Origin of the sequence: Marivirga salinae, from assembly GCF_030503855.1 — a bacterium.
GTDB lineage: Bacteria > Bacteroidota > Bacteroidia > Cytophagales > Cyclobacteriaceae > Marivirga > Marivirga salinarum.
Map to the genome: position 1 here is coordinate 2,516,029 of NZ_CP129971.1, position 230,686 is coordinate 2,746,714.

The 230,686-nt window shown below is 33.4% G+C and carries 202 protein-coding genes, 2 tRNA genes and 1 other RNA gene (2 of these 205 running past the window's edge); 93 read left to right on the top strand and 112 right to left on the bottom strand.

Going from position 1 to position 230,686, the window contains the following annotated elements:
- Positions 1–259: the final stretch of a peptide deformylase gene (gene def / locus QYS49_RS10540; protein WP_308347196.1), read on the top strand. 299 nt of this gene lie to the left of the window's left edge; only the last 259 of its 558 coding nucleotides appear in the window; its start codon lies beyond the left edge, outside the window; the stop codon is at positions 257–259.
- Positions 260–400: 141 nt separating this feature from the next.
- The gene (locus tag QYS49_RS10545) at positions 401–1,057 is read left to right on the top strand and encodes a tetratricopeptide repeat protein (protein ID WP_308347197.1); all 657 of its coding nucleotides are present in this window, start codon (positions 401–403) and stop codon (positions 1,055–1,057) included.
- Between the two features lie 73 nt (positions 1,058–1,130).
- On the opposite strand, the gene QYS49_RS10550 is transcribed toward QYS49_RS10545, so the two are convergent.
- The gene (locus QYS49_RS10550) at positions 1,131–1,637 is read right to left on the bottom strand and encodes a YiiD C-terminal domain-containing protein (protein ID WP_308347198.1); all 507 of its coding nucleotides are present in this window, start codon (positions 1,635–1,637) and stop codon (positions 1,131–1,133) included.
- Between the two features lie 124 nt (positions 1,638–1,761).
- Here QYS49_RS10550 and QYS49_RS10555 point away from each other — a divergent pair, with 124 nt between their 5' ends.
- From QYS49_RS10555 to QYS49_RS10580, 6 genes are all read left to right on the top strand, one after another.
- Positions 1,762–2,889 carry an NAD(P)/FAD-dependent oxidoreductase gene (locus tag QYS49_RS10555; RefSeq protein ID WP_308347199.1) on the top strand — a complete coding sequence of 376 codons (1,128 nt, stop codon included), beginning with the start codon at positions 1,762–1,764 and terminating at the stop codon, positions 2,887–2,889.
- 58 nt (positions 2,890–2,947) lie between these two features.
- A complete protein-coding gene (gene nhaC / locus QYS49_RS10560) occupies positions 2,948–4,390 on the top strand; it encodes a Na+/H+ antiporter NhaC (RefSeq protein ID WP_308347200.1) in 1,443 nt (480 codons plus the stop codon).
- Positions 4,387–4,971 carry a 3'-5' exonuclease gene (locus QYS49_RS10565; RefSeq protein WP_308347201.1) on the top strand — a complete coding sequence of 195 codons (585 nt, stop codon included), beginning with the start codon at positions 4,387–4,389 and terminating at the stop codon, positions 4,969–4,971. Before nhaC ends, QYS49_RS10565 begins: the two co-directional genes overlap by 4 nt.
- Before the next feature lie 124 nt (positions 4,972–5,095).
- Complete coding sequence (gene ispG / locus QYS49_RS10570; RefSeq protein ID WP_308347202.1) at positions 5,096–7,051, top strand: (E)-4-hydroxy-3-methylbut-2-enyl-diphosphate synthase; 1,956 nt, start codon at positions 5,096–5,098, stop codon at positions 7,049–7,051.
- 150 nt (positions 7,052–7,201) lie between these two features.
- Positions 7,202–7,435, top strand: a complete 234-nt coding sequence (locus QYS49_RS10575) for a DUF6728 family protein (protein WP_308347203.1) — start codon at positions 7,202–7,204, stop codon at positions 7,433–7,435.
- 32 nt (positions 7,436–7,467) lie between these two features.
- A complete protein-coding gene (locus QYS49_RS10580; protein ID WP_308347204.1) occupies positions 7,468–7,824 on the top strand; it encodes an MmcQ/YjbR family DNA-binding protein in 357 nt (118 codons plus the stop codon).
- Here the strand turns inward: QYS49_RS10580 and QYS49_RS10585 are convergent.
- The gene (locus QYS49_RS10585; protein ID WP_308347205.1) at positions 7,812–9,386 is read right to left on the bottom strand and encodes an OmpA family protein; all 1,575 of its coding nucleotides are present in this window, start codon (positions 9,384–9,386) and stop codon (positions 7,812–7,814) included. The genes QYS49_RS10580 and QYS49_RS10585 overlap by 13 nt on opposite strands.
- A 511-nt stretch (positions 9,387–9,897) precedes the next feature.
- Between QYS49_RS10585 and QYS49_RS10590 the strand changes: the two genes are divergently transcribed.
- A complete protein-coding gene (locus QYS49_RS10590; protein ID WP_308347206.1) occupies positions 9,898–10,524 on the top strand; it encodes an SGNH/GDSL hydrolase family protein in 627 nt (208 codons plus the stop codon).
- Positions 10,524–11,183, top strand: coding sequence for a hypothetical protein (locus QYS49_RS10595; RefSeq protein WP_308347207.1), 660 nt, complete (start codon positions 10,524–10,526; stop codon positions 11,181–11,183). Before QYS49_RS10590 ends, QYS49_RS10595 begins: the two co-directional genes overlap by 1 nt.
- Before the next feature lie 52 nt (positions 11,184–11,235).
- Here the strand turns inward: QYS49_RS10595 and QYS49_RS10600 are convergent, their stop codons facing one another.
- A complete protein-coding gene (locus QYS49_RS10600) occupies positions 11,236–11,985 on the bottom strand; it encodes a methyltransferase family protein (protein WP_308347208.1) in 750 nt (249 codons plus the stop codon).
- 173 nt (positions 11,986–12,158) lie between these two features.
- Between QYS49_RS10600 and QYS49_RS10605 the strand changes: the two genes are divergently transcribed.
- Positions 12,159–12,698 (top strand): DsrE family protein, encoded by a 540-nt coding sequence (locus tag QYS49_RS10605; protein WP_308347209.1) that lies wholly within the window; start codon positions 12,159–12,161, stop codon positions 12,696–12,698.
- Positions 12,699–12,742: 44 nt separating this feature from the next.
- Here QYS49_RS10605 and QYS49_RS10610 read toward each other — a convergent pair whose 3' ends face one another.
- The 5 genes from QYS49_RS10610 to QYS49_RS10630 form a co-directional block, all read right to left on the bottom strand.
- Positions 12,743–15,028, bottom strand: coding sequence for a DUF5916 domain-containing protein (locus tag QYS49_RS10610; RefSeq protein WP_308347210.1), 2,286 nt, complete (start codon positions 15,026–15,028; stop codon positions 12,743–12,745).
- 57 nt (positions 15,029–15,085) lie between these two features.
- Complete coding sequence (locus QYS49_RS10615; RefSeq protein ID WP_308347211.1) at positions 15,086–16,102, bottom strand: response regulator; 1,017 nt, start codon at positions 16,100–16,102, stop codon at positions 15,086–15,088.
- Between the two features lie 94 nt (positions 16,103–16,196).
- On the bottom strand, positions 16,197–20,204 hold the full coding sequence (locus QYS49_RS10620) for a CheR family methyltransferase (RefSeq protein WP_308347212.1): 4,008 nt from the start codon (positions 20,202–20,204) through the stop codon (positions 16,197–16,199).
- Positions 20,197–22,392 (bottom strand): PAS domain-containing sensor histidine kinase, encoded by a 2,196-nt coding sequence (locus QYS49_RS10625; RefSeq protein WP_308347213.1) that lies wholly within the window; start codon positions 22,390–22,392, stop codon positions 20,197–20,199. The genes QYS49_RS10620 and QYS49_RS10625 overlap by 8 nt, the downstream gene beginning before the upstream one ends.
- 108 nt (positions 22,393–22,500) lie before the next feature.
- The gene (locus tag QYS49_RS10630) at positions 22,501–23,004 is read right to left on the bottom strand and encodes a dihydrofolate reductase (RefSeq protein ID WP_308347214.1); all 504 of its coding nucleotides are present in this window, start codon (positions 23,002–23,004) and stop codon (positions 22,501–22,503) included.
- Between the two features lie 150 nt (positions 23,005–23,154).
- Between QYS49_RS10630 and QYS49_RS10635 the strand changes: the two genes are divergently transcribed.
- Both QYS49_RS10635 and QYS49_RS10640 read left to right on the top strand, forming a co-directional pair.
- Positions 23,155–24,015: a fructosamine kinase family protein gene (locus QYS49_RS10635; RefSeq protein ID WP_308347215.1), complete on the top strand. Its 861-nt coding sequence runs from the start codon at positions 23,155–23,157 to the stop codon at positions 24,013–24,015.
- Positions 24,016–24,188: 173 nt separating this feature from the next.
- A complete protein-coding gene (locus tag QYS49_RS10640) occupies positions 24,189–24,554 on the top strand; it encodes a hypothetical protein (RefSeq protein ID WP_308347216.1) in 366 nt (121 codons plus the stop codon).
- A 97-nt stretch (positions 24,555–24,651) separates the two neighbouring features.
- On the opposite strand, the gene QYS49_RS10645 is transcribed toward QYS49_RS10640, so the two are convergent.
- A complete protein-coding gene (locus QYS49_RS10645) occupies positions 24,652–26,379 on the bottom strand; it encodes an alanine/glycine:cation symporter family protein (RefSeq protein WP_308347217.1) in 1,728 nt (575 codons plus the stop codon).
- A gap of 249 nt (positions 26,380–26,628) precedes the next feature.
- Here QYS49_RS10645 and QYS49_RS10650 point away from each other — a divergent pair, with 249 nt between their 5' ends.
- From QYS49_RS10650 to QYS49_RS10685, 8 genes are all read left to right on the top strand, one after another.
- Positions 26,629–27,489 (top strand): hypothetical protein, encoded by an 861-nt coding sequence (locus tag QYS49_RS10650; RefSeq protein WP_308347218.1) that lies wholly within the window; start codon positions 26,629–26,631, stop codon positions 27,487–27,489.
- A 2-nt stretch (positions 27,490–27,491) separates the two neighbouring features.
- Positions 27,492–27,914: a DUF2141 domain-containing protein gene (locus QYS49_RS10655; protein ID WP_308347219.1), complete on the top strand. Its 423-nt coding sequence runs from the start codon at positions 27,492–27,494 to the stop codon at positions 27,912–27,914.
- A 109-nt stretch (positions 27,915–28,023) separates the two neighbouring features.
- Entirely contained in the window at positions 28,024–28,494 is a 471-nt protein-coding gene (locus QYS49_RS10660) for a hypothetical protein (protein WP_308347220.1), read from the top strand.
- 6 nt (positions 28,495–28,500) lie between these two features.
- A complete protein-coding gene (gene truA, locus QYS49_RS10665; RefSeq protein WP_308347221.1) occupies positions 28,501–29,283 on the top strand; it encodes a tRNA pseudouridine(38-40) synthase TruA in 783 nt (260 codons plus the stop codon).
- A 516-nt stretch (positions 29,284–29,799) separates the two neighbouring features.
- The gene (locus QYS49_RS10670) at positions 29,800–30,204 is read left to right on the top strand and encodes a hypothetical protein (protein WP_308347222.1); all 405 of its coding nucleotides are present in this window, start codon (positions 29,800–29,802) and stop codon (positions 30,202–30,204) included.
- An 89-nt stretch (positions 30,205–30,293) separates the two neighbouring features.
- Positions 30,294–30,716: a hypothetical protein gene (locus tag QYS49_RS10675; RefSeq protein WP_308347223.1), complete on the top strand. Its 423-nt coding sequence runs from the start codon at positions 30,294–30,296 to the stop codon at positions 30,714–30,716.
- Between the two features lie 156 nt (positions 30,717–30,872).
- Complete coding sequence (locus tag QYS49_RS10680; protein WP_308347224.1) at positions 30,873–32,039, top strand: outer membrane protein assembly factor BamB family protein; 1,167 nt, start codon at positions 30,873–30,875, stop codon at positions 32,037–32,039.
- A 1-nt stretch (position 32,040) separates the two neighbouring features.
- A complete protein-coding gene (locus QYS49_RS10685) occupies positions 32,041–32,589 on the top strand; it encodes a hypothetical protein (protein WP_308347225.1) in 549 nt (182 codons plus the stop codon).
- Positions 32,590–32,772: 183 nt separating this feature from the next.
- Here QYS49_RS10685 and cysM read toward each other — a convergent pair whose 3' ends face one another.
- The 4 genes from cysM to QYS49_RS10705 are packed head-to-tail and all read right to left on the bottom strand — an operon-like array spanning position 32,773 to position 36,372.
- Complete coding sequence (cysM, locus tag QYS49_RS10690; protein ID WP_308347226.1) at positions 32,773–33,654, bottom strand: cysteine synthase CysM; 882 nt, start codon at positions 33,652–33,654, stop codon at positions 32,773–32,775.
- Position 33,655: 1 nt separating this feature from the next.
- Positions 33,656–34,468, bottom strand: a complete 813-nt coding sequence (gene epsC / locus QYS49_RS10695) for a serine O-acetyltransferase EpsC (RefSeq protein WP_308347227.1) — start codon at positions 34,466–34,468, stop codon at positions 33,656–33,658.
- Between the two features lie 3 nt (positions 34,469–34,471).
- On the bottom strand, positions 34,472–35,491 hold the full coding sequence (locus tag QYS49_RS10700; protein ID WP_308347228.1) for a pirin family protein: 1,020 nt from the start codon (positions 35,489–35,491) through the stop codon (positions 34,472–34,474).
- 50 nt (positions 35,492–35,541) lie between these two features.
- On the bottom strand, positions 35,542–36,372 hold the full coding sequence (locus tag QYS49_RS10705; protein WP_308347229.1) for an ion transporter: 831 nt from the start codon (positions 36,370–36,372) through the stop codon (positions 35,542–35,544).
- Between the two features lie 146 nt (positions 36,373–36,518).
- Here QYS49_RS10705 and QYS49_RS10710 point away from each other — a divergent pair, with 146 nt between their 5' ends.
- A complete protein-coding gene (locus QYS49_RS10710) occupies positions 36,519–38,540 on the top strand; it encodes a transporter substrate-binding domain-containing protein (RefSeq protein ID WP_308347230.1) in 2,022 nt (673 codons plus the stop codon).
- Position 38,541: 1 nt separating this feature from the next.
- On the opposite strand, the gene QYS49_RS10715 is transcribed toward QYS49_RS10710, so the two are convergent.
- Positions 38,542–40,536: a tetratricopeptide repeat-containing sensor histidine kinase gene (locus QYS49_RS10715; protein ID WP_308347231.1), complete on the bottom strand. Its 1,995-nt coding sequence runs from the start codon at positions 40,534–40,536 to the stop codon at positions 38,542–38,544.
- A gap of 291 nt (positions 40,537–40,827) precedes the next feature.
- On the opposite strand from QYS49_RS10715, the gene QYS49_RS10720 reads away from it, so the two are divergent.
- Positions 40,828–40,959 carry a putative periplasmic lipoprotein gene (locus tag QYS49_RS10720; RefSeq protein WP_308347232.1) on the top strand — a complete coding sequence of 44 codons (132 nt, stop codon included), beginning with the start codon at positions 40,828–40,830 and terminating at the stop codon, positions 40,957–40,959.
- Between the two features lie 13 nt (positions 40,960–40,972).
- Here QYS49_RS10720 and QYS49_RS10725 read toward each other — a convergent pair whose 3' ends face one another.
- From QYS49_RS10725 to QYS49_RS10755, 7 genes are all read right to left on the bottom strand, one after another.
- The gene (locus QYS49_RS10725; protein ID WP_308347233.1) at positions 40,973–42,127 is read right to left on the bottom strand and encodes a sigma-54-dependent transcriptional regulator; all 1,155 of its coding nucleotides are present in this window, start codon (positions 42,125–42,127) and stop codon (positions 40,973–40,975) included.
- Positions 42,128–42,162: 35 nt separating this feature from the next.
- An RNA gene (gene rnpB, locus QYS49_RS10730) (RNase P RNA component class A) lies at positions 42,163–42,573 on the bottom strand.
- A gap of 106 nt (positions 42,574–42,679) precedes the next feature.
- Positions 42,680–43,078: a hypothetical protein gene (locus QYS49_RS10735; protein WP_308347234.1), complete on the bottom strand. Its 399-nt coding sequence runs from the start codon at positions 43,076–43,078 to the stop codon at positions 42,680–42,682.
- A gap of 110 nt (positions 43,079–43,188) precedes the next feature.
- A complete protein-coding gene (locus QYS49_RS10740) occupies positions 43,189–44,178 on the bottom strand; it encodes a Smr/MutS family protein (RefSeq protein ID WP_308347235.1) in 990 nt (329 codons plus the stop codon).
- Between the two features lie 13 nt (positions 44,179–44,191).
- Complete coding sequence (locus tag QYS49_RS10745; protein WP_308347236.1) at positions 44,192–45,070, bottom strand: DUF2279 domain-containing protein; 879 nt, start codon at positions 45,068–45,070, stop codon at positions 44,192–44,194.
- A 26-nt stretch (positions 45,071–45,096) separates the two neighbouring features.
- Positions 45,097–46,398, bottom strand: a complete 1,302-nt coding sequence (locus QYS49_RS10750; RefSeq protein WP_308347237.1) for a cryptochrome/photolyase family protein — start codon at positions 46,396–46,398, stop codon at positions 45,097–45,099.
- Between the two features lie 169 nt (positions 46,399–46,567).
- Entirely contained in the window at positions 46,568–51,190 is a 4,623-nt protein-coding gene (locus tag QYS49_RS10755; protein ID WP_308347238.1) for a translocation/assembly module TamB domain-containing protein, read from the bottom strand.
- A gap of 5 nt (positions 51,191–51,195) precedes the next feature.
- Between QYS49_RS10755 and tsaD the strand changes: the two genes are divergently transcribed.
- The 5 genes from tsaD to QYS49_RS10780 are packed head-to-tail and all read left to right on the top strand — an operon-like array spanning position 51,196 to position 54,464.
- Complete coding sequence (gene tsaD, locus QYS49_RS10760) at positions 51,196–52,215, top strand: tRNA (adenosine(37)-N6)-threonylcarbamoyltransferase complex transferase subunit TsaD (RefSeq protein ID WP_308347239.1); 1,020 nt, start codon at positions 51,196–51,198, stop codon at positions 52,213–52,215.
- Positions 52,216–52,611 carry a thioesterase family protein gene (locus QYS49_RS10765; protein ID WP_308347240.1) on the top strand — a complete coding sequence of 132 codons (396 nt, stop codon included), beginning with the start codon at positions 52,216–52,218 and terminating at the stop codon, positions 52,609–52,611.
- Between the two features lie 29 nt (positions 52,612–52,640).
- Positions 52,641–53,105: an SsrA-binding protein SmpB gene (gene smpB, locus QYS49_RS10770; protein WP_308347241.1), complete on the top strand. Its 465-nt coding sequence runs from the start codon at positions 52,641–52,643 to the stop codon at positions 53,103–53,105.
- 3 nt (positions 53,106–53,108) lie between these two features.
- Positions 53,109–53,900, top strand: coding sequence for a C40 family peptidase (locus QYS49_RS10775; protein ID WP_308347242.1), 792 nt, complete (start codon positions 53,109–53,111; stop codon positions 53,898–53,900).
- Positions 53,901–53,942: 42 nt separating this feature from the next.
- Entirely contained in the window at positions 53,943–54,464 is a 522-nt protein-coding gene (locus QYS49_RS10780; protein WP_308347243.1) for an HNH endonuclease, read from the top strand.
- A 74-nt stretch (positions 54,465–54,538) separates the two neighbouring features.
- Here the strand turns inward: QYS49_RS10780 and QYS49_RS10785 are convergent, their stop codons facing one another.
- On the bottom strand, positions 54,539–56,701 hold the full coding sequence (locus QYS49_RS10785; RefSeq protein ID WP_308347244.1) for a glutamine synthetase III family protein: 2,163 nt from the start codon (positions 56,699–56,701) through the stop codon (positions 54,539–54,541).
- 336 nt (positions 56,702–57,037) lie between these two features.
- Here QYS49_RS10785 and mtaB point away from each other — a divergent pair, with 336 nt between their 5' ends.
- On the top strand, positions 57,038–58,360 hold the full coding sequence (gene mtaB / locus QYS49_RS10790; protein WP_308347245.1) for a tRNA (N(6)-L-threonylcarbamoyladenosine(37)-C(2))-methylthiotransferase MtaB: 1,323 nt from the start codon (positions 57,038–57,040) through the stop codon (positions 58,358–58,360).
- Positions 58,361–58,507: 147 nt separating this feature from the next.
- Here mtaB and gap read toward each other — a convergent pair whose 3' ends face one another.
- Positions 58,508–59,503, bottom strand: coding sequence for a type I glyceraldehyde-3-phosphate dehydrogenase (gene gap, locus QYS49_RS10795; protein WP_308347246.1), 996 nt, complete (start codon positions 59,501–59,503; stop codon positions 58,508–58,510).
- A 173-nt stretch (positions 59,504–59,676) separates the two neighbouring features.
- Here gap and QYS49_RS10800 point away from each other — a divergent pair.
- The 5 genes from QYS49_RS10800 (at position 59,677) to QYS49_RS10820 (ending at position 61,005) form a co-directional block, all read left to right on the top strand.
- Positions 59,677–59,748, top strand: a tRNA-Glu gene (locus tag QYS49_RS10800).
- A gap of 91 nt (positions 59,749–59,839) precedes the next feature.
- A tRNA-Glu gene (locus QYS49_RS10805) sits at positions 59,840–59,911 on the top strand.
- Positions 59,912–59,985: 74 nt separating this feature from the next.
- Complete coding sequence (locus QYS49_RS10810; RefSeq protein ID WP_308347247.1) at positions 59,986–60,237, top strand: GIY-YIG nuclease family protein; 252 nt, start codon at positions 59,986–59,988, stop codon at positions 60,235–60,237.
- 132 nt (positions 60,238–60,369) lie between these two features.
- Entirely contained in the window at positions 60,370–60,621 is a 252-nt protein-coding gene (locus tag QYS49_RS10815) for a GIY-YIG nuclease family protein (protein WP_308347248.1), read from the top strand.
- Positions 60,622–60,753: 132 nt separating this feature from the next.
- Positions 60,754–61,005: a GIY-YIG nuclease family protein gene (locus QYS49_RS10820; protein ID WP_308347249.1), complete on the top strand. Its 252-nt coding sequence runs from the start codon at positions 60,754–60,756 to the stop codon at positions 61,003–61,005.
- Positions 61,006–61,325: 320 nt separating this feature from the next.
- On the opposite strand, the gene QYS49_RS10825 is transcribed toward QYS49_RS10820, so the two are convergent.
- From QYS49_RS10825 to smc, 4 genes are all read right to left on the bottom strand, one after another.
- Positions 61,326–62,165: a formate/nitrite transporter family protein gene (locus QYS49_RS10825; RefSeq protein ID WP_308347250.1), complete on the bottom strand. Its 840-nt coding sequence runs from the start codon at positions 62,163–62,165 to the stop codon at positions 61,326–61,328.
- Between the two features lie 218 nt (positions 62,166–62,383).
- Complete coding sequence (locus tag QYS49_RS10830) at positions 62,384–62,806, bottom strand: YqcI/YcgG family protein (RefSeq protein ID WP_308347251.1); 423 nt, start codon at positions 62,804–62,806, stop codon at positions 62,384–62,386.
- 226 nt (positions 62,807–63,032) lie between these two features.
- On the bottom strand, positions 63,033–63,230 hold the full coding sequence (locus tag QYS49_RS10835) for a hypothetical protein (protein ID WP_308347252.1): 198 nt from the start codon (positions 63,228–63,230) through the stop codon (positions 63,033–63,035).
- A gap of 23 nt (positions 63,231–63,253) precedes the next feature.
- The gene (gene smc / locus QYS49_RS10840; protein ID WP_308347253.1) at positions 63,254–66,808 is read right to left on the bottom strand and encodes a chromosome segregation protein SMC; all 3,555 of its coding nucleotides are present in this window, start codon (positions 66,806–66,808) and stop codon (positions 63,254–63,256) included.
- A gap of 246 nt (positions 66,809–67,054) precedes the next feature.
- Between smc and QYS49_RS10845 the strand changes: the two genes are divergently transcribed.
- The 3 genes from QYS49_RS10845 to QYS49_RS10855 all read left to right on the top strand — a co-directional run bounded on the left by QYS49_RS10845 (position 67,055) and on the right by QYS49_RS10855 (position 71,427).
- Positions 67,055–69,226, top strand: a complete 2,172-nt coding sequence (locus QYS49_RS10845; protein WP_308347254.1) for a carotenoid oxygenase family protein — start codon at positions 67,055–67,057, stop codon at positions 69,224–69,226.
- Positions 69,227–69,285: 59 nt separating this feature from the next.
- On the top strand, positions 69,286–70,812 hold the full coding sequence (locus QYS49_RS10850; RefSeq protein WP_308347255.1) for a PP2C family protein-serine/threonine phosphatase: 1,527 nt from the start codon (positions 69,286–69,288) through the stop codon (positions 70,810–70,812).
- Between the two features lie 66 nt (positions 70,813–70,878).
- Positions 70,879–71,427, top strand: coding sequence for a hypothetical protein (locus tag QYS49_RS10855; protein WP_308347256.1), 549 nt, complete (start codon positions 70,879–70,881; stop codon positions 71,425–71,427).
- Here QYS49_RS10855 and QYS49_RS10860 read toward each other — a convergent pair.
- From QYS49_RS10860 to QYS49_RS10880, 5 genes are all read right to left on the bottom strand, one after another.
- Positions 71,411–71,884: a hypothetical protein gene (locus QYS49_RS10860; RefSeq protein ID WP_308347257.1), complete on the bottom strand. Its 474-nt coding sequence runs from the start codon at positions 71,882–71,884 to the stop codon at positions 71,411–71,413. The genes QYS49_RS10855 and QYS49_RS10860 overlap by 17 nt on opposite strands.
- Positions 71,885–72,104: 220 nt before the next feature.
- Complete coding sequence (locus QYS49_RS10865) at positions 72,105–73,367, bottom strand: TonB family protein (protein ID WP_308347258.1); 1,263 nt, start codon at positions 73,365–73,367, stop codon at positions 72,105–72,107.
- Between the two features lie 6 nt (positions 73,368–73,373).
- Entirely contained in the window at positions 73,374–73,733 is a 360-nt protein-coding gene (locus QYS49_RS10870) for a BlaI/MecI/CopY family transcriptional regulator (protein WP_308347259.1), read from the bottom strand.
- Between the two features lie 137 nt (positions 73,734–73,870).
- Positions 73,871–75,706 (bottom strand): cation:proton antiporter, encoded by a 1,836-nt coding sequence (locus QYS49_RS10875; protein ID WP_308347260.1) that lies wholly within the window; start codon positions 75,704–75,706, stop codon positions 73,871–73,873.
- Between the two features lie 160 nt (positions 75,707–75,866).
- Positions 75,867–78,458, bottom strand: coding sequence for an ATP-binding protein (locus QYS49_RS10880; protein ID WP_308347261.1), 2,592 nt, complete (start codon positions 78,456–78,458; stop codon positions 75,867–75,869).
- Positions 78,459–78,664: 206 nt separating this feature from the next.
- On the opposite strand from QYS49_RS10880, the gene QYS49_RS10885 reads away from it, so the two are divergent.
- Entirely contained in the window at positions 78,665–79,219 is a 555-nt protein-coding gene (locus tag QYS49_RS10885; RefSeq protein ID WP_308347262.1) for an NUDIX domain-containing protein, read from the top strand.
- Positions 79,220–79,226: 7 nt separating this feature from the next.
- Here the strand turns inward: QYS49_RS10885 and hisC are convergent, their stop codons facing one another.
- From hisC to hisG, 3 genes are all read right to left on the bottom strand, one after another.
- On the bottom strand, positions 79,227–80,276 hold the full coding sequence (gene hisC, locus QYS49_RS10890) for a histidinol-phosphate transaminase (protein WP_308347263.1): 1,050 nt from the start codon (positions 80,274–80,276) through the stop codon (positions 79,227–79,229).
- Between the two features lie 9 nt (positions 80,277–80,285).
- A complete protein-coding gene (gene hisD, locus QYS49_RS10895; protein WP_308347264.1) occupies positions 80,286–81,575 on the bottom strand; it encodes a histidinol dehydrogenase in 1,290 nt (429 codons plus the stop codon).
- Positions 81,576–81,641: 66 nt separating this feature from the next.
- Positions 81,642–82,499, bottom strand: coding sequence for an ATP phosphoribosyltransferase (gene hisG, locus QYS49_RS10900; RefSeq protein WP_308347265.1), 858 nt, complete (start codon positions 82,497–82,499; stop codon positions 81,642–81,644).
- 349 nt (positions 82,500–82,848) lie between these two features.
- Between hisG and QYS49_RS10905 the strand changes: the two genes are divergently transcribed.
- Positions 82,849–83,325, top strand: coding sequence for an Mpo1 family 2-hydroxy fatty acid dioxygenase (locus tag QYS49_RS10905; protein WP_308347266.1), 477 nt, complete (start codon positions 82,849–82,851; stop codon positions 83,323–83,325).
- A gap of 2 nt (positions 83,326–83,327) precedes the next feature.
- Here the strand turns inward: QYS49_RS10905 and QYS49_RS10910 are convergent, their stop codons facing one another.
- Positions 83,328–83,936, bottom strand: a complete 609-nt coding sequence (locus QYS49_RS10910) for an IMPACT family protein (protein ID WP_308347267.1) — start codon at positions 83,934–83,936, stop codon at positions 83,328–83,330.
- A 92-nt stretch (positions 83,937–84,028) separates the two neighbouring features.
- Between QYS49_RS10910 and QYS49_RS10915 the strand changes: the two genes are divergently transcribed.
- From QYS49_RS10915 to QYS49_RS10930, 4 genes are read left to right on the top strand one after another with little or no spacing between them, the layout of a single operon-like run.
- Entirely contained in the window at positions 84,029–84,946 is a 918-nt protein-coding gene (locus tag QYS49_RS10915) for a GNAT family N-acetyltransferase (protein ID WP_308347268.1), read from the top strand.
- A complete protein-coding gene (locus tag QYS49_RS10920; RefSeq protein ID WP_308347269.1) occupies positions 84,940–86,166 on the top strand; it encodes an MATE family efflux transporter in 1,227 nt (408 codons plus the stop codon). Before QYS49_RS10915 ends, QYS49_RS10920 begins: the two co-directional genes overlap by 7 nt.
- Positions 86,156–87,022, top strand: coding sequence for a glycosyltransferase (locus QYS49_RS10925; RefSeq protein ID WP_308347270.1), 867 nt, complete (start codon positions 86,156–86,158; stop codon positions 87,020–87,022). The genes QYS49_RS10920 and QYS49_RS10925 overlap by 11 nt, the downstream gene beginning before the upstream one ends.
- Positions 87,019–87,501 carry a low molecular weight protein-tyrosine-phosphatase gene (locus QYS49_RS10930; RefSeq protein WP_308347271.1) on the top strand — a complete coding sequence of 161 codons (483 nt, stop codon included), beginning with the start codon at positions 87,019–87,021 and terminating at the stop codon, positions 87,499–87,501. The genes QYS49_RS10925 and QYS49_RS10930 overlap by 4 nt, the downstream gene beginning before the upstream one ends.
- A gap of 83 nt (positions 87,502–87,584) precedes the next feature.
- On the opposite strand, the gene QYS49_RS10935 is transcribed toward QYS49_RS10930, so the two are convergent.
- On the bottom strand, positions 87,585–90,281 hold the full coding sequence (locus tag QYS49_RS10935; RefSeq protein WP_308347272.1) for a putative LPS assembly protein LptD: 2,697 nt from the start codon (positions 90,279–90,281) through the stop codon (positions 87,585–87,587).
- Between the two features lie 124 nt (positions 90,282–90,405).
- Here QYS49_RS10935 and QYS49_RS10940 point away from each other — a divergent pair, with 124 nt between their 5' ends.
- From QYS49_RS10940 to QYS49_RS10955, 4 genes are read left to right on the top strand one after another with little or no spacing between them, the layout of a single operon-like run.
- The gene (locus QYS49_RS10940; protein ID WP_308351582.1) at positions 90,406–91,152 is read left to right on the top strand and encodes an N-acetylmuramoyl-L-alanine amidase family protein; all 747 of its coding nucleotides are present in this window, start codon (positions 90,406–90,408) and stop codon (positions 91,150–91,152) included.
- 12 nt (positions 91,153–91,164) lie between these two features.
- Positions 91,165–92,100, top strand: coding sequence for an MlaD family protein (locus QYS49_RS10945; protein WP_308347273.1), 936 nt, complete (start codon positions 91,165–91,167; stop codon positions 92,098–92,100).
- A 43-nt stretch (positions 92,101–92,143) separates the two neighbouring features.
- Positions 92,144–93,772: an acyl-CoA carboxylase subunit beta gene (locus QYS49_RS10950; RefSeq protein WP_308347274.1), complete on the top strand. Its 1,629-nt coding sequence runs from the start codon at positions 92,144–92,146 to the stop codon at positions 93,770–93,772.
- Positions 93,773–93,783: 11 nt separating this feature from the next.
- Positions 93,784–94,650 carry a transglutaminase-like domain-containing protein gene (locus QYS49_RS10955; protein WP_372587664.1) on the top strand — a complete coding sequence of 289 codons (867 nt, stop codon included), beginning with the start codon at positions 93,784–93,786 and terminating at the stop codon, positions 94,648–94,650.
- A gap of 231 nt (positions 94,651–94,881) precedes the next feature.
- On the opposite strand, the gene QYS49_RS10960 is transcribed toward QYS49_RS10955, so the two are convergent.
- A complete protein-coding gene (locus QYS49_RS10960; RefSeq protein WP_308347275.1) occupies positions 94,882–95,517 on the bottom strand; it encodes a 4'-phosphopantetheinyl transferase family protein in 636 nt (211 codons plus the stop codon).
- Positions 95,518–95,533: 16 nt separating this feature from the next.
- On the opposite strand from QYS49_RS10960, the gene QYS49_RS10965 reads away from it, so the two are divergent.
- From QYS49_RS10965 to QYS49_RS10980, 4 genes are all read left to right on the top strand, one after another.
- Entirely contained in the window at positions 95,534–96,457 is a 924-nt protein-coding gene (locus QYS49_RS10965) for a WD40 repeat domain-containing protein (protein ID WP_308347276.1), read from the top strand.
- 97 nt (positions 96,458–96,554) lie between these two features.
- A complete protein-coding gene (locus QYS49_RS10970) occupies positions 96,555–97,307 on the top strand; it encodes a DivIVA domain-containing protein (RefSeq protein ID WP_308347277.1) in 753 nt (250 codons plus the stop codon).
- Positions 97,308–97,327: 20 nt separating this feature from the next.
- Positions 97,328–97,693 carry a dihydroneopterin aldolase gene (folB, locus tag QYS49_RS10975; RefSeq protein WP_308347278.1) on the top strand — a complete coding sequence of 122 codons (366 nt, stop codon included), beginning with the start codon at positions 97,328–97,330 and terminating at the stop codon, positions 97,691–97,693.
- Positions 97,694–97,995: 302 nt separating this feature from the next.
- Positions 97,996–98,319 carry a nucleotidyltransferase domain-containing protein gene (locus tag QYS49_RS10980; RefSeq protein WP_308347279.1) on the top strand — a complete coding sequence of 108 codons (324 nt, stop codon included), beginning with the start codon at positions 97,996–97,998 and terminating at the stop codon, positions 98,317–98,319.
- Here QYS49_RS10980 and QYS49_RS10985 read toward each other — a convergent pair.
- Entirely contained in the window at positions 98,316–98,930 is a 615-nt protein-coding gene (locus tag QYS49_RS10985) for an outer membrane beta-barrel protein (RefSeq protein WP_308347280.1), read from the bottom strand. The genes QYS49_RS10980 and QYS49_RS10985 overlap by 4 nt on opposite strands.
- A 41-nt stretch (positions 98,931–98,971) precedes the next feature.
- The gene (locus QYS49_RS10990) at positions 98,972–99,445 is read right to left on the bottom strand and encodes a hypothetical protein (RefSeq protein WP_308347281.1); all 474 of its coding nucleotides are present in this window, start codon (positions 99,443–99,445) and stop codon (positions 98,972–98,974) included.
- Between the two features lie 182 nt (positions 99,446–99,627).
- Here QYS49_RS10990 and hutU point away from each other — a divergent pair, with 182 nt between their 5' ends.
- Positions 99,628–101,301: a urocanate hydratase gene (gene hutU, locus QYS49_RS10995; RefSeq protein ID WP_308347282.1), complete on the top strand. Its 1,674-nt coding sequence runs from the start codon at positions 99,628–99,630 to the stop codon at positions 101,299–101,301.
- Between the two features lie 58 nt (positions 101,302–101,359).
- Here hutU and QYS49_RS11000 read toward each other — a convergent pair whose 3' ends face one another.
- The gene (locus QYS49_RS11000) at positions 101,360–101,797 is read right to left on the bottom strand and encodes a DUF4174 domain-containing protein (protein ID WP_308347283.1); all 438 of its coding nucleotides are present in this window, start codon (positions 101,795–101,797) and stop codon (positions 101,360–101,362) included.
- 421 nt (positions 101,798–102,218) lie between these two features.
- The gene (locus tag QYS49_RS11005; protein ID WP_308347284.1) at positions 102,219–102,698 is read right to left on the bottom strand and encodes an Lrp/AsnC family transcriptional regulator; all 480 of its coding nucleotides are present in this window, start codon (positions 102,696–102,698) and stop codon (positions 102,219–102,221) included.
- 124 nt (positions 102,699–102,822) lie between these two features.
- Between QYS49_RS11005 and QYS49_RS11010 the strand changes: the two genes are divergently transcribed.
- Positions 102,823–104,076 carry a cystathionine gamma-synthase family protein gene (locus QYS49_RS11010; protein ID WP_308347285.1) on the top strand — a complete coding sequence of 418 codons (1,254 nt, stop codon included), beginning with the start codon at positions 102,823–102,825 and terminating at the stop codon, positions 104,074–104,076.
- Positions 104,077–104,369: 293 nt separating this feature from the next.
- On the top strand, positions 104,370–105,899 hold the full coding sequence (locus tag QYS49_RS11015) for a SulP family inorganic anion transporter (RefSeq protein WP_308347286.1): 1,530 nt from the start codon (positions 104,370–104,372) through the stop codon (positions 105,897–105,899).
- A gap of 154 nt (positions 105,900–106,053) precedes the next feature.
- Here the strand turns inward: QYS49_RS11015 and QYS49_RS11020 are convergent, their stop codons facing one another.
- From QYS49_RS11020 to QYS49_RS11055, 8 genes are all read right to left on the bottom strand, one after another.
- A complete protein-coding gene (locus tag QYS49_RS11020) occupies positions 106,054–107,154 on the bottom strand; it encodes a DUF6544 family protein (protein ID WP_308347287.1) in 1,101 nt (366 codons plus the stop codon).
- A gap of 433 nt (positions 107,155–107,587) precedes the next feature.
- Positions 107,588–107,746, bottom strand: coding sequence for a lmo0937 family membrane protein (locus tag QYS49_RS11025; RefSeq protein ID WP_308347288.1), 159 nt, complete (start codon positions 107,744–107,746; stop codon positions 107,588–107,590).
- Positions 107,747–107,753: 7 nt separating this feature from the next.
- Positions 107,754–108,401: a porin family protein gene (locus QYS49_RS11030; RefSeq protein WP_308347289.1), complete on the bottom strand. Its 648-nt coding sequence runs from the start codon at positions 108,399–108,401 to the stop codon at positions 107,754–107,756.
- A 182-nt stretch (positions 108,402–108,583) separates the two neighbouring features.
- The gene (locus tag QYS49_RS11035) at positions 108,584–108,871 is read right to left on the bottom strand and encodes a hypothetical protein (RefSeq protein ID WP_308347290.1); all 288 of its coding nucleotides are present in this window, start codon (positions 108,869–108,871) and stop codon (positions 108,584–108,586) included.
- A 99-nt stretch (positions 108,872–108,970) separates the two neighbouring features.
- Positions 108,971–109,534, bottom strand: a complete 564-nt coding sequence (locus QYS49_RS11040; RefSeq protein ID WP_308347291.1) for a helix-turn-helix domain-containing protein — start codon at positions 109,532–109,534, stop codon at positions 108,971–108,973.
- Positions 109,535–110,099: 565 nt separating this feature from the next.
- Positions 110,100–111,194: an ice-binding family protein gene (locus QYS49_RS11045; protein ID WP_308347292.1), complete on the bottom strand. Its 1,095-nt coding sequence runs from the start codon at positions 111,192–111,194 to the stop codon at positions 110,100–110,102.
- 58 nt (positions 111,195–111,252) lie between these two features.
- Positions 111,253–111,720 (bottom strand): hypothetical protein, encoded by a 468-nt coding sequence (locus QYS49_RS11050; protein ID WP_308347293.1) that lies wholly within the window; start codon positions 111,718–111,720, stop codon positions 111,253–111,255.
- Between the two features lie 242 nt (positions 111,721–111,962).
- On the bottom strand, positions 111,963–112,571 hold the full coding sequence (locus QYS49_RS11055; RefSeq protein WP_308347294.1) for a helix-turn-helix domain-containing protein: 609 nt from the start codon (positions 112,569–112,571) through the stop codon (positions 111,963–111,965).
- A 318-nt stretch (positions 112,572–112,889) separates the two neighbouring features.
- Between QYS49_RS11055 and QYS49_RS11060 the strand changes: the two genes are divergently transcribed.
- The gene (locus QYS49_RS11060) at positions 112,890–113,540 is read left to right on the top strand and encodes a DUF6629 family protein (protein WP_308347295.1); all 651 of its coding nucleotides are present in this window, start codon (positions 112,890–112,892) and stop codon (positions 113,538–113,540) included.
- 76 nt (positions 113,541–113,616) lie between these two features.
- Here QYS49_RS11060 and QYS49_RS11065 read toward each other — a convergent pair whose 3' ends face one another.
- The 39 genes from QYS49_RS11065 to QYS49_RS11255 form a co-directional block, all read right to left on the bottom strand.
- Positions 113,617–114,072: a hypothetical protein gene (locus QYS49_RS11065; protein WP_308347296.1), complete on the bottom strand. Its 456-nt coding sequence runs from the start codon at positions 114,070–114,072 to the stop codon at positions 113,617–113,619.
- A gap of 259 nt (positions 114,073–114,331) precedes the next feature.
- Positions 114,332–114,616 (bottom strand): hypothetical protein, encoded by a 285-nt coding sequence (locus QYS49_RS11070; protein ID WP_308347297.1) that lies wholly within the window; start codon positions 114,614–114,616, stop codon positions 114,332–114,334.
- 1,237 nt (positions 114,617–115,853) lie between these two features.
- On the bottom strand, positions 115,854–116,312 hold the full coding sequence (locus QYS49_RS11075) for a ferritin-like domain-containing protein (protein WP_308347298.1): 459 nt from the start codon (positions 116,310–116,312) through the stop codon (positions 115,854–115,856).
- A gap of 30 nt (positions 116,313–116,342) precedes the next feature.
- Positions 116,343–116,999, bottom strand: a complete 657-nt coding sequence (locus QYS49_RS11080) for a DUF6799 domain-containing protein (protein WP_308347299.1) — start codon at positions 116,997–116,999, stop codon at positions 116,343–116,345.
- Positions 117,000–117,039: 40 nt separating this feature from the next.
- On the bottom strand, positions 117,040–117,630 hold the full coding sequence (locus QYS49_RS11085; protein ID WP_308347300.1) for a DUF4142 domain-containing protein: 591 nt from the start codon (positions 117,628–117,630) through the stop codon (positions 117,040–117,042).
- An 89-nt stretch (positions 117,631–117,719) separates the two neighbouring features.
- Entirely contained in the window at positions 117,720–118,271 is a 552-nt protein-coding gene (locus QYS49_RS11090) for a hypothetical protein (protein ID WP_308347301.1), read from the bottom strand.
- A gap of 314 nt (positions 118,272–118,585) precedes the next feature.
- Positions 118,586–119,107, bottom strand: a complete 522-nt coding sequence (locus QYS49_RS11095) for a DUF421 domain-containing protein (protein ID WP_308347302.1) — start codon at positions 119,105–119,107, stop codon at positions 118,586–118,588.
- Between the two features lie 69 nt (positions 119,108–119,176).
- Complete coding sequence (locus QYS49_RS11100) at positions 119,177–119,884, bottom strand: endonuclease/exonuclease/phosphatase family protein (RefSeq protein ID WP_308347303.1); 708 nt, start codon at positions 119,882–119,884, stop codon at positions 119,177–119,179.
- A 367-nt stretch (positions 119,885–120,251) separates the two neighbouring features.
- Positions 120,252–120,713, bottom strand: coding sequence for a hypothetical protein (locus tag QYS49_RS11105; RefSeq protein ID WP_308347304.1), 462 nt, complete (start codon positions 120,711–120,713; stop codon positions 120,252–120,254).
- 103 nt (positions 120,714–120,816) lie between these two features.
- Positions 120,817–121,173 (bottom strand): hypothetical protein, encoded by a 357-nt coding sequence (locus tag QYS49_RS11110; RefSeq protein ID WP_308347305.1) that lies wholly within the window; start codon positions 121,171–121,173, stop codon positions 120,817–120,819.
- Positions 121,174–121,213: 40 nt separating this feature from the next.
- Positions 121,214–121,513: a YtxH domain-containing protein gene (locus QYS49_RS11115; protein WP_308347306.1), complete on the bottom strand. Its 300-nt coding sequence runs from the start codon at positions 121,511–121,513 to the stop codon at positions 121,214–121,216.
- 74 nt (positions 121,514–121,587) lie between these two features.
- A complete protein-coding gene (locus QYS49_RS11120) occupies positions 121,588–121,743 on the bottom strand; it encodes a lmo0937 family membrane protein (RefSeq protein ID WP_308347307.1) in 156 nt (51 codons plus the stop codon).
- 27 nt (positions 121,744–121,770) lie between these two features.
- Positions 121,771–122,286 (bottom strand): YciE/YciF ferroxidase family protein, encoded by a 516-nt coding sequence (locus QYS49_RS11125; RefSeq protein WP_308347308.1) that lies wholly within the window; start codon positions 122,284–122,286, stop codon positions 121,771–121,773.
- A gap of 231 nt (positions 122,287–122,517) precedes the next feature.
- Entirely contained in the window at positions 122,518–123,609 is a 1,092-nt protein-coding gene (locus QYS49_RS11130) for a sensor histidine kinase (RefSeq protein WP_308347309.1), read from the bottom strand.
- A 189-nt stretch (positions 123,610–123,798) separates the two neighbouring features.
- A complete protein-coding gene (locus QYS49_RS11135) occupies positions 123,799–124,902 on the bottom strand; it encodes an acyloxyacyl hydrolase (RefSeq protein ID WP_308347310.1) in 1,104 nt (367 codons plus the stop codon).
- A gap of 459 nt (positions 124,903–125,361) precedes the next feature.
- Complete coding sequence (locus tag QYS49_RS11140; protein WP_308347311.1) at positions 125,362–126,729, bottom strand: serine hydrolase domain-containing protein; 1,368 nt, start codon at positions 126,727–126,729, stop codon at positions 125,362–125,364.
- Between the two features lie 314 nt (positions 126,730–127,043).
- Positions 127,044–128,483, bottom strand: coding sequence for a S41 family peptidase (locus QYS49_RS11145; RefSeq protein ID WP_308347312.1), 1,440 nt, complete (start codon positions 128,481–128,483; stop codon positions 127,044–127,046).
- Positions 128,484–128,748: 265 nt separating this feature from the next.
- On the bottom strand, positions 128,749–129,243 hold the full coding sequence (locus tag QYS49_RS11150; protein ID WP_308347313.1) for a DUF3592 domain-containing protein: 495 nt from the start codon (positions 129,241–129,243) through the stop codon (positions 128,749–128,751).
- 47 nt (positions 129,244–129,290) lie between these two features.
- Entirely contained in the window at positions 129,291–130,220 is a 930-nt protein-coding gene (locus QYS49_RS11155; protein ID WP_308347314.1) for a hypothetical protein, read from the bottom strand.
- Between the two features lie 55 nt (positions 130,221–130,275).
- Positions 130,276–130,542: a zinc ribbon domain-containing protein gene (locus QYS49_RS11160; RefSeq protein ID WP_308347315.1), complete on the bottom strand. Its 267-nt coding sequence runs from the start codon at positions 130,540–130,542 to the stop codon at positions 130,276–130,278.
- Between the two features lie 239 nt (positions 130,543–130,781).
- Positions 130,782–132,014, bottom strand: coding sequence for a serine hydrolase domain-containing protein (locus QYS49_RS11165; protein WP_308347316.1), 1,233 nt, complete (start codon positions 132,012–132,014; stop codon positions 130,782–130,784).
- 267 nt (positions 132,015–132,281) lie between these two features.
- Positions 132,282–132,833 carry a hypothetical protein gene (locus tag QYS49_RS11170; protein ID WP_308347317.1) on the bottom strand — a complete coding sequence of 184 codons (552 nt, stop codon included), beginning with the start codon at positions 132,831–132,833 and terminating at the stop codon, positions 132,282–132,284.
- 237 nt (positions 132,834–133,070) lie between these two features.
- Positions 133,071–133,424 carry a DUF5615 family PIN-like protein gene (locus tag QYS49_RS11175; protein ID WP_308347318.1) on the bottom strand — a complete coding sequence of 118 codons (354 nt, stop codon included), beginning with the start codon at positions 133,422–133,424 and terminating at the stop codon, positions 133,071–133,073.
- 11 nt (positions 133,425–133,435) lie between these two features.
- Positions 133,436–133,663, bottom strand: coding sequence for a DUF433 domain-containing protein (locus QYS49_RS11180; protein ID WP_308347319.1), 228 nt, complete (start codon positions 133,661–133,663; stop codon positions 133,436–133,438).
- 299 nt (positions 133,664–133,962) lie between these two features.
- A complete protein-coding gene (locus QYS49_RS11185; protein ID WP_308347320.1) occupies positions 133,963–134,592 on the bottom strand; it encodes a hypothetical protein in 630 nt (209 codons plus the stop codon).
- A 383-nt stretch (positions 134,593–134,975) separates the two neighbouring features.
- Complete coding sequence (locus QYS49_RS11190) at positions 134,976–135,266, bottom strand: type II toxin-antitoxin system RelE/ParE family toxin (protein WP_308347321.1); 291 nt, start codon at positions 135,264–135,266, stop codon at positions 134,976–134,978.
- Positions 135,259–135,498 carry a ribbon-helix-helix domain-containing protein gene (locus QYS49_RS11195; protein WP_308347322.1) on the bottom strand — a complete coding sequence of 80 codons (240 nt, stop codon included), beginning with the start codon at positions 135,496–135,498 and terminating at the stop codon, positions 135,259–135,261. Before QYS49_RS11195 ends, QYS49_RS11190 begins: the two co-directional genes overlap by 8 nt.
- Before the next feature lie 96 nt (positions 135,499–135,594).
- Positions 135,595–136,752, bottom strand: a complete 1,158-nt coding sequence (locus QYS49_RS11200) for an integrase core domain-containing protein (RefSeq protein ID WP_308347323.1) — start codon at positions 136,750–136,752, stop codon at positions 135,595–135,597.
- A gap of 225 nt (positions 136,753–136,977) precedes the next feature.
- The gene (locus QYS49_RS11205; RefSeq protein ID WP_308347324.1) at positions 136,978–138,021 is read right to left on the bottom strand and encodes a serine hydrolase domain-containing protein; all 1,044 of its coding nucleotides are present in this window, start codon (positions 138,019–138,021) and stop codon (positions 136,978–136,980) included.
- Between the two features lie 170 nt (positions 138,022–138,191).
- Positions 138,192–139,208, bottom strand: a complete 1,017-nt coding sequence (locus QYS49_RS11210; RefSeq protein WP_308347325.1) for a transposase — start codon at positions 139,206–139,208, stop codon at positions 138,192–138,194.
- A gap of 289 nt (positions 139,209–139,497) precedes the next feature.
- On the bottom strand, positions 139,498–140,199 hold the full coding sequence (locus tag QYS49_RS11215) for a hypothetical protein (RefSeq protein ID WP_308347326.1): 702 nt from the start codon (positions 140,197–140,199) through the stop codon (positions 139,498–139,500).
- A gap of 216 nt (positions 140,200–140,415) precedes the next feature.
- Positions 140,416–141,315, bottom strand: a complete 900-nt coding sequence (locus QYS49_RS11220) for a hypothetical protein (RefSeq protein ID WP_308347327.1) — start codon at positions 141,313–141,315, stop codon at positions 140,416–140,418.
- A 262-nt stretch (positions 141,316–141,577) separates the two neighbouring features.
- Positions 141,578–142,111 (bottom strand): hypothetical protein, encoded by a 534-nt coding sequence (locus QYS49_RS11225; RefSeq protein ID WP_308347328.1) that lies wholly within the window; start codon positions 142,109–142,111, stop codon positions 141,578–141,580.
- A 272-nt stretch (positions 142,112–142,383) separates the two neighbouring features.
- Positions 142,384–143,400, bottom strand: coding sequence for a restriction endonuclease PLD domain-containing protein (locus QYS49_RS11230; RefSeq protein WP_308347329.1), 1,017 nt, complete (start codon positions 143,398–143,400; stop codon positions 142,384–142,386).
- Positions 143,390–144,457 (bottom strand): DNA cytosine methyltransferase, encoded by a 1,068-nt coding sequence (locus QYS49_RS11235; protein WP_308347330.1) that lies wholly within the window; start codon positions 144,455–144,457, stop codon positions 143,390–143,392. Before QYS49_RS11235 ends, QYS49_RS11230 begins: the two co-directional genes overlap by 11 nt.
- A gap of 1 nt (position 144,458) precedes the next feature.
- A complete protein-coding gene (locus QYS49_RS11240) occupies positions 144,459–144,782 on the bottom strand; it encodes a helix-turn-helix domain-containing protein (protein WP_308347331.1) in 324 nt (107 codons plus the stop codon).
- A 576-nt stretch (positions 144,783–145,358) separates the two neighbouring features.
- The gene (locus tag QYS49_RS11245; RefSeq protein ID WP_308347332.1) at positions 145,359–145,799 is read right to left on the bottom strand and encodes a DUF4844 domain-containing protein; all 441 of its coding nucleotides are present in this window, start codon (positions 145,797–145,799) and stop codon (positions 145,359–145,361) included.
- 183 nt (positions 145,800–145,982) lie between these two features.
- Positions 145,983–146,564, bottom strand: a complete 582-nt coding sequence (locus tag QYS49_RS11250; protein WP_308347333.1) for a hypothetical protein — start codon at positions 146,562–146,564, stop codon at positions 145,983–145,985.
- A 62-nt stretch (positions 146,565–146,626) separates the two neighbouring features.
- Complete coding sequence (locus QYS49_RS11255) at positions 146,627–147,766, bottom strand: tyrosine-type recombinase/integrase (protein WP_308347334.1); 1,140 nt, start codon at positions 147,764–147,766, stop codon at positions 146,627–146,629.
- 92 nt (positions 147,767–147,858) lie between these two features.
- On the opposite strand from QYS49_RS11255, the gene QYS49_RS11260 reads away from it, so the two are divergent.
- Positions 147,859–148,233 (top strand): hypothetical protein, encoded by a 375-nt coding sequence (locus QYS49_RS11260; RefSeq protein ID WP_308347335.1) that lies wholly within the window; start codon positions 147,859–147,861, stop codon positions 148,231–148,233.
- A 127-nt stretch (positions 148,234–148,360) separates the two neighbouring features.
- Here QYS49_RS11260 and QYS49_RS11265 read toward each other — a convergent pair whose 3' ends face one another.
- Both QYS49_RS11265 and dnaB read right to left on the bottom strand, forming a co-directional pair.
- The gene (locus QYS49_RS11265) at positions 148,361–149,353 is read right to left on the bottom strand and encodes a quinone oxidoreductase family protein (RefSeq protein ID WP_308347336.1); all 993 of its coding nucleotides are present in this window, start codon (positions 149,351–149,353) and stop codon (positions 148,361–148,363) included.
- Between the two features lie 279 nt (positions 149,354–149,632).
- Entirely contained in the window at positions 149,633–151,198 is a 1,566-nt protein-coding gene (gene dnaB, locus QYS49_RS11270) for a replicative DNA helicase (protein WP_308347337.1), read from the bottom strand.
- A 185-nt stretch (positions 151,199–151,383) separates the two neighbouring features.
- Between dnaB and QYS49_RS11275 the strand changes: the two genes are divergently transcribed.
- The 3 genes from QYS49_RS11275 to QYS49_RS11285 all read left to right on the top strand — a co-directional run bounded on the left by QYS49_RS11275 (position 151,384) and on the right by QYS49_RS11285 (position 156,044).
- On the top strand, positions 151,384–152,757 hold the full coding sequence (locus QYS49_RS11275; RefSeq protein WP_308347338.1) for a UDP-N-acetylmuramate--L-alanine ligase: 1,374 nt from the start codon (positions 151,384–151,386) through the stop codon (positions 152,755–152,757).
- Between the two features lie 3 nt (positions 152,758–152,760).
- A complete protein-coding gene (locus QYS49_RS11280; RefSeq protein ID WP_308347339.1) occupies positions 152,761–153,564 on the top strand; it encodes an exonuclease domain-containing protein in 804 nt (267 codons plus the stop codon).
- A 233-nt stretch (positions 153,565–153,797) separates the two neighbouring features.
- Complete coding sequence (locus QYS49_RS11285; protein WP_308347340.1) at positions 153,798–156,044, top strand: sensor histidine kinase; 2,247 nt, start codon at positions 153,798–153,800, stop codon at positions 156,042–156,044.
- On the opposite strand, the gene QYS49_RS11290 is transcribed toward QYS49_RS11285, so the two are convergent.
- Together QYS49_RS11290 and QYS49_RS11295 are read right to left on the bottom strand one after the other, a co-directional pair.
- On the bottom strand, positions 156,041–156,616 hold the full coding sequence (locus tag QYS49_RS11290) for a DUF3109 family protein (protein ID WP_308347341.1): 576 nt from the start codon (positions 156,614–156,616) through the stop codon (positions 156,041–156,043). The two genes, QYS49_RS11285 and QYS49_RS11290, sit on opposite strands and share 4 nt — an antisense overlap.
- A 90-nt stretch (positions 156,617–156,706) precedes the next feature.
- Positions 156,707–158,026: a sensor histidine kinase gene (locus QYS49_RS11295; RefSeq protein WP_308347342.1), complete on the bottom strand. Its 1,320-nt coding sequence runs from the start codon at positions 158,024–158,026 to the stop codon at positions 156,707–156,709.
- Positions 158,027–158,314: 288 nt separating this feature from the next.
- Between QYS49_RS11295 and QYS49_RS11300 the strand changes: the two genes are divergently transcribed.
- Positions 158,315–160,120 carry a sodium:proton antiporter gene (locus QYS49_RS11300; RefSeq protein ID WP_308347343.1) on the top strand — a complete coding sequence of 602 codons (1,806 nt, stop codon included), beginning with the start codon at positions 158,315–158,317 and terminating at the stop codon, positions 160,118–160,120.
- Here the strand turns inward: QYS49_RS11300 and QYS49_RS11305 are convergent.
- From QYS49_RS11305 to QYS49_RS11315, 3 genes are all read right to left on the bottom strand, one after another.
- Positions 160,117–160,431, bottom strand: a complete 315-nt coding sequence (locus tag QYS49_RS11305) for a DUF6122 family protein (RefSeq protein ID WP_308347344.1) — start codon at positions 160,429–160,431, stop codon at positions 160,117–160,119. The genes QYS49_RS11300 and QYS49_RS11305 overlap by 4 nt on opposite strands.
- Positions 160,432–160,433: 2 nt before the next feature.
- Positions 160,434–162,140 carry a tetratricopeptide repeat-containing sensor histidine kinase gene (locus QYS49_RS11310; protein WP_308347345.1) on the bottom strand — a complete coding sequence of 569 codons (1,707 nt, stop codon included), beginning with the start codon at positions 162,138–162,140 and terminating at the stop codon, positions 160,434–160,436.
- Between the two features lie 215 nt (positions 162,141–162,355).
- The gene (locus QYS49_RS11315) at positions 162,356–164,323 is read right to left on the bottom strand and encodes an IGHMBP2 family helicase (protein ID WP_308347346.1); all 1,968 of its coding nucleotides are present in this window, start codon (positions 164,321–164,323) and stop codon (positions 162,356–162,358) included.
- Between the two features lie 713 nt (positions 164,324–165,036).
- On the opposite strand from QYS49_RS11315, the gene QYS49_RS11320 reads away from it, so the two are divergent.
- The 3 genes from QYS49_RS11320 to QYS49_RS11330 all read left to right on the top strand — a co-directional run bounded on the left by QYS49_RS11320 (position 165,037) and on the right by QYS49_RS11330 (position 167,473).
- Positions 165,037–166,041 carry an endonuclease/exonuclease/phosphatase family protein gene (locus QYS49_RS11320; protein ID WP_308347347.1) on the top strand — a complete coding sequence of 335 codons (1,005 nt, stop codon included), beginning with the start codon at positions 165,037–165,039 and terminating at the stop codon, positions 166,039–166,041.
- Positions 166,042–166,343: 302 nt separating this feature from the next.
- Positions 166,344–166,892, top strand: coding sequence for a DinB family protein (locus tag QYS49_RS11325; RefSeq protein WP_308347348.1), 549 nt, complete (start codon positions 166,344–166,346; stop codon positions 166,890–166,892).
- A gap of 119 nt (positions 166,893–167,011) precedes the next feature.
- Positions 167,012–167,473 carry a hypothetical protein gene (locus tag QYS49_RS11330; RefSeq protein ID WP_308347349.1) on the top strand — a complete coding sequence of 154 codons (462 nt, stop codon included), beginning with the start codon at positions 167,012–167,014 and terminating at the stop codon, positions 167,471–167,473.
- A gap of 199 nt (positions 167,474–167,672) precedes the next feature.
- Here the strand turns inward: QYS49_RS11330 and QYS49_RS11335 are convergent, their stop codons facing one another.
- Complete coding sequence (locus tag QYS49_RS11335; protein ID WP_308347350.1) at positions 167,673–168,704, bottom strand: LacI family DNA-binding transcriptional regulator; 1,032 nt, start codon at positions 168,702–168,704, stop codon at positions 167,673–167,675.
- Between the two features lie 277 nt (positions 168,705–168,981).
- Between QYS49_RS11335 and QYS49_RS11340 the strand changes: the two genes are divergently transcribed.
- From QYS49_RS11340 to QYS49_RS11380, 9 genes are all read left to right on the top strand, one after another.
- Entirely contained in the window at positions 168,982–172,059 is a 3,078-nt protein-coding gene (locus QYS49_RS11340; RefSeq protein WP_308347351.1) for a SusC/RagA family TonB-linked outer membrane protein, read from the top strand.
- Between the two features lie 11 nt (positions 172,060–172,070).
- Positions 172,071–173,654, top strand: coding sequence for a RagB/SusD family nutrient uptake outer membrane protein (locus QYS49_RS11345; RefSeq protein WP_308347352.1), 1,584 nt, complete (start codon positions 172,071–172,073; stop codon positions 173,652–173,654).
- A gap of 85 nt (positions 173,655–173,739) precedes the next feature.
- Positions 173,740–177,084, top strand: coding sequence for a VCBS repeat-containing protein (locus tag QYS49_RS11350; protein ID WP_308347353.1), 3,345 nt, complete (start codon positions 173,740–173,742; stop codon positions 177,082–177,084).
- Between the two features lie 18 nt (positions 177,085–177,102).
- Positions 177,103–180,441, top strand: coding sequence for a VCBS repeat-containing protein (locus QYS49_RS11355; protein WP_308347354.1), 3,339 nt, complete (start codon positions 177,103–177,105; stop codon positions 180,439–180,441).
- A gap of 3 nt (positions 180,442–180,444) precedes the next feature.
- The gene (locus QYS49_RS11360) at positions 180,445–181,788 is read left to right on the top strand and encodes a vanadium-dependent haloperoxidase (RefSeq protein ID WP_308347355.1); all 1,344 of its coding nucleotides are present in this window, start codon (positions 180,445–180,447) and stop codon (positions 181,786–181,788) included.
- Positions 181,785–183,416, top strand: a complete 1,632-nt coding sequence (gene treF, locus QYS49_RS11365; RefSeq protein WP_308347356.1) for an alpha,alpha-trehalase TreF — start codon at positions 181,785–181,787, stop codon at positions 183,414–183,416. The genes QYS49_RS11360 and treF overlap by 4 nt, the downstream gene beginning before the upstream one ends.
- Positions 183,417–183,592: 176 nt before the next feature.
- Positions 183,593–183,727 (top strand): hypothetical protein, encoded by a 135-nt coding sequence (locus QYS49_RS11370; protein ID WP_308347357.1) that lies wholly within the window; start codon positions 183,593–183,595, stop codon positions 183,725–183,727.
- Entirely contained in the window at positions 183,724–185,400 is a 1,677-nt protein-coding gene (locus tag QYS49_RS11375) for a sodium:solute symporter family protein (RefSeq protein ID WP_308347358.1), read from the top strand. Before QYS49_RS11370 ends, QYS49_RS11375 begins: the two co-directional genes overlap by 4 nt.
- Before the next feature lie 213 nt (positions 185,401–185,613).
- Entirely contained in the window at positions 185,614–187,365 is a 1,752-nt protein-coding gene (locus QYS49_RS11380; protein ID WP_308347359.1) for an OmpA family protein, read from the top strand.
- Positions 187,366–187,419: 54 nt separating this feature from the next.
- Here QYS49_RS11380 and QYS49_RS11385 read toward each other — a convergent pair whose 3' ends face one another.
- Positions 187,420–188,289, bottom strand: a complete 870-nt coding sequence (locus QYS49_RS11385) for a DUF2911 domain-containing protein (protein WP_308347360.1) — start codon at positions 188,287–188,289, stop codon at positions 187,420–187,422.
- A 60-nt stretch (positions 188,290–188,349) separates the two neighbouring features.
- On the opposite strand from QYS49_RS11385, the gene QYS49_RS11390 reads away from it, so the two are divergent.
- The 5 genes from QYS49_RS11390 (at position 188,350) to QYS49_RS11410 (ending at position 193,449) form a co-directional block, all read left to right on the top strand.
- Positions 188,350–188,961, top strand: coding sequence for a DNA-3-methyladenine glycosylase (locus QYS49_RS11390; RefSeq protein WP_308347361.1), 612 nt, complete (start codon positions 188,350–188,352; stop codon positions 188,959–188,961).
- 40 nt (positions 188,962–189,001) lie between these two features.
- Entirely contained in the window at positions 189,002–189,829 is an 828-nt protein-coding gene (locus QYS49_RS11395) for a universal stress protein (protein WP_308347362.1), read from the top strand.
- A gap of 362 nt (positions 189,830–190,191) precedes the next feature.
- Positions 190,192–191,772, top strand: a complete 1,581-nt coding sequence (locus tag QYS49_RS11400; protein WP_308347363.1) for an OmpA family protein — start codon at positions 190,192–190,194, stop codon at positions 191,770–191,772.
- A gap of 8 nt (positions 191,773–191,780) precedes the next feature.
- A complete protein-coding gene (locus QYS49_RS11405) occupies positions 191,781–192,419 on the top strand; it encodes a TetR/AcrR family transcriptional regulator (protein ID WP_308347364.1) in 639 nt (212 codons plus the stop codon).
- 64 nt (positions 192,420–192,483) lie between these two features.
- Positions 192,484–193,449 (top strand): deoxyhypusine synthase family protein, encoded by a 966-nt coding sequence (locus tag QYS49_RS11410; RefSeq protein WP_308347365.1) that lies wholly within the window; start codon positions 192,484–192,486, stop codon positions 193,447–193,449.
- A gap of 62 nt (positions 193,450–193,511) precedes the next feature.
- On the opposite strand, the gene QYS49_RS11415 is transcribed toward QYS49_RS11410, so the two are convergent.
- On the bottom strand, positions 193,512–196,412 hold the full coding sequence (locus tag QYS49_RS11415) for a helix-turn-helix and ligand-binding sensor domain-containing protein (protein WP_308347366.1): 2,901 nt from the start codon (positions 196,410–196,412) through the stop codon (positions 193,512–193,514).
- Between the two features lie 292 nt (positions 196,413–196,704).
- Between QYS49_RS11415 and QYS49_RS11420 the strand changes: the two genes are divergently transcribed.
- The 9 genes from QYS49_RS11420 (at position 196,705) to QYS49_RS11460 (ending at position 210,360) form a co-directional block, all read left to right on the top strand.
- On the top strand, positions 196,705–199,797 hold the full coding sequence (locus QYS49_RS11420) for a SusC/RagA family TonB-linked outer membrane protein (RefSeq protein WP_308347367.1): 3,093 nt from the start codon (positions 196,705–196,707) through the stop codon (positions 199,795–199,797).
- A gap of 11 nt (positions 199,798–199,808) precedes the next feature.
- Positions 199,809–201,308 (top strand): RagB/SusD family nutrient uptake outer membrane protein, encoded by a 1,500-nt coding sequence (locus tag QYS49_RS11425; protein ID WP_308347368.1) that lies wholly within the window; start codon positions 199,809–199,811, stop codon positions 201,306–201,308.
- A gap of 21 nt (positions 201,309–201,329) precedes the next feature.
- Positions 201,330–203,432: a PKD domain-containing protein gene (locus QYS49_RS11430; protein ID WP_308347369.1), complete on the top strand. Its 2,103-nt coding sequence runs from the start codon at positions 201,330–201,332 to the stop codon at positions 203,430–203,432.
- A gap of 89 nt (positions 203,433–203,521) precedes the next feature.
- Complete coding sequence (locus QYS49_RS11435; RefSeq protein WP_308347370.1) at positions 203,522–204,616, top strand: family 16 glycosylhydrolase; 1,095 nt, start codon at positions 203,522–203,524, stop codon at positions 204,614–204,616.
- A 41-nt stretch (positions 204,617–204,657) separates the two neighbouring features.
- Positions 204,658–206,946 (top strand): beta-glucosidase BglX, encoded by a 2,289-nt coding sequence (gene bglX, locus QYS49_RS11440; RefSeq protein ID WP_308347371.1) that lies wholly within the window; start codon positions 204,658–204,660, stop codon positions 206,944–206,946.
- Entirely contained in the window at positions 206,943–207,743 is an 801-nt protein-coding gene (locus tag QYS49_RS11445) for a glycoside hydrolase family 16 protein (protein WP_308347372.1), read from the top strand. Before bglX ends, QYS49_RS11445 begins: the two co-directional genes overlap by 4 nt.
- 114 nt (positions 207,744–207,857) lie before the next feature.
- Positions 207,858–209,270, top strand: coding sequence for a sugar porter family MFS transporter (locus tag QYS49_RS11450; protein WP_308347373.1), 1,413 nt, complete (start codon positions 207,858–207,860; stop codon positions 209,268–209,270).
- Positions 209,271–209,542: 272 nt separating this feature from the next.
- Entirely contained in the window at positions 209,543–209,743 is a 201-nt protein-coding gene (locus QYS49_RS11455) for a hypothetical protein (protein WP_308347374.1), read from the top strand.
- Positions 209,744–209,802: 59 nt separating this feature from the next.
- Positions 209,803–210,360 (top strand): 1-acyl-sn-glycerol-3-phosphate acyltransferase, encoded by a 558-nt coding sequence (locus QYS49_RS11460; protein WP_308347375.1) that lies wholly within the window; start codon positions 209,803–209,805, stop codon positions 210,358–210,360.
- A 3-nt stretch (positions 210,361–210,363) separates the two neighbouring features.
- Here the strand turns inward: QYS49_RS11460 and msrB are convergent, their stop codons facing one another.
- Both msrB and QYS49_RS11470 read right to left on the bottom strand, forming a co-directional pair.
- Positions 210,364–210,876 (bottom strand): peptide-methionine (R)-S-oxide reductase MsrB, encoded by a 513-nt coding sequence (gene msrB / locus QYS49_RS11465; RefSeq protein ID WP_308347377.1) that lies wholly within the window; start codon positions 210,874–210,876, stop codon positions 210,364–210,366.
- A gap of 69 nt (positions 210,877–210,945) precedes the next feature.
- Positions 210,946–211,557, bottom strand: coding sequence for a flavin reductase family protein (locus QYS49_RS11470; protein ID WP_308347379.1), 612 nt, complete (start codon positions 211,555–211,557; stop codon positions 210,946–210,948).
- A gap of 112 nt (positions 211,558–211,669) precedes the next feature.
- On the opposite strand from QYS49_RS11470, the gene QYS49_RS11475 reads away from it, so the two are divergent.
- Positions 211,670–212,566: an ATP-binding cassette domain-containing protein gene (locus QYS49_RS11475; protein WP_308347381.1), complete on the top strand. Its 897-nt coding sequence runs from the start codon at positions 211,670–211,672 to the stop codon at positions 212,564–212,566.
- Positions 212,563–214,128: an ABC transporter permease/substrate-binding protein gene (locus tag QYS49_RS11480; RefSeq protein ID WP_308347383.1), complete on the top strand. Its 1,566-nt coding sequence runs from the start codon at positions 212,563–212,565 to the stop codon at positions 214,126–214,128. Before QYS49_RS11475 ends, QYS49_RS11480 begins: the two co-directional genes overlap by 4 nt.
- A 30-nt stretch (positions 214,129–214,158) precedes the next feature.
- Here the strand turns inward: QYS49_RS11480 and QYS49_RS11485 are convergent, their stop codons facing one another.
- From QYS49_RS11485 to QYS49_RS11520, 8 genes are all read right to left on the bottom strand, one after another.
- The gene (locus QYS49_RS11485) at positions 214,159–215,373 is read right to left on the bottom strand and encodes a LamG-like jellyroll fold domain-containing protein (protein ID WP_308347385.1); all 1,215 of its coding nucleotides are present in this window, start codon (positions 215,371–215,373) and stop codon (positions 214,159–214,161) included.
- Between the two features lie 67 nt (positions 215,374–215,440).
- On the bottom strand, positions 215,441–216,298 hold the full coding sequence (locus QYS49_RS11490) for a universal stress protein (RefSeq protein WP_308347387.1): 858 nt from the start codon (positions 216,296–216,298) through the stop codon (positions 215,441–215,443).
- Between the two features lie 192 nt (positions 216,299–216,490).
- Positions 216,491–217,009 carry a DUF2062 domain-containing protein gene (locus tag QYS49_RS11495; protein WP_308347388.1) on the bottom strand — a complete coding sequence of 173 codons (519 nt, stop codon included), beginning with the start codon at positions 217,007–217,009 and terminating at the stop codon, positions 216,491–216,493.
- Positions 216,975–217,325, bottom strand: a complete 351-nt coding sequence (locus QYS49_RS11500) for a translation initiation factor (protein ID WP_308347389.1) — start codon at positions 217,323–217,325, stop codon at positions 216,975–216,977. The genes QYS49_RS11495 and QYS49_RS11500 overlap by 35 nt, the downstream gene beginning before the upstream one ends.
- Positions 217,326–217,389: 64 nt before the next feature.
- Entirely contained in the window at positions 217,390–218,094 is a 705-nt protein-coding gene (locus QYS49_RS11505) for a pseudouridine synthase (protein WP_308347391.1), read from the bottom strand.
- Positions 218,087–219,199, bottom strand: coding sequence for an MBL fold metallo-hydrolase (locus QYS49_RS11510; RefSeq protein WP_308347392.1), 1,113 nt, complete (start codon positions 219,197–219,199; stop codon positions 218,087–218,089). The genes QYS49_RS11505 and QYS49_RS11510 overlap by 8 nt, the downstream gene beginning before the upstream one ends.
- A 68-nt stretch (positions 219,200–219,267) precedes the next feature.
- Positions 219,268–219,975 carry a hypothetical protein gene (locus QYS49_RS11515; protein ID WP_308347394.1) on the bottom strand — a complete coding sequence of 236 codons (708 nt, stop codon included), beginning with the start codon at positions 219,973–219,975 and terminating at the stop codon, positions 219,268–219,270.
- An 80-nt stretch (positions 219,976–220,055) separates the two neighbouring features.
- Positions 220,056–221,681: an ABC-F family ATP-binding cassette domain-containing protein gene (locus QYS49_RS11520; protein ID WP_308347396.1), complete on the bottom strand. Its 1,626-nt coding sequence runs from the start codon at positions 221,679–221,681 to the stop codon at positions 220,056–220,058.
- Positions 221,682–221,965: 284 nt separating this feature from the next.
- On the opposite strand from QYS49_RS11520, the gene QYS49_RS11525 reads away from it, so the two are divergent.
- From QYS49_RS11525 to QYS49_RS11540, 4 genes are all read left to right on the top strand, one after another.
- Entirely contained in the window at positions 221,966–222,469 is a 504-nt protein-coding gene (locus tag QYS49_RS11525; protein WP_308347397.1) for a nucleoid-structuring protein H-NS, read from the top strand.
- 74 nt (positions 222,470–222,543) lie between these two features.
- On the top strand, positions 222,544–223,083 hold the full coding sequence (locus tag QYS49_RS11530; RefSeq protein ID WP_372587677.1) for a hypothetical protein: 540 nt from the start codon (positions 222,544–222,546) through the stop codon (positions 223,081–223,083).
- A complete protein-coding gene (locus tag QYS49_RS11535) occupies positions 223,080–223,910 on the top strand; it encodes a hypothetical protein (protein WP_308347400.1) in 831 nt (276 codons plus the stop codon). The genes QYS49_RS11530 and QYS49_RS11535 overlap by 4 nt, the downstream gene beginning before the upstream one ends.
- Positions 223,897–226,356: a leucine-rich repeat domain-containing protein gene (locus QYS49_RS11540; protein WP_308347402.1), complete on the top strand. Its 2,460-nt coding sequence runs from the start codon at positions 223,897–223,899 to the stop codon at positions 226,354–226,356. The genes QYS49_RS11535 and QYS49_RS11540 overlap by 14 nt, the downstream gene beginning before the upstream one ends.
- A 317-nt stretch (positions 226,357–226,673) precedes the next feature.
- Here QYS49_RS11540 and QYS49_RS11545 read toward each other — a convergent pair whose 3' ends face one another.
- The 3 genes from QYS49_RS11545 to floA form a co-directional block, all read right to left on the bottom strand.
- A complete protein-coding gene (locus QYS49_RS11545; protein WP_308347404.1) occupies positions 226,674–227,402 on the bottom strand; it encodes a sulfotransferase-like domain-containing protein in 729 nt (242 codons plus the stop codon).
- Positions 227,399–228,316 carry an aminotransferase class IV gene (locus tag QYS49_RS11550; protein ID WP_308347406.1) on the bottom strand — a complete coding sequence of 306 codons (918 nt, stop codon included), beginning with the start codon at positions 228,314–228,316 and terminating at the stop codon, positions 227,399–227,401. Before QYS49_RS11550 ends, QYS49_RS11545 begins: the two co-directional genes overlap by 4 nt.
- Before the next feature lie 265 nt (positions 228,317–228,581).
- Positions 228,582–229,469: a flotillin-like protein FloA gene (gene floA, locus QYS49_RS11555; protein ID WP_308347407.1), complete on the bottom strand. Its 888-nt coding sequence runs from the start codon at positions 229,467–229,469 to the stop codon at positions 228,582–228,584.
- A 273-nt stretch (positions 229,470–229,742) separates the two neighbouring features.
- Between floA and QYS49_RS11560 the strand changes: the two genes are divergently transcribed.
- Positions 229,743–230,686, top strand: the 5' portion of a protein-coding gene (locus tag QYS49_RS11560; protein ID WP_308347409.1) for a M1 family metallopeptidase. Its footprint extends 1,018 nt past the window's final position; only the first 944 of its 1,962 coding nucleotides appear in the window; its start codon is at positions 229,743–229,745; its stop codon lies beyond the right edge, outside the window.

The window sequence follows — 230,686 nt, forward strand, 5'->3', positions numbered from 1 at the left end:
TCCGAATATCAGAGAAGATGTAAATCGTAAACCTAATATCAGAATTAAATATTTTGATGAAAATTGGGAAGAGCACGAGGAAGAATATGACGGATTTGTAGCTAGAGTTATCCAACATGAATATGATCATATTGAAGGTATACTTTTTACAGACCATGTGTCTGCTTTCAAAAAGAGGATTTTGAAAGGGAAGCTGGCTAATATTAGCAAAGGAAAAGTTTCGGCAGATTATAAAATGTTATTTCCGCTTAAGAAGTAAATAGATGTAAGTTCAACTTGAATTTAGCTATTATTTTAATTAAACTTATATTTATATTTGAATAGTGCAATAATACTAATTGTAATTTAAATATTGGCAAACTTATTGTATGCATCATCATTCAACATATTAAAATTCATTATGAATCAATTATCAAAAATATTAGTCTTAAGCCTTGTGATGGTTTTTTGCATTTCCATAGGATCAGCTCAAAATAAAAAGGCTTCAGAATTTATTGAAAACGGCATCAATAAATTTGAGGAGAAAGAATATATGGAAGCTATCGTTAGTTTTAATGAGGCAATTAAACTAGATCCTAAAGCACATCAAGCATATTATATGAGAGGTAATATCAAGCAAAAATTTGCAGATGTTCATGGTGCAATGAAGGATTATAATAAAGCTATTGAAGTTAAATCAGATTTTTCAGAAGCTTATTTCGAACGAGGTAACATCAAATATATGTTACAGGATTATTATGGTGCAATCAATGATTACTCTAAGACTATTGAGCTTAATGAGAATAATTTAGATGCTTATTATAAAAGAGGACAAGCTAAACAACAATTAGAGGCTTATCAAGATGCCATCAATGACTGTACTAAAATAATTGAAAAGGACAGCGATAACGTTGATGCCTATTATTTAAGAGGAGTTTTGAGGATTGAATATGGTCAGCTTTCTGAAGGTTGTCTTGACTTAAGCAAAGCAGGCGAATTAGGCGATTTAAAAGCCTATGAAATGATACGTGAAAGATGTAATGATATAAAATGCTATCCTTCTGAATTTGAAAAATAGTCTAAGAAAATTTTAATTCAAAAGCCCGCAAGATTTCAATTTTTGCGGGCTTTTTGTTTTAGGATACTTGATGTTATAGCTTTGTTTTTACTTTATCCCAAGGCTTAATTTGCCAATAGATTTTCCCAGTGCTAAGGTGATTTTCTTTTTTATCATATAGTTTTATTTCACAAGGAATAACCACTGATTCTTTAGATTCTAATGGCTTTTCTACCTCATTTATCACCCAATTATCATCTATGGAGAATTCTGCATGTGCATCCATTTTAGCTTGAAAATGATAATCCATTTCAAGCTTTTGCATAATAATGCGATATTTTTTAACATCCAATTTGTATAAAATCATCAAGCCTGTAGTGTACTCTGAAATAGTAGCCATAGCACAAGCATGAATCCCTTTAATGTGATTTAGATTTCTTTTTTTATAAGGTAATTTGGTTTGTATTTTATCTGGAGAAATATTCGTGATTTTAAATCCATGAGGCTTGTTGAAAGGAATCATTCTGTTCAATCCCTGATTAAGTAGCCATAAATAAAATCCTGAGTGTTGTGCCTTATTAATAATGGAAGTTAAGTTCATGAAATTGATTGTTTATCAGATTGAATTGAATTTGAAAGTGATTTTTTTAAAATATTACAGATTTTATACAGCAATCTCGTTGAATTAGACCTATTTTTCAACTATTGATTAAAATTTATTATGCATGCTGAGTTTTTGGGAAAGAGAAAGTTTATCGAAATATGATTATGTAATAGTAGGTGGAGGCATAGTCGGTTGTTCTACTGCCTATCATCTTAAGAAAAAAAAGCCTAAAGCCGAAGTTGCTATAATTGAAAGAGGAATATTCCCTAGTGGTGCAAGTTCAAAGAATGCTGGTTTTGCTTGTTTTGGCAGCTTAACAGAGTTGGTGGATGACAGAAATGGACTTAGTGAAAATGAACAATTAGCTTTAGTTGAAAAACGCTGGAAAGGATTATTGGCTCTTAGAAATATTTTAGGAGAAAAAAATATAGGCTTTGAGGAGAATGGAGGCTTTGAAGTCATAAGAAAAGCTGAACTGCCTGCTTTAGAATATTTAGATCATTATAATAAATTACTTAAAAGTGTTTTTAATAAAGATGTTTACAGCTTAAAACCGAATTTGATCAATGAATTTGGGTTCAATAAAGGTGATATCGAAACCATAGTTTCTAATCCGTTTGAAGGTCAGATTGATACTGGTAAAATGATTAAAAGTTGGTGGTCTTTGTGTAGCGAGATGGGTATTAAAATTATAACAGGTTGTGAATTGAACGAATTTGAAGAAGAGAATGATTATGTGAATTTGAATTGTCAATCTGGGAATCAATCTGTTCAATTACAGGCAAATAAAATTGCCATTTGCACCAATGCGTTTGCACATAAATGGTTCAACAAAGAAGATATTAATCCAGGCAGAGGAATGGTTTTAGTCACTCATCCAATTGATAATTTGAAATTTAAAGGTGTTTTTCATTACGATGAAGGATATTTTTATTTCAGAAATGTGGGGAATAGGGTTTTGATAGGAGGTGGGAGAAATCTTGATAAATTTACTGAGGACACTACGGAATTTGGTATTAATCCTAAAATTAAATCGGCTATATTACATGATTTGGAAGAATTGATTTTGCCCAACCAAGAATTTTTTATCGATATGGAATGGTCAGGAATAATGGCATTTGGCAAAATAAAATCACCGATTATCAAAAATATTTCTGATAAAATTGCTATTGGAGTGAGGCTAGGAGGGATGGGAGTTGCCATTGGTACTCAGGTAGGGAAGGAATTACATGAATTGCTTGCTGACTGATAACTTATTTTTATTATATTTCGAATTCATTTAAAATTAATTTCTTGATTTAAATTACATGACGGACAAGCAGCTCAAGCCAAGCTTAATTCAAGCACTGATTCCAATAATATTTTTAATTTCTCTTTTAAGTTTAAATGTCTATTTCTTTGGAGATGGAGCATTGGATGGATCCAACCAAATTGCATTAATCTTATCCGCAGGAATTGCGGCAATTGTGGCATTAAGAGTTGGATTTAAATGGACAACAATGCTCGATGGGATAGTCAGCAGCATTAGTTCTGCCATGTCTTCCATTTTGATTTTGTTATTAATTGGTTCTTTAGCGGGAACTTGGTTATTAAGTGGAATTGTTCCAGCTATGATTTATTATGGCTTGAACATCTTAAACCCCACTATCTTCCTTTTTGCAGCTTGTGTGGTGAGTGCTATTGTCTCAGTAGCAACAGGAAGCTCTTGGAGTACTATAGCCACTTTAGGTTTAGCATTACTGGGAATTGGTCAAACTTTAGGAATGAGCGAGGGAGTAGTTGCAGGAGCTATAATTTCAGGTGCCTATTTCGGAGATAAAATGTCTCCATTAAGCGATACAACTAATTTAGCACCCGCAATGGCTGGAACAGACTTGTTTACTCATATTAAATATATGGCTTACACTACGGTGCCATCTATCGCTATTGCATTAATAATATTTTTGGTTTTAGGTTTTATGAATAGTTCAGAAACCGATATAGAGCAAGTAGGCTTAGTTCAAGCAGCCATTCAGGATAAATTCAATATCAATTTATGGTTATTCTTAGTGCCTGCAATTGTGATTTTCATGATTGTTAAGAAGATTTCAGCAATTCCAGCTTTATTGATCGGGTCTTTGTTAGGAGGGGTATTTGCTATCATTTTTCAACCACAAGTAATTGAAATTATATCAGGTGGTGGAGCAAATTTCTTTGAGCAATCGTATAAAGCAGTAATGCTTTCTATGTATGGAGATATAAATATTACCACAAATAATGAAATGGTTAATGAATTACTTTCCACCGGAGGTATGGCAGGAATGTTAAATACTATTTGGTTAATTGTTTGTGCTATGGTTTTTGGAGGTGTAATGGAATCTACTAATATGCTTCGTGTTATTACTGCATCCATCATTAAATTAGCAAACTCAACAGGTTCTTTGGTAGCTTCTACCGCTGGTACTTGTGTGTTTTTTAATGTTACTGCCTCAGATCAATATTTAGCGATAGTTGTGCCTGGAAGAATGTTTGCAGAAACTTATAAAGACAGAGGGTTAAAACCTGAAGTTTTAAGTAGAACCTTAGAAGATTCAGGTACGGTTACGAGTGTGCTTATTCCTTGGAATACTTGTGGCGCCACTCAATCATCAGTTTTAGGAGTTTCTACCTGGACATATGCACCTTATGCGTTTTTCAATATAATAAGTCCATTTATGACCATATTATTCGCATATCTTAATATTAAAATTAGAAGATTTACTGATAAATGAATTTTGTAAAGGAGATTTCAAAGGAAGAAATCAATGAATTACCACTTTGGAAGTTTGAAGGTGAAATTACATTGGTAGAGAAAGATGAAGATTGGGAAGAAGTGATTCCTAAATTATGGAGAGCAGAAATTTTAGGATTTGACACAGAAGCAAAACCTGTTTTCAAGAAAGGACAGTATAATCCGGTTTCTCTTATTCAATTAGCTACACAGGAGGAAGTTTTTTTGATAAGAAATTTAATGTGTGGATTTCCTGGTGATTTAATCAGGATTTTTGAAGACTCTTCTATCATTAAAACTGGAGCGGCCATTCATGATGATTTGAAAGACCTTCAAAAATTAAGGAAGTTTAAGCCTGCAGGTTTTGAAGATATAGGTATTATAGCAAGAGATAATGGAATGCTACAAAGCGGAGCTAAAAACTTAACTGCAATATTCCTTAACAAACGAATTTCTAAAGCCCAGCAAACCTCTAACTGGGAAAAATCAGAACTTACCCAAGCACAATTAGATTATGCGGCTACAAACGCCTATCTGGGCTTAAAAGTGTATGAAGTTTTTGAGAGGATAGGGTGGGTCTGATATATTATTACCTGTCGAATTGATCTAGTTGTTTGCCTTCTCATAACAATTTAAACAATTAACAATAGTTGTTATACTAACAATTTGTTTACTTTGTAGTTAAATTGGTGGAAGGAATTAAAATATGGAAATCTCAACTAAAAATTTTCAACAATATTGTAATAGTTTAGTCGCTTATAAGCGCAGAAAAACAATTCCAGTTAAGATTGGTGATGTAACAATTGGAGGGGATAATCCGATTGTATTGCAATCGATGACCACTATTGACACAATGGATACTGAAGGTTCCATAGAGCAGTCCATCAGAATGATTGAGGCAGGATGTCAGCTGGTAAGAATTACTGCTCCTTCCATTAAAGAGGCAGAAAACCTTAGAGCCATTAAAGAAGGTTTAAAGAAAAGAGGTTACAATACTCCTTTGGTTGCCGATATCCATTTCACACCAAATGCAGCAGAATTAGCTGCAAAAATAGTTGAAAAAGTAAGAGTCAATCCTGGCAATTATGCTGATAAAAAGAAATTTGAAAACATAGAGTATACAGACGATAGTTATAAGGCAGAACTGGATCGGATTAAAAAACGATTTAAGCCATTAGTTAAAATCTGTAAAGAGCATGGTACTGCAATAAGAATTGGTACAAATCACGGTTCACTTTCAGATCGAATTATGAGCCGCTATGGAGATACACCATTTGGAATGGTGGAATCTGCATTAGAATTTATCAGAATCTGTGAGGAAATGGAATTCTATGATATAGTAGTTTCTATGAAATCCAGCAATCCACAGGTGATGGTGCAGGCGTATAGATTATTGGTGCAAAAGCTTGATGAGGAAGGCTTAAAACCTTATCCATTGCACTTAGGTGTAACTGAAGCTGGTGAAGCTGAAGATGGAAGAATCAAAAGCTCTGTGGGTATTGGGACTTTGCTTGAAGACGGTTTAGGGGATACTATTAGGGTTTCCTTAACAGAAGAACCTGAAGAAGAAATTCCAGTTGCCAAGGTATTAGCAGATCGTTACAATGACAGAGCAAAACATGATGAAATTCCATTTATAGATAATTGTCTGTTCAATCCTTATGAATATGAAAAAAGAAATAGCAGGCAAGTTGCAAATATAGGCGGTAAAGAAGTGCCTATTGTAATGGCTGATTTTTCTTTAAAACAGAATATTACACCCGCTTCATTTTTCGGAGTAGGTTATAATTACTCAGTTCCTTTAGATAAATGGTCAATCTCAGACTTTGCATGCGATTATATTTTTACTAATGATAAGACAGTTGATTTTGAAATTCCAGGCACATTAGGGATTGTATATTCCCATAAAACTTGGCTTCAGGAAAAACATAAAGAACGAAGATTCCCTTTTATCAATCCAAAAGACTATTTATCTGGTGTTGAAACTCACTCTAAATTAAACTTCATTTACGCTATTTTATCAGATTTATCGGCTGAGTTTATAGCGAAATTAAAAAATGACCCAACCGCTGTTTTATTAATTGATACTTATAATAAACATGGAATGGCTGAGCAACGAAGGTTGTTTATGGAGTTGATGCAGAAAGCGTGTGATGTACCAGTTGTAATTGGTAAGGCTTACCAAGATTTATCATTGGAAAAACTTCAATTATATTCTGCTACAGATATGGGCGGTTTGCTGATTGATGGTTTTGGCGATGGGGTATTTATTGCAGCTGAAAACTGTGGAGGTGATAAAGCTATCAATGAAACGGCTTTTAATATTTTACAAGCTAGCAGAACCAGAATTTCCAAAACAGAATATATTTCTTGCCCTTCATGTGGTAGAACATTGTTCGATTTGCAGGAAACCACTGCTATGATCAGAAATAGAACTAATCATTTGAAGGGTGTTAAGATAGGAATTATGGGCTGTATTGTAAATGGTCCAGGTGAGATGGCTGATGCAGATTACGGTTATGTAGGCTCAGGAAAAGGAAAAATTACCTTATATAAAGGACAAGAAGTCATGAAAAGGGGAGTGCCTTCTGAAAAAGCAGTGGATGAATTAATAGAAATAATCAGACAAGATGGTAAATGGTTAGAACCAGAAACGGTTTAAGTTGGTTGGTAAATAGAGTCTATTAGACAATTACATGAGAACTAATTGTATCTATTTAAATAACCAGTCCCGATAAATATCGGGCTGGAAATGACCAATGTTTGTGGAATTTATTTTTAGAACCCATTTAAGTAATTATAAAATTAATTTATGAAAGAGCAGCGAGATTTAGAGGATTTGAATAAGGATACATCTTCAGATTGGAAAAATTATTTTCAATTAGGTGCTGTACTTGGTTATTTCAAAAGATTATTTGGAAAAAAAGATCCAAATGCACCAAGTAATTTCAATTTAAAGATGATGCATGGCATCAATAAGATATCTATTGTCATGTTCCTTATTGCAATAATTGTAATGGTTACAAGAGCAATTATGCGATCTTAATAATTCATAAGTGTGATTTAAATCCTCTTACAATGAATATTGAAGAGTTTCGAAATTTCTGCATTCAAAAATATGGAGTTACCGAAGAGTTACCCTTTGATGAAAATACATTGGTTTTCAAAGTAATGGGTAAAATGTTCGCTTTGATAGATGTAGATTTATTTAAAAGTGTGAATTTGAAATGTGATCCTGAAGAGGCTATTAAATTGCGTGAAAAGTATGAAGCTGTAAAAGCAGGGTATCACATGAATAAAAAGCATTGGAATACTATTGAGTTTGATGGTTCCTTATCAGATAAGGAAATTTTCCATTGGGTAAACCACAGTTATGATTTAGTAGTTTCTAAGTTACCAAAAAAGCTTAGAGAGGAAGTAGATCAAAATAAGTAGAATTCTACTCTTCTGTTAAGTTCTCTACCTTCAAATTCATCATCATTTGTGGCGATAGGTCGTTCTTTCCCTTCGCAACTAATTTCTATTCTGTATTGATTAATACCTTTAGCAATTAGAGCATCTTTTACATTATTTGCTCGATTACAAGACAAATCAATATTAACGTCTTCTCCTCCAATTGCATCGGTATGTCCTTCTATTAATATTTTTACTTGGGGATTATTTTCAAGATCTTCACTTATTTTGTCCAAAAGACTATTAAATTTTCCTTGCAATTTGTCTGAATCAAATTTGAAATAAATATTTCGATTAATTTTTTGGCCTTTTGCACCAGCATCTATTAATCCAATTGATTCATCCTTTCCACCGATTCCGAGTTTCTCTCCAAGTTGTGATAAAAATCCTTGATTATTTCTTTCTTTCTCTTTTACGTAATCCATTTCTTGATCAATCGACACAGCATCTGGATTTGATTGATTCATAGCAATAGTAGACTCATTGGTGTTTAGTTCTTCAGTATTAGGCTCTGCTTTAGTATTATTAACAGTACCTTTTTCTTTCACCTCCAAATTATTTTCAGCAATAGTTTCTTCAGCTTGAGGTTCTTGGATTATTTCTTCCTCTTTTTCTTGCGCCTGCTCCTTTTGCTTATTTCGATCTCTAGCTTTGATTATTTTATCTTTTATTTCTTCTGAAAGAGTTGCTCTCCAAATATTTCTATTTTCTGCACCAGATGGATAAGAATCATAATATAGGTAATCAAAGCTTGGATCAATCGACACAAAGGTTTCTTCATATTTTGTATTGATGACATTGCCTAAATTTTCAGGTTCTGTCCATTCATCCCATCCATCACCAGTTCGGTGACTCATAAATAAATCTGCAGATCCTTCTCCTTTGTGTCCATAACTTGCAAAAAATAATGTATTACCATCATTTGTTAAAAAGGGTGCAAAATCTGCCTCTTCACTATTAATTTTTCCCCCCATATGCATGGGAGTACTAAATGCTTTAGCATTCTCCTGATAAACACTGTAATATAAATCCTGATTTCCCTCAGAGTCTTTTCTTTCAACCGCCATTAAAATCACCTTATGTTTGAAATTATAATCATAATCAACGTATGTGTTGTTATTGTAAAACCCATCAATGGGTAATTCTTTTGGGTCGGTACTTCCTTTAGTGAAAAGTGCTAATTCAGAACTAATGCCTCTATATTTAGCATTCACAAAAATGAGAGAGTCATCATTTTTACTAGCTCTTACTAAGTCATTTGCTTTTTTATCATTAAAATCTTTACCTAAATTTTTAGGCTTAGTCCAGATGCCTCTAGGATCATATTCACTTACCCAAACGTCTTGAAAGTCTTTATCTCCTCGAATGTTTTCTGGATGGAATCTACGGTTGAGATATAATTTTTTACCATCATCAGAAATAATGGGGCGTACATCCTGGAATCTGCTGTTTACATCACCGGGCATCCCTTCTGTTGTTATTTTATCTTGTGCCTGTGCAGTAAGCGTAAATAAAATTAATAAAAGCGGTAGAAAATTTCTCAATTATGACTTTATTTTGAAGGTTTGAATGAATAGGCTATTATTTGAAAACCAAATATTAAAAAAAACGAAAAATTTTGAAAAGAAACAAACTTTTTCGATTAAGGGCCCATTATTGTATATGAATTTTTATAACATGATGTATTCAAGTGTTTATTGCTTTTCAATTGCTTCAATTTGTCCCATATTCATCGGGATACTTCAAGGAATCAATTTGGGAGAATTCGATAAATTTTCTTTCTACCATAGGAATACAGTTAAGCTAGGTTGGTCGGTTGAAGATTCTAAAATTGATACTCATTTCATATGAGGTTTTTAATTTTTTGTTTAATTCTAATGATGTAAAGACTAGTGTAATAGAGAACTCTAAAGGAATTTTAGCGAAACAATATGAATAGATAATTCATATTTTAATTAATATATTTTAAATTGCATTTTATTGATAAAATATATTATGAAAATCTTCAAATCCATCTTAATTTTACTTTTTATATCTTTGATAAATCAAGAAATAATGGCTCAAGATAAATTATTATATTTGGCACTGGGAGATTCCTACACTATTGGGGAAGCAGTAGATGCTGATAAAACATGGCCTAAATTATTAAGTGATAATCTTAATCAAAGAGGTGTTAAAATACAATTAGATAAAATAATTGCAAAAACTGGCTGGACTACAGATGAATTATTGGTAGCTATAGAGGATGAAGAATCACTTAAAAACACTAAATTTGATATTGTTAGTCTTTTAATTGGAGTCAATAATCAATATAGAGGATACGGAATAAAACAATATGAGAAAGAATTTGAACTACTACTAAAGAAGGCTATTAATTTAGCTGGAAATAAGGTTAGCAAGGTTTTTGTTGTTAGTATTCCAGATTACGGAGTTACGCCATTTGCTTTGGAAAACAATAAGAATTCTGATTTAATAGCACAGGAATTATATAAATATAATAGTATAGCTAAGAACATCTCAGATGAATATGGTGTTAGGTTTTTTGATATTACGCCTATCTCTTTAAAAGCGATATGGAAAAAGGATTTTGTAGCTGAAGATAAATTACACCCATCTGCAAAAATGTACGCTGATTGGGTAGAATACATCGAACCGGGTGTATTCCAATTACTAAAAGATTAATGAAAAAGCACATTCATTTATATTTGATCATTATGCTTGTTTTTGCAGCTTGTAAAGACAAAATGGTATGTGCTGCATTTCAGAGTAGCTACATATTAGATGAAGAACAGCAGAAGAAAAGGTTTTCCCTCTTTGAAGGTGATTCATTGGTTTTGACTGCCTCAGCCTCTACTAGCAATTATAAAACTAATATTTACGGGATCTCAGAGAGAAAATATGGCTATTGGAAAGAGCAAGGGTTGTTAAAAGTAGATCAAAAAGAAGTATATAGTGAAGAGGTAGATTCATTATTGGATGTGCGGAAAAATGGAATTCCTGAGATGGCAGAAGGAGGGGAAGTACAAGAAAAATCACCTTTTACTCCTGAATTAGATTCAGCTCAATTAGCTCAAGGTGAGGATGCTTGGGATAATACCAAGAGATTTAATTATAATGTAGATTTCGTAAACTATATGTTGCTTGTCGGCAATGATGTTTTAAAACAACAAGCTGCAGATCGAGATTCAGCTGCAGCTAAAGCTGAAAGAAATGCGTTAAAGCAGGAAAGTGACTCTACAGCTACCGAAAAAAAGGGTTTTATGAAAAGGATATTTGGAGGCAAAGATAAATCAAAAGAGGCCGAAGAACCTAATCCTGAAGAATCCAATAGTGAAGAATAAAAAAAGCCATTTCAACTTGAAATGGCTTTTGTAATACATCTTAATCTAAATTTTATCTTCCTTCTTCTTGCATTAAAGAAGTGTTTTTCAAAGCTTTTAGAATCAAATAAAGTACTACTGATATCACTGCCGCAATAATTAAATAGATATTAAATTCTTGAGTTCCTTTCAATAGTTCTGCAATTACATCAAAAGCACAAAAAATAATAAAAATTGCTGCAAACCCATTCTTTTCTTTCTTCAGAACTTTCTTCCAGCTAAAAGATAAATTAGGTTTTACAAAGTTCTTAAATGAAGGGATAAATGCAGGAGTTCTTTCAGCCCAAGAAGTATATACTTCTTTAAATTTTCTTCTTAAAAATTGCTCTTCAGCAAACATGATTCTCTCATAATAAACCCAATAAAACAAAATAAAGGCTACAATGAACCAGATATTTTCAGTCACTAAAGCTGGACCTAACCACATAAAGAAATTACCTACATATAGTGGATGTCTAACTGTTGAATAGATTCCTGTTGTATTAAGGGTATCTGCTATTTGTTCTCCGGTATTTCTACCTGAGGTATTTTTGGGTGTGTGTCCTACTGTGTAGGCTCTGATATATTGTCCAAACAAACTGACCACTATACAAAATATCAGAAAGTAATTTTTAATTGCAGGATCTTGAATCAAGAATAATTCAGGATTTAATGCTGCATAAACATAGATCCCCAAACCAATAAATAAAATTAAAACGGGTAGTGTCCCTCTGTATTTAAAAAGCCAAACGCCTTGTTGTTCAAATTCTTCCTGTAATGCCATTAATTATAAAGTTCAATTTAAAAAGTTGCAAATTAACTATTATCTAAGCAATTAATTAAGCTAAATCTGATAAAATATACATCAATGATGAATAATCTTATTTTAAAATGATTACTGAATGATTAATTCAAAATAAGATGTAATTTGAATTCAAATTCTTAATATATTTCAAAATGAAAAAAATTTATTCACTTTTAATTATGACAGCATTTATTTGCTCTTCGGTATTAGCTCAAGAAGCAGAATTCCCAATTGTAAAGGGCTATGGTGGGATCTATGAAATTGAGAATGTTGTTGAGCAATTAGAGGATGGCAAGCAAGTGAAAATTATTGTGGAGCTAGTATCTGGTAATGAAACACCTGAAGAATATTCATTTTGGGTGAATAATATTGCCAGATTAATGAATTTACATGGCATAGAAGGAGTTTCTCCTGCTAATTTAGATGTAAAAGTGATAGTACATGGGCCTGCTGTTTTTGATTTACTTTCTCACGGCAATTATTTTGAAAAATATAGAATTCCTAAAAATCCAAACATAGCAGTTTTGGATGCTTTAGATGAAGCTGGCGCAGATATCATAATTTGTGGTCAATCATTAATCATGAGGGATTTGGGTAGAAATGAGATCTGGGAAAAAACCCATGTAGCTACTTCTGCATTAACCACTATAACCAAGAATGTGGCTGATGGATATGTGTTGATCAAGTTTTGAGGTGGAGCGGAGTAGAAGCGTGTAGGTGTTGAAGTGACATAAGTTTACAGATTCAACCAATAAGTAAGTTTTAATACCAAGGCTCTGTTTTTAGTGTTTTCACCTGGAATAAAATCTATAGGTCCATTAGGGGCGAAATTTTCAGTATACACTAAGAATATATCAGAAGCTGGAGCAAATCTCCATTGAAAACGCATATTGTAATTTACGTTATCAAACCGATTATTATATTGAGCGAAACCAGTAAAAAAGATTGCATCGGTCATCGTTAAATCTAGTCTTGGACCAATCAAATAGAAATTAGCACCTCCGAAACCCTCTGCTAGCTTAATTGAATTGTAATCGTAGCGCACTGAAAAGGAACCATAAGGTTGAAAACGATAGCCAATATTGCCATTAAGATTAAATCGGCTCCCATTATAAAAACCGCCATAACTAGTACTGAAATCGTAATTGAATATTGAACGTCTATCCGAGGTGTAATTTGCCTGAACTACATTCCATTCGTATTCAGTGCCTTGAAGTAATAAACTGTCGCTGAATGGTGCAATCGGGCTAAAATCAAAAAACATATATTCATAATTTCTACTTATATTAATTGAAGCAGAGGAGGTATTAGTAAAATTGAAATTATGAGAAAGACTGAATGATTGATCAGTTATTCTACTAAAATCTGAATTCGTGGTGTAGGAAACATCAAAACTCACACTATGATTAATAATTTTATCATTTTCAGGATAAAAAGTATAGCTAGGACTGAAAGATCCTTGATTGTAACCCACTCTGGGGACAAATCCCATTTCAGCATTAAAACCATCGCCTATGGCTGTATGTACCCATCTAACAGAATAATTTCTTCTTTGATAGCGAATAAAGGCACCATGATTATAGGTCCCTTCTTGATTCCAATTATCAAATGAGTGTTGGTAGTAGAAATCTCCAGCCCACCGAGTATCCTCTGTGAATAAATTGAATTCTGCACCTAATACTCTGTTGTACAATTTATAGGTGGTAGTGGTGTCATTTCCTTGAATTTCTCTTCGGGCAACCTGTGGATTATATTCGCTGATATCTTTCCCTTTCTCAATTCCTAAATTTTCTTTGTTAGCAAATACAAAAGCTACATTGGACCGTTTCAAAACATTTTGCTGAAGTGCTATTACACTGTAGTTTTGGTAGGGGAGTTGTAGATCATCCCTTTTATCAGTTATCATATTTAATACCCCTATTCTAAGCTTTTCATTCAATTTCCCACTTATTCTGGCTCCTCCTAAAATTGGAACTTGTTCTGATCTACCTAAAGTGTCGGTAGTAATTCCTATTCTTCTTGAGAAAAATGCTCTTGATTGTGGAAATCCAAATTTGCTGAAAAGATCAGCATTTTCGAGAAAAAATTGTCTCCTTTCAGGAAACTGAACTTCAAAACGACTGAGGTTAATCACCTGTCGATCTACTTCCACTTGCGAGAAATCAGGATTAAAGGTTAAATCCAGATTTAGGGAAGGAGAGAGCCCAATTTTTGCATCGAAACCCGCATTTGCCCCTAAGCCTTCATCCAATTCTGGTTCTGTGAAATTTCTACTATAATCTCCTAATGCGTAAGGAATGAATGAAATATTAGTACCTGCCGGTGGAGGATTCTCTGGCCATTTCACTTGCCCTGAAAATGTTAAGGCATTGGCATTGTATTGTTGAGGAACCGCTATCCAACTACTTTGCTCATTTCTTTTCAAATGATTTCGTGTAAACTGAATATTCCATACCTTATTTTCATGGCTATAACGAATCGATTTAAATGGAATGGCTATTTCAGCAATCCATCGGTCTTCATATGTTTTAACATTAGAAAACCATTTATTATCCCAGTCGGCATTCGTGTTCGAGCCTTCATCAATAGTAGCTTCACGTTGCACTCCAAAAGGGGTGATGCCAAAAGAAAAACCGTTGGTGAAATCATTATAAGGATCAATGAAAATAGTGAAATTTTCATTTAATGGTCCATCCCAATCTCTTCTTAATGATTGTACGACATAACCATCTTGTCCGTCATAGCAGATAATACCAAAATAGATATTCTCACTATCATAAGTCATTCGCACTTCTGATTCCATGGAAGCAGGACGATCATCATTTGGAATGTTCATGTAGAAGTCAGTAGCTATTTCAGAATTTTTCCAAATGGTTTCATTCAGTTCACCATCCAAAATAATATTTTCCTGCGTTTTCTGTAGAGAATAATGAGTTTGCTGAGCCTTATTCTGGGCAAAGGAAAGTTGAAAAAATACTATATAAAAAAATGTAAATCCTAGAAATTTTAGAGCTACGTTCATTGTCTGCAATACTACTAAAAGAAAAGATGTATTCTTAGGAAAATTATATAAGTGGATTTATTTATCTCTATTGCTAGTCCTGTTTACTATACTCCTAATTACATCATCAATTTCATACGAGGAAGTCAAAGCATTTTTAAGTAAGAATGAACACTCTTCATCTAGTTCATTAATGTGTTCCAAATATTTTTCTTCTAATCTGTGTATAATACCCATCATTCTAGTCAAAGGTTCACGAACTAAATGAGATTGTTCCCATGCTATTTCTTTTAACTGCTGGTTTTGAGCTTCAATTTGACTGATATAGGATTCTGTTTCTGTTAAATCAATAGCCATTAATAAGATGGCTTTAAATCCTTGGTAGTCAATTCTATTGCCATAAAGTTTAACTTGTATTTTTTTACCATTTTTAAGTTTATGTTGATGAAGGTTTTCATTTTTTATTATTTCATCTTCTGTAAGGTGATTCCTTAATTTTTCTTCATCATAATCTTCATCGATGTCCTGAATTTTCATTTTCAGAAACTCATTTTTGCTGTAACCATATTGATTTAGTGCAGAATTATTAATTTCAAGGAAATCACCTGTTTCTCTATTTATAACCCAAATAGGTTGTGGGTTTAATTGAAACAGCTGTTGGTATCTTTTTACAGATGTTTCAAGTTGCTTATCTATATGTTTTCGCTCAAAAGCATGGATAATACTTTTCCTTAATCTTTTACTTGTAAGGTCATCTTTTAGCAAGTAATCCGCGTAACCTAGTGTTAATGATTCAATTGCTATTTTGATATCATCTTGGCCTGTTAGAATTATTATAGGGGTATTAGGGGCTAAAACAATAATTTCTTTCAATAGACTATGATGGTCAATATCTGGTAAGCTTAAATCTAATAATATAATTTTATAGGGCGTTACGTTCTTATAAATGGAAGTTTTAGCTTCCTTAAAATTACAAGCGGTTTCCAATTTTAATCTAGGAAATTCTTCTTGAAGAAAGTCTGAAACCAATACTTGATCTCCAGGATTATCCTCTATTAATAATATATTTAGTCCTTTATTTTCGGGTATTGGCATAAAGTCTTTTTTTTAATAAAAGTATGGAGTAATTAAATACTCTATCAAACATGAAAAAATCATGTGTCATATATTTTTCCTTATCAAAAGGCATTTATAATTGTTTACTGATTGTAAAATGAAAAGTAGAGCCTAAACCTTCTTGACTTTCTATGGTGATTTCTCCTAAATGTGTTTCTACTATTTTTTTGCAGACTGCCAAGCCTATTCCGTGACTTTGCGAGTCTTTATTATGAATTTTTTGGAAGACTTTAAATACTCTTTCAAAATCTCTTTCTGAAATACCAATTCCATTATCTGCAACTGAAAATACATAGGAAAATTCATTTTCATCTGCAGTGATAATAACTTTAGGTTTTGCTTCAGAACGATATTTAATCGCATTTTGAACAAGGTTTTGAATTAATCTCCCATATAGAATAGGATAAGCTTGAAACTTCTCAATATGGTCTTTCAATATAATTTCTACATTATGCTCTTCAATTAAAGAATTTAATGAAAATTTCAACTCTTCAATAGCATCTTCAACTTTAATTGTTTTTAGCTCTTCATTAAGGACACCTGATCTTGAAAACTCTAATAATGAATTGATCAGCTGATTCATTTTATCTCCAGCAGAAACAGCCATATCCATATATTTAACAAGCTTTTTATCCAATTCGCCTTCAGATTTTTTCAATATCAATTCTAAAATGCTTTTGATATTTCGAGCAGGCTCTTTTAAATCATGTGAAGTGATGTAGGCGAATTCTTCCAATGATTTATTCAACTCTGATAACTTACTGTTTCTTGATTTAAGAAGTTGATTTAAAGACTCAATCTGTTCTTCATAATCTTTTTTTGCACTGATTTCAGTTTGAATTGAGAAAAAACCAATAATTTCATCATTTCTGTCAAACATGGGCTCACATATAATACTGGTCCAATATTTATGACCAGATTTACTGTAATTAACAATCTCAACTTCAAATCCTTCATTATTAGCAATAGCTTCCCCCATGACCTTGATAGTTTTAGGACTTGTTTCTTCTCCTTGTAGGAAATCCCCTGGTTTTTGGCCTATAGCATAGGACTCACTATATCCAGTTAATTTCAAGAAGGAATTATTTACATAATTGATTTTTCCTTCCAAATCTGTTATGATAACTGAGTTCCTTGTTTGTTGGGCAATTAAGGAAAGTTTATGAAGTTCGAATTCAAATTGAATTCTTTTCGTTATATCCGTTGTGTTGGCTATAATTTGCTCGATTTTACCTCTACCATTAAAGATTGCAGTTAGTCTTATCTCTAGCCAAATCCTTTCTTTTTCTTTGGTGAATGCTTCTAATTGAATTTTACCAATTGAACTTCCTGATTTTACTTTCTCAAATGATTTTGTCCATAGTTTTTTATGTTTTTTAGTAATTATAAATTCAAACGGGTGCTTATCAATCAACTCATTTGGTTCAACCCCTATAATTGTTTTGGCGGAGGGAGAAACATATTCAAATTTTCCTTCTAGATCATGAACGCTAATTATTTCAATAGAATTATTTGTGATAATTTTTAATAATTCTAGCTGAGTTTCATTTTTCAGGTTTATGTTTTTGAGTTCTTGTTTGGATGATTTTAAAGCACTTCTGGCTTTGGAATACTCAGTAATTTCAATGAATGCTATGACAATCCCCTTAGTTTCATCCTTATTTTTGCGAAAAGGGGAAATTCTCATCATAAATCTACGATCATTCTGATCCTCAACTGCAGTTTCAATTGCCTGCTTAGTTTTATGGACTTCATTTATTTTATCAACAATTTCAACAAATTGAATCTTGGATTTGAAATGACTGATATGTCTTCCAATGTCTAGTGGCATTATATTCATGATATCCTTGATAGCAGGAGTAAATCTTCTGATATTCAGTTCATCATCTAGGAATAATATTGGGATGTTTGTACTTCTGATAAGGTTGTTCAAATCATTATTAGTATCTAACAATTCTTCCACCTTTTCCTGAAATTCTGCATTTACGGAATGTAATTCCTCATTTACAGATTCTAATTCTTCATTAGAGGTTTGTAATTCCTCATTGGAAGATTGTAATTCTTCATTACTTGATTCTAATTCTTCTATTGTAGCTTGTAGGTTTTCTCTATTGAGTTTTAATTCATTTTCTAATAGTTGTATTCGTTCTTTAGATGCTAAATCTAAATCAACTTTAGCGGGTTTTATGTAGGTTTTTTGGTTTTCAGGGCTTAAGAAAAATGCTATATATAAAGAATCACCAGGTCTGTCTAATTTTTTGAAATGGATGTTTATAAGGTCTGAATTAAAAATATCAGCCATTTCATCCTGTATTTCAACATTTTTAAGGCTGACTTCTTCATTTTCTTGAATTAATTTATTGGCAGTTAATTCAAATACAAGGCTTATCTGTTCAGGAATCATCCTTAACACATTTAGACTGAATTCTCCTAATGGTAATTTCAACCATCTATTTGTTTTCCCTGTGGTGTGAATCAATTCAAATGATGAATTGAAAACAACAGCATCAGGAACATATTGCTGAATTAGAAATTCCTGAATGTTTTGTAGATGTCTTGTTTCAGTTTTAGGTGAGTTTTTAAATCGTATTTGACTTGTTGGTTTGGGAGATACAGAAGAACTTTTTAACAAACTATTATCTGTAAACAATTGGCTGTTTGAAAGAACTTCAGAATTTTTATTGTTGACATAAATTTTATGTTTTCTATTAAATTCGCTGAAATTATTATCTAATTCCCCTATGGTTTCACTCGATCCTAACAATAAAAAACCTCCAGGATTTAAAACAAATTGAAAGGCGGAAAATAGATTTCTTTGTATATCCTGATTAAGATAGATTAGTAAATTTCTACAACTAAGGAAATCAATTTTTCTGAATGGTGGATCTTGAATAAGGTTATGAACTGAAAAAGTAATCATATCCCTAATTTCTTTAGCAACTCTATATCCTCCTTTCGTAGGAATGAAATAGGCATTTAGTAAAAAGGGGTGAACCTCATTTGAAATACTTTCATGAAATATTTGATTTCCAGCCATTTTAATAGCATTAACATCTAAGTCAGTAGCAAATATTTTTACATCATATTGTAATCGATTTTTTTTAAGGTAATCTTTTAATAATATGGCGATGGAATAGGCTTCTTCTCCACTTGAACAAGCGGGTACCCAAATTCTAATGTTTCTACTTTCGGACGCTTGCTCAATTATTTGTGGAATTACTTCTTCATTAATAACATGGAAAGTTTCTTCATCTCTAAAGAATCTAGTGACGCCAACCAAAAGTTCCTTAGCTAATAGGGAACTTTCTTCTGAATTATCGCAAACATATTGATAATAATTTTTTAATTCTTTGTTGCCTTGCAAACCCATTCTTTTCACTGTTCTCCGATATATGGTGGAGAATTTATATCCTGTGAAGTCTATTTTGGTTTGTTTCTTTACTTCCTGTAATATTTGCTTTATTAAACGGCTATTTTCTTCGGTTTGGAAATCTATTTTTAGAAGCTTTTCATGACTTTTAAAAAACAAATCTAATTCAAACGGCATTTTTTCTACTACGCAAATTTTATCTACAGCACCTGTGTGAATAGCATTTTTGGGCATACCATCAAACTTTGCAGTATCAGGATCTTGTACTAATACTATCCCACCTTTTTCTTTTATAAATTTTATTCCATCTGCACCATCGCTGCCTGTTCCAGAAAGTATTATACCAGCTGATTCCTCTTTTTTATCCTCTGCTAAGGATTGCATAAAAGAAGTGATAGGGTATGTCAGCTTTCTTTCGCCTTTTTCTTTAAGAAATAACTTATTAGAAGATATCTCTACAAAATATTTTGGTGGGTTGAGGTAAATTGTATTGGCTTCTACCGATATGCCATTCTCAATGACTTTTATGGGCAAGCTAGTGTGGCGTGCCAATAACTCATCCATTAAGCTTTTATAATCAGGAGCCAGATGTTGGATGATGATGTAGGCAAAGCCAGAATCATTTGATACTTTCTTGAAAAATTGTTCAAGAGGCTCTAGTCCACCTGCCGATGCACCGATTCCTATTATGGGTGTTTTTTTTTTATTCATAATGGGTATTCTTTTGTAAAGTAAAGAAGAAACTGCTCCCCTTTCCTAATTGAGATTCAATCCAGATGTTACCTCTGTATCTTTCAACTATCTTCTTGCAAATAGCTAATCCTAATCCAGTACCTGCATATTCTGATTTGGAATGTAACCTCTGAAATATTTGAAATATTTTTTCATGAAATTTTTCATCTATTCCAATACCATTATCTTTTATTTCAAATTGAAATTCATTTTCGTTTTCTTTCCATTTCACTTCAATTTTCGGATTAACGTCTTTTTTTGAATACTTTATTGCGTTTCCAATTAAATTATGAAAGAGTTGTCTTATGGCGGTTTTGGAGTAAATTACCTCAGGGAGTTCTTCAATTTCTAAATCGATATTTTTTTCGTTCAAATTAGAATGGAGTAAACTTAAGACTTCTGCCATTTCTTCATTTAAATCTAATTTCTCAAGATCTTCTTGTTGGGTTCCTGCTCTAGAAAATTCTAATAAGTCAATTATAATTTGCCGCATTCTATGGACTCCATCTACCGCAAAATTGATGTAGGTTCGGGCTTTATCGTCCAATTGCTCATCATATTTCTTTTTCAATTGATTCATGAAACTTGACACCATTCTAAGTGGTTCTTGCAAATCATGTGAAGCAATATAAGCGAATTGTTCAAGTTCTTTATTGCTTATTTCGAGTTTTTTAGTGTATATTTTTAACTCTGAATTTAAATATTCTAACTTATCTTGATATTCTTTCTCCTGAGTGATGTCTCTAAAATAGACGGAAAGCCCATTTTTTGATGGATAGCTTTTAGCGTTAAACCAGGTTTTTAGAGGTTCATAGTAATAATTGAAAACCCTAGGTTCATTATTTTTAAGAGATGTTTTATATTCTTTTTCGGCTATACTATTCTTTGCATATTGAAAAATTTCCCATATGTTTTTTCCTAAAGCGTCTTCCTTTTTTATATTAAGTAATTTTTCAGCTTTTTGATTAAGGTAAGTAAAATTAAAATCATGATCTATTGCATAAAATGCATCGGATATACTTTCCAAGATTTCACTTTCCTTTTCATAAGATTCAGCTAGAGCTTGTGAAATGATTTTTCTTTTGGTGATATCTTTAAAATAAACAGAAAATCCATCTTGACTTGGATAGATGCTTTCATCAAACCATTGGTCAAAGTAATGGTAATAGAATTCAAATTGAGCAGGTTGCCCGTTTTCTTTTACTTTATCCAAATATTCTTCAAAAACTGTGTTTTCAAGCCGAGGAAATACATCAAAAATGTTTTTACCAATGAGTTCATTTCTAGATTTCCTTATAGCTTTCAGTGCACTTTTATTTACATAAGTAAAATTATAGTCATTGTCTAGAGCATAGAAAGAATCTGAAATACTTTCTAGTATATTCTTCTTTTCTTCCAATGCTCTTTCGATGATCTTTTTATTTAAAACCTTTTCGGTAATGTCAGTACTATGACAGACTAAACCAATAATGTTTTCATTATCATAAATAGGAGTGAGGTTGGCTTGAATCCATGCAGCTTTAACCACAGTTTTATCAGTGGGAGCGATTTCTATGTTAATTTTCTCCCCATTCAAACATTTATCATATAGCAATTTCCATTTTTCAAGATATTCTCTAGTAAACATAGGAATATCAAGCATGTTTTGCCCGATTTTCAAATCAAATTTTAGATCACTTAGAAATCGATCTCTCATAGCCTGATTACAGGCTAATAAATTGTAATCTTTATCAATACTCCAGATTAGATTTTGAGTACCATTTATTATGGATTGGGAAGATCTTAAAATTTTCTCTCTTGCACTTTCTTTTTTTTTAATTTCAGTAGTTTCTTTCGCTACACAATATATGATTTCTTTACCTTTATCATATTTTGATGACCATATCATGGGTACCAAATAGCCTTTTTTATGGACATAATGATTTTCGAAATAAGAGACTTCTTTTCCTTTTATTATTTTCTGATCAATGTTTTTTGTAGCTTCTAAATCTTGTGGTGCTACATAATCTAAGAATAATTTACCCTCTAGTTCCTCAGGTTTATAACCCCATATTTTTTCACTTGCTTGATTTACGGAAACAAAAAGTCCATTTTTATCAATAGTGCATAAGATATCCAAACTTAATTCCATGAATTCTTCTAAGGATATCGGAAGCTTATTTGGCATAAGTAAGAACTTAAATTGGAAAAGGTAAAAATTAGTTACCTAAGTTTATAAATATACCTAAAAGAAAATTATTTAACAAAAAGGTTGATTTCTAATTGGTTTAAATATTCATATTCTCTCATAAACTACATAATCGAACTCAAAAGTATGTCGGTCATCTGTAGGATGGTGTTCTCTACTTACTTCTTTCCAATTAGTTTGGTCAAATTCAGGAAAATAAGCTTCTGCATCAGGGAATTCAGCATTAACTTCAGTGATGTATAATCGATCTGCATATTTCAATCCTTGCTCATAAATTTGACCACCACCGATTATAAATAATTCTTCTTCATTATTTTCTTTTGCAAAAGAGATTCCATCTTCAATAGTATGAAATACTTTTACGCCATCATGTTGCCAATCTTTATTTCTGGTAATTACAATATTGATTCTTTTTGGAAGTGGTTGGTACTTTTCACCTAGAGAGTCGAAATTTTTTCTCCCCATTAAGATGTGATGATTGCGGGTTTTATCTTTAAAATACTTTAAATCATCAGGCAAGTGCCAAATCATGTCGTTGTCTTTTCCAATGGCATTATCATTGGCCTTTGCCACTATCATTGATATTTTCATTTGGTAATTTTTTTTAGAACTTTAAATTAAGGAATTATAGTGAGGTCTATAAATTTAATGATAATGTGAATTACACACAATTTTTTAGACTTCTTAATGCATACGTAAATAAATTAATTTGAATATATAATCAATTAAAAGGACTGATATATGCTTCCAAAATCTATTAGAGTATTTTTAAATTCGTTTCATCACAGGGAAATTAGTCAGTTTTCTTCAGTAGGTGGAGGAAGTATTAATGATGCCTATCGTTATTCTATTGAGGGTGATGAATACTTCATAAAGTTGAATAATCAAGTAAAAGGTATAATTGAAAAGGAGGTTGATGGACTTAAAGCTATTTCAAGATTAGATTGTATTGCTACACCAGAAGTAATAGCTTTTGAAAAAATTGATAACTATGAAGTTTTGGTTTTGCCTTTTATTAAAGGAGGTTTAAAAACACTGAAGGCTTGGGATAATTTTGGAAAGCAATTGGCGGAAATGCACAAAAAACCGGCTCCATATTACGGTTGGAATAACAGCAACTTTATTGGAAGCTTGCCTCAAGCTAATAAGCCAGCATCTGATTTTATTGATTTTTTCATTGAACAAAGAATTAGACCTCAAATTGATTTAGCCTTAAAACAACATTACTTTTCAAATGATGAAATTAATCAGTTTGAAATGCTATTTAAAAAGCTCAATGAAATATTACCTGATACAAAACCTTCCTTAGTTCATGGAGATTTATGGAGCGGTAATTTCATGATAGGAGAGAAGGAAACGCCCTATTTGATTGATCCATCTGTTCATTATAATTTTAGGGAAACTGATTTGGCTTTTACTCACCTTTTTGGAGGCTTTGATAAAAAATTCTATGAAGCATACAATCAACACTTCCCATTAGAACCTGGATTTCAAGAGAGAATTTCGCTTTACAATATTTATCCTTTACTAGTTCATTTGAATTTATTTGGTAAAGGATATTATGGTTCAGTAATGAAAAACCTCAATCTGTATGTAAGATAATTGTCCGCACTTGGGATTTTATATGTTCATTAGTGAACACTTTTGCAGTTTCTAAAACCCCTGAAACCCATTTTAATGCGTTTAAACGCATATCTGCAACTATTCAATTTTTGGCAGCGTCTTAGCTATAGATACAATAACAAAACAATATTTTAACAAAAAATCAAAAAAAAATGAAAACTATTAAGACCACCGCCAAAATGATTGCTTTAACCTTAATAATGGGTTTAGCAATTAACGTAACTGCTTATGCAAGTTCAGATGAATTGTCAACTAATCCATTTTATTCTGATGAAGAAATGATTAGTCTATTAGAATTGGATAGTAAATTCGATCAGCTTGAAGCTGATTTAAGAAAAGAAGGAGTTTTAGAATGTGCAAATACTGAAATCATTGTTGTTTTAGGTGAGAATGATGAAATCATTTACCGAGGAAGTCATCAGTTAGAAGATGCAAACAATGCGTTTTTAACAAGACTTTTGACAAAAGCAGATTTCATTATGTCATCAGGAGGTGAAAACTTCTACAAAGTATTCTAAGTTATTCTCAACTCTAAATTTAATTTTATGGAATATCTATAAAAAAGGCTGCCCCCAAAAAGGACAGCCTTTAAAATTTCCTCTAAAATCTAAACTCTTATTTAAACTTAGGATGTTTTTTACCTGGGAAATTCTCCTCAAAGAAATCTCCATATTCCCCAATGGTTTTCTTCATATCCTTTCTTAACCATAAGATGCCTATTAAGTTAGGAATAGTCATTAAAGCAATTGTAATAGCAGATAATGTCCAGATAATGGTAGTATCTTGGAAAGCAGCAAAGAAAAATGCCACCACATAAACTATTCTATAGTAAATCACCGATTTAGGACCGAATAAATAAGTCATTGCTCTATCTCCATAATAAGACCAACTAATGGCAGTACTAAAAGCAAATAGAAGTAATCCTATAGAAACAATGTATTGCCCATAATCTCCAAAAAACCCTCTATTGAAAGCTAAGGCTGTTAAAGGTGCACTATGGACTAAGGACTCTCCAATGAACTTGATTGGTCTATCATCTGATACTTTACCATTTGTAATAGCTACTGAACCTGTAAATACCTCATCGGTTAACAAATCTTCATCTTTATAAATCATAATGTTATCTGCAAAACTTCTACTATGAATAAAGGTGAAATCATCATTGTTTTGGATTTTACCATCTACAACTTCTATTTTCCCTGTATAGGTAGGAAGTTTTTCTTCATCATTAATATGAAGATATATTTTGTTTTTATGTTCTTCATTCGATTCAACATATTGCTTTTCTAATATTTCAATTTCAGAATATTCAAAATTGTTGACATGTTTTTCATTCCAAGCACCTGAAGATAAAAGAACTAATCCTGTAACAGTACATATAATTATAGTATCAATAAATGGCTCTAAGATAGCTACCATTCCTTCTGAAAGTGGTTCGTTTGCTTTTGCCGAAGCGTGAGCAATTGGAGCAGAACCCTGACCCGCTTCATTGGAGAATAATCCTCTGTTTACACCTCTGTTAAATGCATAAGCGATATTTGCACCAATAAATCCGCCAGTGGCAGCAGAACCCGTAAACACATCACCAAAAATGGCGATAAGTGAAGGGATAATGTTTTCGTAATTGAAAAGGATAACTGCAAATGCGCCAATGAAATAAATAATAGCCATTGCCGGTACCAATTTTGAAGTTACTGCTGCAATTCTTTTAATTCCTCCAATGATTACCAATGCTAAAAATACAGCTAATACGGCTCCAGTAAGCATTTGGTCAATTCCAAATGTGGCTAACATAGTGCTGGAGATACTATTGATTTGTGGCAAACTACCAGTTCCAAATGATGATAAAACGGTTGCAAATGCAAAGATCGCAGCTAACCATTTCATATTCACTTTTTTACCTTTAAGTGTGAAATTGGCATTTTTCATGTAGTACATTGGGCCACCGGCCATAGTACCATCACTTAATTTGGTTCTGTACTTATGCGAAAGCGAAACTTCCACAAATTTTGTACACATACCAATTGCTGCTGTAACTAGCATCCAGAATAAGGCTGCAGGTCCTCCTAAGTGGATGGCGAACGCTACACCCGCAATGTTTCCAGTTCCTACTGTTCCTGATAATGCTGTAGCTAAAGCTTGAAAGTGAGAAGTATCACCTGGTAAATCTTTTCTATCAAATTTTCCGCTAACGATTTTTAAAGCGTGCTTGAAAAAGCGAATTTGAGGGAATTTTAAATAGAAGGTGAAAAATAAACCCGTACCTAATAGGGCATAAGGAAACCATGTTGCGCTTCCTATAAAACTGTCAATAAAGATCAGGAAATTATTTACTTCTTGCATAAAGCTTATAGTTCAATCAGTCAATTTTTTTTGAGAATGGGGACAAAACTAACAAATTTTAATTTAGATAATAGATTTGATGCCACTGTTTTTATAATTGGCAATAAGAAATGATGAGTTTATGTTGTTTTACATAAGTTTATTTGGTTAATTCTAGAACAATGATAATTCAAATAAGTACACATATTTTTCTATTTAACTGAATTGAGTATATATTTGACTAAATCTTATAATTGCATAAACAGAACCATGAAGCACTTACTTATTTTCAGTTTAATTTTCATTAACCCTTTGTTAACTCAAGCTCAATTTGAATTGGATAGCTTAAAACAGAAGTGGAAAGATGTTGGCAGAGAGTCCATAGAAGGAGTATATTCTTTATCCGCAAACAACAGATCCTATTCCATTGCTTTAGCTAAAGAGAATGATGTATATAAATTGGTGTATCTCGAAGGAAGCTTAGATAATTGGGTTTATGGCGATTTAAAAGGAATGATTGCAAAATCCGAGGAAATGTATGAAGGTAGATGGAATGCAGGAAAACCAACTAAACCGAATTTGGAGGATATTAAAATAGTCTTTGGTAACAAAAAATTTATACTCTATTGGTCTGATTGGTCAATTGATGAATTTAAAATGACATATCCTGAAAAAGCTAAAGAGCCAACAGATATGGATAAGGTATTTATGGATGAAGCTTTCAAACGAGATGAAATTTCTATACCCATCCAAATAAGTGATTCTGGCTCTGTGGAAATTCCGGTGATGATCAATGATGTTTTAAAAATTTATGTTGGCTTAGAAAAAACTTCAAATGAAGTGATAGTTTCAAAAGATATAGCCAAAACACTGATTCAAACCAAAACGCTAGGCTATAAAGAATGGAAAGAGGGGAATTATTATCAGTTTATTGATGAAAATAAACCTTTTGAAGCACCCCATATTTTTAATCTAAATTCTTTAGCTTTCGGAGAAGAACAATTAACTAATCTTGAAGCCGTTATCTCAGAAGATATCTCTAGATCTATGTTGATAAGCTTTGATGTTTTAGAACGTTTTGGAAAAGTGAACATTGATATGGAAAAGATGTTACTTACTATAAAACCTTAATCATGATTTTAAGCCAATATCTCATAATTTTATTTTCATTTATTGTTCAGCCTTCATCTCCTACTCTAGAATTAGAAATAGGAGAGTTCAGAAATACGAAAGGGCATGTTTTGATCTCTATATTCGACAACGCTAATGATTATCCTGAAAATGGAGAAAAAGCATTTGTTAACAAAAAGATCAAAGTAACGCAAAAGACTCATACAATTACCATTGAGGATTTGCCTCAGGGTGAATATGCAGTAGTTTTTCTACATGATGAGAATGATAATGAAGAAATGGATACTAATTTTGTAGGTGCTCCAGAGGAAGGTTATGGTGCAAGCAATGATGCGGTCAATACGTTCAGTGCACCAAAATATGAGGAAGCCAAATTCCTTTTGGAGGGCGAAAAGAAATCTTTGAAATTGAAAATATTTTATTAAATAACGCCTCTTCGGCAATTACACGAGAATCATTGGTGTCAATCTGAAAACCAGAATCAATTGACTATCCTTTGTGTAAATTAATTTTAGAATCCATATAATCTAACCTATGCGTTTAAACTATTTATTGATACTTACCTCATTTTTGATGTTCTCTTGTGGACAAAATGAAGCTCAGAAGGACACACAAGATCCACTTTGGGATTTAGAGCAGCAAGTTTTTGAAAAGGGTGAAAATATTGAAATTGATGAAATCAATAAATCTCTAGAGAAAGCAACCACTATGCGCTTGAGTTGGGCTTACAGTCCCATCACAATAGCCATAAGAGTTGCAGGACAGCAAATGATCAGTCCAGAGGTAAAGATTTTAGCTAAAAGCAAATCGGGCAATGAGTTGATTACACATGCAGTAGTGATGATTGAAAAAAGGAATTTACAGGATGATTCGGTAAAAGACGAATATTACCGAGTTGAATTGAAACTAGGCGGAAGTATTTGGCAAGTGATGGATATCAAAAAAGCTTGGAGTTGTAGAGCTAACAGAGGACATAGTGAAGTGAATTCCGAACTTTGTAAATAAATCCTAATGGCTTCTCGTTTCGATTATTTCTATTTAGTTGAAATTCAATACCTCGGATTTCGTTATCATGGATGGCAGTTTCAGCATGGATTAAAAACCCTTCAGGGAATGCTGGAAAAAACTTTCACATTCCTTTTTAAAGATGAGAAATTCAAAATATTGGGCTCTGGCCGTACAGATGCAATGGTTTCAGCTCAATCTGCCTATTTTGAATTATTCACTAATCAAGAATTAGACTTGGAAGCTTTTCAAAAAGAGTTAGATGAAAATCTTCCGCCTGATATTAAAGTGATCAATATAAAGACAGTTGATAATAAATTCAATGTTATTCAAGATGTAATTCAAAAAACTTACCATTACTATTTTGCTTCCGTGGAAGAGAAATATCCTTTTGCTTCTCCATTTATGAATTGTCTTCAACATCCTTTAGATTTTTCTAAAATGAAAGAGGCAGCAAAACTTTTTGAAGGAGAACGCGAGTTTAAATATTTCATGGTAGGTGAATCTGAAAATAAAAATACAGTTCGTAAAATAAAAGAGAGTAGGATAGAGGAGAATATGGAATTGACTGCCAGTTTTTTTCCGCAAGAGAGCTTTGTGTTTATCGTGACAGGAAAAGGATTTATGCGCTATCAAATTCGCTTGATGATGGGCGCATTGATCAGGGTTGGTAGAAATGAAATTTCCTTGCAAGATCTTGAAAATGCCCTGCAAGGAAACCCTCCTAGTTTTGAGAAATTAAATGCTGCCGCTTCGGGCTTGATGGTGAAAGAGGTTGAATTCAAATAATTTCTATTTCCTCTTGCACTTATTAAGACATGTTTGCGCAGACAGGTATTTTCATAAACTAAGTATTATGTAATTTTTTTTCACTTTGGCTTAAACCTTGATGCCTTTTATAGATAAACTTACTACATAGGCAATTAACAAAGTTTTTCTCCATTTAGAATGTATTTATCACAGTACATTTTATGATAAGCAAGAAGTATTAGTACAATAATGATGTAATATTTATTTGGATTATTAAACTTTATTAAGTTTGTTTACGAAAGTATTAACCAAAAACTTATATAAAGTCATGAAAAAACCTATCAAGACCCTTTTATTAGGGGTGAATATCTCTATTATTATTCCACTTCTTATGATGCTGTTTTGAGTTTTGTACACATTTTTTTTTAATGAAATGTACCTATGAAATAGTCATAAATCCTGCATACCAACCGAAATGAATATAAGGAAGGTTTGTAAAACAGACTTTTGAACTTTGACTATTCCATGAGGTAATTTTAATACAGTTATATACACATGAAACAATTAATTAAATTCATCTTGATTTTATCTATGTTTATCGTAAACTCTTGTAAAGAACAGGATACCCAGACAGATTGTGGTTGTGAGGGGAAAATTCAGTTTACTATAGAAGAAAGTGATGCACAGAGTGGCTTTCTATATATAAACGATGATAACTCAAATGATAATGTACCGGATTATAATTATGGAATATGGTTTCCCAAAGAAAATTGCTCAAACTGCATTCAACGTTTTTTAATATGCAACGACCAATTCATCACTGATATTAAAGAAAATCTAAAATACCCAGGAATAGAGGTTGTTTTTTCTGGGACAGTCAAAAATCTCTGTAATGAGCCTTTTAGACCTGCAGGAACAACTTACAATTATCTATCACTATCTAAAATAGAAAAACTATAAAGAACACACTTACCATCTTACTATTTCTCTTATCGCTCCAAGTTTTTGGACAGGACACCTTAAAATTAATTGGATCTAATCAAAATGAAATGGTTTTCACAACTTCGGCTGAGAAGTATTTATTGCACTTTAAAGAGGAGAGTCAAATAAACATCCAGAAATCTTTCCAAAATAATTTCATATCAATTTCAAATGAATATGCCATTGTGACAGTGGATGATAATCAGTCTATAGCCAGAAAAATCCAATCACTTAAAAACTCAAATACTCAGTCAAACTTATCTCAAGAACCTGTTCTTGTTTACAAAGATGGAATTGAACAAATATTTATTCAAGAAATGATGATTAAATTAAACGGAACAACAACACTTGAGAAGCTATTAAAAAACTTTGAGTATTCCTCAACAGAGAATGATTTTGTTAAAGGTCAATATTTGGTTAAATTCAAAAGTCTTACCACTAGGGAATGGATTGATCCCTTTAAGTTCACAAAGAATGAATGGAATGAATGAAAGTGATGTATATACTGCGGAAGGGGTTAATCACTTGGAGGTGGGGAACCATCCGGAGATGACAGAGATTTTAAATGACATATTCAATAGAACAGACCCGCCATTTACTAGGAATATTAGATAATTATGAAATGTTTATATTTGATTATTGGCTGCATGAGCTTAATAAGCTCATGTAGTTTGTTTAAAGATGAAGATCCAAGTAAAGATTTTTATCAACCACTTTGGGGATACAACTTCAACATAGGCTATTATTCCTCCATTGATCCTATTCTATACAGTGATAAAGTTATTTTCTCAGCTTTAGATGAAAAGAAAAATGACTTTTCAGCAAATAGTACACTTGAAGCCTTTGATAAAGAGGAAGGAAATTTGATTTGGAGATGGGATAATAATATTCCCGTTCAGTATGATAAATTTTTAAATATACATGAATATTATATTAATAATCAAGTATTATATATTTCATCAGGATGGGAATATGGTATTAATTTGGGTACTGGGGAGACACTATTTGATAATAACCATACCAAATCCAACGGGGTTAGCTTTTATGGTAAAGATAATTGGATCTTCACAAATTTCACCACTAGTGATAACTCATACGAGAGTATTGAATTTACAGAGAGAAATAATTTTGAATGGAAAGTTCTATTAGAAAGTAGAAATAGAGATACTTCTATTTATTATTATAGACATACATTATTTGATGATTTTTTTCCTAATCGAATTTATTTCCCTTATACCAAATGGAACGGTGAAGAAAGCAGACCAAATCTTCTCATTTATGATTTTGAAAATAAAAAAGTAATTCTTGATGAACCCATTTCCATTATGGAAGGCAATCATTTTATTGATAATAAGCCTGTATTAAATGGAAATAAAATTTACCTTCCCATACATGGTTTGGTTGCCTGTATAAATAAAAACACCAGTGAGCTGATATGGCAGAAAAAGGTAAATGGAAATACTTCGGCATCAGGACTTTTATATGCGGGAAATAATTTATTATATGTCAAGGCTGAGTTTGGGTTGTATTGTATTGATCCTGAAAATGGAAATACCCTTTGGAGTAATGAGGGAAGCGGTGAGGGTAATGCCAGTAGGTTGCAGTATCATAACGATGTGATTTACTATATTGGGGGAGCTAAGTTTAATGCTGTTGATGCCAGCACGGGTGAAAAACTTTTGTCTTTTGAAGCTCCTTCTAGGGCGGATGATGATGGTGCTTTCTTTCAAGGAGTAATGACTATCGACCATGAAAATGACAAAATTTATACCGCCAGCTATACACATGCATATTGTTACCCTACTTTGAGATGATATGAAAAGATTTACATTTACTCTTTTGCTTTTAATAACAATTATTACTGCTCAATCAGAGCTCTTTGCACAGTCAAATGTTCCTGATTCTAAATATAAAATGCTGTTTAAGATTAGTTCAGGTTATCCTGGTATTTTGTATTTGGATGAGTTGACACAGCCTACCCGTTATGAACGAGAAGCCATAGTGCCATTATCAGCTCAAATTGATTATGCCTTTTTACCTCGTATTTCTGCCACATTCTACTTCGGCTATGAATATGAAAAAGTCTCTGGAACACTCACTGATTTTCCTGGCCCTACTAAAAGCCTTGTAACAGGTCTTGGTTTAGAGTATCATTTCATTCGAAACCATGACCTTAGATGGATCGATCCTTACGGAGGGATAACCTTCTATTATTACGATACTAATTATATCCCAAAAGGAATTTCACCTGCTTTCAGAATAGGCGCTAACTTTTTTATTTATAAAAATATAGGAGCTAACATTAATGTTGGAGTTGGAGCTGCACTAGTTGAAGCTGGCATTATTTATGGATTAGACTTTTAACTAATTGGGCTAACTTAACATATTTTTTCTGCCCCTCTGTTTGTCCTTTGCGAAATTCTTAGAGATCTCAGTGGTTAATGAAAACAGCCTTAGGCTGTCTTTTTGTTTCTATTGTTTCAAAGTTTAAAATATAGCGTTACAGGTCTAACCAGAAGCGAGAACAAAATAATTAACGAATTGAATTTAAGCCTTAAACAAATCCGAACTTAAATAGCGATCTCCTCGGTCGCAGGTGATGCACACTATAACACCCGATTCAATTTCTTCTGCGATTTGCAATGCAGCATAAAGTGCACCGCCACTGCTCATCCCAGCTAATATGCCTTCTTCTTTCGCCATTCTTTGGGTCATCTTTGTGGCATTTTCTTCACTGATGTCAATAGTTCTATCCACTCTTTCTGCTTCAAATATTTTAGGCAAAAACTCTGGAGACCATCTTCTTATTCCTGGGATTCTAGAACCATCAGTTGGTTGCGTGCCCACAATTTGAATATTGGGATTTTGTTCTTTCAAATAGCGAGAAACGCCCATAATAGTACCAGTTGTCCCCATAGCTGAAACAAAATGCGTTATTTTACCCTTTGTATCATTCCATATTTCAGGACCTGTTGTTTTATAATGCTGTTTGTAATTATCAGGATTTCCAAATTGATTGAGCATATAATACTCTCCCGTTGCGGCCATTTCTTCCGCAACAGTCCTTGAATATTCTATTGTGCCTTCAGCTTTAGTTAAAATAACTTTTGCTCCATAAGCTTCCATGCTTTGAATTCTTTCAGCAGTGGAGTTTTCCGGCATAATTAAAGTCATATGCAAACCTTTCAGTTTAGCAATCATCGCTAAAGCAATCCCTGTATTTCCACTGGTGGCTTCTACCAATTTATCTCCAGCTTTAATATCCCCTCTCTCCAATGCTGCGCCAATCATTCCTAATGCCGCGCGATCCTTTACGCTACCTCCAGGATTCTGCCCTTCCAGTTTGCAATAAATCTTTACATTTTTATTGGTGGGTATGTTTTTCAATTCCACTATGGGAGTATTGCCTACTAGATCTTCTACAAACATATTAGTCTAAATGAGTTTTATGTAAATGCTTATTTTCTGAATCATAATAAAGTCTGGAATGCGGTTCCAGGCTTTTAGTGATCCAACTGTTTCCACCAATGATGCAATGATCTCCAATAATTGTTTTGCCACCTAAAATTGTAGCATTCGCATATATCACTACATTGTTTCCTATTGTTGGATGTCTTTTTTGGCTTGCATTTTCCTTTCTAACACTAGTTGCTCCTAGTGTAACACCCTGATAGATTTTAACATTATTGCCAATATCGGTTGTTTCTCCAATTACAATTCCAGTTCCGTGGTCTACACAAAAATGATCGCCAATTTTCGCTGCCGGATGAATATCTACCCCAGTTTTACTATGAGCATGTTCACTTATGATCCGTGCAATTAAAACATAGCCTGCATTATAAATGCAATGCGCTATTCTATAAGCTGCAATAGCTTTAAATCCTGGATAAGTTTTAATGACTTCTAATCTGCTTTTTGCAGCAGGATCTCCATCGTAAATAGCACTGATATCTTTTTCTAAAGCTGACTTAATTTTGATCAATTCATTGAAAAGAACTTCTTCATCACCAGGATACTTTTTCTGGAGATTTTTACATCGCTTTTCTAAAAGATTATGCCATTCTGCTTTTAATTCAACGTATCTACTTTCTAGTTTAGATTTATCAGATATTTTCTCATTCCCATAATCTGGAAATATAAAGCCCAATAATGCCTCGTAAAATGAAATGATGCTGTCTGGCGAAGGACAGCCCAATGCATTTTGATGTTCTTTGTAAATACTATCTAAAAATTCTTCTTGCATGAATTAGTCTTTAATCTCTTCTCTTCCGTCTGCATGAATGGCAAATCTTCCTTTATTTTTATCATGAACATTTTCGTAAGAAGGCCAAGGCCATCCTCCGAACTCAGTTTTTTGAAATTCCATGATAGTTTCTCTAACCTCAGCAGGATAATTCAATACAAACGGTCCATGTTGAACAACAGGTTCGTTAATTGGTTTGCCTTGAAGCAATAATAATCTTGCTTCTTCATCACCATTTTTTAGCGTAATGTCAGCTCTTGCATCCAGATATGCGCTATGGTAATGCGGAAGATCAGTTTCATTTAACTTAAAATCTTTTCCCTTAAAGAAATATAAGTTTCTATTGATTTTATTTTGGCTAGTTGGTAAAGTGAATTCTGCTCCTGGCTCCATTTTTATATGCCAAATAGCCACTTCATTTTCTGGATTTGCTGCCCAAGAATCAGGAGCTGGTTTTGGAGCGGCTGCGTCCTCAATTTTACCTGCCATTACTTCAATCTCAGTTGATTTGCCATTAGTATCTTTATGTTTGTAAACTGGAATAGTATCTTTCCAAAGCATGGCAAAGTGAGGCTCTACCTTTTTGCTGTCTCTTGGTAAGTTCAACCATATCTGAAAAAGCTCTAATGGGTTTTCTTCATTTTCCTTTAGTAAGGGAAACATTTCAGAGTGTTGTACTCCTTTTCCAGCAGTCATCCATTGTACATCTCCGTTTCCAAATCTACCCGCAGCTCCTAATGAATCAGAGTGGTCAACTAAACCTTTTCTAACGGCTGTTACGGTTTCAAAACCACAATGCGGATGTGCTGGGAAGCCAGGAACTTTACTTCCATGATACATCCTCCATCCATCTTTTATGGTGAAATCTTGTCCTATCATTCTGCCATCTAAAGAAGCGGCAGGTCCCAAATCTTTATTTCCCTTAGGGAAGAAATCCTCATGATGAACACAAAACAAAAAGGGGTCTTGTGTTTGCCAAGGGAAGCTTAGTTTTTCTATTTTATTGATTCCTGAATTTTCCATGTAGCTACAACGATAATTATCTAATTATTGTTGATGAAAAATGATGTCATTTATGAATTAGAAGGTAATTTTTCTCCACAATTATGACAAAATTTTGCGAAATCACCATGTTGCTTAGCTCCACAGTGGTTGCAGCTTCTATTATCAACCTTAAATCTATTTCTATTCATTTCAGAAGTTACAATTCCAGTGGGTACTGCTATTATTCCATAGCCCATGATCATAATAAAAGAGGCAACAACTTGTCCTAATGGAGTGATAGGGGCAATATCTCCATAACCAACAGTAGTAAGTGTTACGATTGACCAATAAATTCCTTTAGGAATATCAGTGAAACCACTTTCAGGTGGTTCAATCAAATACATAATCGCGCCCATTATGGAAACTAAAATAAGTACTGTGGCAATAAACAGCGTGATCTTCTTTCTACTTGCTAATAGCGCGTTTGAAAGTTGAGAAGCTTCCCCTAAATATTGTGTGAGTTTGAATATTCGAAAAATCCTTAATAATCTAAGTCCTCTAATAATCATTAAAGACTGAGCACCCACAAAAACAAAAGCTAATAATGAAGGAAGAATTGACAGCAAATCTACTACACCAAAAAAGCTTTTTATGTAGTGCCAAGGCTTTTTTACAATGATTATTCTTAAGAAATATTCGATTAGAAAAAAACCTGTGAATATCCATTCAGCCCATAAAAAGTAAGTTCCATAGTTCAGTCGAATTCTACCCACACTTTCCAACACAACAGCCAATACGCTAAGGAAAATGGCTACTAATAAAAATGCATCAAAGAATTTACCCCAAAAGGTATCCGCCTTAAAAATAATGTTAAAGGTTTTTTCTTTCCATTTAGCACTGGTGTTCGCCTGTTCTTCCATATGTAAACTTTGATTATCTAAAATGTAATATTTTAATTGAAATATTATTCAAACTTTATAGTAGTTATAGTGTTTATTTTATAAAAATTATAACTTATATTTATTTGACTAGACATTAAATATAAGTTTTAGCTAAACATTGTTAAGTGAAATCACTATTAATAACCTTATTATTATCATTTATAATCCCTTCAACTTTATTAGGACAAGCTAAAAGTAATAATACTTTGCCTGAAAAATCAATTAATTATGGAATTGATAAAACCTATGAGCCTTATGAATTTGTAAATAATGAGGGTGAAGCTGCTGGTTTTAATGTTGATATTATAAAAGCAATTGGAAAAGAACTCAATTGGGAAGTTAAAGTTTATCCAGATGACTGGAAAGTAATAAGAGATAAATTGGAAAGCACAAATGAATTAGATGTAGCGACCTATTTTAAATCAGCAGGCAGGGAAGATAAAGTGTTGTTTTCAAGTCCCATCAGTTTAGTGTATTATTCCATTTTCACCCGGTCAGATAAAGAGCCTGTTGAAGATTTATTTAGTTTGTCAGGCAAAAAGGTGGCTATTCAAGAAGTTACAATAGTTGAAGAGTATTTTGATCAATTAGGCTTCTTAGATTTGAAGGAGCTTCAAACTTACTCTTCAGAATCCGAGGCTATAGATGCTGTAGTTAGAGGAGAAGCAGATTGTGCTATTACGTCCTTTATGACTACCAATTATAAGATGGAATTTGAAAACATTAAAAATATTCAATCTTCCAGCGACCCTGTTTTCATCACTGAATACTGCTTTGTGGTTAATAAAAAGGATTCCGCTATGCTTGACTCTTTAAACTGGGGATTAAGATTGGTGAAAGCATCAGGCGAATATGATCAATTATTTCAAAAATGGTTAACTCCCAAGAAAGGATGGTGGTCTCAGTATCAAGATATGGTCATCATGGTATTTGTCATTTTCTTATTGTTGTCGATAATGGCAGTGATCTATATCTATTCATTGCGAAATTTAGTTAAGAAAAAATCTCAGTTAATTAAAAATGAAATACAAACTAGAACAGAAACGGAATGGGAGCTCATAGAAAGTGAGAATTTAAGAAAGAAAATGGAGGATTTCACTTCCGTAATGCTTGTTGAGACTGATTTAGAACATAATATTACGCAAGCGCCTAAATTGTTTCATTCAATTTTGGGGTTTGATGAGGAAGATATTTTGGGAGTCAATATCCATCAATTGTTAAATGTTAAATCTGTAACAAAAGATAAAGAGATTAAAAGTGTTTTAATGAATAAGGAGTTTCCATATTTAGATGCTGAATATGAATTTAAATCTAGTTCCAATATTCCTGTTTGGATGGAAAGTAGTACTTCGCTTCTATATGATGAGAAAAAAAGAATAAAAGGATTTAAACAATTCTTAAAAGATATCACTCCACTAAAACAAGCAAATTTAAATTTGAAAGACTTAAACGCTGAGTTAGCTAATTTTATGTATAAGACTTCTCATGATGTTAGAGGCCCAATTGCTAACGTTTTAGGTTTGGTGAATTTAGGGAAAATGACTTCTAAAGATAAAGAGATTACAAGCTATTTTGGACTGATTGATAAAAGTGTTCAAAAGCTTGAACACATCTTTAACGATTTTAAAGAGGTAAGCTTTATTCTTCATGGAGATTTGAATATTACTACTTTTGGTTTGAAGGAATTAATAGATGAGGTTTCTAATTCTGTGTTTTTGAAGCGAAATAAAGATATCAATAAGGCAAGGATTAAAGTTAAGATAAATTCAGAATCCAATTTTATAACTTCCGACAGAGCTTTACTTAAAAGATTGTTTTATCAATTAATAGAGAATGTTTTTGAACATAATAACTACTACGATACTGAATTGAAAATTATTTTTGAAAAAGATAATTCATCGCAGTATAAGATTTATTTCGCTGATAATGGAGTAGGTATACCTGATGATCTTCAACATAAAGTTTTTGAAGTATTCTTTAAAGGAAAAAGAAGTGATATAAATATTGGAATGGGACTTTATATGGCAAAAAAAGTAGTCTCAAGGCTAGGTGGTGAATTAAATTTACAAAGTGAAATTGATTCAGGGACGACTATCGAAGTCATTTTACCAGTTAGACAAATGGCTGAGAATTTAAATTATAATTGAATTATTTAGGAATAGAAAATGAGAAGATAGTCCCTTTTCCTTCTTCACTTTTCACCCATATTTCACCACCATTTTTCTCTACAAATTCTTTACATAAAATAAGTCCTAAACCAGTTCCTTTTTCTTTTGCTGTTCCCTGAGTTGAATGTTTTGTATCTATTCTGAAAATTTTATTAGCAACCTCTTTCGGCATACCAACACCATTGTCAGCTATTTTTACTACATAACGATTTTTTTCTTCTACTACTCCCATTTTAATTTGTCCACCTTCTTCAGTGAATTTAATTGCGTTTGACAACAAATTTCTAATTACTGTGGTGATGGAGTTAGGATGAGCTTTTGCCGTTATGGATTTAGTATTTTTAACTTCAATGTTGATGTTTTTATTTTCTGCCTGTTTCTCTAGTAATTTTTTATTTTCATTCAATGTTTCAATAAGATCAAATTCTTCAGCGGTAAATTCTATATTTCCTGTCTGAGATCGAGACCATTGTAATAGGTTTTCCAATAAAGTAAAAAGATTTTTAATGGATTTATCTAAGTCTTTAGCTAACATTTGAATCTCTTCAGTACTCAAACTGCTAGTATGGTTCATCAATAGACCAGAGAAGGAGGTTAGCGAGTTTAAAGGACCTTTTAAATCATGACTGATAATAGAAAAGAATTTGTCTTTTGTTGCATTTAAGTCCTCTAATTCATCATTTTGAGCTTTTACTTTTAGGTTTGCTGCTTTTAGCCTAGAATTATTTTTTCTCTGTACTATAAATAGTGTCAGAATTAACAATAGGATTATGGCTATTAGTGCCACCATAATGATCAAGAAATTTTTGAATCTTTTCTCTTCTTCAAGTTCAAACTCCTTTTGAATTCTATTTAATTCTAATTGGTCAATTAAGCTTTGTTTTTGATTGATGGAGTATCGACTTTGCATTTTTAAAATACTTCTATCATTTTTCTCCTTTTGAAGAAAATCATCTAAGGCTTTGAATAATTCACTATAATCAAGCGCGTTCTTATAATCTCCTAAATCTTTATAAGTTTTGCTTAATAATGCATAAGTCTCCTGAACTAACTCTTGATTTTGTGAGCTCTGCGCCAATGGATTAGCTAATCTTAAATTAGCTAATGCTCTTTCAGCATTGTTTTTTTTCAAATAATATCGACCAACAGAATTATATAAAGCAGCTAACTGTGCTTCTGCATTTTTTATGTCTGTTAAGATATCTAGTGCAACCACATAATTTTCATAAGCTTTTTCGGAATTATCTTGCATCAAATATATGTCGCCTATGGCATTTAAGCATTCTGCTTCTTGCAAGGGTGATTTTATTCTCCTGTAAGTATCTAGAGCATTTTTATAATGAATTAAAGCTTTATCATATACATTTTCATTAGCATATATATCTGCTAAATCCGTATGAGCTTTTGCTTCAATTTTAGGTATTCTCTCTGCTTTGGCATATTGAAGAATATTTTGATGCTGTTCTATGGATTTACCTGTTTCTCCGGTGGCATAATAAGTATAACCTAAATTCTGATTGATATAAAGTCTGAGAGGAGGGATGTTGTAGTTTCTAAGTAGATTAGAAGCTTTTTCCAAAAACTCTTTACCATAATAATAATCTTCTACTTGTTCAAAAAGTTGATAAAAGCCGATATAGGTGAAAATTAAAGCTGATTCATTTTCTGTTGATTCATCTATTTCTAATGCTCTTATGAGCAGTGCCATCGCTTTTTCCAGATTGTTGGTTTTATGGATATGGATGAAAGCTAGCTCTTTTGAAATTTTACTTTCAATATCATTCCTGTCAATGTCCTTTGCAGATTGTAATTTTTCTTGTTTGTTTTCAAGTAATTCTTCTGCATTTGCTGTAGAAATGTGTTCTTCTAATGCCTTAAACCAATTCCAATCAGAAACAATAGTAGAATTCTGTGCATGCAGATAGCAGGTTGAAATGGAAAAAAACGTAAGTATTAAAATCGCTTTCTTAGACATTATGAATTAACATTAAATATCAAATTAAGCAAAATAATTCTGATAGTAAGTATTAGGTAAAGTGTTTTTTGACTAAAAGTCAAGATTTTTTGTATTGAATCAATCATGTTGATTTTTGATTCTAAAATGGCTTAGATTTATTTTAATTAGCGATTTTGAAGGTTATTCTTTAAAGCTAAATTATAGCCTGAGTCTAAAAGTTGATAAAAAATGTAATTAATTTAATAATAGATTTTAAATTTTAGATTAATGGGCTTATATTTGAATGTAAGATATTTAAACGCTTTCGACATGAAGAGACTTCTATTAGTTATTTTATCAGCATTATTTATTGGAGCATGTGCTCAAAAAACATGTCCAACTTATTCTTCTAATGATTTGAATATAGAACAAGAATCTAATATAGAAGATCAATCTGTTTGATCTTCCTTTAATATTATTCAATATACTTTTTTACGTCCTGAGCAGTAATTTTATCAGCTCCTAAAATTATTAGTCTCTCTACTACATTCCGAAGTTCACGAATATTACCACTCCAATTATATTCCTTTAATTGATTAAGTGCATCTTTATCGATTGATTTTTTCTTTGATCCGTGTTCTTCTGCTATATCACTTAAAAACCTTTCTACCAACTCGGGAATATCATCTTTTCTATCTTTCAATGGAGGGACATTGATTCTGATCACGCTTAATCTATGGAATAAATCTTCTCGAAATTCACCATTTTCAATAGCATCTTTAAGGTTCTTATTGGTAGCGGCAATAATTCTCACATCCACTTTTATGTCCTTATCTCCACCAACTCTATTGATTTTATTTTCTTGTAATGCTCGTAATACTTTTGCTTGAGCAGACAATGGCATATCACCAATTTCATCTAGAAATAAGGTTCCGCCAGTGGCTTGTTCAAATTTGCCAATTCTCTGCTTCACTGCTGATGTAAAAGATCCTTTTTCATGTCCAAACAATTCGCTTTCTATTAATTCAGATGGGATTGCAGCACAGTTGACCTCCACCATTGAAGATTTACCTCTTTCACTTTGTTCATGGATTTGTCTTGCAACCAATTCTTTACCAGTTCCATTCTCGCCTATGATCAACACTCTAGCATCAGTAGGAGCTACTTTAGCAATCGTATCTTTCACTTCTTCCAATTCCTTGGATGTGCCTATCATTTCATATTTCTTAGAAACTTTCTTTCTGAGCGTTTTAGTTTCAGCCATCAAATTTGACTTATCTAAAGCATTTCTAACAGATACCAATAATCTATTTAAATCAGGGGGTTTGGAAATGAAATCGAAGGCCCCTTTTTTAGTAGCTTCAACTGCATTATCAATAGTTCCGTGAGCAGAAATCATGATAAAAGGAATCTCTATGCCTTTATCATAAACAGCATTGAGCAATTCCATACCATCCATTTTAGGCATTTTAATGTCACAAAGGACAAGGTCGTAATGTTCGCTTTCAATTTTTTTCAAACCTTCAGCACCATTTGCTACTTCCTCTACTTGATATTTTTCGTATTCCAGTATTTCCTTCAATGTTTGGCGAATACTGGCTTCATCATCGATCAATAGTATTTTGGACATGTTCTTCAATTTTGGATAGTTTTCAATATAAATTAAAAAATTGCAAGCCTATAAGCCGAGTTCTGTCCACTCTCAAATAAATTTGAAAGTGCTCTTATCATTTATCTAACGCAGTCTACCCCTTTTTACCATCCCGATTGAATCAAGATTTTCGGACGAGCAGCCCTTATCCCACAGCTATAAATAGATGTGGAAGCAAAAATGTATGTGACCTTACAACCCGAAAGGTTTACCGTGCACTCGAATATTACTATCCGAGACGGTGGGCTCTTACCCCACCTTTTCACTATGACCTCAACGACAAGCGTTAAGGCTACTTGTTTTCTGTGGCACTATCTGTTCCTGATTTTAACGTCAAGACCCTTGGTTTCTCAAGGTACGGTGCTCTGTGTTGCTCGGACTTTCCTCCCTCCGATAAATCGAAGAGCGATAAGACGGCTTGCAATTTTATAATTAAATCTTATTGACAAAAATAAGACCAAAAAATGGATTTGGAAGTGTGGCTAGGTGAATTATTAGTCGAAATTAATAAATTGAAAAAAGGGGGCAAGCTTAGTGTACGTCTTGCCCTGTTAATTTATGCTCCCAAGCATCTGCTACAGTAGCAACTTCTTCGATAATATCTTTTAAAACTCCTTCAGTTGCGCTTTCTTCTAATATGGCCGCTTCAACTCTAATGAAATCATCAACTAGAACAAAACGAGCAGAACAAAATGTAGCATTTGCTCTGATCAAATTCTCTAAGTTAATGGCTGTATTAAATTCACATACTTTAGATGTAAATTCTATACTAGGTTTATTGGTTATATCACTCTTTTTCAGAGTACCTAGCACTGCTTGATATCTGTTTCCGCCTAAAGGATAAATAACTACTGACTTATTAGTGTCATACTCTTGGAATTGTCCACCCACTTCATTGGCATAAGATTCCATAAATTCATTGAAGTTCATAAGGCTGTTATTAATAAATTTTCATAGTCCAATTATATATGATTCCTCAATTAAGGAGATTCATATAATAACAAATTTAGTAAAATATTGTATAAAATTTAGATATAATTTTATTTAATCTTTACTAATGTTGCGCCATAGCCAAATTTTTCTTTGTGCGTATCTTTAAAAAACTGAATATTATGATGTTGCGATAATTGCTTGTGAATATTATTTCTCAAAACTCCATTTCCAACACCATGAATAAAAATAATTTCATCCAAGCCTGCCATAAAAGCTTCATTGAGTTTCTCCTCAAATTTTGATAGTTGAATTTGCAAAATATCCTCCTTAGGTAAATTTTCATAATAAGGATCAATGGTTTCAATATGCAAGTCTATTTCTGGTATTGTTGTGTTACTTTTTTCACTACTTCTATAACTTGCTGTTTCTTCTTTTCCTTTAAAAAAGCTGTCTTTTAATTTTTCTACGTCAATTTTTTCAGGTTCAATTGTTTCTTTTGAAGATTGATTTAAGGGAATCAAGTAGCCTTTTTTATTTAAAAAGGGAATGTCGGTTTTGTCTTTTTGAAAATGCTTAGCTTTTATTTTCACTGTGATTTTTTCTGGCCTCATAGGTATAGACCATTTACTGTTTTCAGTTAAAATCGTAAATGAAAGGGGAGCCCATGTAATGAGGTGATCCATATTTCTTTCGGTGATTTTACTAAATTTTTCAGCAAATATTTTCTCAGATAATATGGTTTTCTCTTCATTTTTCCCATTTATTTCATTTGCCATTATCAGAATATCCGCCTTAGATGGGTTTAAGAAATATATACTGTTTAAATGATCATTCAATGGGATAATGGCTAAGTGAAAGCCTTTCAATTGGTTAGGCTGTTCGTAAACCGTTTTTTGTTTATTTGGCTTTTGACTTTCGTATTTCGGCATGTCAAAAGCTGTACTTTCATCAGATGAAACCACCACCAATTCAGATTCCAATACTGGAATAGCAAAACCATCTTCAATTTCCACTTCCACTAAAGATTTGTCCAGCATTTTCACAACTATGCCTTCTTCAGTGCCTTTCATCAATCTTACTCTATCGCCTATTTGCATGATTTTTCTACTTTTAAAAATATAAAGGATGCAAAACTACGTCTTTTCCATTCCATTCTATTGCTGGGAACGGAATTTTAACCTTATTGATTAGATTGAACATAATTTTTATCCATTTCCGTTCTATTTCAATTTTACTTAGATTTAAATCCATGCTCATTAACCATTGTCTGTTAGTAGTGTATCCGTTTTCCATGTTATCTTGAGGACTGCCATATACCATCTGATTTCCACTGTAACCAATGGAAAATTGCATCCAATTTGGAAATCTATTGTTTTTACTGAAAATATTAAAATCAGTACTTAGCCAATAAGTCTGGCCATTATAATCCTTAATTAACTGTTCTATATAATTATTTCCTAGTGTATTCGGTCTTAAATTGGCATAAGGACTTGGTGAAAATGAGAATTTGGGATAAATGTAATTCTGATCAAATAAAAACTGCTGATAGGGGAGGAAAGCCCCAATAGTATTAGCTAAAGCATCTCCCCAAGAAGCTCCATAGCTTTTAGAAAAACCATCAAAAATTTCTATTGGAAGCATCATGGCAGTAGAACTTATGCTACTATAAAGCATAGCTTTTTGAGGATCTATTCCTGTACTTCTCAATAATTGATAATTTATATCTGTAAGATGATAGGCGGTATAAACATGCCCAAGCTTATCCATTTGTAGCCATTGCTTATTGTCATTGAAGAACTGAAAGGGTTGTGATTCACCATCTTTATACCAAAGCAATCCTAAGCCAGTCATTCCGCCAGTATATAACACACTTTCAGCTAAAATGATATTTCTTAGCTGTTTTTTGTCAATGCTATCTTTTTGAATCTGGGCATGGACTGAATTTTGGAATAATACAATTACTGAAAAGGCTAAAAGCAATATCCTCATGATCCAAAATTAGGGATATTTATATATTAAGCATTGTCCAAAGCAGATTTGTAAGTATCCAATGCACGTTGCCTCGCTTCTTTATGGTCTACCATGGGTTCAGGATATTCAGAAGTATTCACTTCAGGCACCCATTTTTTGATATAGGCTTTATTTTTATCGAATTTATCAGTTTGACTGTAAGGATTGAAAATTCTGAAATAAGGTTGAGCATCCGTTCCAGTTCCTGCCGCCCATTGCCAGCCTCCATTATTAGAAGCCAGTTCGTAATCCAATAATTTTTCTGCAAAATAGGCTTCTCCCCATCTCCAGTCAATTAATAAATGCTTAGTCAAAAAACTTGCGGTTATCATTCGCACTCTGTTGTGCATATAGCCTGTTTGATTCAACTCTCGCATACCAGCATCTACAATTGGATAGCCCGTTTTACCTTCACACCATTTCTGGAAATCTTCTTTGTTGTTTCTCCAAGGAATAGTATCATATTTTGCCTTAAATGCTTTGTCAACTACATGAGGAAAATTAGCTAGGATCATACTGTAAAAATCTCGCCAGATTAATTCATTGAGCCAAGTGTCATTTAGTTTTTGGGCATGAGAAACTGCTTCACGAATGCTAATCGTTCCAAATCTTAAATGAATTCCTAACCGACTAGTCCCATTTTTTGCTGGAAAATCACGCAACTCATCATATCTCTTAATAATGCTTTTATCATATTCTTTTTGAGGAATTGGGACATCTGACTTCTTAAACCCAATATCTTCCAAACTCGGTAATTTGGATTCAAATTGATGAAAGTTCTCTTTCTTTACAGAAATCTTATATGGATGAATATGACCTGATTCTAGCTTTTCTAGCCATTTGTTTTTGAAAGGTGTGAAGACTTTATAAGGTTCATTACCACCAGTTAAGATTTCATCTTTTTCAAAGATCACATGATCTTTAAAATCATAAAATCCAATATCTTTCTGTTGTAAAATATTATCGATTTTTTTGTCTCTTTCTAAAGCGTAAGGTTCATAATCTCTATTGGTGAATACAGATTGAATATCATATTCCTCCATTAGTGATTTATAGATTTCTTCTGGTTTTCCATGCTGGACTAAAACGCCTGAGTCGATTTCCTTGAGTTTTTTATCAATTTTAGTTAATTGATCATGGATGAAATTAACTCGTGCATCAGATTTATCTTTCAGATCCTCTAAAATTTCCGAATCAAAAATAAAGAGTGGAAGTACGGGGGTGTTTTCTTGCAATGCATAATATAATGCAGTGTTATCATAAAGTCTTAGATCTCTTCTGAACCAGAATATTGAAATTTTATCCACAGTAATTTCGTTTGTTTGGAAGTTTAACTTATCAAGTTAAGATAAGTTTTTCATTGGATTAAAATTTACCCCGAAGCTTATTTGTTTGGCAGAAAATTCGGCCTGCACCCACTCAACGGGATCAGTGCGCTGCCTTTCCTCAATTATAAGTTGGTCATGGATCGTTTTATTATTTTGAATTTTCATCCTCTTCTCTCAAAACCGCATCAGTATTAATTTTTTGTGGTTCTTCCTTCTTATCCTCAGATTCTTCCTTTTTATCCTTTTTAGTATTTTCAAATACTTCTCTCAATTGATCGAAACTTGTAACGTGAACCAAACTAACACCTGTACTGGTGGAGGCAGTATTTGTATTGTTAATCCTGTCTAGCGTGTTGAAATTGGTTCTATTGTAGATTTTAGCCCTTAGTTTTCCATCTCGAGTTAACAAATATTCAACAGACCAATCGCCTAATATGCCCAGAATTTCTTGGTTTACATTTTCAGTTTCTCCTTGAGTAAATCCACCATCGCGGGTAATTCTTAATCTTCCGCCCAGAAAGCTGTAGGATAACCTTAACTGAAAGGTATTGAATTGATCTTCATCAAAAGAACCTAAATCTACGTCAATTTCAAGATTTTCATCTATTTGCGTTACCCAATAACTTAATTGGTTGGAGAGGAACTCACTTACAGAATTACCGACCGATCCACTTACTGCAAAGGAAGCTCTAGGAGACAATCTTCTTAAGATAATTAAGCTAAACACTTGTCTTTTCATTTCTTGCTCATCTGCATCCAATTCTGCCTCAAAAGCTGTGACGCTGGTTCTCAGTGGGAAAGTTGTCCTTGCTTCAGTAATAATTTGATCAGGGTAATCTGAGAAATTAATATCAAAATCTACCTCAGGTTGCAATAGATCCCCATCTAAATACAAAAGAACTTTAGCTGGGTATCTTCTTTTTAGTTCTGGTGAATTAGCAAGAGAGGAATCTTGTCCCATATTAACAATTGGCAATAAAGATACATTTTGTTCATAAACTGCTTGAATATCGAGGTTTGCTTTGTAAGGGTCTCCGTCCCAAGTAATCTGACTACCTTGTTGAATACTAAATTCTTTATTGATAATATTATAAAGTGTGAAATTATAGCCACCCTCAGTTAGCGTATAATCTCCTATCATAGAAAACGCACCATTGGTATCTATATTCATGCTGAGTTTACCATTTCCTCTACCACGAATAATATCACCAGATTTGATATCGAAAATGATTTCTGCATAGGCGTCTGGCGTAAGCTCTAAGTCAAAATTCATGGTTACACCTTTAATATCAACTTCTTCTACTCTATTGATTTCTTGGGTCTTGTTATTAGCAGTATCCTTAATATTGATAAAATGAATATATTCTTCACGCTCGACAGTTGATGTACTTTCTACCGGAATGAAGATTCTTGTGCCGTTTTCTGATTTTGCTTGAGCATCTATGGTGAGGTTTCCAACACTGCCCGAAAATGTTACAGTACCACTTACAAATGCAGTACCATAATATAATTCATTATCTCTCGCAGAAGTATTAAGTACTTTTAATTCATTCATATTCCCCATCAAATCTAATCTCAGATCAGTAAAGCCATCATGTAGGAGGTCGCCATTTAAATAGCCATTATTTCCTTGATCATCTGTGAGTTGAATGTTTTCAAAAGTAACTTTTTCTTGGTTGAAATTGATATTACCTGTATAATCATAATAGGTATTGAGGTAATTTACTCTTATTCCTCCATTAGAAATTTTTCCAGTCCCATTCACTATTGGTCTGTTAATATTGCCTGTAATTTGAAATTCTCCGTCTATTTCACCTCTCATATCGGAGAAAATAGTGTTGATGAATGGTTCGACTATTACCAAATTGGTCTTTCTTAATTTGGCTTTAAGGTCTAATGGATTTACCTTAACGGAGGGAGCATAAGTGCCGTCTACCTTGATGATATCTTGGTTTTGACGCTGAACTGTATAGTTCATCAATAATTTCTTTTCCTCTGGCTGCCAACTAGAAAAGCCGCTGATGTTTCCAATTAAAAATTCGTCTAAATAGAAATCAAGAAGACTCAATTCAGTTGAAAGCAAAAATTGATTTTGGAAATTTTGAATATCAATAAATCCATTTGCTGTACCTTTAAAATCATGTTGTTCTACTAATTCGTTGATGTTTTCAACATTGAAACTGTCAATTTCAATTAGTAATGATTTGGTGGAATCTTTTGAGAGTTCACCATTTGCAATTATTCGTTCATCATTTGATGCAATACCAAAATTTTTAAATATATAATTACCACTACTTATTTTTAAATTATTGTTATCGACAAAACCCCAATTTTTTGAAAATACTTCTATATCTGATTTTTCTATTGATAGATTTAAACTATCCTCCAAAAACTCTAAATTACCACTAATATTAAGATGATTTTCGCTCTGAGCTTGTTCTAAAAAGGAACTAAAGTTTATTTCTCTACCTGTCCAATATAGTTCCATATTCAGATTTTCACTCTGAAGGTTGGTGTTTAATTGTTGGTTTGCTGAATTTATAAACCCAATACCTAATACATTCTGACTTAAATGATATTTACTAAAATTAAGGTCAATTGTATTTTCTGAGAAGATATAATTATCATACTTAATTGAGTCGAATGAAGATTCAATAAAAATAGTACTGTTTTCTCCATTTTGGAATTGTCCTTTAATTTTAGCTCCTTTTTCCACATATAATTTCGGTATAAATAGATTTATCAAAGGGTTTATTTCTTTGATAAGAAAGTCGAAATTTACAGTATACTCCTCTAAATTTACAGTAGTGTCAATTACCTCATAGTAATTTTTAATCTTATTTTGATCATTTTCAATATTGAGTTGATATTCTTTAACTGTTCTAAACAAATCTTTTTGAAGCTGAGTGAATTGATATCCACCATCAATATTGGCTCTAAAGAGGTCAGAATTAATTTTTAGTTTTCTATTTCCATTTTGATTGGATGTATTGACATTTAAAGAATCTAATTGTAATGAGTTTCCTCTATAAACAGCATAAATTTTTTGTAAGGAAGTAGTCCCTTCTATGCTGTCAAGTTCTATTCCACTTCCATTAAGAGTTCCTTTTGCAGTTAAAATGAAATCTTCCTTCGTAATATTTAAATCCTTAAAGTTAATAGTGTCTAAATCTGCTGTTACATTTATTAAATTTTTATTTTTTCTTAAATCAATTGATCCATCCATCTGAAATTTTAAAAGAGGGTCATTGATTTTTAGTTTTCCATTAAAAAACTCTGAAGCTAATTCTGCATTTGTGGTGATGTTTTGATATTCATATCCATTAATTCCTATTAAATTAATATTAGCATTAAGGTTCAGTTTAGCTGTTTCTAATGTGAAACCACTACCTTGAATATTACCTGTCATTTGTACTTTTTGGAAAATTGAATCGGCATCCATAAATTTTCCTAAATCAAAATTAAAGGTAGAAAGACTTCCTTTATAGGTTGATTTTCTTGAATCCTTATCAATTTTAAGGTTTAAATCAGATTCTACCCTTCCTAATGGAGAAGTAAAGACTCCATCGGCAACAAAATCGGTGGGGAATCCTATGAAGCTCCCTCTAAAATTCGTGATACCAAAATTTTGAATTCTTTGGTATGAAAGACTGTCATTTACATATTGCTTAAGATCAGCTGGCGTTAATGAAGAGTTGGTTAGGTCTAAATCTATAAAGGATTCAGAAAAATTGGGCAATCCGTCAATTCTAATGTCTCCTTGTATAAAACTTGAATTTCCAAATTTCATGTTTAAATCATTGGCTTTAAATCTTTTAACCTTTCCATTAAAATTTCCTGAAAGATTAATCTTGTCCTCATATTTTTTAATATAGGGTGCAAATAGTGCAAGATCTTCTGTAAAAATCACTGAGTTTTTGAAGTTGGCATTTATATTGACCGAATCTATGATATAAGAAAGATCATTGATGCTGTTGTAATTAAATACAATTGAATCAGCAATAGTGCTTTTGTTTACTTCTAAATTTAATTCAGTTAATGAAAGCCTGCTTTGAGATATTTCAAAATTAGAATTCAAATGATGGATAGTTAAGTCTGTCACTGAATCTACAGCTGAGAGCTGGTTTATTTGCATTTGAATAGTGTCAGCTCTGCTTGATAAATTATTTAAATCTGCATTTAAGTCATGTAAAACAAATTGATTGTAATTAAAGCCATCTTTAATGCTATCGCTATCTAAATTGGCAACTCCTAAAATTATATTTGAAAGTGTTGCTTCACGAATTAAAAGGTTTTTGGCTTTGCTTCTTGAACTGTCCTTTTTAGGTGCGGATAAATTCCTGATTGCTTCAACCAAATAATCGATATTAAAATAATTATCTCCTTTTTGCCTAATCAACATAACTCGGCCATCTTCCAATCTCAGATTATCAAAAAGAATACTTTCATCATTGATAAGTTGTTTAATGTCATAATCAATCCAAATCGATTTAAGTTCTATAAAATTACTTTTATCCTTATTCTTAATATGTAGACCTGTTAATGTGATTTGATCAAACCATTCGATATTTATTTTTTCAATGCTGATTTCAAAACCTAACTTTTCACTCAAATATTCACTTCCATATTGAGCTACTCTGGTTTGCACCGCAGAGGACTGCATGGCTAAAACCAGAACACTCATCGAAAAAAAAAGGACAAGGAACACCCATAATATTGCTTTTGCAATACCTTTTTTAATACCTTGCGTTATATTTTGCTCCTCTTTCAAATTTTATGGATATTAATATTTTAGCCATCGAATCTTCCTGTGATGAAACTTCTGCGGCAGTTGTACAAAACGGGAAAGTACTCAACAACATTATCGCCACGCAGTCGGTTCACGAAAAATATGGTGGTGTAGTTCCCGAATTGGCATCTCGTGCTCATCAACAACATATAGTACCTGTAGTTGACCAAGCACTTTCCGCTGCAAATATAAGCAAGAAGGATTTAAAAGCAGTAGCTTTTACACAAGGACCTGGTTTGTTAGGTGCTTTATTAGTAGGGAGTAGTTTTGCAAAGTCTCTGGCATCAGCTTTACACATTCCTTTAATTGGCGTAAATCATATGCAAGCACATATTTTAGCGCACTTTATAGAAGATCCCAAACCGAATTTTCCTTTTCTGTGCTTAACCGTAAGTGGTGGCCATACCCAAATAGTGAAAGTTAATGATTATTTGGATATGGAAATTTTAGGCGAAACTAAAGATGATGCAGTGGGGGAAGCTTTTGATAAGATTGCCAAAATCATTGGTTTGCCTTATCCTGGTGGACCAATGATAGATAAACACGCTAAAAATGGAAATCATGAAGCATTTCAATTTCCTGAAACTGAAATGTCAGGTTTTAATTATTCATTTAGCGGAATAAAGACAGCCGTCTTATATTTTCTTCAGAACAACAGCCAGAAAGATGCCAATTTCGTAAGTGATAATTTGGATGATATATGTGCCAGTGTGCAACATCGATTAATAATGACTTTATTGCAGAAACTGAAAAAAGCATCAAAGAATACTGGAATTAAAGAGATAGCCATAGCGGGAGGAGTTTCTGCAAATTCTTACTTAAGAAAAATGTTGGCAGAAACTGGGGAAGAATTGAATTGGAAGACTTATATCCCAAAATTTGAATATTGTACTGATAATGCAGGTATGATTGCCATGACTGCGCATTTCAAATATCAGAAGGAAGAATTTTTAGGTATGGATGCTGCTCCAATCCCAAGAATGAAATTTTCAGTTGATAAGGTATAAATGAAAGATATTTTTAAAATAGGAGATAAAAAACTTTACAATTTTAAAGTAAAAGCTCAAGATGTGGCACATTTTGATCAGCAGGCCGTACATGATGTTTGTGCTACCTTTACATTAGCAAGAGAAATTGAATGGGCATCTCGGCTATTTGTTTTGGAAATGCTGGAAGAAGGAGAGGAGGGAATAGGTACTCATTTGAATATTGAACATCGATCACCTGCTTTGTTGGGTAATGAGGTAGATATTGAAGCAGAGTATATTGGAATTAAGGAAAAAGAAATAATTTGTAAGTATGAGGCTAGGGTGAAGGGAAGGCTTGTGGCGATTGGAACTACAGGTCAGAAAATTCTCCCAAAAGAAAAAATAGCCAAGATTTTTGATAAACTATCAAATTAAAGTATTAATTTTTGTTAGAATTGTGAAATATGAGTGATAAAAAAGAGTTTAGTACTTCGGTTACTGTAAAAAACAAAAAGGCTCGATTTGAATACGAATGGCTGGATACTTACCTAACAGGGATCGTTTTACAAGGCACCGAAATCAAGGCTATCCGCTTACATAAAGTAGGATTACAGGAGGCTTATTGCTACATCCATAGAGGAGAGGTTTTTGTAAAAGGAATGCATATTGGGCACTATGAATTAGGTACTCATTATAATCATGAAGAAAAGCGTGAGCGTAAATTGCTCTTGAAAAAGCAAGAAATACAGAAAATTAGAAAAAGAATGGAAGAAAAAGGCTTAACCCTTATACCAACAAAGCTTTTTATTAATAATAGAGGATTGGCTAAATTAGAAATAGCGCTGGCAAAAGGTAAAAAAATACATGATAAAAGAGATAGTATTAAGGATAAAGATATGAAACGTGAACTGTCCAAGATGAAATTTTAATCTATGATTACAGTAGGAGAAAAAGGCATTTGTAGATTGAGTATTATTCCAGTTCGTGCAGAAGCTTCTGATGCTTCCGAAATGGTGACCCAATTATTATTTGGAGATCATTACGCAGTTACCGATTTGTCCAAAGACTCAAAGTGGATTAAGATTAAAATCTATTTTGATGGATATGAAGGCTGGATTGATGCTAAGCAATTTCATTACATTACTGATGAATATTTTGAGCAGATTAATAATTCAGATTATAAAATATGTACTGAATTAACAGCCAGTATTTTATATCATAAAAATTTATTATCTGTAGTAATGGGTGCCATCATTCCTATTTCTACCAATGAAATTTTTAAAGTTGAAGAGCATTTAGGTTTTAATGGTGAGGCTAAGTCATTAAGTGCAAGGCGAGATTTCGAATTCCTTAAAAGCATTGCTATTAAATATTTAAATTCACCTTATTTATGGGGAGGAAAATCTCCTTTTGGAATTGATTGTTCAGGTTTTACGCAGATTGTTTTTAAAATCTGTGGTTATAATTTGAAAAGAGATGCTTCTCAGCAAGTAGAGCAAGGAAAAGTGGTAGATCAATTGGAAAATGCTTTGCCAGGAGATTTGGCTTTCTTTAGAAACGAACATAAAAAAGTGACGCATGTGGGCATTATGCTTGAAAATCAGGAGATTATTCATGCTTCTGGCAGAGTAAAAGTTGATTTTTTAGATGAAAATGGTATCTTCAATGCTGAACAAAAAGGTTACACACATTATTTGACCGATATAAAAAGAGTATTAGCATGATCAATTGAACTAATTTTTCATGCTTATTTAAATTTAAAAGGCATGAAAATTGGTTCCACGCGCGCATTGGTTTTAAATCAGGATTATAGTCCTGTTACGGTTTGTAGTATTCCTAAAGCATTTCTGTTGTTGTATTTGCAAAAAGCTGAACTTATTGAGAATGATGAAACTCGTAAGCTTCGTTCAGTGGACCGCACTTTTCCTTTCCCATCTGTCATTCGATTGACCAATTATGCAAATATGCCTTATAAAGGTGTAATGTTAACTCGTCAAAACGTATTTAAGCGTGATGGGCATGAATGTCAATATTGTGGTACTTCCAGAGAATTGACTTTAGACCATTTAATTCCACGATCAAAAGGAGGGAAGTCAGTTTGGACTAATTTGGTCACTGCCTGTAAAAGATGTAATGCTAGAAAAGGGAATAGTACCCCTGAAGAAAGTGATTTAAAACTTAAACGCCCGCCTTTCAAACCTAATTATGTGATGTTTATTAGAGATTTCTCAGGTCAGATCGATGAGAAATGGATGCCATTTTTGAAAACGAAGCAGATGAGTGCTTAATACAAAAAAAACCGCTCTGCATTTGGCAGAACGGCTTTCTAATTTAGTGAATAGTTGGTTATGGTTATATATTACTATCTCAAAAATAATAATTCTCTGTATTTTGGCAATGGCCAAAGCTCATCATCAACATATAATTCAAGCTTGTCTGCTGCATATCTGATTTTATCAAAGTAGGCTTCCTTCACTTCATCACAGTATTTATATGCTCTCTCCTTAGTGTCTTCAATTTCATTAAACTCTTTTCTTTTCTCAATCATTTCGTGCACTAAGCTTCTCAAATCTTTAGTGTAACCAGAAATTAACTCAATGTTTTTCAAAATTTCTGAATTATCTAATTTTAAGGCGCTTAAGTTTTTAGCATTCTGAGCTAAAGTGTTTTGATATTTAACAGCTGTAGGAATAATCTGATTTAAGGCAATATCACCCATCAAGCGAGATTCTATTTGGATTTTCATTATATAATTCTCCAAGTAGATTTCATTACGAGCCTCTAGTTCCTCAGGAGTCATCACATTATGCTTAGCAAATAACTTCTTGGATTTATCTGTTACAAATGCTTCTAAAGCTCTAGGCGTATTTTTCACATTGGCTAAGCCTCTTTTTTCTGCTTCTTTCTCCCATTCAGCTGAGTAGCCATCTCCTTCAAATCTTACCTTTTTAGAATCTTTGATGTATTGTCTTAAAATATTAACTATAGCAATTTTCTTATCAGTTCCTTTTCCCATTTGAGATTTCACCTCTTTATGGAACTCATTCAATTGCTCAGCCATTATTAAATTTAAAATAGACATTGGTTGTGCCACATTCTGATCAGAACCTACCGCTCTGAATTCGAATTTGTTTCCAGTAAAGGCAAATGGAGAGGTTCTGTTTCGGTCGGTATTATCTAAGATAATTTGAGGAATTTTGTCTATGCCCAATTTCATGTACATATTATCTCCTTTATCTATTTTGATATTTCCTTTTTCCTCTAATTCATCTAAAACAGCCGTTAATTGAGAACCAATAAATACTGACATTATTGCTGGTGGTGCTTCATTTGCACCTAATCTGTGATCGTTACTTGCAGAAGCGATAGAAGCTCTTAATAACTCTCCATTTTCTGCTACAGCTTTAATTGTGTTCACTAAGAAAACCAGAAATAATAGATTTTCTCTAGCACTATTGCTTGGTTGGAATAAATTAACACCCGTATTGGTAATTAGTGACCAGTTATTGTGTTTTCCACTTCCGTTTAATCCTGCAAATGGTTTTTCATGGAAAAGCACTTCCAAGTCATGCCTAGCAGCTACTCGTCTCATAATATCCATCATCAAGCTATTATGATCAGTTGCCACATTAATATCTTCAAATAAAGGAGCTGCCTCAAACTGACTAGGAGCTACTTCATTGTGACGAGTTGAAATCGGAATGCCTAGTTTTAAACTTTCAATTTCAAAGTCTTTCATATAATTATAAATCCTGCTTGGGATAGAGCCAAAATAATGATCGTCCAATTGTTGACCTCTAGCAGGATTATGTCCAAATAATGTTCTACCCGACATTAATAAATCAGGTCTTGCATTGTACAATGCTTTATCTACTACAAAGTATTCTTGCTCGCAACCTAAAGAAGCATTCACTCGGTTGACATTTCTATCAAATAATTGAACCACTTTTGTTGCAGCATTATCTACAGCTTCCACGGCTTTTAACAATGGTGCTTTATGGTCTAAAGCTTCACCTGTATAAGCAACAAATATTGTTGGGATACATAAAGTTCTACCAAATATGAACATGGGAGAAGATGGATCCCAAGCAGTATATCCTCTTGCTTCAAATGTTGTTCTTAATCCTCCGTTTGGAAATGAGGAGGCATCAGGTTCTTGCTGAACCAACATAGAGCCAGCAAAAACTTCAATTCCTTTCTGAGCATTAAAGAATGAGTCGTGTTTTTCAGCTGTTGATCCTGTTAATGGTTGGAACCAGTGTGTGTAATGGGTAACTCCTTTAGTGATTGCCCAAGCTTTTACTGCAGATGCAATTTGATCTGCAGTTTCCATATCTATTTTTTTGCCTTTATCGATGGCGCTACTTACTTTTTTGAAAACATTGGGAGCCAAAGAAGCTTTCATTTGGTCCAATGTGAATACATCCTGAGCAAAATAATCTGAAATTTTGTTGGATGGAGCCTCAATTCTATCTGTTGTTCTTCTTGAAACGATATCGAGTGCGTTGAATCTTAAATGAGCCATTTTTATGTTTTTTGGTTTAAATTCAAACCAAATTTAGATAATTATTTGTGAAATAATTGATTTTCGGTCTAAAAAATATTTTAAAAACATAGAAAGTATTAAAAAACATCGCTTTTTAGCCTAATTTTTTAACTGAATACAACTTTTTAGTAAAAATCAAGCCGTTTTGTGGAGAAAATGAGAAAAATACCTGAAAATATGTGAGTTAGGGTTTCGTATTCTTCAAAATAAAGAAAACGAGTTAAATTCTAGTTCTAATCTTTCCTTAAACTCAAAAAGATTTACATTCAGGAATTTTAGCCTTAACTTTGCGGTTCATTTTGCAAAATACTCGGCATGAACAAAAAAGTTGCTTTTTATACCCTCGGTTGTAAACTTAATTTCTCAGAGACCTCCTCTATTTCAAGAATGTTTGAAAACAGAGGATATGAGAAAGTCGATTTTCAGGCTAATCCTGATATTTTTATTATCAATACCTGTTCGGTAACAGAAAATGCTGATAAGAAATGTAAGAAGGTTGTAAAAGAAGCCAAAAAAATCAATCCTGATGCATTTGTCACCATTATTGGTTGTTATGCACAACTAAAGCCGAAAGAAATTTCAGAAATTAAAGGAGTCGATGCCGTTTTGGGTGCAGCAGAGAAATTTCAGTTAATTGATAAGTTGGATGGCTTCACCAAAAAAGATGAACCTCAGGTATTAGCCTCGGATATAAAAGAAGCTAAAAGTTTTAATAATGCCTTTTCAATAAATGACAGGACTCGAACCTTTTTAAAAGTTCAGGATGGATGTAATTATCATTGTGCTTTTTGCACCATTCCATTGGCAAGAGGAAAAAGTAGAAGTGATACCATTGAGAATATTGTCAACAGCGCCCAACAAATTGCAAGTGAAGATGTAAAAGAAATCGTTTTAACTGGTGTTAATACGGGTGATTTTGGTATTCAAGATGGGAAAAGAAAAGAGCGATTTGTTGATTTGGTTAAAGAACTGGATAATGTAGAAGGGATTGAAAGGTTTAGAATTTCCAGTATTGAACCTAATTTATTGACAAATGAAATCATCGAATTTGTAAGTCAATCCAAAAGATTCGTTCCTCATTTTCATGTTCCGCTGCAAAGTGGTAGCAATAAAATTTTGCGAAAAATGAGAAGGCGTTATTTACGTGAACTCTATGAAGATAGAGTTGCAAAAATTAAGCAATTGATGCCTCAGTGTTGTATTGGTGTTGATGTGATTGTTGGCTTTCCAGGTGAAACTGAAGAAGATTTCTTAGAAACTTATCACTTCCTAAAAGACTTGCCAGTATCTTACCTGCATGTTTTCACCTATTCAGAAAGGCCTAATACTGATGCGGATGAAATGGATAAAGTAGTGCCGATGAAAATCAGAAACGAGCGTTCTAAAATGTTGAGAAGCTTATCTGAAAAGAAAAAGCGTGCTTTCTATGAAGAGAATTTAGGTAGGGAAGAAGTAGTGTTATTTGAGAAAGATATCCATGATGGATTGATGGAAGGCTTTACAGATAACTATGTTCGAGTAGTAGCCAAATATGATCCTATTTTAATTAATGAATTGAAAAAGGTGAAGCTTACTAATTTGACTGCTGAAGGTTTAATGGAAGTTACAGAAGTGGAGACAGAGGTGTTGGAGCATTGAATTACTTAAGTTAACAAGTTTGCATGTTGTCAAGTTTTCAGATTGACTTGAATCTTGACTCATCCTAAAAACTAGAAATAAAAAAGGCTGTCTTTTACCTTTGGTAAGTGACAGCCTTTTTTGTGTTTGATTTTGTGAAATCTTATCTTACTTAGATATTCTCTCGATTAAATCCGCGGCTCTGTTTGAATAACCAGCTTCGTTGTCATACCATCCTACAACTTTAGCTAATTTACCAGAAACTGAAGTTAAAGCTGAATCGAAGATACAAGAATGAGTATTTCCAACGATATCAATAGAAACAATTGGATCCTCAGTGTATTCTAAAACACCTTTCATACTTCCTTCAGAAGCTTTTTTCATTGCTGCATTTACTTCCTCAGCGGTAGTTTCTTTTTTCAATTCTACTGTGAAATCAGTTAATGAGCCATCAGGAATTGGAACCCTCATAGCAATACCATCTAATTTGCCTTGTAAGTGAGGTAGAACCAAACCAACAGCTTTAGCAGCTCCAGTTGAAGTAGGTACAATAGAGTAAGCAGCAGCTCTAGCTCTTCTTAAATCTTTATGTGGCGCATCTTGTAGATTCTGATCAGCAGTATAAGCATGAACAGTAGTGATATACCCTTTTTCAATTCCAAAAGTGTCATCCAAAACTTTAGCCATCGGAGCTAAGCAGTTGGTAGTACAAGAAGCATTTGAAAGGATAGTTTCATCTCCCGTCATTGTATCGTCATTAACACCTAATACAACAGTAGGGACGTTTCCTTTAGCTGGAGCAGAGATGACAACTTTTTTAGCACCTGCTTTTATGTGTTTTCCTGCATTCTCTTCATCAACAAATATACCTGTAGATTCTAAAACGATATCTACACCCATTTTTCCCCAAGGAAGGTTTGCTGGGTCTCTTTCAGCCGTTACTGAAATGCTTTTTCCATTTACTGTAATAGAGTTAGCATCATGGGAAATTTCACCTGGAAATCTACCATGAACTGAATCGTATTTTAATAAGTGTGCTAAAGTTTTAGTATCAGTTAGATCGTTGATACCCACAACTTCAATATTATTTTTTTGCAGCAGGGCTCGGAAAGTTAATCTTCCAATACGCCCGAATCCGTTAATTCCAACTTTTACGTTTGACATGTTGATATAATTTATTTAGTTAAGTTAAATTAAGGCGTAAATATAAACCTACTTGCCAGCATTATCAAATTAGAACCCTAAAGGTTTAGCTTTGAAAATTATTTTCTTTTTTTTTGGGGTTAGGGTTTGTAATTAAAAAACAGCCTTCTATATTTGCATCTCCATTTAAAAATGGCCCGTTCATCTAGGGGTTAGGATATCAGGTTTTCATCCTGGAAACAGGGGTTCGATTCCCCTACGGGCTACTTTAGAGTACTTAATAAAGTCGTTATTAAGTCATTGATTTTAATGGAGATATTAAATTTTACTGATAATTTATTAGTATAATTTTAGAACGGCCCGTTCATCTAGGGGTTAGGATATCAGGTTTTCATCCTGGAAACAGGGGTTCGATTCCCCTACGGGCTACAAAGGCTGTCAGAAATGGCAGCCTTTTTTTATTTCCACTGAATCAATTACTTTAGTACTTAAAAATAAGATTTATGTGGTATTATTGTTATGTATTAGAAAGTACAATTGATAAAACGACCTACATAGGGTCCACAGATAACTTAAAGAATAGACTTAAAGAGCATAATAGCGGTAAGACGAAATCCATAAAACATAAAATTCCAATGAGGTTAATTTATTGCGAAGCTTATAGAACCAATACATTAGCGATTAAAAGAGAGCGTTCTTTAAAAAAGAATAGTGCGGCTAAGAAGGAGTTGTTTTCAAGAATATTTGATGAATGAAAAAAGGGTTCTCAGCCGGAGGCTGACCAGCCTCTGGCTGGGATTCCCCTACGGGCTACAAAGGCTGTCAGAAATGGCAGCCTTTTTTTATTTCCACTGAATCAATTACTTTAGTACTTAAATATAATATTTATGTGGTATTATTGTTATGTATTAGAAAGTACAATTGATAAAACGACCTACATAGGGTCCACAGATAACTTAAAGAATAGACTTAAAGAGCATAATAGCGGTAAGACGAAATCCATAAAACATAAAATTCCAATGAGGTTAATTTATTGCGAAGCTTATAGAAACAAGACATTAGCGATTAAAAGAGAGCGTTCTTTAAAAAAGAATAGTGCGGCTAAGAAGGAGTTGTTTTCAAGAATATTTGATGAATGAAAAAAGGGTTCTCAGCCGGAGGCTGACCAGCCTCTGGCTGGGATTCCCCTACGGGCTACAAAGGCTGTCAGAAATGGCAGCCTTTTTTTATTTCCACTGAATCAATTACTTTAGTACTTAAAAATAAGATTTATGTGGCATTATTGTTATGTATTAGAAAGTACGATTGATAAAACGACCTACACAGGGTCTACAGATAATTTAAAGAATAGACTTAAAGAGCATAATTGCGGTAAGACGAAATCCATAAAACATAAAATTCCAATGAGGTTAATTTATTGCGAAGCTTATAGAACCAAGACATTAGCGATTAAAAGAGAGCGTTCTTTAAAAAAGAATAGTGCGGCTAAGAAGGAGTTGTTTTCAAGAATATTTGATGAATGAAAAAGGGGTTCTCAGCCGGAGGCTGACCAGCCCCTGGCTGGGATTCCCCTACGGGCTACAAAGGCTGTCAGAAATGGCAGCCTTTTTTTATTATGTGGATATTTAATACTTTAGTAGGGAAAGGAATCAAGCAATAATTCTGTGAATTTAGGATTGACGAATTAAGGATCAATCTGAAAATTTAGGGAGAAGACTTAATTATTTACAAACTCCCCGTCCTTCGGACACTCCTCCTTTTTTAGGAGGGGAGCTGTCCGGAGGACTGAGGTGTTTTATATAAATCAAACTTTTTACTCCTCAGTATTATTTTTTATTATAGATTATCCTTTATCCCTATTCTTTACCGTACTGAACTTCAAAAGAGATACGAAAAAGACTCCTCCTATTAAATTCCCTATAGTTGACCATAATTGAAAATGCCCATACTGCGCAAAAGTTATATCGGAGACTAATAAACCGGCAAATACTTCAATAGAACCCACGATAGAATGGTGCAGCCCCCCGAGACCAATCAGAGCAGTTATGATAAAAACCATTAAAATCCTGCTAATGGTTTCCTGAGAGGAACTCACCAGCCAGGAAAGTAAACCCATCAGCCAACCTGCAGTAATACTACTTATCAATATGGTCCCATAACTGTGGTCGACCAATTTGAAAGCTAATTTATAAAATGATTCTTCTGTAATGATACCCATAGAAGGGCCTAAAAGCGTAAGTAGAAAAGACACCACATAGCCCCCCATAAGATTTCCTAAGAATACAATTCCCCAAACTCTAAAAAGGCTTTTTATCCCTACAGAACCATTTAAAACTGGTACAAAAGCAAGATTTGTATGTTCGGTGAATAACTCAGAGCGACCAATTATCACAAAAATAAATCCAATAGGATAGCCTGCTGCTAAAATCCATTTTAGGTGGTTGTCAGATAATGCCTCACTAAATGAAGTATGTATAATTCCTAATAGGAGCAAAGAAAATCCAACTTCCATGCCTCCGGCAACCGATGACATTAGCAGATTTCTGGATGATCTCTTATGCTCAGATTTTCCTTCATCGACCTGTTCCAGAAAGATTTTAGAGGCAGACTTAGGTTTACTGCTCGAGTCCTGAACCACTTGCCTTTCGTCTTGGTTTTTCTCGTGTTGTTCAGAATCAGTCATATCGAATTTTTTGATTTTTACACATAGAAGATTTTATTTAGAATTAACCATTAAACAATTAGGAACTCTTTTTTTGAGTAAAAGATGCCTATTGATGGAAGATCTTTTATGTTGATCCACAATCAAAATGGAATATTGGAGATTTGCTTTCTAGATGTCACTTTCCTCATACATTGGTTTCTTAAACCATACTGAGCTTAATCAATTGCTAACTTCCTTCATTGTAATTCTTTATCCCTAGCATGTATTTTATCTCTTACTTCACGATATACCGCTCTTTCTTTAAGCCGTTCAAATTGTAAATGAAAATTAAAGAATATAGTAGGATATAGGCTTCTTCTTGCAATTCGTAAACTTTTTGGATGCATTCCTTCTGAATCAATTTCCTCCTTTGGGAAAACGGCAAGAAAGGATCGATAGTCAGATGCTGTAAAATCGTATAATTCAATATAATGCTTAAGATCCTCTAAGAGCGTTTTAGAGCTTTTGTCAACCCCTATAGTGTCATGAGCAAATAAATCTACTTGGTTTGATTTAAAGCTACTTTGAGTCATCACACAAGGGTGGTCCCTCGTGAGGATAAGTTCTTGGAATTCTTGGTATACCTGGAAAGCAGCAGGTATTTTAATTTGCGGTTTCATTGTTTGAAAAATGAGCTTAAAAAGGTTCGTTTTGTCCTAATCATTTCAGATTATAGAAAAGTAGTTCAGATGAGGGCTAATTTAAAGCTGAAAAAATAGGAATTTATCAATCTAATACTAGATTGTTACTCCTTTAAAATCAGAAGGTTACCAAAGGTGGGATTTATGTAAATTGTGCTTGGAGAAGTTTAGATGTATCTGTTTTGAAATTATTAGATGCTTCTATTCATTCATTGTCCTTTTTTATCCACTTCTTTCTCATGATCAAACCAAAAATAATAGAAAAAGCGATGGCCTTGAAAAAAGATTCTTGAATTTGTGCTGTTAGCGTGGTATCTTCTTTAAATAGATACATTAAAAAAGAATCTAATATCCAAAACGCCAATGCTGTAATGCCAATCCTGATCAGAAATGTTTTATTCATAACTCTTAATTACTAATTATCAATTACTCCAGAGTGTCTTCTAATTCTCTAAGATCTACAGGTACAACCCTTGAAATTCCTAACTCAACCATAGTCACGCCATAAATCACATCTGTACTGGACATGGTTCTTTTATTGTGCGTCACGATAATGAATTGTGATTCCTTTGAGAATTCTCTGATGATATTGTTGAATTTATCAATATTAGCATCATCCAAAGGTGCATCAACTTCATCAAAAATACAGAATGGTGCGGGCTTCAATAGGTAAATTGCAAAAAGCAGGGAAGTAGCCGTTAAAGTTTTCTCACCTCCCGATAATTGATTGATAGTTAATGGTCGCTTACCTTTAGGCTTTGCCATGATTTCAATTTTCGACTCTAATGGGTTTTCAGGGTCTGATAATTGTAAATCACATTCATCTTCATGCGTGAATAAGGTACGAAATACCTTTTGGAAGTTTTCTTTAATTTTTTCGTATGCTTCTATAAAATTAGTTCTGGCTACTTCATCAATCTCGCTTATGGTGTTGAGTAATGACTCTTTGGCATTTCTTAAATCCTCACGTTGAGTTAGGATGAAATCGTTTCGTTCTTTAATTTCTTCATAGGCCTCCATCGCCATTGGATTAATCGGTCCAATGCGTTCCATTCTCTCCTTTAATTTGCTTACTTCATTTCGTAAATCTTCAGCAGTTTCGTTCGTCTCAACTTCTTCTTCTTCTTCTTCTTCAGAATTCATGATTTTATCCAAATCAATATCGAATTCCACAGATAGCCTTTCTTTCACACTGTTTAGCTCTAGCTTGGTTTCATTCAAATTATTCTGGATTTGCATCAACAGCTCATCTACCTGCTCTTTGTTGCGCTGAATGTTTCGACTTTGTTTCTCAATTTCGTCTATATGGCCACGAGAGGCATAATAATCTTTCTCAACATCATTTACTCCAATTTCTATCTGCTCTTTTTCATCATACATGCCCAATAACTCATCATCATTGGTTTCGGCAGTATCAATGATGCCTTTTATAGCTTCATCATTTGTTTTTAATTCTTGCTGATTTTTCTCTAGTCTTTCTTTGCTGCTTTCAAAAGCAGTTCGTTTGTAGCCAATCTCCTGTTCTAAGCTATTGACTCTATTTTGTTGCTGATGAAATTCAATATTTTCCTGATTGAAAGATGATGATTTTTGACTTAAAATTTCATCTTGAACACTTAAGTCTTCACTTATAATGCTCAACCTCTGTTCAATCTCTTTTAGTTTATCAGATTTTTCACTTGCATCAGGTTTGATGGTTTCAATTTCTTCAATTAAAGTTTCACGCTGCTGCTCCATTCCTTCGCGCTTATTGGCAGCGCTGTTGAGCATTTGAGAAAACTGTTCTTGTTTGGTCCTGATAGAGACATATTCAGAGTTGACTTCATTGATTTCTGTTTGCAGAATCTCAATATTTTCTCTGTAACTATGTTCTTTAAGATTATCCAAATCATTTTGTCTGCTTTCAAGACTTTCTTTGATTTGGCTGATTTTTTTGTTCAATTCTTTAATCTCGACTTGAAGTTTTTCCAGATTTTTAGCTCTACCAATTCTTTTTCCTTCAAAAAGGCCTACCGATCCTCCAGACATGCTGAACTTACGCTTGGTTACTTTTCCACTTTGCGTGATGAAAACGCTGTCTCTATCATCAGGAATGGAATTGTAGTCACCTTTCACTACATAGACATTGTCTAGAATGAAACCAATTAACTTCTTGTATTTGGCATCATATTCTACAATTTCTGTAGCTGCCACTGCTTGGTCATATAGTTTTGAATCACTTGGCTTAAACTTTTCAAAGTTATCTAAAATGAAGAAGTGTGCTTTCCCTTTGCTAGCATCGCTCAATAAGTTTACAGCTTCATAAGCTTGAGCCTCAGTTTCTACTATGTAGTAGTTCATATAGGGCTCCAGGAAGTTTTCAATGGTGATGCGATAATCTTCTGAACAAGTCAACACATCAGATAGGAGCGGAGCATTTTTACCCCATTTAGAGCTTTTCTTTAAAAATTTAATAGCTTCAGGAAAACCTTCTAAATTATCAACCAAAGATTTGGTCAGGTTGTATTCGTTTTCTCTTGCATCTAGCTTTCTTGATGATTGGGTTAATTCCTCTCTAATTAATTCAATAGTGTTTTTGTGATCTTCAATTTGTTGATTGAGGTGGTCTTCCTTGTTTTTAAGGTTTGTGAGATATTCATTTTTCTCCTTTAATAGTTTTGATAACTCCTCTAGCTTTGCATCAAATTCTTCCAGACTAGCAGATTGTTCGGTGGTATCCGTACTACTTTTCTCAAGTTCCTGTTTTACAGATGAAAGCTGAATCTCTTTGATTTCTAGAGATTTATTTAATTGGTAAACTTCATTTTGTAGCGCTTTCTGCTGTTGGTTTAAAGTATTGACCTCTTCTCTAATGGCAGCAGTTTTATTTTTCTGCTCTTCGAATTCAGCTTTTAAGACTTCTACTCTCTGCTCAGTCTCAAAGAAAATCTTTTCAGCGGAGGCCTTTTCTTGCTCTAAACTTTTGATACTGAAAGAGGCACGCTCATTACTTTGTTTGTCCTGCTCAATTTGATTTTTCAGGCTATCACTTTTATCCTGCAAAAAGCGTAATCTCTCATTTTTGATTTTCTTCTCACTTTCATATTGTCTGATTTTATTGACATGCTCGTTGAGTGCTTTCTGACGGCTAGCTAATAATTTCTCCTTTTGCAATAATTCAGATTTACCTTTTTCTAAAGCAGCTTCCTGTTCAGCTAATTGTCTATTCAGGCTTAGTTTTTTATCATTTTCCGCATCAACTTGTTTGGTCAGGTTGAGGAAAACTTCTCTTTTATCGGCTACCGTTTTCTTAGCTAATAGTATACTTTTCTCCTTGTATTCGCCTTTATATTGGTAATATTTCTCAGCTTGTTTGGCTTGCTTTTCGAGTGATTTTAGGTTTTTCTCAATTTCAAAGAGTAAATCTTCCACTCTTTCCAAATCAGCATCGGTATCGGTTAATTTTTTGAGAGTTTCCTTCTTTCTGATTTTAAATTTGCTAATTCCTGCTGCTTCTTCAAACAATCCTCTTCTGGAATTATCTTTATCAGTTAAGATATCATCTACCATTTTCAATTCAATAATGGCATAGCTATTAGAGCTAATTCCAGTATCCATGAAAAGGTTGGTAATGTCTTTCAAACGGCAACTAACACCATTTAATAAGTATTCACTTTCTCCAGTTCTGTAATATCTTCTGGTTATTGTTACATTAGAATATTCAGTAGGGAGTAAATTTTTGGTATTATTAAAAGTAAGAGAAACTTCAGCTAAATTACTTTGCTTTCGCTTTTTGGTGCCATTAAAAATAACATTCTCCATTTTGTCGGAGCGGAGCATACGGGATTTTTGTTCACCTAACACCCATCTTATAGCATCAACTACATTGGATTTGCCGCATCCGTTCGGCCCCACGATTCCTGTAATGCCTTTATCAAAATTAATGACCATTCGGTCACCAAAGCTCTTAAATCCTTTTATTTCAAGTTTGGTTAGCTGCATAATTTTTACTCAAAAAATCTTCGCTCGAAAAAGCGGATAACAAATTTATAATTTATTTGGAGAAGTGGGTAATGATAAGGAAGGTTCTATTTAAAAAATGACTAAACGGTTAAAATAAAATCCTGAATTTCAATTATTATTTGTTGGTAACAATAGAATTAATTGTAAATATTATTGTAATTACTCAACTTTTAGTTGAAATTTTATTATTTATGTGACCGAAAACCATAATTAATCACCAAAACTATGAGTCACCCTAATTTACTCACCTCTACCCGTGAACCCCTAGATGTTGAATTAAAAGTTAAAGAAGGAAAAATCCCAGAAGATTTATCTGGATTTGTATTTATTAATTCAGGTGCAGGTACGGTTAATAGTGGAGGATTACCATATGAAAGAAAGCTTCCAAATGGAGAATTCAATCAGGAATTTGGTTCACCAGTTATTAATGGAGACGGTTATATGTATCGTTTTGATTTTACAGAGGCAGGAAAAGTAAAGCTGAAAACACGATTGTTAAAAACACCATGTTTTTATGCAGACATAGCCTCTAGTCCTATTTTAAATCCTAATAATCCTTATGCAGATATTGCTTTTAAGAATAGAGGGTTGGCTAGGATGTCCATGAAACTGGGTACTAGGAATCAAATCAATACCGCTATAACTCCTTTTCGAAAGCCTGGAGATGATCAATCTCGCTTATTAGCCACATTCGATGCAGGAAGGCCTTTTGAATTTGATCCTAAAAGTTTAGATCTCATTACACCTATAGGAGAAAACAAATTCTGGAGAGCTGGTACACCTCCTTTTTTAAATAATCCATTTCCTATGGTATTGACCACAGCTCATCCTGTTTATGATCCTGAAACCAAGGAGGTATTTAGTGTGAATTTCACTAAAACAACCAAAAACTTATTAAGTGCTACTGAAATTTTCCATTTGATATTTAGTAGTGAAGATGAAATTGAAAAAAGATTAGAAGAAAGAATTAGTAGGTGGGAAGAACTAGATGATAAGGATCAAGTTGTAAAAGAAGTAAATGACTTCTTTTATAAAGAAGCTACAGAAAAAGAGACTAAGTCTATATGGGATAAACTGAGAGGTTTATATTGGAGGCTGATAGGTAAACATTTTTCAAATGAAGATGCCGTTTATCTAGTGCAATGGACTGGATCTAAAAATCCTAAGTCCTATAAAATTGTGAATGAAAATGATTCCAATATTCAAATTCAACATAATATGCATCAAATTGGATTCACTAGGGATTACGTTCTCTTAGCAGATACCAATTTTAAATTTACATTAGATGTGATGTTGAATAATCCTTTTCCTAATAACCAGAGGATTGACTCATTTTTAAGGGAATTATTGGATGGTGCTCAAAATGATTATTCCACACTTTACATTGTTCATAGAAAAGATTTATTACCAGAGAATAAGGTAGTGAAGGCACATAAGGTAGTGCTTCCAGTAGAAACGGTGCACTTTTCAGCTAATTATGAAAATCCTGATGGGGTAGTTACTTTGCATGCAGCACATAATTGTAGCGCATGTCCTGCAGAATGGGTTCGCTATTATGATGAATGTAAATTGCATAATAAACCCATCGACCCTCAAAGAGTTGGTATGTTGGCAGTAGGAGAGATGGATATTGGTAAAATAGGAAAGATTGTTATTGATGTAGAAAATCGTGATAACCTTGAAGATAAAACGGTATTCCTACATCTGGAAGGTAAACCAGGAGACAAAGACCCCGGCCCTCATACTTGGGGTGTGGGTCTTTATACCTATCGTGATATGTTATCACCTGATAAAAATGTTGGAGAAATAAAACATATTTTCTGGCAGGCATACGGTTTAGATGATCAGCTTTTAACCGATTTTATGTACAGACTTTATCAAGATCCTAAAAGAAATCGGGTTTATAGTGCAGAACAGATGCTTGAATTCACTAAAAAAGGTGCTCCATTTGTTCTAGAAACAGTTGAAACTGATTCGATGAAAGCCACAGATCACTACAGTTTTCCGAACGATACATATATGTGGTCTTTGCAATTTGTACCTAGTAAGTCTCAAAATAATGCTATTCCTGAATCTTTAAATGGTTATATTTTATGTACTGTAATAGGAGAAGAGAAAAATGTTCATCAAACGAGTTCTTACTTTTCGGAGATCTGGATTTTTGATGCCTCAAATTTGCAGAAGGGACCTCTTGCAAAGCTGCATCATGATGAACTACAGTTCGCTTTTACAATCCATTCTGTTTGGGTTAAAGAGGCCTCTGAAGTTAGTGAGCCTGATTATAAAATTGATATAAAACAAGATTATGATGAACAGATAAAGCATATAAAAAGAAGGTGGTTACGCAAAAAAGTACAATCTTTGATGACTAATCATGTTTATCCTCATTTTCGATAAATTATTTTTATTTTTGAAGTTAGTGTGTTAATCTCGCATTGCGATTTTTAAAGATATAGATGAAGCTCAATATAGCAGACAGTTTTGGTATTAATTTGAATGAAGCTTGGAAAGAAGAATATAAGCGGATAGGGCATATCTATGCTAGGTGGGGTGCTCTTCTAGTTATTTTTCTGTTTCCTCTTAGCACCATTCCTGAACTCTCTATTGATAAGCCAAACTTAAATATATGGTATGCATTTAGGTATGGACCTTCAGTTGTTGTGGGAATAGTATTTTTACTTCATCAAAAATTCAAATTTAGCCACGAATTACTGTTTGAGATCATTGCCTTCTGTCTCTTTACCTCTGCCGCTTATATGGTAGATTGTTCAGACTGGATGACTTACTTAATTTCGATGGTGACAGTATTTATCACCAGTGCGGTTTTGGTTATACTAAGGCCATTTTATTTTGTGATTAACTTCTTTGCGGTTTTTCTAATCCAGATTTTAGTCCACACCTATTTTTGTGATGCTGGAATATTAGATTATTTCATGATGAAGAGTGTTAATATTTTGATTGTAGTAGGAATTGCTGCCTTTTCTATGGCCGTTTTCCGCTATTATATCATGAAAAATAATTTCATGCATCGTGTAGCATTGCAAGAAGCCCATTTTGAATTGCAAGAAAGAAATCAAAGTTTAATTAAGGCTCAAAAAGATTTAAGGTTTAAGAGTGATCAGATTTCTGAGCAGAATGAAGAACTTAAAATGCAAAAAGAAGAAATTCTTTCTCAAAGAGATGCCATGCAGTCACAGAAAGAATTTATTGAAAAGCAAAATAGGGATATTATAGGGAGTATTCGATATGCGGAAAGGATTCAATCAGCTATGTTGCCCACTAATGCATACATTAAAAAGATGCTACCAAATTCATTCGTATTGTTTATTCCAAGAGATATAGTCTCAGGAGATTTTTATTGGGCTGCTGAAGTGAATGGAAAGAAAATTATTGCTGCTATTGATTGTACAGGACATGGAGTGCCTGGTGCTTTCATGTCATTAGTTGGAGATACTAATATGAATCAGATTGTGCTTCAAGATGGAGTTACAGATCCTGCTGAAATACTGAACAAATTGCATTTTGGAGTAAGTAGTTACCTAAAGCAATCTGAAACTGAAAATCAGGATGGAATGGATGCTGCTATAGTTGTAATTGATGAAAAGAAAAAAACTATGCGCTTTGCGGGCGCTAAAAACCCTCTGGTGATTGTGAAAGAAAATCAAGAGATGGAAATTATCAAAGGCGATAAAATGTCCATAGGGGGCAAAAGAAAGACCAATATTCAAGATGGATTTATTTCTCATTCGATAGTTTACAATCCACAAGATACTTTCTACATTTTCTCTGATGGGTACCAAGATCAATTTGGTGGGCCAAATGATAAAAAATTTATGGTGCGCAAATTACGTAATCTTCTACAAGAGGTGTCTGTGAAAGAAATGAACGATCAATATTATCTATTAAATAAGCGATTTGAGGAATGGAAACAGGGATATAGTCAAACTGACGATGTTCTATTGATAGGTTTTAAAATTAATTAATTCGCTAATGTATTTTTCATTTGAGAAGGATAGTTTTTTTATCTAAAGTTTTCGTAATTTTATTTTATGGAAGACTACAAAATCCTCATCTACATAGTTCTCTCAATTTTATATTTCCTATTTAAAGGTAGGGGTAAAAAGAAAAAGCCTGTAACAAGGAAAAATACTCAACCACAACAAACGGAACAAAATTCAGGAGAGAAGAAACGTCCGAAGTCTTTTGAAGAACTTCTTGCTGAGTTAAGTGGAGAAAATCAAGAAAAGGAAGAAGCTTCCAAATATGAAGATGATGATGAAATCTTGACAGATAAGGAAGAAATTAAACCGCTTTCTGAGCAAGTTGATGAAAGACCTATGCGTCAGGAAGTAAATCAAAGGGATTATGAAAATGCAGATGAAACTCTAAAAGAACTTTACAAAAAAGGCGAGCGTTTAAAAAGTATAGATGAATTAGTGGATATTGAGGAAGTTGCTACTCAAAGTAATAGATTCAATGAATTTAGTGATGAGGATAATAATAATCAATTTGCTCGAGAAATAAGAGAAGGCTTATCTGATCCTGAAAGTGCTAAAAAAGCGATAGTTTATGCTGAAATTCTTAATCGGAAGTATTGATACTTACCTCATTTAATTTATAGTTTTTAACAACCCATTCATTTTCTTTCGTTTTTTCAAGCTGAGCATCTAAAAATATTTTTTGCTCCTTTTCATAATACATTCTTGCATTTTGATAGGATAGTAAGACTTTAGCTTTTGATTTTTTAAGTTTGAATTCATCTACTTTGATGAAAAAATTGTGCTCAAGCTCTATTAAATCATTTTCAGTAATAATTCTTATGGACTTATCTCGAACACTAAGTTGAATATCTCTACTCTCTAATTCAGGGAAAGCCTTCATAAGTACTTCCTGTTTATTATTAGTCCCTACAAATCGAGGTGAGTAAGTCAAGTATTTTTGAAATTCTTCAATATCAAAGATGCTCTGCAATACTTCTTGTTGCTGATTTTGTTTTACCATTTTTGCAGAAGGAAAAACTAATAATATTAATAATAGGCTTAGGAGGTATTTCATTTTATAATTCATTTGAATATATTTATTTTCAACGGTCACATGGAATTCAATAAATTTTATTCCTGCCAGAGGCAGGCAAGCTATCCACTGTTGGAATATTGAGGATTCTAAAATTTATGCTCATTTCATGTTATATCAATAAATATAATCAAAACAATTCAAACCATATGTTGATTAATCTCCTAAATCCTATGGAAGTACCATTTGAATATTAATTTACTTATAAAACAAACCTGATAGGAATAACTCTTGTGGAACGTACAGTCTTTCCATTATGCTTTCCTGGTATCCAATTACCGTAGTTTTTGAGTACTTCAACTGCTAATTCATCACAACCAGCGCCAATTCCTTTTACAGATTTTACATTACTTAAGCTACCGTCTCTTTCAATTACAAATTTAATATAAACAACACCTTCAACGCCTTTATTGATAGCTTCCTTAGGATAATTTCCTTCTAAGTCTTTACTTAAAGCATCATATAAGGCTTCGATTCCTTCTCGGGGCTCTGCTTGCTTTTCAACTACTGAGAAAATTGGATTTACATTATCGTGTTCATCTTTCAATACCTTATTATCAGATGTAGGTTTATTTTCTGGTTTTAAGATGATCTCTTCCTTTGGATTTAAATCACATGCAAATAGTAAGCTAATTAAAGCAAAACTTAAAGCAGCTAAAAACGGCTTACTTTTAGAGTTTTTACTACTCTCCAACATGTTTAATCTATTTAATATGGTTGGCCTAGCAAAATAGCTTACAAACTGAAATTGCTGTTGGTTTAATGTTTGTTGTATTAATATTTGTGCATAATTCGTTTTTTGAGTGTCCTCGCAAGCATATTGATCCGCTAAATACTCATGATTTTCTACAATATATTTTTTAATTTTCTTATTTAAAGGGTTGAAAATGAGGATTGATGATAAAATTTCTACCCAAATAATATCAAAAAAATGCAATGTTGTTCTGTGATTTTTTTCGTGTTTTAGAATTACCTCTTTGTTTTCATCATACATTAATTTTTCAGGAAGCAAGGTTTTATTTAAGAATGTAAAAGGAGGGATGTCATCTTCAACCCAATAAACCTTATGTTTGAAATCGAAACGTGCGAATCGGTAAAGTAATTTAAATTGGTAATAGCTTTTCCCAAACTTTATTAAGAAAATTAAAAACGATAGGAAAACTAAAATACCATATGCCCAAGGAAAAATAATATCTAAGGTAAATAAACCGGTTTCTATAGTTTGTGGGCCTTTATTAAATGTTGTTGTTGAATTGGCACCACTTAATAAAGATGATTCAATAAATGTGATGTTCTTAAAAAATTTAAATTCTAGCAAAGGGGCAATTATACTTACCCCATAAATTGCTAGAAGATAGAAACGATTAAAGGTGAAGCTTTTCTCATTTCTTAATGAGTAATGATAGATTCCACCCAAAATCAAAAACAACAAATGAGCTTTTGAAATGTAAATTAAGGTTTCCATTATGGATTATTTTTGATCTTTCAAATGCTTCATTACCTCGTCTAGTTCTGAGGTACTTAGGTTTTCTTCTTTCGCAAAGAAAGATGCCATATTAGCAAATGATCCTTCAAAATAACCATGGATAAGTTTTTTCAAGCTTTGTTTTTTGTATTCATCTTTTTTTAATACTGGATAATACAAATAGCTTTTACCTGTTTTTTCATGGCCAACTACTCCTTTTCTTTCTAGAATTCGAATAATTGTACTTACGGTATTGTAGGCTGGTTTAGGTTCTGGTAAAGTTTCCAATACTTCTTTTACATAAGCTTTTTTCAAGCCCCATAGCTTATGCATGATTTGTTCTTCTGCTCTGGTTAATACTAACATAATTTCCCCCTATTATTTTGTTAAAAAGCTCAATATAAAACTAATGCGTTAGTTTTGAAAGAATTTCTTAATTTTTTAAGAAAAAATTTTAAGAATTTTTATTAAAACTCAATAAACGAGTGATTTTCAAAGTGAAATCATTCGTTTTCATTGCTTTTCATGTTGTAATTTTTGTTTTTCAAAAATATCAACCGGTCATCTTTTCCAACCTCTTCTGGATAACCTGAAATAATTTGTAATTTCTTTTCAGCAGTTATAATAAATAATGGAATTATTGTTTTTCCTTTTTCTTCCAAAAATTCTTCATATTCGGATTCTCCGTAGAATTTCACTTCTGAAATTTCACTATTTTGTCTCAATAAATGATTAAGACTTAGGTAGTCCAATCTGGATTTGAAGAGTACATTTTTCGGTAACGGTAGATTATCGTTTTCTGCCTCTTCTTTACTCACTATTCTGTAGGTATTTTCCATACCTAATTCATTATCGAACCAACTTAATGCTAATGAATTGATACCAGAGTTACTGGTTACAGCCATCATTTTACCAATTTGCGATAAATCTACCTCCTCAAAAATTTCTTCAGAAAGTATGTTTCCTTCGTATACTGGTATATTCAGTTTTCTAGCTTCATTAACATTATGTTTGGCTGTATCTGCCAATAATACATAAAAGCCTTCTTTTTTGAGATATAAAGCTAATTTTTTAGCTATTTCATTTGCTCCGACAAACAGTACTCCTTGGGGTTCCTTTCTTAAAACACCTAACCATTTGCCAACATATTTTGCGCTTGTTCCCTGTATAACTACAGTCCCTACAATAACCAAGAAAACAAGAGGTAAGAGTAATTCTGCTTCAGTTTTTAAAGCTTCACTTGTGGCATCGGAACTTAATAAATCAAGAGAGAATAGGGAAGCTACTGCTGCAGCTACAATACCTCTAGGTCCAATCCATGCTATAAATAATTTTTCTTGCCATCGTAAATTAGAGCCTATTGAACTCAACCAAACCCCTAAAGGTCTAAGTATTAAAATAACTACAGCAAAGAGCACTAAACTTCTGGTACCTAATTGTTCTATTTGTACAATATCAATTCTACTTGAAAGCAGGATAAATAGAAGGGTCACCAATATAAGACTGATATCTTCCTTAAAAGACAATATTTTTTTGAAATCATCAAGTTTCATGTTGGCTAATACAATTCCCATTATGGTGGTTGCTAGTAAGCCAGCTTCTTTTTGTAATAAATCAGAAACAGAAAATACTAATATTACTGTACCTAAGGTGATTACATTCCTTAAATAATCTGGAATCTTATTCTTACTAATAATATACCATATTAAAATTGCTCCAAAACCACCAACAAAGAAACCAACAGAAATGGTAGTGAAGAAATCTTTTAATGCTTCTACTGTGTAGTATTCACCGTTCGAAGAGCTTTTTATGAATTCATAAACCAGAACTGCTATTAAAGCACCTAATGGGTCAATAAGAATTCCTTCCCATTTTAGAATGGTATTAATTTTGGCATTAGGTCGTACGTTTCGAAGAATGGGTAGAACCACTGTTGGTCCTGAAACTATTATTAACCCACCAAATAATAATGCCATTGAAAGACTCAAGTCAAGAATGGCGATGGCGGCAACTGTTCCACCAATAAAGGTTATAATCACTCCTACAAATAGTAAATTCCGAACAGTACTGGCCACGGTTCTTACTTCCTTTAAATTAAGAGTTAAGCCTCCTTCAAAAAGTATAACACCTACGGATAGTGATACAAAGGAAAATAGTAAATCACCTGAAAAAATCTGATCACCATCAATTAGCTTACTACCTTCTGGAGTAAAGAAAGTAGATATTGGACCAACAAGTAGTCCTATTAAAATTAGGGGAAGTATTGCGGGTTGTTTTATCTTCCATGCCAACCACTGGGCAAATACCCCTAATACTAAAATGCTTGCTAACTCTATCATTCTGTAAGATTTTTGATTAAATCAATTCTAAAAATAGTGATAAATTACTGTATTAGTAGTCTAAACTGATTTTTATTTTTAGTTCATTAAATGAGTGAAATTGAAACTGAAAATAATATAATAAAGGGGTGAGGTTCTTTAATGAAACGAATAACTAAACTTAATATTCAGAAATATGAATTTTTTTACTTACTCTTTTTGAATTTGGCTCTATTCCTGTTAAAGGAAATATAAGTGTGAAAGTACTACCATTTCGTGTATCACTTTTAAGTTGAATTTCCCCATTAAGTTTATTTGTAGCTTTTTTTACGAGGTACAAACCCAAACCATTTCCCGTAGAAGTTTGAGAAGTCCTTTTAAACATATGAAAAACCTCTTCTTGTATGTCCTCGGATATTCCAATTCCATTATCTTTTACACTTAAAATGAGATGGTCATCCTTTACTTTTGCATCAATTGTGATTTCTATTTTGTCAGATTTATTAAAAACTAAGCTGTTTTCAATTAGATTACTTAAACATATTTGGAGAATTACAGGGTAGAATAAAACAGATTTTACTGAGCTATTAATTCTAAGATCGTAATTGTACTTAACACCATCAATTGATTTAGTTTTAATTACTTCATCTGCAATTTGATTTATTTCTTTTTCCATTTCGAGTGTTTGAGGAGATTTTAAATTCTCAAAATCTCCTAGGAAACTAACTGCCTGAAGTTTCTTAACCATTCCATCTAACTTTTTTACAGTAAGATCTACTTGATTAAAAAGTTTAGAAGCATCTTCTGACAGATTATAGCCTTTAGATATGCCCACTAGCCCCATTAATGTAGTAAGAGGTCCTCTGAAATCATGTGATGCTCTGTAGAAAAAATGATCTAATTCTGAAAGAGCGTCTTCCAAGGCTAGAGTTCTCTCTTTAACTCTTTTTTCAAGAAATTGATTTAGTTCATGAACTTGATCATTGGCCTCTTTCAGTTCCTCTGACTGTGCCAGTATCTCCTCTTGCTTTTCCTGAATTTGATTATTTAATTCCCTTAATTGAAGGTTGGTCTTGGTTTTTACTTTAAGATATCTGAAAATTATATAGCTTAAAATTATTAGCAGAATGATTCCTATTGCTAATACAATAAGTGTATTTCTTTGAGAATCAATGGTTTTTTGATTTAAAGCTATTATTTGCTCGTTGTTCTTTTTTTGGAGGTTTAATAAGGCTAATTCTTTCTCCTTATTCTTCAGGTCATAAGTTGTTTCTAAGGTGGCTAATTCCAATGTTTTGTTTTCTTCAGATAGTATTTGCTGAGTTTTTAAGGCTTTTAGAAGGTACTCTGATGCAGTTTTATGCATATTTTTTATGGTATATAAATTTGCCTGTGCTTCATAAATTTTCAATAAAAAGTACTTTTCATCTAAATCAATCGCATGTTTCTCACCTAAATTGAAATAATATTGCGCAGAATCATATTGATTCATTTTCATAAAATATTCTCCCAATACCCATTCACCTTCTATCAAACCGATCGTATTTTCTAGTTTCTCATCTACTTTGTAGCTAAATCTATAGAGATTAAGTGCTTCCTTATTTTCACCTAATTTTTCTAGCACTACAGCTTTATTAAATTTTGCAGCACTCATTGATGCTAAGCTTAATGTTTTATTAGAATAAAGTATAGCAGAATCAAAATGTAAGATCGCGGAATCATATTTTTCTAAATCAGTATACAAGGATCCATATGCATTATGTACGTTGCCCATATATTTAATATTGTTAATGTTACGGGCAATATTCAATGATAGATTTAAATATTTTTTAGCTCTTTCTTCCATTTTCATTGAATGAAAAATCCAGCCTAATTCATAATAGGCTATCATAATTGCATTTCTGTTTTTACTTTTTTCAAAAACCTCCAATGATTTAAATATATAGTCACTGGCATCATTATAGTTCCCCATCCATGATAGAAGAATCCCTTTAAATAAATGGATATTAGCCTGACCGAATTCGTATCCGAGACTATCATAAATAGCTTGAGATTTAATTAATAAATCAGAACTTTTATTGTATTGGCTTATTTCCATTGCAGTTTCTGCCAATAGCAAATTTAGTTCAGCTATGTCCATCTGATTATTTGAGTTTTGATAATACTCTAATAGTTGATAAAAAATGGAATCCGATTTATCATATTGAGCTGTTAAATGATAATATCGGCCTTTGAGCTTATTAAGTGTTCTCAAGCTATTTTCTGAATCAATATTCTGAACAAGGCTTTCAGCAACTTGAATAATAGAATCGGATTTTTCTGTTAAACCTATGGAGATAGAAGCAGAAAGCTTAAACATCAATAAATTGAATAATTCAATTGTACTTGTTTCTACTCGATCAATTCTTTTGTCTATCATGGTAATAGCATCCATAAACCTGCCAGTCTTTTCCATCGCAGATGTTGTGGTAGATAGATATTTGTAGATTTCTAAATCATTTTCGATGGCAATTTTTGTTGCTTTTTCATAATAATATATTGCACTATCATATTTTAAGTCGCTATAAAATGATATTCCGTATTGTCTATAGGTTTCGGCCTTTAGTTTTGGATTTGTTTCATTCTTAAGCATGTGAAATGCTTTTCGTGCAGCTTTTTGTGCTTTTGGAATGTCATTATGCCAGTTTTTATCTGATTCTTGTAAAAGTCGCTTTAAGGTTGATTCATTAGTCGAGTTTAAGTTTTGACCAAACAAATCCATTGTTACTATCAATATGCAAGATATAAATAGTAATTTCCTAAATGCGGTGATATGTTGAATTGAAATTTTCAAACTATTATTTATAAAAGTAATTTGAATAAATTTACTTAAATAGGAAAGTATTTATAATAATAACAAATATAAATTTCGATTTCCAACTGTTTTCGATAGACGGTAGAATATAATAGATTGCAAAAAAAAGAATCACAACAAATAATATGTCAAAAAACCCTTGGAAACTTTTAAAGACAAATATTCAATATGATAATCCCTGGATAAAGGTTGAGGAAGATGCAGTTATCAATCCCAGTGGAGGCCAAGGGATATATGGAAGGGTACATTTTAAAAATGTTGCTGTTGGTGTTATTCCGATTGATGAAGAGGGGAATACCTGGCTAGTAGGTCAGTATCGCTATCCATTGGACGAATACAGCTGGGAAATACCTGAAGGTGGTTGTCCAATAGGAGAGAAGGAATTAGATGCTGCTAAAAGAGAATTAAAAGAAGAAACTGGTCTATTTGCCGAGCATTGGGAAGAATTTTTAAGAATTCATACTAGTAATTCCGTATCTGATGAAAGAGGGGTGGTTTTTTTAGCAAAAGATTTGAAACAAGGTGATACTCAGTTTGAAGCAACAGAAGACCTTAAAATTAAAAAGCTTCCTTTAGAGGAAGCCTTTCAAATGGTATTAGATGGAAAAATAACCGATAGCATTAGCATGGCTGCACTTTTGAAATTAAAAGTACATTTATCTAAAAATAATTTTAGGTAACTTATTTTTATATATCTGAAAGAGCTGTAATCAGAATTTCATTTTCTTCTGCAGTCCCGATTGTTATTCTTAAACAGTCATCACAAAGCTTAACATTGGATCTATCACGTACCACAATGCCCTTTTCAATCAATTTTTGATAGATAGATTTAGCTTCATTTATTTTAATCAATATAAAATTGGCATCTGTTAGATATACCTTTTTTACTCCAGGGATATCTTGAAGTTTTTGATTAAGCTTATCTTTTTCAGCTAGAATTGATTTAATCTGCTCTTCAAATCCTTTTTTATTTTTGAGTGAATCTGACACCAATTTCTGACTAGGCCCGCTTATGTTGTAAGGAGGTTTTACTTTATTCAAAATTTTAATTAATTCTTGATTTGCAAAGGCCATTCCCAATCTAGCGGAAGCTAATCCCCAAGCTTTGCTTAAGGTTTGTAAAACCACTAAATTCTGATAATTTTCCAATTGATGAGTCCATGATTTTTGCGCTGAAAAATCTATATAAGCTTCATCTATTACGACTATTCCTTTAAATTTTTCAAGCAAGTTCTGAATGTCATCTTTTCTTAAACTATTTCCTGTAGGATTATTGGGGGAGCAAATGAATAGCATTTTGCTTTCTTCATTGGCTGCATTTAAAATAGCATTTACATCTAATTGAAAATCATTCGTTAGTGAAACTTCAATATTTTCTACATTATGAATAGCTGCTGATACTTTGTACATTCCATAAGTAGGAGGACAGGTAATGACATTCGATTCACCTCCTTTGCAGAAAATCCTGAATAATAAATCTATAGCCTCATCACTTCCATTTCCTAAGAAAATATTTGAGGATGCTATCCCTTTTATTTCAGACAATTGATTTTTAATGTCCTTTTGCAATGGGTCTGGATAACGATTCCAGTTGTGTTGCTCTTCATCAAATGGATTTTCATTTGCATCTAAAAATACCTTGGCATCACCTGAGAATTCATCGCGAGCTGATGAATAGGCTTGCAAACTTAATATATGAGGAAGAACTAAATCTTTCCAATTTACAGTATTGCTCATTCTAACAAATCATTTGTTTTTTAAACTATCCAATCGAACGGTCACCGCATTTTTATGTGCAATTAAAGATTCTGCCTCAGCCATGACTTCCACATGTGGACCTAAATTTTGCAATCCTTCAGGTGTAATTTCTTGGTAGGTGATATTTTTCACAAAGCTGTCCAAAGAAACTCCACTATAAGCTCTTGCAGCTCCATTTGTAGGTAAGGTATGATTGGTGCCCGAAGCATAATCACCAGCAGACTCAGGAGTGTAATAACCTAAAAATACTGAACCTGCATTTTCTATTTGTTCAGAAATTTTTCGTGCATTTTTAGCCAATAGAATTAAATGTTCAGGAGCATATTGATTGATTAAATCAATACATTCTTTTTCATCTTTGAGAATTATTACTGCACTGTTTTGCAAACATCTATCAGCTATTTCCCATCTAGGCAATTCGCTCAATTGATGATAAATTTCTTTTTGCAAAGCACTTAGCATATTGGTAGAAGTGGTGATAAAAATAACCTGGCTGTCTACTCCATGTTCTGCCTGAGAAAGTAAATCAGCCGAAATAAAAGCAGGATCAGCTTCCTCATCCGCATAAACCAAAACCTCGGAAGGACCTGCCGGCATATCAATTGCCACAGCTTCCAAGCTTGCTAGTTGCTTTGCTGCAGTAACATACTGATTTCCGGGGCCAAATATTTTATCAACCTTTGGTATGCTTTCAGTTCCGTATGCCAATCCAGCTATTGCTTGAGCACCTCCAACTTTGAAAATTTGGGTGATTCCTGCTACTTCTGCTGCATATAAAATGGCAGGATGAATATTTCCCTCTTTATCAGGAGGACTACATAAAACGATCTCTTTACAACCTGCTATTTTTGCAGGAATTGCCAACATTAAAACCGTACTAAAAAGGGGAGCAGTTCCTCCAGGAATATAAAGCCCCACCTTTGGAATTGCTACTGATTTTCTTTCACACAATACCCCTGGCATGGTCTCAATTTTAAGTGGGGCAATTTTTTGAGCTTTGTGAAATTTAGAGATGTTATCATGGGCAACTTTGATAGCTTCTTTTAACTTTGTTGAAACCTGTGAAGAAGCTGTTTTAATTTCAGTCTGAGTCACCAATAATTTACCTAACTCTATTCCATCAAACTTCTTGGTATAAGCTTTCAAAGCGCTGTCACCTTTACTTTGCACTTCATCCATGATGGGTTGCACCACTTTTCTGATATCAGATAGTGATTCAGTAGGTCTCTTTAATAATTTCTCCCAATTTTCTCTTTTGGGATATGTATAATCCTTCATAATTTTTTAAATCAAGCAATTTTCTCAAACTCATTTAAACTGTAAGGTTTAATTTAAAATTGAAACCTAAACAATCATTTTTTCAATTGGAGCCACTAAAATGCCTTGTGCCCCAGCTTCTTTAAGTTTTTCTATTACCTCCCAAAATTCATCTTCTTTCACCACAGAGTGTAAGGAACTCCAGCCTTCCATTGCTAAGGGTAGAACAGTAGGACTTTTCATACCTGGTAATAGACTAATGATTTCATCTATGGACTCGTTAGGAGCATTTAATAAAATGTATTTATTGTTCTTTCCAGCCTGGACTGCTTCCATTCTGAATAACAGCTGGTTCAAAATTCTCTCTTGTTCTGCAGATAAATTATTGCCTGAAACCAATACTGCTTCAGAGCGCATAATGACATCAGCTTCCTTCAAGCCATTGCTCAATAAGGTGCTTCCTGAACTTACAATATCACAAACTGCATCAGCTAAGCCAATACTGGGAGCAATTTCCACTGATCCACTAATTTCGTGTATTTCGGCATTAATGTTATTTTCTTTAAGGTAGTTGCCTAAAATTTTAGGGTAGGAGGTTGCAATGCTTTTTCCATCAAGTTCTTTGATATTTTTGTAATCCCAGTTTCTGTCAACTCCAATAGAAAGTCTACATTTCGAGAAGCCTAATTTCTTTACAAGCTTCACGTCCTTTTCGTATTCTACCAAAACGTTTTCGCCTACTATTCCTAAATCTGCTACTCCATCTTCCACATATCCAGGTATGTCATCATCTCTTAAAAAGAGAAATTCAAGGGGGAAATTATCTGCAACGGCTTTTAATTTACCTTTACCATTGCTGAATTTTATACCGCATTCTTTAATTAATTTTAATGAGTCTTCGCTTAATCGACCTGACTTTTGTATAGCAATTTTTAATGTATTCATCTTTAATTTTTAAGTTTTTAAAAATAGTATTTAACTAAGAGATTTTCTAAGGAAATGTTTGATGATTTTCCTTAAATAAATTATAAGTGCAGATACCTGCTTATGGCGATATAGTGAATTTATTCCTCTTAAAACGAGGAATGATGGAATACATGAACCGCATGAAATGCCTGAGAAGCATTTAGCATTGAAGAGATATGTAATCTAGTGTTGTTCATGTGGAAGCAAATGTAATAAGCTTTTTTTAATTAGCTACTATTTTTATTGTGGTTTTAGAAATTTTCAAGAAAAAGTAAGCTAGAAGTGCGCACTTATTGATTAATAGAATAAAATTATCTATTTTAGAAACATGAGAAAAGTTGATGTATTATTAGAAGAATATGGAGCAAGTCATAAAAATGCCACCAACAAATTGGTGCACTGGATTTGCGTGCCTTTGATTTTTTGGAGTATCGTAGCTCTATTATATTCTATTCCCAATGATATGCTGACCTATGCTTTCGGAGTAGGTTATTTTAATAATTGGGCTGTAGTGGTATTAGGGATTGTTTTAATTTATTACATCAGTTTATCAATCCCGCTGTCTATTGGAATGGTAGCTTTTGCCATTTTGTGTATTGCAGTGGCGCGTTGGGCAGATCAATTGAATTTTTTACCATTATGGGGGATTGCTTTAATTGTTTTTTTCTCTGCTTGGGCAGGGCAATTCTGGGGACATAAAATAGAAGGTAAAAAGCCTTCATTCCTAAAAGATTTGCAGTTTTTGTTAATAGGCCCTGCTTGGTTGATGCATTTTATTTATAAGAAAATGGGAGTGAAATATTGATTTTATTCCTGTTCATCTGAGTGGTTTTTAAAAATTAAACCTTCAATCTTTCCTGCCTCTTCTTCAAATTTATCTTTAAGTGATTGCTTTATTCCTAAAGTAGCAGTACAGTTTTCGGTAAACTCTTGATTTTTGATGTCTGCTTCGAAATCTGAAATCAGGCGCATTACTTCATTAGTGATTTCATAACCATATTCAATTTCATAAATTTCTTCAATGGTCACTTCTATTAGGTTTGAAGCTTCTAGTGCTTCAAAGGCAGCAGTTTTATAAGCATTGATTAATCCAGGAACTCCTAATTTTGTACCTCCAAAATAACGAACTACCACTATCAAAACTTCTGTTAAGTTTTTAGATTTTATTTGTCCTAAAATGGGATCTCCAGCAGAATGATTAGGTTCTCCGTCATCATTAGCTCTCAATTTATCTTCTGATAAAATGTAAGCATAGCAATGGTGGCGACCATCATGATATTGCTTTTTTACTTCCTCTAGTCTTTCTTTTACTTCCTCTTCATTTCGTACGCGAAAAGCCAGTCCAATGAATTTACTGCCTTTTTCTTTGTAGAAACCTTCACCACCTTTAGAAATTGTATAGAAATAGTCCTTCATTTAGTCTTTAGAATTTTATCAAAACAGAGGTATTTGAGCAATTTAGTTTCAAAATTATCATTTATTGCATCATAAAAAGTATTTTTACTCTTATGAGGCAAAACTATCAAATTTCCGAGCAATTCCCTTCTCGTGAGGAAGAAGAAGCCTTGAATTTTCCTCTTTTCGCTCGAAAGGAATATTGGCTGCTTCATATGGAGGTAGATGTTTTAGTTCCTATAACCATTAAGAACCACCAAAACCAAATTATTGCTTTTTGGTGCTTTTCCAGAATTAAAAATAGATTGATTACACCTATCAATGCCCCATTTTTTACGCCTTTTTCACACGATTTTGATAAAGATGGGGTTCTCATATTGACAGTGATTAACTATTGTAAAACCAAGTATAATCTTTCAATTCAAATGACTTTAAAGTCTGACTTGGAAATTCATAAGTTTCAGAATTCAATTCCGACATTAAATATCAAGAAAGTAGAGATAGGAAGCCAATTGAGCATAATTAATGATAGTTTTCTCCAACAGATTCAGAAAAAGCGAAAAAGAAGAAAATTACAGTCTCTGTTTTCTGATAATACTTTTGAAATAAAAGAAGTAAATATAAATGAATGGGAAGAAGTCTATGAACAAAATTTAAGCTGGAGGAAAGAAAAAGGGCATCAGAATTTCATGAGTAAGAAGGAAATGTTAAAAGCAAAATTGCAATTCCCTAAATCATATCATGCTTTTCTATTGAAAAAAGATCAAGATTTAATTGGAACTGCCTTCTTTTTGAGAGTTGATCAGAATTTGATTTATGTCTATTCTCTGATAACATCTCCTGCAATTGATTCTGAAGAACCTTCTCTTTTATTGTGGAAAGCAATTTATGATTTTGCAAATGAAAAAAATATTTCAACTGTTGATATGGGTACCTCTATGCTCGCAGATGGCAGCATTAATAAGAGTTTAGCACGATACAAAAAATTCATAGGTGGTTCGCACTATAAAAAATACACTATAGAATGTTGAGATTTTGGAGTAAATACAATCACAGCATTTGGAGTGGAATTCTTCTAATGATAAGAATGATAGCCGGTTTTGGAACACAAAAAGTAGTGGCAATTTTTTATGGTCCTGCAGGAACTACACTTATTAGCCATTTTCAAAATTTTGTAGCTTTATTTACCCAGCCCATTCAAGATGCAGTTGCTAATGGATTGATCAATGCTTTTCCCAAAAAGTCCTTTCAGAAAACTCAAGTTGTAGGCGCTTCTATTATCATTATAACTCTTTTGGTCACCTCATGTGGGCTAATTTTATTGGTTAGTACTCAATTCAAACAAAGCTATTTTTCTTTTAGTCTGGAAAATTGGCTACTTATAATCCCTTCTATACTTCTATTCTGCTTTGGTTTAATTGTTTCAGCTATTTATGTAATTCAAAAGAGATTGAAGCTGTATTCATTTATTATATTGATGCAGTGGATTGTGTTTTTTTTCTCAGTTTTTTATATTGATTTAGCACTTAATCACTTTTTAATTTCTTGGTTAAGTATTCAATCTGTATTTTCAATAATTCTAATTATTCCAATACACTCTCTCCTGAAATTCAATTTTAAGATTGAAAAGAAAGTGAAAAATCATTTTAAGCAGTTTTTAATAATGGCTTTAACGATTTGGTTGAGCAGTAAATGGGTAGATTATTACGTCAGAGAATTCGCAATTCAGGAATTTGGGATAATTCAGACAGGCTTATGGCAATCTGTGGTTAGAATTTCAGAAGCATATAGAGGCCTTGCCATTAGCTTTTTATTTTTGAGTTTGTACCCTATGCTTTCACAAAAATTAGCAAATAATAAATTGGATAAGAGCGATTTGAAAAAGCACTTTTTGCTATATTTTCTAGTAACAGTAGCCTTTCTCTTGTTTGTTTTTCAGTTTAATGAATTTATTTTGAAGGCTCTATATGATTTACAGTATGCTGAAGCTAGCAATCTATTCAAAATTCAAATTATAGGGGATGTTTTTGCTTTTTTAGCCTTTCCTTTCTCTGTTTATTTAATTGCATCAGTTAAAACTAAAACTTATCTCATAACAGAATTAGTAAGTGCACTTATATTCGTAACTTTAATAGTGATGAAGACTGATATCGGTATTGAAATTTTAGTTTATGCGCATATTATTCGATTCATTTTATTTTTTCTAATGGTTTCTTCACTTGGAATAAAAAGTATAAGTAATGTCCGCTAAAGTTTCAGTTATTTGTTTGTGTTTCAATCATGAAAAATATGTGGAAGAAGCCATGAATTCAGTTTTAGCTCAAACATATCCAACTGAATTAATTGTGGTGGATGATGCTTCATCAGACAATAGTGTTCGGAAAATCAATGATTATGTGAAACAGCATTCTAATATCAATATTCAAACCCTTTTTTTTGAGAAAAATGTCGGGAATTGTAAGGCTTTCAACTCGGCTTTGGAATTAACAAATGCTGATTATATTATTGATTTAGCAGCTGATGATATTTTGTTGCCAGATAGGGTAGAGGAGGGCGTAAAAAATATGGAATTAAACCCAAAATTAGCGATCAATTTTACCAATGCAAACTATATTGATGAAGAGGGTGAATATATGAAATCTCATTATTCAATTAATAAAAAAGGTAATGCTACTGTGCATGTTCCTCATGGAAATTTGTTCCATCATATATTGGCGCGTTATTTTATTTGTTCTCCTACCATGATGTATCGAGCCTCTTTTTTTAAGGAAATTGGAGGTTATGATGAAAATTTGGCTTATGAGGATTTCGATTTGATGCTAAGGCTTTCAAGGAAGTATCCTTTTAGTTATACAGATCGAATTTTGGTTGAGAAAAGGGTGCTGAATGCTTCTATGTCTACGAAACAGTATAAAAGAGGGAGTAATCAACTAGAATCAACTTTGAAAATTTGTAAAAAAGCCGCTGAAATGATTCAGGATAAAATAGAGAAAAGAGCTTTACTAAAAAGGATAGCTTATGAAGCAAAACAGGCTTTTGTTTATAAAAGGTTCTTAATATTCATAGCTTTTATTAAATTAGGGGTTAAAATTATTTTGCAAAAATGAAAAGAATACTCTTCGTGTGTTTGGGGAATATCTGTCGCTCACCTTTGGCAGAAGGATTAATGGCTGATAAGATAATAAAATCAGCAGTTGAGGATCAGTTTAAGATAGATTCATGTGGGACTGCAGATTACCATATCGGTGAGTTGCCTGATGAAAGAACTTGCGAAAATGCATTGAAAAATGGTTTAGAATTAAATCACAGAGCAAGGCAATTTGAATCAGCCGATTTTAACAGGTTCGATCATATTTTGATAATGGATAATGCCAATAAAATGAAAGTAATAGGATTGGCTAGCTCTGAAGAACATTTAGAAAAGGTCCAGTTAATGAGAGATTTTGAAACTGAAGCTGATTTACAAGGTACCGATGTACCAGATCCCTATTACGGAGGAACTGAAGGCTTTCAAAATGTATTTAATATCTTAGATAGATGCACCGATAATCTGTTAAATTACCACCTACAAGCCATCGAAAACTAATCTGCTAATTTTATTTTAATTCTTAAATTTCAAAATTAAATATGAAGCAATATGCTTCTTCAGAATTTTAATTATTAACAAACCTAGTTATCCCACCAGCTTCTTCTTCTATTCATTTTTAAATCCTGAAGAATTGATGCTTTTACCCCAATATCTACACTAAATGATTGGAATCTACCGAATGGCACCCAATTAGCATTAATTTGCCAGCAGTGAAGATTTCTGAAAATATTAATAGAAGTTTGGGTAAAGTCTTGCTCTTCAAAGTCATATCCTGATGTAAAACCAACTTTCCAGTTTTCAGTAAAATTCACATCTCCGCTGAAATTCATTGTTTGTTGAATTTTAGCTTCTTCATAGCCTTGTCTGCCCCATCTGATGTTATATCTTACCCTTAAATTCCAAGGTACTTCAAAATCTACATACATATCTGGATTGCTTGTAAGTGCTTGTACCTGGTCTTCAGTTGCCCCAGCCTGACGAGCTTGGCTTTCTAAATTATTTCTATTTTCATCATCACTTTTTTTGCCAGCTGGATTTAAGTTGGTGGAAAGTGCAATATTTGCTGTTGTAAGTCTACCTATACCTCTACCAGCTTCCCAAGCGTATTGATCAATCCTTCTTTGATATACCTTTTCAGTCCCATTCTCATTTATATTAATACTGTCTAATACCATTACATAAGGGTCTATTCCAGTTTGAATATTTATGTCTAGTTTTCCATTAAATAGATTAGTTCTGGCATTGATTGAGATTGGTGCTAAGCGGAAAGAATCTGCAATAACATTGTAACTAGTAGAAAATGAAAGGTTGTCAAATATTTTAACTTTAGTCGGCAAATCTGAAGTATCACTTTTCTTTTTTACTTTCATTTCTACTGTATTGGCCAAGGAGATTCCAATTGTCCCTGATTTACCTCTTCCGGGGCTTCCGTAAACAAAACCTTCATACTTGGAATATATTTTTGTATTGCCCAAAGGATCCGATTGAACTTCTTCGTAGATTCCATATTTTTCATCTCCAAAGTCTGGTCTCCAATTTAAGTTTATTGAAGGGGTCATAATATGGCGAATAGCCTTAACTGCACCTCTTTTTGGGTAAATTGTTCCATAAAGACGAGTGGTGAAACCTATGCCTGCACTATAGGATGAAGCTCTACTAAACTGATTTAGCGTATCTACCACTACCGTATTAAGAGAATCACTATAGCTATGATTCAATTCTTTCAGATACCAAACTTCATCATAATTAAAGCTTGGACTGGCAGTTATGAATTTAAGTAAGTTAAAAGAGGTAGATATTGGGATTCTGTGTTGACCTCCGTTTTGTGCTCTTTTCAATAAATAGGGCAGCGTTTCTTGATTAAAAGGAGCAATACTATCTTGAGTTTCACCCACTGTGCCTAAACTATTTGTAATTCTGTTAGTGGAAGTGAAATTATAGGAATAATTCATCTTTTGAAGCCAGTCTAGTCCATTTGCATTAACATTTTTGAACGGATACTGTCTATTCATATTTAAAGCGGCTTCAGGCAAAGTTAAGTTTATATTATTCGTTCTCACATTCTGATCATGTCTAGCACTGATAGCATAATTGAAGGGTGTTCCTTGAATTACATTGGAATATGAAACATTTGAATTGAAAGTGGCTGATAATTGTTGTTGGGCATCTTGGGAAGGGTTGTTGTTGTTAAAATCAGAAGAACCTGCGTTTACGGAGGCAGAAAATCGGCCAGTTCCTTTTGATTCAGGTCTATGCGACCATTGAATCCAAAAATCTTTTTGAACAGAAGAGTCAGCTTCCGTTTCACCACCATTTTGTTGACTAAATCTTATGTTAAGATTTCCATTGTAGCTATATCTCTTTTTGTAATTGGAAGCAACTGATAATCCGTAACTTCCTTTTGAATAAATCTCCCCTCGAAGGGCCATGTCTGCATATTCATTTATCGCCCAATAGTAACCACCATCTCTTAAGAAAAACCCTCTTCTATTTTCTTCACCATAAGTGGGAAATAAAATTCCGGATGTTTTATTATTAGGCATAGGAAACATCCCAAAAGGAAATAAAAATGGGGTTGGTAATTCGGTGATTTCTAAATTAAAAGGACCAGCTAAAATCTTATCTCCAGGAATTAGTTTGATTTTATTTGCTGCAATACCAAAATGTGGATGTTCTAAATTACAAGTAGTATATAAAGCATGGTCGCTGAACATTTCATCCTTTTCATTCTTCTTTGTCCAGTTAGAATGCATAAAGGCCTCACCTTGCTGAGTAACCACACCTTTGATAATTGCTTTCTTGGAGTCAAAATTATACGTAATTTTTTCCGTTTGATATACTTGGCCTTTATCTGTGAACACAGGTTCCCCAGTCATTTCACCAGTGCTGTCTGCTAAACCACTTGCATCTAATACTTTTGTATTGTAATTGACTTTTATTTTATCTGCTTCTAGTTGTATGTCTCCATAATCAACATGAGCATTTTTATACATAATAATATCCTGAGTTTTCAAGTTAAAGTTTAAAGAATCCTTGGCATTGTAATTGACAGTGGTTTCAATATCACCTTTCTTTTTAGCTTTTACAGTGTCTGTAGCTGCTGTTGAGGTAGAATCAGAAAGGATGGATGAAGTAGAATCAGTAAGAAATTGAGTAGAATCTGTTTTGATTGAATTATTAATAATGGAATCAGAATTCTGAATTACAGAATCAGCTTCTTGAGCAAAACCTAAAAATGGTGCAACAATTATGAAAATACTTAATATATACCGCCTCAAATTATTCTGTGGATTTTTCCGATTTGATGAAATTTTGCAATCTTTGTGTAAAATTATACTTTTCAAATTTAACAACCGAAAGATTGTGAAAAATATTACCATCCTTTTTACACTTACATTTTTGATGGTCCTTGGCTCATTCACAAATCTTAACAAACCCTCATATAAAATTGATAAGGTTGTGATTGATGCTGGACATGGCGGCAAAGATAGTGGAACTAGAGGCGTAATGTCAAAGGAAAAAGACATAGCTTTAGAAATTGCTTTAGAATTAGGTGAAATCATTAAAGAATATTTGCCTGATGTTGAAGTCATTTACACTAGAACTGATGATAATTTTATTGAGCTTGATGAACGTTCAAACATCGCAAACAAAAATGGTGCCGACCTGTTTGTATCTATTCATTGTAATGCTGTAGATTATAGTGATAAAGTTCATGGTACTGAAACATGGATAATGGGTCTACATAAATCTGAAAGCAACTTAAATGTAGCGAAAAGAGAAAATTCCGTTATATTGATGGAGGAGAATTATGAAGAAAAATATGAAGGCTTTGATCCTAATGATCCGGCATCTCATATTCTTTTTTCATTGTATCAGAATGCATATTTATCAAATAGTTTAAAGTTAGCCGAAAAGGTTGAGTATCAATTTGATAAGAGAGTGGGTCGTCATAGTAGAGGAGTGAAACAAGCTGGATTTGTAGTCTTATTCAAGAGCTCAATGCCTAGCGTATTAATTGAAACAGGCTTCTTAAGTAATCCGAAAGAAGAAAGATATTTGAACGATGAGCTCGGTCAAACGTATATAGCATCTGGTATCTTCCGTGCTGTGCGGGATTACAAAGTAGAAATTGAATCAATGAACTAAAATTATACAACTTTGAAAATAGCTAAAGAAATTAAAGTTGCCGCCTTGGCAATAGTATCAATCGTAATATTTTATTTTGGATTTAACTTTTTAAAGGGAATAGATTTTTTCAATCCTTCCAACGAATATTATGCTGTTTATGATCAAGTGAATGGTTTAACAGCTTCTAACCCTGTGCTTTTAAGCGGGTTATCCGTAGGGCGAGTAAGTAAAATTGAAATTCTCCAAGAAGAGGATAATAGATTGAAAGTTTATTTTGAAGTAAGGGAGGATATTACACTAGGTGAAGAGTCTGTTGCTCTACTGGCCTCTGATATTTTAGGTTCTCAAACCATAGTAATACAAAGAAATAAAGTGACAAATCCTTTGCCAGAAGGAAGTGAGATCAAAGGGGATATTGAGCCATCTTTAACCGCCCAAATTCAAGAACAGGCTTATCCTGTTTTGAAAACCGTGGATTCAGTTGGTCAACATTTAAATGCTATTTTAGCTAACATCTCTAAAAATGAAGAAGCTATTCAAAATATAATGCTGAATGTTGAAGTAACTACTAAAAACTTAGCGAAGATATCAGAAAAGCAAGCAACAATTAATGCTGTTATAGATGACTTTAAGAAAATCTCATCAACATTAGCGGATGAAAAGGATGGACTGAAAGCTTTACTCCAAAAAACAAATGGAATTGCTGATTCAGTAAATGCATTGGAGCTAGCAAGAGTAGTTAATAGGTTAGATACTACACTAATTACCATCAATAGTACGGTAGCTGCAATGCAAGATGGAGAAGGAACAGTTGATAAATTACTCAATGATGATTCTTTATATACAAATTTGAATCAAACGCTAGTTGATTTGGATGCCCTTCTAATAGATATGAAAGATCAACCTAAAAAGTATGTCCACTTCTCATTATTCGGAAGAAAGGACAAGGACATAAAAAAGAAATAAAGGAAACACTCAATAATTATTAAATATACCAGGAAACGACTCAATGGATATCGCATTTAATAAAAACGAAGACCTCAATAAACAAGAGGTAGACAAACTAAAACACAAGCTAGAAAAAGTATACTTAGGTGGAGGCGAGAAAAAAATTGCTTCCCAACACGAAAAAGGTAAGTTAACTGCTAGGGAACGCATTGATTATTTGGTAGATGATGGCTCTGAATTCTTAGAGGTTGGTGCCTTTGCTGCTGATGGAATGTATGAAGATGTTGGGGGATGTCCTTCGGCCGGAGTAGTTACCGGAATAGGTTATGTGGAAGGAATGCAAGTGATGATAGTAGCTAATGATGCTACTGTTAAAGCTGGAGCATGGTTTCCAATGACAGCCAAAAAGAATTTAAGAGCACAAGAAATAGCTATGGAAAATCGCTTGCCAGTTATCTATTTGGTAGATAGTGCAGGAGTTTTCTTACCAATGCAAAACGAAATTTTCCCAGATAAAGAACATTTCGGACGACAGTTTAGAAATAATGCTAAAATGTCTTCTATGGGGATTATTCAAGTAGCAGCCATTATGGGTAGTTGTGTAGCTGGTGGTGCTTATTTGCCTATCATGGCTGACGAAGCTATGATAGTGAACAAAACTGGCTCCATATTTTTAGCAGGTTCTTATCTAGTAAAAGCGGCCATTGGTGAAAGTATAGATAATGAAACATTAGGTGGAGCCAGCACACATTGTGAAATCTCAGGTGTTACCGATAATAAACACGAAACAGATCAGGACTGCTTAGATGATATCCGTAGAATTTTCAACAAAATCGGAAGTTTCGAAAAAGCAGGATTTAATAGAGAAGAACCAGCAGCTCCAGCCAAAGATGAAAAGGAAATTTATGGTATCCTTCCTAACGATAGAGTAAAACCTTACGATACTAAGGATATCATCGAAAGATTGGTTGATAATTCAGAATTTGATGAATATAAAGCGCTTTATGGAAAATCAATTATTTGTGGAACAGCCAGAATTGATGGTTGGGCCGTAGGGATTGTAGCCAATCAAAGGAAGGTGGTAAAAACCAAAAAAGGTGAAATGCAGATGGGAGGAGTGATTTATTCTGATTCTGCAGATAAATCTGCACGTTTTATCATGAACTGCAATCAACGCAAAATCCCTTTGGTATTCCTTCAGGATGTAAGTGGTTTTATGATTGGAAGTAAATCTGAGCATGGTGGAATTATAAAAGATGGTGCAAAAATGGTAAATGCCATGGCGAATTCAGTGGTGCCAAAATTCACTATTGTAATTGGTAATTCCTATGGTGCTGGAAACTACGCTATGTGCGGAAAGGCTTACGATCCTCGTTTGATCTATGCCTGGCCTACAGCTCAAATCGCAGTTATGAGTGGAGCAGCGGCTGCTAAAACCTTATTACAGATAAAAGTTGCTACTTTGAAAGCAAAAGGTGAAAAAATCTCAGAAGAAGACCAAGAGAAAATGTTGAAAGACATTACAGATAAATACAATGAGGAATTATCTCCATATTATGCTGCTTCAAGATTATGGGTGGATGGAATTATTGATCCTTTAGAAACCCGTAAAGTGATTTCAATGGGAATAGAGGCTGCGGACCATGCGCCTATTGAAAAGCCATTTAATGTTGGAGTAATTCAAACCTAAATCACTGAAAATTGGAATTGGATAAAAACGAATTTAAAGCATTAGTTTCCCTTTTGGAGGATGAAGATGAGGAAGTAAATCGTCATGTGGAGGGGAAAATAATGTCTTTGGGCAGTGATATTATTCCGTTTTTGGAAGAGCAATGGGAAAATAGCTTTGATCCAAATATTCAACGGAAGATAGAGGATATGATCCATACACTTCAGTTTTCTCAATTGAAGGAGAGATTTAGGGCATGGAAAGAAAAAGGAGGAGAAAGCCTTTTGGAAGGTATGTGGCTTATTTCCCTTTATCAATATCCAGATATTGAACTAAATGATTTAAATAAAGAAATAGAACAGGTCTATTATGATATATGGGTGGAATTACAAGAAGATTTGCATCCTTATGATAAAATCAAAATTATTAATGGTGCACTCTTTACTAAATTAAAATTCAGAGCGAATACTAAGAATTTTCATTCTCCTAATAATTCATTTTTAAAATCTGTATTGGAAAGCAAAAAGGGAAATCCTATTTCTCTTTCCGTGGTCTATATGCTGGTTGCAGAAAAACTTGGCTTACCGATTTATGGAGTTAATTTACCTAATCTATTTATTATCACTTATAAAAGCGAAGAAGTACAATTTTATGTCAATGCTTTCAACCGTGGATTAATATTCTCTAAAAAAGATATTGACAACTACTTGGCTAACTTAAATTTAACTCCCAAGCCAATTTATTATGAACCATGCTCTAATGAAGATATCATCAAAAGAGTATTGAGGAATTTAATAATGGCTTTCGAGAAATTAGGCGAGCACCACAAATCAGAGGAAGTTAAAGAACTATTAATCGAAGTCTCTGGCGGAATTGATTTTGATGCTTTAGGGCTTTAAATTTCCACTCATAATTTAATTGAATTAGCTATTCTAACGCTTGCCTGTGGCTAGTGATGGCTTCTTTGTGCTGGCACAAGATAACTACTAGCCTACGTTAGGATTAATATGTAGTATTTCATAGCTAAAGTCTGCCAGAGGCAGTAGTAATTTCCGCTAGCAGGAGGTTAGCGGAAAGGAAAAGCATAAATTTTCAATGTAAAAACTTAGCGTCTTAGCGAAATAATTTCATCAAGTCAAATTCAAACAAATAAAATACTCTTCTAGCACATAAAAAGCCAGTTGATAGCTTTGTTTGAAATTTTCTTTTTGAATTTCACCCGTCATTAACGTCCACTCTTTATTTGCTGGTTTAACACTCAGATGTTGCCTAAAATCCAGTTCTCTCTTCATATAAAGCTTATACAAAACTTCCTTGGCAGACCAAACTTTAGAAAAATAAACAAGATTATCTTGGCAATAGGCCATTTCTTCTTCGGTATAAAGCCTAGGAGCAACCTTTGCCATTTTAGCATTTGGCTTTTCAATGTCAATGCCCACATCTAATTTATATCCGGTGGTCAAGGCAATATAATTCTCAGTATGAGATAGCGAGATGTCATATTCTGAATCAGGGATTTGTGGTTTTCCATATTCATTTCTGAAAATGGGTTGGTCAGATATTTTTAGCTCATGTAAAACTGTTTTGCAAAGCATTCTGCCCGCCATAAATTCCAATTTCTTTTCAGGATGAGTCGTTTCCAATAGAATTTTTTCATCAATTAGGCTTAATTGGACATTTTTGAGGTAGAATTCCAAATCCTCTTCAATTTTCCAAACAGCCAAATGAATATTCTCGTTGATTTGATTTATGTATTCTAATGCCATCGCTTAACTTTACAATATGCCTAAAATTAATATAGAAAAAATTCAAAGCCTAACCGGACACAAAGATTGCTTATATGTAGTGGAACCTGCAAGCGAAAGTCACCTCTTTTTTTCAGCTGGTGGGGATGGAATTGTTGCACTCTGGGATTTGAAAGATCCTGAATTGGGAACTATGGTGGCTAAAGTACAGAATTCTGTTTATGCACTGCACTATTTAAAGGAAAATAACCAATTGATTGTAGGGCATAATTATGAGGGCATCCATCTGGTAGATGTAGCTGAAAAGCAAGAACTAAAATCCGCTAAAATTACGGATAGTGCTATTTTTGATATAAAGGTAGTCGAGAATATTATTTTAACCGCCTGCGCAGATGGGCAATTGATTTTATCTGATTTAAAGGATTTAAGCACTATAGCCAAATTGCAATTAAGCGATAAAAGTGCTCGGACTATTGCGGTTCACCCAGATGGAAAAGAAGTTGCTATAGGTTTTAGTGATAATACAATTAAAATACTTTCTACCTCCGACTGGCGTTTAAGAAAAGAGATCAAGGCGCATGATAATTCAGTTTTCACACTGCAATATTCATTTGATGGAAAAGTTTTGTTGAGCTCAGGCAGGGATGCACATTTAAAAATATGGGATGTAAAAAGTGATTATCTTCTATTGGAAACCATAGTAGCGCATATGTATGCCATTAATAATATCAGTTTTAGGCCGGATGGGAAGTATTTTGCCACTTGTAGTATGGATAAAAGTATAAAGATATGGGATGCACAATCTTTTAGATTATTGAAAGTAATTGATAAAGCTCGGCATGCAGGTCATGCAACTTCCGTCAATAAATTACTCTGGACGGATTATGAGGATAGATTGGTGAGCGCAAGTGATGACCATACTTTATCAATTTGGGACATTCAAATGCATAATAAAAAATAAGGCTGTATATTTATATCTTGAAAAAGTGAAATACTTTTCTTAGCATTAAGACAATTCCCGGTCAGATGCGTTATATAATTAAACAATTTACGATAAAATGAAAATTACTCCTTTAGAAATACGACAAAAAGAATTTGAAAAAGGCTTTAGGGGCTACGATAAGGATGATGTCAAGGCTTTTCTGGCTTCCCTTTCACAAGAGTGGGAGCGGGAAATGGATATGCAAAAGGAGATAAAATTGAAACTGGAAGCAGCTGAAAAGGAAGTTGATAAGCTTCGTCAGGTAGAAAGTTCGCTTTATAAAACCTTAAAAACTGCAGAAGATACCGGTGCCAATGTAATTACGCAAGCCAATAGAACTGCTGAATTACATTTAAAGGAAACTCAAATGAAAGCAGATAAATTATTGTCTGATGCACAACAAAGAGCTAAAGACATAGTGGAAGATGCCAATCATAAAGCTCAAACCATTTTAGAAGAAATGGAAGATGAGTTGAAAGAAGTAGCGGATGGATTCAAACAATTGGAAAATCATCGTGATAATGTAGCGGAGGAGCTTAAAAATTTAAGTACCGGCTTAAATGATAAAGTGAAGAAGATTGAAGATCGCATGCAGCATGTGGACATTGAAACTCACCTAAAAAGAGCTAGAAAAGCAGTTAAGAAAATCCAGAATGCAGATGGCTATGAATTGGAGGAGCTTAAATCTAAGCCCATAGAGCATGAGGCTGCAAAACCACCTAAAGCAGAAAGCACTCCTAAGCAGGAAGAGCCAGCTAAAGAAAAAAAGAATAAAAAAGAGGATGGGGGAGAAGACACATCTTTCTTTGATGAGATAACTGCGGATTAAAAATTTTCAATAAGCATTTTATGAAGGGAAAAGTAGCATTGTCCGGAATGGCATTTTATGGCTATCACGGTTATTATGTGGAGGAAAATAAACTAGGAAATCATTATACAGTTGATTTAGTGGTGGAAACCGAATTTGAACGTATGGATGATAATCTGGAAAGCACGTTAAATTATGAGAACTTGTACAAAACTACCGATGAGGTAATGAAAAAGCCCCTTAAATTATTAGAAACCCTGGCCTTTCATATTGGAAAGAAGATCCTGACCGAAAATAAATCTGCTTTAAAAGTATTGGTTCGTGTGAATAAAATGCAGCCTCCTATTGGGGCTTTGTGTGAGAAGGCTTATGTGGAATTAGAGGTGGATAGGGAAGATATTTTTTAAGAGAGCTACACTTTGCTTTCATAATTCTACAATGTTAGATTAGAACGTCATACCTGCGGGGGCAGGTATCTTGTCTTATTGAAACTTTGTTTCACTAATTTTCAGAACCATAGTCTAATCTATTTTTATGATTTTAGATATATTAGCCATCTGCAAAAAAGTTGTTCATATTTTAACCTTAGGTTAAAATTAATAGATTCCTTTCTTCAAAGGAATGACGCACGGATGAACCTCAGTAGATGGTATCTCATCAGAACTTATTTTAACTAAATCGACTTATAAACAAAAATGAAATCACTGTTATGAGTTTTGGTTTGCCCGATAGCTTAACAGAGAAAATTACCAGTATCCTCCAAAATCATTCAGAAGTGGAGGAAGCTCTCATCTATGGCTCAAGAGCTAAAGGAAACTACAGAGAAGGCTCTGATATTGATATGGTGTTAAAGGGTGAGCAACTAACTGAAGCAATTAGAAATCAAATATTCTGGGAGATAGATGAATTGAATTCTCCTTACACTTTAGATTTGTCCATTTATCATCAAATCACATCTCAAGAATTAATTCAGCATATCGATAGAGTAGGAAAAACATTATATAACCGAAAGAAACAAACTGACCGAATTTAATCCCTTAATTTTGTTACCAATTCATTAAGTGAAACATAAGCACCTACCATTATCACCATATTTTTATCTACAAATAGACCCTGTTGAGACCAGGTGCCATAAGTGAATCGAAAATAATTACTGAAATATTTATTCCATTCAAACCTTAGCCCAATGATAGGAGAAAACTCTAACTCATTTGGGTTGGAATAGGTAATCAACTGGTTGTTGTCATTAATATCATAATTCAACATATAACTTAGTTGACCACCACTTTCGATATATAGTTTGTTAATTAACTTATAGTCTAAAAACAGAGCTAAATCGAGATAATTTAATGTGAAAATAAAATCCACATTACCATATTGAGGAATAGGGATGTTTTCAAATTTCCAACCCTTTTGATTAAATAAAATTTCTCCATTTATACTGAAAGATTTGTAAGAGAGGAATTTCCTACCAAAACCTCCATGAAAACCATATTTTTCTCCTATAAACATGCCGTACAATCCCTCACTCACATAATTACCTATACTTAATCCTGATTTTATATAGATTTCATTTTCCGGTTGAATTTGGCTGTAAGCTTTAAAACTAAAGATTAGAAAGAAAAGAATAAATATGAGGCGCATTTGATTAATCTAATTTATGTTTACTTTGATTTGGCTGACTTTCAATATTTTGACAGTACTATGGAATACGGATAAAAATTGAAATTGCTTTCCTGCGCTGATTCTTTATCTTTGAATTCTAATATAGTTTTTTTTCCATCGAAAAAGACTTCACAATTAGCGTATATTAACGGGTTTTTTTCATTGTCTGATAACCAGTCTACTGAAATGTACATTGTTCTTTCGTCAAAAACATGGTATTCCAAACTTCCTTCTGTATCGAGCGGTTGTATATAAATAGAACCACCGCAAATGGACTCAGAGGTGGTTTTATGATATCCGCAATTATCAAAGTAAAAGGTACCAGCATCATAAATAGTTGAATCAGCCCCTTGACTTGAAATGTAATTGAGCTCGGCTATTTCATAATTCCCTGCTAACTGTTCAAGAAAATTATTGTAATATTTCTTTTTGCTGTTGCATGAGCAAATAATTATAAAGAGGAGAAGTGGGATTGATGTTTTTTTTAATAACATAATGCTTCTTTTGGTTCTAAATAGGTTAAAACAATTTTTATACCAAAAGAAATAAAAAACACCATAAAACCAAAAAGTAGTTAGTTATGTAGCTGTATTCTGTTCTTATTTAAAATGAAATTTGCCTTTTTGTTGAATTTACTGCTATTTCACATTCGGAAAGATTGAACAGAAAATTAGCTATGGAAACGACAAAGAAATATAATCCCGAAACTTATAAAACGCCAACAGGAACTCAACTCAATTGTAAAGGCTGGGTGCAGGAAGCTGCATTGCGTATGTTGTTGAATAATTTGGATCCGGAAGTGGCTGAAAGACCAGAAGAGTTAATTGTGTACGGTGGAAGAGGTAAAGCTGCCAGAAATTTCGAATCTCTTGATTTAATCATTAAAGCCCTGAAAGATTTAGAAGAGGACGAAACTTTAATTGTGCAATCTGGTAAACCCGTTGGAATTTTGCAAACTCATAAGGATGCACCTAAAGTACTGATATCTAATTCTCAATTAGTACCTAACTGGGCAAATTGGAAACATTTTGATGAGTTAGAGAAAAAAGGTTTGATGATGTATGGTCAAATGACGGCCGGGAGTTGGATTTACATTGGTTCTCAAGGAATTGTTCAAGGAACTTATGAAACTTTTTCAGCTATAGCCAATAAAGATTTCGATGGAAGTTTGAAAGGTACTTTAACTGTTACCGCTGGATTAGGCGGAATGGGAGGAGCTCAACCTTTGGCTGTGACCATGAACGATGGAGTTTGTTTGGTAGCAGAAGTAGAACAATGGAGAATTGATAAGAGAATCAAGACCAAATATTTGGATGAATCTATAGAAGATATGGATGCTGCCATCGACAGGGCTTTGGAAGCTAAAAAGAATCAGGAAAGAGTTTCTATTGGTGTGCCTTGCAATGCAGTTCATTTATTGGAAAGATTAAAAGAAAGAAATGTTATTCCTGATGTTTTAACCGATCAAACTTCTGCTCATGATCCTTTGATTGGGTATGTGCCCCATCAAATCAGTTTAGAAGAATCAAATGTGTTAAGAGAGCAGGACCCAGATAAATATGAGGAGCTTTCTTATGAATCGATGTACCGACACGTAGAATTGATGCTGGAACTGCAAAAATCAGGAGCTGTCACTTTTGATTATGGAAATAACTTAAGAGCCAGAGCTCAGGAAAAAGGCTTAAAAAATGCTTTTGATTTCCCAGGCTTTGTACCGGCATATATTCGTCCGCTTTTCTGCGAAGGAAAAGGGCCTTTCCGTTGGGCAGCACTTTCAGGTGATCCTGCTGATATAGCCGAAACGGATAGAGTGATAAAAGAATTATTTCCAGAAAATGAATCTTTAATGCGCTGGATGGATATGGCACAGGAAAGAATTGCTTTTCAAGGCTTGCCTTCAAGAATTTGCTGGTTAGGACAGGGTGAAAGAGAAAAGGCTGGATTGGCCTTCAATAAATTAGTGAAAGAAGGAAAAGTAAAAGCTCCAATAGTGATTGGTAGAGATCATTTGGATACCGGTTCTGTAGCCTCGCCAAATAGAGAGACGGAAGCCATGTTAGATGGTTCTGATGCAGTGGCAGACTGGCCGTTATTAAACGCTTTAGTGAACACCGCAGGAGGTGCGAGCTGGGTTTCTCTTCATCATGGTGGTGGAGTTGGTATGGGTTATTCCATTCATGCAGGTATGGTGATAGTGGCAGATGGTACAGATGATGCTGAGAAGAGACTAAAAAGAGTACTGCGCAATGACCCTGGAATGGGCGTAATTCGTCATGCTGATGCTGGCTATGATATCGCTACTGATACGGCAAGAAAACATAAATTAGATATTAAAGAAAGATTGAAATAAATATTAGAATTTACCCCGGTCTGACGCATGCCGCGTCTGACCGGTATTTTTAAAAATGTCAGTTCCCATCCTTCATTTCTCTTTGTCTCATCGGCATAGCATCTATAGTCTTAAATAATTTTTCATTGGAGATAGGAGAGTTGCTCCTCAATTTGACACCACCATCTTTTCCGATTAATAAGTTTTGATAAGTTTTATTTTCATCAATATTCAACTCTTTTATGATTTTATTGAATTGGAGGTTGTGATTTTTAGTTGAATTCCAGATTTCAACCTTTTGGTTTTTCAGTATGATAACTTTCAAGTCTCTATCCAAATAACCCTCTTTTTTATAGCTGATTTTAGCTAGCTGCTCTTCTAATAGAGAAGATTTCTGATTAGCAGAGTAAATGATCAAAAGTCTGTTTTTCCATCGGAAATCATCTAAACTTGTAATTTGGGCTTGAGTGGAACTCATAGTGAAAATCAGGTAGGTGAAAAGTAAAAGGTATCTCATGGTGTTAGTAACTGGTTGATGCGGAGGGTGTTTGAATAGTCTGAGTCTAAAGATAAGGTCGCTCCTACGGAGCTTTTGTTGTCAGTTTATTGTATAGTTACCATAAGTTCGTCCCTCTGGGACTTTTAGGTGTGGAGTTAGTGGTAAAAATCTATGCTTCTTGACCCTCTTATTTTGGTATTTATAAACTGGAAAGCTAGCGCGAGCTTCTTAGCTCGTGCTCAAGTTGTAGCACTAGCACTATTTAAGATATTGATACGAGGGACGAGCTGGGAAGCTCGCACCAGCTCATTTACATTCCATTTATAAATACTATTTCTGCAATGTAAAAACACCTTAGGTGTGATCATTTAGTAGCTTAAAAGGAAAAGTAAAAAACCTTAGCTCCGTAGGAGTGACCTTATTAATATATCTGTGATTATCACCCCAAAGGCACAGCAGTAGTGTCCGTAATTTTCTTCATCACAAAGGAGCTTTGGATATTGGCCAAGTTTTCATTTGTAGAGAGTTTGTTGACTATAAAATCCTGAAAAGCATTCATATCTTTCACCAAAATCTTTAGATGATAATCATATTGTCCAGCTAAGTGGTAACATTCCGTAACCTCAGGGATTTTTGCAACATGCGCTTCAAACTGAGCCAGTTTATCTTTAGTGTGTTTTTCTAACCTCAACATGCAAAGTGCCATAAGTCCTTTACCTGTTTTATCTGCATCAATCAAAGCTACATATTGCCCGATTACCCCCGTTTTTTCCAACCTTTTTACTCTTTCATAAACAGGTGTTATGGTCAAATCAAGCTGTGCAGCTAACTCTTTATTGGTTATGCGTGCATTCTTTTGTAAGAGCTTAATAATTTGAATATCGGTTGTATCCAGACGTATAGTAGAATTATTTTCCATTTCAATACTTTTAATAGGCGAATAAAAGATTTAATTTCTTTAAAATCTCTAATTTTAGTTTTATTTTCTTAAATATATGCATTTCAAGAATTATTTTCTAAATTTATAAAAAATAAAAGAAATTATGAGCGAGCATTCTTTTTCACCTGAGAGTTTAATGATGTCTTTTGGCTACAAGCCAGAATTATCAGAAGGAGCTATTAAATGTCCTATTTTTCAGACTTCAACCTTCGCTTTTAAAAAGGCAGAAGATGGTAAAGCATTTTTCGAAGTTGCTTACGGTAAGCGAGAAAAGTCAGATGAGGAGGAATTAGGTTTGATATATAGCCGTTTAAATAATCCTAATTTGCAAATCACTGAGGATAGATTATGCCTTTGGGATAAGGCTGGGGATGCCGCTATTTTCGAAAGCGGGATGGGCGCCATTAGCAGTATGTTGATGGAATTCCTGAATCCTGGAGATGTGTTATTACATTCTGTGCCAGTTTATGGAGGAACAGATCATTTTATTAATCATGTTTTACCAAAATGGGGAATTCAATCTGTAGGAGTAAACCCTTATCAGGATAAAGCGGAAGTGATACAAGAACTAGATGCCAGTGGATTGAAAGATAAAGTTCGTTTTATATACCTGGAAACTCCTGCTAACCCAACCAATGCCTTGGTAGATATCGGGATGTTTAGAGAAATCGCTAACGAATTACGAACTGAAGAAGAGCCTATTTACATAGGAGTAGATAACACCTATATGGGGCCGGTTTGGCAACATCCATTGCAATTAGGAGCTGATTTAGTTATCTATTCTGCTACCAAATACATAGGTGGGCATAGCGATTTAGTTGCTGGTGCATGCTTAGGTGCAGCAGATTTGATAAAAAGAGTAAAAGGCTTTAGAACTTTCATGGGAAATATGGCCGGACCTCACACTGGTTGGTTGTTGATGAGAAGTTTGGAAACTTTGAAAATCCGAATGGAAAAACAAGCTGCAAACGCTGAGGAGGTTGCTAATTTCTTGAATACGCACCCTAAAGTAGAGAAAGTTTATTATTTAGGGAATTTAAAGCCAGAAGATGGTTGTCAATACGAAATCTTCAAAAAACAGTGTAGTTCTAATGGCGCTATGTTGGCATTTGACATCAGAGGAGGTGAAAAAGAAGCCTTCAAATTCTTAAATAGCACTAAGTTGATAAAACTAGCGGTTAGTTTAGGGAGTACAGAATCATTAGCGGAACACCCAGCCACCATGACTCACTCCGATGTGGATGAGGAACTAAGAAATAAAATAAACATCACTTCTAAGTTGGTAAGAATATCTGTAGGAGTAGAGGATGCCAAAGATTTAATTTGGGATATTGAGCAGGCTTTAGAAAAAGTTTGATTTGAGATTTCAAGAGTATATAAGCTAGAAATCTTAAAGACTCTAGAATCTAGATTCTAGATTTAAATCGATCTGACTATCGTCTAACTTATCTGATACGGATAGGTCAGACGATAGTCAGACCGGCTAAAAGTGCTAATCGCTTTTTTAATTGTTCATTAAGATTGCTAGCTCCGACACCAAAATTAAAAGTTTTTCTAATTAAGGTTTATTTTTAAAAATAAACCCCTACCTTTGCGCGCTCATTTGGGAGACGGCCACTCAAATTTATAAGAAAAATCCAAATTGGGCGCATGAAGCAATATTTTAAATTATTTGACCTTACACAAAAGGTAGATTACAAAACAGAAGTACTTTCCGGAGTCACTGTTGCCTTGGCTTTAATTCCTGAAGCTGTTGCTTTTGCTTTTATGGCTGGGTTATCTCCTTTAACAGGTCTTTATGCTGCTTTTGTTATGGGGTTAGTGACCGCGATTTTTGGTGGTCGTCCTGGTATGATATCGGGTGCAACAGGTGCTATTGCCGTGGTGATTGTTGCTTTATCACAAAAATTTGGTATTGAATATGTGCTTGCAGCTGTTATTTTATCTGGTTTGATTCAAGTGTTAGCTGGATTTTTGAAATTAGGAAAATTCATGCGTTTGGTACCCCACCCCGTAATTTTTGGTTTTGTAAATGGCTTAGCATTCATAATCTTCAGTTCGCAATTCAAACAATTTCAAGACGATGCTGGAAATTGGTTAACAGGAGAGCCACTTTATATACTTTTGGCTTTAGTTTTAGGTACTATGATTATTGTTTGGGGCTTACCCAAGATAACTAAGGCTGTTCCTTCATCATTAGTAGCTATTTTGGTAATATTTGGGATAGTCGTCTATTTCGGTATTGATACCAGAACTGTTGGAGATGTGGCTTCCATTAAAGGCGGATTTCCACCATTTCATATACCTAACATTCCTTTAAAGTGGGAAACGCTGATGATAATCTTACCATATTCAGCTATTATGGCTGCTGTTGGCTTAATAGAAAGCCTTTTAACGCTTAATATTATTGATGAAATCACTGAAACTAGAGGTAGAGGAAATAAAGAGGCAGTAGCGCAAGGAACGGCAAATATACTTTCAGGTTTATTTTCCGGTATGGGCGGTTGTGCCATGTTAGGTCAGAGTTTGATTAACATTTCTAACGGTGCCAGAGCTAGATTGTCTGGTATAGTAGCAGCGGTGATGCTGTTGGTTTTTATCATGTTTGGATCTTCATTAATTGAATTGGTTCCAATGGCAGCATTAACAGGTTTGATGATTATGGTCGCTATCGGAACATTTGAATGGGCAAGTTTAAAGACCCTTAATAAAATGCCAAAGTCAGATATTTTAGTAATGGTATTGGTGACTTTAGTGACTATCATTCTTCACAACTTAGCTTTAGCAGTAATAGTAGGAGTGATTATTGCAGCATTAGTATTTGCGTGGGATAATGCCAAGAGAATTCGTGCAAGAAAAAGTATAGATGCTGAAGGAGTAAAACATTATGAAATATATGGTCCTTTGTTTTTCGGATCAGTTGCTGCGTTCAATGATAAATTCGATATTATGAATGATCCGGAGGAGATTATTATTGATTTTCAGGAAAGTAGGGTGGTGGATATGTCAGCAATAGAAGCCTTAAATAAAATCACTGAAAGATATATGAAGGTTGGGAAAAAAGTGCATTTGAAGCATTTAAGTCCTGATTGTAGAAAGCTGCTTCAAAATGCGGATAAAATAATTGATGTTAATGTAATAGAAGATCCTAATTATAAATTGGTGGTTGATAAAGTTTAGTTTTTTTCATAGTGAGTAGTTTTGGTTTAGGTTAAGAAAGCCGGGTTTAGCGATCCGGCTTTTCTTTTTTATTAAAGTTTACTCAAATTAAAATTTCGGTTATTTCTCTGTATTTATAATATCATTTTTTTTAATCTGTTAGGTAAAAGCCTAATTAGAAAACAGCATTTTCATTGTAATTTATATCCTTGATTTCCAATTTCAGCCAAGTCCAATCTTTATTTTCTAGTTTCCAAGTTGCTTTCATTATAGAAGGTACTTTTATACCTTCAAAAGAATTGTACTCCTCTACTGTTAAGATCCACTTATAACGTTTCGAATTTTTTTCATTTCCCTTAAATCGGTCAGCAGAAAACTTAATAAAATCTCCATCGGAATTAAAAAAGAAAGTTCCAGTAGCCTTAGTTCCTTGATATTCCATAGTTGCTGTTGCAGTACTATCATTGGTTTGTTTCCAACTAATGTAGTTCCTTAGCGCTAAGGAGGGAAACCAAACCATTTCTCCTAAATACCGCTGCATAGTTCCTTCGTTCAGCTTTTCTCCTTTTTCATCTACTATATTAATTAAAGAATTTAACTTGATTAACATTTCTCCTTTACCATCGATGAATTTATCTCTACCCTGGAAATTCACTATGCTATTCATTTTAACATCTACTTGCCAAAGAAAGGCTGGTATATCAATAGTTGTGTATTGAATTGCCTTGGCATCAAGCCAATCTTCTTGTTCTGGCTTCATTTTTAATTTTGCTTCCTGAATAACTTTTCCTTTAGTGATGAAAGGTTTTCCGATTACACCCGAATTTTTCAACCACATTTTTACTGGTTTGGGTAAATCATTGAGGTCGCTTTCTGATACTAGCTGTGTTTTTGAGGTTTTACTTTGGCTTATAAGATTGGTAGTTTCCTGAGCTACCATTTCCTGAAAGTTAAAATGACCATAAAATATCATAGAGACGATCAAAACTACAATATTGGGTAGCGTTCCAAATTTCGCATCTTTCCAAAATAGAATAATAAGGATTTGGGAGATTAAAACAGCAATAAACCCCAGAAGCCATGCATACTTATTATTAAGGGTAAATAAAACGCCATAAGCTAGAAACACTATTGCTGTGAGCAGCCACAATAAACCCACTGGTTTGGATATGGGCATTGTTAATTCCTTTATTTCCTTAAATCCTATGCCTTTTATAAATCCAAGAAGATGTAAAAGCCCATGTATAATAACGATAATCAAAAAAGCTATTTTCATCTTCTAACTATTATTTTGTGATTGTGGCGTAAGATTTAATGCATAAACCTGGCCACTAAAAAGTTACGGAAAATTATAAAATGTAAATAACCTATCATTACAATATTGAAAATTTATTTGCTGGAATAGAATAGGGCTGGATATTAAGTGTTTTCATTCATAATCACATTTAATAATAATGAATGTTAATCTGATTCCCCATTTTTATTCATTTATAGGTGAGGAAAGTAGGCTAGAGATAGAAGAATTGAGTAGGTGAGCTCTGGAAGATAGAATGAATTTTTCAGTGAATTCATTAGTAATCAAAAATCCTTACTAAAGCTTATTATAATAAAAATAGCACTAAGAATTTTCTCAGTGCTATAGTATATTACTACCCTATTAAAGCTTTTATGCGTAGCTCAGGTCATACTCGCGAAATAGTTGAGGCTATTTATTTAAAAAGTCTACCTCCACCAATTACTCTCAACAGCACTGCGATAACCGCAATGACAATGAGAACGTGAATTAACCCGCCTGCATTGAATCCTAGGTATCCTATTAACCATAAAATAATTAGAACTACTGCGACAATGTAAAGAATATTATTCATAAGTTATTTAGTTAAATAAAGTGTATCCTATTGTTGTTTGAACCCAAACGTTTTTATACCTGGGTGTATCGGAAGTTCCATTCCCATTATTATTTTGAAAATCCCAGCCCATTCTTAATCCTATAATGACATCATCTAAATTAACGTCAAGTCCGGTAGTGAAACCAAGGATGTTTTTTCTGATATTATCGTTTTTAATTTCTTCTTCTTGCGTTGCTGTTCCAAAATTGCTATTGAATTCATCCTTTTGATTGATGAGAAAAGAATATTGAGGACCTGCTAGAATAGTAAGATATTCTGTTGGCCTAATGGCAAGTTGGAGTGGAAATTCAATGTATGAAGTGGTTCTTGTAAAACTATAATTGCTTCCAAACAGTGTTCCATTCCCCTTAAATCCTTTTTGAGAATATAAGACCTCTGGTTGAAAGCCTAGATATTCACTGATTGGAACATGTAATAGCAAACCACCAACAAAACCAAATTTCCCGTCTGCAGCAAATGAATTTTCATTTTCATCATAAACATTTGAAAAATTTAGTCCAGCTTTTATTCCAAGTTTTAAGTTGTCTTGATCATCAAGATTTTCATTTTGTGCCGTTGCAAGACTGGAAATAGTCATCACAACTGCTGTGGCTAAAATTTTAAGGTTTTTCATGTTTTTGCGGTTTTAAGATTTTGTTTATGTAAAGATGCGGACCGCAGTTCGAAAATTTGTTACATATTTACAGAGGATAATTACATGATTCGCACATTGATATCCTGCCTATGTAGTATATAACCAAAAAAAAGGGACAAGCTTTTGAATTCCTGTCCCAAGTGATTCAATGTTATGAGTCACTATTTCCGCTCTTGGCTGGTTTCATCCTGATGATTTTCATTCTGGTAGCTTTTTTGATTTCTTTTTTGATCCTCTTTTTGATTATCATTAATAATACCCAAAACAGTATTACGATCTTTGTTCAATCTGTTCTCCATTCTATCTATTATTTCATTTTCTTTACCTTTTTCATATTTCAAATCTGAATCAGTTAATTGTGGATACTCTGATTTTAATTGTTGTGACTGAGCATCCCAATCCCCACTAATTTGAAAATTATCCTTTGATTTACTTTCATTTGTGTTCATAAGCTTTACAATTTAATTCGTAACTGAGTTATTACCTTACAAAGATCAAGACTCTTATGATGTAAGCTGTTACATAATTAAATGTAAATGGTATATAAATCATAGTTTTTCAAGTGTTACACTTCTCTTTTGTCTCAAATTTTTATAGAAAGAAGGGCAGAGTCCAGTGTTTTTCTTGAATTGGTTAGAAAGATGTGCCACGCTGCTATAATGCATTTGAAAAGAAATTTCTGAAAGACTAAGTTCATCATACAGCAAAAGCTCTTTTACTTTTTCAATCTTGTTGTCTATTATATATTGTTGAATAGTTGTTCCTTTTACTTCTGAAAATACATTAGCCAGATAGGTATAGTCATAACCTAATTTTTCACTAATGTAACAGGAGTAGTTTTCTTTTGGCATTTCTTCTGTATAATGAATCATTTCAATAATAACACTCTTGATTTTTTCAACCAGAATGCTTTTTTTATCATCCATTAATTCTAAGCCAGATTTCGATAAATTTTCTCTTAATTGTTCTCTTTGAATTTCCGTAATATCTTCTCGAATTTTTACCATACCTAAGTTTAAATTTATACAATGTAATCCTAGTTTTTTCAATTCTTCTTTCACCATCATTTTGCATCGCAAGCTGACCATGTATTTGATATGTAGTTTTTTCATGACACTAATGTTTAATTTAGTTTTAAACTTTAGCCTATTATAGGTTCGTGTTTGTATACGTAAGATTTTTATGAAAAAATGACTTTATTTGATTTATTTTTAAATGGAAGAGTCGTGGGGTAGAGAAAATGCTTATTTGAAATACTTGAAGCGGTTTTGGGGGTGAAAAAATATCTTTAAATAAAGCTTAATAGGTAATTTTAAAACAATAATACGGGATGATGATTGAATATATCAACATAAACTTCACTAAAATAGCTTAAGATATAGGTGGATTGATTCGTATTTCTTTTAGTTTTTAAGAAGTAATAAATATGAATATATTAATTTGTATTTATATAAAATAATCATTAAGAAAAGGCTTTTGCCCGTGGATACCAATTTCATTCTAATTCAAAAGAATGGGATGATTATGAGGATTAACTTAAATTTTAATTTCTTAAAGTTTAAGTTGTTATTATATGAAGGAAGAAATTAATTTTAGACTTAATTTGAATGATCAAAAAAAATAGAAGTTGTTTTAGACAACTTCTATTTTATTAAGGGTTTTAATTATTTATGATTTTTATTCAGCTGGTTGGGTTACCGCATTTCCATCAAGTACAACAGCAGTTTGTGCTAAAGCACGACCGTTAATTGAAGCACCTGTTTGAAAAGTAATGCCAGTCATTGATAGAATGATTCCTTCAAAATGGGAAGTGGTTCCTAAGGTTGCATGACCAGCAACTTGCCAATAAATGTTTTTCGCTTGTGCTCCTCCTGTTAAGATAATATTAGTTGCAGAACTCATCGTAAGATCTTCAGCAATTTGAAAGATCCAAACATCAGTTGAACTTCCAGAGATGGTGACATCATTAGGAATTGTAACCGTATTAGTCCATTTATAAACACCTGATGTTAATGTTTTTCCTCCAATATTACCAGCTCCTAATTCTAAGAAATCAGTTTCTGATCTCCCAGCAGCATTATTATAAGCAGTCATCATATTCTCTACTGCAGTTGTAAGATTCATTGGAGTTGGGTCAGCCATATCTGAGGCAAATACCTGTCCTGTAACCTGTGCAGAAGTTGCATAACCTGTATTATCAGTTAATGCTAATCCTGTTATGTAAGATGTTGCAGCAGGGCTAAGAGCTAAATCACCGGTTAAAGCTGATGTGCCACTGTTATTAATAGCAGTTTTTGCAAGTATTACGTAATTTCCTGAAGCTCCAAGATCAATTCCTTCAATACTGGCTTCAGATCCACCCGTTGTGAAATTCCACTCATAATTTTCTTCAAAGTTCATTCCCTTTTGACTTTTCGCTTCAGTGCTAATTGTTGCGGTATATTCAGTAGAGGCATCAAATGCTTCTGTAGGAGTGAAAGTTGCTTCTACACCAGAATATTCAACGTCTCCGCTTATATCTGCAGTACCTTGCTCAACCGTAAATGTTGAATTATTGATTGTGGACGGATCCATTTCTTCACTAAATGTAATCACAACATTGTGGTTACGAGCAATATTCATTTCATTGTTCTCAGGCAAAGTTGATAATACTGTAGGAGCTACATCTTCAGTAGGTGTAGGGTCATCATCATTATTGTCTTTATCCTTGCAACTTACCATTAGCATGATAAACATCATTGCTAAAATTGGCATTGTTTTAATTAATTTCATGTTTTTATATTTAAAAAGTGTATTCAATATTTATGATTCGTTATGAATTCGTAGTGAATTAAAAAATATAACGAATTGAAAGTGCTCCACCGTCACCCCAGAAGCCAGAGTAGCCATAGAAATTAAATGAAGGTTTCCAGTCAACACTTAGGTTTATAGGGATTTCAGTAAAATTATATTCCATACCTAAAATTCCATCTAAACCAACAACAGTATAAGATCTATCTTCACCCCATCTTGTATTATTTCCATCCCAAAATCCAATGTGAGCACCAAAACCAGCGTACCAGTTCAGTCTGTTAGTATCAAAAGCTCTCCCGTGGATTTCGTAAAGTCCTGTAAGTTCAACTCCTCTCCAACGACTAGCAATGATTCCTTCAATAGCAGCTTTATCAGAAACAAAGTGCTTAATTGTAATTCCATTCGCAAATCCGCCTCTAAGACCTATACCTGTGTTGTAATCTTGTGCATGGCCGTATGCAAATGCTAAAAATGTTATGAGAATCGTAATGGCAATTTTTTTCATCAGTGTATTGTTACTTTTATCTTACTCGTATGGCTTTTCGGAAACGCCCCAACTTTTTATCCCTGCGTTAGTCAGGTCACCACTTGTTATTATGGTGATACAAAATTAGGTGGTTAATCTTCGGATAGTATTACATAATAAACCAAGAGATTTACATAAATCACTGATATTTATGTTGAAAATTAATCTTTACTCTTTTGAAATTTAGGTATAAAGCTTAAGGATGATATTGATAGAAAAGATTAAACATCCTCGAGGTTTCCTAATCTCTTTTGTTTCAACTTTCTGTAGAAGGAAGGGGTAAGGCCAGTGATTTTCTTGAATTGATTTGAAAAGTGTGCAACACTACTATAATGCAGTCTATAGGCAATTTCTGAGGTGTTAAGTTCTTCATAAAGTATCAATTCTTTCGCTTTTTCTATTTTATGAATGATTATAAATTGCTGTATGGTGATTCCTTTTACTTCAGAAAAAAGATTAGAGAGGTATGTATAATCATATTCAAGTTTTTTACTTAAGTATTCAGAGTAGTTTGCCTTGGGTTCATCATCCGTGAAATGAATCATCTCTATAATAGAGTTCTTTATTTTCTCAACAAGAATGCTTTTTTTGTTGTCCAGTAATTCCAGGCCTGATTTAAGTAAGTTATGTTTTAGGGCTTCTCGTTGCTCTTGAGTAATATCCTGAAGAAGCTCAACAGCGCCTAATTCAACTACTAAATGTTTGACATTTAATTTTTTGAGCTCTTCCTGAACCATTAATTTGCACCTAAGGCTAACCATATATTTTATATAAAGTTTTTCTTTGGCTATCGGAGATAGAAGAGCTATATGAATTGGATTGAGTTGCATGTGTTTAAAAAATTGTTGGGTGAAAAGCTTAATAGCTTAAATGCTTTTTGAAATTTCAAGACACTTAATGAAAAAATTGTCCTAATTAATCTGGTGATAGCTTAATATACGTAAAAATAGATTCAAAAGCTATTGGCTTTAAATTTCATTAATATTGATCGATATCAATCATCTTGATGAAGGATTAACATCTTGATAATTTTTTACTATCTTTAAATAATTCATTTTCTTGTTAAAACTCTGAAAAGCGTCAATTTTCAATGAAAATTTTATGAGTGTAAAAGTGATATTTCTTTTTCGTAATTTAGACCTTAGTGTATGTGTTTTTCAGCTAGTGCGAGTTTTGCAGCCGGAGCAGTATTGACTGCTACTGGGGTTGTATCTTTAAAAAAATCTAAAAAAACTTCAGAGATCCCTTTTGCAAGTATTCCACTTTTTTTCGGCTTACAGCAAGTTGCAGAAGGCTTTGTTTGGCTATCACTTACCAACCCTGATTTTACATTTTTGGATGGTATAGCTGCAAAGGCATTTATTTTCTTTGCACAAGTGCTTTGGCCGATTTGGGTACCTTTTTCTATTTATAAATTTCAAAAACAGGAGGGAATTAGAAATATTGTAGGTAAAACATTAATTGGAATAGGAGCACTTGTGGCTTCTATAATGGCCTATTATCTTTTTACAAATCCTATAGAAGCCGAAATCCTTGGACATCATATTTCATATAATCAAGCTTATCTTCAGCAATTTGGTATAATTGGTGGAGCTTTGTACTTGGCTGCCACAGCTATACCTCCATTTATTTCTACAAATAGAAAAATGTGGATTCTAGGTGGTTCAATTCTTTTGGCCTATATTTTTACTGAAATATTCTTTACGCAATATGTGGTTTCAGTATGGTGTTTTTTCGCAGCAATTTTGAGTGCAATGGTACTGTGGATTATTATAGCTAAAAAGACAGATACAAGATAATTCTATCAAAAATTAACAATATGTAGATTCATTGAATCCCAAAATATTATTTGTAACGGTTTGACTAATTTTACGCTTACTTGCCTATTGTTTTCCTTTGGTTTAGGATATTTTTTCCAAAAATTATAAAAAGGATAATCATTGTTATAAAAGTGACTGAAACAGTCATACTTTTTATAATTGTAAAAACATTGGTGGTAGCCATTAGAGTTTCCGACATATTGGGATAAGTACTCAGCATTGTAATAATTCCAATATTCTCAAAATAATCAGTTATTCCAGCAATAATGGGTATCAGGCATAAAAAGAAAAAGGCTGAATTAAATTGCTTTATTTTTTTTAAAAAGTAAGCAATTAATAAACTAAAACTGATAGTATAGAAAAGCGGATAAAACATATCAAGTGGAAGTTGGTAATATAAATAAGCATCTTGCCCTTCTTTTCCTAAAGCCTCAAAAAGTGAGTTGATATAATCTGAATTATAACCCAGAGGCATCATATCCAATAAATTCATCCCATTTGAAAAATGCATTGTTTTTGGGATGGTTATCAATAGCATCGAAAAATATATGAGGTTGCTTAAGATAAAAAACCATAGAACTTGCCTCCCTGTTGAATGCTTGTTAATTAACCTCTTTACTTTATTAATCATTGGTTCTGGATTTATTCTATAATTCTATACACATATTTATTGGGGAAATTAGTAAATTTTTTTGAAGGCTATTTTGGTCCAAGCATAACCTGGACCAGTGGGGTATGAGATTGGGTATTGAGTTATTTATTATTTGTTCTTAAGATCCAGCAAATGGTGATCCAAATATTCCAACAGCAAGTTCTGCCCAGATGAGAAACAGAGCAAATAAAATCGCTCCACAGATGATAAGTCTTGTTTTTATAGGCTTCACTTCTCTCATGACAAGTTCACACCATAAGCCTGTTCCAAATAATAGAATCCCCATAATCATGAAGTCTGTAAAATCCCAGTCAACTTCATTGGTGAATTGCATGGCTATTAGTGGTATAAGCAGCAATATTACTGCTGATAACAGAATCAGGAATAATCTTTTGTTTTCCATAATTGTAAAAATTAATTGTTGAGTTTTTTGATTTTTATCTGACTAACTATTAAGCAGACAGTCCCAACTAAAATTAGTAATAGGGGTAGGACACCGGGTTCACCCTCTACCTTTATCATGTATGTTAATAATATAACTCCAATTAGTAAGAATGTGCTGGACAGTATTCTTTGAGTTTTTAGGGTTTGGCTTAGTTCCTTTTTTATGATTTGTTGCATTTGTTTTTGTCTTTAGAATTCACTTAATATTTAAATAAAAGTACTTTGTAATTCAAAGTATAAAAATAAAATAATATTACCTAATTATTTTATTATAAAATGTTTAAGTTTTTTCGAGTTTATTTCTTTTTATTAGGGATAAGCCTTTTAAATAAAGTAAGCCAATTGTCAGCGAAATCATGGAGCTAATGATCATAAAGATCATTTTGAAGCTGATACCAAAATGGAGGATCTTCAGTAATCAGCCTGAAAACATTTACAGTAACTAGCCCAAAAACTATGTGTGCAATAAATAAGGCAGTAAAATAATGGGTTAAGGATACTTCAGGAAGGTTATGAAATACCACAAAATATGATTTCCAAACAGTAATTGCTTAGATGCCACTTATTGCACCAACCATTAGGGAGTGGGTGATTGAAATATTAAATATACCCCAGTTCCACAATAGAAAATAACTAAAACTAAATAATACTCCGGCCGATAAATGAGCAATTGAACCAGTCAATAATGTTTTAGTTTTTCTTTCTAGGATAAATTCTAGATCTTCTCTGTTAGCATCGACCCTAAAAGGTGCACAACTTTTGTATTATTATTGGTCAGGCTAGCATATAAATATATCGCTAGCGTCATGGCAAGTGTTCCAACAAATCCGGATAGAATTGTTAAAAGAAATATACTTAAATCCATTGATCAAGATTTAGTAATGGAAAGATTTTTGGAGTTGAATCTGGTTCACTTGAGTAGCTTAATTATTTTAAATCTATTTTTTTTCCAGTTGCAGTAGTTTTAAATTATAGGTTCATATTGTTTTCTACTAGTGTTTCAGTTTAAAATAAAAAGTCAGGAAAAATCGATTCTCGGTTAAGGAAGAATAGCCTAATTTTCCTTTTCCTAAGCCAAAAAATTAGATGGACGAAAAAGATTTTGTTTGAGTCCTGTTTCGCCAATCTAGGCCTTATTAAAAGATTTTCCCCGACTTTTTTACTTTAAATAAACCATAAACTATTTAAAGATTGATTTAAGCATCCACCAAAGCATCACGCAATGATTTTACATGGTCTTGATCGCTTTTTATTAAAGATTTATGTGCAATGATCATGTTTTTTTGTTCTGTGTTTAAATGTTCTGTTTCATCCTCTATTACATCATTATAAGTTTCAATGGCTTTATCATCGCCATTGTCACAAGAGTTGAGAATTGCTTTACGGTCCTTGCCGGTAATTGCTGCTTTCACATCCATCCATGCTCGAAAGAATTTCCCCGTGACCTTAGTGCCATCGGCTATTTCGCCACCCATTGTTTCCACTTCTCTGATTAATTCTTGTTTACACTTTTGACTAGTTGCAATAAATTTTGCAAACAAGGTTTTTAAATCCTTTTCCTCAGTTACTTCTGATGCATTTTCATATCCTTCTATTCTATCATTGTTGATAGTAATCAGCGAGTTTAGCGCGTCAATTGCTTTTTTATTTTCCATTTTGGTTCTTTTTTTGGTGATAAGATTTATTTAGTAATCGTTGTTTTTGGTGCTGTCAGGCATTGGGTGTTCTTTATTCTGTTGTTTATTATACTCCTCAGTATTTTTATCTTTATTAGGTTGTGTTATCTCACCTGACATATCTATATGATCTCCTTCTTTAAACTTCTTTTTGGGTTCACCATTTTTCATATAGTAGCCATTTTTCATAACAGCTGTTCCATTTATTAGCTTTATATCAACATCCAAAGGTGTCATATTTCCATTTTTCACTTTCATTACTTTTCCATTTATGAATATGTAGCCGTTAGGATAGTTTTCATCATCTGAGCCATGTGTGTATTCAGATCTACTGATAGAAGTTATCTTACCTGACATATCCATATGTTCTCCTTCTTTGAGCATTACTTTTGGTTCATCCTTTTTCATATAATGCCCATCACTCATGATGACGGTTCCATTATCAAGGATGGTATTTGTTTCTACTGCAGTGATTTCTCCATTTTTCACCATTACCATTTTTCCATTCTGAATCATATAGCCGTCTGGAGGATTCCGATTTTCCGAACCAGAGTAATATTTATTATCTAATTTATTCTCTTTATTAAATGAGGATTCAGATTCAGATTGAGCATAAGCACCAAAGGTGATTATAATTATTGCGATTGATAAGAAGATTTTTTTCATCTTTTTGTTTTTTAAGGTTCGTTAAATTGTGAATTGATTTTTAATTATTGTTTTTATATTTTTCTTGATATTCAATTGATTGGTCAAGATGTTTGCGTAGTTCTTTTAAAGTAACTTTTGCCCAAGTCTTAATTTCACTATCATTAATATCTTGGGATTTTTTTTCAAATAGATCAATTGCATCCTTATGAGAACTTACCATTTTATCGATGTAAACTTTGTCAAAATCATTTCCTGATTTATCATTTAATTTAAGGTAAGTTTCCTTAGAATCTTCTGTTGGTGTGCTGGGAATGGTAATCGTTTTACTTTTTGCAAGCGCCATTAAATCTTTTTGAGATTTTGCGTGTGCCTCTTCCATCATTTTCCCTAGTTCCTTCACATGCAATGTTTGCCCATTTTGCTGTGCCAGTTGTCCTAACTGAATTTCTTTTAAGTTAATTTCAGCAGCGTTTACAAGGAACTGCGCATTTTTTTGATTCTCTTCGCTTGTATCAAATTTTCGGTCATTTCGCTCTTCAGCAATCACTTTACTTCCCTTTTGATTTTCTTCATTTTCGCAAGAAACAAAAACCAAGAATGCGGAAATTAAAGTTAATTGAAGCATTGCTCCTTTTATATATTGGTTCATTTTCATTTATTTAGGTGGTTTATTGATAGTTTATATTTAAAGTAGAATGACGTTTAAGGTCATTCTACATTTGTTTTACAAGAGGAATTCTAATAGTGAATTTCTTCTTTTTTAGTATTTAGACTATTTTCAATTTGTTGGTCATCCTCCTCATTTAAAAGTTGAACTCCAATTACGATTTTGCCTTTTTTGATTCCTTCTTCATATAAATTGGCGCTTTCCTTAGAGAACCCTAAGTTTTCGAGTGCCCCCATTATTCCGCCTGGAATTCCGCTTGCTCCTGAACCAGAAATCCCTGAAGCAATGGGGCCTGCCAAAATGATTATGAGTCCGCGAACTACAACACTTCTTCCATTTGCACCTATTACTTCTGAAATCACACTTTCATTGTTTTCAATAGTTGGATCAACTATAGCATTTTCAGTTGTATAGGCTCCATATTTAGTGTGTTTGATATCACTTATGAAATGTTTTTTGAGCGTTTCACCTAACATCACGACATTAATTTGATCTTTTTTATAACCCTTTTTTTGTAATGTCTTGTACGCATTTTCTGTACTATCTCGATCTTGAAACATCCCTGTTAACATGTCTAGGTCCTTTGTCATGTTAACAGTCTTTTGATTTTGATTTTCAGCCATTTTGATTTCATTTAAAATGTGCACTGTTTATTTTAAGCTTGATAATTGTTCTATAAAGATCATGATCAAAGAATAAATTATGTTACACTATTCTGTAAATGCTTTATATGATTCACACATTGCGATTTGTGATGAATTATAAAATGACAAAAGGCTTAGATTTTATGTTTTTTTAAGATGTATTGAAGCGTTTTAAAATTTTTAGTGTATGAATAGGGGAGGAGAAAGGCTATTGGGATATAAATGTTATTTAAGCCAGCTCAAGCATGAAGGTTGAAAATTTATAAAGTACTCAATTTTGTGATTTAATTCTTTTATGGCTCCATATCAACATCCCTAAAAGTAGTTTCTTTTTGTTTTTTTATTTTTTTAATAATTGATATATCACCAGTTGTTTCTAAAATCATAATATCGATTTCATCTAATGTTGAATAGCCTTTTTGTCGAGCAGCGCTATAAACTTCCTCAACAGTTATTCTTTCTTTTTTCATTGCACTATAATGAAAATCGCCATTATAGAAAATAAGAGAGGGCTTACTGGTGATTAAGGTTTTAAAAGCTTTCACCCTAACAGACAGCCAGGTGAATAAAAACTGAAGTCCAATAAAAACTATGACAGCGGTGATCCCATCGGCAAGTGGTATTTTTTGATTAAGTGTAACGCTAGCGAGAATTGAGCCTAAAGCAATGGTTACCACAAAATCAAAAGCATTCATTTTTGATAAGGTTCTTTTACCGGAAATTCTTAATGAAATCACCATAGCAAAATAGGCTAATGGAGTTACATAAATTACACTTAATATATTATCCCAACTGTTAAACCAAATATTTTCCATCTCATTATATTAATGATGTGTGATTTAAAGCTATTTTCATTCCTAGCTCTTGTTTTTTTAATCTCTTAATCACAGTTCTAATTTCTCCCCAACAAAAGCTTTTTCATAGAAGCTATTTGCTCCCATTGCGTTATTATCAGTTTTTGGCTCGTAATTTAAAGTTATCGAAATTGGAAAATGGTCTGATCCTATATCTTCAAGTTTTTGTAAGGATATTAATCCAAAATCATTTGTATAGAAAATATGATCTATTGGATACCTCAGTAATGGTAAATGAACGCTAAATGTACTGTATAATCCTCTGCCTTCCCGAGGATCAACTAACCCACTATATTCCCTAAAGAGCTCTGAAGTATCAGACCAGCCTACATCATTTAGATCACCTGCCACTATGGTGGGATTATTTGATTTTTGTATTCTTTTACCAATAATTAGTAATTCAGTATCTCTTTCATAAGTGTCAGATCCTGGTTTTGGGGGTTCTGGGTGAACGCCATAAAAATCTATAATGATTCCTGATGCTAAGGTGATTTTTGTGAAAATTGAAGGGATATCTTTTTGAACCAAAAAATTTACGGAGCTTTCAGTCAGCTGAAGTTTTGATAGCAGTATCATTCCATAAGTATTTTCTTGGGGGCATTTAATGGAATACGGAAAATCATCTTCAAGTTTTTTGATAGAATTTGCCCACTCTTGGTTGGGTTCATTTATTAAAAGAATATCAGGATTAACTTTATTTACTAGCGAATGGAAACGCTCTTTTTCTTTATTGTTCATCAATACATTTGAAACCATTAATGTAAGGCTGCATTCAGAAATTGGTTGGTTACTGTTCTTTGCTTGAGATTTGTAAAGAGGAGTATATATGATTATAAACTGTAACTGATAGATTAGGGTAATTATAAGGATAATTAATAGTGGTAATTTGTAAATCCATTTAAAATCTACAAAAAAATAGGCCAGAATTATAGCTATTATAATTAAAACAGCAATCTGGATTCTTGGGAAATCAAATATTCTAATCCACCATTCATCGGTGTTGATCATGGGCAAGCCTGTAGCTATAAGTAAAATGATGCATAATATTAAAGTGAATGTCCGCATATGCCTAGCTATGATTTAGCAAATTTTTCAAAACTGAATTTTAATTTCGGAAGATTTTTTTCTCGTTACCGTATTCGGTTAATTCATCCATATTTTGAACATTGGCCTCTTGTACCTCAATTACGGCTTTTCTTCTACGTTTCATGAAGAAATGTATAAATCTTCCAACTTTAGATTTCATTTCGTTTGCATTTTTAGAAACAACATTTCCAATAGCAAATTGAATTAATGTGCCAAGTATATTTTTGATGGGATTATGAGATCCACCCATCAATATTTTTTTAGAGAATACAGCTGTTCCAATCCCGATTGCACTACCAATAATGTTATTTTTAATTTCAGAAGAGGAGGATACTTTATCTATAGTACTTTTAATAAGATTGAAGGGTTCTAAACTTTCTTTTGTAGTTTGAAATTGTGCCTTCAGTATACTTAATTCTTCAGCACGTTTTTCTTCTAATTGGCTGATTCTTACAGTTAACGCATCTGTTTCATTTTTCATCTTAATTATATTTAAATGTGATTAATTGTAAGAAATGTTTTTACTGAAGGAGCTAACTATAAGAAAGTTGAATACACTGAGATGGTTTTGAGCCTTATGTATTTTACTTGATTCTTCTTTTCTTTAGCAATTGCTTAATCAAGGTGTTACTGATTGGAATTTTAATTAGCTCGTTTCGAAATATATGAATGGGTACTGCAAGCACTGCATAGAAAGCCCCCATAACAAAAAAGCCATAGAATGTTTCGCCCAATTGTTTACCGATCCATAAAGCCAAGCCAATATTTAAGATTACAAGCGACAATGCAACTATTATAAAAACTACAATTCTAGAAACCAAGGTTGAAGCCATATCAGCCGATTTATCAATTGCTGATAATTTAAAAAATTCGATTGATGTTTTACTGTAGTCTTCCGCCTGCTTTAGAAGTGTTTCTAGGGGTGTTGCATTGTCGTTCATAATCTAATTTTTAAGTATTATAAAATGGATAAATCAAAAATTAATATCCAGAATGTTCAACATCTGCTGCTGCATTTTTCAAATCTTTTTTGAAGTTATCTGCTTTCGCTTTTCCTTTTCCCGCTAAATATTGGACATCATTTTTAGTGGTGTCAATTTTTTTGGAAACTAGATCAGAGAATTCATCAAATTTTGATTTTAATTCGTCTAAATAATCATCGCTTTTGCCTTTGATTTGTTTTCGGGTTATGGCTCCTTTTTCTGGTGCTAATAAAATACCGACTATTGTGCCAGCGGCAACACCTACTAACATTCCTAATACTGCTCTACCTTTGCTCATAATTGATTTTGTTTAGGCCTCATTAAGCTATAAAATGAAAGCTAATGAAGCTGATTTACTGGTTCTTAATTAAATTATATTGATTTGTTTCCTGAAAAAACCTTTATCAGGAGTGATACTAATGCTACTACTAGCAGTAAGTGAATAATTGCTCCAATGCTATACACAAAAAAACCTATTACCCAAATAATGATCATCACTACTGCCACGATATAAAGAATATACTTCATGTGTATTTGTATTGATTTATTAGGGGATTAATCTTCTCCTATTGCTGCTTCAATATTTATTGCTTCAGCAATTACCGATAGATGTTCATCCGCAGTAAGTGTAGCTTCAAGTAAAGAAACTGCCTCAGTTAAGCCTAAAATTTCAGCAAATTGGCGAAGAGTTCCATATGTAGCTATTTCGTAATGCTCTACTTTTTGTCCTGCTATAATTATTCCAGCATCACACATTGATCCTTCGTCACATGATTCCATTATTTCATCCGCTTCTTTAATTAAACCTTCCATTGCATCACATTTTTTGGCAGTAGCTTTTTTATCAATAGATTCAAAAACCTGCTCTAATCTGTTGATTTGGTTTTCCGTTTCTTCCAGATGGCTTTTAAGTGCTTCTTTCAAATCTTTTGAAGTTGCATTATCCACCATCTTGGGAATAGCTTTGGTTAATGCTTTTTCAGCCCAATAAATGTCTTTTAATTGATCTTCAAATAATTTTAATAGTTGAGATGATTTAACGGGTGCGGCTTTTATTTTTTGATTTTGCATTTTTCTGATATTAGATTTTGGGAAATTTTTAAAACTGATAGTGCTTATTAATTAAGAATCTAATTTACAGTTGAATCACAAAGAAAACCTTACATGATTGTTATAGAGATTTATATGATTCACACATTATTATCTGGGGGTAATATCAAATGTGATTAAGTAGAGTAGGGGATAGACGGATTATTGAAATTTGATATGTTTGCTGTGGTTAATAATTTTTTAAAAGGACTATCAACCTTGCTTTAAATAAATGTTAAAAGTAGTATAGTTGTCTACCTCGCTTTCTACTTCTATTTTTCCACCTTGGTTAGTCACCATTTTGTTAATAATAAATAAACCCAAGCCAGTTCCTTCTATATGTGGTTTCAAGCGGGTAAACTTTGAGAATATTTCTTCTTTCTTTTCTGGCTCAATACCTACTCCATTATCCTTAACAGAAAGTAGGCTATACTCTCCGGATTCTTCAGTTTTGATGAATATTTCAGGGGTAGTGCCATTTTTAGAAAATTTGATGGCATTGAAGATTAAATTATAGAGAATGCTTCTTAGGTTCTTTTTTGAAAACTGAATTTCGGGAACAATAATATTGGTAGTAATCTTAGCATGCGATTGATATATCTGATTTTTCAAAGTTAGCTTTACATCCTCCAAAATTTGTTCAATATTAACAGTGGCAGCCTGATCGCTCATCTCAGTTCCAACTTTAGCAATATGGGTTAATTCACTGATGATCTCTTTTAAAGAATAGGCTGAATTTTTAATCATTTTCAAATATTCCTGGATCTCTTCTGTAAGTTCATCACCATGCGAATGGTTTAATAAGTCAACCAGAGAGATCACATTTGACACAGGGCCTTTTAAATCATGAGTAACCGAATAGATGAAAGTTTCATGGTCAGCATTAATCCTTTCAATAATTTTCTTATCATTTATCCGGCCAGTGATATCAACAAAAGTGATAACAACACCATTAGTGACATCTTTTTTCTTAATGATGTATGGAAGTATATTCATCTGAAACCAACGTTTGTCCGGTGTTTGAATTTCATCTTCAAAGTCAATGTTTGTGGCTATTACTTCCTTTATGACCTCTATTAATCCGTCAAGTTGTGACAACGCTGGGATATCAATTATCGATATTCCAATATGATTTTCTGCTAACTTAAAGTGCGTGTTTGCTGGCGGACTGAACTTCCTTAGAATTAAATCAGCATCCACAAATAATTGCGGAATGATCGTGTTCCTAAAGTAGTTTTCTAACTCTTCGTTTAGCTCAACAAGTTTCTTTATCTTCTTTTTCTCTACCGCTACTTTCTCACTCATAATCATATCTTTTACTGACCAGTATTAAATAAATATTTAGGTACAGCTATTAAATAATCAAAGATATAATTCATTAGTAACTAAAATCTTACATCATTTTCATTAAGTTTTATATTATTCCCACTTTTTAGGAGATATGATATAATGCTTGTGATAGGGAAATACTAAAATAATGCATTCTAATCTATCCTATTCATACTGCTTTTGAAAGGTATAAGTCAGTCGAAAATCCACAAATTCTGCTACTTGACGGTGAGCTAGCAGATTAATACCCGTACTAAAGTGACGGTTTATCCGATATTTAATTCCCCATCTATGGAATATGCGGTCGTAATAAGGGGTTTGGTCAAATACATACACGCCCAAGCGCTGACTAAACTGAAACCGGCCTAGTAAAAACTCATGCCCCAGCAGTAGTCCTGCTTTCACAGGGCTGGCGTCAAGCTCTTCTTTGCGAAGTCTGTATTGCAGTTTATCATCGTAATAGAATTCAGCTCCCATAGTAAGCATGCTCAGCCTACCCACTTGTTTCCCAGCTTGAATAGCAAGTCCACCAGCCAAGTATCTTTGGCGATTACCAGCTTGGTTGTAACCGCGACTCATGGAGGTTAATAAAGTTATATCATATCGGGCAGTGTAATTTCTCCAGTATTTTTCATTGGTTTGTGTTCCGGTATACCAAGGGCGAGTATTAGGTTGATAATTAATTGAAATGCCAGCAGTAGGCCAGTTAATCCCTTTATTTGGTTGACGAATGCCTCCATTAGAAATGTGTTGGTAGTTTACACTGGGGTTTAGCCACCACTTTTCCGATAATTTTATCCAAATACCCACGCCAATTGATAAATAAGCGCTCATATTAGTACTATATGATTGGTTTCCAGGATTGTCGATGCTGTCAAAAGGATTGTTTAAGTAGGATAGTCCTGCAGCGCCTTTCATGGAGAAAAGCAATCGCTTACTTATCTTGTATGTAGGTTCCAGAAAATAAGCTGCAGTGACACTCTTGCCCAATAATTCAACATCATAATCGTAATAAGACAGCAACAGTCCCTGCCTAGGGTAGCAGTGGCAAAGGGCAAAGGAGGTAGAATCGTTGCGCTGCCAACTAAATATGGTTTCTATTCCGGTTGGACGCGCCCCACTTGTATTTTGCACATCTACAGAATGTGCGAAAATAAAACCATGCTGCATGCCTATGCCAATTGAGAAGAATGGTTTCTGCTTAGCAATACTTCCTTTTGCTCCTGTGGAATCTGTCTGGGCAAAAGTAACAGTCGAACTACCTATCACCGAAATAATTATACAAAACCATAGTCGTACAGTTATCTGCCGCAATACAAACTGTTTAAAGTTGCCAGCATTTAAGCAAATTTTTATGAGAAAAAATGTAATTAAAAACAGAAGCTCTGTGTGGAATTTAATAAACAGCCATGTAATCATTCTGTCCATATAATGGGTATTTTACCTTGACTTATTTAACTGGTTACATTTATTAATAACCTCAATTGTTTAAGCAATATAACAATTGGTGTTGATTGTAGCCGTAATGTATCGAAGAACCACATTGTATTTTTTTAGAATTATTAAAACCTTTAATGTCAACCTTTTAATACTACCATTATGCTCGCAATAAATTTATTAGGAACAAGAAACCAGTATTAACACCACCTAACATAAACCTTTCATTTAATAGATGATGAAAAATGTAAAAAAGATTATTCACATATAAAGTAAGTACTTTGAACAACTTTACTCCAATGCTTTCAATATATATTTTGGAATCATTTCATTAGGTGGAGTGCTTTTCCCATACAAAGCATATGAATTATAATTTCCCCCTGTAAAAACTGTAATCATATTTAATTCAGGCCAGATATTAATCTTTTGTCCTCCGTTTCCTGAAGCCATATAGGAGTCATAACGATGACCATCTATTACGAAATATTTATGCTCCCACAAATATCCGTAATCTCCGTCTTCGGTATCAAATGATTTTTCTATCCATTTTTCTGGAAGAATTTGTTGGCCTCGCCAAAGCCCTTTGTCCTTATAGACCTTCGCTAGCTTTAAAAGATCTCTGGGAGTGATATACATCTGGCTGAAATTGGTTTTACTTGATGGGTCAGGGGCAAACCGCCACTTGTAATTAGTAATTCCTAAAGGAGAAAAGAGATGCTTTTCAGCAAAGTTTTCCAATTTTTCGTTCGAGGCAATTTCAACTACACGACCAAGAGTAAGAGGACAGCCAGTGCAGTAGGAGGATGTTTCACCTGGAGATTGAACCATCGGTAAATCAAGAGTATATTTTACCCAATCTTTACTTTCCATCATTCTTTGCTCACTTCCTCTACTTTCTGGATTGTTGTTTTCGCAATCCATCCCGTGGCGGTAAGTCAGGAAGTTTTCAATTGTGATCTCTCTTTTTCTGTTGTCAAGATTTGCAATAGAATCATACTGCTTATTAAAGTAAGGTAAAAGGTTGTCTTGCTCGCTTCCTATCATACCTTTTTCTATCGCTATGCCCAAAAGTGAGCCAATAAAAGGCTTAGTGGCTGACCTTAGTTGATGAGGTTTGTCTTTTGCGTATCCGTAAAAATATTCCTCAAGCACTAATTTTTCTTCTTTATAAATCAAAATACTATGCACATCAGGATAACTTCCCTTTATTGTTTCCTTTACCATATCAATAATAGGTTGAGTATTTTTAAACACATCTTTTAAATCACCAACTTCGAGTCCGTCAATATTCCTGTCAGGAATACTATATACATATGCTTTTGAGTTATTCCACAATTCCTTTCGGGGATACATTTCCATTCTTTCAAAGTCGGAGCTAATATAAGAGAAGCGATCTCCTTCCACTCTATAACTTTTTATCTTTCCAGTTTTGTCTCGCTGAAAAGTAACAGGAATATTTTGGTTGTTGGCAAAGGTATCTACTGCTATGTATTTTAATGGATACTTGGCTTGATCTATTATTGCATATAGTGTAGTATCCATTTCTGAAGCTATAAAGGACAAGCTTGTATTCTCGTGATATTCATATTTCCCTTCGTAATCCTGTAAGTTTTGAAAGGTTGTTTGTGGAGATATTTCCTTATCAAGAATAAGATCCATTTTACAATAAGTGCATATGCCTGCTTTTTCATATCTAAGAGTATCACACCTTAAATTGCAAGGCGTGCATTTATAGAGATTCTCTGGTTGGCTCTGGCTATAAATTGAAATACTAAAGAGATTGAAAATAATTGAATATAAAAATAGTTTTCTCATAGGTTCGATTACTTGATATTAACGTTAGGTTTAATCATAGTGTGGGATTTCGGAGCGATTTACTTTCCGCAATCGCAAAGTTTCTTAGAAGCAAAACAACATTTTTAGCACTTAAAACCGAATGATGCATATACAATGTTATGTACATTTGGTTTATTTTACTTTCGTTTAATTAAGTCAAATGTAAAATCTAACTCCACATCTTTCTTGTGAACCCAATTGTCAAATGTCTGCACTATTTCATAATCAGGGATAGTTCCGTGTCCAAAGTTTTTTGTTAAATCAACTGCATTTGTGTACTTCTGCAAAGGAATAGTAACAATAAGTCCAGTTGGTATTGTCGCTTCTGGCATCATACCACTTGTATTGCCTTGATAACCACCACCTGTCTCTTGTCCTACAATAATTGCTTTGTTATTATGTGACAGTATCGCTACAAAATCTGAACAAGAAGACATACATAGGCCGTTTGTAATTATATAAGTCTTTCCTTTAAAATTATTACTTGCTGATTGTTGAGTTTCATAATAGTCAAACTCTTTGGTGAACCAAGTTTTTCTCCAATGAAAAGAGCCATTAACCTCTACAGTCTTATTATAAAAAAGCCTGTTCATTCCTTTAATCTCTTTTGCTACTGCCTCTGTTACTTCAATTTTATCCCAATATCTAAATGGCTGATCAAAGAAATAAGATGCAAGTAAAGCAGCATTTCCATCAGTTCCCCCAGTATTATATCTTAAATCAACTACTAAATTTTCAACATTTTGCTGCTTAAGCGTTTCAAAAACATCTTTAGTAACTTTTTGAAAGTTTTGTCCAGCTTCTTTGATCGATGATTTTGAAAAAGTATGAATTTTTAGTAAACCAACTCCATTTGTAATCTCAAATTCTAACGGTTTTTTGTAGTTTTTTTCTAATGATTCGAATGAAGGAAATTTATCTTTAGAAATGCCTTTCAGTTCATAAATATTGTTATTTCCGTTTGTTTTAATGCCAACATTAAATACAGTTGAGGCATCAATTATGGACTGATACCAAAACGAAAACCTATGATTGAGCAGCAGATTTTTTTCAGTTTGATTATAGCCATCTGATGGAATTGAACTTAGTATTTTTTTTAAAATACTAGAAATTGAAACTTCATTAATTGATGTGATTTCTCCGCCAATTGGTATATGTTCATTCGCTGAGTAGTTCTTTGAAATTAAGACTTTACTATTCTGCAAATCAATAAATACTTCAAGGGGTAGGAGTGTGTTTGTTTTGTCCAAATAGACTTGATATTCTTTTGAGAGTGAAATTCCAGTATGTAAACACCCTATTTGAGCAAACAATGGTTTCAGTTTTCTATAGTACTGTAACTCTGTCAGTGAATCATTTATACTTTGTTTTGTTGAATCTATTAAGAAGTCAAACCTTTCTTTGGTTGTGTATCTATAGAATCCAGGATGTTTTTCACTGATTCCATCCATTGTACTTGTTGTCCAACTCTTTAAACTGTCAGGTGAATATTTTCTACTGGGGACAAATTTATTTTCCTGTGCAACTAGTTGTATAGATGAACTCAATAAAAGCACTGTAATCAGAAATATTTTCATGCTGTCATTAATTTTTAATATGGAGTGCTTTCTTGGCTATTGTGTAAAACGCGAACCTAAAATGCATTTGCTACACTTCGCTGATGAAATACTAAAGTAGCGAAGCCAAACCATATCCACAATTATTGAAAGAGAAAAGAAGTGAATCATGCTGAATGCTTGTCCTAAATCTAAATGAAATCTTCAGTTTGGCTTTGTGGCGATATACCTCTTCTCTTAGCTAGAAGCAGTTAGCAAATGCATTTTTAGCAATTGTTAGGCTACGTCATTTTTCAATTTCTAATTCATAATATTTAAGAAACAACCATCTAAAATAAGCTAGAATTAATATGAAAAAACCAATAAAAATGAAATGCAGTATATAGTTTGTCTGTTCCTCAGAGAATGTTGTCTTATTTGGATTATGGGGTGAATACCATATGCTTAAATTTTTTTCGGACATTTTTTGATCCAATATTCTTTGTGCTTCCATATGATCTCTGGCACTAAACTCTTGCTTAGCTTCATATTTTTGATTAGCCACCGTAAAGAGATAGTAAATTTTAAAAAAATAATCAGGCTCTTTTTCCCGGATTCGTTCTTGAATTTGCGAATGTTTTTTTGGTGTTGCGGTTCCCTTTTCCCACTGCGCATTAAGTCCCTCTATTCCTTTAAACGTAAAGATCACGACACCAACTAGCAAAGCGATTGTTCCCATCATTTGAAACGGAAGATTAGGTGCAGCTACTATAATTCTTCTAAGTTCTTCTTTTATTTGCATATAAAAAGGCTGTTAATGTAATGGAGCCAAATGCCTGTTAGCTGTAGTTATTCAATTCCTAAGTATTTTTTTATTCGTAACATTCTTAGTGTGTTCCATCTGCTTGGTTTGCCCGCTTTTTCCATTATAAAATGAATTTGTCCAGAATGAGCAGCTTGCACATTCCATGTTCCGTCTTTATTTTGCTTTTTATTCAAATAAGTGATTGCTTCTGTCATCCTGTTGTCCCATTCTACTTCCGCATATTGAAAATAATCCATAGCTCGAAGAATGTCATACCGCCACCTACAGGGATAAGTCAACCTAAGAAACTTTTTGTCAATTATTTGACCGGTTCTGTCTGATAAAAAAAGTCGGTGCATCAGGATAAATTCAATACCTGTTTTTATGGCATCAGATATTTCTTTCTTTCTATAGTTATAGCCTGCTTTCTGAAATTCTGTGAACCCTTCGAGAACAGAGATAGTGGAATGTAGTGAGCTGTGTCTGGCCCCACTTCTTGTTGTTCGACAATTAAAACCTCCATCAGGCATTATCTCAGCCAGAATACTGTCAACAATGGAATGAAGTTTCATTTCAGACGTCATAAAGTATGAAGCATAATTCAAGAACATGCCATTTACACATACATCACTACGTTGAATCGTGCTTGGTCCTAAACAAATACCACCATCTTCTGCTTTATCATTTTGTAGAACCAAATCAATAGTCTGTTTCACAACTTCATTATTAGTGGGTAGATTTAAATTGCGAAGGTCAAGTAAAGTGTAGTGGGTAGAAATCCATTTTGGTTGATAAAATCTATCACCCCAATGTCCATTTGAATGCTGCTTTGATAGAAATTTTGAGCCCCATCCTTCAATAGCGATCCTGTCTTGAAGTTTCTTGTTATCACTTCCCAACAAATCACGCCATGCCTGATATTGTATGGATATATCTCCTTCCAATAACCAGTCTATGATTTGTTGATTGTTCATTTATTTTTTGAGATTTAATTTTGAATATACTTCTTAGGAAGAGATGTGGTATACATTACTGTTTCCATCTTTCGAGATTTGGAATTGACCTTGTAGCCAACCAAGCAAAGAAACCATTCATTCCGTCTTTCTTCATTTCTTGTATACAAAACTTTTGCATTTTTTTGGCGGTGTCTATTTCAGGGGGAGTTAAAAACACTCCATTTTCATAGCACATGGAACAATATTTTTTACTGATGGAACCATCTTTTTCCGTTCCACCACCTTTTTTGTCTTTTTTAAGTGGGAAACCACAGCTTTGGCAAAATTTATATTCTTTCATTGTAATGTTTTTATTGAAGACTAGCTTCTGTCATAATTACAGCTAACGCCACTGTATAAATTCGTGGCTGATTAAAAGTATAAAAATTTCAGTTAACTACCGAGGCAATCCGCAGGATAAGCTTATTAAATTAACTCTTACTAATAAGTCAAATCTGCGGATTGGCAGGTTATCTACAAAGAGCCAAAGGAACAATAACCTACTGACAGCCATGATTTATACAGAATGTTACCAGCTTTCTATTTTACTAAGGAGGTTTGATGTTCTAAGATATCCATTATTGTCCAGAGGTCTTTGAGAGCTTCTTCATATTGCCACCAAATGGTTCTGTTGATAATTAACGCAAAACCCTTATTTGTATTCTTATTAAAGAACATAAAGGTGGTTGTCCCAGGGTCAGACCCTGTATGACCTATATAGCCTTGTGGTGCTATTCCCATATAAACACCCTTATCATATTTTATATTCATAAACACATTTTCATCTTCTGGAAAAGACTCTTTAGAAAACTTATCAGCAAAGCTTTTATTAAATAATTCTAAGTAGCTTCTATTAGAAAGTACGTTGCCATTTCCTGAGTATCCATTAATCAGTTCCTGCAGATACTTTGACAGGTCTTTTGAATTAGTCACTAAGCCCCCAGCTGGATAATCGAGACCTAAGTAATCAGCATATATTGTGTCACCATCATGATATAACTTTGTGTTAGTACTATCTGTATTCCAAGATGATTGGTTCATTTCCAGCGGCTTGAAAATATACTTAGCTGTGAATTCTTGAAAAGACTGATTCGTAGCTATTTCCAAAATTACTGCAGCTAGAACTGTTGCTCCATTTGAGTATTGATAAGTAGTTCCAGGTTTTTCATTTAAAAAAACATCACGGCAACAATTGTCTTTCTCCGTATAGAGCATGTTTTTTATGAAATCTTTAATGGGTACTGCTTCTCTTGGTGAATTGAAGTATTCATATATTTTTATTGGAGAGGATGATTTCAAATGCTTATCATTCTTCAAAAAATAGCTGGATTCATCGTAAAGGTCAGTATCCAAAATAGTTGAGGTGTGATTAGCTAATTGTCTAATGGTTATTTCTATGTCAGGATAAAATGGATTGTTAATTGAAAAAGGAAGATATTTATTAATTGGATCATCCAAATTTAGTTTCCCCAGCTCTTGGGCTTTTAATAAAGAAATCCCAACTAAAGTTTTGGAAATAGAGGCAATTGGTTGTCTTGTGGTTAGTTTATATTTTTTTCCATTTGCTACATCGGAATAACCAAACGCCTGCTGATAGATCGCTTCCTTTTCATTCATTAGTGAAATGGAAAATCCATGCAAGTTTCCGTTGTCGTAGATATTTTGAAATTGATTGGTTAAGGAATCATTTAGAGTCACCTCTTTTTGATCATTTCCTCTTGGCTGACAGGAGATGAATGGAATGATTAAGACAATAAAAAAGTATTTCTTCATATGATTATTGCGGACATATTGCTGGTAACGCCTGTATACCCGTTTGCTATACTAGGCTATGAAATACTGAAAGTAGTAATTTATGCTTTCTCCACAAACTGATACATTTCATTAATTGCAAAAACTTAGAATAATTAGGCTTCAGAGTTTGCCAAAGCATTATCCTTGGTTGCCAGCTATGAAAAGCTAGCATAAATTACGGGCTATTTAGCAATCAGTTATCTACAAGGTGGTGAGCAAATGGGTTTTTATATATTGTTATGTGTTTTAGTTTAATTCATAACTTGAAAGATATGAAATGAGCCCATATTCATCCTTGCTTCCTACAAAACCAATCCCTGCCACATAGTAATTATAATAAACTTGAAATTTATTCAGGTCTTGATAATTAATTTGTTCTGCTTTTATAACCAAGCAATTTTCATAAGTTTTGACAGGAGTTTTCAATATTTGATTTAGTTCAATAATCTTATATTTCCAACTTTTGTCTTTGCTAAACCATGAGTAATCTTCTACCAACTTTGAAGGGATATTAATAGATTCGGTTCCGGTTTTAGTGTTTAAGTATACTTCATTTCCATCCTTATCTTTCCTTTTGTAATTAATTTCCGTTGTTCCCCAAGAGTATTTAACTTCAACTTGATAGTATTTCCTACCATGATAATTGTAAAAATCCTCAAGAACTTGTGTACTGTAGGAATCTCCTCCTGGTATTTTGAAATTCCAATTATTTCCTACTTCAAGAGGATAATAGTCTTGACTATATATCGAAGAAACAGTTATTAATGATAAGATTTGAATTAAAAATAAAATTTTCATGGTAGAGTGTTTACACATAACGCCAAGCTAAAATGCGTTTGCTACACTTGGCTGATGAAATACTAAAGTAGCGAAGCCAAACCATAACCACAATTATTGAAAGAAAAAAGAAAACAAACATGCTGAATGCCTGTCCTAAATCTAAATAAAATCATCAGTTTGGCTTTGTGGCGATTGCACCTCTTCTCTTTGCTAGAAGCAGTAAGCAAATGCATTTTGAGCAATTGTTGGTAAGCGTTAATATTTTTTCTGTCTAATCGTGTTGGAATCGATAACAGTCAAATTGTGTTCAAATGAAATAGCTTTTTTAGTAAGGAGCTCTTCTAAAATCTTTGCTGTCTCTAATGGTTCAGTTGGCTGAGTCCTGATGAAAATGACGCCTGCCTGCGGTTTGTATCCATGCTTGAATATTAATTCACCATAATCGCTGTCATAAGTAATAATAGTCCTGTTCTCATCAATAGCAATCTGCATAACCTGTTCATCCGTAATACTAGGGTCGTCAACTCCAATCGCCATAATGTCGTAACCTTTTGATTTGAGATAGGTGATACTGGAGAATGGCACATTCTCATTAGCTAGATACTTCAAGTTGGGTGAATTTAAGGATTAGTGTATAAAAGTCCGTCCTTTAAGCATTCTTGGATGTAAGAAAAAACAGCTTGAAGTGATTCCTGATTCATTCGAGGATAATTTTCAAGAATTTGTTTTTCTGTCCATCCTTGAGCAAGGAGTCCAATGATATGCTCAACAGATACGCGAGTTCCTTTTACTGTAGGCTTCCCAAGTAGTACAGTTTCATCAGCTATTATGTGTTTTCTCCATTCCATATTCAAAGGTACGAAATTTCTTATTTCTTCGTTCGCCCATGCTTAACAACGCTTAGGCTATGATGAGTGGGGCATAGAAAGCACTCTGTTTGCTAATTAGTCCAAGCCACAATAGCCTATTGTTTTTTAATAAATTTACTAATTGTGGCGGACTTTCCAAGTATCACCAAACTTTCCTGACTGATGAAACCCCATTCATTCATAGCTAGTGTTGTGTGCATTTTGGTCATATCAGGTCTTCAAAGATTGATTTCTCATGATACTTTTAATATTATTATGCCTATAGTCTATACTGTTTTTCAAATTGGTGATACACCACTTTCAAGAAAATATTGATGTTCTATCCCCTTTTTGTCAATATAAAAAAAAATACCAGTAACTCTTCGGTCTCCAATACTAAAAAAGTACCATTGTTCAGATTCAAATTTTAATGGGCAAATAGGATACTTCCCATATTTATTTAGCCACCACAATTTATCAGAGGAACTCTCTGACTGCCTTGAAAAACCTTTGTGAATATGTTTTACTTTGATGGTGTCTTCATCCCAAGAGTAATTACCAGGTTCATAAAATTCAATTTTTGATGGAGGGTTTGGAGGTTTATTTGAAGGGTTTCGAATATTGCAAGAAACTGTATGGATGGTGGTGTATTTAATTGGGTAGCCTTCGTCCCCGATTGAATCGACATTAATCTTTTCTATTGTTACTCCATTATTAAATTCTCTATTTGTGACTATATCATTTTTACTAATTGTCACTTTGGGTGGAGCAAACGAACTAATAAAGTATTTTAAAAAATACAAACCACCTGCGGTTAGAATAACGATTAAACTAACTGATATTAATATTCCTTTAAGCGGTCTGTTCTTAAAAAGAATTATTGTAATTATGACAATTAAAATTAGTCCACTTATTATCGCAATAATCATTACTACTTAGGCTTATTTATATTATGACTAATTTTTGATCAAAATTATAGTAAATAATAATAGAATTATCATCTTGATATGATCTTCTTCAATTATTCCTTTAAATTCCACTAATTCGATATTAATTAATATGGCAATGAGTTAGCTATATAAGGAATTGCATACAACGCGAAGCTAAAATGCGTTTGCTGCACTTCGCTGATGAAATACTAAAGTAGCGAAGCCAAACCATAACCACAATTATTGAAAGAGAAATGAAGAAAAACATACTGAGTGCTTTTTTTAAATCTAAATGAAATCATCAGTTTGGCTTTGTGGCGATTCTACCACTTCAATTTGCTAGAAGCAGTAAGCAAATGCGTTTTTAGCAAATGTTGGCAACTTTATTTTATTGCTCCAGTAATATCCTGTCGACCAACGATTGCCATAATCTCTACAACCTTGTCATTGACTCTAAAGTAGATGCTATCAGCCCCGCAAACACAACGTCTATATCCTTCTTTTATGTAGTCGACCGACTGGTATGAAAAAGGTCTCTCGGCTATCATTTCAAAGTATTCAAAAAAGGTATAGAAATAGTTATCAGCTTGTATGTCTCCAAATTTTTCAACTCCATATTGATGTATTCTGATAAGGTCATTTTTGGCTTCGTTGCTCAGTCTATATTCAGCCATGTAAATCAGACTTTGATTGTGCTAAAATCTGCTCTTTAGTAGCATTTGTAAAACCACTTTTCTCAGCTTTCTCGAGTTTTGCTTTAATCCAGTCAATTTCCTTCTGTTGGTTTCTTGCTTGTCGGATTAAGTCATTCACTAATTCGCTTTTACTAGAATACTCTTGACTGTCGACTTGTGATTTTAGCCACTCGTCATTTGGTTTGGTAAATGATATACTTTGACGTGCCATAATTAATAATTTGATGTAAATATACACCAAATACGAATCAATTGCAAGAAGTTTGTTCGTTAAGGCAGATAGTTTACAAAGTTAAAGGGACATCCTTTACACTAAAATAGCGCTTAACCTTGTTTGTGTTTTCTTCTTTCTTAGATCATTTTCATTAAAGTATCCTAAAAATACGTTTCTATAGAATACCTTCCAAATACCATTTCCTTGTTCTTCAGCGGCTACTTGTTTTCTCTCAGCTCCGCGTGATATAAAAACCCAGTAGTTAGACCTCCATCTGACATATCCATTGGTGTATACATTCATGACTTTCATATGTGTTGGATAGTCATATCTGGGGATTCTACTGGGATATTCTCTGGATGAAAATTGATGCATACTAGCAGGTGTTTCCATACCCAGTGCTTCATGTGGCCTCACATAATTATATTCCTCGACAAACTTGTTTAGACTCCTCTGTTGAGACTTTAGATCGTAGGCAGAAGGAAGTGCACAAGCTGCCTTTAAGTCTCTGTGCATGCGTTCATGTCGTCCGTTTTGTTCAGGGTGAGCCGGATCTGAAAACACTGGTAAAATACCCAGCTCAATGAACCAGTAGGAGAGTCTTGTAAAGCGTTGGATAGCACTGACTGATCCGAAGGGCCCACCGTTATCAGTATGGATTTGCCTAGGCAGTCCATATTTGTTAAAAACCCTTGTAAACTCCAATTTAGCGTCTTTAAAGGTCTCTCGGTAGTGTGCTTTAGCAGTGAAGACAAAGCGACTTTTTGAGTCTGCAATGGTGAGTGGATGACAGTACTTTCTGTTGCCCATGACGAACTTCCCTTTGTAGTCAGCCGACCATACTTCGTTGCAGGATTTAGGGTCAAAAATAGGATAGATAGGCTTTACTCTTCGCAGCCTTTTTTGAGGACAAACCAAGCCGTTTTTAGAGAGGATGTTGTGTACGGTAACCACTGATGGAATGTCCTCTGGGCTACAGTGGTTAAACAACAATCGATGTATTTTCTTAGCGCCCCATTTTGAATGCCTTTTTTTTAAATCGAGTATGTATTGCTCGACTTTTTCTTTGGTTCTGTTGGGGTGATTAATCGGCTTCTTAGCCCGTTCTCTAAGTCCTTCAATGCCTTGCTTTTCATAGCGGTCAATCAGCTTGTAGGCTGTTGGCCTGGATATTTCAAAAGCTTTGCAAAGTTCGGTAATGGTGTACTTATTAGTACGCCATTCGCAGATAAATTCAATTTTCTGTTCCATAGTTGTTGTGTTCTTCCAAGGCATAGCAATTTGAGTTTTTACTCAATTTACTATTCTTAAAAGTGTAAACTATGTCCCTTTAACTTTGTAAAGCATGTCCCTTTAACGTACCTAAATGCCGCACAACGGTAAGTATATGCAAAGTAGGCGATTGCGTGCTTCAAACCTATCAACCCGTTGAGAAGTTGAAGCGGGCTACAACCCTTGAAATTACTACTATTTCGCCTATTTTGTATATACATTGTTGGGCGTTCGTTTTTTTATTAATTCCATCAATTCTGTGTGTACATGAAATGTTTCTTTAAAATTATCCAATTTTCTTGCAGTATTTTCAAGTACAATTAGATTCATATTGGTCTGCGGATAATGATAACAAGCTGACACAAAACCTGGTGCATATCCAAACGCTCCTATTTGTGTATTATTTTCACCGTCTTTGAAAAGCAATCCATATCCATATTCTATTTTGTCAAATATCGGATGAAGTCTCGTGGCATATCTTGTTTCCATTAATATCAAAGTCTTTTCATTTATCAGTTTTCCAGAATAAAGCATCTTATTCCATTTGCTCAAATCTTTTGCATTTGAGATAAAAGCACCTGCTGCTACATAATTTTCTAAACTATTTGTCACAAACTCCAATTTTCCATTCTCCGTTTCTTCGTATCCTTTTACAAGACTTTTATAATTTTTATTATCAGGATGATAAGTGTTTTTCAATCCATATTCAGCAAAACATTCGGTTGATAATTCATTAAATGTTTTTCCTGTAATTTTTTCTAATATTTGAGACAATAATTCATATCCAAACTGAGAATAATGAAACTGAGAACCTAATTCAAATTCCAACGGTTTATTCAAGTCTACAATTCCGTGTGTATGAACTAATAAATGATGGATTGTTACTTCATTAGCCCAAGACTGTTTTATATCAGGTAAGTACTGAATGATTTTATCATCTAGTTTTAAATTTCCTTTTTCGTATTCTCTCAATACTAAAACTGCTGTTATCTGTTTACTTATTGAACCTATTACAAACTGGTTCTCCATATTCATAGGAGTCTTGTTTTCTAAATCAGAATAACCAAAAGCTTTTGAATAAATCGTAGTTGTGTCTTTTGTAACAAGTATAACTCCATTAAAACCATTGTTTACAGAAATTGAATCAATTTTTTTGATTAGGTCAGAATATTCTATGTTTTCTTTTGGCTTTGTATTTTGACAAGAAACAACAAGTATTGATACTAAAATTATTAAAATATTTTTCATTGAAAACCTTTCCATTTTTATTACTTCTGTGAATTTAGTTGCACCTCAAAATGACGCCCAACGCCACTGTATAAATTCGTGGCTGATTAAAAGTATAAAAATTTCAATAAACTACCGAGGCAATCCGAAGGATTGGCTTATTAAATTACTTTTCACCAATAAGTCAATCCTTATCTTATGGATAAAGCAAGAGAGTTCAGGTAGTTTTTGTCATATTTTTTATTGTTACGAATAACCGCAAATAATCGATGAATGAGTTTAGACCGAACCGCATTTAAAACTAGCATTTTATTTTTTCCCTCTTCCACTTTTCTAGTGTAGTAATCTCTTAATTCCCCATCAACCTGGATGGCTGAAAGGGCTGCCATATGAAAGACTTGCTTTAATTTTTTATTAGCACGTTTAGAAACTCTTGCTTTGGTTTTTAAACTGCTACCAGACATAAATTGAAAAGGAGCTACACCAGCGTGACAAGCGAACTTTCTTGGGTCTGAAAAGTCTTTAAATCCTCTGGTAGCCACAATAGTTTGTATTGCTGCTTGTGTTCCTATTCCAGTTATTGAGGTAGATAGATTAAACTGATGCTTTAGATTATCATCGTCAGTTATGAGGTGATCAATCTGATCCTGTATGGATTTAAGCTGCAAGACCAGCGTTTTAATAATAGCCTTATATCGTTTGACTTTGTTTTTGTAGAAAGAGTCAGGGACATGTCCTTTTTGATCTTTGATTTGAGCAGTGTATTTAGTTTTGTCTGTTAAGATTAAATCTCTTTCATTTAATAAAAATTTGAGTTCTTCAATAACTTCATCATCTCTATTATATAATTTCACTAAGTCTTTAAATCGGAAAGCATAAATGGCTATTTTTTCAGAATCAATTTTATCATTTTTAGATCTAGAGATACCCGAACGGTGTTTGATCTGAGCAGCATTTTCAATCCACAGATCAATAGCCATAGCTTTACAAGCTTCAACTAAGGAGAAAATATAAAGTCCGGTAAACTCTGCACAAACCAAGCTGTTTTCAATATCAAAGCCATTTCTTTTAAGTGACTTTAAATGTACAATAATACTTTTAGAGTTGTTTTTACAAACTGAGTGATTGAGTTCACCATCTGTGTTTAAAGTAGTAATGTCAATTTTAGCTTTGCTAATATCAATACCAATAAAATTAGAATAATTCATAGATTTACTTTTAAGGATGAAACATAAAGGGATTAAGTACACTCCTAATGACCTTAATAGTCGAGACTAATATTCTTATTGAGGTTTTGAGTACTTAAAAAATAGAATAGTACCTATAAGGATTCTAGATTTTATCTAGCGGATTGACTGGTTTACTATTCTACCTCCTTTCTTATTATAATACAATATCGTAAATCTAAGGTGCGGATTGACGGACTATCTACGAAGAGCCAAAGGACCAATAACCTACTGAACAGCCATGATTTATACAGAATGTTGGCAGTAGTGTTTATTCATTTATCGCAAAATACCTTAATTCGCTTTCGCTTTTTATAAGGTCTATATAAAAATGAAATGTCCCATCTTCTTTTTTCACATTGGTATAATATTCTCTTTTGACAAAACCTGAAGTCTCGTAGTCAACGGTGTCATTTAATCTGTAATCAGCAGAAGGCCATTCTTTTGCTGAATTTGAAATAAATCCTTTAAAGTTTTTGGAAGTCCTAATATCCTCTGCAATTCGAGTGAAATCAGATTTAGATAATTCTAATGTGAAAGTTTGCACATAATCTGTAAAGCCACCGCTTTCATTTTCAATTATTTCAAAATCGTCTTGAAGTTCTATTCCATGCCATGATAGCATTTCCTTCGCCTCTTTTTTACTGAATGTCCAGTCCACTATCCAAGGTTGCAATATGGTTAGGATTAGAACAACTAATAAAGCTACAGCTAAGATTACTCCAGTCTTATGTTTCCCAAAGTTTCTAAATGTCCAATAGGTTAGGAAAATAATTTGAAATGCAATTATTAGTGGCCAAATGAAAAGAACAAGAAAGTCCAAATGCTCAATAAAGCTCCAAATAATTATCAGACTTAAAAGTATGCCTACCACTGACCCTAATTTTTTATGGCCATTCTTAAAAGGTAGCCAAAAGCAAAGAGCAGATAAGCCGAAAAGGATAAAAGTGATTAGTATTGTAACTGGTGCCATTATTTAAATTACTGCCAACGCCACTGTATAAATTCGTGGCTGATTAAAAGTATAAAAATTTCAATTAACTACCGAGGCAATCCGCAGGATTGGCTTATTAAATTATCTTCACACCAATAAGTCAATCGTGCGGATTGACGGGCTGTCTACAAAGAGCTGAAGGAACAATAACCTGCTAACAGCCATGATTTATGACAGAATGTTGTCAATAGTATTTTATGTATTTGAATGTTTAACCTGAAATAGCTTCAACCCTGTGTCTTCTTCAGTACCAGAATTGATTTTCTCATCATTTTCGAGTGATTCCAAAATATCAATAGCGTATTTTTTAGATATCTGGAAGATATAACCTATTCCTCGTGCTGAAAAAGCCTGAGTAGGGTGCTCTAAAAAATAACTATAAATAATTTTTTTGGTGTCTGGCTCAAGGAGTTTTCTTAGTTCGGACGCAATTTCGATTCCATATTTAATTCTATTAGACTCTATTTCGCCTGATGTTGCATGAACTTGTTCATTTCGGATCACACTAAGTTTTTGGTATAAAGAGAATTGATGTTTTGTAAGTACACCTCTTTTAAAAGCTTCTTCCCATTTAAAAGTAGCGCTAAAATCTATGTCATTAGCCTCTAATAATTGCCTTATTAGTTTATTAATTTCTTCCCAAGAAAGGATAAGTGTTGAAAGAGAGTTGTCAGAAGTTGAATAGCTAATTTCGATTTGGAATAAATTTCTGAGTAATAATTCTGCGATAGTTCGATACGCTTCAAGGTGATTTTTATCAACACTCAAACCAGTTCCATCGTGGTATAATTGATTTCTAAGTCTATGGTAAAACTCGACATCAGATAATTCGATATTAGATACCTTATCGCTTGCTTTATCTATTACAAGGTTTAGCATTCTTGGAAAGGAGTTCCCAGCATCCTCTTTTTCTTTAAAAGAAAATTTAACACCAGATAAGCTAAAGGGTATATTTATGAAAGTTCGAATTGCAGTTTCAACCGAATTATCAATACTGATAAAAGCTATTCTTTGGTCAAAAGCCTCACCTTTCGAAATATGATCATCTGCATGCTTTAAAAGTTCAATTGCTCCAGAAGCCCAAGTTTTTTCCATTCATGATTTACGTAATAGAATGATTATTATTGACAACGTGAAGCTAAAATGCGTTTGCTACACTTCGCTGATGAAATACTAAAGTAGCGAAGCCAAACCATAACCACAATTATTGAAAGAGAAATGAAGAGAAAGATACTGAGTGCTTTTTAAAAATCTAAATAAAAACACCGGTTTGGCTTTGTGGCAATGTACCTCTTTACTTTGCTAGAAGCAGTAAGCAAATGCATTTTTAGCAAATGTTAGGGTTAGTATCTGTTTACTAAATCGGTTCTATTTCAACTTCGACTCCATGATTTTTATATTTGTTTAATTCTTTTATGAATTCAATCTGGTCGTCACTTATTAATATTTCCTCATATATTTCTTTTGATTGGCTATCCAATTTAATGGTTATCCAATGCTTCTCTCTTGATTCATCTTCATCATCCACAGAGATATCGATAAACCTATAATTTATAGACTTAATGTCTTTGACTTCTATTATTATAGATCTATTATTCCAATTTTCTAAAATCCTATCATTCATAAATATCAACTTCCCAAATTCTTTTTTCTTATTGATTTTTGATATAAGGATTCCGCTAATTGCTACAAGAAAAATTATAAGTGATTCCCATTTCCACTTTTGTAAAAATCCCATACCATCATATTCCCAATCACCTTCTGCTGGTAATACTCTTAGTAATAGAATGATTAAAAGAAGGATAGATATCACAGTGATTACAGAGCTTAACCTACCTAATTTTTCGTTCTTTTCTTTTTGTCTTACAAGTGCAATTGAAAAATCTGACATTTGTAAAATGAGATTAAAGGTTGAAATTAGTTAACCCTAACGATTAGGCTAAGAAACGTGGGGCCTGTCGAAGTGCTTTTCATTCATGATGAAAAGAAGTAACATAGAAGGCGAAACCGCAAAAAACCACTACCGCCCCATGTTTTCTTAGGTGATGTTGTGCCTTCGTTATTTTTAGTTCAACATGACTTTCATTGATAAGAAAGATAAACATTTTTATAATATTTCCATTTCAGGGAGAATTTTATAAAATTTCGGTTCCAAGCATATACTTAAAATTCCAAATAATATTTTCCTTCTTCGAATTTGTAGAAAGTAAGTTTATCATTTCCATATTCTTGAAGTGTTTCCAACGTTACAGGTTCGTATTTTTTTAGTACTCCGCTTTTTTCTAATTTTCCTTTTAACCAGATACCAAAAATTTGCAAGCTATCTTTAGAACGAATATTTTTATAATAATCACCTTGCGTTCTCATTGGGATTATTAGACCGTCATCCGTATACGCTAAAAAATCACCTTTTGGATAGAAGGCTTGTGAATTCAAGTCATTACTTGCTATTAACTCTATTTCATACCACGGTCTTGGCTTTATTTTACCAGTAGAACGGCTCCACCTACCTTTTCCAAAATATACATTTAGATTTGATTTTTCTTTTTCGGCAACTCTTTTTAGCGGAAATATAAATTTCGGAAGCCCAACCAATGAAACTTTACTAGTATCATAACTTTTTAAATTTGACCAAAGTCTTTTAACCTTGTCTAATACAATTTTCTTTTTACCAGGAACAGTAATTTCAGCCTTATCTATCGAAATTGAGTATGATGGCGAATACAAATCATTTAAAAAGGCAACTAAATCAACTTTCTGATTATCATTTAATATTGGAACTGTACATTCAATATTTCCCTTCGTTCCACTTGAAGAGAAATTAGAAGAACCAACGTATATATTTGAAACGTTTTCTTTGTCAAATTGATAAACCTTTCCATGATATCTTCTGCCATTCGTTACGAAAACACCTGAATTATTACCGTAGGGCTTTAACTCATTATGCAGTTTTGTAACGGCATCTAATTTTTTCTGACTTAAGCCTTCGTAAAAAGCCATGCCTAAAAGCAATCGAGAAGTACCACCTTTTTTAGCAATTTCAATGAATGGTTTTTCAAATGCACTTATGACATCAAGTGATGCATAACCTGAAGCTATAGTTACATTATTTGAGGTGGTAAATTCCTTATCTAATATATTTCGAAATTCTCCACCGTGTTTTTGGAGATTAGTGTACATTAGCCTTTATACTTTCTAAAAATATTTTGATATGCTTTGCAAAGGGTAAGATTCCTGATGGTGGAACAGAGTTTCCAATTTGCTTTCTGACTTCTGTTATTGTACCTTCAAATACAAAATCGTCAGGATAGCCAAAAAGTCTTGCTCTTTCTCGGTTTGTTAATGGTCTAGGTTCATCATAATGATACCCCCAAGTACCGCCACCGCCAGCTGCTATTATGGTCGTTGATGGTTTGCTTGGATGAAGTCTTCTATAAACGTGAGAAATCATCCCCTTAACATAATGCGGTGAGTTTTTTGGAATATCAGTGAAATTTCCTCCTGGGGGAATTAATTTAAGCTTTTCTATTGTATTAGATTGAATGTTTTGATGTTCATTATTATGCATTACTTTTTCCACACCTTCCAAAGCTTCTTTTGAAGACAGATAATTGTCGGCACTTCTTATAGGAGCTGGTATGTCGAAAAATGTATCTAAATCTTTTCTTACTCCAATAATTAAGACTCTTTGACGTAATTGGGCTACTCCATACTCTGCAAAATTTATTAAATGTGCAGTTGTATTATAACCATAATCTCCAGTCTCTGAAAAATCCTTAATTATTTGCTTTATTGCCTGTTTTTTATTTGCAGTAAGAATCCCTTTTACGTTCTCAGCAACAAACATTAGCGGTTGCTTTTGAGAAACAATTTCTACGAAATTTCTATAAAGATTCCCCCTATCAGTACTTATTCCACCTCGTTTCCAAATCATCGAAAAATCCTGACATGGAAATCCTCCAAGAATTAAATCCGCATCGGGAATTGTTGAGTAGTCTATCTTGGTTATATCATCACAAACTATATGGTTTCCAAGATTTTTAGCATACGTCTCACAAGCTCTTTTTTCAATATCATTTGCCCACTTAATATTGAAACCTGCTTGATGGAATCCTAAATCCATACCACCACAACCCGAAAAAAGGGAAATAACATCTATTTTTTCTTTACTCTTAAGGATTTCATTATTGTGGTTATTTGGCGTATAAATTCGTAATTGTGGTTCTTTAACTTCCATATTAAAATTTGAATTCACCTTGTTTGGATTTTTTAATTTTCAAATAATTTGATGTCTTTTCAGCAGCAGTAAAAATAGTTTCTGAACATTTGTACTTGTTTGCTTCTCTTGCGAATTTATCAGCAAAGTATAAGTCAATGACTTTTTGTATTTCGAGTTGAAATAGTTGAGCTAAAAGTTCCAGTTTATTTTTACTAAAAGTTTGTGTACCGTTTTCAATGCGACTTACTGCACTTGAATTAACTCCAATTTTTGCTCCAAAATCTGTTTGCGTCCAATCTCGCAATTCTCTCTCTTTTTTTATAAAGTTGCCAAAGCTTGTCATTCGAAATCTATATTTGATTCATTATTAGCAAATATAAAAATGTTATGCGATTTTACTATCAACTATATGGAATTATTTTGACATTTAGGTTATGTAAGCAATTACAATTGTTATTCATTTTGGCTTTGTACGATGGCATAAAACCCTAAGTGTATTTGACCTGGTGGGCTTTCTAATGAGGCACAACGTTAAGCATATGGCTTAGTGGCGGTTTTCGAAGTGCTTTCTTGTCTGTCCGCACCATACTTAGTTAAATGTACAAAATTTTCCTTTACCGCTTCACCCGCCATAAGCTATATGTAGTGTTATGGAGCTTTACTGTTCTTTCTCAAGCCCTTTATAAGATTATATGTCACACCAATAATGATCACGCTTCCTGCAATGATTGAAAGTAATTTCACTATTCCATAAAACACAGTTAATCTAAGTCCTGCGGTTGGGTTATTATTGCTGATCTTATTTAAATATTCTATTACTTCTTGAGAGTTATGAAGATATAGAAACAAAGAAATCAAACATATACCGAATATGAAGAAAAAAACTTTGGCTAGATTATCTCCGATTTTTTTCAGTCTTTTATTTGGTTGTTGGGTCAAAGCCATACATAAAATTATTCAAATGTCCGTCTGAACTTTCAAGCCGAACAATATTCATTAATTCTTCATAATAAATACAGACTCTTTCTCTATCTTCTGTATCGATTTCAAGGTAAATTTCAGCAAAACGATCAAGTCCTTTTTTAATAGCATCCTGATATTGTTTTTCTGTTGCAGTTCCTTTGTCAGCAAGTTTCTTAAAGTCGTTTGCTGAAAGATTAATTTTTTTTGTTAAGATAGGTTTTAGTTTCGGATCCGCAATTCCTGGATAATTTAATCTATTGTCTTCTATAAACTTCTCCTTAAGTTTAAACTCTTCAAATTCTGTCAGTGCGTTCTCAGGTGTTTTTACTTGGTCTTGTCCGCAAGAAGTGAAAATAAGTAAAGTCAAACCCCAAAATATTCCTGTTATTTGTCTCATAGTTACTCTTTGAATTCTAGTTTAATGTTGACTAAATTTCTTAAAATGAGAAATTTGAAATTATTCTTGTTTTGATACATGTTCTTAATTTCTGGATGCTTTCGTTAGCTTGGGTACAAGGACTTAGCTAAAAACTATGCTCCATAACGTTCTGTGTATGGTGCGTATCCCGAAGGGTATGCATCATACACCTTGTTGTGTGGTCGTTTTATAATTTTCATCAAAAATGGTTCGTATTTTCCTTTGAATTATACCTATTGTAAACGGCATGAAGAAGAATAATACAAATGTGTTACCTGAACTATTTGTGCCAGATATTTTTAATTCAATCATTTTAGATAAGGTATAGAACCCTATTAACAGATTAATCAATATGAATATTTGTCCAATATTAAAAGGGAGTGAAACTATCATCAGTGCTTGCATTATTGATTCTGATGCTCCGGAATACATTGCTACTATATTTACAAGTCCAGCAATTAGGCAACCTATTATAATAATCTTAGCTATCTTAAATCTGGTGTTTAATCCTTTTAAGTTTTCTTTTTCGTCCAGTTGGTCGTTTATCTTATTAGAAACATAATAAGGCCAATATGTTAAAATGAACATCTGAGGATAAACGTAAAAAAATCCAGCAAACATGAATAGGTTATTATTAAAAATCCCAGAACCAGTCATTCCAAACATTAGAATTACAATAAAGAGAAAAGGTGAGAATAATATTAGAAATGTTTGAAGTCCACCTGTTTTTAATAATCTATCCATTTTGTTTTATTTTATGCCACACAACAAGTGAATATAGTCACCCCCCGGTGACTATATATACCTTATGTCAGGCAATCTAATGGATTTGTAATGTTTTTAAAAGCATTTACTGCAACATGTGTGTAAATCTCTGTTGTATTGCTACTATTATGGCCTAATAGAGACTGAATGTAGCGTAAATCAGTACCTGCCTCCAGTAAATGAGTCGCAAAGCTATGGCGTAGCATATGAGGTGTTACGTGCTTTTTTATTGCTGATCGCATAGCGGCTTTTTTTACAATCTTTGAAACACTAGTACTAGAATATTGCTGGCCTTGAGCACCTTCAAACAAAAATACTTTAGGTCTGTATGATTGAAAATAGGCTCTTAGGTCTTTTAATACGCTATTTCCTAATATTGATATTCGATCCTTTTTCCCTTTTGATTGCCTAATCAAAATAGACATTCTTCCGCTATCAATATCCGTAATTTTCAAATTTAATAACTCACTCCTTCGTAACCCAGCGGAGTATAGTAGGCTTACTATACATTTATGCTTTAAATTATAACATTTACCGATCATATTTATAACCTCCTGCTTGCTTAATACTTCTGGAAGGCGGTCCTCCTTTGCAGGTCTGGCAAAATCGTAAAACCGGTTTGGCATCTTCTCTACTACTTCGTAATAGAATTTAATGGCATTGATGTGCATATTCACGCTACTATCACTATACTTTTGATTGATCAAATTTTGAATGAACGTTTTTATCTCTTCTTCTCCTAATTCAGTTAGCTTTTTCTTATTGTAATGGTTGATGAAGCGTTCAAAGCAGCCTATGTAACTTCTGACCGTACTGCAGGCATATCTCCTTTGATTTAGTTCGTTTAGAAAATTTTCAGGGCAGCGTTTGGCACCAGAAGGTAGTACTCGCTTTTTATAGGCTTTTATAATTAAGGTCGGGTCATCGCTGCCTTGCCAGCCTTTTTTGGAGAAATAACGGAAATCGATCCAGGCGATTCCTTTAAATTTTTCCAAAAGCATATAATAATTCTCTTTGGTATTTTCAATACAAACCATCTGTGACTTTTTATGCCATTTAGGAAAGGGGAGAGTTTTTACTAAAGCCTGCAATACTTTGTCTGGATAAAATTTTATACCAATCATTCGCTTGCCCTCAATCTCCAAATGACGTAAGCTGATCATCTTATCAAGATTTTTCATAGCCTTTTTTTTTACAAACACCGCTAAAAATTTCGTCAGTAAAAAACATAACCGTAGATTTAAACGTTTATTAAACGTTTAAATCTACGGTTATGAAGGCTTGTCCAAATTGTGGTGAAGAAGTAATTGGGAGAGAAGGAAAGAAGTTTTGTAGTACTTATTGTAAGTCGAACTTTCATTACGAGAGACGTAAAGAAAAGCAGAGCAGTCTATTTAAGAAAATAGATAAACAGCTTAAGCTCAACAGAAGAATATTGAAAAATTACAACCGTGCTGGAAAAGCTACGGTTAGGGAAGAAGTATTAAATAGTCATGGTTTTAATCCTAACAATTTCACACACTATTGGAAGAGCAAGAAAGGGGAGGTCTATCTCTTTTGCTATGAATATGGCTTTTTATCTTTCACGGATGCTAAAGGAACCAGAAAATACATTTTAATTACATGGCAGCAGCATATGGAAAACTAGAAATGACTCTTTTATATGCTCTGTTTTTTTTCCTCATTTCAGTTGGGTTCTTGAACTATATTCGGAGATATTCACCAATACCCTTTATCTATCATCCTTCACCCAACACCCCTAATCAAGTCTTCCCCTAAACCCTAGCCACCAACTTCCCAAACTGTTTCCCATCCTTCATTTTATCAAATGCATCCACAATTTCATCAAAAGGGCGAACAGAATCTATAATGGGCTCAATTCTGTTTTTCTTTACATAGGCAATCATGGCTTTAAATTCATCATCATTGGCCATGGTGCTACCTTGAAGGGTGATTTGGTTCCAAAACATGCGGTGCACGTCCAGATTTTGAGGTTTGCCTTGTGTAGCACCATAAAAAACAATTCTTCCTGCCGGTTTCATTAGTTTGATAAGGTCATTGATACCGTCTCCTCCAGCACTATCGATCACCAGATCAAAACCACCCGATACTTCTTTTGCCTGTTTAACCCAATCTTCATTTTTATAATTAAAAGCATCTTTTGCTCCCAATTCAATGGACTTGGTTCTTTTTGTTTCATCGCTAGAGGTAACATAAACATTGGCACCCTTGGCTAAGGCAAATTGAAAGGCAAATTGCGCCACACCACCTCCAACGCCTGAAATCAATACATTTTCAGCTTTTTCACAGTTTCCATGATGAAATAAGGCTCTATAGGCAGTCATTCCACCTAATGGGAGGGCAGCCCCAGCTTCGGAACTTAAATGAGCAGGTTTTTCGGCAATTTTGTTAGCCTCTATGGTCACATATTCGCAAAACAATCCGTCAGAAGGCGTTCCTAATATATGATAGTTGGTTGACTGAACTTTAGGATCATCGCCCCAATCTATATTGGGATTGATGAGGACTTCTTTATCCTTCCAAACAGAATCCACTTGCGCCCCAGTTTCTATAACAATACCGCAGGCATCTGAACCTAAAATGGTTCCATGTCTAATTCCAGGATATTTTCCTTCTCTTATGAATTGGTCTCGGTGGTTTAGGGCTACTGCATTAATTTTTACCAAAACTTCATGGTCTTTGGGTTTTGGAGTCTCCTTATTTATAAATTCTAATTGATTATTATCTGCTATAATCAGTGCCTTCATTTTTATTGTTTTTGGTTAGATATCTGCTATTACTAGCTAATTAACTTTTAATAAACCTGTCAGGTCATTTTAAGTATTTACATTTTTTTAATTTAACTTCAGTAATGAGGATAAAAATTTTCCTTTGCGAAAACTTTGCGTCTCTGCAAGACCTATTAATCGTCAAGGACGACTGCGTACAAGTTTTGTTTATATAGCAGCTGAAAAATTTCATCATGTAATACAAATTCAACAGCTTTCATTTCTTTTAAGAACTTCGTTAATAAGGTTAAATTAGAATCAAAAAGGAGCTTCATCTGAATCCTGAGGATTATCCTTTCCTGTTGCTTTGCTAGGTAAAGTAACGGCACTAGGCGCATCAAAATCAGAAGGTACTCCTGCTTGTGATGGAAATGTAGTGCCATAGCCCGGAACGCCACTATCACTTCCTGGTGCATCAAGATCTGAAAATTTAGTGAATCGACCAATAAATTTCAATGGAACTGTATCCAATGAACCATTTCTATGTTTGGCTATAATTACCTCCCCAACATTTGTAGTGGACATTCCATTTTCATCTTCTGTTATGCCATAATATTCTGGTCTGTACAAGAACATTACCATATCGGCATCCTGCTCGATTGATCCTGATTCCCTCAAATCTGATAGTTGTGGCCTTTTATCTCCACCACGGGTTTCAACCGCACGACTTAACTGTGAAAGTGCAATAACAGGTACATTTAGCTCTTTCGCTATATTTTTTAAAGATCGAGAAATCGAAGCAATTTCCTGCTCTCGGTTTCCTCCTGCACCACCCGATTTAGAAGTATCGCCTGACATCAATTGTAAGTAGTCAATTACAATCAGTTGAATATCATGTTGCTGTTTCAGTCTTCTACATTTTGCTCTCAATTCCAAAATGGATAGGGCAGGGGTATCATCTATAAAAATCGGGGCTTCTGTTAAAGCGGCCGTTTTATGCACCAACTGCTGCCATTCGTAATCTTTTAAATCTCCCTTTTTGATTTTTTCCGAATCTAGTTCCGCTTCAGATGAAATCAATCTGTTAACTAACTGCACGGATGACATCTCCAAAGAGAAGATGGCTACAGGCTGTTTAAAGTCCACAGCAGCATTTCTTAGTGCGGAAACTATAAAGGCTGTTTTCCCCATACCCGGCCTAGCGGCTATAATCACCATATCAGATTTTTGCCATCCGGAAGTTACTCGATCTAATGCTGAGAAACCTGTAGGTACACCGGTTAAACCATCGGTATGATTCCTTCTTTCCTCTAATTCCACAAATGCTTGCTTCATTAAGGAAGACATATCCGCATAATTCTTTTTGATGTTGGAGTTGGTTACATCAAATAATTCTTGCTCGGTTTTATCTAACAAATCGAAAACATCAGTGGTATCTTCATAAGCATCTTGCTGAATTTCGCGGGATATTTTAATGAGTTGCCTTTTGATGGCCTGTTCAGCAATTATACGAGCATGATACTCAATATTGGCGGCTGAGTTTACTCTAGAAGTAAGGGATGTAATATAATAAGCTCCACCTATTAGGTCTAATTTTCCATTTTTTCTTAACTGATTCGTAACTGTCATCAAGTCAACGGGTTCCGAATTGTTGAAAAGTTGAACAATGGCTTTATAAATTTCTTCGTGGGCTTCTCGGTAGAAACTTTCAGGTTTTAAGATGTCAATAACATTGGTCAAAGCATCTTTTTCTAGCATTAATGCACCCAACACAACCTCTTCTAATTCTACCGCCTGAGGGGGCATTTTCCCCATGTTATCGCTTATATCAAGCTTTTTGTTTTTTTGACCAATTCTCAATGCGGATGATTTTTTTGACTCCATTTGTTCCCCTACTTAATTTGTGATTTTCAAAAGCTAACAAATCTAAATTATTATTTTCTTTATCTTTAGCGAAAACCGACCAAGTTTCCGACAACTTATCCACAGCTTATCAACATCTAAAAACTTAAGATAATTTGCCACAGCATAAACTTTATTCTATTTTTGGATAATCTAATACAAACTCAATGGATTTAAATCATATTAAACAAGTACATTTTATAGCAATAGGCGGCAGCGTGATGCATAATCTCGCTTTAGCCCTTCACAAAAGAAATATTAAAGTTTCAGGTTCGGATGATGAAATATATGAGCCTGCAGCAGGAAAATTAAAAGCAGCTGGATTAAATGCTTCTGTAGGATGGAATCCTGATCAGCTTCATAAAGAGTTGGATGCAGTCATTTTAGGCATGCACGCCAAGGAAGATAATCCTGAATTGAAAAAAGCACAAGAATTAGGCTTGCGAATTTTTTCCTTTCCTGAATTTATCAGAGAAGTGTCTGCCAATAAACAAAGAATCGTAGTAGGAGGAAGCCATGGAAAAAGCTCCATCACGACCATGATCATGCATGTCTTAAAATCTGCTGGTAAAACATTTGATTATTTAGTGGGGGCTGAAATTGAAGGCTTTGATTTAACAGTTCAAATATCAGATGCTGCTATCATCATCATTGAAGGAGATGAATATTTAGCCTCAAAATTAGATCCTCAACCTAAGTTTTTGAAATATGACCATCATATTGGGGTGATTTCAGGAATCAAATGGGATCATAAAAATGTGTTCCCCACTTTTGAGGATTATACCAAACAGTTTGATTTGTTTGCAGACAAAACACCTAAAGCGGGATCATTAATTTATTGCGAAGAAGATAATCTTGCTAACATTGTAGGAGCTAAAGAACGTGAAGATGTGCGTAAAATTGCTTATTCTGCCCATGAGGCTGAAATTAAGGATGGCAAAACTTATCTGAAAACCAAAGATCATGGAAATGTAAAAATCAACGTTTTTGGGAAGCATAACCTACAAAATATTAAAGCAGCTCAAGAAGTATGTGATCTTTTGGGAGTTCCTGCGGATAAGTTCTATGCAGCAATCACCTCATTTAAAGGAGCTAAAAACAGATTGGAATTATTGGCGGAAAATAATGATGTAAGGGTTTATAAAGATTATGCCCACGCGCCATCTAAGCTAAAAGCTACCGTCAATGCATTGCATCATCAATTCAAACATGGTAAAATTTGTGTGGCTTATGAATTACACACTTTTAGCAGTTTAGATCGTGAATTTTTAAATGAATATAAGGATACTTTAAAGTATGCTGACCTAGCATTTTTATATATCAACCCTGATAATCTTAAAATAGAAAAGGGTGATCAATATAGTGAAGATGATCTTAAAAAAGCTTTCAATAAATCTGATTTGCAGTTTTTTGATGATGAAAATGAATTAAAAAACGCATTGGAAGGACAAAAAGGAAAGGTATCTACCTTTGCATTTTTAAGTTCAGGTCATTTTGGAAACTTAAACCTTAATGAAACCGCTCAAAATTTAGTTAAATAATATATGTTTTTAAAACTCAAAAATCCATTAGTCATTTTTGACCTGGAAACAACTGGAACCAATGTTGTAAGTGATAGGATAGTAGAATATTCTTTCGTGAAAGTAATGCCTGATGGAGAAGTCATTAAGAATACTGAAAGGGTAAATCCAGAAAGACCCATTCCCATTGAAACCAGTTTGATTCACGGAATTTATGATAAAGATGTAAAAGATAAGCCAGCATTCAAATCGCTAGCAAAGGAGCTGTCTGCCTTTTTGCATGGATGCGACTTAGCAGGTTTCAACATCCTTAAATTTGATGTACCTGTATTGGTAGAAGAATTTCTAAGAGCAGATGTTGATTTCGACATCTCTAAGAGAAAATTGTTAGATGCCCAAAAGATTTTCCATATGATGGAAAAGAGAACTTTAACAGCAGCTTATAAATTTTATTGTGATAAAGATTTAGTTGATGCTCATTCAGCTGAAGCTGATACATTAGCAACTCTTGAGGTATTGGATGCTCAGATCAAAAGATATGAAGGTGAAAGTTTAAAGGACTTAAAGGGTAAGGTGATAGGCACAATTGAAAATGATGTAGAAATCTTACATCAAATCACCAATGATAATATGGTAGATTTAGCGGGTAGATTTGTTTTTAATGATGATGGGATTGAGGTATTCAATTTTGGAAAACACAAAGGACAAGCCGTTGAAGATGTTTTGAAAAGAGAATCTGGCTATTATGACTGGATGATGAAAGGTGACTTTCCAATGGACACAAAAAGAAAGTTAACAGAGATTAAATTAAGAGGTTTTCAAAGGTAATTTAAAGACTTAAAGTGTATAAAAGCCTGAATTATTAATTTAATTCGGGCTTTTTTTTTGTATTTTTATTTAATTTAGAATAATTCGTATTTAAAATTTAACTTATTTTTTATTTAATTTTCATTATATACTACATTAACTATAATTGAAGTGTTCAGTCAATTTTCTGATTGTAATTTTGTATATTTTTAGGTTGTGTAAAATTATACAAAACCTTATAATTCATTATTGAATTGAATACAGCATATTTAGAAGAAATAACTACTCTATTAGACAACCAAAATCTTAATTATGAGCTTTTGGATAGTTTGAATATCGTTGATTTCAATAATTTTAATTGTCATTATATATTAATAGAAAACTGTATTCTTTATGCTATTACGATCGGCCAAGTAAATGGTAAAAAATCTCAATTCTTTTTTAAGAATCTACAAGAAGCAGCACAATTAAATCAGGAGCAAAAATTAACTTTTATAATGGATACTTCTCATTTGGAGAGTATTCCTGCCTCAGCCAGAGAGGAAATACATTTTTTTGATTTATCCTTCAGAAAATATTGGTCTAAATTTTTATTTATTTATGATGGTATTGGCAAAGTAATCATAGACTTGTATGAGATTCATAAACCAGAGCATTTAATAGGTGTTGAGAAAGTAAGTAAGCCTAAATTAGCTATTGATTATGCAATAAATAGTAAAAAGCCTGATCCATCCTCTGATGATTATTTAAATTCTCTTTCACGTCAGGAACTGATAAAGGAGATTAAGGAACTGAAAGCAAAGGTTAATGTGCAGAATGAGGATGTGAAAAAAGACGAAAATCAATTAATTGATATTTTAAATAATTTAAGCTGGAAGGGAAAGGATACTAATTTAATAAAAGAAGAAAACGTAGGAAATTTAATTCCAGTGCACGGCTTGTTAAATACGATTATCACTGATTTTAAGGCGTTAAATCAGGAGCTTGATGACTTGAGAGATGAGTTTTATGATAAGCTCCAATTTCAAGTTGGTGAAGTTTTGCATCAGGAAGCTACTTTAAGGGCTATTTTTGATAATCTTGAATCCATTGTTTGGATGGTGGATGCTGAGTATAATATTTTGGCATTTAATAATAAGTTTCATCAACATGTAAAAAGTCATTATGGAATTTCTCCCGAGGTAGGAATGAATCTGTTGGAGCAAAGTGAATTAGCTTCCCAATATGACAATACAATTAAGCGTATTGATTTAGCGCTGAACGGTAAGGAAGAAAGATATAGAGATTTTTATAGGGAGAATGGAATAGTTATTAAAGTAGTAGACTCTAAAATCTTTCCTGTTTTAGTAAATAAATATATAAACGGAATTGTTTGCATTACTGATGACATCACTCAAAATTTTGAAGCCAAAGAGAGAATTAAGAATAACGAAAGAATCATTGCATCAGTAAATAAGAATATTTCTGAAGCGATTTATAGAAGTACCCATGATAAAGGCTTGATTTTCGTAAATGAGGCTTTTGTTAAAATGTTTGGTTTTGAATCTAAAGATGAACTATATCATCATGCTAAATTGAACAGCCTATATGCAAATCCAGATGACAGAGAACGCTTGGGGAATTTACTTATCAAAAAGAAAGAAGTGACTAATGTGGAAGTCCAGTTTCGAAAGAAAAATGGAGAGACTTTTACTGGATTGATTAGTAGTATGGTCAGTGAAGAAGAGGAGGGAGCCGCCACCTATTTTGATGGGGCAATACGCGATGTCACCGCAATTAAAAGCGCACAGGAAAAATTAAAAAAGCAAAATAGGGAATTAAAGAAATTGAATACTGAGTTGGATAGCTTTGTCTATAGCGCATCCCATGATCTGAAAGCTCCACTTAGCTCTATCAAAGGCTTGATCAATTTAGCTAAGAATGAAAATGATAAAGAACAACTTGCCAATTATTTGGATTTAGTGGATCAAAGCATAAATAAGCTCGATGATTTTATAAAAGATATAGTAGATCTTTCAAGAAATTCAAGACAAGACGTAAAGTCAGAACCTATAGATTTTCAACAAATAGTGAAGGATACACTCGAAAATTATCAATATTTACAGAATTATGATAAAATCGAAAAGCAGATTGAAATTGATTCGGATGTAGATTTTTATTCTGATAAAAGAAGATTGAAAGTTATATTCAATAACCTAATTTCCAATTCAATTCGATATTTCAATCCGTATATTGATAATCCTTATGTTAAAATTTCTATTAAAACGGATAAAGAAAAATCTGTGATAAAAATTTTAGATAATGGATTAGGAATTGAAAATCAATATCTTGAGAAGATATTTGATATGTTCTTTAGAGCTTCTAACAATAGCAAAGGCACTGGTATTGGTTTGTATATTGTTAAAGAAACCATTCAAAAGGTGAATGGAGAAATAAAAGTAGAGTCAGAAATTGAAAAAGGTACTACTTTTACGGTTACCATCCCGAATCTGAATGCTTAGCTTTCTGAATTGCCAGGTTCAATTTCCTTTACTAACTCTTCATACCATTCTTTACTATAATTTCTTATCAAGGCATCTTTCAAGAATTTATATAAAGGAACACCCAGTTTTTCACCAAAATCACAAGCAGGATTACAAATTTCCCATCTATCGTAATTTAAGGCATCGTATTCATCATATTTTGTAATTCTAATTGGGTATAAATGGCAAGAAATAGGTTTTAAGAAATCAATTTTCCCGTCATTATGGGCTTGTTCAATACCACATTTTAAAATTCCTTTATCATCGTATATAGCATAGGCGCATTCTTTTTCATTGATGGTGGTGGTGCTATAATCGCCTTCCCAATCTTCAATGTATTCTCCTTGTTCCTCTATGGCTTTTATGCCTTCTGCTGATAAATAAGGCTTCACTTTTGGATAAATTTCCTTCATGATGGGCAGTTCCTCATCTGTTAATGGAGCACCCAAATCGCCTTCCACACAACATGCGCCTTTGCATTTTTCAATGTTACAAACAAAATTTTTATCCTTAATGTCATCGGTGATGACTGCATTGCCTACTAATATCATATTGCAAAATTAAATTTAATTGATGGATTTGCCTCAATAGATTTGAAATGATTTCTTAGAAAACATTTTTAAGTGAAAAAGTTCCCTAACTTATTTAGTTGGCAACAAAATTCGGAATGAAGTACCTTTTCCAAGAATACTATCTACGGTAACTTGACCATCATTAAGTTCTACAAACTCTTTTACCAACAATAGGCCTATGCCTGCTCCATTAGAGGAGGAAGTTCCAATTAATGTGTCTTTACTGATTTCGAACAACTGTTGCAATTTTTCGGGGGGTATTCCTATACCTGAATCAGAAACTTCAAGTTTAATCATTTCGTCATTGTGGATCTTTGATGAAATTGATATTTTTCCTCCAAATGGCGTGAATTTAATCGCATTTGAAATAATATTTCGGAATACAATTTGAATACTTTCTTTATCTACCAGAACGTTTTCATTATCTGTTATCGAAATCACGAGGTCAATCTTTTTGGCTTTTAGCTGCGACTCAAATAACTTTTTTATGATCAATAATTCTTCATGTAGATTGATAGTTGTCTTTTTTATTTCTAATCCCTGTAATTGAGTTTTTGACCATGCAAGTAGATTATCCAATAAATAGGAAGAACTATCAAATTCATTTTCCAAATTATTAGTTAATTGCTTGAATTCTTCCTCACTAATCCCCCCCTTTTTATATAAACTTAATATTCCTTTTAGAGAAACAATGGGGCCTCTGAGATCATGTGAAATTATAGAAAAGAGTTTGTTTTTGACTTTATTCAACTCATCTACCTTTTGTACTTCTAAACCCAGCTCATTTTTATTAATGAAAGAAGTCATCTTTTGTCTGTCAAGTAAGTAGGAAGCTAAAATCCCCACCAAATAAATTACAAAAAGCTGAGATATTTGTCTTTCGGCTATAGCTGAATACTTGATATTTTCCACATATAAAATATAGCCTACAAAATTGATAGTATTTACCATGAGTGCATATCGGAATCTCATACCCATAATGGTAGAAGTAATAAAGATTATTACCATCAATATATTTGATAAGAATATATTAAAAGCTGGATCATTATTAAAATGATAATGTAAAAAGAAAACAGTGGATACGAATAATGCTATTAATATCCCCATATATTGTGTGGATTGATATTTTTCCTGTTTGAAAAGAAAAGTCAACCCGCCTAATATCATCAGAATAAGAGCCATTCCACCACGGAATATTATGGATATTAAATCAGGTTTATATCGAATTACATCTACAAAAATGAAAATAATACTTAGGGTCGTGCCTAAAATAATGACAAAACGAAGTGCGTATAAATCTTCTTTAAAGCTACTAAGATTAAACTTTTTCTCAGTTTCAGGATTTTTAAACCACAGAAATAATGGATTATATTTATATATTTTGTCCAAAATGTAAAATTTATATCAATTTAATAAATTTATATCAATTATTGGCAAAAGTATATTACGCTAATATCCAAATTCAAACTTCTATTTTCAACATTTAACTTCCATCATTTAAGGATTTGTTTCAAAATATTTTCTTATTATTTCCTTTCTCTTTCCTCAATCCAGCGCTATTGTACACTTTTTACTTCCCACTTCTAACTTCTCAATTCCCTATTTTCTAATTCTCTATAGATTTAGTAGATTTATGTGGATTTTCCATCCTATATTTGCGGCAAGTAAACCAACTATATGGATTTTCAAACTATTGCGACCTTAGCGGTCATTTTATTGGCTATCATACTATTTGTAACTGAAAAGCTTTCAGTTGACTTAATAGGCTTAGTGATAATATGTGCTTTGGTGATAACTGGGGTGATAAGTCCTGTTGAAGGAATTAAGGGTTTTAGCAATACGGCCACCATTACCGTAGCTTTTATGTTTGTGATGAGTGCTGCCCTCTTAAAAACTGGTGCCTTGCAGTTTGTAGCTTATAAGTTATCAGATATTTTTAAAAAGAATTTTAGGTTAGGATTGGTCATGATGATGCTTTTGATAGCCTTAATTTCTGCCTTTATTAATAATACACCAGTGGTGGCTGTTTTTATTCCTGTGGTAATCCAGATTGCCAAAAGTACAGGCAAAAGTCCGTCACAATTACTAATCCCACTTTCATTTGCTTCAATTTTCGGAGGAACCTGTACGTATATTGGTACTTCCACTAATGTGTTGGTAAGCGGTATTGCCCAAGATTTTGGTTTTGAAGGATTCTCGATGTTTCAATTAATGCCTTTTGGTATAATATTGGTTTTGGTGGGTACACTCTATATGATGTTGGTAGGTTCTAGGCTTTTGCCTAAAAGACGAAAAAATGATGAAGATCTAGAAGAGAAATTTGGTATGCGTGAATACCTTACCGAAATAGAACTACAAGATAGTACAGACTCTATTGGGAAAACTATCATGCAAAGTTCATTGGTGAATGATTTGAAAATAGATATTCTGGAAATTAATCGACAGGGGACACGTTATAATTTACCGCAAGGAGATTTTATTTTACATTCTGGAGATATTTTAAAAGTCCGTTGCAATTTATCCAATATTAAAGAGCTGAAAAGTAGAGCAAAGGTTTTGGAGGGGTCTTCTTTGAAAATGGCTGGAGATAATTTGCAAGGAACTGGCACTTCTTTAGTAGAAATGGTCATCAGTTCAAATTCTGAATTTGATGGAAAAAATTTACAAGAACTTGACTTTAGAAGACGATATAGAGCTTCTCCTTTAGCTATTCGTCATAGAGAAGAGGTTTTGCACGAAGATTTGTATGATATCAAATTGAAAGCTGGAGACGTATTGCTAGCGGAGGTAAAATCTCACTATGTGAAAGAACTCCGCAAAAAGGAAATGAGCCAGAATGCTCCTTTTGCCTTGCTTTCGTCAGATATTGTGATCGATTTTAATAAAAAGCAATTCTTAATTGTAACAAGTATTTTAGCAACAGTTATTGCGTTGGCTACATTCGAAGTTTTAGATATTGTTATTTCTGTAATGGCTGGAGTTGTAGCTTTGGTATTACTTAATATTTTGAATATGCGTGAAGTGTATAAAGCCATCAACTGGAAGATTGTATTCTTGCTTGCAGGAGTTTTAAGCTTTGGAGTGGCTTTAAGTAATACAGGGTTAGATCAAAAAATAGCCAGTGGACTTTTAAATCAGTTAGGAGCATTTGGACCCGTGATAGTACTAAGTGGTTTGTATTTAGTTACTTCTTTCTTAACTGAATTAATGTCTAATAATGCTACAGCAGCCTTGATGGCACCCATTGCTATTGCAATAAGTACGCAACTGGGATTAGTACCTACTCCATTTTTAATGGCGGTTACTTTTGCTGCTTCTGCTAGTTTTATGACTCCTATTGGTTATCAAACCAACACTATGGTGTATACGGCCGGAAGTTATAAATTCACTGATTTTACCAAAGTGGGAGTGAGTTTAAATTTGCTATTCTGGATTTTGGCAACCATTTTCTTGCCTATGATTTTCCCTTTTCAATCGCTTTAAAACGTACCCTGAAACCAGCAATCTAAACCATCGGTAAACATATGAAAAAGGAGTCCGATGGCTACTAGGCGGCTTCTTTTCGGGAATAGTAGAAAGAAATAAATAAGAATGGCATAGTAAGAGTGAAGAGGGTGAAACCCAACGCTGCATCGATCAGGATCGAATATAGGACTTGCTAAAAGGTGGTCTAAATCAACCAACATTGTGCCTAATAAAACGAAATAGGCATTCTTCCAATTTTTAGGACTATACAAATAAGCAATCCCTAATGGTGCAATAAAATGTAAGCTATAATGTATAATAGTTGTCATCATCAGATTCCTTCAGTTGCTTTAGGGAATGTTAAAATAAAGCGTGTTCCTTTTCCTTCTTCACTCTCAATTTCTATAAAGGCATTATTGAATGTTAAAAACTGCTTAACTAAAAGCATTCCTAAGCCAGTGCCTATTTCCTTAGCTGTTCCTTTTCTAGAGAATGATCGTTCGTTTAATTCTCCTTTTAAGCTGGCTAAAGTATTTTGGTCCATTCCAATTCCGTTATCTTCTATACTTAAAAAGATAGAAGTATCATTTTGAGAGTAATTAACTTCAATAAATCCTCCTGTTGGAGTAAATTTGATAGAATTATTAAGCAAATTATTAATTATTATATTGAGTTGTTCAGGATCCATGTAAACAAAGCTTTTTGCTATATTATGCTTTAATTCAATGCCTTTTTCTTGAGCTATATACTTTATGGAATTTAAATTTTCATCTACCGTTTTTTCTAATTGAACTACTTTAGGATTTGTCTTGAAGCCATCCATTTGGGTATTTGCCCATTTTAACAATCTATTGATTTGCTGATTTACATTTCCCACTTCTTGGGTTAATCTGTTCATGAATTTTTCATTGTCATCTTCTGAAATACTTCCTCTAATTTCCAGTAATTGTTTCACTGAATTAATAGGAGATCTTAAATCATGCGAAAGAATGGAGAATAAGCGGTTTTTAGCATTGTTTATTTGCTTTAATTCTTCATTCTGCTTTTCAATTTGCAATTTTTTATCCGCTAATTGCCTATTAATAGCTCCTAAATTCTGATTGTATTTTTCCTTTTGTCTAATATGTCTTCTGTATAGCAAAGCTAAAATTACCAGAAATAATACTAGTGAGGCTAGCAAGGCAATGATCAATTGGTTTCGGTCTTTATCAGACGAAAGCAAATTCTTTTGCACTTTAAGTTGTTCGTTTTCTGCCTTAGATTGCTGTAATTCTGCCCAATTGATTTCATGATTCATTTCTTCGTTCAAAAGGCTATCGCTATATGCCTTATGTATTTTATGATATTCTAATGCCTTTTGGAGTAAATTTATTTTTTCATAAGTTTTACTTAATTTTAATGCCACTTCAGAAGCATCCCATTTGGCACCGATTTCTTTAGCTATTTCGAAGGATTTTAAACCATATTCAATAGCTTTAGTATAATTCTCTTTTTTGAATTCCAATTCTGTTAATCCGCTTAGGTTATAGCTTTTTTCCCACTGATTTGACTTGCTATCATAAACTTTTAATAGATAATATTCTGCAGAATCCAATTGATTTTTTTCTAAAAATAATGACCCTAATCGGTTCATGTCCATTAATGCATATATTTCAAGATCATTCCTTATAGAGATTTTATAAGATTCGTGATAAGCTGTGTAGGCATCTTCCCATTCCCCGAGTTCTTGATAACAAATTCCAATATTGAGAAGATTAGCAGCTATACTCTTTTGATGGGCTATTTTTCTATTTATCACTAATGCTTTTTTTATCTCTATTAGGGCTTCATTAAAAAGCTCACGACCTAAGTGTATTAAGCCTCTACCATTTAGTGCTCTGGCAATACCAACTTCATTGTGGATCTCTTTTGATATATTAAAAAGCTCTTCGTAGCTGTTTCTTGATTCTAAATAATCACTTTGTACGTATTGAATAGCAGATTTTATAAAAAGTAATTCTGTATAGAAGATACTTTTTTGGTTTTTAGTCGTTTTCATTTTCTGCTCGACAAGTTTTAATGTTGAGTCAGGGGAATTATAACGCAATTCGTTTAGCCTATTTATGATACTATCTTGTTCTTTTGTTAATTGTTGAGCATAAACAAAAGAATTCAGAGTAACTGAAAATATCAAGCAAATTATAAAAGCTGCATTCATCAACTGCCAGGATTTAGATTGATAAGACTCTAAATTACACTATAAATATTTACTGGCTATTGATTAAAAATATTTTCGATTAAAGTCTTATAAATAGGGTTAGATTGCAGTGTAGAAGGGTTCCCTATTATAATTAATTTTCTTTTAGCTCTGGTTAGTGCAACATTTAAACGCCTATAGTCACGCAGAAAACCAATATTTCCATCTGGGTTGGAGCGAACCAAACTGATAATAATTACTTCTTTCTCTCGTCCTTGAAATCCGTCAATTGATTTGATTTCAACATGATAATCCCTTAAAGCAGACTTTAAACGACTTACTTGCTGATCATATGGTGAAATGATCCCGATATCTTCTGGAAACAGTCTGGAAGACAATAGAGCATCAGTTATTTCTTTTGTTAAGGCTATTTCTTCCAAATTAAACCAAGAATGGCTATCGGCTAACTGTTGTTCTTTACCATTATCACAATTTATAAAAACTATGGGTTCAGAAGCTTTAACAACCTTTTCTATAGCAGGATTAACATAGGGGAATGGCTCAAACCCCGGTAAATCATGTAAGCTATGATTAGAGACCGTTGGGTGTGCTTTTAACTGATTGTCATAAAAATTTTCATTTGAAAACTGCATGATCTCTTTATGCATTCTATATTGAATAGTTAAGATATCAATCCTGTTTTCTGGTAATTCAGATTGAAATCTTTCGAACAAACTGATGCTTAAATCGCTTGCTTCTTTTGCCTTTACGGTAGGAGGCAGCTGTTGGTGATCACCAGCCAATACCCATTTTCTTCCTTTTACTAGCGGGATTAAAGCTTCTGGTTCTGTCGATTGGGTTGCTTCGTCTATACAGACCACATCAAAGATAATATCCTTTAAAAGATCACTTCCAGCGGAAGAATTGGTTGTGCAAATCACAGGACTTTTTTCTAAAATACTTTCAATTGCACTTGTTTGTAAAGCCTGTGCTTCCTCGTAATTCTTATTTATTTCTTGTTGTATTTTTATCCACTTTGCCATCTTTCTAAGCTTGGCAGATTGTATGCCTCGGTAAGGTTTTTTAGAACTTGCCAATTGTATTATTTTACTATCACTTAACCCTCTTCTGTTTTGCCCTGAAGCTGGAACGTAATCGTCTTGTTCCTTTTTTAATACTTGAATTTTATTCCAAATTCCATTGGCTTGTTGGTATTCTGGATGGTCTTGTAGCTGAACATCTAAACTTAAATTGAGTAGATTTTCATCCATCCGAATCGGATTTCCAATTCGGGTAGCAGGGATTTCCAAGGTTTGAAGTTTCTCTAAAATATTATCTACAGCAGTATTGGAGGGAGCAGTGACCAATACTTTTTCTTGTTCTTGAAATAAAGATTTTATAAGGTAAGATAGGGTAGTGGTCTTGCCTGTTCCTGGAGGCCCGTGTATTAAAAAAATATCATTTATATCTAAAGCTTGATTTATTATTTCTTGCTGTTTTGAATTCAAAATATCACTACTGAATTTTTGAATATTCAAATTTTCTGATTCATGTAATAGTACAATATTTGATTTAACATATTCTTGTAAATTTGGTAGCTTTTCTAGGCTGTCAATGGCATCCAGCATTCTTTGAAAAGTTATATCATTTGAATAAAGATCAAGCCTCAAATTTCTTCCGAAAACTAAATAGGGTGGGATCTTATTATAGGCTATAGTGATGCTTCTTTTGGTCTTACTTACAACGGTTGCTTGCTCTTCTTTTCCTGTAGGTTTATCCTTTGAAATGATGACTACATCTCCATTGGAAATTTCATTATCTGGTAGGCCAGAACCTCTCACTAATTTTACTAAAAACACTCCGCCAATTCCGGTGCCAGCATCCTTGCCAATTAGGTTTAGAATTGCTCGTCCTTTAGCCTCTCTTTGGCGAGCAGATAGAAGCGAGATCTCATTGAGATGAAATTCCATTTCGGCTTTTCTTTCTTTTTGAATTAAGCTCTCAAAAAAATTCTTGTACTGATTAATATCGGTAAATCTCTTCATTTCATTAATTGATATTATTGGCAACACAAACTTAAGTAAAAGCTGATAGTTTCAAGAACTTATTCATAGCTAGTAGGGGAGATTAGTAAAATACAATTTCAGTTTTTATTAAGTTTGAATATATGTTTTTATTTGTTCGATAGCCTATTCGAATTAGCCTTTCCAAATTTTCTACATGCTGTTTTTGATATTGTATTATTATTATAATATCCCAAAACTTAATGTGTTTTGATGATTTTCGTAGATATCCCTTAGTTTTTGAGTCTATTTTAATAACAGTAGATTATTTGGTTCGAATTCTCCACTTAATGTAATGCTTTGTTAATAAGTTTTAAAATACTATAAATGAATTATTAATAAATTTTTAATAAAGTATAACTTCAATAAATTACTTGAGTTCATTTTTCGTTTTTTTTCATGCGCAGAATTTTATTCTGTAAAATGGATACGGTTTGTTTACCCCTAATAGAATACCAATTGTATGATTTAGTATTTATTTTGACAATTATTATCAATCTATAGAATTGTGTTTTAATTATATACTATTTTGATTCATGATAATGTGTTTTGATGTGTTCTAATTTTTTAAATAAAGGTTAATGATTTTATTATAATATATAGTAAGGGCTTGTATTAGAATATTATAATTTAAGTTTTATCTAGTTTTGCAATATAGATTTCTACTTATTAACTATTTTTACTATTATCGCTTTATGAAGAAGGTATTTTTAATTACAGGAATTATTATAGTCTCAAGTTTTATCATTTTCTATTTTTGGGCAAGTTCAAGTTTCCATAATTCAGAGAATTATAATAAGGTAGTTAGTTATGCAAGTGAGTATAAAATTAATTCAGATACTTTGTCAGTTCTTACTTACAATATTGGTTACCTATCAGGCATGACTAACAATCTTCCCGTTGATAGAAAGGAGTCTTTGTTTTCTGCTAATTTATCAAAATCGACCAGCTTATTAAGAGAGTATAATTTTGACTTTATCGGTTTACAAGAAGTTGACTTTGGAGCCTCGAGAAGTTTTAATTATAATCAATTTGATAGTCTAGGTATTCACTTAGGATTTCATCAAGGAGCATATGCAGTTAACTGGGATAAGTCCTATGTTCCTTTTCCTTATTTTCCTATTAAAAATCATTTTGGTAAGATCTATTCTGGGCAGGGTGTTCTTAGTAAAACACAAATTATTACTAATGATTTGGTGGTTTTAAGTAAACCAATTAGTGCCCCATTTTATTATAATGCATTTTATCTGGACCGAATTTTACAAATAAATAAAATACAAATTGGTTTAGATACACTTATTATTATGAATGTTCATTTAGAAGCATTTGATAAAGAAACTAGAGAACTTCAAGCAGAAAAGGTTTTAACAGAATTTAATAGGTGGTCAAAAGATTATCCAGTTATTTTGATGGGTGATTTTAATAGTTGTCCGCCCTTTGCTAGTGACATCATAGAACAGGAGAAAACAATTGAAATATTTTTAAATAGTCCACTTATTAGTGAGGCAATCTCTAAAGATAGATACCTTCAAAATGAATCTCGATATTTTACTTTTGATACTGCTGAACCTTACGAAAGATTGGACTATATATTTTATAATAATAATAAGATTCAAAAAATTGATTCGGATGTACTAAGAGAAGCTAAAGATATATCAGATCACCTTCCTGTTTGGATGGCTTTCACCTTAATTGAATAAGTGGTTTCATCTGTTTCATCCATTGTGTCAGGATCAGCCTTTGTTGAAATAATTTTAATTGATACTATACATTTCATAGTGATTGAAGTCTAGAGCTATTAGTTAATATTTTACAACATCTGGCTGCCTTTTGTATTCTCTTGTTTCACCATTACAGCTGTAAGTATCTTTTTAAAATTAGAGTACTTAGCGGGTTTCGTGTTTATTTAATTTTCATCTGGTATTAAAATTCGAATCTATATTTTTAATGTCGATTTCAATATTTATTCTTAATTTCAGATTTATATAATTCTTTAATAATTATGAATCCAAAAATTCAAAAGCATTGGGCTAGAGTAGAAGAAGGGAAAGCTTATTACGAAGCACTCTTACAAGTTTTCAATGATGAGCAACTTAATTTTCATCCTGAAGAAGGTTCTTGGTCAATGCTAGATGTTATGCAACATCTTTATACTTCTGAGAATATCAGTTTGCAGTTTATGCAAAATTTTGATTTTAATAGAAAAGACGAAAAAGTAGGATTGAAGTCAGAAATCAAAACGATATTGTTGGTTAATCGATTAAATTCTAAAAAGAAATATAAAGCCCCTAAGGTTTTATCTGAAAAGAAAGATAGTTTAAGTATAAGTCATGATGCTCATGATTTTTCTCATCAATGGGAACATTTAAGAAATGATATGTTTAATTTTTTAAGTGAATTTCCTGAAGAGAAAATAGGTCATTTTATTTTTGTGCATCCGGCAGTTGGTAAATTGAATGTTTTACAAACTTTGCAATTTTTTGTATCACATTTAAAACATCATCAATATCAGATAGAGTCTATCAACCATCATAAAGATTTCCCAAAATAATTATTGATTTAGTAGAGTATAGGTTCATGTTAATCGAAAATTAAATTTTTCTTCAACATTCAATGACAATAATTTCCTTCTTTATTTATATTGCTAAAAATTTAACTTAACCATTAACTATGATACCCGAATTAGAAAATTTATCAGAATCAGAGATTGACTTGTTGAAAAAAATACCTGCAATGGTTACTATTTTAATAGCAGGGGCTGATGAGCAGATCAGTAAAGGTGAATTAAAAGAAGCAATAAATTTGACTAAGATAAAGCAAAGTAAGGCTAGAAAGGAATTACTTAGTTATTATCAAGATATAGCACCAGATTTTGAAAAAAGTTTAAATGAACTACTGAATACTTACCCTAAGGAAGCGGAAGTCAGGAGTAAGCAAGTAATTGAGGATATTGAAAGATTAAATGACATTTTAAAGAAAGTAGATAAAAACTGGGCCAATCAGTTTGTTGAATCTATGAAAGACATTGCTAAAAAGGTTGCAGAAGCTGCTGGTGGTGTTTTCGGGTATATGTCTATAGGATATGAGGAATCGAAATTGATCGATTTGAAAATGATTAAAGTGCCTGATTAATTGAAGTTTACTTAAAAATAGTGCTTAGCTGTTAAAGAATTTAAGTTTTGAGGTGAATAATTGGGTAGGTGAAAAATTGGTGAAGTATTAATTATGTTCATCTCTTCTAAATCTGCTTACATGTAAACCTGCCTTTTACTAGCTAGAAGGGAAATGTTTACTTTTAATAGCGGGTCAATATCTATTCACCTCAGTACTTTTACTTTCCCAAAGTAGATTCTCTTAAAATCAAGGAAGTTTCCATAATATAGGTTTCATATTTAATGGGTTTATTTTCTCTGGTAAGTTGAATTTCATTAATGATTAGTTCTACTGCTTTCTTACCCATTTCATAATCAGGTTGAGCTACAGAAGATAGGGGAGGATCTACTACTGATGCCATTTTCCAATCACTAAATCCCATAACGGCAATATCTTCCGGAATTCTTAATCCCTTTTCTTTTATAGCTTGAATAGCCCCTATTGCTGTTGGGTCTGTTGCACAAAAAATTGCATCTGGAATTTCATTTTCTGATAATAAGGTTAAAGTTGATGTATAGCCATCTTCCCTTGAAACCAAATTGCATTTTTTCATAAAGTTAGGATAGAAGGTTAATTTATAGTCTCTTAAAGCAGATTCAAATCCCTTATATCTTTCTTTTATAGTGTAGGGGTCTGCTAAGCCAGTAATATGGGCTATTTTCTTTTTTCCTAGGCTAATTAAATGTTCTGTTGCGTAATAGGCACCTTTATAATCATCACAAATTATTTTTGCAGATTCCATCTCAGGATTAACCTTATCTATCATTACGACCGGAACATTATGTTCTTGTAAATTTTTAAGGTGATCTACATTAATAGTATTGTCTGATAGAGAAATAATCAAGCCGTCAATCATACTCCTTTGAAATGTATCTACTCCTTTAAGTTCAGATTCATAAGATTCATTACTTTGATAAAGCATCACACTATAGCTAAGTTTTTCAGCTTCGTTAATTATCCCACTGATTACGTTGGAAAAAAAATGATGAACTATTTGTGGTATGATTACCCCAATTATAAACGATTTTTGGTTTTTAAGATTAATTGCAAACTGATTTCTTTGATAATGTAATTTCTCAGCAAGTTCAAAAACCTTCTTCTTTGTTTCTTTTCCGATATCTGGTTTGTTATTCAAAGCTCTTGAAACTGAAGGTATGCTTATACCTAATTCTTCTGCAATATCTTTCAACCTAATATTATGTTTACTCATATTAATATTATTTTAACCAAAAGTTTCAGTTTAATTTAGAAAAAATCTAAATAGTAAGTGTTTTTCGCTACGTAAACGATTACGTAAGATACTAAGTGTACTTTTTACACACAAAGCCTTGCAGAGATATTTTGGAATTTTTACATTGTTATTAATTTATTGTTAAAACCAAATAAAATATAAACAGTTATGTATTGAATGGAGTAAAAACAAATGTAAACTAGGAAAAATCAAAATTAAATTATGGAACTATTAAACGGCTAAAATTCAAAAATTCATGAGACACTTTTTACTAATTATTGCAAGTGTATGCTGGTTTTCCTTGGGAAGCCTTTATGCACAAGACAGAACAGTCAGCGGGACTGTTACTGACTCTAAAACCGGGGAAGGTCTTCCCGGAGTAAATGTATTGGTAGTGGGAACATCCGAGGGTGCTACTACTGATTTTGATGGGAAATATAAGTTGAGTATATCGGGAGATGTCAGCTTAAAATTCTCATACATTGGTTACAAATCCCAAACTATTGAAGTTGGGAGTAGAAGTGTAATCGATGTACAATTACAAGAAGATGTTGAACAGCTATCAGAAGTGGTTGTAGTAGGTTATGGCGAAGTAGAAGCCAGAGATGCTACGGGTGCAGTAGAGCGTGTTACCTCTAAGGAATTCAATGGGGGTGTGATTTCATCTCCAGAACAATTGATTCAAGGTAAATCTGCCGGTGTTCAAATTACATCTGCTTCTGGAGAACCTGGCGCAGGAGTAAGTATTCGTGTGAGAGGTAGTTCATCTGTAAGAAATGGTAATAATCCATTATTCGTAGTAGATGGTATTCCTTTGGCTGGTAATGATGTAACAGCTGGTGGACCAGATGGCGGATTAGGAACTTCTGCCCCAAGAAACCCTTTAAACTTCTTAAATCCGAATGATATAGCAAGTATGGATATCCTAAAGGATGCTTCTGCAACTGCTATTTATGGTGCTAGAGGTGCTAATGGAGTTGTGTTAATCACAACCAAAAGTGGTAAAGGCATGGGTAAAACAATTAGTTATGATGCTAATGTAAGTATTTCGGCTCCAGCAAATAGATATAATCTATTGAATAAAGATCAATATTTGCAAGGTGTTGCTGATTTAGGTTCTAATCCGGAAGATGTTAGATTTGATGATGCTGATACTGATTGGCAAGATCAAATTATGAGAACAGCTATATCAACCAAGCATGATATAGCTTATGGTGATTCTTATTCAACTGGTAGTTATAGAGCATCTGTTGGATATGAAAAGCAAAATGGTATTATTGAAAGTGCATCGTTAGAAAGATTCAATGCTCGTATTAATTGGAATCAAAAATTATTGGATGATAAATTAACCTTTAATACATCTACTAATTTTTCAAGAGTCAATGATAGTTTTGCTCCAATCACGAATAATGCTGGTTTCCAAGGTGATTTACTAGGTGCTGCTTTAGTTGCACCGCCAACACTTGCTCCCGATTTTGAAACATTAGGTTATTTAAATCCAAATAAATTATTAGAATATAATCAGGACTTAGCCGAAACAAATCGTGCGTTAATAAACATTTCTGCTGATTATGACTTAACTGAAAATTTCAATATTAGATTGAACGGAGGTCTCGATTATTCAAATTCAACAAGAAATACAGTTACTTCACAAGATTTGGTTATTGATACAAGAGGTATCACTAATAATGGTAGAGGGAGTAGTGTAAATATTGAAAATAGAAGTACATTATTTGAAGCGTTGTTGAATTACAATAAAAAAGTAGGAGAAGGCAATTTAGATATCCTAGCGGGTTATTCTTACCAAGACTTTCTTTATACAGGAAGATCTGTTAGTGGATTTGGTTATGGTACTTCTGATTTGAATGCAATGGTTGACCAAACCATTCAAGCAGGAAATGCTGTGAGAGGTGCTATCACCGGAGATTATCAGCAATTTGGTTATGCTGAAGGTGGAGATACCTTCTTTACGAATCAGTTTGGTGACGCTCCTTCTTTGGGTAATCCTGGTAGTGTGCCTGTTGATGCAGTGGTAGAAAATAACTATGGAAATTATAATGAGTTACAATCATTCTTTGGTAGAATAAATTATAGTTTGTATGATAAGTTTTTATTCACTGCAACAATCAGAACGGATGGTTCAACTCGATTCGGAGGGGATAACAAGTATGGAATATTCCCTTCGGGAGCTTTTGCTTGGAGAATTTCTGATGAGGATTGGGCAGCTGAGACTTTCGATAACTTAAAATTAAGATTAGGTTATGGTGTAACAGGTAATCAAGAAATTCCTCATAATCTTCATCAGAGAAGAGATTCTTATGGTGGGATTGACATAAATAATGATGGAACTGTTCAGCAGCCCGGAACTAGTCCAGTGGCATTTGAAAATCCTGGACTTAGATGGGAACAGACTTCAATGTATAATGGTGGGTTTGATTTTGGTATAATTAATAACAGATTAACAGGTAGTATTGATTATTACTACAAAAATACTGAAGACCTATTAATTCAAATATTTTCACCTCAACCAGCAGCTACTCCTTTCTTTTGGACTAATTTAGATGCAAATGTTGTGAATCAAGGATTCGAATTAATGTTAGATTATGTAGCTATTGATAATGAGAATTTGACATGGAATGTTGGGTTTAATGTATCAAGAAACGAAAATGAAGTTAAAAACTTAGGTGAATTTTTCTTTGATACTGGGAATATTTTTGGACAAGGACTTTCTGGTGCTTTTGCACAAAGAATTGCCAACAATCAGCCATTGTTTTCTTATTATATGGTTGAATCTAATGGGTTTGATGCACAAGGTTTTAATGATATCGAAGGTGAAAATCCAGAATTAGTGGGTAAATTCCCTATTCCTGTATGGAATTATGGATTCAATACTACTGTTGCCTACAAGAATTTTGACTTTGCATTATACTTGAATGGTCAAGGAGGCCACCACATTTATAACAATACTGCAAATGCATTCTTTACTGCAGGTAGTTTAGGAAGTGGTAGAAATGTTACAGAAGATGTATTGGAAAGTGGTGAGGCACAAGGTAATACACCTATCGTTTCAACTTATTTCTTAGAAAAAGCAGATTTTTTAAGAGTTCAGAATCTTTCCGTTGGATATAATTTTGATTTAGATGAAAACAGCTTTATTAAATCTATGAGACTTTCTGCAAATGCTCAAAATTTACATGTTTTCACAAATTATAGTGGGATAGACCCTGAAGTATCCAATACAGCAGCTAGAAATGGAATTCCTTCTTTTGGAATTGATTACACTCCATTTCCTAGACCACGAACTTTAACAATTGGTCTTAATGTTACATTTTAAAAGATATTAAAATGAAAAATTTTAAAAATATATTATTAACAACTTTGGCGGTCACTGCATTTAGTTGTACCGACTTAGAAGTAGAAGAAATAGATTCTGAAATAGTAGAACAAGATTTCAGTAATGTGAATGTCGGCAGTAGGCTTTCTGGAATGTATAATCAATTTGGCGAATATTTACATTCTCAAGAAAATACTTATGCTTTAATGGCATTAACAGGTGATGCTCAACTAGTTCCGACAAGAGGAACCGACTGGGGAGATGGAGGAGTTTGGAGACAACTACATCAACATAGTTGGAATTCAAGTCATCCTCAAATTTTAAATTCATGGAATCAATTAAATGAGTTTACTTTTGCAGCAAATCAAATCTTATTATCAAACCCTAGTGCTAAAGAGGAAGCTGAGGCAAGATATTTTCGTGCTCTAGCTAGGTTCTTGATTCTAGATTTTTGGGGTAAGGTACCTGATCGTGATCCTTCAGAACCAGTAGATGCAACACCAATAGTTTATAAAAGAGATGAAGGTGCTGAACATACTGTTGCTGAATTAATAGGTCTTATAGAAGAAGATTTATCTGATTCTTATATTAATAGTCTTCCATCTACTGGCCCAGGTGCTGGTGCAGATGTATTAAGAAGAGCTTCAAAAGCTTCTGCTTTACATTTAAGAGCAAAATTCTATTTAAACAAACATATACTTTTGAATGGCGCTACGGCAAATTCTAGTCCAGAAGCTGCAGATATGCAACAGGTAATTGAAGATGTTGATGCTATTACAGCTGAAGGTTTTTCTTTACAAGAGGATTTTTTTGGGATGTTTGAAACACCAGAAGCTAGTTCAGAATCAATTTATTTGATAACTGGGTCAAATGGTGCAAATCCAAGAATAGCGAATACACTTCATTACAACCATAGTTTTATACTAAGTGGTGGTGGATGGAATGGTTTTGCTACAACATCTGAATTCTATTCTTTATTTGAAGGACCGGAAGATACGAACGCTCCAGAAAGTGGTCAAGAAATTAGAAGGGGTTATGTTCCAGATAATGGTTTAGGTAGAGGTATGTTATATGGTCAGCAATATGGAACCGCTCTTGATAAAGATAGTGCTTATGCCTTGGAGACTAGAGGTGGAGAACCATTGTTCTTTACAAGGGAGATGCCAGAAGAACTGACTGGACATGGTGAAGCTACTGGTATCAGATTGATAAAATATCCTCCTATTCCTGAAGGAGGAGAGCCTGGTGTTGGTCCATCTAATCAAATTTTCTTTAGATATGCTGATGCTTGGTTAATGAAAGCGGAAGCTTTACACAGATCAGGTAACACGGGCCAAGCGCTTATAATGATTAATGAATTGCGTGATTTACGTGGCGCAACTCCTTTAGCAGGTCTTACTGATGATGATATCATTGATGAAAGAGGTCGTGAATTATACATTGAATTCTGGAGAAGACAGGATTTAATTCGATTTGGAAAATTCTTAGATCCTTGGTTGTATAAACCACAATCAGATGAAACAAGACTGTTATTTCCAATCCCAATTACAGCAGTAAGTACTAACCCTGATTTAGATCAAAACCCTGGTTATTAATTAATTTACTCAGTTAAAAAAAGGGTAATGGATTATTTTCCATTATCCTTTTTTTATACATTTAAGGTTTTAAAACCTATATTCGATGTTTAATAGAAGATCACTTTTTTATTACTGGAGTCTTATTTTTATTATGCTTATGGCTTGTGAAAACAATCCTGAAAGTGAAAAGACATCTGATTTAAAAACAAATACTTTTGAATTACTTGATTCAACTCAAACAGGAATAACCTTTCTTAATCAAGTAGAAAATAAATATAAATTCAATATTTTTTCCTACCGTAACTTCTACAATGGGGGCGGTGTGGGCATCATTGATATTAATAATGATGGGCTACAAGATATTATTTTTACGGGTAACCAAGTCAATAATAAACTTTACCTTAATAAAGGAAATTTCAAATTTGAGGACATTACTGAAAGCGCTGGATTGAAGGGATACGGAGGCTGGAGTACGGGGGTCAGCATAATTGATCTTAACCAAGATGGTTTTAAAGATATTTACATTAGCAATGCAGGTTACCAAGAAGGCAGTGAACCTGTAAATGAATTATTTATTAATAATGGTGATAACACTTTTTCAGAAAAAGCCACTGATTATGGCTTAGATGAATCAGGTTATACTACGCATGCTGCCTTTTTTGATTATGATGGAGATGGTGATTTAGATGTTTATATTCTAAATAATTCATTCATCCCTGTAAACACACTCAATAATAGCAATAAAAGAGATTTATATGCCGAAGATTGGGATGTAAAAGATTTTGTAAAAGGCGGTGGCGATAAATTGTTACGAAATGATAATGACAAATTTGTTGATGTAAGTAGAGAAGCAGGAATTTACGGTTCTTTAATTGGTTTCGGGCTTGGAGTAACAGTAGGGGATGTAAATGGAGATCATTTACAAGATATTTACGTTTCCAATGATTTCTTTGAAAGAGATTATCTCTACATCAATCAAGGAGATGGGACATTCTCTGAAGACAGTAAAAAATGGATGGATCATATGAGTCTGGCTTCCATGGGAGCCGATTTGGCTGACATCAATAATGATGGTTATCCTGAAATTTTCACCACTGAAATGATACCGGAAACGGATCAACTTATCAAACAGAAATTACAGTTTGAAAATTATAATACTTACCAACTCAAACTCCGAAGAGATTTTTACCATCAATACATGCACAATGCATTGCAATTGAATACAGGAAATGGAAGTTTTCAAGAAATAGCATGGTATGCAGGTGTTGCACAATCCGACTGGAGTTGGGGGGCTTTAATGTTCGATGCAAATATGGATGGATACAATGACATATTTGTTTGTAATGGTGTTTATCAAGATGTAACGGATGCCGATTTTATGGACTTCTTTGCAAATGATGTGGTTCAGCGTATGGTGCTGACTGGCAAAAAAGACAAAATGGAAGATATCCTTGCCAAGATGCCAAGTAATCCTCAAGCAAATAAAATGTTTATCAATCAAGGTAACTTACAGTTTGCCAGCAAGGAAAAAGAAATGGGCTTAGGTCAGGAGACTTTCTCAAATGGTGCAGCTTATGCTGATTTGAATAATGATGGAAGTCTAGACATTATAGTTAATAATCTCAATCACCCTTCAACAATTTATAAGAGTAATGCTAAGACAGAGAGCACTCACTTTTTAAAAGTAGCATTAGAATTTGAAAAGCCTAATCGTGATGCCATTGGGGCAAAAGTCCATGTATTTGGAGGAGGATCTCAATTCTACCGTCAAATGATGCCAAGTAGAGGTTTCCAATCTTCGGTTGATTATAATCTTCATTTTGGAATAGGTGAAATTCAAAAATTAGACTCAATTAAAGTCATCTGGCCTAATAAAATGATAAGTATAATTGAAAAGCCTGCAATTGATACTTTGCTCACCGTTGATTATAAAAATATATCTAAAAAAGAAGGGACAGTTAAGACTCCATTTTTGAAAGAATCAAAAGAGCAGTATTTTAAGCAGGTAAATAATGATTTTAAAAAGCATGAAGAAGATAATCATGTTGATTATTATTATGAGGGGCTGATTATGAGGATGCTCTCAAAGGAAGGACCTTCAGTAGAGGTAGTCGATTTGAATAATGACGAATTAGAAGATGTAATTATAGGCGGTGCAGTAGGTCAAGTAAGTAGTATTTATTATCAGCAACCTAATGGTCAATTCAAATCTAAAGAATTGAATGATCAGGAAAATGAAGTGACCGCTATCCATGCTTTTGATGCTAATGATGATGGTTTATTGGATATATATTTTGGTTATGGTGGAAACCATACTTCTGCAAATTCAGCTGTTTTTAATGATAAGTTGTTTCTACAAACTGCCTCAGGTGATTTTGAAGAACAATCAAATGCAATTCCAGAAATAGGATATAATACTTCAGTTGTTTTAAGTTTTGATTATGATGAAGATGGTGATTTAGATTTATTTGTGGGGAGTCGATCAGTTCCTCAGGAATATGGTCAAAGCCCGAAAAGCTTTTTGTTTGAAAATGATGGAAATGGAAACTTCAAGGATATGACTATCAGAAGAGCAAAAGAGTTGGATGGGCTTGGAATGATCACAGATGCGAAAATAGAAGATATCAACCAAGACGGTAATCAAAATTTAATTATTTCAGGCGAATGGATGGGCATTGAAATATTTGAAATTGCAGGTAAACAGCTGAAAAGAATAGAGTATAATCCTTTAAAGGATTTAAAAGGCTGGTGGAATTCTGTTGAAGTAGCTGATTTGAATAATGATGGTATGCCTGATTTGGTATTAGGTAATAGGGGCGAGAATTTCTATTTCTCAGCTACTGATGAAAAGCCAGTTAAGATTTGGCTTGAGGATTTTGACTCTAATGGTGATAAGGATAAGATTTTGACTAGAACAATCGATGGAAAAGATATGCCCATTCAACAGAAAGGAGAAATGATTGGTCAACTCCCTATATTGAAAAAGCAAAATTTGAAATATAAAGATTATGGCACTAAATCCATTGAAGATTTATTTGGTGCTGAAAAAATTAAAGATGCATCCAATAAAACAGTTAATACTTTCCAAACAATGGTTATGCTTAATAAAGGAAATGGTGAATTTGAAAAAGCAAATCTGCCAATTCAAGCACAATTATCAGCAGTTCATTCAGTAGAAATACTGGATGTTAATCAAGATGATAATTTGGATTTGATATTGGCTGGTAATGAAGAAGGCTTTAAACCGCAATATGGTAAGTTGGATGCCAATGATGGTTTAGTGTTGTTTGGAGATGGTGAAGGTAATTTCAACTCAATGAATGAACATAAAAGCTTAGGAATCAGAGGAAATGTTCGCTCTATCAATTCTATTCAAATCCAAAACCAAAACTATTTACTATTTGGTATCAATAATAAAGAAGCTGTTCTACTACAAATCAGGAAATAATAAATGAAAGTTAGCATAGTGAAGAGAATTAATTTCAAGTATAATACTTCATACTTAATAAGCAGTTTTTCGCTTATTGTTTTAAGTCTATTTTCAGCATGTCAGGATTCAGAAGAATCATATTTTGAATTATTAAAGGCAGAAAAAACTGGTTTGGATTTCGAGAATACCTTGGAGCAAACCACGGAATTCTCCTTTTTTGATTATATGTATTTCTACAATGGAGGAGGAGTAGCTGCAGGAGATTTTAATAATGATGGTTTGGTCGATTTATTTTTCACTTCCAATATGGGAGAAAATAAGCTTTTTCTAAATCAAGGTGACTTCAAGTTTAAAGATGTCAGTAAAGAAGCAGGAATTGTAGGGGAAGGTTATTGGTCAACCGGAGCTTCGGTGGTAGATATTAATCAAGATGGAATGCTAGATATCTATGTAAATGTAGTAGGTGATCATGAAATCCTGAAAGGATCCAATCAGCTATTTGTTTGCAAAAAAATAGAAAATGGAATTCCTGTTTTTGAGGATGAAGCCATCGCTTATGACTTAGACTTGGCTGGTTTTGGTACACAAGCAGCTTTTGCTGATTTTGATAAAGATGGTGACTTGGATATGTTCCAGTTGAATCACAGTATACATCAAAATGGGACTTTCGGAAAAAGAGAATCTTTTGAGGAAGAAACAAGTAATGTTTCCGGAGATCGATATTTCAGAAATGATAATGGCACATTCATAAATGCAACCGAAGAAAGTGGTATTAATAGTACTGTTATTGGCTATGGTTTGGGTGTAGTGGTCGGTGATGTTAATAATGACGGCTATCCTGATATTTATGTGGGCAATGATTTTCATGAAAATGATTATCTCTATATCAATCAGCAGGATGGTACTTTTAAAGAGATGCTGACGGAGCAAATGCAACATACCAGCCGATTTTCAATGGGTGTAGATATGGCAGATATTAATAATGATGGCTTTAACGATATCATTTCTTTAGATATGCTCCCATACGATCCTCAGATTTTGAAGAGTAGTTTGGGAGAAGAAGCCTTTGATGTTTATCGCTTTAAAAAGGATTTTGGTTATAACGACCAATTTGCTCGTAACAACTTGCAATTGAATAATCAAAACGGCACTTTTAGTGAGATTGCGCTATATGCCGATATCTATGCTACAGATTGGTCTTGGGCACCGCTTTTTATGGATTTTGATAATAATGGCCAAAAAGATTTATTCGTTTCCAATGGGATTCCGCGCAGAATGAATGATATAGACTATATCAATTATATGAGCTCAAATGAGAATCAGCGAAAAAAGACTGAAATGGGCATAGTAGATAAGGAGGATTTAGAAATAGTGGAGCGAATGCCGAAAATCAAATTGCCTAACCGCTTCTTTTCCAATAATAAAGACCTGACTTTTGATGATGTAAGCTCTCAAATCAGCAATAATCAAAATTCTTATTCTAATGGTGCCATTTATGTGGATTTAGACAATGATGGTGATTTAGATATAGTAGTAAATAATTTAGAAGACAAGCCTTTTATTTATAAAAACACTGCTGTAGAAGATAATAGAAGTGGGAAGTATTTACAATTAGAATTAGTAGGCAGTGAGAATAACCGAAATGCCATCGGAAGCCGAGTTATTGTAAAACAGAAAAATAATGAAAGTTTGAGCTATGAATATTTCCCTGTGAAAGGCTTTCAAAGTTCTGCACAAGATAAATTGCATATTGCAATAGGAGATAGTAGTCAGGTTGAAAATATCCAATTGATTTGGCCAGATGGAAGCACTCAAAATCTGAATAATCTTAAATATAATAAAGTTCACAAGGTCAAATATCAAGATGGTTTAGACTCTTTTGATTTCGCATCACTTCATCCAACTAATTTTGATTACAGAGCCATTGAGTTGCAAGATTCTTTAGGTTTAGATGTAGTACATAAAGAGAATCAATTTGTAGAATTTATCAGAGAACCTTTAATGCCTCATATGGTATCTTCTGAAGGGCCAGCTTTAGCTGTAGCTGATATCAATGGAGACGGTAGAGAGGATTTTTTTATTGGATCTTCCAAGCGTGAAGATAGTCAGCTCTGGATACAAACTGAGGAGGGGAAATTTAAATTGATGGAACAGCCATTAATCCAAAACGATCATACTTTTGAAGATGTTAATGCTGTTTTTGCCGATATAGATAATGATGGAGACCAAGATTTAATTATTGCATCCGGAGGAAATGAATACAGAGGAGATTCTGAATATATTACACAGAGAGTTTATTTGAATGATGGTAAAGGTAATTATAATGATAAATATGTATTTGAAAACAGCCATATGACGGCTTCTTCAGTGGCCGTTGCAGATTTCAATGGCGATGGTTTTCAAGATGTGTTTTTTGGCGGTCGTGCGGTTCCTTATGGATATGGATTAGCACCAGGATCTAAACTTTACTTCAATAATCAAGACGGAACTTTTAAATTAGCAAATAATGTGATGGCTCCATTTTTAGATGAAATGGGAATGATAACTGATGCTTCATCAGCAGACCTAAATGGAGATGGGAAACCCGATATTATCTTAGCTATTGAATGGGAGAGTATTAAACTCATGATTAATGAAGGTGATAAATTTGTACTTCATGAAGTTGGAAATGAGAAAGGGTGGTGGAGACACATAAAAGCAGGTGATTTCGATGGTGATGGCCATATTGATATTATTGCTGGAAATATTGGCGAAAACTCAAGGTTTAAGCCAACTGAGGAAGAACCCGTCAATTTATATATCAAAGATTTTGATGATAATGGTCAAACGGATCCTTTATTGACCTATTATCTTGATGGTAAGGAAATTCCGTTTGCCAATCATTCGGAGATCTTAAAGCAATTGCCTATGCTCAAGAAAGATTGGAAATATGCGCAGGATTTTTCAAAGGCAGATTTAAGCGATGTTTTTGGACGAGATGCTTTAGAATCTGCTGAAAAGTTATCAGCTAATGATTTTTCAAGTTATTTTTATAAAAATAATGGCGATGGGGCTTTCGAAGCCATAGCCTTACCGATGGAATTACAAATATCTTCTCTTAATGCCCTAGAATTTATAGATGACGATAATCGGGAACTATTAGGGGCTGGAAACTTTTATGAGAATAATATTGAAATGGGTAAATATGATGCTCAATATGGAACAGTATTTCAATTACAAGATTCTATCATTAACATTAAGAAAGTGAAAGCCTTGAAATTGGATGGTCAAGTGAGAAACATAAGATCAATCGATGTGAATGGTGAAAAATATTTTCTGGTTAGCAGAAATGACAATAGTTTGAAATTGATAACATTCGATAAGATAAATAATTGATAAATGAAGAGTACAGTATTCTATTTTTTAGCATTTTTTGGGTTCTTTTTTTCTTGTACCCAGTCTGAAAATCATAAGACTCCTGTGGAAGCAAAGGACTTGCATTCTTTAATGCAAAGAGTAACAGATGTGACGGTTCATGATATTTTTTCTCCACCGGTAGCAAGCAGGGTATATGTATATCCTTCCATTGCTACTTATGAAGTTTTAGCAAAGCAAGATTCTTCCTATAAATCTTTAGCAGGACAAGTTAATGGTCTCCAACCAATTCCAAATCCTGATAATGAAAATGTAAACCTCCAATTAGCTGCACTTTATGCTAATTACTTAACTTCCAAAATGCTGATTTTCTCAGAAGAAAAAATGGAAGAATGGCTATCTGATTGGAAAACTGAATTAGAAAATAGAGGAATGGATGATGATGAATGGGAGTCTTCTGTGAATTATGCCACTAAAGTTCATCAGCATATTGTAGCATGGGCTAATGAAGATAATTATAAGGAAACTAGGACTATGTCTAAACATCCTTTAAGTGATAAATCCCATCATTGGGAGCCTACACCTCCAGCGTATATGGCAGCTATAGAACCACATTGGAATAAAATCAGAACATTTGCATTGGACAGTGCTAATCAGTTTATCCCTCAACCTCCTTATGAATTTAGTTTAGATGAAAGCAGTCCTTTCTATAAAGAAATGATGGAAGTTTATAATGTGGTTAAGGGTGTAGATAAGGAAAAGAAAGAGATTGCTTCATTTTGGGATTGTAATCCTTATGTGATGAATATAACCGGTCATGTGATGTTTGCAACTAAGAAAATTACGCCTGGAGGTCACTGGATGGGAATTGCCAAAATTGCATCTATGCTAGATGAGGCTGATTTAATGAAAAGCAGTTATGCTTATACCAAAACTTCAATTGCTTTGGCAGATGGTTTTATCGCATGCTGGGATGAAAAGTATCGTTCAAATTTAATCAGACCAGAAACTATCATTAATAGAAAAATTGATAATGACTGGTCTCCAACATTACAAACACCACCTTTTCCTGAATATACAAGCGGACATAGTGTGATTTCTACAGCGGCTGCTAATGCCTTAACTGATGTATATGGTGATAATTTTAGTTTTGTTGATAGCACCGAAGTTAAATTCGGACTTCCTTCCAGAAAATTTAATTCATTTATGGAAGCATCTCAGGAAGCTGCTATGAGCCGATTGTATGGTGGTATTCACTACAGACGAGCAATAGAAGAGGGAATATGGCAAGGACAGAAAGTTGGCGATTTGATTAGAGAAAAATTAGATTTTAAAAGTAATAACACAATAGCAAGTAAACAGAAATGAAAGAATTTTATCATTATTCAAAACACTATTGTTTAATATTAATAATTATACTTTCAGCCTCTTGTTCTGCAGTTGTTGAAAGGGAAAAGAATAACAAAGTAGAAAATTCACTGAATGATTTTCTTGAATTTTATGATTCTGAATTATTCAAAGCTGTGCAATTGAAAGGAGTTTTTAAGGATTCAAAAACATTTGTCGATTGCATTCCTAAAAGCAGTTTAAAGAAAATTCAAATTAGTTATTTAGCAGAAAAGGACAGAAAAAATTTTGATCTGAAAGAATTTTTAAATAATAATTTTGAGCTTCCAGAAGATCCTAAAACAGAATTTGAAACAGATCAGCTAATGGATATGTACGATCATATCGAAAGCTTGTGGCCAGTATTAACTCGAACTGAAGACACTATTCAAAACTCTTCTTTAATTCCATTGCCTAACCCTTATGTTGTTCCTGGCGGTCGTTTTAGAGAGATATATTATTGGGATTCATATTTTACTATGCTCGGGCTTAAAGCATCGGGCAAGGAAGATCTAGCTATTAGTATGTTGGATAATTTTGCATTTCTGATTGATAGTTTAGGCTTTATCCCAAATGGAAATAGGGCTTACTATACAGGTAGAAGTCAACCACCATTTTTCTCTCTTATGGTGGATGAATTAACGGCTAACAATCGCTCTAAATTTATTTCTTATCAGCCTCAACTATTGAAAGAATATGAGTTTTGGATGAAGGGAAGTGAAAAATTATCTGAAGTTAATCCTGCTATCAATAGAGTAGTATTATTAGAGGGTGATATCGTCTTAAATCGATATTTTGATGAATATGCTAAAGCCAGGCCTGAATCATTTAAAGAAGATTATGAATTGGTTCATGAAAATGATTTAGATGAAGATAAAACTTTCAGAGATTTGAGAGCTGGTGCTGAATCAGGATGGGATTATAGTAGCAGATGGTTTGCTGATCCTCAAGAAATGAAAACAATTCAAACTACTGATATCATTCCTATTGACTTGAATGTACTCTTATATTTTTTAGAAGTTAAAATAGCACAGGCTTATAACTGGAACGAACAACTCGATAGCGCGGATATTTACTTAGAAAAAGCCAATAATCGAAAAAATGCCATCAATAGCTTACTTTGGAATGAAAAAGATCAACGTTATGCTGATTATAATTTCAGGAAGAGTGAACACACTAAAATTTTAAGTATGGCATCTGCCTATCCTCTATTTGCAAAAATTGCGCCTAAGGACAAAGCTCGAATGGTGATGAAGCAAATGAAAAATCGTTTACTATTAGACGGAGGCTTTGTGAGTACTACCGTAGAAAGTGGGCAACAATGGGATTATCCTAATGCCTGGGCACCACTGCAATGGATAGGAATTCAAGCACTATTTAACTATGGTGAACATGAAGCAGGTTTGGATGTGATGAACAGATGGCTCAGTTTAAATGAGAAGGTTTACCAACAAACCGGTAAAATGATGGAAAAATACAATGTCGCAGATACTAGTCTGCAAGCAGGAGGTGGGGAGTATCCATTACAAGACGGTTTTGGTTGGACCAATGGAGTGGCCGTGGCGATGAAAAAAATACTACAAGAGAAGGAAGAATTAGCACTTAAATAGAATTGCTGTTTTCGCTTGGAAAGAGATAATTTAACTGGAGCTAATGAAAACAATAGATTAAGGAGTCTAGTAATATTGATTTTGACATTCAGATAAAAATTTATTATTCGACATGATTTTATGCCACTCAGCAAATCCAATTTTTTATTTTCAAAAATTCCCTCTAATTTCCACAAATGGAAAACGATAAAGATTTAGAAGATAATAACCCACCTTTACTTGGGAAGTGGAAGAATTTCTATTGGTTATTGATTATCGTATTAGTCAGTTTGATTAGTATTTTTTATGCCATAACCCGATATTTTGCATGAGCGCTTTAGATTGGATTGTCCTTTTCGGAACTCTTATAATGATTGTAAGCTATGGTGTTTATAAAACCAGAGGAAGCAAAAACATTGAATCTTATTTAAAGGGAGACAATAGCATGAAGTGGTGGACCATAGGTTTGTCCATTATGGCAACCCAAGCTAGTGCTATCACCTTTTTATCTACTCCTGGTCAAGCTTACGAAAGCGGTATGGGTTTCATACAGTTTTACTTTGGTTTACCTATAGCCATGATAATTCTGAGTATTTGGGTTTTACCGATCTATTACAAACTAAAAGTTTATACCGCTTACGAATATCTAGAATCACGTTTCGATTTAAAAACCAGAATTTTAGGAGCATTTCTTTTCTTAATTCAAAGAGGATTAGCTGCAGGAATCACTATTTATGCTCCCGCCATTATTCTTTCTTCTATATTAGGTTGGCCATTGGTTTACACCACCGTAATTATTGGTTCGTTGGTTATCATTTATACCGTAAGTGGAGGTACAAAAGCAGTAAGTCAAACCCAAAAGCTTCAGATGATTGTGATGATGGGAGGGATGATTGTTGCCGGACTTTTTGTAGTGAAATTGCTACCTGAAGATATTGGAATTGTTGGAGCAACAAAAATAGCAGGCCATTTAGGAAAGCTTGATTTGATTAATACTGAAGTGGACTTAGAAAACCGATACACTTTATGGACCGGTTTGTTAGGTGGGCTGTTTGTCGCTTTATCATATTTTGGTACTGATCAATCACAAGTAGCACGTTATTTATCAGGCAAATCATTAACAGAAAGTAGATTAGGGTTGATGTTCAACGGTTTGTTGAAAATACCTATGCAGTTTGTTATTCTTTTTATCGGGGCATTGGTTTTTGTTTTTTATCAATTCAACCAAGCACCTGTTTTTTTTAATGAGGCGGCTAAAGATGAAGTCTACTTAAATGAAGAACAAAAAGAGAAGTATCAGGCTGTTGAGCAGGAATATGCTGATTTATTTGAAGAAAAAAGGAGACAAGTACATTTATTGTCAGAAGCAGAAGGCAATGAAGTAGAGGTTTTAAAAGAGAAAATTTCAGGTATTCACGACAGGGAAGACCAATTGCGAAATGAGGCTAAAGATATAATTAAAGCTACAAATGAGGATTTAGAAACCACTGATACTGATTACGTTTTTATCACTTTTGTAATGGAAAACTTGCCTAAAGGTATAATTGGACTTTTGTTGGCTGTGATTTTTTCTGCTGCTATGTCATCGACTGCATCAGAATTGAATGCGTTAGCCTCTACTAGTATTATAGATATTTATAAACGAAATATTTATAAAAAGGGGAGTGAAAAACATTATTTAATAGCCTCTAAGCTTTTTACGCTTTTCTGGGGATTAGTCGCAGTGTTTTTTGCCACTTTTGCTGGTTTGTTAGATAATTTAATTCAAGCCGTAAATATTTTAGGGTCAATATTTTATGGAACCATACTGGGTATTTTCTTATCAGGATTCTTCATCAAGTATATAAAAGGAAATGCCGTATTTGTTGGGGCAGTAGTTGCACAAATGGTAGTTTTGTACTTTTATTTCTTTAGTGAAATGGCCTATCTATGGTTTAATCTCTTGGGTTGCGGAATTGTAATTTTGGTAGGATTACTTTATCAATATTTAAAAAACAACAAATAAGCAGGTAACATTAATCTTACTTAAGGATTATCAATCACTTCTAATCGCATAGTTAGTTACTTAATAAATAATAAAAAGCTGATTATTAATAATTTATACTTTTAAACTTCATTCAGGCCAGTTCATTCCATGTTAAGGTGATTATACGTTTGACCATCTATTATTTGAATAAATTTGGAGGTTTCCTTTGGTAGTTGTATTTTTCTAATCTATATGAAGCTTTACAGTAAAATAACTCTTTCCATTTTGCTTTTATTCATGAGCATCAAATTGATGGCTCAAGATCCTGAATTGTCTAAAATTTACATGGAACAAGCAGATCAGGTATATGCGGAAGCTAAAGACGCTATTGAGATTGCGAAAGATATTTATATTCAAGCTGCTGAAGCAGACACCATGAATGTGAGAGCCAACTACATGGCAGGGAAACTTTATCTGGAAACTGTAAATCGAGACTATTCCACTAAATATTTTGAAAGAGTAAAAAGATTAGATTCCAAATATCGATTTAATATCGATTATTTATTGGGTAGAGGATATCAATACGGATTGGAATTTGAAAAGGCTTTAGATTATTTTTTAGCTTATAAAGAAAAGTTAAGGTCAGATCGAAGTTATAGAGGCAGGGATAAAACTTCAGTTTATGAAGTAAATGACAGAATTGAAGAATGTAGAAATGCAAAAGAGATTATTGGAATGCCATCTTCCTATATAATAGAAAATGTAAGTGAAAATATAAATTCTACATGGCCTGATTATGCTCCAGTTTTAAATGAAGATGAAACGGTAATGATTTTTACTTCAAGAAGGCAAGAAGGTAATATGAATGAAAATGTTGATAATGATAACTTTTATTTTGAAGATATTTATATCTCAAAAAGACAAGGCGTGACTTGGAGTAAAGCTAAAAATATTGGTCCAAATATAAATACCTTATACCACGATTCTAATCTTTTCTTAAGCAGTGATGGTAAGACATTGTATATTTATTCTGATCAAGGAAATGGTGATATTGTATATAGTACTGAAAATGAGAATGATGAATGGACTAAACCTAAACCCTTGGAAGGAAGAATCAATTCACAAGGATTTGCAGAACAATCAATTTGGGTCTCCGATGATGGTGAATTTATGATGTTTGCTTCTAATAGACCCGGAGGTTATGGAGGTTTTGATATTTATGGATGTTACAAAGAAGATGGCCAATGGAAAAGACCTTTCAATATGGGGCCAGAGATTAACACCAAAGAAGATGAAGATGGGCCTTATATGGCAAAAGATGGAGTGACTGTTTATTTTAGTAGTAAAGGACATAAGGGGTTTGGTGGCTTTGACGTTTTTACCACCAAGTATGATGGAGATTCAGAAAAATGGGAAAAACCAGAAAACTTAGGATATCCTGTGAATACAGTTGATGATGAAGTCTATTTTCATCCTACAGCTGATGGAGAAAGGGGATATTTGGCTTCAGTTCGTGAAGAGGGCTTAGGATTTACAGATATTTATATGGTAACGCATATTGGAGATTTAGAAAAAACAGCTAAAGATAGAATTTCTAAATTAAAAGAGCGAGATAACGATTTTATTACGGATGAAGAATTGGAGGTTAAAAAATTGATCGATTCGGTTCTTAATATTTCGGCCTATCAAGTCTATTTTGATGTGAATTCTAGTGAAGTTGCTGAGCGTCATGAAGAAAAGTTAATCGATATGGCTAACTTTTTGAAATCACATCAAAATTTAGGTGTTCAAATTTCAGCTTTTGCTTCAGCTGATGGTAATCCCAAATATAATTATGAATTATCGAACAAAAGAGCTCAATCCGTTTTGAAGTTCTTTAAAGAAAATGGAATTGAAGCTGATCGTTTGGCTGCTAGGGGGTTTGGTGTTTTGAGTGGAGGAAGTGAAGATAAGTCCAGAAAGGCAGAAGTGAAAGTATTAGATCTCTCGAAATTTGATGAATAAAAAAAGCCGGTAATGAAATCATCAAAACCGGCTTAAAACTGAAATTTTAAAATTTTACAAAGAATCTATTAAATCTTGATTTCTTTTCACGTAACCAAAATCTCCAGAGCTATTCTTTTTAGCTAATTCGATTGATTTTTCTGCTACTTTCTTTGCTTCTTTTTTATCTCCCATTTTGGCTAAAATTTTTGCTTTCAAATGCAAATTCCAAAACTGGGCACTATTATTACCTTCTGCTAAATAGGAATTAACCCATGCTAAAGCTTGTTTTAAGTCTCTTTCATTAGTGTAGTAATAGTTTGCTGCAGTAATTAAATTTCCGGGATCCACCTTTGTATATTTCTCTATTTGAGCCATTACTAGCTCATCATAAGAAACCTCAAAAGGAACTTTCAAACTAACATTTTCCCATCTGAAATGAATGTTTGCCGATTTATTATCAGCACTAATATCTGAAATTTGGTACGTTAAAGTTTCAACAGGCTCCTCTAATTTTTCAACTTCTTGAATAACAGATATCAACTCTTTAGATTCATCGTAGTTTCCAACATTTCCACCTAAAGATAAATCACTGTACAACTTAAACTCCCATTCGTTTTCGCCAGGCGTCATGAAAATTAAATATTCTCCAGCCTCTACTTTGTTCCCTGCGATTACCGCATCAGTGCTAAGTGTTAATACAGATCCACTATTGGCTCCAGCTCTCCACAATACTCCGTAAGGTTGCAAAAAGTCATCTCCTTCACCAAAAATTTCACGTCCTTTCACGCTAGGTCTAAAATAACTAATGGCCACATCAGTTAATCCCACAGTAGTCTCTACTTTTGCCTTAGCAGACGGTTGTGGTATGTTTATTTGAGCTTTTAACTCAAGCGTACCTATTATTAAAATAGATAAACCAAATAGTAAAATGGATTTTTTCATAATGATTTGTGTTTAAGTTTAATTAATTTGCTATTTAGCCAACTAAAACTACTTTTCTAAATGAAAGTTGCAAAAAAAAGATTAGATCGATCAATTTTTCATAACCCCGATGTGGTAGAACTAGCTCAACTCTTATTAGGTAAAGTTATTTGCACCAATATAGATGGTTTTTATTGTGAAGCAATGATTACAGAAACGGAAGCATATTCTGGTGAAAACGATAAAGCCTGCCATGCTCATATGGGGAAATTTACAAAAAGAACAGCAACTATGTACGAAGAAGGGGGGCATGCATATGTTTATTTGTGTTATGGTATACATCATCTCTTTAATATCGTATCAAATGTAAAAGGAAAGGCAGATGCCATCTTGATTCGCTCGGTTGAACCCTTGAGTGGTACTAAAATTATGTTAGAAAGAAGAAATGTCAAAAAAAGTACCCCGAAAGTTTATGCTGGACCTGCTAAGTTATCTCAGGCATTAGGTATTGATAAATCTTTAAATGGGGTCGATCTCGTAAATAATGAACATATATATTTGATTGATAAAGGGTTTGTTGTAGAAGATTTTGTTAAAAGCTGTCGAATAGGAATCGATTACGCTGAAGAAGATGCTTTATTACCGTGGAGGTTTTATATTTCAGGAAATAAGTATGTTAGTAAGTATATATAATATTTATTTTTTTTTAAATTGAACATAAAATAATTTTGATATGGATAAATTTTTGTGCCCAATAGATTTTTCAACCTATTCCTTAAATGCACTGGAATATGCCGCTAAAATATTAAAAGTGAGGAAAGGGAGCCTAACACTTATCCATATATTTACAGAGAAAGAATTTTTGCACTCATTGGATGGAGAAAAGTCTGAATTCAATGATCTAAAAGATCATGCAAAGGATAAACTCTATAATTTGGCTGATGAAATTGAAAAGGAATATGGTTTTGAATGTGATGTGGTATTATCAATTGGTGATGTAAATAATTCTATTAGTAAGTATGCCAATGATAATGATTATGATTTAATCGTAATGGGAACTCAAGGAAATGGCTACAGTAGAAAAACAATTATTGGCAGTCGCACGATAAGGACAGTAGAAAATAGCGATATACCTGTATTAACGATTCCACTTGAAGCTGATTTTAATGGCTGGAATTCTGTGGTATATGCATCTGATTATTCTGAAAATGATAAAATAATCATGCAAAAATTGGTAAGTTTTGTTTATAGTTTCCGAAGCAGAATTCGGTTTGTGCATGTAAGCCATTCTACAAACAAGATGAGTGAGAAAAGTTATCAGGAATTTAAAGATGAACTGTCAAGTTTTTTAGGCTATGATAAAATTAGTTATTACCTAAAAGAATATAAAAAAGACATCAGCAGCGGTATTGAGGAATTTGTAAATGAACAGCAGGGAGATTTGCTAGTTTTGCTGAAACGCAAAAGGAACTTCTTTGAAAAAATTATGGGGAATAGCGTATCTACAGAAATTACCTATCTAAGTACTCATCCTTTATTAATCTATCATGAAAATGATTAAATACCTCCCTTATTTTAATTTAGTATCAATATCCTTTCCTTCATGTAATGATTTTTGATATTAATTGATGTTTTATTATAAATTTAGTTTTTGACTTAATTGATAAGCTTGAAATCTTAACAATACTTCATACTTTTAATTTTATTTCATAAGTATCTGAAAAACAACTCAAAAGGTGCTTGTAATTATTTTATAGCTTTAAGTTGATTTTAGTGAAAAATGTATTAGATTAGCATCTCATTATTTTAATACTATTGTTATTTTTATTAAATAATTTAAAGAGAAGAGGTAATATTTTTTTAAATTGATGATTGTAATGTTTTATGTTTTACAATATCTTGTAAGTATATAATATTTTAAGAATGAAGGCCTTTATATTTATATTCATATCATTTTTTTTAGCCATGAAGGGTGTTTCTCAGGATAAACCGATCCTTATCGATTCTCTTGAAAGCATATATGATGATATAGCGCCTATTATTACTCCAGATGGAAACAATTTATACTTTACTAAAAAGAATCATCCTGATAATAAAGGTGGGGAGAGAGACCTAGGTGATATTTGGTCTTCAGAGTTTGAAAACGGAGTTTGGAAATCAGCAAAACGTTTAAAAGGCCCCATAAATAATACAAATTTTAATGCAGTTATTGGTATTACACCTGATGGTAACATCATGTATGTTGTTGGAAATTACAAAAGTCCAAGAAAGGGTGGAGTTTCATTTTCACGTAAAATTGGTGAAAACTGGAGCGAACCTCAACCAATAGATATACCTTATTTTAAAAACAAATCAGATCATTTATCTGGTAGCTTAAGTAAGGATGGGAAAATCATGGTTTTAAGCCTTGAAAGTTTTGGAAGCAGAGGAAATGAAGATATTTATTATACCTTCCGGAAATCTATTGATGAATGGACTGAATTAAGAAATTTAGGTGTTGATATCAATACGGAGGCACAGGAATTAACTCCTTTTTTAGCTAAAGATAATAAAACTTTGTTTTTCAGCTCAAATGGCAGAGGCGGAATGGGGAGCAGGGATGTTTTTTATAGTAAAAGACAAGATGCTACTTGGACTACCTGGTCGGAACCGAAAAACTTAGACAATGTTAACTCAGAAGGTGCTGATTGGTATTTTAGATTAATTGATGAAGGAGAAAATGCTTTACTGGTCAACACAGTAAACAGTATTGGTTTAGGAAATATTTTAAAAACTAGCACTCCTCTTGAAGTTGAGATTGAGCCTGAAATTGAGAAAAGCATGACGGCTTCTTCGCAGTCGGTATTACCATTTCAAAATAATAATACCAATAATAAGACTCGTGAAAAGATAAAAGTGAAGTTTAATGTAGTAGATGGATTTACAGGAAATCCATTAAAACCTCAATTGCTTATAAAGGGTGTGAATGAGATGAGCAAAAGTTCTTATTCTGAAATTGTGATGGGAACAACTTCTTCATATCAGACTAAATTAAATAAAGACTCTGTATATACAATTGACATTTCTGTTGAAGGCTATTTAGACGATAAGCAAACTATCAAAACTGATACTATAGAGGATAATTCTACAATTAGACTTGAGCTCTTAAGTTTAAAAGAGGGAACCACCATACAGTTGAAGAGTGTTTTGTTCAAAAGAGGTACATCCGATATTAAAGATGGATCTTTTGAGGAATTAGATAGAGTTTATACAATGCTGAAGAAAAATCCTTCTATTGAAATTGAATTATCTGGGCATACAGATAATACTGGAAGTGCTAAATTAAATATAGAGCTATCACAAAAACGCTCAGACAGAATTAAAGAATATTTAGTTGAGAAGGGGATAAACTCCAAACGATTACAAAGCAAAGGGTATGGCGGTGCACGTCCAATTGCGAGTAATAAATCCGAAGCAACCAGAAAATTAAACCGAAGAGTTGAATTTACTATCATCAAAATTTAAATAATTTCATGCTTACAGATGGGCTTAGCTTGAGGGAAAGAAAGGCAGCAAAATTAAAATTGCTGATTTTAAATCTTGCTAAAAATATGCTCATTGAAAAGAATTTTAATGATATTCATGTAACTGATCTTTGTAAGGAAGCTAATATTTCCAAAGTTACCTTCTTTCGATATTTCCCTCAGAAAGAAGATTTATTACTTTATTTTATGCGTGTTTGGTCTTTTGAAATTAGTGTAAGCCTGCAAAAGCAAGATTTGAAAGGGATCAAGGCTGTAAAGTATATTTATGATCGTTACGGTGATCTGTGTGAACGTTATAATTCCATGATTTTACATTTAATAAAGTATCATGCAGCCTCTTCCAAAGTCTTAAAACCAATAAGCATAAAGAAAGCAGAAAAGCACCTCTTATTCCCTAGTTTTGAGGATGTTCAACAAATGGAAGTCTTAGCTTTTGACAAATTACTAGAGAAATATTTATTGGAAGCCATATTTCAAACAGAAATCACTAAAAGTTCTAATGTAAATGATATGGTAAGCATGCTTCTTACCACAACTTATGGTTCCATTTTGGTAGCTAAGATGAAGCAATTACCAGTAAAAGCACTTCTTAAGAAAAATATTAATTCAATTTTGGAAACTTTCTGAATAATATTATTTCCTGTCTTTCTCTTCGCTATTTTTGATTATTTTTACTGCAAATAATTAATCTATGAAAATTACAGAATTTTTAAAACATAATTACCGTCACTTTAATGCGGCTGCACTTATTGATGCTGCTGATGCTTATAAAAATCACGTTGAATCAGGCAAGAAAATGTTGGTGTCTCTTGCGGGAGCCATGTCTACAGCTGAACTGGGGATTTCATTTGCCGAAATGATTCGCCAAGATAAAGTGCAAATTATCAGTTGCACGGGTGCTAACCTTGAAGAGGACTTAATGAACTTAGTGGCACATAGCCATTATGAAAGGGTTCCTAATTATAGAGATTTAACGCCACAGCAGGAGTGGGATTTGTTAGAGAAAGGACTTAATAGAGTAACCGATACTTGTATTCCAGAAGAAGAAGCATTTAGAAGGCTACAGCAACATATTTTTGAAATTTGGAAGGATGCAGAAGAAAAGGGGGAGCGTTATTTTCCACATGAGTTCATGTATAAATTGATCAGATCAGGTGTATTAGAACAATACTATGAAATTGATCCTAAAAATAGCTGGATGTTAGCAGCTGCTGAAAAGAATTTACCAATCATTGTTCCAGGATGGGAGGATAGTACAATGGGTAATATCTTTGCAAGCTATTGCGTAAAAGGTGAGTTGAAACCTTCCACTATGAAATCAGGAATTGAATACATGACTTTTTTGGCAGACTGGTATAAGCAAAATGCAGGAACTGAAGGAGTTGGATTCTTTCAAATAGGAGGGGGGATAGCAGGAGATTTCCCTATATGTGTTGTTCCAATGCTTTATCAAGATTTGGAGTACACTGATGTTCCATTTTGGAGCTACTTCTGTCAAATTTCCGATTCCACCACTAGTTATGGTTCTTATTCAGGAGCAGTGCCTAATGAGAAGATCACTTGGGGTAAATTAGATATAGACACGCCTAAATTCATTGTTGAATCTGATGCTACTATCGTAGCACCACTGATTTTTGCAATTGTTTTAGGACAATAGAATGATGATTTTTGAAAAACCTGCATAAGATTGGTTATGCAGGTTTTTTATAGCTTTACTGTTTAATATTTCAAAATGAACTCCTGTAAGTTGTCAGACCGCTCTAATTCAAGTTTTTTCCTTAATCTGTAGCGAGCTATTTCCACACCACGTACCGAAATATTTAATAAATTTGCTATTTCCTTTGTGCTAAGGTTCATCCTTAAATAAGCACTTAATTTCATTTCCTGTGGGCTTAAATTGGGGTAATCCTTTTGCCATCTCTTTATGAAGTCACCATGCACTTGGTCAAAATGAATGGAGAAATGCTCCCAATCTTCGTCTGCAGAGATGTTTTTATCAATGTTATGAATTACCCTGCCGATTTCATGCTTTACTTCCTGATTATTACTGCGTTTTGAAATATTATTCAAATTAGATTTTATGCTATTGATAAAACTATTTTTGTTAATAAGATGCATGGTTGAGGTAGCCAATTCCTTATTTTTCAGCTTTATTTCTGATTTAAGCTTTTCGTTTTTTAGGTGTTCTAATTTCTGCTCAGAGGTTTTCAACTCACTGTCAATTCTAGTGATTTCTTTTTCTTTTTCCTCTGTGATGATTTCGGTTTTCTTTTTGTATCTCAATTCGAAAATCACAAAAACCAAAACTGAAGTAATTAGACCAAGAAAAATGTATAATCCATATGCCCAATTAGTACGATACCAGGGGGGTAATATAGTGAATTCATAGGTGGCAACTGAGCTAAGTTGGCCATGAATATTTTTAGCCCTAACATGAAATGTATAATCTCCCTCTTTTAAATTGGTATATTCTTTAGCAGTCCTCACAGACCATTCACTATATCCTACCTCATTGTTTTCAAGCCAATATTGATATTCATTTTGAAATTGACCATTCATATAGGGCGCGCTATATTCAATTCTGATTGAATTGTCTTTAAATGGAATTTCAATTCCTTTATTAATTTGCTTAAAACTAACTTTATCACCTCTCATTTCTCTTCCATAAGTTATAATGGAGTCTTCTTTTGAATTGGAGATACTGATTTTTGTAAAAATTACATTATAATCTATGTCCTGTAGTTTTTGAACCGAATTATCAAAAAAAATGAAACCTTCCTTGGCAGCAAATAATACTTTATTCGCTTCTAAAGGAATAATATTATGAAGATCGTCATTTAGTGCATTTATTAATTGATTGAAGACGGCAGTATGTTTATTGTAATTGCCATTAGTACTTTTTTCTAATACACCTGTTTCAGTTGTACTAACAAAATATATATTTCCTAGTGCATCCTCAGTAAAACTCACAAACTGTACATTTTCTGGAAAATACTCAGATAAAAATGATGATTTGATAAAGCGGTCTTGTTTTTTATTGTATTCATATAAACCACTTTCTGTGGAAAAAATCAAATTGTTATTTAATCTCCATACATTTATTAAAACTTTAGAGGGTAGTCCTTTTTCTTCTCCATAGTATTCTGATTGAACTGATTTTAAATCTTCAGATAAATTAAGTTTAAAAACACCTTTATATCCGTGTGTCATCCAGATGTTACCATCTTCGTCCTCCTCCATTACCCTTGAAGATTCTTCAAAACCTTCTAATTTATGATGGAATTTTATTCCGTTTTCAGATTTTTTAAAAAGACATATCCCCTTATAATTTCCTTGTAAAACATATTCAGGATGATTTTTTAGATCGAGAAAGGTCCAAGTTCCTGGTGTCTCTGAAAGAATACTTGCCTCACCGTTATTAATGTTAAAAGTTCCTGAATGGTGCCCCATTATAATTGAATTGTGTAAGTGTTCAATATTATATACTTGGCCTGTTGTATTTTTCACCTTTTGAAAAGTGGTGTTTTTATTTAGAATGTTTTTGAAATAGAGTCCGTTATTAGTGCCCAAGTATAAAGTATCTCTTAATAACAAGGCATCATATCCAGTACCAGGAAGTCCAGTTTGTTCATTTAGATGTTCAAAAGGTGAATTTAGAGCCACTGAAGAAATACCATTGTTATGCCCTAGCCATAAATTGCCTTGAATATCTTCATACAGAGATAATACAGTGCGGTTTTCAATTCCTCTACCTTTGGTGAGTTGCATTTTAATACTTCCTTTAGAATTAAGTAAGAAGAGCCCTTCGTTTTGCGTTCCAATAGCTATTTCTCCACTTTTTAATCTGATCATCTGATTAATATTAGAACTTTGAAAGATATCCTGGTTTGATGTATTCCAAATTGAAATTGTATTACCAGTTTTTAAATATATCCCACTTTTTAAAGTGCTGATTAAAAGTTGATTATTGTTAATTTCAAGAATGCCACTAATGGTCATGTTTTTAAATAAATCACCAAACTCAGCTTGTTTTACATTGCCATTTTCCATTATAGATAATCCGCTCCCTGATTGGTTTAGGTAGAGTTGATTATTGACAAGGAAAAAGTTATCAGGATCAGTTTCCGGATCCACTATATCTAATAATTCCCCTGATATATTGAAAATAAAAATATCGTCAAAAGTGCAGAATAATAGTCTGTCATTCTTTTTAAAAACTCTCCATGCTTCATCAAAATTTCTATTTTCACCAGGGATGCTGTCGGCTAAACTGACAAAAGCTAATTTGCCTAATTCATTCGGTACATAATATCCAAAATCTCCTTGGGCTGCTATGTAAATTTTGCCATCAGTATCTACGAAAACATCTCTACATTTGGTACCACTTTCTAAAGAGTATTTATTCCAATTAGTCCCATCAAATTCTAGTAGTCCAAAATTATTGGCCACATACAGAAGTCCATTTTGGCTTTGGGTTATTTTCCAATTTTGAATTCCACCATGATAATCCTGACTGGAGTAGTATTTATAGAATGGGTAACCAATAAACTGGCCATAACTGATATTTCCCACTAGAAATAGACCGATTATTATAAATAGTGTCTTAATCCTCCTTTTCATTCCTTTGATGTTAATTAGTTACAATTTAGTAAAATATGGTAAGATTGTAGTAATACGGGTGAAAATAGTGTAGAAAAAAACCAGACATATGTAGTAACTATAAATAGCCTCTATTTTACTTAAATGCTATTTTATTCATCTAAATGATGAGGTTTTGAGAAATTGATTATAAGGTGTTGATGTATTTATGATGTATGCTTAGAATTTGTATATTTTTTTAAATAATGGTCATTTGGATTATGCTTTTGTTAAGGAAGCGGTAAAAAAAATAATTGAATAATAACTAATGACTATGAAGCACATTTTAACCTTATTTTTATTAGTCCTATACAGTTTTATTAGTATAGCACAGGACAGAACAGTATCCGGTACGGTTACTGATGAAAATGATCAGCCTTTACCAGGGGTAAACATTATGATAATGGGTACAGCAGATGGTACAATTACTGACGTTGATGGGAATTTTAAATTAAGCGTTAATCAAGACGCTGTTTTAAGATTTAGTTTTATTGGATACAATCCAGAAGAAGTACAAGTTAATGGGAGATCAGTAATTGATATTCAAATGGTGCCAAATTTCGAAGCTTTAAGTGAGATTGTGGTTGTTGGTTACGGAAGTACTACCAAAAAGGAATTGACAGGTGCAACCGCTCAAGTTGATGGTGATAAAATCGAAGAGAGAAATGTACCTAGAGTTGATCAGGCATTACAAGGTCAGTTAGCTGGTGTTAATGTATCTACCAATTCTGGTGCACCTGGAGGCTCCTCTAACATTAATATTAGAGGGATTTCAACTAATGGAAATAATTCACCATTAATTATTGTAGATGGTATTATTTACGAATCGGATGGTTTGAATGCCTTAAATCCAAACGATATAGAGTCCATTAATGTTTTAAAAGATGGTACAGCAGGAATTTATGGTGTAAGGGCTGCCAATGGTGTAGTTATTATTGAAACGAAAAAAGGGAAAAAGAATACGAAACCTTCTTTAAATTTTAGTGGATACTATGGTGTTCAAAGAACAGCAAAGAAATTAGATTTATTGAATGCAACGGAATACGCTACACTTAAAAATGAAGCCTTCGTAGCTGGTAACCAGACACCTCCTTTCAACAATACTAATTTGGGCGAGGGAACCGATTGGCAAGATTTAGTTTTTCAAGATGCTCCTATTCAGAACTATAATTTAAGTGTGAGCGGGGGTACTGAGAAAACCACTTATAATATCGGTGGTTCTTATTTCGGTCAGGAAGGAATAGTGGGAGGTGATAAAGCCTTCTTTGAGCGTTATAATGCTAGAGTAAATTTCACTACCGAAATACTCCCTAAATTGAAATTGACTAATGTTTTATTATACACAAATGAATTTAGTAAAAGTATTCCTCAAGGGGGAATTGGTTCAGTTTTGTATAATGCCACAAATGCTTATCCAACAGAACCATTAAGAACAGATGGAAGATATTCTTATTTGAATAATGTGGCAGATATCATCAATCCTATAGCTCAATTAGAAAATACACATAACGAAACCATGGTAAATAAACTTGTTGGAAAACAAGAACTTACTTATGATATAACTGAAAACTTATCGGCTAATGCTAGAATTGCCTATACTTACGCTTTAGTAGACTCGAAAGTCTTTAATCCGTTAGTATGGTATGGAGCTGGTAAAAGTCAAAACAGCGCATTAAATGCCGATTTAGATCCTACTACCACCACAATAGGTGATCCAGTAGGTGGGATTATTGTGGAGCGAGGTGCAAATGTTTACGAGGAAAGAACTTCTTATCTAGACTATCTTTTTGAAGGCTTTGTTAATTATAAGACAACAATTGGAGATCTTCATAATATTAAATCAACAGCTGGTTTATCATTGAACGAAACTTCTTTCCAGTCTCTATCCGGAACAGCATTTAATATTCCTAACAACGCTGTGAATCTTGCTGATATTTCCACTAACCAAGCAGTAGGAGGTTATTTGAATCAAGTTAATTCAGATCAAAATGTTGATAGGTTAAACTCATTTTTCTTAAGGGGTGAGTATGATTATGCTAAAAGATATTTGTTCTCAGGTATTATTAGACGAGATGGTTCAACCAGATTTGGTGCTAATAATAGATTTGGTTATTTCGGTTCACTTTCTGGAGCATGGGTTTTATCTGATGAAAGCTTCTTTAATGTAGATGCCATCGAATTTGCTAAATTAAGATTAAGTCATGGCTGGTCAGGAAACGATAGAATTGATTCTTATGTGTATAGGGCAAATTTAGGTGGTGAAGCTCAATATGTTTTTGACAATACAATTGTTAATGGAGTAGCAATTGGCATAGCACCTAATCCAAGTTTGCAATGGGAATCTACTCAGCAAACAAATATTGGTTTAGATTTATCTCTTTTCAAAAGCCTAGATATTGGAGCTAACTATTTCATTAAAACCACAGACAATCTTTTAATTCAAGCGCAGGCTTCAGCAATTTTAGGAACTTATGGAGCTGGAAGTTTTCCTCCATTTGTAAATGCTGGAACTGTCCAAAACAAAGGTGTTGAGCTGGATTTCAATTATGAATTGAGACCTTCAGACGACTTCAGCTTGAATATAAATTACAATTTCACATATCTTCAAAATGAAGTGACTAGTCTTCCTGCGGGAACTGATTTCATTCCAGGGGTAGGATTTAGTGTTGGTGGTAATACTGCTACAAGATTTGAAGCAGGTTATCCTGTCGGTTATTTCATCGGTTTAGAGACAGATGGTATATGGCAAACGGAAGAAGAAATTGCTTCTAGCTCCGTTGTTCAGCCTGATGCTCAGCCTGGAGATTTGAGATATGTTGACCAAAATGGTGATGGAGTGATTAGTTTTGGTGATGATACAGATAGAACAATCATTGGTTCTCCTAATCCTGATTTCATTATGGGGTTAAATTTGAACGCTAAGTATAAGGGATTTGATCTGACTGCAAATATTACCTCATTAATTGGAAATGAAATCATAAGAAATTATGAAAGACAGCAACCTTATGCTAATCAATTAGCTTATAACATCAACAGATGGACTGGTGAAGGATCTACAAATGAGTATCCAAGATTAACTACTGGAGCAACAAGAAATACTGAGTTTTCAGATTTTTACGTGGAAGATGGCTCATTTGCTAGAGTGAGAAATATTCAAATTGGGTACAATTTACCAAAGAGTATATGTGAAAATATGAATATGACTAGTATGCGTATTTACATTGGATCTATTAATCCTTTCACACTGACAAAGTATATGGGATATGACCCGGACATTAGCTCTACAAATCCTTTAGCAAGAGGTGTTGATTATGGTCAATATCCTCAAGCAAAATCATTGATGGGTGGTTTTAATATTAAATTTTAAATAACGATACCATGAGATTATATAATAAAATATTTACTTTTTTTATACTGCTATCTGGCGGTGTAATCTTGAATTCTTGCGATGATAGGCTTGAATTGGATCCCTTGTATGCACAAGATGCTGATTCTTATTTTAATACACAGGAAGATTATCAGCGTGCATTAATTGGAGCATATGATTTGATGCAAACTTCATACTTAAATCTTTGGATAGGTGAAATTGCATCTGATAATGCTATTGCAGGCGGTGAAAGTGTTAATGATACTCAAGGATTACATGAGATTGAATCTATGAATCATAATGCTGTAAATAGTGAACTAAGAAGTGTTTTTCAGTTTAACTATGCAGGAATAACAAGGACAAATTATTTATTTATCAATCAAGATAATATTGATTTTCCTGGTAAAGAAGTTCTATTTGGTGAAGCACATTTCCTTAGAGCTTATTATTACTTTCAGTTGGTGAAGTATTTTGGAGATGTTCCTTTAATTATCGATAAATTCTTAGGAGCAGATGAAGTTAATTCAATTGGTAGAACACCAGCTCAAGAAGTTTATGCACAAATTGAATCTGATTTATTACAGGCTGCTGAAAGTTTAGAATGGACAGTTGAAGTTGAAGGGAAGGTTACCAAAGGTGCAGCTTTAGGTCTATTAGGTAGAGTATATTTATATCAAGATAAATTTGAAGAGGCTTCCGAAGTATTAGATCAAATAATCATGGAAGGACCATATAGTTTGATTGAATCCACTACAAGCGAAGAATATGCAGATTTATTCAGTGTAAATCAAGAGGGTAATTCTGAATCAGTTTTTGAAATTCAATACTCTGGTCAAGAGGGTGGTGCCTATGGTTGTTTAGTTTGCTTAGAGGGGTTTGCAGCAGTAGGGTTTCAAGGTATTAGACAGTATGAAGGCCCTGAATATGGAGATGGTAATAGCTACAATCTTCCTACACAGGATTTATATGATGCCTATGCTGTGGGTGATATAAGAAGAGACGGATCAGTTTTAAATTTAGATGCGTTTATAGATGCTCAGCCAAATTCTGCTGATATTTCTTATGCAATTGGTGGCGGTGGTCATACTGGCTTTTATAATAATAAGTATATCAAAAGACTAGATGAATTAGGATTGCCAGATAACGATTTGACTAGTCCAGTTAATTACCGATTAATCAGACTTGCAGATGTTTATTTAATGGCTGCTGAAGCATTTAACAGAAAAGCGAGTCCAAATGATGCAAAAGCATTGGGGTATCTTAATGATGTGAGAGAGAGAGTAGGTATGCCTGCTTTGAGTTTATCAGGAGGTCAATTAACTGAAGCGATTTGGAATGAGAGAAGATTGGAGCTTTCAGGAGAAGGTTTTAGATTCTGGGATTTAGTGAGAACTGGAAGAGCTTCTGACGAAATAGAAGGTTTTACACCTGATAAAAATGAATTATTCCCAATTCCTCAAATAGAGATTGATCTTGCAGGTGGAAATTGGACTCAGAATCCTAATTATTAATCAAGATTTAATTAAACAATTATGAGAAAATATATTTTCAATTTATTCATACTCTCATTACTAATAGGTTTTACTTCCTGTAATGAGGAGTTTGTGCTTGAAGAAGCACCTGCACCAGCAGAAGCGAATTTTGAAGTAAACCCATCTTCAAAGGGCGAAAATTACGTTGTATTATCAAATCCATCTGATGGATTTATAAAAAAATGGGATTTTGGAAATGGAGCAAGCGCAGAAGGAAGTGAAGTAGAAGCTTATTTCCCTTTTGAAGGAGAATATGAAGTTACGCTCACAGTTTATTCAAAAGGAGGTTCTGTAAGTTCATCTGAAACAATCTCAATAGCTAATACTGACCCAACGATATGTAATGTTGAATTTTTAGAATTACTGACTGGAGGTTGTGATCAAACAGAGGGTAAAACTTGGGTGATTGATGCTGAACGTTCTGGTCATTTTGGAGTAGGACCTCCTAATGCTGCTGGACCGGATTATTATGCTGCTGGAGCGAATGAAAAAGCTGGTGGTGGTTTATATAATGATGAGTATACATTTATTTTAAATAATTACCAATACATTCAAGAAACAAACGGTGATGTTTATTTAAACCCAGCACAAGAAGGGAATTTTCCGGGTGCATTTGAACCAGAGGTTGGTGATAGAACAGCACCTTATGAAGCACCAGAAAACATTAACTATTCTATTTCTGAAGATGAAGAAGGTAATCCTGTAATTAGCTTTAATAACAATGGATTCATAGGGTATAATACTGGCGTAAATACTTATACTATTCTATCTATTTCTGAAAATGAAATGTTTATTCGTTTCAATGATGCTTCCACACCTGACTTATCATGGTTTCACAGATTAATTAGAAAAGGGTATGCACCTATTGCAGCAAGTTTTACGGTAGAAACCACTGAACTTACAGCTACATTCACAAATACTTCCTTAAATGCTGAAACTTATTTATGGGAATTTGGTGATGGTGCTACGAGTGCTGAAGAAAACCCTTCACATACTTATGCAGAGGAAGGTACTTATGAGGTAACCTTAACTGCAACTGGTCCAGGACAGTCAGCAACAGTAACCCAGGAAGTCTCTGTTTCAGCTGCACCTAAAGTATTGCCTTTTACTTTTGAAGAAAACAATACTCAATTTGGTACTTTTGGCGGAACAGTTTTTAATGTAGTAGACAATCCTGATCCATCTGGAGTAAATACTTCTTCTCGTGTTGGAGAATTCCAAAAAGGAACTGAATTTTCTTTTGCTGGATTAGCTATATTATTAGATGAACCAGTTGATTTTTCTGAAAATACTACTTTATCAATGAAAATTTGGTCTCCAGTAGCTACTAATGCTATTTTAAAAATGGAGGTAGCAGGTGATCCAAATACATTTACTGAACAGAATGTTAATATCCCTGTAGCAAATGAATGGGTTGAATTAACTTTTGATTTCTCAGGAGCTCAAAATAATCTGCAAAATCTTGTAATATTTGCTGATACGGATAATAATAATGGTGGTACTTTCTATATAGATGATATAGGCTTTGCAACTGAATCAGCTAATGAAATTACTTTAGATTTATTAACTGGAGAAGATCAAAAGGCTTGGAAATTAAAAGAAGGCCCTGGCGCTTTTGGTGTAGGTCCAGAAAAAGGTAGCGATGCATATTTCCCTAATGGAGCAGATATTTCTGGCGATAGACCATGTTTGTTTAATGATGAGTTCATTTTCAAAACAGGTGGGCAATATGAATATAATGCCAATGGTGATATTTATGCTGAAACATATATGGGAATAGATGAAGGTTGTACAGATGATACAGCACTTGACGGAACAGATGCTGAAGCATGGGGACCCGGTAAACATTCGTTTTCATTAACTCCAGCTACTGAAACTGAGCCTGCTTTCATTACAGTTAGAGGTACTGGTGCATTTATCGCTTTACCAAAAGCCTATAATGGAGGAGAATATACAGCTGCACCGCCTAATATGGATGCGGCTGTTACTTATGAAGTATTTGATTATACTAAGGATGCCTCAGGTGAGACTTTATCAATTGGAATTGATGTTGCTGGGGACGGATCAGTATGGTGGAATTTTGTTTTAGTTCCTGCAAATTAATTTGAGGATGAAGTGGATGGTAACTTACCATCCACTTCACCTTCTTTTAATTATTAAAATGAATTTTTCAATAGCCTTAGTATCATAATATGATTTTCAGATTCCAAATGTTATTGCTTTCCTTGTTCTTTTTATCATGTGAGAGCACAGAACCGGATTTAGTTGCATTAACCCCAAGTAATCTAACTATTAATGTAAGTGTAGATGAAAGTATCACTAGTAAAGTTACAGTGGATGCATCTGCTGAGAATGCAAATTACTATGAGTTTTCATTTGGAGATGGAACTGAAAAACTTAGAGATGATAGTGGTGAAATAACCTATACCTATCAGGAAGAAGGGAATTATACTATAGAGGTATTTGCGCATACTACCGCAGATGTATTTATTTCGGCTACTGAATCTGTTGAAATCATTATTGAACAGAATTCTGGAATTGATGATGAAGGTTTTGAATCTCCTTTGGAGTACGAGGGCTATAATTTAGTATGGCAAGATGAATTTGAAGCTGATCAACTTTCTGACGACTATACATTTGAAATCGGAAAAGGCAGCAGCGGATGGGGAAATAATGAATCTCAATATTATAGAGAAGAAAATACTCGCTTAGAAGAGGGGTATTTAGTTATTCAAGCCAAAAAAGAAAATTTTGAAGGACAAGAATATACATCCTCCAGAATTATTACCGAAGGTAAAAAGGAATTTAAGTATGGTCGATTTGATATTCGTGCCAGAATGCCATACGGACAAGGAATTTGGCCTGCAATATGGATGTTAGGATCGAATTTTAGACAAGTCGGCTGGCCACAATGTGGTGAAATTGATATTATGGAAATGATAGGGGGGCAAGGAAGAGAAAGTATTGTTCACGGTACCGTTCACTGGCAAAGCGATAATGGTTATGCTAATTTTGGTCATAGTAAACAATTATCTGGTGTGACACTGGCGGATCAATTTCATGTGTTTTCTATTATTTGGGATGAGAATTCAATTACATGGTTAATTGATAACCAAGCTTATGGTTCAATTGATACCACGCCATCGCATTTAGATGAATTTAGGGAGGAATTTTTCTTTATTTTTAATGTAGCCGTAGGAGGTAACTGGCCAGGCTATCCTGATGGGAATACTGAATTCCCACAAGAAATGTGGATTGACTATGTAAGAGTCTTTCAGCAACCATAACTTATTTCAATTTGCCTACAACCATAAAACTTTAAATAACCATGACTAAAATACTCTTGAAATTATTAGGGCTTAGTTTTGCAATTGCAACTCTATGGTCTTGTTCGAATCCTAATGAGAACAGAAGCTCGAATAATCAAATTAATGATAAAGTAGATTCTGTCCTTGCTTTAATGAGGCTAGAGGAAAAAATTGGTCAATTAAATCAATATAGTCTAGGGAGTGAATTTACAGGTCCTGGCAATAAAAAAGGTCAAGATAGCATTCGTTACCAGCAATTAATTTCCGGTCAAGTGGGTTCTGTCTTAAATCTCTTAGGTGCTGAAGATACGCGTAAGATGCAGAAATTGGTTGTTGAAAACACCCGTTTAGGTATCCCTTTGCTATTTGCATACGATGTCATTCATGGTTATCAAACCATGTTTCCAGTTCCATTAGCTGAAAGTGCTTCATGGAATTTAGATTTGATGCAAAAAACAGCTCAAGCAGCAGCAGCAGAAGCAGCTGCCTCAGGTCTGCATTGGACTTTTGCACCAATGATTGATGTAACCGTTGATGCCCGCTGGGGAAGAGTAATGGAAGGTGCAGGTGAAGATCCTTATTTACAATCTGAAATAGCAAAAGCTAGAATCAATGGCTTTCAAGGTGAGGATTTAGCGCATAATAAAACAATAGCAGCCACTGCTAAACACTTTGCAGGTTATGGTTATGCAGAAAGTGGGAAAGATTATAATTCTGTGAATGTTAATCAATATATTCTCCATAATCATATTCTTCCACCATTTAAAGCTGCATCTGAAGTTAATGTTGCAAGCTTTATGAATGCTTTTAATGATATTAATGCAGTTCCTGCCACTGCAAACCAATATTTATTGCAGGATATCCTTAGAGAAAAGTGGAGTTATGATGGCGTTGTAGTTTCAGATTGGAATTCGATTGGGGAATTAGTTAATCATGCCGTTAGTCCTGATTTAAAAGATGCAGCCAAAAAAGCAATTACAGCAGGAAGTGAAATTGATATGGAAGGAACAGCTTATGTTCAATATTTATCTCAACTAGTAAAAGATGGGGAAATTGAAGAATCAGTAATAGATAATGCTGTAAAGCATGTTCTAAAACTAAAATTCCAATTAGGTCTTTTTGATGATCCTTATAAATACTCTGATGTAGAAAGAGAAAAAGAAATTGTAGGAAACTCACAACATCACGCTTTAGCTGAAGAAATTGCAAAAGAATCAATAGTGCTGTTGAAGAATGAGGATCATTTACTGCCATTAAAAAGCTTTAAAAATATTGCGGTTATTGGACCATTGGCTAAAGATAAAGATACGCCTTTAGGAAACTGGAGAGCCCAAGCAATACAAAATTCAGCAGTTTCATTGTACGAAGGTTTAGAAAATGCATTGCCTCAATCTACTAAATTGACATACGCTGAAGGAGTAAAATTGTCGATCGGTCCAAATAATTTTTTCCAAGAGCAAGTGATCAATCAGGATGATCGTTCAGGTTTTGAAGAAGCAAAAAGGACAGCAAAAAATGCAGATATAGTGATTATGGCCTTAGGAGAAACAGCTTATATGTCAGGAGAGGGAAGAAGCCGAGCAGATATTGACTTACCAGGTTTACAAAAGGAACTGTTAAAAGAAATTCATGCGATCAATCCTAATATTGTATTAGTATTAATGAACGGAAGACCTTTAGAATTAAGGTGGGAAGATGAAAATATTCCTGCTATTGTAGAAACCTGGCATTTAGGACAAAGAGCAGGTACTGCTATAGCTGAAACGCTTCTAGGTGATAATAATCCATCTGGTAAGTTAACGATGAGCTTTCCTCGCCATCTTGGTCAATTACCAATTTACTATAATCATAAAGTTACAGGAAGACCTTCAACCGCACCAGGCCAAGTATTTTACAGCCACTATACAGATGTTGGTAATTCTCCACTTTATCCATTTGGATATGGTTTAAGCTATTCAACATTTGAATATGGAGAAATTGAATTGTCAAAAAACACGCTTAAAGAGGAAGAAAATATCACGGTTTCAATCAATGTAAAAAACACAAGTGACAGAGATGGACAAGAAGTGGTACAACTTTATATTCAAGATTTAGTGGCGGAAGAGACTCCAATGATAAAATCATTGAAAGCATTTCAAAAAGTGCAGATTAAAGCAGGGGAATCAGTTAAGGTAGAGTTTTCTATAAATAAAGACATGCTATCTTATTACAAATCTAATGGGGATTTATCATTAGAGAAAGGTGCTTTTAGAGTATTTATTGGTGAAAATGCATCAGTTGAAAATTACAAGGAATTTGAATTGAAATGAGAAATTTATATTTAATAAGTCTTTTAATATTGTTTAGCCAGTGTAATCCAAAAGATGATTATTTGATTTGGTCTGATGAGTTTGATGGAAGCGGATTACCTGATTCTAAAAATTGGAATATTAAAGAAGGCAACGGCTGTCCTGAATTATGTGGATTTGGGAATAACGAAAAACAGTTTTATACCAAAAATTCTAACAATCTTCGGTTAGAAGATGGTAAGCTCATAATCAATGCAATAAAAGATGAGGGAAAAGGATATACATCTGCTAAACTAACTACTGAAAATAAACAGGATTGGAAATATGGATACATAGAAGTTAGAGCTAAATTATCTAAAGGAAAAGGTTCATGGCCAGCTATTTGGATGCTTCCTACTTTGGAAGGGAATTTAGAATGGCCAAGAGATGGTGAAATTGATATAATGGAGTATGTTGGATATAATCCTGGAACTGTTTATGGAACAATACACACTGAAAGTTATAATCATGTAAAAGGGACAGAAAAATCAGATTCTATTAAAGTAGAAGATGCACATGAAAATTTTCATATCTATGCTATTCATTGGACTGATCAGAAAATCGAATGGATAGTAGATGGCATTCCTTATCATGCAGTTTATAAAAATGGAGATGGAAAAGATGGTTGGCCTTTTGATAATAAATTTCATTTAATCTTAAATCTTGCAATTGGTGGAAATTGGGGAGGAAAGTATGGAATTGATGATGAAAGTTTTCCGCAAGAATTTGTGATAGATTATGTAAGAGTTTATTCTCAAAAGCCAGATTTATCTAAATAAATTATTGGTAAGAAAACTAAAATATTGACCACCTATAAAATTTACTGTTAAATGATGTTTCAACATCAATTTTTTTTGGTAATATAGCTTTTCACTTAAAACTACTATTGAAAAATGTCAAAAAAGGGACTTTTAATATTGATAGCTGCAGTTGCTGCCCTCGGTGGATTATTATTTGGTTATGATACTGGAGTAATCAACGGTGCACAATTCTATTTTAGTAAATATTTCGAATTGGATGCCGCCATGAAAGGTTGGGTAGTAGGCAGTGCTTTACTTGGGTGTTTAGTTGGAGCTTTGTCTGCAGGTTATATTACGACAAAAATTGGAAGAAAAGCTGCTCTAATTATTTCAGCTTCTTTATTTACGGTGTCTGCTTTTGGTTCTGGTTTACCTGAATTTATGCAACAATCCGTTACTTTACTTGTTATTTTTAGAATAATCGGTGGATTAGGAATAGGTTTGGCTTCAATGGCTGCTCCAACTTATATAGCTGAAATTTCACCTAAAGACAAAAGAGGTATTCTTGTTTCATTTTATCAGTTAGCAGTAGTAACTGGTTTTTTTGTGGTGTTTTTAGCTACCTATTTTATTGGTGAAGGAAATACGCCTGAGCAAAATATAGAATCGGGATGGCGATGGATGTTCTGGTCAGAATTGATTCCTTGTTCAATTTTCTTAATTCTAACTTTTTTCATTCCTAGAAGTCCAAGATGGCTTGTTATGTCTGGTAGAGAAGAAGAAGCTTTGAAGGTTCTTAATACCTTGCATGAAAAGGAAGAAGCTCAAAAAGAAATTGATGAAATTAAATTTTCGCTCAATAAAGAACGTAAAACACAATTGAAAGGTGCTTCAGTATTACAAAAATCAGTAATCCCGATCATTGTGATAGGATCTGTATTATCCTTGTTACAACAATTTACAGGAATAAATGCAGTACTATACTATGGTGGTGATATTTTTGAAAAAGCATTAGGATTCACACAGGAAGATGTATTAGCACAACAGATTTTACTAGGTGCTGTGAACTTTGTGTTTACATTCTTAGCCATGTTTACAGTTGATAAATTAGGTAGAAAACCATTGATCTACATTGGAGCATTTGGAATGATATTAGGGTTTCTTTTCTTAGGTGGTTCATTATATTTCGAAGCTGTTGGCCTAATTTCATTAATCGGTATCTTGTTATTTATTGGGGCATTTGCTATGAGTATGGGACCTGTTACCTGGGTTTTATTGTCTGAAATGTTTCCTAATAAAATTCGAAGTGCAGCCATGTCTATTGCAGTAGCAATCCAGTGGGCCGGAAATTATTTGGTATCTCAATCTTTCCCAATGATAGTCGAGAGTGATGCTAATGCAAGAGGGACTGGCTTTTGGAACGGATCTTTGCCTTATGTTATTTTTATAGCCTTCATTATCTTTTTAATCTTCTTTACTAAGAAGTATATCATTGAAACTAAAGGTAAAAGCTTGGAGCAACTTGAAGGTATTTGGGCTGAAAAATATGGTAAAATAGAGTCGTAATTTTTTTCATAATTAGTTTGTTTAAGCCTGAAATTAATTTTTCAGGCTTTTTTTTTATAATTAAAAATTAATTATTCCAATAAATGCTGTTTACTATCTTATTAGGTTTAAACGCAATATTCTATTTTAAATTGATTTAAATGTATAAATAATGATGACCACTTTAATTTTTGTTTTTTGTACTTTACAAATAGACTTACTTTATTTGAATTAACGCACCAACCTTTTCATATTTATTGGTGTCACTAATGGTGAGACCCTAAAAATATAATATGAGAAGATTTTTCACCACATTTTTTTTACTAGCTGGAGTAGCTTTTAGCTTGGTAATAAGTGATAGTTTTTTTAAGAATCAAAAACAGCAATACTCTGCTAAAAATACTAACAGAGAACTGGATAAATCCATTGATTTGACGGAAGCAGATGTTTATGATTCCAAAAGAAATACTGTTCGTGTTAGCCTAACTAATTAATTTCAATTATTTTATTAATAAGAATCTTGCCTGAGTATATTTGTATATAATTCAAAGGCATGTTTTATTACTTATCAAAAATGATACTTTGGCTAGGAGGCTGGAAAGTATCAGCAAAAATTCCGGAAAATACTAGAAAAGCAGTAATGATTGCTGCTCCTCATACTTCCAATTGGGATTTAGTTTGGGCAAGAGCTGCATTCTTTATTCTGAAAATTCCGGTTCGATTCACTGTTAAAAAAGAACTATTGAAAGGTCCATTAAAATGGATTTTGAATGGACTAGGTGCAATAGGAATTGACAGAACTCATAAAAAAGGTAAAAAACAATCCATGACGGAAGCCATGATTCAACTTTTTGATGAAAGGGAAGAGTTAGTAATTTTAATCACTCCTGAAGGAACCCGAAGTTATCAACCAGAATGGAAATCTGGTTTTTATCGCATTGCGGAAGGAGCAGGAGTTCCTATTCTTTGCGGCTATTTAGATTATGAGAATAAAATAGCTGGGATTGGCCCAAGTTTTGAGGCAAAAGGAGATATGATTGAAAACATTGAGAAAATCAAAGACTTTTATAGACCAATTAAAGGTAAATATCCTGAAAAGGGTGTTCTGTAATAACTACTTCTCTTTAAAATCCAAAGCAGCTGAATTCAAGCAATATCTTAATCCTGTTGGTTTTGGGCCATCTTCAAAAACATGCCCTATATGACCTCCGCAACTAGCACAAACCACTTCAGTACGAACCATTCCAAGTGACCGATCCTCTACTTCTAATACATTTTCATTGTTTAAAGGCTTGTAAAAACTTGGCCAGCCAGTTCCGCTTTCGTATTTAGTCTCTGAGCTAAATAATTCAGTTTTACATCCGTTACAAACATAAATACCTTCCTTTTTAAAATCGTTGTATTTTCCTGTAAAAGCACGCTCAGTTCCTTCTTCTCTTAAGACCTTATATTCTAAAGGACTTAAAACCTCTTTCCATTCAGCTTCTGTTTTCTGAACTTCAAAAGTATGGTCTTTTAAACTTTTTTTATTTTCGGAACTACTGCTTTGTTGTGCACATGATTGAAAGCTAAATACAAATATCAATCCTAATATGCCTGTAAATTTCCCTATTTTATTCCCCTTCATATTTGTAGTTTTTGATATATCGTTGCTTGTTATACTGTTTTAAACCAAATAGGTTTTGTGCTTTTTGAATTATGGTTTTGCATATTCAAGCTTCTTTAATTTTACTGGCCTTAAATATTCATACAATCCTGAAATCGTAACAGTTCCCGCTTCAGAAAGATCTACGGAACCATCTGCCGAAATGAGTTTTTCATCTAAAAAAGCATGAATTACTTTACCTACAACCAATATGGTGTCATTTGCTTTAATTAAATGTTCTTCCTCAAATTGTAGTCCCAATTTTATTTTTGACTCTTTAACAAATGGCGCGCTGAATTCATTTAAATATTCTTCCTTAAAGCCACATGCCTGAAATTCAGATACGTTCCTTTCATACTTTGCGGATGTTTGATGTGCCTTTCCTATGAAACTTTCATGAACGTGATTTAATGTATAATACCCAGTTTCTTTTAAGTTTTCATAGGTATGTCTTTCAACTGTAGTAGGTCTTAAAATAAATCCTAAATAGGGTGGATTTGCACCTATATGAACCACAGAGTTGAATATAGCTAAATTCGTATTTCCAGATTTATTCACAGTTCCAATTAAATTGGCACTTTTAAAACCTGATATTGTATTGAAAAGATTCGCTCTATAACGGCTATCCATTTTTTCTATTGATTCTAGGTCAATGTGAGTCATGTCTGTTTTATTGATTGAGTTAAAGACTTTTTTCTAACTTTTTTGTTTGTCTTAACTGAAAATATAGATGTATTTCTTTCTTGATATGTATTTCGGCCGTAAATTGTTATTTATGATCTCTTTCCAAAATATTGAAAAGTCATTTGACCAGCAGCTTGTCCTTAAAAAGATTAATCTAGAAATACAGGAGGGAGAATTGATGGTGCTTTTGGGAGCAAGTGGAAGTGGTAAAACAACTATGCTCCGGATGATCAATGGGTTGGAAAGACCTAATTCAGGCTCAATTGAGATTTCAAATAGGAATATAGATCAGCATAATTTGCTTGATTTAAGAAAAGAAATCGGTTATGTAATTCAGAAAGTTGGATTGTTTCCCCATTATTCTGTTTATGATAATGTCGCCACAATTTTAAGGTTGAAAGGTGAATCTGAAGAATCAATTCAACAAAAAGTTCATCATTGGTTGGATAAAATTGGAATGTCAGCATCTTTATATTCTCATAAATTTCCATCTGAATTAAGTGGGGGAGAAGCACAAAGAATTGGTTTGGCTAGGGCATTGGTAGCACAACCTAAAATGATTTTGTTGGATGAACCTTTTAGTGCTTTAGATCCAATTTCAAGAGTGAAAATCCGTAATGAGTTTAGAAAGATTCAAAGAGAAGAGCGTTTGACTGCAGTCATGGTTACACATGATGTTTTAGAAGCGGTTAGTATGGCTGATCGGATTTGTTTACTTGCCAATGGGGAAATTCAGCAAGTAGGAACAGCACAGGAAATTATTTTTTATCCCAAAAATGAATTAGTTAAGAAATTTGTGAAAGGTGATCAGTTTCAAGCTTCTTTAGCTTCTGTTTCTTTAAATGAAATCCAAAAATATAGTAAGGAGCTATCTATTCCTAAAGAGAATGTTGGTAATTCAGTCTTAGATTTTCTACAAAATTCAGATAGCAAATTTCATTCAAAAGTATTGGATGCATTCTATAAATGGAAGGAGGCTAAAACATGAGTTCGTTTTACGATTTCCTAATCAAAAATAAAGCTGAGGTTTTCAAACAATTGATCGAGCATATTGAGCTCACCTTAGTTTCTTTATGTATTGCGGTTTTGCTAGGAGTTACCATTGGTATTTTGATTGCTATTTACCAAAAAACGACTAAAACGGTTCTTTCCGTAGTTAATGTCATACAGACTGTACCTAGTTTAGCGCTTTTAGGCTTCTTGCTGCCTTTCTTTGGTATTGGAGTAGTTCCGGCAATCATAGCGCTTTTCCTTTACGCATTGCTCCCTATAGTGCGAAATACCTATACGGGAATTACAGAAGTAGATCCTGCCGTAAAAGAATCAGCCATTGCAATGGGAATGAAACGCTCACAAGTTTTATTTAAGGGGGAGTTGCCATTGGCATTGCCATATATTATGGCAGGGATCAGGACTGCTTCCGTCATAAATGTTGGGGTTGCTACATTAAGTGCTTTTATAGCAGCAGGTGGATTGGGTAAATTCATCTTACAAGGAATTCAGCTAAACAATACCAATATGATTTTGGCTGGAGCAATTCCTGCTTCTTTATTAGCGCTGTTTTTTGATGCTATTTTAGGTCGTGTACAAAAAAGTAGTTTAAAAATAATTCGCTGGTTCTCCATTGTTTTATTTGGCGGAATGCTTGTTTACTTAATGGTTTCAGGATTTCAAAAACTCAATTCTTCAAATGTTAAAAATGAATTGATAGGTGGATTTCCCTCTGAGTTTATCTATAGAGAAGATGGCTTGAAAGGATTATTCAAAACTTATGATTTTGAAATGGATTATGTGGAAATGGAAATTGGATTATTGTATCAAGCATTAGCTAATAAGGAAGTAGATGTAATTAGTGGCTTTTCTACTGATGGAAGGATTAAAGCTTTTAATTTAAAAACCTTGAAAGATAATCGTAATTATTTCCCACCTTATCAAGCAGCACCGGTTGCTAGGGCGACTATTTTGAAACAATATCCTGAAATAAGTGAAAGCTTATCAAAGCTTGAAAATCAAATCAGTAATTCAGAAATGACTGAAATGAACTATAAGGTGGATGAAGGTAAAATGCAACCTGATGAGGTAGCTCATGGATTTCTTCAATCAAAGGGTTTGCTAAACAAGAATAAAAATAAAAAGGGTAATGCTGGTACCATTAAAATTGGTAGTAAAGCATTTACGGAGAATTACATTTTAGCGCATTTATTTAAGATGGTCATAGAGGAAAATACTCACTTGAATATTGAAATGAAATTAGGTTTTGGTGGTACTAAGCTTTTGATGGATGCCATGAAAAACGATGAAATTGATATCTATCCTGAATATACAGGAACTGCTTTACTATTATTGTTGGAAACCAATGAAAAGGAAAGAGATGATTTGTTTTCTAATCCTGATAAAGTCTATGATTTCGTTAACAAGGAATCTGAAAAGCAATTCAATTTTGAATGGTTACCAGCTTTAGGATTTAATAATACCTTTGCGATTTTGACGCGAAAAGAGCAGGCGGAAGAGTTGGGTTTAAATAGTATTGAGGATTTAGCAGATCATTAAATTTTTATTTTATCTTTTTGTTTAGTTCTCTTAATATATAATTCTAAGCCAGCCCTTATAATTAGTGCCACAATCATTTGTAATTATCCAATAATATGCTGCTGATGGTAAATTACCTCCGTCCCATTCATTATTATAGTTTGCAGATTCATATACCTTTTTTCCATGTCTTTGAAATATTTTTAAGGTTGAGCCCAAAAGTCGGGAATCAACAACAAAGTAATCATTATAACCATCTTGGTTTGGAGTAATTACATTTGGAATAGTTAAATCCCTGATTTCTGGTAATACTAACTTAATTGTATCTCGCTTTATTCCACATGAATTTTCAACTTCTACCCAATAAGTGCCAGTTTTAGTAACTTCAAAAGTTGGATTTGTTGAGCCATCTTGCCACTTATAATTAAAGCCAGACCCTGAGGCATCCAATATTATAGAAGTTTCATTACAGATAGTCTGATCCTCTCCCAAATTAATTTGGGGTGGGATACATCCATATATTAAACATGCTCTCTCATCTTTTGAGAGTGCTGTTTTATATATTTTAACATCATCAATTATCCCATTAAAAAAAGTGGTTCCTTTCTGATCATATCCCAGCTTGTCCGTTGAACCAAAGACTAAGGGGATGTTGGTATTGACATTCATATTTGCAGGAATAGCTTCGGTGGCTATGAGAACATTATCTACAAATAGTGAAATGCTGTCATCATTCTTTATTCCCATCAAATGATACCATACGTTTTCTTTAAATCCTAAGCCTTTTACATTATAAAGATCATCATTTTGTCCACCAACCATAAAGTAAAAGTGATTTTGACCATTCAATTTCCTTGCATCAAGTCCATATCCTGATCTTCTTGGTGAACCAAAAATTGTGCCCCCTTTATTTACCATCCATCCGCCTCTGCTGCTAGTGCCATCTATTAAACCTTTAAATTCAAAAACATTTACCCAACAGGATATTGTGAAATCTGAGTCTCCTAAATCAAAATGGTCTCCAATATGGATGTAGTCATCAATCCCATCAAATAAATAGGCTGAATTCCGATTGCCGTTTATGTCATTAGTAGGAATAGCACCATTAATTTCTCCATTGAAACCACTGCCAAGAACTTCAACTCCATTATTATCTAATGGGTAATGAGCAATTAATTCTTCTTCAATATTGGAATCTGAGCATTCATTTTGCCCATAGACTATAGTTAATAATAGTGTAAAAATTAATGTAAAAAGGATCCTCATGAAAACGTAATGATTAAAACAGCTAAGATATTCAATTTTTTATAATTGACCCTAACATACGCTTTTATTAATCAGTCTCAATCACCTTCTTTTTGGAAGCAGAAAGCGCTAAAAGTGGCACCTTAGTATGGAAGATTAAGGATTTACTTTCACTTTTACCAAATAGGCTTTCAAACAAACCTTTCTTTCTTGGAAGTACGACCAAAAGATCAATTTTATTTTTCTCAGCAAATTCATCTATTCCTTCTTCTACATTTTTATTCACCATAAAATGGTATTGATGTGGTAATCCTTTTAAATGCAATTCCAAGTTTTTGGCTTCTTCTGATTTTTCCTTGTCCAGCATCGGCTCAGTACTCACATGAATCAAATGAATTTCGGATGCATAAGCTTGTCGAATGTCTTTTACTGGGCTTAACAGATCTGCCATTATTCCTTTATAATCACTTGATAATGCAATGCTCTTGATGTCTTCATATTTGGCATCTTCAGGAATTACTAAAACGGGAGCTAGTTCAGCTTTAATTACTCTATGGGCATTTGTCCCTAAAATTACTTCATCCACTCCACTGGCTCCTTTGGTCCCCATAATGATCAAATCAACATTATTTTCTAAGCAATATTCTTCCACTGCATCTTTTACATAATTCTCTGTTTTAACGGTTTCGTATTCAAAATCCTTTATAAGCGGGACTTTTTCCTCTATTTTGTCAAATTCTGAATTGATGTATTTTTTAATATCATCTTCACTTTCTCCAATATCATATGCAATATTGTAGTCAGCATAGGCTAAAGGAACAGTATAAGCATTCAAAATGGTGATTTCGGCTTTAGGGTTAATTCTCTTTGCAAACTTTAAGGCATATTCCAAGGCATTTAATGCACAATCGGAAAAATCGGTCGGAACTAATATGTGGTTAATCATGGCTCTAATTTTTAATAGTTCAAAAATTCAATAATCAGCTTACTTGCTAATTTTTTCTTTTGTAATCTCTATTTTAAAATTAGATATATACTGAATGAAATACTATGACTTCAATTATCTAGAATCCTGACATTTATCATAATTTATATTATGAGGATTTAAGATTGTTTTAAATGGTTGATTATCTATGATTTAAACGATAGCTTGGTTTCTTATTCCAGTACTTCTTAACCTCATTTTTCGGGCTAATCTTAGTAAAACTATCGCTAGAAAATAACTTCCTATTGAAATTGGAATAGTCATAGCAAGATTACCTAATGCAAATTGTTTGAAAAATAGAAGTATTTGACGAATGGTTTCATTTTGAACCTCAACATCAGGAAGGCTATTGGAAATTCTAGTTCCAATCTTATAACTTAACCAATAAATAGGAATAATGGTAATAGCATTCCAGACCAACATAGAAAGCAATACTGCCATTTTGTTAAGTTGTTTGAACACAGTTATAAATCCGATGCCTATAGCTGTGCTGAAACCTGGTGTAGGTAACAAAGCAATTAAAGTTCCAAAAGAATAACTTAAAGCAATAGATACATCAGATTTATCTGAAGTGAGTATCGCAATAGTATATCGCTTGAGTTTAAACAGAAATTTATCTTTATAGTAGCGTAGCTTTCTACCCGCCCACTTTTTTAACTTTGTTGTAGCCATCCTTTTGTAATACTTCCAAAATTTTATCCCGGAAATCTCCCTGAATCAGAATTTCTCCATCTTTCACACTTCCGCCTACACCACATTTCGATTTCAGCTTTTTCCCTAAGTCTTTTAAATCATTTTCAGTTCCAATAAATCCGCTAATAAGGCTCACTTTCTTACCTGCCCTAGCTTTTTTATCTAACTGTACTTTTAAATTTTGTTCTGATGGATGTAAGGTTTCTTGTTCTTCCTGTCCTTCATAATCATATTCAAATTCATCAGAAGTAGAATAAACGATACCTTCTCTATGCTTTTTGTTTTTCTTGCTCATTTCGGTTTCTTCTATACTTTATATACGTTTCGGATTACCAAAGTACTGAACTTTTGTAAAGATTTTATATGATTTTGAAATCGAAATTAAGAAAGCTTAGGGTTCTTTCAAATTCAGATGAAATATTAGCCTTTATATGGACAACATTACTGTTAACAGGATGTTTAAACTTTACTTCTTTAGCATGTAAAAGCATGCTGTCCATGCCCCATTTTTCTTTGAATAGTTTGTTTTGCTTATTGCAGCCGTGTGGGCGATCTGCAATAATCGGATGGTCAATATGTGCCAAATGTTTTCTGATTTGATGCATCCTTCCAGTTTCTGGTTTTACTTCTACCAAAGAATAGCGGCTAGTTTCAAATTTCCCTAATGGAACAGGAATTTCTGTGTGTGCCAGTGTTTTGTAATGGCTTACAGATTCTTGTAATTGGCCGCTTTCCTTTCTTAAAGCATAATCTATAGTACCTTCAGAATCAGTAAAGCCTCTAACAATGGCTAAATAAGTTTTCTCAATCAGTTGATCCCTGAAAAGAGCTGTGGTTTTTGAATTATTTTCTTCATCCAACGCAAAAAGTAAAACTCCCGAAGTTTTACGGTCTATTCTATGAACTGGATAAACTCGCTGACCCAATTGATCTCTCAACAATTGCAAAGCAAAGACATCTGTTTCAGTAGCAATTTTAGTGCGATGCACTAACAAACCATGAGGTTTATTAATAGCTACTAGATATTCGTTTTGGTATATTATTTCTAGGGGTTGTTTATTCACTACTTATCTCTTCTGAATACTGCTTCCACCATCCATTTTCACTTTTAGCATCCAGACTGAACCATTTGCCTTGTGGAATGCTTAATAATGGAATCTCTTTTTCCGCAGCTTCCTTTTCAAGATCTAGAATGGGCTCATACCAACTATGTAAAGCCAAATCAAAAGTTCCCCAATGGATTGGGAATAGTTTCTTTGCTCTCATCTTTTGAAAGGCTTCAATTGCTTCTATCGGATCCATGTGTATATCGTGCCAAGCTTCATTATAAGCGCCAATTGGCATAAATGCTACATCAAAAGGCCCCAGCTTTTCATCTATTTCCTTAAATCCATCAAATATCCCGGTGTCACCTCCAAAATAGATGTTATCACCCTCCATTTCTATTACCCATGAAGCCCAGAAGGTGTTGTTTTGACTTAATAACCTCCCGCTAAAATGGCGAGCTGGTGTAGCGGTTATGGTTATACCATCTTCAGTATGAGTATCCCACCAGCTAAATTCTTTAATTTTTTCAGCTGGAACTCCCCAATATTCCAAACTGGCTTTTACTCCTGTAGGAACAAAAAAGTATTTAGTCTTTGCTGTGATTTTTTTGATAGTTTCATAATCCAAATGGTCGTAATGATCATGTGAAATCACAACGGCTTCCAATTCAGGCAAATCTTCAGAAGAAATAGGAGGGGCGCTGAATCTTTCTGGTCCCATGAAGTTAAAGGGTGATGCACGCTCACCCAACATTGGATCTGCCAAAACATATTTGCCGTTTTTGTAAAATAAAACCGCTGCATGTCCTAGCCAATTAACTTGCAGAATGCTATCGTTTTCTTGCTTGTTGTTTTCAGTAAAAACATAGTCCTTAGTTGGATTCGTTTCTACATCTCTTTTGAAATAATTTCTCAAAATACGTGGAACTTGTGTAAACTCCGCACTTGTAGTTTGAATGGAGTTTACAAACTTGCCTTTGTGATAATAAGGAGATGTAGCCATTTCCTCTTTATTTGGAGCTTTTCCGACTGAAGGAACAAAATATTTTACCATATAGTAACCTAAAATGAAAAAGGCTACTACAATGAGTAAGCCTTTTATGATTTTAATGAATGTTTTCATTGATAGCTTTAAACTGAAAAATGAATTTAATGTTCTTTGACCAAATGAAAATAGTAAAATTACTCAATCTAAAAATGAATTCCTGGAATTAGTTCTAAGGTACCACGAGCCTTATAATTTTTTGAAATTACAGAATCGCTAATGAGTACTTCACCTTCATTATTCTTAAATTCCATTTCAAAACTATAGGGTGATACCACAGAAAGAATGATAGTATCTTCTCTGGTAGCAGTTGCACTAAATCTTTGAAAAATATATCCCCCTTTACTAAATCCAAATCCTAAAGAATGTTCTTTTGTTCCATTTGGATAATCTATTATCATTGTATATTCCGATTCATCCATAGCTATACGCTTGACTTGCACTAAAATTTCACCTATTGCCAAATGGTTAGGTTTTAAAGTAATTGTTTTTTTGCCATCTTCAGGATAAATCAGAAACTTATTTTCTTGGAATGACATATAGATAGTAACCTCAATGGGCGATAAAGCCTTAAATTCGAAATCAAGTAAATCTTGTTCGCTGAAGTCTCGTTTTATCGTTTTGTAGTATGGGAAACTATGTTTCTTTTCATCTACACTTCCAAAAGAGTATTCGGTACCACCTAGGACCCCATTGATTTGATAGCTAAAGCCTGTATGGGTACTATCCTCTATCATTGTATAAGTGGCACTATATTCTAGTTTTTTAGGCCATAAGGGCTCGTCTTGTGAACAGCTAATTAGAACGAAAATAGAAAAAATAGCTGAGATCAATTGTAAATTAATCTTTTTCATTATGTCAAATATATTATATAAAAAAGTTTCCTTGAGGGGAAATAATTTAATACAATGTTAAAATAATAATTGGAATTTTATTAAGCCTTCACCTTACCGTATAATTCTTCTCTCTGAGCCTGAATCCTATCATCATCCATATATTGGTCGTAAGTTTTCAAACTGTCGATATTGCCATTTGGCGTAAGCTCCAAAATTCTGTTAGCAACTGTGTTCGTAAACTCATGGTCATGAGAGGTGAAAATAACAGTACCAGGAAAATCCTTCAAGCCATTATTAAATGCCTGAATAGATTCCAAATCTAAGTGGTTGGTAGGCTCGTCTAACATCAACAAGTTTCCACCGGTCAACATCATTTTAGACACCATACATCTTACTTTTTCTCCTCCAGATAATACATTTACTGATTTGAAAGTTTCTTCTCCAGTGAAAAGCATTTTACCTAAGAATCCACGGATGTAAACCTCATCTTTTTCATCAGAATAGTTTCTTAACCAGTCGATTAAGTTTTCTTTTCCTTGGAAAAACTCATCATTGTGGTTGGGTAAATAAGAAGTTGTGATAGTTTGGCCGAATTTAAAGCTACCTGAGTCCGCTTGCATATTGCCATTCAAGATTTCAAATAGGGCAGTGGTAGCCAAACTATTTTTACTCAAAATGGATATTTTATCGCCTTTATTTACAAATAAATCCAAATCCCTAATCAAGGTTTTGCCTTCAACAGCCTTGTTAAGCTTTTCAATTTGTAATATCTGATCTCCAGCTTCTCTATTTTGATTAAAGATAATGGCAGGATATCTACGTGTAGAAGGTTTGATATCTTCTACATTGATTTTATCTAATAATTTTCTTCTACTGGTTGCTTGCTTTGATTTAGATGCATTCGCACTAAATCGGGCAATAAACTCTTGTAATTCTTTCTTTTTCTCCTCTGCTTTTTTGTTAGCAGACGATTTTTGGCTCAGCGCCAATTGGCTTGATTCATACCAGAAAGAGTAGTTTCCAGAATACATACTGATTTGGCTGAAATCAATATCCACGATGTGTGTACAAACCGTATCCAAAAAGTGTCTATCGTGAGAAACTACGATTACTGTATTTTTGAATTCTAAAAGGAAATCTTCCAACCAAGCGATGGTATAGATATCCAAATCGTTGGTAGGCTCATCCAGAATCAAGACATCTGGATTACCGAATAAAGCTTGTGCCAAAAGGACACGAACTCTATAATTACCATCCACGTCTTTCAATAATTTATAATGGTGCTCTTCTTCAATGCCCAAACCGCTCAATAGGGCGGCAGCATCAGACTCAGCATTCCAGCCGTCCATTTCAGCAAATTCTTCTTCTAATTCAGATACTTTAATACCGTCAGCTTCAGAGAAATCAGGTTTGCTATACAATTCTTCTTTGGCTTTGATGTTGTTCCACAATTTATCGTGACCCATCATAACCGTGTTCAAAACAGTGTGTTCGTTAAACTCATTATGGTTCTGCTTTAGCACAGCCATTCTTTTGCCTGCATCTAGGCTTACATTACCTTTGGTAGGGTTTATTTCACCTGAAAGGATTTTTAGGAAAGTAGATTTTCCTGCTCCATTGGCACCAATTACGCCATAGCAGTTTCCTTGCGTGAATTTGATGTTTACTTCATCAAATAAGACTCTTTTTCCGAATTGGAGGGTTAAATTACTGGTATTAATCATAGCATTTTTTCAATCAGAGCGCAAAGGTAAGGATATTCATTGAGAGTGGTGGGCTTTGGGCGGGAGTTATTTACAAAAAAAATGAAAGTGAGATCATTAAATTTTGGTCACAGTTGGCGCACATTTTTTCCCGTTTGTCCATTTTGGTTATTGCTATTAAGACAGAAATTGATATAGAAAACTATTAGCCACCCATTTCTTTCGATAAAACAATTATTTTTATCGATAAATATAACTTTATATCAAAATTACGTTAGTAGTCATGTACTAAACAATTGTATGAAATGAACAAATTGAAATCTATTTTTAGGCTAACTGCCTTGTGTTTGATCTTAAGTGCTGGCCTATTTGCTTGTAAGAGTAGTAAAAAAATGGCGGATGCATCAAATGATGCAGATGCTACTGAAGAACAACAAGAAAGACCTGATGACACTACGGTTGACTTAGAATCTCCAGAAGCTTCAAAAACTGCAGACACTGAAATTTCTGAAGGAGAGTTATCGAATAGACTGGATAATTATTTTAATGCTATTGCTAATTCTTCAGGCAATACGGCAAGAGCAAATAGTAATATCAATGAAGCGAAATCAATGTTTGCCTCTCCAGATGTTCCCGTTTTGATTATCATTAATGAATCCACAGACGGAACCAAAGATTATGATGAGCCAACCAATATTATGGATTATATGAATTATTTGAAAGATCAAGGCAAAAACCTCAATAATATTTATAAGGTGAAAACCAATGATAGAGGTAGAATTACTGAACTCGAATTGATTCGCAAATAATTTATTGAAATCACATAAACTATAAAGAAATGAAGATATTAAATTTAAAATATATAGCTATTACAGCTCTTTTGATGAGCTTCTCATTGGGTGCCATGGCTCAAACGGATGATGTTTCACCACAAAGAAAACAAGCCATTGATTCTTTAGCTTTAGAAAAAGTAAGGGATTTGAGTAAATATATCAGCATAATTGGAGACAAAGAAACTGCTTATTCTGAAGCCAATAGGGTGATGGATAGAGCAGAAGAATTATTTGCTCCAGATAGCGAAATGGGTGTTTCTTCCTTAACTACTGAAGAAGTAGAATACTACAAAGTAAGAAAATACTTCGAACGTTTGATGGCTTTAAATTACGATAATGTAAAGATCAGTTGGTACGATATTCATTATATCAGTGATTTGGAAAAGCAACCTGACGGTAAATATGTTGGAGTTGTAACCGTTTATCAGCGTTTTGAAGGAACTTCTGATGATGGACTAAATTACAAAGACACTACTAAAAAAGACATCACTATTTATGTAGAGAAAAAGAAAACTCAGATTTCAGGTAGAACTATCGAATTTTGGGATGTGATGTTGGGTGATATTCGTGTTACGGAAACTTCTTCATGATACGAATCCTTTTAATTAATTTATTGATATGCTTACCTTTCATGCTTCCTGCACAAATTGTGCAGGAAGATGGAAGTACTCGTGATGAATCTGAATTATATGCTTCTACCAAGCAGGTAAATCAATTCTTTAGACGATTTAATGGAGAAGAAGACCAGAAAGGAAGGCGTTTTTATGAAGGTGATAAAGAATTCAGGGAAGTTTCCTTGCGAAAAAATTATATCACCTTGCTTTTTGACAGGGAAAATGAAAGTATCCCATCTGAGCAGAAAAAATCATTCATATATGATGTAACCGATAAACGCAACCCCAAATTTCTAGATTTCCATGAAGAGGGCTGGTTTGCTGAAGTAAATGCCGTTTTCTCAAGAAATGGACAAGAAGAAAACATTTTGTTGTTCTTTAAAATTCAAGAGGAGGGAAAAGGCTATGAGTGGGTATTAGAACAAGTTTCTTCCAGTTATTATCAACAATTCTTTGAAAAGGATGAAAGTGAAGAAAAGCCATTTTTACATCCAATGAGCCATGAATTAGATTTTATGAATTTGCATAAATCCTTAAGACAGGAAAATGCTGTTGATTTCACAGCTGATGATTTTGAAGTAGACCCTTTGTCTATTTTTTTATATGAAATGGCTTCAAAGCAAATTCAATTTAAAACAGTTACAGGCTCAAAATTTCATTTCTTCCAATGTGAAGGATGGTATTTTCAAATTGCAGAATACAACCGCAAAGGATATAATAGCGGTTGGTTGATTTCAGATTTGATCCCTATTAAAAAAGAAGACATTCCACAATTGAAAGCATTTATCTATGAAGCGAAATAATTTCCTTTTAATTCTTTTAAGCTTGTTTTTTGTGCTCAATTTTAATGTTTCCGCTCAGGATATTGAAGGATTTGAAAAGCAAGAAATTGAATCCTATAAATCTAAAGCCCAAGACCAAGTCCGTTTCTTAGAATATTTGCTTAATACTTTGGGAAGTAAAGATGCTAGCCATAGAGATAAGGATGTCATAATTCGTGAAAGCTATTTGAAAATTTTCAGAGATAGTAAAGTTCAAATTGAAGATGATTTAACGGAGAATCGTAATGTCTTGATTAATAAAGATGTAACGGCTTATTTAAAAGATATTGAATTCTTTTTTCAGAATGCCAAGTTTGATTTTGATATTAAATCAACAGAACCCTTTTTGAGAGATAATGGCGGATTGTCCTTCAAGGTAGAGCTGAATAGAACTTTAAAAGCTAAAGGAATAGAAGGGGAGTCCATTCTGAATACCAAAACTCGATTTGTGGAAATTAATTTGGATAAGGAAAAAGACGAACTTCAGATTGCAAGTATTTATACCACTAAAGTGAGCCGAGATGAAGCCATAATAGAATGGTGGAATAACCTTTCCTTAGGTTGGAAGGATATTTTCCGAAAGGAAATCCAGATAACAGAGGATAGTGTTGAAATCAATCAATTAAATATAATTGCATCAATTGATTCTCTTAATTTATCTAACAACAATTATATTGTCAGCCTAGCACCCTTAAGCTTTTTGGTGGATTTGAGATATGTAAATCTTAGCCATACTAAAATTGAAGACATTTCCCCATTAAGCAGTTTGACCGAATTGAAACATTTAGATATATCACACACCGCCATAGAAGATTTGAGCTTCCTGCGCTATGCTGAAAACATGGAGCATTTAGATATTTCATTCACACCAGTTCAAAAAATTAATGAATTGGAGAACCTGAATGCTTTAGAGGAATTAAAATTGAATGGAGCTGATATTAGGGAATTTGAGGTTTTGAGTAATTTTAAAAACCTTATAAAGCTTGATTTAAGTGAGACTTTCTTTAATAATCCAGAAGTGTTTTCAGAACTGAATAAGTTGGAAGAACTCAATATGGCGAGAAGTAATTTGTCAAAGTTGACTAATAAAATGAGCCCTGAGACTTTGAAAATGCTGGATATTTCATTTGCCTTTATTTCTGACTTAAGTCCGCTTGAAGATTATAAAAATCTAAAATCACTGAACATTAATAACACCCAAGTTGAAAGTTTAGAACCTCTGGAAAATTTAGAGAGCTTGGAGAAAATTTATGCTGATAACACTTTTGTGAGCGAGCAGGAAATCAATGAGTTTATAGATGCCAATCCTGGTAAATTATTGGTTGTTAATTCAGAGGAATTATCAGAATGGTGGACTAATTTAAATATGGATTGGAAGGATGCACTTTCTGTTTATTTAGAGGGAAGAGTAAGAGATAATCCTGAAAAAGAGCAATTGACTAAACTTTTATTGAAAGATAGCTTAAATCTTAATAATAATGGATTAAATGAATTAAATCCATTGGTGAAATTCTCCCGATTGCGTTATTTGTCTATATCCAATAATCAAATTAAAAGTTTGTCTCCTATCGAAAGCTTGAATTCTTTAAGTGTTTTGGAAGCACAGAATATTGAATTGAATTCAATAACATCAATTTTGAGACTGAAAAAATTGAAAAAGCTTAATTTAGCTCAAAATCAACTTTCAGAAGAGCAGTTTTTGCAGTTAAGCAAGATGAATAGTTTGAACGAATTGAATGTCGATAAAAGCGGAATTCAAAAAGAGGCGGTAAGAAAATTTCTTTCTCAAAAAGCTACGGAATGCAGTGTTGTTTATGATAAAGAAGGTATCGATGCTTGGTGGACTGATTTAGATGATACTTGGCAATCAATTTTCAAACTACAATTCCCCTTAAGCAGCATACCGACCTATAAAGAACTTCATGATTTAACCGCGATAAATTCTATTGTGATAATGGATGAGCCCATTAATAGTTTAGATCCATTATCACAGTTTGTGTTTTTGGAAGAATTATATTTGGAAAGGGTAGGGCTTGAAAATTTAGAAAGTATATCTGCAATTAAGGATATCAAGATATTAAGTATAAAAGAAAGTCCCATTGAAGATTTACAACCCTTAAATCAACTTTATCAGTTGGAAAAATTGATATTGAATTTTACTGCAGTTGATGATTTAAAACCATTGGAAGAAATGCAAGATCTTGAGTATTTAAGCTTGGCAGGAACTAAAGTGAAGAATCTAAAGGGAATTGGAACTTTAATTGGCTTAAAATATCTCGATATATCAAGCACTCAAGTCCGATGGATTGGTAAATTAGATATGTTAACAAATCTTGAACAATTCATTTGTTATAATACCAGAATCTTTGATTTTAGTCTTAATAATTTCAAAGAAGAGCATCCTGATTGTTCCGTTAGGTTTTATTAATTCCTTTTTTCAATATTTAGGGTTCTCTTAAAAGTTTAAATGAAACTCTAATTTTCATTATATCTAAATCCTCATAAGCTATGATTTACAGAAAACATGAGGTTTCAAATATTAAATATAGATTTTTATCCAAAATTATATTTAACAGTTTCTACTTTTCCTTTTTGCTTGATCAAAAAGAAAGAAAAAATCAAGACAAAAAGATGCTGCATCGCTACATGCCAACGCTGGCCCGCCTTTTTGTCCTCCTGCCCGCCCTCTTCGAGCTTATATTACTTGGTTTTGAAAGTTTGTAGTATTAATCAAGAAGAGCCTATTTAAAGAGCTATTTTTCTTAATTTCTCGTAATAAGGCTGACATTCCTCTAATAAGGGCTTCAATTTCTCAGGAAAAGGTTTTGTTTTGGGACGGTATGGCATAAAACTAGTGGAGTTGTGAATGCTATTGTACCAATATTTAGCCCAAACACCATCTTCAGACATTGCTCCTTTTTCCCAATTCAGCATTGCTGTGTCAAAAGGAATTCCAATAGCCTCACATAATTTATTCAGCTGTTTTTCGGGATTAAGTAATATGGATTTAGAATCAACCACTATCACTGGTAAATTCATGCTTTGCAATTTTTCTACTATGTCCAAATGCATTTTATATCCTACATCTTGCATGGAAGGGTTTTCAATTACTTCCGCAAAAGAAGGAAGCATTTCTACAGGATCACGGGTAAGAATAACATTTACCATTGATTTCATAAAATTCTTTTCGAGACTTGTTAGTAAATGATGTGTCATATTCTTAAAAAATAGGACAGGCTTTTCGGAATAATTTAGCATCATATTGACCACTTTATCACCATCGTTTTCCATGCTTGCCATAATTTCATCAGCTCCCGGATGGTATTCCGCTGCATTAGAATTCTTAAGATAATAGCCATACAAAGGCTCATCAAAGACCTTGGTGTCTTTCCTTTGTGCAAAGGAATACATTAATGCTGTTGAGATATTTCGGGGACCAGACCAAAGCGAAATTCGTTTTACTGATTCAATCATTTGGCGTTAATTTCAGTATCAATTAAACTTTTATAAAGTGTACTTAATTTATCGGTTTTAGTACCTGGATTTCCATCACCAATAGTTCTTCCATCTATCTTAATAACTGGGGTCAGACCACCAAAAGTACCCGTAACAAAACATTCGTCTGCTCCATAAACATCAAAAAGGGAGAAGTTTTTTTCCTTGCAGGTGATGTTATTCTCTTTACAAACTTTAATTACATTTCCTCTGGTAATGCCATTCATACAGTATTGACCTGTGGAGGTCCAAACTTCATCACCTTTTACCATAAAGAAATTGGTAGCATTACATGTAGCAACAAATCCATGAACATCCAACATAAGTGCTTCATCTGCTCCAGCTTCCAGTGCCTGTATAAGTGCTTGAACTTCATGTAATTTACTATGGCAATTAAGCCGTGGGTCTAAATAGTCAGGAGAGCCTCTTCTAATGGTAGAGGTAAAAAGGCTTATTCCTTTATTTTTGGTTTCTTCTGAAGCTATTTTATGTTCTGCAATAATCACTACATTAGGACCTGAAATAGTGAGTCTTGGATCTTGCGAGGGTGTTTTTTTGAAACCTCTTGTAACCATTACCCTCGCATGAATATGATCACTCATATTGTTTGCATCTAAGGTCTTTTGTACCATTTGTAATAAATCCTCTTTACTAAAAGGTAATTGTAATCCTATTACTTTGGCTGATTGCCACATTCGATCAAGGTGCTGGTCAACAAATAGCATTTTGCCCTTATGAACTCGGAAAGCTTCCCAAATTCCATCGCCTACAAGATAGCCACTATCAAAAACTGATATTTTAGCCTCTGCTCGAGGAAATAATTCACCATTAATAAAAATTTTAATATCCTTATTGCGTGGGTCTTCAACGGCATTGTGTGTTCCTGAAACCATATTGCTCTTTTTATGGCAATTTAGGAGATTAAAGGAGGAAATAAAATGTCAGCTTAAGTATAGTTTTTAAGTCTAAAGGAATTATGAAATGAATGTTTGATCAAAACGTTCAATGCTATATAGGGATGGACAAACATCTAACTTCTAACTTCCAGCTTCTTGCTATTATCGGTCTGACCTTCGGTACTGACCTAAGAACGCAAATCATCCAGCAACTTCCCAAATCAAGCTTCCTACTTCTAGCTTCTGACTCCCACCTTCTAACTTAATAAACCCTTCCAGACCTAAAAGCACCTGAAAGTGCCACAGGAATCTCTGCTTCAGCTTGAATAACAGTAGCTTTTGCTTTTTGCACACGTGCGGACATTTCCTGCTCCAATGCAACGGCCATAGCTCTGCGTTTTTCTGCTTTGGCTTTGGCGATATTTAAATCTGCAGAAGCCTGATCAATTTGAAGGAATGCCCCAATATTTTTTCCGATATCAATATCTGCTATGTCTATAGATAAGATTTCAAAAGCGGTTCCAGCATCTAAACCATCGGCCAATACTTTTTTCGAAATACTTTCAGGATTCTCCAAAACCTCATAATATGTTTTGGCTGTTCCTATACAAGAGATAACTCCTTGACCTACTCGAGCTTTTATAGTTTCTTCACCTGCTCCACCCACTAATCTGCCCAAATTGGTTCTAACGGTTACTCTTGCCTCAGCTATTAATTGAATGCCATCTAAGGAAACACCAGTGATGGCTGGCACTACAATCATATAAGGTGTAACGGATACTTGAACAGCTTGTAATACGTCTCTTCCTGCCAAATCAATAGCAGTAGCTTGTTTGAATGATAATTGTAAATTCGCTTTATCTGCTACAATCAATGCTTTTATAACATTGGGTAAATTTCCATTAGCTAAATAATGCGTTTCCATTTCTTCTGTAGTAACATCTAAAATACCTGCTTTTGTGGCGTTAATCATTGCGTTTGCGATTAATACAGGTGGCACTTTCCGAAATCGCATAAATACCAATTCCAATAAATTGATTCTAACTCCAGAAAAAATGGCGGTTATCCAAATATTGATGGGGAATATAAATAAGAAGAGCCATATTCCGACCAGAATGGCAACTAAGAGGATAATAGAATTTAATGCCATTGGATATCAACGTTGTTTAGTGTGCAGAAAGGTAGTGAATTGGTTGCATATATTTTCTTGGATGGATTTATTTTATTTTGGTTATTGACCCATAGGATAAATATGCATTTCTTTTAACTTATTTAGTATTATCGACTGGCCTAATATTTACTAATTACGCAACTATACTTCTAAACTTCAACACCTCATCACCTATTTATTCATTCATCAAACAAAACTGTGTATGACAATAAAATTATATTAATTTCGTGTTTTATTGAATATAAACCATAAATGAAATATATGAGAGTATTAAAACTATCGGTTTTGATGTTTTTAGGCGTTATGAGCAGCCTATTTGCACAGGAACCTCAAGAAAACAACCAGGATTTATTTAAATTTTTTGGCGACAGAAGTGGAAATGAATTTAGATCTGCCTCTGGAAAACCAGGACACAATTATTGGCAGAACAGTGCTGATTATAAAATTGACGTTACCTTGGATGAAGAAAATGAGATGTTAAGAGGTAGCATTACTATTAATTATACCAACAACAGTCCAGAGAAATTAGAATTTGTATGGTTGCACCTTGAGCAAAATCGCTTCACAGAAACTTCAAGAGGTACTTTGACCACGCCAATCCAAGGAAACCGATATGTTGGTGATATGGATGGTGGTTATAATATCACGAATTTAAAGGCAGTAAGCGGAAGAAGAGGTAATCCTTCAAGCGAGCATATTATTACTGATACAAGAATGCAGGTTTTCTTTGATGAACCAATTGAAGCAAAAGGTGGAACGGCTACTATTAGCATGAATTTCGAATACAAAATTCCTGTAAAAGGAATGGATAGAATGGGGCAGTTGAAAGTAGATGACGGGACAATTTTCGCTATGGCACAATGGTATCCTAAAATGGTGGTTTTTGATGATGTAAGAGGCTGGAATACGGAGCCATACTTAGGCGCAGGTGAGTTTTATTTAGATTATGGAGATTTTGAATATAATGTGACAGTTCCTTATGATCATATTGTAGTAGGTTCAGGAGAGTTATTAAATCCAAAAGATGTATTGACAGCTGAGCAACAAAACAGAATGGCTAAAGCTGCGAATAGCGATGAAACTGTTCATATTATTACGGCTGATGAAGTAGGAGATCCTTCTAAAACAAGACCAAAGCAATCAGGAAATTTAACTTGGAAATTCAAGATAGAAAATGCTAGAGATGTAGCTTGGGG

Bases quoted from the DNA above. Each gene is read 5' to 3' on its own strand.
- QYS49_RS10620 (WP_308347212.1), bottom strand. From the start codon at position 20,204: ATGAATAAAAAAAAAACACCCATAATAGGAATCGGTGCATCGGCAGGT.
- QYS49_RS11310 (WP_308347345.1), bottom strand. From the start codon at position 162,140: ATGAAAACGACTAAAAACCAAAAAAGTATCTTCTATACAGAATTACTT.
- QYS49_RS11085 (WP_308347300.1), bottom strand. From the start codon at position 117,630: ATGAACCAATATATAAAAGGAGCAATGCTTCAATTAACTTTAATTTCC.
- QYS49_RS11215 (WP_308347326.1), bottom strand. From the start codon at position 140,199: ATGGCACCAGTTACAATACTAATCACTTTTATCCTTTTCGGCTTATCT.
- QYS49_RS10685 (WP_308347225.1), top strand. From the start codon at position 32,041: ATGAAAAGATTTACATTTACTCTTTTGCTTTTAATAACAATTATTACT.
- QYS49_RS11460 (WP_308347375.1), top strand. From the start codon at position 209,803: ATGTTTTATTACTTATCAAAAATGATACTTTGGCTAGGAGGCTGGAAA.
- QYS49_RS11435 (WP_308347370.1), top strand. From the start codon at position 203,522: ATGATTTTCAGATTCCAAATGTTATTGCTTTCCTTGTTCTTTTTATCA.
- QYS49_RS11375 (WP_308347358.1), top strand. From the start codon at position 183,724: ATGAGCGCTTTAGATTGGATTGTCCTTTTCGGAACTCTTATAATGATT.
- treF (WP_308347356.1), top strand. From the start codon at position 181,785: ATGAAAGAATTTTATCATTATTCAAAACACTATTGTTTAATATTAATA.
- msrB (WP_308347377.1), bottom strand. From the start codon at position 210,876: ATGAAGGGGAATAAAATAGGGAAATTTACAGGCATATTAGGATTGATA.
- QYS49_RS11005 (WP_308347284.1), bottom strand. From the start codon at position 102,698: ATGGAAAATAATTCTACTATACGTCTGGATACAACCGATATTCAAATT.
- QYS49_RS11045 (WP_308347292.1), bottom strand. From the start codon at position 111,194: ATGAAATTAATTAAAACAATGCCAATTTTAGCAATGATGTTTATCATG.
- QYS49_RS11125 (WP_308347308.1), bottom strand. From the start codon at position 122,286: ATGCAAAATCAAAAAATAAAAGCCGCACCCGTTAAATCATCTCAACTA.
- hisG (WP_308347265.1), bottom strand. From the start codon at position 82,499: ATGAATACATTAAAAATTGCTATACAAAAGTCAGGTCGATTAAGCGAA.
- QYS49_RS11035 (WP_308347290.1), bottom strand. From the start codon at position 108,871: ATGAACACAAATGAAAGTAAATCAAAGGATAATTTTCAAATTAGTGGG.
- QYS49_RS11340 (WP_308347351.1), top strand. From the start codon at position 168,982: ATGAGACACTTTTTACTAATTATTGCAAGTGTATGCTGGTTTTCCTTG.
- QYS49_RS11510 (WP_308347392.1), bottom strand. From the start codon at position 219,199: ATGAAAACATTCATTAAAATCATAAAAGGCTTACTCATTGTAGTAGCC.
- QYS49_RS11240 (WP_308347331.1), bottom strand. From the start codon at position 144,782: ATGACAAGCTTTGGCAACTTTATAAAAAAAGAGAGAGAATTGCGAGAT.
- QYS49_RS11485 (WP_308347385.1), bottom strand. From the start codon at position 215,373: ATGAGGATCCTTTTTACATTAATTTTTACACTATTATTAACTATAGTC.
- QYS49_RS11405 (WP_308347364.1), top strand. From the start codon at position 191,781: ATGCTTACAGATGGGCTTAGCTTGAGGGAAAGAAAGGCAGCAAAATTA.
- QYS49_RS10705 (WP_308347229.1), bottom strand. From the start codon at position 36,372: ATGGAAGAACAGGCGAACACCAGTGCTAAATGGAAAGAAAAAACCTTT.
- QYS49_RS11140 (WP_308347311.1), bottom strand. From the start codon at position 126,729: ATGGATCTTATTCTTGATAAGGAAATATCTCCACAAACAACCTTTCAA.
- QYS49_RS10930 (WP_308347271.1), top strand. From the start codon at position 87,019: ATGAAAAGAATACTCTTCGTGTGTTTGGGGAATATCTGTCGCTCACCT.
- QYS49_RS11000 (WP_308347283.1), bottom strand. From the start codon at position 101,797: ATGAGATACCTTTTACTTTTCACCTACCTGATTTTCACTATGAGTTCC.
- QYS49_RS10745 (WP_308347236.1), bottom strand. From the start codon at position 45,070: ATGAGGATATTGCTTTTAGCCTTTTCAGTAATTGTATTATTCCAAAAT.
- QYS49_RS10905 (WP_308347266.1), top strand. From the start codon at position 82,849: ATGAGAAAAGTTGATGTATTATTAGAAGAATATGGAGCAAGTCATAAA.
- QYS49_RS10655 (WP_308347219.1), top strand. From the start codon at position 27,492: ATGATTTTAAGCCAATATCTCATAATTTTATTTTCATTTATTGTTCAG.
- QYS49_RS11330 (WP_308347349.1), top strand. From the start codon at position 167,012: ATGATACCCGAATTAGAAAATTTATCAGAATCAGAGATTGACTTGTTG.
- QYS49_RS11445 (WP_308347372.1), top strand. From the start codon at position 206,943: ATGAGAAATTTATATTTAATAAGTCTTTTAATATTGTTTAGCCAGTGT.
- QYS49_RS11335 (WP_308347350.1), bottom strand. From the start codon at position 168,704: ATGAGTAAACATAATATTAGGTTGAAAGATATTGCAGAAGAATTAGGT.
- QYS49_RS10670 (WP_308347222.1), top strand. From the start codon at position 29,800: ATGAAACAATTAATTAAATTCATCTTGATTTTATCTATGTTTATCGTA.
- QYS49_RS11205 (WP_308347324.1), bottom strand. From the start codon at position 138,021: ATGAAAAATATTTTAATAATTTTAGTATCAATACTTGTTGTTTCTTGT.
- QYS49_RS11390 (WP_308347361.1), top strand. From the start codon at position 188,350: ATGAAAGTTGCAAAAAAAAGATTAGATCGATCAATTTTTCATAACCCC.
- QYS49_RS10775 (WP_308347242.1), top strand. From the start codon at position 53,109: ATGATTACAGTAGGAGAAAAAGGCATTTGTAGATTGAGTATTATTCCA.
- QYS49_RS10915 (WP_308347268.1), top strand. From the start codon at position 84,029: ATGAGGCAAAACTATCAAATTTCCGAGCAATTCCCTTCTCGTGAGGAA.
- QYS49_RS11110 (WP_308347305.1), bottom strand. From the start codon at position 121,173: ATGAACGACAATGCAACACCCCTAGAAACACTTCTAAAGCAGGCGGAA.
- QYS49_RS10735 (WP_308347234.1), bottom strand. From the start codon at position 43,078: ATGAACTTCAATGAATTTATGGAATCTTATGCCAATGAAGTGGGTGGA.
- QYS49_RS11370 (WP_308347357.1), top strand. From the start codon at position 183,593: ATGGAAAACGATAAAGATTTAGAAGATAATAACCCACCTTTACTTGGG.
- QYS49_RS11495 (WP_308347388.1), bottom strand. From the start codon at position 217,009: ATGGCTACAACAAAGTTAAAAAAGTGGGCGGGTAGAAAGCTACGCTAC.
- QYS49_RS11540 (WP_308347402.1), top strand. From the start codon at position 223,897: ATGAAGCGAAATAATTTCCTTTTAATTCTTTTAAGCTTGTTTTTTGTG.
- QYS49_RS11530 (WP_372587677.1), top strand. From the start codon at position 222,544: ATGAGCTTCTCATTGGGTGCCATGGCTCAAACGGATGATGTTTCACCA.
- dnaB (WP_308347337.1), bottom strand. From the start codon at position 151,198: ATGGAGTCAAAAAAATCATCCGCATTGAGAATTGGTCAAAAAAACAAA.
- mtaB (WP_308347245.1), top strand. From the start codon at position 57,038: ATGAACAAAAAAGTTGCTTTTTATACCCTCGGTTGTAAACTTAATTTC.
- QYS49_RS10700 (WP_308347228.1), bottom strand. From the start codon at position 35,491: ATGGAAAATTCAGGAATCAATAAAATAGAAAAACTAAGCTTCCCTTGG.
- QYS49_RS11425 (WP_308347368.1), top strand. From the start codon at position 199,809: ATGAGATTATATAATAAAATATTTACTTTTTTTATACTGCTATCTGGC.
- QYS49_RS10650 (WP_308347218.1), top strand. From the start codon at position 26,629: ATGAAGCACTTACTTATTTTCAGTTTAATTTTCATTAACCCTTTGTTA.
- QYS49_RS10575 (WP_308347203.1), top strand. From the start codon at position 7,202: ATGAAAGAGCAGCGAGATTTAGAGGATTTGAATAAGGATACATCTTCA.
- QYS49_RS11015 (WP_308347286.1), top strand. From the start codon at position 104,370: ATGAAGCAATATTTTAAATTATTTGACCTTACACAAAAGGTAGATTAC.
- QYS49_RS11080 (WP_308347299.1), bottom strand. From the start codon at position 116,999: ATGAAAAAAATCTTCTTATCAATCGCAATAATTATAATCACCTTTGGT.
- QYS49_RS10680 (WP_308347224.1), top strand. From the start codon at position 30,873: ATGAGCTTAATAAGCTCATGTAGTTTGTTTAAAGATGAAGATCCAAGT.
- QYS49_RS10850 (WP_308347255.1), top strand. From the start codon at position 69,286: ATGAAGCTCAATATAGCAGACAGTTTTGGTATTAATTTGAATGAAGCT.
- QYS49_RS10725 (WP_308347233.1), bottom strand. From the start codon at position 42,127: ATGTCCAAAATACTATTGATCGATGATGAAGCCAGTATTCGCCAAACA.
- bglX (WP_308347371.1), top strand. From the start codon at position 204,658: ATGACTAAAATACTCTTGAAATTATTAGGGCTTAGTTTTGCAATTGCA.
- QYS49_RS11050 (WP_308347293.1), bottom strand. From the start codon at position 111,720: ATGAAAAAAATTGCCATTACGATTCTCATAACATTTTTAGCATTTGCA.
- hisD (WP_308347264.1), bottom strand. From the start codon at position 81,575: ATGAAGGATTATACATATCCCAAAAGAGAAAATTGGGAGAAATTATTA.
- floA (WP_308347407.1), bottom strand. From the start codon at position 229,469: ATGGCATTAAATTCTATTATCCTCTTAGTTGCCATTCTGGTCGGAATA.
- QYS49_RS10590 (WP_308347206.1), top strand. From the start codon at position 9,898: ATGGCTCAAGATAAATTATTATATTTGGCACTGGGAGATTCCTACACT.
- QYS49_RS10615 (WP_308347211.1), bottom strand. From the start codon at position 16,102: ATGCCAATACCCGAAAATAAAGGACTAAATATATTATTAATAGAGGAT.
- QYS49_RS11060 (WP_308347295.1), top strand. From the start codon at position 112,890: ATGTGTTTTTCAGCTAGTGCGAGTTTTGCAGCCGGAGCAGTATTGACT.
- QYS49_RS10675 (WP_308347223.1), top strand. From the start codon at position 30,294: ATGGTTTTCACAACTTCGGCTGAGAAGTATTTATTGCACTTTAAAGAG.
- QYS49_RS10855 (WP_308347256.1), top strand. From the start codon at position 70,879: ATGGAAGACTACAAAATCCTCATCTACATAGTTCTCTCAATTTTATAT.
- QYS49_RS11430 (WP_308347369.1), top strand. From the start codon at position 201,330: ATGAGAAAATATATTTTCAATTTATTCATACTCTCATTACTAATAGGT.
- smc (WP_308347253.1), bottom strand. From the start codon at position 66,808: ATGCAGCTAACCAAACTTGAAATAAAAGGATTTAAGAGCTTTGGTGAC.
- QYS49_RS11010 (WP_308347285.1), top strand. From the start codon at position 102,823: ATGAGCGAGCATTCTTTTTCACCTGAGAGTTTAATGATGTCTTTTGGC.
- QYS49_RS11345 (WP_308347352.1), top strand. From the start codon at position 172,071: ATGAAAAATTTTAAAAATATATTATTAACAACTTTGGCGGTCACTGCA.
- QYS49_RS10640 (WP_308347216.1), top strand. From the start codon at position 24,189: ATGAAAACTATTAAGACCACCGCCAAAATGATTGCTTTAACCTTAATA.
- QYS49_RS10980 (WP_308347279.1), top strand. From the start codon at position 97,996: ATGAGTTTTGGTTTGCCCGATAGCTTAACAGAGAAAATTACCAGTATC.
- QYS49_RS11025 (WP_308347288.1), bottom strand. From the start codon at position 107,746: ATGAATAATATTCTTTACATTGTCGCAGTAGTTCTAATTATTTTATGG.
- QYS49_RS11210 (WP_308347325.1), bottom strand. From the start codon at position 139,208: ATGAATTATTCTAATTTTATTGGTATTGATATTAGCAAAGCTAAAATT.
- QYS49_RS10950 (WP_308347274.1), top strand. From the start codon at position 92,144: ATGGATATCGCATTTAATAAAAACGAAGACCTCAATAAACAAGAGGTA.
- QYS49_RS11545 (WP_308347404.1), bottom strand. From the start codon at position 227,402: ATGATTGAATCAGTAAAACGAATTTCGCTTTGGTCTGGTCCCCGAAAT.
- QYS49_RS11115 (WP_308347306.1), bottom strand. From the start codon at position 121,513: ATGAGCAAAGGTAGAGCAGTATTAGGAATGTTAGTAGGTGTTGCCGCT.
- QYS49_RS11165 (WP_308347316.1), bottom strand. From the start codon at position 132,014: ATGAAGAAATACTTTTTTATTGTCTTAATCATTCCATTCATCTCCTGT.
- QYS49_RS11195 (WP_308347322.1), bottom strand. From the start codon at position 135,498: ATGGCACGTCAAAGTATATCATTTACCAAACCAAATGACGAGTGGCTA.
- QYS49_RS10630 (WP_308347214.1), bottom strand. From the start codon at position 23,004: ATGAAAATATCAATGATAGTGGCAAAGGCCAATGATAATGCCATTGGA.
- QYS49_RS10910 (WP_308347267.1), bottom strand. From the start codon at position 83,936: ATGAAGGACTATTTCTATACAATTTCTAAAGGTGGTGAAGGTTTCTAC.
- QYS49_RS10625 (WP_308347213.1), bottom strand. From the start codon at position 22,392: ATGCCAAATAAGCTTCCGATATCCTTAGAAGAATTCATGGAATTAAGT.
- QYS49_RS10985 (WP_308347280.1), bottom strand. From the start codon at position 98,930: ATGCGCCTCATATTTATTCTTTTCTTTCTAATCTTTAGTTTTAAAGCT.
- QYS49_RS11415 (WP_308347366.1), bottom strand. From the start codon at position 196,412: ATGAAAAGGAGGATTAAGACACTATTTATAATAATCGGTCTATTTCTA.
- QYS49_RS10885 (WP_308347262.1), top strand. From the start codon at position 78,665: ATGTCAAAAAACCCTTGGAAACTTTTAAAGACAAATATTCAATATGAT.
- QYS49_RS10605 (WP_308347209.1), top strand. From the start codon at position 12,159: ATGAAAAAAATTTATTCACTTTTAATTATGACAGCATTTATTTGCTCT.
- QYS49_RS10990 (WP_308347281.1), bottom strand. From the start codon at position 99,445: ATGTTATTAAAAAAAACATCAATCCCACTTCTCCTCTTTATAATTATT.
- QYS49_RS11325 (WP_308347348.1), top strand. From the start codon at position 166,344: ATGAATCCAAAAATTCAAAAGCATTGGGCTAGAGTAGAAGAAGGGAAA.
- QYS49_RS11255 (WP_308347334.1), bottom strand. From the start codon at position 147,766: ATGAAAAATCTTGATAAGATGATCAGCTTACGTCATTTGGAGATTGAG.
- QYS49_RS10860 (WP_308347257.1), bottom strand. From the start codon at position 71,884: ATGAAATACCTCCTAAGCCTATTATTAATATTATTAGTTTTTCCTTCT.
- QYS49_RS11020 (WP_308347287.1), bottom strand. From the start codon at position 107,154: ATGAAAATAGCTTTTTTGATTATCGTTATTATACATGGGCTTTTACAT.
- QYS49_RS11105 (WP_308347304.1), bottom strand. From the start codon at position 120,713: ATGAAAAATGAAACAGATGCGTTAACTGTAAGAATCAGCCAATTAGAA.
- QYS49_RS10595 (WP_308347207.1), top strand. From the start codon at position 10,524: ATGAAAAAGCACATTCATTTATATTTGATCATTATGCTTGTTTTTGCA.
- QYS49_RS11400 (WP_308347363.1), top strand. From the start codon at position 190,192: ATGAAGGCCTTTATATTTATATTCATATCATTTTTTTTAGCCATGAAG.
- QYS49_RS11180 (WP_308347319.1), bottom strand. From the start codon at position 133,663: ATGGAATGGAGAAAACACATAATAGCTGATGAAACTGTACTACTTGGG.
- QYS49_RS11150 (WP_308347313.1), bottom strand. From the start codon at position 129,243: ATGCAAATAAAAGAAGAACTTAGAAGAATTATAGTAGCTGCACCTAAT.
- QYS49_RS11320 (WP_308347347.1), top strand. From the start codon at position 165,037: ATGAAGAAGGTATTTTTAATTACAGGAATTATTATAGTCTCAAGTTTT.
- QYS49_RS11525 (WP_308347397.1), top strand. From the start codon at position 221,966: ATGAACAAATTGAAATCTATTTTTAGGCTAACTGCCTTGTGTTTGATC.
- QYS49_RS11230 (WP_308347329.1), bottom strand. From the start codon at position 143,400: ATGTACACTAATCTCCAAAAACACGGTGGAGAATTTCGAAATATATTA.
- QYS49_RS11250 (WP_308347333.1), bottom strand. From the start codon at position 146,564: ATGGATAGATTATTAAAAACAGGTGGACTTCAAACATTTCTAATATTA.
- QYS49_RS11275 (WP_308347338.1), top strand. From the start codon at position 151,384: ATGGATTTAAATCATATTAAACAAGTACATTTTATAGCAATAGGCGGC.
- QYS49_RS11550 (WP_308347406.1), bottom strand. From the start codon at position 228,316: ATGGTTTCAGGAACACACAATGCCGTTGAAGACCCACGCAATAAGGAT.
- QYS49_RS10645 (WP_308347217.1), bottom strand. From the start codon at position 26,379: ATGCAAGAAGTAAATAATTTCCTGATCTTTATTGACAGTTTTATAGGA.
- QYS49_RS11490 (WP_308347387.1), bottom strand. From the start codon at position 216,298: ATGATTAACCACATATTAGTTCCGACCGATTTTTCCGATTGTGCATTA.
- QYS49_RS10960 (WP_308347275.1), bottom strand. From the start codon at position 95,517: ATGGCATTAGAATACATAAATCAAATCAACGAGAATATTCATTTGGCT.
- QYS49_RS11380 (WP_308347359.1), top strand. From the start codon at position 185,614: ATGAAGCTTTACAGTAAAATAACTCTTTCCATTTTGCTTTTATTCATG.
- QYS49_RS10780 (WP_308347243.1), top strand. From the start codon at position 53,943: ATGAAAATTGGTTCCACGCGCGCATTGGTTTTAAATCAGGATTATAGT.
- QYS49_RS10635 (WP_308347215.1), top strand. From the start codon at position 23,155: ATGCTTCCAAAATCTATTAGAGTATTTTTAAATTCGTTTCATCACAGG.
- QYS49_RS11065 (WP_308347296.1), bottom strand. From the start codon at position 114,072: ATGCATTTTTCAAATGGGATGAATTTATTGGATATGATGCCTCTGGGT.
- QYS49_RS11055 (WP_308347294.1), bottom strand. From the start codon at position 112,571: ATGCAACTCAATCCAATTCATATAGCTCTTCTATCTCCGATAGCCAAA.
- QYS49_RS10555 (WP_308347199.1), top strand. From the start codon at position 1,762: ATGCTGAGTTTTTGGGAAAGAGAAAGTTTATCGAAATATGATTATGTA.
- QYS49_RS11260 (WP_308347335.1), top strand. From the start codon at position 147,859: ATGAAGGCTTGTCCAAATTGTGGTGAAGAAGTAATTGGGAGAGAAGGA.
- QYS49_RS11145 (WP_308347312.1), bottom strand. From the start codon at position 128,483: ATGAAAATATTTCTGATTACAGTGCTTTTATTGAGTTCATCTATACAA.
- QYS49_RS11410 (WP_308347365.1), top strand. From the start codon at position 192,484: ATGAAAATTACAGAATTTTTAAAACATAATTACCGTCACTTTAATGCG.
- QYS49_RS11300 (WP_308347343.1), top strand. From the start codon at position 158,315: ATGGATTTTCAAACTATTGCGACCTTAGCGGTCATTTTATTGGCTATC.
- QYS49_RS11090 (WP_308347301.1), bottom strand. From the start codon at position 118,271: ATGGCTGAAAATCAAAATCAAAAGACTGTTAACATGACAAAGGACCTA.
- QYS49_RS11220 (WP_308347327.1), bottom strand. From the start codon at position 141,315: ATGGAAAAAACTTGGGCTTCTGGAGCAATTGAACTTTTAAAGCATGCA.
- QYS49_RS11450 (WP_308347373.1), top strand. From the start codon at position 207,858: ATGTCAAAAAAGGGACTTTTAATATTGATAGCTGCAGTTGCTGCCCTC.
- smpB (WP_308347241.1), top strand. From the start codon at position 52,641: ATGAGTGATAAAAAAGAGTTTAGTACTTCGGTTACTGTAAAAAACAAA.
- QYS49_RS11120 (WP_308347307.1), bottom strand. From the start codon at position 121,743: ATGAAGTATATTCTTTATATCGTGGCAGTAGTGATGATCATTATTTGG.
- QYS49_RS11350 (WP_308347353.1), top strand. From the start codon at position 173,740: ATGTTTAATAGAAGATCACTTTTTTATTACTGGAGTCTTATTTTTATT.
- QYS49_RS10740 (WP_308347235.1), bottom strand. From the start codon at position 44,178: ATGCAAATAGGCGATAGAGTAAGATTGATGAAAGGCACTGAAGAAGGC.
- QYS49_RS11395 (WP_308347362.1), top strand. From the start codon at position 189,002: ATGGATAAATTTTTGTGCCCAATAGATTTTTCAACCTATTCCTTAAAT.
- ispG (WP_308347202.1), top strand. From the start codon at position 5,096: ATGGAAATCTCAACTAAAAATTTTCAACAATATTGTAATAGTTTAGTC.
- QYS49_RS10965 (WP_308347276.1), top strand. From the start codon at position 95,534: ATGCCTAAAATTAATATAGAAAAAATTCAAAGCCTAACCGGACACAAA.
- QYS49_RS11535 (WP_308347400.1), top strand. From the start codon at position 223,080: ATGATACGAATCCTTTTAATTAATTTATTGATATGCTTACCTTTCATG.
- QYS49_RS10865 (WP_308347258.1), bottom strand. From the start codon at position 73,367: ATGGAAACCTTAATTTACATTTCAAAAGCTCATTTGTTGTTTTTGATT.
- QYS49_RS10970 (WP_308347277.1), top strand. From the start codon at position 96,555: ATGAAAATTACTCCTTTAGAAATACGACAAAAAGAATTTGAAAAAGGC.
- QYS49_RS11160 (WP_308347315.1), bottom strand. From the start codon at position 130,542: ATGAAAGAATATAAATTTTGCCAAAGCTGTGGTTTCCCACTTAAAAAA.
- QYS49_RS11245 (WP_308347332.1), bottom strand. From the start codon at position 145,799: ATGAGACAAATAACAGGAATATTTTGGGGTTTGACTTTACTTATTTTC.
- QYS49_RS10545 (WP_308347197.1), top strand. From the start codon at position 401: ATGAATCAATTATCAAAAATATTAGTCTTAAGCCTTGTGATGGTTTTT.
- QYS49_RS10785 (WP_308347244.1), bottom strand. From the start codon at position 56,701: ATGGCTCATTTAAGATTCAACGCACTCGATATCGTTTCAAGAAGAACA.
- QYS49_RS11515 (WP_308347394.1), bottom strand. From the start codon at position 219,975: ATGAAAAAGATTAATTTACAATTGATCTCAGCTATTTTTTCTATTTTC.
- QYS49_RS11265 (WP_308347336.1), bottom strand. From the start codon at position 149,353: ATGAAGGCACTGATTATAGCAGATAATAATCAATTAGAATTTATAAAT.
- QYS49_RS11075 (WP_308347298.1), bottom strand. From the start codon at position 116,312: ATGGAAAATAAAAAAGCAATTGACGCGCTAAACTCGCTGATTACTATC.
- QYS49_RS11470 (WP_308347379.1), bottom strand. From the start codon at position 211,557: ATGACTCACATTGACCTAGAATCAATAGAAAAAATGGATAGCCGTTAT.
- gap (WP_308347246.1), bottom strand. From the start codon at position 59,503: ATGTCAAACGTAAAAGTTGGAATTAACGGATTCGGGCGTATTGGAAGA.
- QYS49_RS10610 (WP_308347210.1), bottom strand. From the start codon at position 15,028: ATGAACGTAGCTCTAAAATTTCTAGGATTTACATTTTTTTATATAGTA.
- QYS49_RS11290 (WP_308347341.1), bottom strand. From the start codon at position 156,616: ATGATATTAGTAGGCAATGCAGTCATCACCGATGACATTAAGGATAAA.
- QYS49_RS10720 (WP_308347232.1), top strand. From the start codon at position 40,828: ATGAAGAGACTTCTATTAGTTATTTTATCAGCATTATTTATTGGAGCA.
- QYS49_RS11520 (WP_308347396.1), bottom strand. From the start codon at position 221,681: ATGATTAATACCAGTAATTTAACCCTCCAATTCGGAAAAAGAGTCTTA.
- QYS49_RS10835 (WP_308347252.1), bottom strand. From the start codon at position 63,230: ATGAATAAAACATTTCTGATCAGGATTGGCATTACAGCATTGGCGTTT.
- QYS49_RS11420 (WP_308347367.1), top strand. From the start codon at position 196,705: ATGAAGCACATTTTAACCTTATTTTTATTAGTCCTATACAGTTTTATT.
- QYS49_RS10715 (WP_308347231.1), bottom strand. From the start codon at position 40,536: ATGTCTAAGAAAGCGATTTTAATACTTACGTTTTTTTCCATTTCAACC.
- folB (WP_308347278.1), top strand. From the start codon at position 97,328: ATGAAGGGAAAAGTAGCATTGTCCGGAATGGCATTTTATGGCTATCAC.
- QYS49_RS11315 (WP_308347346.1), bottom strand. From the start codon at position 164,323: ATGAAGAGATTTACCGATATTAATCAGTACAAGAATTTTTTTGAGAGC.
- QYS49_RS10845 (WP_308347254.1), top strand. From the start codon at position 67,055: ATGAGTCACCCTAATTTACTCACCTCTACCCGTGAACCCCTAGATGTT.
- QYS49_RS11235 (WP_308347330.1), bottom strand. From the start codon at position 144,457: ATGGAAGTTAAAGAACCACAATTACGAATTTATACGCCAAATAACCAC.
- QYS49_RS11040 (WP_308347291.1), bottom strand. From the start codon at position 109,534: ATGAAAAAACTACATATCAAATACATGGTCAGCTTGCGATGCAAAATG.
- hutU (WP_308347282.1), top strand. From the start codon at position 99,628: ATGGAAACGACAAAGAAATATAATCCCGAAACTTATAAAACGCCAACA.
- QYS49_RS11280 (WP_308347339.1), top strand. From the start codon at position 152,761: ATGTTTTTAAAACTCAAAAATCCATTAGTCATTTTTGACCTGGAAACA.
- QYS49_RS11455 (WP_308347374.1), top strand. From the start codon at position 209,543: ATGAGAAGATTTTTCACCACATTTTTTTTACTAGCTGGAGTAGCTTTT.
- QYS49_RS10830 (WP_308347251.1), bottom strand. From the start codon at position 62,806: ATGAAACCGCAAATTAAAATACCTGCTGCTTTCCAGGTATACCAAGAA.
- QYS49_RS10810 (WP_308347247.1), top strand. From the start codon at position 59,986: ATGTGGTATTATTGTTATGTATTAGAAAGTACAATTGATAAAACGACC.
- epsC (WP_308347227.1), bottom strand. From the start codon at position 34,468: ATGCAAGAAGAATTTTTAGATAGTATTTACAAAGAACATCAAAATGCA.
- QYS49_RS11360 (WP_308347355.1), top strand. From the start codon at position 180,445: ATGAAGAGTACAGTATTCTATTTTTTAGCATTTTTTGGGTTCTTTTTT.
- QYS49_RS11480 (WP_308347383.1), top strand. From the start codon at position 212,563: ATGAGTTCGTTTTACGATTTCCTAATCAAAAATAAAGCTGAGGTTTTC.
- QYS49_RS10815 (WP_308347248.1), top strand. From the start codon at position 60,370: ATGTGGTATTATTGTTATGTATTAGAAAGTACAATTGATAAAACGACC.
- QYS49_RS10660 (WP_308347220.1), top strand. From the start codon at position 28,024: ATGCGTTTAAACTATTTATTGATACTTACCTCATTTTTGATGTTCTCT.
- QYS49_RS11385 (WP_308347360.1), bottom strand. From the start codon at position 188,289: ATGAAAAAATCCATTTTACTATTTGGTTTATCTATTTTAATAATAGGT.
- QYS49_RS11475 (WP_308347381.1), top strand. From the start codon at position 211,670: ATGATCTCTTTCCAAAATATTGAAAAGTCATTTGACCAGCAGCTTGTC.
- QYS49_RS11500 (WP_308347389.1), bottom strand. From the start codon at position 217,325: ATGAGCAAGAAAAACAAAAAGCATAGAGAAGGTATCGTTTATTCTACT.
- QYS49_RS10875 (WP_308347260.1), bottom strand. From the start codon at position 75,706: ATGATAGAGTTAGCAAGCATTTTAGTATTAGGGGTATTTGCCCAGTGG.
- QYS49_RS10580 (WP_308347204.1), top strand. From the start codon at position 7,468: ATGAATATTGAAGAGTTTCGAAATTTCTGCATTCAAAAATATGGAGTT.
- QYS49_RS10565 (WP_308347201.1), top strand. From the start codon at position 4,387: ATGAATTTTGTAAAGGAGATTTCAAAGGAAGAAATCAATGAATTACCA.
- QYS49_RS10920 (WP_308347269.1), top strand. From the start codon at position 84,940: ATGTTGAGATTTTGGAGTAAATACAATCACAGCATTTGGAGTGGAATT.
- QYS49_RS11095 (WP_308347302.1), bottom strand. From the start codon at position 119,107: ATGGAAAATATTTGGTTTAACAGTTGGGATAATATATTAAGTGTAATT.
- QYS49_RS11155 (WP_308347314.1), bottom strand. From the start codon at position 130,220: ATGAACAATCAACAAATCATAGACTGGTTATTGGAAGGAGATATATCC.
- cysM (WP_308347226.1), bottom strand. From the start codon at position 33,654: ATGTTTGTAGAAGATCTAGTAGGCAATACTCCCATAGTGGAATTGAAA.
- QYS49_RS10600 (WP_308347208.1), bottom strand. From the start codon at position 11,985: ATGGCATTACAGGAAGAATTTGAACAACAAGGCGTTTGGCTTTTTAAA.
- QYS49_RS11030 (WP_308347289.1), bottom strand. From the start codon at position 108,401: ATGAAAAACCTTAAAATTTTAGCCACAGCAGTTGTGATGACTATTTCC.
- hisC (WP_308347263.1), bottom strand. From the start codon at position 80,276: ATGAGCAATACTGTAAATTGGAAAGATTTAGTTCTTCCTCATATATTA.
- QYS49_RS10550 (WP_308347198.1), bottom strand. From the start codon at position 1,637: ATGAACTTAACTTCCATTATTAATAAGGCACAACACTCAGGATTTTAT.
- truA (WP_308347221.1), top strand. From the start codon at position 28,501: ATGGCTTCTCGTTTCGATTATTTCTATTTAGTTGAAATTCAATACCTC.
- QYS49_RS11185 (WP_308347320.1), bottom strand. From the start codon at position 134,592: ATGATTATTGCGATAATAAGTGGACTAATTTTAATTGTCATAATTACA.
- QYS49_RS10870 (WP_308347259.1), bottom strand. From the start codon at position 73,733: ATGTTAGTATTAACCAGAGCAGAAGAACAAATCATGCATAAGCTATGG.
- QYS49_RS10825 (WP_308347250.1), bottom strand. From the start codon at position 62,165: ATGACTGATTCTGAACAACACGAGAAAAACCAAGACGAAAGGCAAGTG.
- QYS49_RS10765 (WP_308347240.1), top strand. From the start codon at position 52,216: ATGAAAGATATTTTTAAAATAGGAGATAAAAAACTTTACAATTTTAAA.
- QYS49_RS11070 (WP_308347297.1), bottom strand. From the start codon at position 114,616: ATGGAAAACAAAAGATTATTCCTGATTCTGTTATCAGCAGTAATATTG.
- nhaC (WP_308347200.1), top strand. From the start codon at position 2,948: ATGACGGACAAGCAGCTCAAGCCAAGCTTAATTCAAGCACTGATTCCA.
- QYS49_RS11190 (WP_308347321.1), bottom strand. From the start codon at position 135,266: ATGGCTGAATATAGACTGAGCAACGAAGCCAAAAATGACCTTATCAGA.
- QYS49_RS10925 (WP_308347270.1), top strand. From the start codon at position 86,156: ATGTCCGCTAAAGTTTCAGTTATTTGTTTGTGTTTCAATCATGAAAAA.
- QYS49_RS11200 (WP_308347323.1), bottom strand. From the start codon at position 136,752: ATGGAACAGAAAATTGAATTTATCTGCGAATGGCGTACTAATAAGTAC.
- QYS49_RS10940 (WP_308351582.1), top strand. From the start codon at position 90,406: ATGGTCCTTGGCTCATTCACAAATCTTAACAAACCCTCATATAAAATT.
- QYS49_RS11130 (WP_308347309.1), bottom strand. From the start codon at position 123,609: ATGAGTGAGAAAGTAGCGGTAGAGAAAAAGAAGATAAAGAAACTTGTT.
- QYS49_RS10820 (WP_308347249.1), top strand. From the start codon at position 60,754: ATGTGGCATTATTGTTATGTATTAGAAAGTACGATTGATAAAACGACC.
- tsaD (WP_308347239.1), top strand. From the start codon at position 51,196: ATGGATATTAATATTTTAGCCATCGAATCTTCCTGTGATGAAACTTCT.
- QYS49_RS11100 (WP_308347303.1), bottom strand. From the start codon at position 119,884: ATGAACAATAAAGAAAAAGAGCGTTTCCATTCGCTAGTAAATAAAGTT.
- QYS49_RS11305 (WP_308347344.1), bottom strand. From the start codon at position 160,431: ATGACAACTATTATACATTATAGCTTACATTTTATTGCACCATTAGGG.
- QYS49_RS11170 (WP_308347317.1), bottom strand. From the start codon at position 132,833: ATGAAAATTTTATTTTTAATTCAAATCTTATCATTAATAACTGTTTCT.
- QYS49_RS11225 (WP_308347328.1), bottom strand. From the start codon at position 142,111: ATGTCAGATTTTTCAATTGCACTTGTAAGACAAAAAGAAAAGAACGAA.